Origin of the sequence: Pseudomonas pergaminensis (assembly GCF_024112395.2) — a bacterium.
In the GTDB taxonomy this organism is placed as follows: domain Bacteria; phylum Pseudomonadota; class Gammaproteobacteria; order Pseudomonadales; family Pseudomonadaceae; genus Aquipseudomonas; species Aquipseudomonas pergaminensis.
Genome location: NZ_CP078013.2, coordinates 4,177,160 through 4,407,845, shown reverse-complemented (window position 1 = coordinate 4,407,845; position 230,686 = coordinate 4,177,160). Strand labels below are relative to the sequence as shown.

Below are 230,686 nucleotides of genomic sequence, written 5' to 3'. Positions count from 1 at the left end.
TGGCGCCTGCCGCTGCAGGTGTTCCCATGGCAACTCGCGCAATTGCTCGGGCTGGCGATGCTGGCGACCTTGCTGGCGTCGGCCTGGCCGTTGTGGCAGTTGTACCGCAGCCGTCCTGCGGATTTGTTGAGGACGTTTGCCAATGAAGATTAAGTACCTGCTGTGGACGTGCTTGTTATTGGCCGCATGCGACAAAGTCCCCGCGCCACAGGAGAGCTTCGCCGGCCTGGGCAGTGACGCGGCAGACTTTGCCCAAGTGGTGCCTGGCAAGGTGTTCAGCTTCCCCGAGGACCATGGCCCCCACGCCAGCTTTCGGATCGAGTGGTGGTACGTCACTGCCAATCTCAAGGATGAACACGGCAACGTATTCGGCGTGCAATGGACGCTGTTTCGCAATGCCCTCAAGGCCGGGCCCACGCAGGCGGGCTGGCACGACTCGACGATCTGGCTGGGCCACGCCGCCGTGACGTCCGCCACCCACCACTACGCCGCCGAACGTTATGCGCGCGGTGGCGTCGGCCAGGCCGGGGCCCAGGCGGTGCCGTTCAACGCCTGGATCGACGACTGGAATTTCGCCACCCGCCCCGGCGCCAACAGCAGCCTGGCGGACATGCAACTCAAGGCCAGCGGCGCCCAGTTCGCCTACGACCTGCACCTGACCTCCAGCCGTCCACTGGTGCTGCAAGGCGACAATGGCTACAGCCGCAAATCCGACCAGGGCCAGGCGTCGTACTACTACAGCCAGCCGTTTTTCAGCGCCAGTGGCAGCGTCAGCATCGATGGCAAGGTGTATCAAGTCACCGGCCCGGCCTGGCTCGACCGCGAGTGGAGCAGCCAACCGCTGACCGCCAGCCAGACTGGCTGGGACTGGTTTTCCCTGCACCTGGACCGGGGCGAACAGTTGATGCTGTTCCGGGTGCGGCAAACCGACGGCGCGTCCTACTTGACCGGCACCTGGATTGATCGCGAGGGCCAGACCCAGACCCTGCACAACGCGGATATCCAACTGACGCCGCTGGAAACGACGGCCATTGAAGGGCGCAAGATCCCCACTCGCTGGTCGCTGAAAGTCCCCGGCAAGCAGCTGGATATCACCACGCAAGCTGTCAACCCGAATGCCTGGATGAACCTGGGTATCCCGTACTGGGAAGGTCCGGTGCAGTTCGAGGGTGGGGTGGGTTACCTGGAAATGACCGGGTATTAGGGTTGTTTCTGTAGGTCGTATTTCTTCGCTGCGTAGGCAGCTTCCCAAATGTAAATTGCCCCCCCTGGACGTGTGTCCGGGGCGTAGGCGCTTGCTTATATTTCGACGCCATCTTCATCGCATCAGGGATGTGAAGCATGGCGCAGAGCTTTATCAACGAGCGCGCGACGGACTACCAGAGTTTGAAAAACCGGGTGATGGGCGGCGCCCTGAGCCGCCAGCGTTCCGCTCATTTTGATGTGCTGAACCGGCACCTGCGCCCCGGCTTGGTAGCGCCGGGGCAACTGGTGATTATTCCCGATAACCAGAGCTTGAATTGTTCGGTCGAGGAGGCCTGGCTGATGCGGCATGCCGAGCAGGTAAGTCGTCACTTGGAGAGGCGTGCAGCGGCCGGTACGGCGGTGATCGACAACTATGACTTGCTGCAGAGTTTCATGGCGAAGGGCTCGATTGGCATCGGCAGTGCGACGTCGGCCTGGGCGCGGCATCTGGATGAGGTAGCGCAAACATTGGAAGACATCGAGCGCTTGCATCAGCGGTTGAAGGACGGTGCTTTGGACAGGGCAGCGTTTATCCAGCAGCGCCAGGCGTTGTTTCGGCGCTTGGAGGTGCAGCTACAAGGTGCGGCACGGCTTGGTACGGGGTTGCAGGGCAATGAGCCGTTGAAAAAGGTGTTGGGCCTGTCGACCAAGAGCTATCTGCATAAAGGTGAGATTGCGGGGTATGCGAAGCGGATGTGGGAGATTGCGCAGATGTCGAAGTGGATGGGCAAAGGGACTTATGTGGGGTTGGCGCTGGATGTGGGGGTGGCGGGGTTGGAGATCAAGGAGGCGTGTGTGGAGGGGAGGGAGGCGCAGTGTAGAAGGGCGAAGTATGTGGAGACGGGGAGGTTGGCAGGTGGAGTCTCAGGAGCTGCCTTTTTGGGAAGACTCGGTGCAGGAGCCGCTCGAAGGGCATGCACAATGTTCCTCGGTATTCGCATGAAGGGAAAAGGTGAACTCGCCTGCGGAATAATCGGAGGCTCAGCGGGAGGGTATGTGGGAGGTGATAGGGCCGGTAGTGCTGGGGCGTTTTTGGGAGGAGAGATCATGGAAGTCGATGGGGATTTGATATTCCTACCTGACGGAGCCTAACCATGGATTTTTTTCTCATCTACACCATCGTGGTGTTTGTCGGGACGTTTGTTGTCTTGGGACTGATGATTTTTGCGGAATATGCAAAGCTCGATGAGGTGGAAAGTTATTTCTGTCAGAACGAAAGGGTTCAAGACAATAAGCGATTTTGGAGGCGAAACCAGTGGATCGACAGGCAATATCGCATGTTGCTTATTTCTGAGTTTTTCTCAGACTCAAAGCGCTATGTGGAAGCCGGTATTGTGACAGAGGCTGAATTAGCGGCAGTTCCTTTAGCGCTCAAGCGTTGGATGGTGTGGCCTTATAAAGTTGGCTATATCTGGGCCTTCGGGACAGCGGTCTGGAGCTTCTGGCGCTGGTGGTGTGACATCCCCATTCCATAGGAGTTGAAATTTTTTCAAAAAAAGTACTGTACATCCATCCAGTTATATCCTAGATTCCATCCCAGGTGACCGGATGTCACCTGAGCTTCACTTTTTAACTATGGATGGATAAAAAATGAAATCGAAAAAAGCCTTTATGCTGGGCGCGGCCATGGCGGCCTCCTGCTTCGTTTCGGCCTTTGCCCTGGCCGAGCAAACCCCTCAGAAACTCAGCGCCGAAGCGGTCAAACAGGCTGTGGACAAAGCGCTCAAATCCGGCGGCAAGCTGGACGCGGCTAAGGTGCCGGCCAGCCTCAAGCAAAAACTCCAGGCGGCCAAGACCGGTCAGTCCAAGGCCGTTACCCAGGCGGTCAAATCCGCGCCGTTCAACAGCGTGGTCGGCGAGTTGAAAAAGCCGAGCCAAGTCGAGCCGAAAAGCGCCGCCGTCGCTGACTTTGTACCGCTGTTCCCCACCTTGGATATCAACACCCTCTACACCATCAACGGTGTGGCCCAGGGTGAAGAGTTCGCGTACCACTTCAACCTCCCACAGAATGCCCGGGTCCAGGTGCAACTGGTCAACCAGAGTGCGGGCACCGACATGTCGTTGACCCTGTTCCAGGACGACGGCCAGGGCAATTTGAGCGTGGTGGGCTCCGCTGATGCGGCGGGCAATACCGATGATTATCTCAACGGTGTTCTGCCGGCCGGTGATTACTATTGGTACATGGTCGCCAAGGTCGCCAACAATTCGCAGTTCAGTTTTGGCGTGGCGGTGGACACCAACATCGATGCCTACGAGCCTAATGACACGCCACAAACGGCCTTTGTGCTGCCGGACTCGATGAACAAGGTCACCGGCAACCTCGACAACGCCAACGACGTCGACTACTTCGACTTCAAGGCCGTCCGTGGCCAGAGCGTGAGCATGTACCTGGCCGGTGACGCGAGTGGCAGCCGTAACCAGTGGATTTTCGACCGTTTTGATGGCGTCAACTGGATTACGGTTCCTGCTGGCTCGACCTCGACCTACCCGAGTGTCACCCCGGGCACCACCGTGAAGGTGCGTGTGCGGGCCAATCCGGCTGTGGTTCAGGACCCGACTAAGCACTACCAACTGAGCCTCGGCTCTACGCCGCGGCTGAACACGTCGGATGTGAAGGGTGACAACGTCGTGCGGGTGCCCGCGTCGATATTCTGGATGGCGACCCAGGCCGCACGTACAGTGAACTGGACCACCAACTGGTCCGACTCCACGGGTGCACCGCTGCTGGGCGTTACGCCGGTGCTGCGCATCGATAAACACTTCGAAGGTGCCGATTTCAATTGGACCGACTTCAAGGCCACCACCAACAGTGCGGGTAACTCCCAGGCCAGTGCGGCTATCGGTGACTGCTTTGGCGAGTACCGTGTGCAGTATCCAGACAGCAGCACCGGTGTGACGTACACCTGGGACACCACCTTCAACTTCGGCGGCTGGCGTATCGAGTTGGATGAGTTCCCTGGTGTGGGTGTGGGAGGCGAGAATGTGCCTTACGTAACGTTCGGGCATATCTGCACCCAGAACATCGTTCACTGATACAACGGCGTCAGTGAAGAGGGGCAGCCTGACGAGGCTGCCCCTTTTCTATTCTCCCGCCAATGCCAGCGCCAACGGCAATCGCGCCATGCTCGTGCTCTTCAATGAACCCAGGTACAACCAGTCGCCATACTCGCGCGCGGTGGTGATGGGTGAGTAGTTGCCGGCACTGCCATCCTGCAGGTTGGCGATGACCTTGCCCTCGGTATCCAGCCCCAGCACAAAGGCTTTGCGCTCGATGGGCTTGGGCACCACCATCAGCGCGCGCACCATCACCTTGCGCAGCAGAGGGTAGCCGGCAAAGCTGTCCAGCAGCGGATTGCGCGGCGAGTAGAGCGCCACCCAGAAGCGGTCCTGCCCGTTGAAGCTGAGGTTGTCCGGCAGGCCCGGCAGGTTATCGATAAACAGATCATGGGTGCCGGCGTGCTCACCTTTGAGCCAGTAACGGCTGATGCGATAGGCACCGGTCTCATTCACCAGCACGTAGTGTTCATCCGGGCCCAAGGCGACGCCGTTGGCGAATTGCAGTTGGTCCAGCAAAACCTCGGTGGTGCCGTTGCTGAAGTCATAGCGCAACAGCCGACCGTCGCCGCCGTGCTCAATCACCGCCTCACCGTCCTGGCCGTAACCCCAGCGGCTCGAGGCGTCGCTGAAATAGGCATAACGCCCGCTGGCGTCCACGGTCACGTCATCGGTGAAACCCAGGGCGACGCCATTGGCGCTGGTGCTCAGGGTGGTCAGTTGGCGATCGGTCTCCAGCGCCAGCAAACCCTTGACCCCATCGGCAATGATCAAGCGCCCGTCCGGGTGCAGCGCCATGCCCAACGGACGCCCACCGGTGTTGGCCAGCACTTCCAGGCTGCGGCTGTCGGGCGAGGTGCGGATGATGCGTCCGTCATGCAGGCCACTGATCAGGTAGCCCTGGGCATCCAACAGCAGGGCCTCGGGCCCGGCGATGTCCTGGGCGCCGATTTTCTGCACGCCTTTGAGGCGCTGGTTCTCGGCATAGGGGCCGTCCTTCATCGAGGGGGCCTTGGGCGGCGCCCAGTTCACCGGCTGGACTTTGGTGGGCATCAACAGCAAAAAGGCGATCACCGCCAGAAACAGCAAGAACAACAGATGACGCAATTTTTTTGGACGGGTACTCATGACGATTCCTGGTTGTCGTGGGTGCGCGGCTCCCAGTGCAGGGTGCCGAACAGGTAATCCATCAGCGGGAGGACGATATTGAAATTGCGTCCGTGCATCAGCTCCCGGCGGTGATGCAGGGCGTGCAGTTGGTGCATCTGGCGCAACCACGGCAGGCGCGCCACCGGATGGTCGGCGGGCAGGTGCTCGCAGGCGTGAAACACTTCGTAAAGCAAATAACCGAGGATCATGCAGCCGGCGAACAGCCCGGCAACGTTGGGGCTCCAGTGCTTGAGCAGCCACCAGGCGGGCAGGGTGATTGCCAGGCTGTGCAGCACGATCAGCCAGGCTGGGAACAGGATCACCCGCCAATCCCGGGGGCTGTCGTAGGTCATGTGGCCAGGGGTGAAGAAGCTGTGATGGTCGCCGGTGTGGCGCGCATAAAACAGCCGGGCCAACCCGTGTTTATGGTGGCCGAGGTGGCGGTGGACCAGGTAGATGCAGAGGTTGAAGAACACCAGGGTCAGCGGCACGGTCAGCCATTGCACAGCGCTGATCTGATGTGTGGATGACCAGGCCAGGGCAATGCACACGATGCCGTAGCCGAACACGAAACTGGCGTGCAGCCAAGGGTTGTAGTGGGGCGCGACAGTGGCGCGGTAACGGGCGCGGAAGGTCTCGGTGGGGTGGTCCATGGCCGGTTGCTCGGTGTTTTTTTATGGGAGTCTGAGCTTAGTTGGTGGTGGGGAATGTGCGAGTTTTTGCAGGCAGCGCACTACGCCTGTGGGAGCGGGGTTGCTCGCGAAGAGGGCGTGTCAGGCAAGGCATCAGGTGGCTGACCCTCCGCATTCGCGAGCAAGCCCGCTCCCACATTTTGATCGCGACCGACCAGCGGCCCCTTGCGCCCCTCTTATTTCCTTGCTAGTTTCTCGCAAAATGTTAACGATAACATTTGCTCTAACAATAAAAACAAAACAGAGAACCACGCCATGAAAATGCTTCCGAAAACCCTGTGTTTATTGGCTGTAAGCATCACCCTCGGCACTGTCTCCCCAGCATTCGCCGACGCTGCCAAGCCGATCCGCATCGGCGCGTCCTTCCAGGAAATCAACAACCCTTATTTCGTCACCATGAAAAACGCCCTCGAAGAAGCCGGGGCGACCATCGGCGCGAAATTGATCATCACCGACGCCCGCCACGACGTGTCCAAGCAGGTCAGTGACGTCGAAGACATGCTGCAAAAAGGCATCGATATCCTGCTGATCAACCCCACTGATTCGGTCGGCGTGCAATCGGCAGTCAAATCTGCCCACGCCGCCGGTGTCGTGGTCGTCGCGGTGGACGCCCAGGCCGACGGCCCGCTGGACTCCTTCGTCGGCTCGAAGAACTTTGACGCTGGCTTCCAGGCCTGTGAATACCTGGCCAAGAACATCGGCGACAAAGGCAATATCGCGATCCTCGACGGCATCGCCGTGGTGCCGATCCTGGAGCGTGTGCGCGGTTGCAAAGAGGCCGTGGCCAAGCACCCGGACATTAAGATTGTCAGCATCCAGAACGGCAAGCAGGAACGTGACCAGGCCCTGACCGTCACCGAGAACATGCTGCAGGCCCAGCCCACCCTCAAGGGCATTTTCAGCGTGAATGACAACGGCTCGCTCGGCGCGCTCTCGGCCATCGAGGCCAGCGGCCTGGACGTGAAGCTGGTCAGCGTCGACGGCGCGCCCGAAGCCATCAAGGCGATCCAGAAGCCCGGCAGCAAATTCATCGCCACCTCGGCCCAGTACCCGCGCGACCAGATTCGCCTTGCCCTGGGCATCGCCCTGGCCAAGAAATGGGGCTCGCAAGTGCCGGCCACCATCCCGGTGGACATCACCCTGATCGACCAGGCCAAGGCCAAGGATTTCAGCTGGTAAATCACCCAGGCCCCACGCAATTCGTGGGGCCCAGGTCATCCTTCTGAATACGAGGTCGGCGGTATGAGCAGTCTTCTGAAGCTGGAAAATATCTGTAAGCGTTACCCGGGCGTACAGGCCCTCAAGTCCATCAACTTAGAAGTCGAGCGCGGCGAGATCCACGCCTTGCTCGGGGAAAATGGCGCGGGCAAATCGACGCTGATGAAGATCCTCGGCGGCGTCGAGCATCAAGACGAGGGCCAGATCCTGATCGACGGCCAGCCCCGGCAATTCGCGACCTACCGTGATGCGATTGCCGCCGGCATCGGCATTGTGTTCCAGGAGTTCAGCCTGATTCCCTACCTCACGGCGGTGGAAAATATCTTCCTCGGCCACGAGCTGAGCAACCGTTTCGGCCTGCTGCGCAAGCGCGAAATGGTCGAGGCCAGCGAGGCCTTGTTCAAGCGCCTCGGCGTGACCATCGACCTGCAATGTGCGGTCAAGCACCTGAGCGTGGCCGAACAGCAGTTTGTCGAAATCGCCAAGGCCCTGGCCCTGGATGCGCGCCTGTTGGTGCTGGATGAACCCACCGCGACGCTGACGCCCAGCGAGGCCGAGCTGCTGTTCGAGATTATGCGCGAGCTCAAGCGCCAGGGCGTGGCGGTGATTTTCATCTCCCATCACCTGGAGGAAATTTTCCAGGTGTGCGACCGCATCAGCGTGTTGCGCGACGGCGGCAATGTGGGCGTTACCGATGTGGCTGACAGTGATATCGACCGGCTGGTCGAGATGATGGTCGGGCGCCGCCTGGAATGCAGTTTTCCACCCAAACCGAACAGCGAGCGCGGCCCGCTTTTGTTGGAGGTCAAGGACATCCAACTGGTGCGCAACGGTCCTCACAACAGCTTCCAGCTGCACAAGGGCGAGATCCTCGGCTTTGCTGGCCTGGTCGGTTCCGGTCGTACCGAACTGGCCCTGGGCATGATGGGGGCTCTGCCATCGGTGAGCAAAGACGTGTGGCTGCGCGGCGAGAAAATCACCCTCGACGACCCGGCCCAGGCCTTGGCGCATGGCATCGGCCTGCTGCCGGAAAGCCGCAAGAGCGAAGGGCTGATCACCGATTTCAGCATTCGCGAAAACATCTCCCTGAACAACCTGCCCAAGTACCAGAACGCCTCGGGCCTGATCGACAAAAGCCGCGAATGCGCCAGCGTCGAGGGCCTGATGAAACAACTGTCGATCAAGGCCCCCAGCAGTGAAAGCCGGGTGTTCAACCTCAGCGGCGGCAACCAGCAAAAGGTCGTGATCGCCCGCTGGATCAACCACCACTGCGACGTGCTGGTGTTCGACGAACCCACCCGTGGCATCGACGTGGGGGCCAAGGCGCAGATCTACGCGCTGATGCGCAACCTCACCGAACAGGGCTACGCAATCATCATGATTTCCTCCGAGTTGCCGGAAATCATCGGCATGTGCGACCGCGTTGCCGTGTTCCACAAGGGCGCCATCGTCAAGCTGCTGGAAGCGTCCGCCGTCAATCCTCAAGAGGTCATGCGCCATGCAACAGGGGGCTCAAGTGAATACGTCCATTAGTACCGGCGACAACAGCCGGCTGCGCCTCAACCTGGCGCGGCTGGTGCGTTCGCCGGCCTTTTATCCGTTCGTGGGGCTGGTGGTGGTGACCCTGGTGATGATCCTCGCCAGCGACACCTTCCTGACCGCCAGCAACCTGTCGAACATTGCCCGCCAGGTGTCGATCAACGCGATTATCGCGGTGGGCATGACCTGCGTGATCCTCACGGGCGGCATCGATTTGTCGGTAGGGCCGGTGATGGCGTTGTCCGGCACGCTCACCGCTGGCCTGATGGTCGCGGGCTTGCCGCCGGGCCTGGCGATTGGCGCGGGGATGTTGATCGGCGTGGCCTTCGGCATCGGCAACGGCCTGTTCGTCGCCTACCTGCACATGCCGCCGATCATCGTCACCCTGGCGACCATGGGCATCGCCCGTGGCCTGGGCCTGATGTACACCGACGGCTACCCGATTTCCGGGTTGCCGGAGTGGTTTGGCTTCTTTGGTCGCCAGAGCCTATTCGGCATCGAAGTGCCCATCCTGATCATGCTGATTACCTACGCCGCCGCCTATGTGCTGCTGCAACACACGCGCATCGGCCGCTACATCTACGCCATCGGCGGCAATGAAGAAGCGGTGCGCTTGTCCGGCGTGCGCGCGGCACGCTTCAAGTTGCTGGTGTACGGCATCAGCGGCCTGACGGCGGCGATTGCCGGGCTGGTACTCACCTCACGCTTGATGAGCGGCCAGCCGAATGCCGGCGTGTCGTTCGAGCTGGATGCGATTGCCGCCGTGGTGCTCGGCGGTGCATCGATCGCCGGTGGGCGTGGCGTGATCGTCGGCACCTTGCTTGGCGCCATGCTGCTCGGCGTATTGAACAACGGACTGAACATGCTCGGCGTTTCGCCCTACGTCCAGAGCGTGATCAAGGGCGGGATCATTTTGCTGGCGATTTTCATCAGCCGTCAGCGCCATAAATAAACTCAAGACAGGACCTAACACCATGGACAAGCACACCCAAATGCAAGCCGTCGTTTGCCACGGCCCCAAAGACTATCGCCTGGAGCGCATCGGCAAACCCCAGGCGCGCGCCAATGAACTGGTGATCCGCATCGCCGCCTGTGGCATTTGCGCCAGTGACTGCAAGTGCCACTCCGGCGCGGCGATGTTCTGGGGTGGCGACAACCCGTGGGTCAAGGCGCCGGTGGTGCCGGGGCACGAGTTTTTCGGCTATGTGGTGGAGGCGGGCGAGGGCGCCGAAGAGCACTTTGAAGTCGCGGTAGGCGACAAGGTGATCGCCGAGCAGATCGTGCCCTGCGGCAAGTGCCGCTTCTGCAAATCCGGCAAGTACTGGATGTGCGAAGTGCACAACATCTTCGGCTTCCAGCGCGAAGTCGCCGAAGGCGGCATGGCCCAGTACATGCGGATTCCCAAGACCGCCATCGTGCACAAAATTCCCGAGTCGGTGTCGCTGGAAGACTCGGCACTGGTGGAACCAATGGCGTGTTCGATCCACACCGTCAACCGTGGCGATATCCAGCTCGACGACGTGGTGGTGATCGCCGGCGCCGGCACCCTCGGCCTGTGCATGGTCCAGGTCGCCGCGCTGAAAACCCCGAAGAAACTGGTGGTGATCGACATGGTCGATGAGCGCCTGGAGCTGGCGAAGACATTCGGCGCCGATGTGGTGATCAACCCGTCGCGCGACAACGCCCGCGAGATCATCAACGGCCTCACCGACAACTATGGCTGCGACGTCTACATCGAAACCACCGGCGTGCCGGCCGGCGTGACCCAGGGCCTGGATTTGATCCGCAAGCTCGGGCGTTTTGTCGAGTTCAGCGTGTTTGGCGCCGAGACCAGCGTCGACTGGTCGATCATCGGTGACCGCAAGGAGCTGGACGTCCGCGGTGCGCACCTCGGCCCCTATTGCTACCCCATTGCCATCGACCTGTTCGAGCGCGGCCTGGTCACCTCCAAAGGTATCGTCACCCATGACTTCCCGCTGGACGATTGGGCCGAAGCCTTCGAGCTGGCCAACTCGACCAAATCGATCAAGGTGCTGCTGAAGCCGGTGGTCTGAGCATGAACTACGTGATGGGGGTCGACATAGGAACCCAGAGTACCAAGGCGCTGCTGGTGGATGCCCATGGCACGATCATCGCCCAGCACAGCCAGGGGTATCGTGTGGATACCCCGAAAGTGCGCTGGGCCGAGCAATGGCCGCAGGTCTGGCTCGATGCGGTCGAGGCGTGCGTGGCGCAGTGCATGGCCAAGGCCGGCGTGGCCAAGGATCACGTGAAGGCCCTGTGCATCAGCAGCCTGTATGGCGGTTCGGGGATTGCGGTGGATGCGCAGCTCACACCGCTGCACCCGTGCCTGATCTGGATGGACCGCCGCGCCGGTGAGCAGGTGGCCTGGGTACGCGAGCACGTAGACCTGGAGCGCCTGTTCGCGGTCACCGGCAACTCGGTGGACAGCTACTACGGCTTCACCAAGATGCTCTGGCTCAAGCAGCACCAGCCAGAGGTGTGGGCGAAAACCCGTTACTTGCTGCCGCCCAACAGCTACATCAACTGGTGCCTCACCGGAGAGCTGGCGGTGGACCATAGCAGCGCCGGCAATATCGGCGGTGTCTATGACGTAAAGGCGCGTGGCTGGTCTGCCGAGATGCTCGATGCGCTGGGCATACCGCAAGCGATGATGCCGGAGCGGCTGGTGTATTCCGCAGAAGTCGTAGGCGGGTTGCTGGAGAAGTGGGCAGCGCGCTTGGGGTTGCAGGCGGGTACGCCGATCCTGGCCGGTGGCGTTGATGCGGCCATGGCCACGTTGGCTGCGGGGGTGACCCAGCCGGGCAACCACGTGGCAATGATCGGCACCAGCATGTGTTGGGGCTACCTGAACCAACAGGTGGACGCCCATCACGGCTTGGTCAGCATGCCCCACGTCTACAACGGCCACCGTGACCTGTACATCTTTGGCGGTGCGATCACGGCTGGTGCGTCGGTGAGCTGGTTTCGCGAGCAGTTCTGCCAGGCCGAGGAGCAGCAGGCCAAGGCCACCGGCCAGGACAGCCTGGTGCTGCTGGAGCAGCGCGCGATGACGATTGCGGCGGGCAGCGAAGGCCTGTTGTTCCTGCCGTACCTGATGGGTGAACGCAGCCCGGTGTGGGATGACCGCGCCAGTGGCAGCTTTGTCGGCTTGAACCTCTACCACAGCCGCATTCACCTGTATCGCGCGGTGCTGGAGGGGGTGAGTTTTGCCTTGCGCCACAACATCGAAGCGGGCACGCGCGGCGCGCATTCCCTGGACCCACGCTTGATCGTGGTCGGTGGGGCAAGCCATTCGGACCTGTGGATGCAGATTATCGCGGATGTCACGCGGTACCCGGTGTACACCATTGTCCAGGAGGTGGAAGCGGCGCTGGGCGCGGCGTTGCTGGCGGCGCACACGGTGGGGTTGGTGAGTGATGGGGCGATGGACAAGGGGTGGGTGCAGTTGGCGTTGCGGGCTGAGCCCAAGGCGGAAAATGTCGAGGCGTACGACCGTGCGTTCGGCGAGTACCTGAAGCTGTATCCGGCCCTGAAACCGATCATGCACAACCTGCAAACCAACTGACTCAACACAATCCCCTGTTGGAGCTGGCTTGCCTGCGATGGCGGTGTATCAGTACCAGATGGATTGGCTGACACTCCGCTATCGCAGGCAAGCCAGCTCCCACACGGGATCTTCATCGCCTATGGAACAGTGATCATGACCACCACTTTCAACTTCACCCACCAGCGCATCCTCGTCACCGGCGCCAGCAGCGGCATCGGCCGTGAAATCGCCCAACAGCTTATCGCCAGCGGCGCCGACGTCTTCGCCCTCGGCCGTGACGCGCAGGCCCTGGCTCAACTCGGCTGCCACACCCTGTGCCTGGATATCGCCGACAGTGCCGCCCTCGACAACGCCTTGAAGGACCTGCCGCCGCTGCATGGCCTGGTCAATTGCGCCGGCATCTCGCGGCTGGAGCCCGCCGCCGCTATCAGCGCCGACGCCTTCGACCAGGTGATGCACGTCAACGCCCGCGCCGCCGCCCAGGTCGGCAGCCGGGTAGCGGCGAAAATGATCGAAGCACACATCGCCGGCAGTATCGTCAATGTCTCCAGCCAGGCCTCACTGATCGCCCTGGACGATCACCTCGGCTACTGCGCCTCCAAGGCCGCGCTGGATGCGATCACCCGCGTGCAGTGCGCCGAGTGGGGCCGCTTCGGCATTCGCGTTAACAGCGTCAACCCAACGATCACGCTCACGCCGATGGCGGCCATGGCCTGGTCCGAGCCGGCCAAGCGCGACCCGGCGCTGGCGGCCATTCCACTGGGGCGTTTTGCTGAAACCCTCGAAGTGGCGTTGCCGGTGCTGTTCCTGCTGAGCAGCGCCGCCAGCATGATCAGCGGCGTCAGCCTGCCCATCGATGGCGGCTACACCAGCCGCTAGCCGTTTTCCAACTGGCCGGCGATCACCACCTTGTCCCGTGGTTTGTGCGGGTCTTCGAGGCGGTCGAGCAGCAGGCGTACCGCGCTGCTGCCGGCCAGGGATGCATCGTGGGCCACACAGGCGATAGGCACGCCGAAGATATCGGCGAAGGGCAGGCGGTCGATGCCGCAGATGGTCAGGCTGTCGTGGGGAATGTTGTGCATGCGCAACGCACGCAGGGCGCCCAGGGTGATCAACTGGTTGAAGCCCATGATCGCGTCTGGCGCCGAGTGTTCGGCCAGGTAGTCGAGGGTGTGCAGGTAGGACGGCATCAACGTGTAGTCGCCGGCCTGTACTTCGACCTGCACCTGCGGGTGTTCGGCCAACACTTCGCGCAGGCCCTTGAGGCGTTCGACGGTGATGCGCGAGTGCTCGGGGCCGGTCAGTACCAGCAGGCGCTTGAGGTCGGGCGTCTGGCGCAGCAGGTAGTGCGCGGCCTGGATACCGCTGTGGTAGTTGTCTAGCACCACGCGGCTGAACGGGCTGTCGTGGATCGTGCGATCGAGCAGCACCACCGGCGTTTTGCCGTTGCCCAGGCGTTCGAGGTAATCGGGCTGATAGCTCGGCTCATCCGAGACCGGCGACAGGATGATCCCGGCCACGCGGTAGCCCAACAGGGTATCCACGGCTTTGCTTTCCAGCTCTTCGAGCTCATCGGTATCCACCAGCATGATGGTGTAGCCGTGCTGTTTGGCCTCTCGGGAAATCGCCTTGATCATTTCGCTGTAGAACGGGTTGTCGACGGACGCGGTGATCACGCCGATGATCAGGCTTTCACTGCGTTTGAGCCCACGCGCGAAGGCATTGGGCACATAGTCCATTTCCCGCGCCACTTCGAGGATGCGCGCCAGGGTGGCCGGCTTGACCAGGTCGGGTTTGCTCAGTGCGCGGGACACCGTGATGGTGGTCATGCCGACCCGTTTGGCGATGTCGCTGATGGTGACGGACTTTTTCTTGTTCATCGGTAAGGCTGCGAAAGGAAACACCCGCAGGCTAGCATGCGCGACGGATATTGTTGCTTCAAATCAGCGGGTCCCAGCGCTGCGACCAGTCACTTTCGGCCTTGACCACCTCACGCAGCAACACCAGCGCCTGTTGCAACACCGCCGAATCCCGCGCCCGTGAATACACCACAAACGTGGGGAAGTTGAACTCCGGCGCCTTGGGCACGCGCTGCATCACGCCGCTGTCGAGGTAGCTTTGCACCACGCGGGTACGGAAATAGCCGGCGCCGCCGTTCTCCAGGATGTACTGCAGCGCCAACGGGCCAAGATTGAAACTCAACGCGGCGCGGGCCTTGTCGGGCAGGGCGGCGTCATGCTGCTGGCGAAAGCCCGGCCCCCAGTCGATATACACGTAGGGGGCCGGGTTGCTCACCAGTTGCACCAGGATCAGTTTTTCTTCCAGCACCTGCTCCACTTGCAAGCCGGGCCAGTACTGCGGCTGGAACACCAAGGCAGCGTCGAGCACGCCCAGTTCCAGCTGGCGCAACAGGTAGTCGCCTTCGCGCACTTCGGTACGCAGTGCATGGCCGGGGATGTGTTGGCGCAGGGCCTGGGCCCAGCCGAGCATCAACGGGTTGCACAGGCTGACCTCGCCGCCGATGTGCAGCACGTTGCGGTAGCCATCGGGCAGCGGCAGGTCGCGTTTTGCGGCTTCCCAGGTTTGCAGCAGTTGGTTGGCGTATACCACGAAGGCCTCGCCGTCGGCGGTCAGCCGGGCGCCGGCGCGGTTACGGATGAACAGTGTGCTGCCTAGCTGGCTTTCGAGGCTTTTGACCCGCGCGGTGATGGCGGTCTGGGTGACGTGCAGTTTCTCGGCGGCTGCGGCCAGGCTGCCGCAGCGGGTGATTTCGAGGAAGGTGCGTGCCAGTTCGATGTCCATGAAGCCCCCCGGGGATGAATGGGGGACAGTGTAATGGAATGTGGTTGAAACTGTGGGAGGAGGATTGGCTGCGATGGCGGTGGTGATGTGGACATATCCGTTATTTAGGTAACGGCTGCTATGGGTTCCGCCCTTACGGCGGGTCACTTTGGAAAAGAGCCGGAATGCCGGCCCAGCCCAAAGTAACCAAAGGGCTCTTGCCCCAACACTCGGCACCTCGCCTAGGCTCGGTGTGCCCGTAATCCGACAGGTATTTGGGGGGCCGCCTAAGATCAAAAGCAAGATCAGAAGCGACTCGCTTCGCATCGTGGATACGCGGTCTCGTAGGAGCCGGCAAGCCGGCTCCTACAGGGAGTGCCTTTCAGGTTGGGGTTTGTGGGGCTTGGAGGTGCTGGGTCGGGAAGGCCTTCGCGTAGGCGTGGCACACCCGCAACACCTGGTCGTCGGCAAACCGCGCGCCGACTACATGCAAGCCCACCGGCAAGCCATTCGCCGCCAACCCACAAGGCACCGATGCCGCCGGCTGTTGGGTCAGGTTGAAGGGGTAGGTGAAGGGCGTCCACTGTGTCCATTCCTGTAAGCCGGAGCCGGGGGGGACGTCGTGCCCGGCGTCGAATGCGGTGATGGGCATCATCGGCGATACCAGTACATCGTAGTGCTCATGGAACGCCGCCATCCGCGCCACCAGGGCGGCGCGGGCTTCGAGGGCTGCGTTGAAGTCATCCAGGCTCAACCGCTCGCCGCGCTGGGCGATGCGCAGCAGGCCAGGGTCCAGCTGTTGTTTTTGTGCCTCGCTCATCGGCCCGGTCAGGCGTGCCGCGCCGGCTGCCCATAAGGTGCTGAACACCTCCAGGGGGTCACTGAAACCCGGGTCGATCTGCTCGACCTGCGCGCCCAGTTGCACCAGGCCTTGCACTGCCTGGGCGACCACCTTGGCCACCTGCGGGTCGACATCCACGTAACCGAAGTTGGGGCTGTAGGCCACGCGCAAGCCTTTCAAATCCGCTGCGCCCAACAGCCACGGTGTGGTGCGTGGCGCGCCGATCAAGCCATCGCGCGCGTCCGGCTGGGCGATGGTTTGCAGCATCAACACGCTGTCTTCCACCGTGCGGGTCATCGGCCCCAGGTGCGAGAGGATGGTCATGGAGCTGGCCGGCCATTGCGGCACATAACCGAAGGTCGGCTTGATCCCGAAGGTGCCGGTGAATGCACAGGGAATCCGGATCGAACCGCCCGCATCGCTGCCCTGGTGCAACACGCCGAGGTTCAACGCCGCCGCTGCCCCTGCGCCGCCGGACGAGCCGCCCGCCGTGGTGCGGGTGTCCCAGGGGTTGCGGGTGATGCCGTACAGCGGGTTGTCGGTGACGCCTTTCCAGCCGAATTCCGGGGTGGTGGTCTTGCCCAGCAGCACCGCGCCGGCCTTGCGCATAAAGGCTGTGAACGGGGCGTCGACGTCCCACGGGCCTTCGGCCGATGTGGTGCGCGAGCCCTTGCGGGTTGGCATGCCGACGGTCAGCGTCAGGTCTTTGATCGACGCCGGCACACCGTCCAGCGCGCCGCAGGGTTGGCCGTTAAGCCAGCGTTGTTCCGCAGCGCGCGCGGCGTTCAGCGCGCCTTCCGGGTCCACGTGGCAGTAGGCGTTCACCACCGGGTTGTAGCGTTCGATCCGCAGCAAGGCGTCTTCGGTGACCTCCACCGGCGACAAGGTCTTGTCGCGAAAATGCTGCAGCAGTTGCACTGCCGTCAGTTGGCCGATCTCACTCATGCGATTTCCCCCTGGGCTGCATTAACCATGGCCCGCAGTAATACCGCGCAGCCCGCCGCCAGGTCGTCCGGCGCGGCGTTTTCGATTTCGTTATGGCTGATGCCGCCTTCGCACGGCACGAAAATCATCCCGGCCGGGCCCAGCTCCGCGACAAAAATCGCGTCGTGCCCGGCGCCGCTGACGATGTCCATATGGCTCAAGCCCAAGGCCTCGGCACCTTCACGCACGGCGTTGACGCAGGCCGGGGCGAAGTCCAGCGGCGGGAAGTCGGCGGTGGGGGTCAGTTCGAACGTCAACCCGTGCCTGGCGGCCGTGGCTTCGATCACGCCGCGCACTTCATCGACCATGGCTTGCAGCGTGTCCGCGTGCAGGTGGCGCAGGTCGAGGGTCATGTGCACCTGGCCGGGAATCACGTTGCGCGAACCGGGGTGCAGGCTCAGGCAACCGACCGTACCGCAGGCGTGGGGCTGCTGTTGATGGGCGATGCGGTTGACTGCGCTGACCACCTCGGCGGCGCCGACCAGGGCGTCCTTGCGCAGGTGCATCGGCGTCGGGCCGGCGTGGGCCTCGACGCCGGTGAAGGTCAGGTCGAACCACTTCTGGCCCAGGCAACCCATGACCACGCCAATGGTGGTGGCCTGGTCTTCCAGTACCGGGCCTTGTTCGATATGCGCTTCGAAGTAGGCACCGACCGGGTGGCCGAGCACGGCGCGGGATCCGGCGTATCCGATGCGCTGCAATTCGGCGCCGACTGACAGGCCCTGGTCATCGAGCTTATCGAGGGTGTCCTGCAAATCGAACTTACCGGCAAACACCCCGGAACCCATCATGCACGGCGGAAAACGCGAGCCTTCTTCGTTGGTCCACACCACCACTTCGATCGGCGCTTGGGTTTCAATCTTCAAATCATTCAGGGTGCGGATGACTTCCAGTCCCGCCATTACCCCGTAGCACCCGTCGAACTTGCCGCCGGTGGGTTGGGTGTCGATATGGCTGCCGGTCATCACCGGGGGCAGGGCCGGATTGCGCCCGGCACGGCGCGCAAAGATGTTGCCGATGGCGTCAACGCTGACGCTGCACCCGGCGGCCTCGCACCATTGCACAAACAGGTCGCGGGCCTGGCGGTCGAGGTCGGTGAGGGCCAGGCGGCACACGCCGCCTTTTACCGTGGCGCCCAGTTGGGCCAGGTCCATCAGCGATTGCCACAGGCGCTCGCGGTTGATTAGCGGGGCGTTGCTCTTGAGCGGTTGCGCAAAACTATTCATCTGCAATCTCCGGTCAGGCACTCAGGGCCAAATAACGGTTTTTGATCGTAGGGTCGGCGCGGAAAGCTTCGGCGCGGCCTTCGTATACGACACGGCCCTGTTCAAGTACGTAATGGCGGTCGGCGAGCTTGTCGCAGACCATCAGGTTTTGTTCCACCAGTAGCACCGGCAGGCCGTCGTCCTTGACCTTGCGCAGGATCTTCACCAGCTCGTCGACGATGACCGGGGCCAGGCCTTCGGTGGGTTCATCGAGGATCAGCAGTTTGGGGTCGTTGAGCAGCGCGCGGGCGATGGCGAGCATCTGTTGCTCGCCGCCGGACAGCGCGTGGCCAGCGTTTTTGCGCCGTTCCTTGAGGCGCGGGAACATGCCGTACACGTCTTCGAGCTGCCAGCGGCTGGTCTTGCGCGCAGCGATGCGCAGGTTTTCCTCGACCGTGAGCAGGCGGAAAATCCCACGGTTCTCCGGCACCAACGCCAAGCCCTGGCGGGCGATTTCAAAGATCTTCTGGCCCACCAGCGCCTGGCCGTTGAAGTGGATCTGGCCCTGGCGCGGGCAAATGATGCCGAGGATGCTGCGCAGGGTGGTGGTCTTGCCGGCGCCATTACGGCCCAGCAGCGTCACCAGCTCACCGGGGTTGACGGTCAGCGACACGCCTTCCAGCACGTGGCTCTTGTCGTAGTAGGAGTGGATATTCTCGACGATCAGCATCAGGCAGCCTCCCCAAGGTATGCAGTGCGCACACGTTCATCGGCGCGCACGAATTCCGGCGTGCCTTCCACCAGGATCTGGCCGTGGCTCATCACTGTGATGCGTTGGCTGATGGACATGACAATGCTCATGTTGTGTTCGATCAGCAGCACCGTGTGGTCGCGGCCGAGGTCGCTGATCAGCTGGGTCATGATCGGGATATCGTCGATGCCCATGCCCGAGGTGGGCTCATCCAGCATCAACAGTTTCGGTTTGGAGCAGATCGACATGCCCACCTCCAGCACCCGCTGCTGGCCGTGGGACAACTCACCGGCCAGGGTGTCGGCGCGGGCCGTGAGTTGCAGGCGTTCCAGCACCTGGTCGGCCATCTCCAGGTGTTCGCGCTTGCTGTCCACGCGGCGCCAGAAATTCAGTGCGCGTGCACCGTCGCGGCCCTGGGCGGCGAGGCGCAGGTTTTCGCGCACGCTGAGGTTCTGGAACAGGCTGGTGAGCTGGAACGAGCGCGCCATGCCCAGGCCCACACGGCCGTGGGCCGGCTTGCGCATCAGGTTCCTGCCGTCGAAATGAATCGCCCCGGCCGTGGCCTGGCGCTCGCCGGTGAGGCAGTGGAACAGGCTGGTCTTGCCGGCGCCGTTGGGGCCGATGATGGTGTGGATGGTGCCGGCCTCGACCTTGAGGTTCACGCCATTCACCGCGTGGAACGCGCCATAGGCGAGTTCCAGGTCTTTGGTTTCCAGCAGGATGCTCATAGCCCTTCCTCCTTGGCGACGACGACGCTCTTGCGGCTGCCGCGCACCTTCTCGAACAGCGACGCCAGGCCGCCCCACAAGCCGCCGCGCATGAAGATCACCACCAGGATCAGGATCACCCCCAGCAGCATTAGCCAGCGTGGCCACAGGTCGGAGAGGAAATCTCCGAGCAGCACGATGGAGCCGGCGCCCAGCAACGAGCCGAACAACGAGCCGGTGCCGCCGACGATGGTCATGATCAGGATGTTCTCGGACATCGCCAGGTCGATATTCGACAACGGCACAAAGTGCAGCAGCATCGCGTACAGCGCCCCGGCAATCCCGGTCACCGCGCCGGACAGCACAAACACCAGAATCTTGAAGTGGCGTGTGTCATAGCCGATGGCCGAGGCACGGGTTTCGTTTTCGCGGATCGCCATCAGCGTGCTGCCGAAGGGCGAGGCAATCACCCGGCGTGCGCCGATGAAGATCAGCAGGAACAGCACCGCGACAAAACCGTAGAAGGCACGGGCATCGGCCAGCGACAACAACACGGTGTCCCCCAGGCGAATCTCCGGGCGCGGCACGCTGAGCAGGCCGTTGTCGCCGCCGGTCCAGTCACTGAGGGTGTAGGCGACGAAGTAGGCCATCTGACTGAAGGCCAGGGTCAGCATCACAAAGTAGATGCCGGTGCGGCGGATCGCCAGGGCGCCCACCAGCAAGGCCAGGAACCCACCGGCGATGGCGGCGCCGAGCAATGCGGTGAACAGCCCCAGTTGCAGGTGGATCATCAGCAGCGCCGCGCAATACGCGCCGGCGCCGAAGAAGATGCCTTGGCCGAATGATAATAATCCGGTGTAGCCCAGCAACAGGTTGCAGGCCAGGGCGGCCATGGCAAAGATCAGGATCTCGGTGGCCAGGGTCGCCGAAGGCAATATCAACGGCAGGCCGATCAGCACCGCCAGCACCCACAGCAACATGGCCTTGGACTGGGTCTTGGCAAACGGCAGGGGATTTTTCTCGCTCATGTCAGGCTCTCCCGAACAGGCCGTAGGGACGGACCAGAATCACCACGGCCATGGCGCCATAGATCATCAGGCTCGCACCCTGGGGCCAGAGTGTGGTCATCAGGCTTTGCACCACGCCCACCAGCAAACCGCCGACCAGCGCACCGCTGAACGAGCCCATGCCGCCGATCACCACCACCACGAAGGCGACGCCGAGAATCTCCGGGCCAACGAAGGGCTGGGCGCCGCGCAATGGAGCGAACAGCACGCCCGCAACGCCGGCCAGGGCTACGCCGAGGGCGAAGGTCATGGAGAACAGGCGGAAAATGTTCGTGCCCAGCAGCGACACGGTTTCGGTGCTTTCACTGCCGGCCCGCACCAGGGCGCCGAAGCGCGTGCGTTCCAGCAGTAGCCACAGGCCCAGGCCGACCAACCCGGAGAATACGATGAGGAACAGGCGGTAGTAGGGGTAGACGAAGTCACCCACCACCAGCACGCCGCGCAGCAGTTCCGGCACGGCGACGCTCTTGCCCACCGGGCCCCAGATCATCACGCTGGCTTCCTGGATGATCAGCGCGATGCCCAGGGTCACCAGGATCTGGAACATGTGCGGCAAGTGGTAGATCCGCTGGATCAGCAATCGCTCGATGGCCCAGGCCAACGCGGCCACCACCAACGGCGCGATCAGCAGCGCCAGCCAGAAGTTGCCGGTGAGGCTCACGGCGGTGTAGCAGATGTAGGCGCCCAGCAGGAAGAACGCACCGTGGGCGAAATTGACGAAGTTGAGCAGGCCGAAAATGATTGTCAGCCCGACCGCGATCAGGAAGTAGATCATCCCCAACCCAAGGCCGTTGAGGATCTGGAACAGGTAAAGATTTAGCATGCAGGAACCCTCGGCAGGACGCCGCTCGCGCGGCCCTGCGCTACAAAATTCAGGGGATCAGCCGAGCGTGCAGCCCGTGGCTTCCACTGGCGGGAACGACTGGCCGGCACTGAGCACCTTGGCCAGGTCATCCTTGTCGGCCATGTCGGCCGTGGCCTTGCCGATCAGCAGGTAGTAATCCTTGATCACCTGGTGGTCGCCGGCGCGGATCGATTCCTTGCCGGTGGGGCCTTCGAAGCTCAGGCCCTGCATGGCCTTGGCCACGGTCGGCCCGTCAAAGCTGCCGGTGGCGATGATGGTGTCGAGCATGACCTTGGTGCTGATGTAGTCGGCGGCCAGCGGGTAGGTGGGGTTGATGCCGTATTTGGCCTGGGTGAGCTTGACCAGTTCACGGTTGAGCGGGGTGTCGACCTGGTGCCAGTACTGCGCGCCGAGGTACACGCCCTCCAGCACATCGCTGCCCAGCTCCTGGAACTGGTCGAGGCCGGCGGACCACACCAGCAGCACCTTCATGCGTTCCTTGATGCCGAAGTTGACCGCCTGGCGCAGGGTGTTGGACGACTGGCTGCCAAAGTTGAGCAGCACCAGCACATCGGGCTTGGCGGCGATGGCGTTGGTCAGGTAGCCGGAGAACTCCTGTTCCTGCAACGAGTGGTAGCTGTTGCCGATGTGTTCTAGGCCGTTTTCCTTGAGCACATTCTTCGCGCCTTCGAGCAGCGCTTCGCCGAACACGTATTGCGGGGTGATGGTGTACCAACGCTTGGCGTCCGGCAGCAGCTTGATCAGCGGCACCAGGGTCTCGCGGATGGCACCATAGGTGGGCACCGACCAGCGGAAGGTCGCAGGGTTACAGTCCTTGCCGGTAACTTCATCGGCGCCTACCGGGGTCATGAATACGCCACCGACCTTGTCCACTTCCTTGGCCACCGCCAGTGCCGACGATGACAAGGTGCAGCCCTGGAAGAACCGCGCGCCGTCCTGCTGGATGGCTTCCTGCACCTTGCGCACGGCCTTGCCGGCGTTGCCTTCGGTGTCGATGACCTTGTAGTTCAGCGGGCGGCCGAGCAGTTCGGGGTGTTGCTCCACGGCCAGGCGTGAACCCATGTCGGCAAATTTGCCATAGCTGGCAAACGCGCCAGACATGGACTTGAGGCCGTAAAAGGTAAAGGGCTCGGCGGCGAATGCCGAACGCACGCTCAGCGGAAGGCTGAGGGCGGCGGCGGCGGTGAGACTGGCTTTCAACAACGTACGACGCTGCATGGGGTGACTCCCTGGTTTAGTTATTGGCAGGAGTGGCAATGGCGATACGGTGGAGCAAGGGCCTGTGGGCAGGCCTGTTATTGGTTGGGGCAAACGCTCTAACGGTTGGACCTGGATCGAGTGTGGGAGCTGGATTGCCTGCGATGCAGGCGCCTCGGTGTTTCTGTCAAACCGAGTCGATGCATTCGCAGGCAAGCCAGCTCCCACATTGATCGGGTTTCCACAGTAGGTACCGTGGTGTGTCAGTGGGTGTGATCGAACTCCAGTAGAAAATGCGGGCTGACCTGGCCTTCAAGGGCGGTCATGTGGTGTTCGGCATCGCACATGTGCTCATGCATCAAGCTGCGCACCGCGCTTTCATCCCCGGCGCGAAAGGCAGCCAGCAACTGCTTGTGATAATCCAGGTTGGCCGCGTCGAATTGCTTGCGCTTGGGCTTGTAGGCTTTTTTCAGCACCACCAGGTCGCGCAGCAGGTCGTTGAGAAATTGCGCCATGAAACTCAGCAGCGGGTTGGGGCAGGCCTTGGCCAGCAGGTTATGGAACTCCAGTTCCGCCAGGCGTTGCTCGCGTTGGCCGGCCTCGCTGTCTTCCGGGGCGCTGCAGAAGTCCACGTTGTCTTGCAGGGCCTGGTAGTCGTCTTCGCTGAGGCGCCCCAACACCGACACGGCCAACTCCACTTCGATGACTTTGCGCAATTGGTACACCTGCTCGCCGTCCAGGTGCTGGAAGTGCAGGTAGTTGCGCAAGGCGCGGCTGGCCGGCTCGGTGCCCGCCTGGTTCAGGTACGCGCCGCCGCTGGGGCCGGTGCGCGTGCTTACCAGGCCTTCCACTTCCAGGGCCTTGAGCGCCTCACGGGCCGAGCCCTTGGAGCACTGGAAACTCTCCATCAGCTCACGTTCGGTGGGCAGGCGGTCGCCGGGCTTCAGGGCGTCGGTGACGATGGAGCGCTTGACCGACTCGACAATCACATCGGACAGCTTCTGGCGTTTGCGTCTCAGCGGGCGGCTTAGCATGGGTTCGATTTATCGTATTAATGCGGATAAATAGCACTTAATAACGATCGCGGTGCAGCGTCAACGGCGGGTGTCGTTTTCGATGGCAACAGGTCGCAAACGGGTTGCTACTCCGCGTTTGCGGAATCAAGGCAACGCGTGGATCGCGGCGGTTGCTTGCCGTAGACCAGGAAGTCGCCCACCCAGCGGTTGATACACGCGCTGGCGTCCTGTTTGACCGGCTCTTTGAGGCGCAACTGTTCGACCAGGGGAGCGGCCGTCCCGGGCTGTTGCCCGTTGACCAGCACCATGCGCGCCACCCGTTCGGGAAACTGCGCGGCGTAATGGTTACCCAGGCGGGCGGCAGTGGCGTGGCCCAGGTAGAACATTTGGGCATCGCCGAGTTGGCTACGGACGAACTCCAGGTCTTGAACCGCCTGTTCGATGGCGGTCTCGTTGCTGAGGTCGCGGGTGCTCAGTTCGATGACATCGTAGCGGTTGACCAGTGTGCGATAGGCCGGGTTGGCGTGGGCGCCCCAGAGGCTGGTCAGGCTGATGGCAAAGGTGCCGCCCTGGTGCTTGCGTGCGGTGTCGCCGGCCTGGGCAAACACCACGCCTAGCCGGTTCAATGGGTCTCTGGCACCGACGCGGGTCAAGTAAAGGCGCAGGTTGCCTTGCCGGGGCGCGGCATGGTTGCGCGGTACGGACACAGTGCCGCATTGGGTGCGTTCCAGCACCTCGGGGTCCAGGCGGTCAGCGGTGGGGAAAGGGCAGTCCAGCAGCCAGTCGATGGCGGTGGGGGGAATCAGCGGCTGGGCAGCGGCAGTGCCTGCGGTCAGCCAGAGGCAGGCGCACAGCAGGTGTCTTGCAACAGTCATCGAGAGGTCCTGGGCGGCCGTGTGGTGGCGGCTTTTTTACCAAGGACCCTGGCTCGATGAATGTAGGGTGAAAAGACGACTTGTGTACGAAATCGGAGTTTTGTTTATCAGAACCCTTGCTTATCAGAGCGCTGTATTTGCCAACCGCCCCCCAGCGCTTTGTACAAGGCGATGCTGGCTTGCAGGCGTGACAGGCGCAGTTGCACGTTCTCGTCCTGCGCCGCATACAGCGTGCGCTGGGTTTCCAGCACCGTGAGCAGGTCTTCGGCGCCTGCCTGGTAGCGGCTCTCGGCGATCTGAAAGGCACTCTGCGCCTGTTGCAGTTCTTCCGTTTGCCATTGGCGTTGCTGGTCGAGGCGAGTGATGCTGCTGAGGGCTTTTTCCACATCGGCAAAGCCGTTGATGATCGCGCCACGATAGGTTTGCAGCAGTTCATCCTGGCGGGCGCGGGCCTTGTCGCGTTCAGCGCTTAAACGACCGTTGTTGAAGATCGGACCCACCAGGCCGGCGGTCAGCGTGTAGTAGGGGCTGCGCAGCACATCCATGGCTTTGTAGGCATCCGAACCCAGGGTCGCGCCGAGGGTGACGGCGGGCAGCATCGCCGCGCGCGCCACGGTGACGTCGGCCTGGGCCGCTGCCAACTGAGCCTCGGCCTTGGCGATATCGGGCCGGCGGCTGAGCAATTGGCTGGGCATGCCAACGCCGATGTCCGGCCAGGTGAGTGCCTGGAACGGTTCTGCCCCCAGGTTCAGCGCCTGCACCGGCTGGCCGAGCAGGGCGGCGAGGGTGATGCGAGATTCTTCGGCCAGTTGCTGGATCAGCGGTAACTGGCGCTGCTGGCTGGCCACCAGGCTTTTTTGCTGGGCCAGTTCCAGGGCGGTGGCGGAGCCGGCGTCGTAGCGGGTTTGTACCAGGTCGAGCACGTTGCGTGCATTGGCCAGGTTCAGCGCGGCGATCTGCTCGCGCTGGTGGGCGGCGAGGGTCTGGGCATAGCGGTCCGCCACGCTGCTGAGCAAGGTCAATTCCACCGTGGCTTGGTCAAACTCGCTGGCGCGCAGGCTCTGCAGGGCGCTGTCACGGGCGGCCGCGCGGCCACCCCAGAAGTCCACTTCGTAACTGGCGGTGAGGTTGGCACCAAAGTTATCGACGGCGTCATCGCTTTGTGATGCGTCAAGGTCCGGCCCACCTTTGCCGCGCAGCAATTTCTGATGGCTGGTGGCGAGGTTGAACTTCACTTCCGGCAACAACGGTGCACCGGCAATCACCGCGCTGGCCTGGGCCTGGCGCACACGGGCCGTAGCGGCGGCCACGTCGAAGCTGTCGCGGCGGGCCTGGTCGACCAGGCGGTTCAACTGCGGGCTGCCGAATTGGGTCCACCACTGCTGGTTGGTGGCTTGCGCCGCGTCACGCTCGGCGTACTGCCAGGCGGCGGGCGGGGCGATGCCGCTGTCGAGGGCGGCAGGGTTGCCGGCGCAGGCACTGAGGAACACGCACAGGCCGGACACGCACAGGGATCGTTTATTCACTGGTCAACGCCTTAACCGGATCGAGCCGGGCAGCTTTACGGGCCGGCATAAAGCCGAATACGACGCCGGTGACCAGGGCGCAACCAAATGCGCCCAGCACGGCCACCAGGGAAAACTGCACCGCCACCTCGGCCAGCACCAGCACGCCGCCCACCAGCACGGCCAGGGCGATACCGCACAGGCCACCGACCACCGAGAGCATCACCGCCTCGGTGAGGAACTGGCGCAGGATGTCGCGCTGGCGTGCACCGGTCGCCATGCGAATGCCGATTTCACGGGTACGCTCGCGCACGGTCATCAACATGATGTTCATCACCCCGATGCCGCCCACCAGCAGGGAAATCGCGGCAATCGAACCCAGCATCAGCGACAGCGTATTCTGCGTGCGGGCCTCGGCCTGGATCATCGCGGCGTTGTTGGTCAACTCGTAATCACGCTTGCCGTTGTGCAGCTTTTGCATCAACTGGTCGATGGCCACCTCGGCCTCGTGCACCTTGCGCGCGTCGGCTGCGGCGATCACCACATATTCGGGGTTGTAGTTGCCGAACAGGCGCACGCTGGCGGCGGTGTAGGGGATGGCAATACGGTCGTCACTGTCCTTGTTGCCGGAGCTGGCGCCTTTTTCCGCGAGTACGCCGATCACCTGGAACGGCACGTTTTCAATCAGGATGTACTGGCCGATAGGGTCGACCTCACCCTTGAACAGCTTCTCACGCACGCGATGACCGATCACCGCGACGGTGGCGGCTGCGCGCTCATCGGCTGCGGTGAAGTAATTGCCCTCGACCACCGGCCAATTGAAAATCGCCGGGAAGTTGGTGTCGTTGCCGCCCACATAGGCCATGTAGTCAACGTTGCCGAAACGCACCCCGGCCTCGCTGCCATTGACCGGCATGATGCGCTGCACCTGGGGCAAAGCCGCCAGCGCATGGACATCGTTGAGGGTCACGATCCCCATGGGCGTGCGCGGGTTGGGCGACGACCCACTGAGGTAGAGAATGTTGGAGCCGAACGCACCCATCTGCGCCATGACCTGGCGCTTGCTGCCTTCGCCCACCGCCAGCATCACCACCACCGATGCCACGCCGATAATGATGCCCAGCAGCGTCAGCGCGGTACGGAAACGGTTGATCCACATCACTCGCCAGGCGGCTTGCACCGCGTCCACCAGTTCGGCTTTCCAGGCGCCATTGTGCTCGGCGCCGTCGGCCAGGCGCTGGCGCAGGTCCACGGCTTGCAGGGCGCCGGTCGTGGCGACGGGGACGGCGTCGCTGTCATCGGCCGAGTCACTGATGATCAAGCCGTCGCGAATCTCGATGATGCGGTTGGCCCGCGCCGCGACTTCGCGGTCGTGGGTGATCAGGATCACCACGTGGCCCTGGCTGGCCAGCTCGTCCAGCAGGGTCATGACCTCGGCGCCGCTGTGGCTGTCGAGGGCGCCCGTGGGTTCGTCGGCAAGGATGATATGCCCGCCGTTCATCAACGCGCGGGCGATGGACACCCGTTGCTGTTGGCCACCGGAAAGCTGATGCGGACGGTTGCCGGTGCGCTCGGCCAGGCCCAGGCGCGTGAGCAGGGCGTTGGCGCGGGCATGGCGCTCGGTGGCGCTGATACCGGCATAGATCGCCGGCATCTCGACGTTTTCCTGGGCCGAGCCCGAGGGAATCAAGTGGTAGCCCTGGAACACAAAGCCAAAGGCTTCGCGGCGCAGCCAGGCCAGTTCGTCACTGTCCAAGTGCGCGACGTTCTCGCCGGCGAAGAGGTAGTCGCCGACGCTTGGACGGTCGAGGCAGCCGAGGATATTCATCAGCGTGGACTTGCCGGAGCCGGAAGCGCCGACGATGGCGACGAATTCCCCGGCATGGATGGCCAGGTCGATGCCGCGCAATACGTCGACCTGCGGGCTGTCGCCGCCGCCGTAGGACTTGCGGATGTTCTTGAGTTCGATCAGGGGCGTGGTCACCTCAACCCCCGTTGCCGTCGGCCGGGCCGATCAGCAGTTGATCACCTTCGTTCAGGCCGGCGAGCACCTGCACGCGCAGGCGGTCGCTGATGCCGACCTGCACTTGGCGCTGCTCGATACGGCCGTTCTTGCCCACGACCTGGGCGATCTGCTGGCTGGCGTCCGAGGTTCCCTGCAGCGCAGCGACCGGTGCCGTCAGCGTGTCCTTGGCCTGGCTGGCGACGAAAAACACCTGGGTAGTCATTTCGGCCATCAACGCGTTGTCGCTGTTGTCCACATCCAGCAACACGGTGTACAGCACCACGCGGCCGCTGCCGCTTTTATTCGAACTGTTGGGGCTACCGCTGCCCTGGGTTTCATTCAATGGCTTGGGCGGGATCGGCAGGATCTGCCGCACGGTGCTGGTCCAGCGTCGGTTGCCGCCGCTCAGGGTGGTGAAATAGGCGGTCATGCCCGGTTTGACGTGGCCGATATCGGCTTCCGAGACTTCCGCCCACACGGTCATCGGTGACAATTTGGCGATCCGCAAGATCAGTGGGGTCTGCTGCTGGGCATTGAGGGTCTGGCCGACCCGCGCGTCCACCGCGACCACAGTGCCGGTCATTGGCGCGTAGATACGCGTGTAGCCCAACTCGGCCTCATCGCTGCGCAGGCTGGCCTGGGCTTGCTGGATCTGCGCCTGGAACATGTCGACCCGGGCCTGGGTGGCGCTCAGTTCGGCCTTGGCGGTTTGCACATCTTCTTCGCGGGTGGCGTTGCCGGCCGCCAGGCGCTGCTGGCGCTGGTACTTCTGGCGCGCCAGTTCGTGCTGGGCCTTTTGTTCCTGCAACTGGGCCTTGAGGTTTTCGATGGCGTAGCGGCTGGCGTCGAGCTTGGCTTTTTGCGTGGACGGGTCGATTTCCACCAACAACTGGCCTTCCTGGACCTGGTCGCCCGCCTCGACGTGGATCTTGCGGATCTGCCCCGACGCCTGGGCGCCCACGTCCACGTAGCGACGCGGCTGTAATGTGCCCAGGGCGGTCACGCTGTTCTCGATATTGCCGCGGGTGACGGTGACGGTGGTGAGGGTGTCACGCCCCGGCGGCAGCACCTGCCAGGCCGCGACGGCAATCAGGGGGATCAGGCACGCGATAACGAGCAAGGCGCGTCGGGCAGGTCGAGGGCGTTTCATGCTTGGGTTTCCAGCCAGGAAAGTTCGGACCGCAGTTGCGGGAGAGCTGACAAGTAAACGAGAGAATTGCGCGGGGATTTAGGCGGTTACATAAGCAGTTACAGCTCCCTTGAAGAAAAAATTCGTCCGTTGATGCAAGTCTGCTTTAAAAGTAGATGAGAATTACTATAAATTGCACGCACTCAAACTGCCATCACCTTAACGCTGTCTTTTTTGCACCCAGGGACCTAATGCCGCTACCCGGCGGCCGGGAGTCATGTTGGAAAACTACTATCGCGAGCTGGTGTGTTTCCTCAACGCCAAGCTGGGCAACCGTCAGGTGGCCGAGGATGTGGTGCATGACGCGTATGTCCGGGTGCTGGAACGTTCCAGCGACACCCCCATCGAACAACCCCGCGCCTTTTTGTACCGTACCGCACTCAACCTGGTGATCGACGGCCACCGGCGCAATGCCTTGCGCCAGGTTGAACCCCTGGACGTGCTGGATGCCGAAGAACGCTTCGCCAGCAGTTCGCCCCACACCAACCACGACCACGCCCAACGCCTGGAACTGCTCGAACGCGCCCTGGCCGAGCTGCCGCCGGCCTGTCGCGACAGCTTCCTGCTGCGCAAGCTCGACGGCCTCACCCACCTGCAGATCGCCGAGCGCCTGTGCATTTCCCGCGCCCTGGTGGAAAAACATATCGTCAACGCCATGAAGCACTGCCGGGTGCGGATGCGCGAGTGGGAAGCGCACTGATCACTGATCAGTTAAATTTTATTTCACTGTCCTCGTTTCCTATCAACACACGGCCTGTTGTTCAGGCCTTGAAAGGTATTCCCGCCCCACCGCCAAGGGGCTTATCCAGAGGACACTGGAATGACACAGGCAATTGCTTCGCCCGCGGTTCACGACCTGATCGGTATCGGTTTCGGCCCTTCGAACCTGGCGCTGGCCATCGCCCTGCAGGAGCGCGAAAAGGCCCAGGGCAAACTGGACGTGCTGTTCCTGGACAAACAAGCCGACTACCGCTGGCACGGCAATACCCTGGTGACCCAGAGCGAACTGCAGATCTCGTTCCTCAAGGACCTGGTGACCCTGCGCAACCCCACCAGCCCGTACTCCTTCGTCAATTATCTGAAAGCCCACGACCGCTTGGTGGACTTCATCAACCTGGGCACCTTCTACCCGTGCCGCATGGAGTACAACGACTACCTGCGCTGGGTCGCCGGGCAGTTCCAGGCCCAGGCGCGCTATGGCGAGGAAGTGTTGGCCATCGAGCCGATCCTGCACCAGCAGCAGGTCGAAGCCCTGCGTGTGATCTCCCGTGATGCCCTGGGCGAGCAGCATGTGCGCACCACCCGTTCGGTGGTGGTCAGCGCCGGTGGCACGCCGCGCATTCCCGAAGCGTTCAAGGCACTTAAAGGTGACAGCCGGGTGTTCCACCATTCTCAATACCTGGAACGCATGGCGACGCAGCCGTGTGTCGACGGCAAGGCCATGCGCATCGCCATCATCGGCGGTGGCCAGAGCGCGGCGGAAGCCTTCATCGACCTGAACGACAGCTTCCCGTCGGTGCAGGTCGACATGATTCTGCGTGGGTCGGCGCTCAAGCCGGCGGATGACAGCCCGTTCGTCAACGAAGTGTTCTCGCCGGCCTTCACCGACCTGGTGTTCCAGCAAGAGGGCGCCGAGCGCGAGCGCCTGGTGGCCGAGTACCAGAACACTAACTATTCGGTGGTGGACCTGGACCTGATCGAACGTATCTACGGCATCTTCTACCGCCAGAAAGTCTCCGGCATCGCCCGCCAGGCCTTCCGCACCATGACCGTGGTGGAAAAGGCCACCCCAGGCCCGTTGGGCATCGAGCTGGTGCTGCGCAACAACGCCAACGGCGACACCAGCGTCAACCATTACGACGCGGTGATCCTGGCCACTGGCTACGAGCGCCAGACACACCGCGCGCTGCTGGCGCCGCTGGAAGCCTACCTGGGCGACTTCGACGTGGCGCGTGACTACCGCATCGTCACTGACGAACGTTGCAATGCCGGCATCTATATCCAGGGCTTCAGCCAGGCCAGCCATGGCTTGAGCGATACCTTGCTGTCGGTGCTGCCGATTCGCGCGGATGAGATTGCGGCGTCGTTGTATGCGCTGGACCGTGGGCGCGACAAAGGGCGTTCGGTGCAGGACCTGTTGCTCGCCACCGCGAGCTGACAGGCTGCACTTGTGACCTGGAGGGTTGGCTGATACTGTACAAAAAACCAGTATCGGTAACCCTCCATGCAGTTGATCGAAAAACTCAGCATTCTCGCCGACGCCGCCAAGTACGATGCGTCCTGCGCCAGCAGTGGCGCACCCAAGCGCAGCTCCGAAGGCAAGGCGGGGCTGGGTTCCACCGATGGCATGGGCATCTGCCACAGCTACACCCCCGACGGGCGCTGCGTGTCATTGCTTAAGGTGTTGCTCACCAACTTCTGCCTCTACGACTGCCAGTACTGCGTCAACCGCCGCTCCAGCGACGTGCCGCGCGCGCGTTTCAGCCCGGAGGAGGTGGTCACCCTGACCCTGGATTTCTACCGGCGCAATTGCGTCAGCGGGCTGTTTCTCAGCTCCGGCATTATCCGTTCGTCCGACTACACCATGGAGCAATTGGTGCGCGTGGCCAAGCTGCTGCGCGAAGAGCATGACTTCCGTGGCTATATCCACCTCAAGACCATTCCCGATGCCGACCCGGCGCTGATCGCCGAAGCCGGAAAGTATGCGGATCGACTGAGCGTGAACATCGAATTGCCGACCGAGGCCAGCCTGCAGACCCTGGCGCCGGAAAAAAAGATCGTGTCGATCAAGCAGGCCATGCAGACCATCTACACCGGCGAGCAGACGGTCCGTAACGAGCCGCGCGCGCCGCGTTTTGCCCCGGCCGGGCAGAGCACGCAACTGATCGTCGGCGCGGATGACACCGATGACAGCACCATCCTCCACGGTGCCGAGGCGCTGTACGGCAACTTCAAGCTGCGCCGCGTGTATTACTCGGCGTTCAGCCCCATCCCCAATAGTCCGAAAAGCGTGCCCCTGGCCGCGCCTCCGTTAATGCGTGAACATCGCTTGTACCAGGCCGATTTCCTGTTGCGCAGCTATGGGTTCAACGCCAATGAACTGTTCAAAGGTCCCGGCCACCTGGCGCTGGACATCGACCCCAAGTTGGCCTGGGCCCTGGAAAACCGTGAGGTGTTCCCCCTGGACCTGAACCGCGCCGAGCCGACCTTGATCGCGCGCATCCCGGGCATTGGTTTGCGCACCACCCAGCGCCTGGTGGACCTGCGCCGCGAGCGCAAGATCCGCTTCGAAGACCTGGCGCGCATGCGCTGCGTACTGGCCAAGGCCAAGCCGTTTTTCATCACCAGTGACTACCACCCGCAACAGGCCGACAGCACCAGCGTGCTGCTGCGCGAACAATTGCGCGACCGCCCGCAACCGCAGCAGATGGGGTTGTGGGGATGATCAGCCTGGAATGCGACAACCTGTTCAGCACCTGGCGCGACCAGGCGCGCTGGTTGCTCAGCCATCAGGTAGACCCCAGCCAGGTAAGCTGGGGCGAGGCGGAGGTGGCCGACCTGTTTGCCACCGACCAGTCGATTCCCGAAGCGCCTGGGCCTTTCCAGACGCGGGTGCCCAAGGCCCTGCTGGAACTGTTGGAGTCGGCCGCCTGTTACCACGGCGACCAGCGCTGGAGCCTGCTGTACGAAGTGCTGTGGCGGGTCAGCCACGGCGACCGCACCGCCATGCTGGCAGGGGATAAGCTGGGCAGTGAGTTGCAGCGGCGGATCAAGCAGGTCAGCCGCGAGGCGCACCACCTGCATGCGTTTGTGCGGTTTATTGCGTTGCCGGCGCAGGCGGGGCCGGAACTGCCCGAGTACGTGGCGTGGCATGAGCCGGCCCATGACATCCTGAAATCAGCCAGCCAGCACTTTATCGGGCGCATGGGCCGGCATCGCTGGATGATCGCCACGCCGTTGGATGGGGTTTACTACGACGGTGAGCAGTTGATCCATCAGCGGGAATGCCCCGAGGCGTGGCGGCAGTTGGCGCAGAATGTCGAGGACCCCCACAGTGCGATGTGGCTGACCTACTACAGCCACATCTTCAACCCGGCGCGGTTGAACCCCAAGGTGATGGAAGGGCATTTGCCCAGCCGGTTCTGGAAGAACCTGCCGGAGGGCAAGTTGATACCGGGGTTAATCAGTGAGGCGCGAACGGGCAAGCAGAAGGATGGGCAGGCGAAGATGATTGGGGTCAAGCCAGGCAAGAAAATACTAAGTGGGCACGGTTAAAAAATGTGGGAGCGGGCTTGCTCGCGAATGCGGTGTATCAGTGACAAATTAAGTGACTGACACTCCACATTCGCGAGCAAGCCCGCTCCCACAGGGGTTATGCAGTGTTTGGTGAAATGGGGGCTCAGGCCAGTTCGGTGGCGGTGTTCTTGACCACCGCCAATTCCGGATGCGCCACCAACTTATCGATGTGCAACTCGTCATTGTTCAACCAGGTCTCGGTCAGCACCCGGTAGTGCTCCATGTCGCGGCAGCGCATGCGCAGGCTGTAGTCAAATGGCCCGCTGATCAACTGGCATTCGAACACTTGCGGGCAGGCCTTCACACAGGCTTCAAAAGCCTTTTGCGCCGACCGCCCGCTTTGGTTGGACAAGGCCACCAGCACCAGCAACGACAGCCCTGGCGAGACCATCTGTACATCGATGATCGCCCCATACCCGCGTATCACCCCGCGTCGCTCCAGCTTGCGCACGCGCTCCAGGCAGGGCCTGGGGGTAAGGTGCACCAGCGACGAAAGCTTTTCGTAGGTGATACGCCCCTGGTGACGCAGTACTTCGATGATGGCTTCATCGATGCGGTCCAGCGCAGGGGAGGAATGGGGTCCGTTGGCCTTGGTATCCATGGGTTTCACTTCAAACGGTTGGAAAGAAATTGCTGCAAGCGCTCGCTGCTGGGGTGGTCGAGGATCCTGGCGTCGCCTTGTTCCTCGACACGGCCCTGGTGCAAGAACAGCACTTGGCTGGACACCTGGCGGGCAAAGCCCATCTCGTGGGTGACCATCAGCATGGTACGACCTTCCTCGGCTAACGTCTGTATGACTTTGAGGACTTCTCCTACAAGTTCGGGGTCCAGCGCGGACGTCGGCTCATCGAACAGGATGATCTCCGGCTCCATCGCCAGCGCCCGGGCAATCGCCACGCGCTGCTGTTGGCCACCGGACAGGAACGCCGGGTACTGATCGGCCACGCGGCCTGGCAGGCCGACCTTGTCCAGGTACAGGCGCGCACGTTTCTCCGCTTCGGCGGCGCTCACGCCCAACACCCGGCGCGGGGCCATGGTGATGTTTTCCAGCACGGTCATGTGGCTCCACAGGTTGAAGTGCTGGAACACCATGGCCAGGCGCGTGCGCAGGTTCTGCAGTTGGTCTTGGTGCGGTGCGCGGGCGCCGGCACGGCCCTGGCGCATTTCGATGCTGATGCCGTCCAGGGTGATGACACCGGCGTCCGGCTGTTCAAGGAAGTTGATGCAGCGCAGCATCGTGCTTTTGCCGGAGCCGCTGGCGCCGATCAAGCTGATCACGTCGCCATTACGGGCGTTCAGGGACACGCCCTTGAGCACTTCGTGTTCGCCGTAGCGTTTATGGATGCCTTCGACCTGCAGCTTGATGGCCGCGGTGGCGGGTGGGGCGATGGGTTCATCAACAGGATAAGCGGCCAGGGCCTGCGCGGACTGATTCATGGGTTAGCCTCGGGTAGGAACGAGAAAGCGCATCCAGCGACGTTCGGCCAGTCGGAACAGGCCCACCAGTGCAAAGGACAGCAGCATGTAGAGCAGGGCGGCGATGCCGAATGCCTGGAACGTCAGGAACGTCTCGGCATTGGCGTCGCGGGCCACCTTGAGGATGTCGGCGACGGTGGCGGTAAAGGCCAGGGAAGTGGCGTGCAGCATCAGGATCATTTCGTTGCTGTAGGCCGGCAACGCGCGACGCAAGGCCGCCGGTACCACCACAAACAGGTTCAGCCGCCAGCCGTGCAGGCCATATGCGCGTGCCGCTTCGATTTCGCCGTGGGGAATATTGCGGATCGCCCCGGCAAAGATTTCCACGGTGTAGGCGCAGGTGTTGAGCACGAAAGCCAGCAGGGTGCAGTTCAGCGCATTGCGGAAAAACTGGTTGAGCAGGGCGTTGTCCTGCACCACTTCCAGGCTGTACAGCCCGGTGTAGCAAATCAGCAACTGGATATACAGCGGCGTGCCGCGGAACAGGTAGGTGTAGACCTCCACCGGCCAGCGCAGCCAGAAGTGCTCGCAGACGCGCGCCAGTGCCAGTGGAATCGACAGGATGAAGCCAAACACCACCGAGACGATGAACAGCCACAGGGTCATGGCGACGCCGGACAACCCCGCGCCATCGCTGAACAGGTAGGCCAGGCCGTATTGCTGGAACAGTTCGATCATCGCGCCATCCCCTTGATGCCGAGGTTGTAGCGCCGCTCGAGGCGCTTGAAGATGCGGTTGGAGAGGGTGGTGATCACCAGGTACACCAGGCCCGCGAGGATCAGGAAGTACAGCGGCTCGTTGGTGGTCTTGCCGGCGTTCTGCGCGGCCTTGACCAGATCCGACAGGCCGATGATCGACACCAGCGCCGTGGACTTGAGCAGCACCAGCCAGTTATTGCCCAGGCCCGGCAGGGCAAAACGCATCAGTTGCGGGAACAGCACCAGGTGAAAGCACTGCCAGCGGCTCAGGCCGTAGGCGGTCGCGGCTTCCAGCTGGCCGACTGGCACGCTGAGGATCGCGCCCCGGAAGTTCTCGGTGAAATACGCGCCGTAGATAAAACCCAGGGTGACGACGCCCGCGGTAAACGGGTCGATTTCAAAGTAATCCCAGCCGAACACTTCGCTCAGGTCGTTGAGCCACAGTTGCAGGCTGTAGAAGATCAGCAGGATCAGCACCAGGTCCGGCACGCTGCGGATCAGCGTGGTGTAGAGCGTGGCCGGTACGCGCAGCCATTTGGCGCTGGAGAGCTTGGCGCCGGCGGCGATCAGGCCCAGGGCGAGGCTCAGGGCCAGGGCCAGGAATGACAGTTTGAGGGTCATCCAGGCGCCTTGGGCCAGCATCGGGCCGTAGCCTTGCAGATTGAGGAATTCGTTCATTGGGAAGATCTCGAAGGAGCGCACAGGTTGGCGGTGGGAGCTGGCTTGCCTGCGATAGCGGAACGTCAGTCACAGATGTGCAAGCTGACCCACCGCGATCGCAGGCAAGCCAGCTCCCACATAAGGACGAGGCTGCTATTCGTTGTAGATGTCCTGATCGCCGAAGTATTTCTTCTGGATCTCGGCATAAGTCCCATCCGCCTGCACAGCTGCAATGCCCTTGTTGATCAGCTCACGCAAAGCTTGATCGTTCTTGCGCAGGCCCATGGCGATGTCCAGGGGCAGTGTCGGGTCCTTGAAGGCCGGGCCGGTCTTGAAGTCGGCGCCTTCGGGTTTGGACAGGAAGTTGAGCTGGGCTTCGAGCTTGTCGGTCAGGGTCGCGTCGAGGCGGCCGTTTTGCAGGTCGGCGTAGTTCTGGTCCTGGGACTGATACGCCTTGATCTGCGCGCCGAGCTTGGCCAGGTGCGCACGGGCATACGCCTCTTGCAACGAGCCTTGCAGCACACCGACTTGCTTGCCCTTGAGGGACTCCGGGGTGTCGCCGAAGTCGGCGCCCTTGCGGGTGATTACCGAGGTCGGGCTGAGGAACAGCTTGTCGCTGAAGTCGATGATTCTTTCACGCGCCGGGGTAACGGCCATGGACGACATGATCGCGTCGAACTTGCGTGCGCGCAGGGCCGGGATCATGCCGTCGAATTCGTTGTGGACCCAGGTGCATTTCACTTCGAGCTTGGCGCAGATCGCGTTGCCCAACTCGATATCGAAACCTTGCAGGCTGCCGTCGGCGGCCACGGATTCGAAGGGGGGGTATTCGGGGAAAACGCCGAAGCGGATTTCTTTCCAGTCCTGGGCGTGGGCGGCGGTTGCGCAGAGTGGCAACAGCAGCGCGGCGAAGAGTGATCGCAATGGAGTCATGTGCAGGTCCCTATATTTTGTAATTGATGTCAGGGCAGTGAATAGCTGGGAGCAGAGAATGCTTCATGATGGTGCGTTTTTTGTGTCGTTTACCCGGTGCCTAAAGCGCAAATTGCGCTGTTAAAACCGCCAATGCAGCGGAATCGGCTGCAGCACCCGCTGAATCGGCTTTTACGCCTGCAAATCCTGGCCTGCCAACGGCGCAAAGCGGCAGGCCAGAGCGTTTTCAGGCGCGCTTTTTCTGCTGTACGCGAGGCTGTTGGGCCAGGCGTGCGAACAGGTCTTTCGGGTCGGCCAGGTCCGGCACCAGTTCAAGGGTGCCGCCCACATCCAGCGCCTTGGCCACGTCCAGCACATAGCGCAGGGCAGAGTAGTCTTCGATGGCAAAACCCACCGAGTCGAACAGGGTGACCTGGCGCGCATTCTCGCGACCGGGCTTTTGGCCATTGATGACTTGCCACAGTTCGGTGACGGGCGAATCCTGCGGCATATGCTGGATTTCGCCTTCAATGCGGCTTTGCGGTTCGTACTCGACGATCACGCGGGCGCGCTCGACGATACGTCGGTCCAGCTCGGTCTTGCCGGGGCAGTCACCGCCGACGGCATTGAGGTGCATGCCCGGCTCGATCATGTCGTCGGTGAGGATGGTGGCGTAGGCCTTGTCGGCGGTCACGGTGGTGACGATGTCGGCGCCTTTGACCGCTTCGGCCACGCTGCCGGCCAGGATCACCTTGATCGCCGGGAAAGCCTTGAGGTTGGCCGCCAGTTTGGCGGTGGCCTTGGCGTCGATATCGAACAGGCGGATTTCAGTGATGCCGAGCATGGCGTGGAAGGCCAGGGCCTGGAATTCGCTTTGCGAGCCGTTGCCGATCAGCGCCATGCTGCGGCTGTTGTCGCGGGCCAGGTAGCGGGCGACCAGCGCGGAAGTGGCGGCGGTACGAATCGCGGTGGTCAGGGTCATTTCCGCCAGCAGCACCGGCAGGCCGGTGTCGACATCGCCCAGTGCGCCGAAGGCCATCACGGTGAGCATGCCGGCCAGGGTGTTTTTCGGGTGGCCGTTGACGTATTTGAACGCATACAGCGATGCGTCGGAGACCGGCATCAGCTCGATCACGCCGTCCGGCGAGTGGTTGGCCAGGCGCGCGCATTTTTCGAAGTCCTGCCAGCGCAGGTAGTCGGCGCGGATGTACTCGGCCATTTCGGAGATGCAGGTGGGCAGGCCTTTTTGTGAGACCAGGTAGCAGAGGTCGTTCACGTCGATGTAGCGGGTCATGGCAAGACTCCTTGAGTTATTGGAAGGTGGTGCGGGCAGGCAGATGCACTTCCGCCAGCATGCAGCGGGCACTGCCGCCGCCAATGCGTTCGATGTTGTCGATGTTCACCACCACTGGCCGCGTATGGCGTTCCACGTGTTGGCGCTGGGCAGGCTGCAAGGCGCCCCAGGCGCTGGCGGACATCACCAGCAGCGGCTGGCCGTCGCGGTCGTGGACTTCGAGCATGTTGCCGGCGAACGCCTCCAGCTGATCGAAATCGAGGGCGAGGATGTCCTTGCCGGTATCGCGCAGGGAGCGTTCCAGGGCCTGGCGCTCGTCGGCATGGGGCAGGGCTTGCAGGCACACCACCGAGAGGTCGCGGCCAACGCTCATCATCACGTTGCTGTGGTAGATCGGCGCGTGGTGGCGGTCGACGGCGTGGAACACGCAGAGCTGGTAGTCGAGGCGTTCGGCGAACTGGCGCAGGGCGTCGTGGTGGGTGCGCCCGGAGTGGCAGGCGTAGCTGATGCGGTGCTGGCGGTCGAGCACCATGCTGCCGGTGCCTTCGAGGAAGATGTTCTGTTGTTCGAGGTGGCTGAGGTCGATGGTGTCCTTGACCGTAAATCGCTGTTCCAACACTTGCAGCACGCCTTTGTTGCGTTCCAGTCGTCGGTTCTGGCCTTCCATCGGGTACAGCACCAGGCTGCCGTCGGCGTGGCTGCTCCACCAGTTATTGGGGAAGATCGAGTCGGGTGTATGGGGCGCCGGGGTGTCCTGCACCACCAGCACTTCCACGCCATGCTGGCGCAGGGTGGCGACATAGCCGTCGAACTCTTCCAGCGCTTTCTGCTGTGCGCTGAGCGGGTCGAGGGGCGGGCGTTGGAAACGGTTGTTGATCGCGGTGTCCGGGTTGAAGGCAAAGCGCGCCGGGCGAATCATCAAGACGGTGTTGGTGGTTTGCATGGGTGCACGGGTCCATGGGTTGAGCTGTGGGAATAGTGTGTGGCTTGTGCGGGATGAATCCCGGCTGAAAACTTGGGGAGGTTCAGCCGGGAAAGCTGAAAAGTGGGGTAGGGCAGCCGAATCGGCTGTGGAGGTTGAAGTGCGATCAAACGGTAGGCGCCGGCTTGGCGGCGAAAGCGCTGGGTCTGACAGACCGCTATCGCTGGCAAGCCGGCTCCTACATTAGTATGGGGGCGGTCGTGAAACCCGAGCCAGGAAGGAGAATGCATGTCTACCGCTGTTCGTACTGCCCAAACCGCCGATGCCGAGGGGATCAGCCAGGTCATTCTGGCGGCCCTGCACAGCAGCAATGCGCGGGACTATCCGGCGGATGTGATTGCGCGGGTTGCCGCTAACTTCACGCCTGAGGCGGTGCTGGAACTGCTCAAGCGTCGCGTGGTGCTGGTGGCGGTTCAGGAACGGGTGATCGTTGCCACTGCGGCCCTCGATGGCAATGTGGTGCGCTCGGTGTTCGTCAACCCGGCGCTGCAAGGGCAGGGCATTGGTCGGCTGTTGATGATCGAGATTGAGCTACGCGCCCGCGAAGCCGGGGTGACGGTGCTGAGCGTGCCGTCTTCGCTGACAGCCGAGCCGTTCTACGCCAAGCTGGGGTTCCATACCGTGCGCGACGTCTACCACGGCAACGAGCGTACGCTGGTGATGGAAAAAGCGCTGCTGTCCCGCCACCCTATCGGGCCGTATCGCGACCGCCCGCACCGCGCGCAGGTGGTGGCGTTATGGCAGGAAGCATTTGGCTATGACACGGCGCATAACCTGCCGGCACTGGCGATTGATAAAAAGCTGGCGGTCAACGACGGGTTGTTTTTCGTCGCGATGGACAAGAAAACCGTGATCGGGACGATTCTGGCCGGCTATGACGGGCATCGCGGCTGGCTGTATTCGGTGGCGGTGCACGCTGACTATCGGCGGCATGGCCTGGGGTCGTCGCTGGTGCGGTATGCGGAACAGGCATTGACGGCGCTGGGCTGCATGAAGATCAACCTGCAGATCACCAGTGGCAATGACGCGGTGGCGGGGTTTTACGAGGCGTTGGGGTATGGGGTGGAACCGAGGATCAGCATGGGCAAGAAGATTGCCGAAAACATCCCGACACGGTCCTGAGAACACCTGAGAACAAATGTGGGAGCGGGCTTGCTCGCGAAAGCAGTCTATCAGCACCGAAATCGGTGACTGACACTACGCTTTCGCGAGCAAGCCCGCTCCCACATTTGGGTTTCGCGTTGTTGTGGGTTAGACCTTGACGATCCAGCCGGCGGGGGCTTCGACGTCGCCGGTCTGCACGCCGGTCAGCTCTTTGTAGAGCTTCTGGGTGATCGGGCCGACTTCGGTTTCGCTGTGGAACACGTGCAGCTTGCCGTTGTACTGGATGCCGCCGATCGGCGAGATCACCGCAGCCGTACCGCAGGCGCCGGCTTCCTTGAACTGGTCGAGCTTGTCGATGAACACTTCGCCCTCGACCACTTCCAGGCCCAGGCGGGTCTTGGCCAGTTCGATCAGCGACAGGCGGGTGATGCCTGGCAGCACCGAAGGCGACTTCGGCGTGATGAACTTATTGTCGTGGGTGATCCCGAAGAAGTTAGCCGAGCCGACTTCTTCGATCTTCGAGTGGGTCATTGGGTCCAGGTAGATCGCGTCGGCAAAGCCGGATTTCTTCGCTTCGGCACCTGGCATCAGGCTGGCGGCGTAGTTGCCACCGACCTTGGCGGCACCGGTGCCCTGTGGCGCGGCGCGGTCGAAGGTGGAGATCTGGAAGTTGTGTGGCACCAGGCCGCCCTTGAAGTAGGCGCCGACCGGGATGGCGAACACGGAGAAGATGAACTCCGGTGCGGTACGCACGCCGATGTTGTCACCGGTGCCGATCACGAACGGGCGCAGGTACAGGGCGCCGCCGCTGCCGTACGGCGGGATGAAGCGCTCGTTGGCCTTGACCACTTGTTTGCAGGCTTCGATGAAGTCTTCGGTCGACACATGCGGCATCAGCAGACGTGCGCAGCTGCGCTGCATGCGGGCGGCGTTCTGGTCCGGGCGGAACAGGTTGATCGAACCGTCCTTGCAGCGGTACGCCTTGAGGCCTTCGAAGCACTGCTGGCCATAGTGCAGGGCGGTGGAGCCCTCGCTGATGTGCAGCACGTTGTCGTCGGTCAGGGTGCCTTCTTGCCATTCGCCGTTTTTCCAGACCTGGAGAAACCGCTTGTCGGTCTTGATGTAGTCAAAACCCAGCTTGTCCCAATTGATGCTTTCGTTACCCATGACACCCTCTATCGTTGGTCAAGTCGGTTTTTTTCTGGATGGGCGCAACAATACTGCATTCTTGGCCGGTGTGGGAGCGGGTGGGCGGACCATTCAGCCTCTGTAATGGCTGATCCACCGCTATCGCAGGCAAGCCAGCTCCCACATTTGCAATGCATTCCATTGTGGGAGCCGGGCTTGCCCGCGATGGCCTCACCTCGTTTTTACAGGTGCAGCGCGTGGCCCAGGGCCCTTAACGCGGCTTCCTGCACGGCTTCGCCGAGCGTCGGATGCGCATGGATGGTGCCCGCCACGTCTTCCAGGCGCGCGCCCATCTCCAGGCTTAGGCCAAAGGCGGTGGACAGTTCCGAAACGCCCACCCCCACGGCTTGCCAGCCGACGATCAGGTGGTTGTCGCGTCGCGCCACCACCCGGACGAAGCCGGTTTTCGACTCCAGGGTCATCGCCCGGCCATTGGCCGCAAACGGGAAGCTCGACACGATGCAGTCCAGGCCAGCGGCCTTGGCTTCATCGGGGGTCTTGCCGACCACCACCAGTTCCGGGTCGGTAAAGCACACCGCCGGGATCGCGGCCGGGTTGAATTCGCGGGGTTTACCGCTCATCAGTTCGGCCACCATCTCGCCCTGGGCCATGGCGCGGTGCGCCAGCATCGGCTCGCCGCTCAGGTCGCCGATGGCATACACGTTGCGCATGCTGGTCTGGCAGCGGCTGTCGATCTTGATCGCCGCGCCGTTCATCTCCAAGTCCAGTGCTTCAAGGTTCCAGCCTTGGGTGTTGGGTTTGCGACCCACAGCAACCAGCACCTGATCCGTTGCCAGCGACAGGGTGTCGCCATTCGGGTCGCTTACTTGCAGGCTACCATCGGTAAAACCGGTGACACTGTGCTTGAGGTACAGCTTCACCCCCAGTTGCTTGAGGGATTCGTTGACCGGCTGCGTCAGCTCGGCATCATAGGCCGGCAGGATGCGGTCCTGGGCCTCGACCACACTGACCTCGGCGCCGAGCTTGCGGTAGGCAATCCCCAGCTCCAGGCCGATATAGCCGCCACCCACCACGATCAAACGCTTAGGCACTCGCGTTGGCGCCAGCGCCTCGGTGGACGAGATGATCGGCCCGCCAATCGGCAGCATCGGCAGGTTGACGCTATTCGAGCCGGTGGCCAGCAGCAGGTGTTCGCACTGGATACGCTGGTCGCCGACGTCGACGGTCTTGCCGTCCACCACCTTGGCCCAGCCGTGGATCACCTGCACCTTGTGCTTTTTCAGCAGGGCGGCGACGCCGGTGGTCAGGCGGTCGACGATGCCGTCTTTCCATTCCACGCTTTTGCGGATGTCCAGGGTTGGCACATCCACTTCGATGCCCAGTTGCGAACCCTGGCTGTGGTGGATGGTTTGCTGGAACTGTTCGGCCACATGGATCAAGGCCTTGGACGGAATGCAGCCGATATTCAAGCACGTACCGCCCAGCGCCTGGCCTTCCACCAGAATGGTCGGGATGCCCAGTTGGCCGGCACGGATCGCCGCCACATAACCGCCAGGGCCGCCGCCGATGATCAGCAGCGTGGTATTCAATGTCTGCGTCATGCCTTACTCCAGGAACAGGCTGGCGGGTTGTTCGAGCAGGCCGCGAATGGCCTGGATGAATTGCGCCGCGTCCATGCCATCGACCACGCGGTGATCGAACGAGCTGGAGAGGTTCATCATCTTGCGCACCACGATCTGGCCCTTGATCACCATGGGCCGTTCGACGATGCGGTTGACGCCCACGATGGCGACTTCCGGCAGGTTGAGCACCGGCGTGCTGACGATGCCGCCCAAAGCGCCGAGGCTGGTCAAGGTAATGGTGGAGCCCGACAGTTCATCGCGACTGGCCTTGCCACTGCGCGCAGCAGTGGCCAAACGGGCGATTTCCTCGGCGTTGCCCCACAGGCTGCGGGCTTCGGCGTGACGCACCACCGGCACCATCAGGCCTACGTCGCTTTGGGTGGCGACCCCTACGTGCACCGCGCCAAGCCGGGTGATGACCTGGGCTTCGTCGTCGTAACGCGCGTTGATCTGCGGGAAGTCCCGCAACGCCACGACCATGGCGCGCACGATAAACGGCAGCAGGGTGAGCTTGCCGCGCGTGGCGCCGTGTTTCTCGTTGAGGTGCACACGCAACTCGTCGAGGGCGGTGACGTCGATCTCTTCCACATAGCTGAAATGTGCGGCACGACGGGTGGCGTCCTGCATGCGCTGGGCGATCTTGCGGCGCATGCCGATCACCGGGATCTGTTCTTCGTCGTTGCGCTCGGCGTAGGGGTTGGCTGCGGCTTTGGACGGCGTCGGGCCCTGGCGCAAGTAAGCGTCCAGGTCTTCGTGCAGAATCCGGCCCGCCGGGCCAGAGCCCTGGACCAGGCGCAGCTGGATCCCGGCGTCCAATGCGCGTTTGCGCACGGCGGGGGAGGCCAGCGGGCGTTCGTCGGCAGCACGGGCCACCGGGGCCTGGGCGGCAACAGCCGGCACAGGTTTGCTTTCAACGGCGACCGGCGCAGGCTTGGTTTCAGGCTTGGCTTCAACCACCGGTGCAGCCTTTGGCGCGTCCTTTGGTGCTTCCTTTATGACCGGCGCGTCCTTGGCATTGCCCGCACCTTCCACTTCGATACTGATCAGAATACTGCCCACGGCCATGACTTCACCCGGCTCGCCGCCGAGGGAGATCACTTTGCCGTGCACGGGCGAGGGAATGTCCACCATCGCCTTGTCGGTCATTACATCCGCCAGCACCTGGTCTTCGACGACCATGTCGCCAACCTTCACATGCCACACCGACAGTTCAACTTCCGCGATGCCTTCGCCAATGTCCGGCATCTTGATAACGTGCGTGCCCATTCAGACCTCCATGACCCGTTTCAACGCCGCGCCCACTCGGGACGGCCCTGGGAAATACGCCCACTCCTGCGCGTGCGGGTAGGGGGTGTCCCAACCGGTGACGCGTTCGATCGGCGCTTCCAGGTGGTGGAAGCAGTGTTCTTGCACCAGCGACACCAGCTCGGCACCAAAGCCGCAGGTGCGGGTGGCTTCATGCACCACCACGCAACGGCCGGTCTTCTTCACGGAGTTGACAATGGTTTCCAGGTCCAGCGGCCACAGGCTGCGCAGGTCGATGACCTCGGCGTCGATGCCGGTTTCTTCGGCGGCAACTTGCGACACATACACGGTGGTGCCATAGGTCAGCACGGTAACGGCCGAGCCCGGACGCACGATGGCGGCCACGTCCAGCGGCACGGTGTAGTAACCGTCCGGCACCTGGGCTTGCGGGTGTTTCGACCACGGGGTTACCGGGCGGTCGTGATGGCCATCGAATGGGCCGTTGTACAGGCGTTTTGGCTCAAGGAAGATCACCGGGTCATCGTTCTCGATGGAGGCGATCAGCAGGCCCTTGGCGTCATAGGGGTTGGACGGCATCACCGTGCGCAGGCCGCAGACCTGGGTGAACACCGCTTCGATACTCTGGCTGTGGGTCTGGCCACCGTAGATGCCGCCGCCGCAGGGCATGCGCATGGTCAGCGGCGCAGTGAACTGACCGGCCGAGCGATAACGCAGGCGGGCGGCTTCGGAGATGATCTGGTCGGTGGCAGGGTAAACGTAGTCGGCGAACTGGATCTCGGCGACCGGGCGCAGGCCATAGGCGCCCATGCCCACGGCCACGCCGATAATGCCGCTTTCGGAGATTGGCGCGTCAAACACCCGCGAGCTGCCGTACTTGGTCTGCAGGCCTTCGGTGCAACGGAACACGCCGCCGAAGTAGCCGACGTCCTGGCCGAACACCACCACGTTGTCGTCACGTTCGAGCATCACATCCATGGCCGAGCGCAGGGCCTGGATCATGGTCATGGTGGTGGTGGTCATGGCGGTTTCCACTTCAATACTGTTGTTGTGATCGTTCATGTCAGATCCCCAACGCTTGACGCTGGCGCTTCAAGTGCTCCGGCATCTCTTTGTAAACGTCTTCGAACATGGTCGCGGCGCTTGGAATCTGGCCGCCGGCAAGGGTGCCGTACTGTTCGGCTTCTTTCTGTGCCTTGACCACTTCGGCTTCAAGTTCTGCACTGACCGCCGCGTGTTCCTCTTCGGACCACTGGCCAATCTTGATCAGGTGCTGCTTGAGGCGGGCAATCGGGTCGCCCAAGGGGAAGTGGCTCCAGTCGTCGGCTGGGCGATATTTCGACGGATCATCAGAAGTGGAGTGCGGGCCGGCTCGATACGTGACCCACTCGATCAGCGTTGGCCCCAGGTTGCGGCGCGCACGCTCGGCAGCCCAGGCGGAAGCGGCGTACACCGCGATGAAGTCGTTGCCGTCCACCCGCAGGGAGGCGATGCCACAACCCACGCCGCGTCCGGCAAAGGTGGTGGCTTCGCCGCCGGCGATGGCTTGGAAGGTGGAAATGGCCCACTGATTGTTGACCACGTTAAGGATCACCGGCGCACGGTACACGTGGGCAAAGGTGAGGGCGGTGTGGAAGTCGGATTCGGCGGTGGCGCCGTCGCCGATCCAGGCGGAAGCGATTTTGGTGTCGCCCTTGATCGCCGAGGCCATGCCCCAGCCCACGCCTTGTACGAACTGGGTGGCGAGGTTGCCGGAAATCGTGAAGAAGCCAGCGTCTTTCACTGAATACATGATCGGCAACTGACGGCCCTTGAGCGGGTCGCGCTCGTTGGACAGCAGTTGGCAGATCAGGTCCACCAAGGGCACGTCGCGAGCCATCAGGATGCTTTGCTGGCGGTAGGTGGGAAAGCACATGTCGTCGATGTTCAGGGCCAGGGCCTGGGCGCTGCCGATGGCTTCTTCGCCAAGGCTCTGCATGTAGAACGACATTTTTTTCTGACGCTGGGCGACCACCATGCGGTTGTCGAAGATCCGCGTCTTGAGCATGGCGCGCATGCCTTTGCGCAAGATCTCGACGGGGACGCCTTCAGCCCAGGGACCGAGGGCCTGGCCCTGGTCGTCGAGCACGCGGATCAGGCCCTTGGCCAGGTCGGCAGTGTCGGCGGGTTCTACGTCGATGGCGGGTTTGCGCACCAGGCCGGCGTCGGTCAGGCGCAGGTAGGTAAAGTCGGTCTTGCAGCCTGGGCGTCCCGAGGGTTCAGGGACGTGCAGGCGCAGTGGTTCGTACTGCTGAGTCATGGCTTTCTACGCTCTATCTTGTGAATTTCTTGTAGTGGGCGCGCTAGCTGACAGTCAGACTCCGGGTAGGAGAAATCTTGTCCTACAACAATCATAGGCGTGGCGTAGAAGAATATTTATCTCTGTTTCGTTGCGCTCAAGACCATTTGCGGATAAAAAAACTGCATAAACATAATAAACAGGTGATTTTGTCTCATGCGCAAACTGGACCGTACCGATATCGGCATTCTCAACGCCCTGCAGGAGAATGCCCGCATCACCAACGCCGACCTGGCCCGCTCGGTCAACCTGTCGCCCACGCCGTGTTTCAACCGGGTGAAGGCGATGGAAGAACTGGGCCTGATTCGAGACCAGGTCACGCTGCTCGACGCCGACCTGTTGGGCCTGCACGTCAACGTGTTCATCCACGTGAGCCTGGAAAAGCAGAATGAGTTGGCGTTGCAGCAGTTCGAAGGCGCGATCTCGGACCGGCCAGAAGTGATGGAGTGTTACCTGATGGCCGGTGACCCGGACTATCTGATCCGGGTGCTGGTGCCGACAATCCAGTCGCTGGAGCGTTTCATGATGGACTTTTTGACCAAGGTGCCGGGCGTCGCCAACATCCGCTCCAGCTTCGCCCTCAAGCAGGTGCGCTACAAAACTGCGTTGCCGCTACCGGCCAACGGCATCAACCTGGGTTAGAGGTGGTTGACCGGAATCTTCAGGTACACCACACCATTGTCCTCCGCCGGCGGCATATTCCCCGCCCGCACATTCACCTGGATCGCCGGCAGCAACAGCGTCGGCATCCCCAGCCCTGCGTCGCGCGTGGTGCGCATCTCGACAAACGTGGCTTCATCCACGCCATCATGCACATGGATATTCCCCGCACGCTGCTCTGCCACCGTGGTCCGGCACTTTGCCTCACGGCCTTCGGGCGGGTAGTCGTGGCAGACGTACAACTCGGTTTCCAGGGGAAAGCCCAGCAACTTGCGCATCGACGCATACAACTGCCGCGCATCGCCGCCAGGGAAATCACAGCGCGCCGTGCCGACATCCGGCATGAACAGCGTGTCACCCACCAGGATCAGTCGGTCGTCGATCAGATAGGCCATGTCCGCCGGGGTATGCCCTGGCACATGCAGGGCCTGGGCCTTGATCGTGCCGATGTGAAACACCTCATCCGGCGCAAACAGGTGATCGAACTGCGAGCCATCTACGCGAAATTCCGGCTCCAGGTTGAACAGGTTCTTGAACACGCCCTGCACTTTGCTGATCGACTGCCCGATGGCGATCTTGCCACCCAGCGTGCGGCGCAGGTATGGCGCGGCAGACAAGTGATCAGCGTGGGCGTGGGTTTCCAGCAGCCATTGCACCTGCAGCCCATGCTCGCGCACAAAGCGGATGACCTTGTCGGCCTGGGCGGTGTCGGTGCGCCCCGAGGCCGGGTCGTAGTTGAGCACCGAATCGACGATGGCACAGGGGCCGCCATCGGTTTCATAAACCACGTAGGTGTAGGTCGACGATGCCTCGTCCAGAAAGGCTTGGATCAGCGCTGGCATGGCGGTTGTCCCGGATGAAGAAAAAAGTAGTTACAATCAGTTTACGTTTTCACATAATGTTTTGAGCTTAAGTGACAAAAAGGACCCGAGGCAAATGGAATCTACTCTGAGTGAGGGCGAAGTCGCCCAGTTGCGCGCATCGGCGTCCAAGGCCTGCTCCTTGCTCAAGGCCCTGGCCAATGAGGATCGTTTGTTGATCCTGTGCCAGTTGACTCAGGGCGAGCGCAATGTCGGCGAACTGGAAGCCCTGACCGGCGTGCGCCAGCCCACGCTGTCTCAACAGTTGGGCATCCTGCGTGACGAAGGGTTGGTCGCCACCCGTCGGGAAGGTAAATACATCTTCTACGGGTTGGCCAGCCACGAAGTGATTCAAGTAATGAAGACCCTGTCCGGCTTGTACTGCGGCGCGGTCATAAAAAGCTGGGCGTGACGCCATCCGGCAGCGACCCTTGTGTGCATGTATGACAAAGGCGATAGACCATGACCGACCAACACTGGGGCCCAACCATCAGTGGCGACATCGTAGTCATCGGCGGCGGCTCGGCGGGCATTGGCCTGCTGGCCAGCCTGCTCAAGCGCGACCCGCATCTGAATATCATCCTGATCGAACCGAGCGACCATCATAGCTACCAGCCCGCCTGGACCCTGGTGGGTGGCGGCGCCTATGACCTGAAAAAGACCCGCCGCCCGCTGGCTGATGTATTGCCCAACGGCGTTACCTGGGTGCAAGCCGCCGTCACCGAAGTACTGCCCGACGAGCAGACCCTGATCCTCGACAGCGGCCAGCGTGTCAGCTGGCAAAACCTGATCGTCTGCCCCGGCCTGCGCCTGGCCTGGGAGAAGATCGAAGGCCTGCAAGACACCCTCGGCAAGCATGGCGTCACCTCCAACTACAGCTACCAGCACGCCGCTTACACCTGGCAACTGGTGCAGCAACTCAAGGGCGGCAAGGCGATCTTCACCCAGCCAGCCATGCCGATCAAATGCGCAGGCGCGCCGCAAAAGGCCATGTATTTGTCCTGCGATCACTGGCTCAGGCAGGGCGTGCTGAAAAACATCGATGTCGAATTCAACCTGGCCGGTGCCGCGCTGTTCGGCGTGGCGACCTTCGTGCCGCCGTTGATGAAATACGTGGAGAAGTACAACGCCCGCCTTGCGTTCAACGCCAACCTGGTGAAAGTCGACGGCCTAGCGCGTAAGGCCTGGTTCGAAGTGAAGGACGCCGAAGGCAATGCCCGCGTTGAAGAAAAATCCTTCGACCTACTGCACGTGGTCCCACCGCAGGTTTCTCCGGACTTCATCCGCCAAAGCCCGCTGGCCGATGCAGCGGGCTGGTGCGAAGTGAACCCCCACAGCCTGCAACACCTGCGTTACCCGCACATCTTCGGCCTGGGTGACGTGTGCGGCACCACCAACGCCAAGACCGCCGCTGCAGTACGCAAGCAGATCGTAGTGGTCGCTGAAAACCTGCTGGCCCTGCGCAAACAGGCGCCGCTGCCGCTCAAATACGACGGCTACGGTTCCTGCCCGCTGACGGTGGAGAAGGGCAAGGTGGTGCTGGCCGAGTTTGGCTACGGCGGCAAGCTGCTGCCGACCTTTCCCCTCGACCCGACCCAGGCGCGTCGCTCGATGTGGTTCCTCAAGGCCACGTTGCTGCCGTGGTTCTATTGGAATGGCATGCTCAAGGGCCGCGAGTGGCTGACCCGCCTGAGCAAGGTGGACTGAATGCTGCTGGCCAGTGTGTTGGGGTTATTGATGGGCCTGGTCATGGGCCTGACCGGCGCGGGCGGCGGCATCCTTGGGGTGCCGGCGCTGGTGCTTGGTTTGGGCTTGAGCATGACCCAGGCCGCGCCGGTGTCGTTGCTTGCGGTTGGCGCGGCGGCGGCGGTGGGAGCGGTCGATGGTTTGCGCCATGGCCTGGTGCGTTACCGCGCCGCGTTGTTGATCGCCTTGCTCGGTGCGCTGTTCTCGCCGGTGGGGGTGTTTCTCGCCCACCAACTGCCGGAAGCGTTGCTGATGGGGCTGTTCAGTGGCTTGATGGTGTTGGTGGCCTGGCGCATGTTGCAGCGTGAAAAACGTGAGGCGGGGCCGAGTGACCATGGCACGGCGTCCTGGGGACAGAAGAACTGCATGCTCGATCAGCAGACCGGGCGCTTCGCCTGGACCGCCAAATGCAGCGCGACCCTGGCCGCCCTCGGCGCGGTGACCGGTGCGGTATCCGGCCTGCTCGGTGTGGGCGGTGGCTTCCTGATCGTGCCGGCGTTCAAGCAACTCACCGATGTGCAGATGCGCGGCATCGTCGCCACCTCCTTGATGGTGATCAGCCTGCTCTCCTTGGTCGGTGTGGCTGGCGCGTTCCATGCCGGTGTACGCATCGAATCAGTGGGCTGGGTGTTTATCGGCGCGAGCATCGTCGGCATGCTGGCCGGGCGGCGCCTGTGCTCGGTGATTCCCGCGCGCACCTTGCAGGTGGGGTTTGCCAGCCTGTGCGTACTGGTGGCCGTTGGCATGTTGGTCAAGGCCTGTCTTACATCCTAAGTGCCGGGCCTGTGACGGGGCCCGTCCTACGCCGAATGTGCCGGGCACCCGCTGCCCGTCCACGACCGCTCTCGTTTGGAGGATCAATCACCCCCTCGACATGGCAAGATGAACTCCGCTCAGGTTTACTACTCCCTGAGTAATGGTTTTACCGACATCCTGCGTCGGATCATCTAGGTCATCGAATGAACAAATACACCCCACACACCTGGGAGCCCCATGAGCGGCCAAGCCTGCCTGGCTCGCCGTCGACGCCGTTGCACCCCACCCACAAGCGGTGGCTGTTCGCGATGGTGGGCGTGCTCGTAGCGATTACCGGGGGGTTGGGTAATGCGCTGGTGATTGCCAACCTGCAATACCTGCAGGGTGCCCTCGGCGCGACCACCGCCGAAATGGCCTGGCTGCCCGCCGCCTATGTGATGACCAACGTGTGCATGAACCTGCTGCTGGTGAAGTTCCGCCAGCAGTTCGGCCTGCGCGCGTTCACCGAGGTGTTCCTGGTGCTGTATGCATTGGTGACGTTCGGGCATTTGTTCGTCAACGATCTCAACTCCGCCATCGCCGTGCGAGCGGCCCACGGCATGGTAGGTGCGGCGCTGAGTTCATTGGGTTTGTATTACATGATCCAGGCTTTCCCGGCCAAGTGGCGCTTGAAGGCCTTGGTGCTGGGGTTGGGCACGGCGCAATTGGCCTTGCCACTGGCGCGGCTGTTCTCCGAGGACCTGCTGCAAATCGCCGAATGGCGCGGGCTGTACCTGTTCGAACTGGGCATGGCGCTGATTTGCCTGGGCTGCGTGTTCCTGCTCAAGTTGCCGCCTGGTGACCGCTTCAAGACCTTCGAAAAACTCGACTTCCTCACCTTCGCCATCCTTGCCACCGGGGTTGCCTTGCTCTGCGCCGTGCTGTCCCTGGGCCGAATCGACTGGTGGCTGGAAGCGCCGTGGATCGGCGTGGCCTCGGCCTGCTCGCTGGTGCTGATCATGGCCGGGCTGGCCATCGAGCATAACCGCGCCAACCCGATGCTGATGACCCGTTGGCTGGGCAGTGGCGTGATGATTCGCCTGGCACTGGCGGTGATCCTGATTCGCATGGTGCTGTCCGAGCAGTCCACCGGCGCCGTGGGGTTCATGCAGATGCTGAACATGAGCTACCAACAGATGCACACGCTGTACGTGGTGATGCTGGCCGGGGCGATCGCGGGCCTGGCGGTCAGTGCGCTGACCATCAACCCGGCGCATTTGCTGATGCCGCTGGTGATTTCCCTGGCGCTGATGGCGACGGGGTCGGTGATGGACAGCTTTTCCAGCAACCTCACTCGGCCGCAGAACCTGTATATCAGCCAGTTCCTGCTAGGCTTCGGCGGTACGTTCTTCCTGGGGCCGACCATGGTGCTGGGCACCAAGAACGTGCTGACCAACCCGCGTAACCTGGTGAGTTTTTCGGTGATGTTCGGGATCTGCCAGAACCTCGGCGGGCTGATTGGCGCGGCGTTGCTGGGCACGTTCCAGATTGTGCGCGAGAAATATCACTCCAGCATGATCGTCGAACATTTGACCTTGCTGGACCCACGTGTGGCCGCGCGGGTGCAGAGCGGCGGCTCGGCCTACGGCGGTATTGTCGCCGACCCCGAGCTGCGCAACCTGATGGGCATTCGCAGCCTGGCCACGGCGGCAACCCGCGAGGCGAATGTGATGGCCTACAACGATGTCTTCATGCTGATCGCGATCATCGCGATACTGACCATGATCTGGATCTTTATCCGCAGCCTGTGGCTGATGAGCACCACCCAGGCAGCAGCCACTCCCGTTCAACCCAGCGGCGCTTCTTCATGACCGAACCGACTTCCACCACCACGACCACCAACGCCATCGCCTCCACCCCGGAAGGCAGTACACCGCCCGGCGCCACGGTGACCGAGCCGCGCTCCTTGCGGGTGCGCATCGTCTCGTCCCTGGGCTTTGCCGCGATTGCCATCGTCGGGGTGCTGATCGTGTTGTATGCCTGGCAGTTGCCACCGTTCAGCAGTGCCGTGGAAACCACCGAGAACGCCTTGGTGCGTGGGCAGGTGACGATTATCGGCCCGCAGCTCAGCGGCTATGTGTTCGAAGTGCCGGTGCAGGACTTCCAGTACGTGAAGGCCGGCGACCTGCTGGTGCGCCTCGACGACCGAATCTACAAGCAGCGCCTCGACCAGGCGCTGGCGCAACTGGCGGTGCAGAAGGCCTCGTTGGCGAATGTGGTGCAGCAGCGCAACAGCGCCGAAGCCACCATCCAGTTGCGCCAGGCGGCATTGGCGGACAGCCAGGCGCAGGCGCGCAAGAGCACCGCCGATCTGCGCCGCAATGAAGAGTTGATCAGTGACGGCTCGGTGTCCAAGCGTGAGTTGGACGTGACCCGCGCCGCCAACGCGCAAACCATCGCGGCGGTGGCCCAGGCCCAGGCCAGCCTGGAAATCGCACGTCAGGACCTGCAGACCGTGATCGTCAATCGCGGCTCCCTGGAAGCGGCCGTGGCGAGTGCCGAGGCGGCGGTGGAGCTGGCGCGCATCGACCTGTCCAACACGCGCATCACCGCGCCACGCGACGGGCAACTGGGGCAGATCGGCGTGCGCCTGGGGGCCTACGTCAACTCCGGTGCGCAGTTAATGGCGCTGGTGCCGAAGCAACTGTGGGTGATCGCCAATATGAAGGAAACCCAGATGGACAATGTGCAGGTCGGCCAGCCGGTGACCTTCACCGTCGATGCCCTGAACCACCGCAAATTCCACGGCACGGTGCAGCATATTTCCCCGGCCACCGGCTCGGAGTTCAGCCTGTTACAAGCGGACAATGCCACTGGCAACTTCGTGAAGATCGCCCAGCGCGTGCCGGTGAGGATCACGGTGGACCCCGACCAGGCCGAGAGCGAGCGGTTGCGGCCGGGATTATCGGTGGTGGTGAGCATCGACACCGCCGGGCGCCTGAAAAACGCTCCACCCTGACACAACACAAATCAAAACTGTGGGAGGGGGCTTGCCCCCGATAGCGGTGTCCCAGCCACCACTGTATTACTGATACACCGTCATCGGGGGCAAGCCCCCTCCCACATGTTGTATGTATTTGAGCTTGAAGTTGAGTTGTACCGACTGATTGTGTTCCAGCAGTTTCAGGCCCGGCCGGCCGGGCAGGTGATGAGCATTCACCGGATGGCTCACCGGCTCGATGCAAAAGAACCCCAGCCCCGGCGGGCAGTACAGCAGGAAGTAATCCGCGCCGCTCGCCTGGCATTCCAACGCATACCCGAGCTCCGGTTGTTCTATCCGGCAGTGCCCGTCCCATTGGCAGAAACCATTGTCCACCAGGCCTTCCGGCAGGGCTTTCAAGGTGCTGAAGTCCCAGGCCTGCGGCACCGGCGCCAGCCTCGTGGGCAACTTGGACGCGTCACTCATCCACACCTGCGACGCCCTGGCCTGCAGCCGCGTGGTGGCTCGGCGTGGCAGGTAAGGATGCAAACCCAACCCATGCCAGGCGGCTTTTTCGCCGAGATGGGTCACGCGCAGGGCAATGCTCAGTTCACCTTCGTGCAGGCGAAATCGCTGCTCGGCGCGATAGGCGAACGGCGTGTCGCACTCCACCGCCAATACCGCTTCATCCTCGGTGTGGCTCAGCACCTGCCAGGCCTGTTGCCAGGCCGAGCCATGGATCGGCAACGGGTCGGTCAGGCTGTTGGGGGCGAGGGCCAACCAACCGTCGGGGTTGTCGAAACCGCCTTGGGCAATGCGGTTGGACCAGGGCGCCAGGGGGTAACACCCCAGCTTGCCCGGCAGGCCGGTACTGATCGCCTGCTCGTCGCTATGGCGCAACAGCGGCTGGCCGGTGGCGCGCACGCTCCAGTTGACGATGCTGCCGCCCACGGCCGGGGCCAGGGTCAGCACGGTCAGTTCATCGCTGAGTTCCAGCATCACATGTTTACCTTGAAATGCAGGTCACTTGTAGGCGCCAGCTTGCCGGCGCCTACAAGGGGAGGGTTACAGCACCACGCTGGGCAGCCACAGCGACAGCGCCGGGATGTAGGTCACCGCCATCAGCACCAGGAACAGCACGGCATAGAACGGCAGCAACGCTTTCACGGTTTTCTCGATGCTGACCTTGCCCACCGCCGCGCCCACAAACAACACGGCGCCCACCGGTGGGGTGATCAACCCGATCCCCAGGTTCACCAGCATGATCATGCCGAAGTGCACCGGGTCGACGCCGATCCCCAGGATCACCGGCAGCAGGATCGGCGCGAGGATCAGAATCAGCGGCGCCATGTCCATCACCGTGCCGAGCAACAGCAGCATGGCGTTGATGCACATCAGGATCACGTAGCGGTTGTCCGACAGGGTCAGGAACAGCGTGGTGATCTTCGCCGGGATCTGCATCAGGGTCATGATGTAGCCGAAACTGGCGGCAAAGGCGATCAGGATCATCACGATGGAAATGGTGCGCACCGTGCGGTGCATCAGCTTGGGCAGCTCGCTCCATTTATAGTCGCGGTAGATGAACATGGTCACGAAGAATGCCCACAGCACGGCAATCGCGGCGGACTCGGTGGCCGTGAAGATGCCCGAGAGAATACCGCCGAGGATGATCACCATGGCCATCAGGCCCCACAGCGCATCGGCGCAGATTTTTAGGGCCTGCTTGAGCGGGATGACTTCGCCCTTGGGGTAGTCGCGCTTCTTGGCGAAGATCAGGCACAGCACCATCAGGCAGGCACTCATCAGCAAGCCCGGGACCACGCCGGCCATGAACAGCGAAGCGATCGACACCGTGCCACCCGCTGCCAGGGAGTAGAGCACCGAGTTGTGGCTGGGCGGTGTCAGCAGGGCCTGCACCGAACCGCTGATGGTCACGGCCGTGGCGAACTCCCTGGGGTAGCCCCGGCGTTCCATTTCCGGGATCAACACCGAGCCGACCGAGGCGGTATCGGCCACCGACGAGCCGGAGATCGCACCAAAAAATGTCGAGGCCATGATGTTCACCAGGGACAGGCCACCGCGCACAAAACCGACCAGCACCCCGGCAAACGCCACCAGCCGGCGCGACATGCCGCCCTCGGCCATGATCGCCCCGGCCAGCACAAAGAACGGAATAGCCATCAGCGAAAACTTGTTCACCCCGCCAGCCACCTGGATCATCAGGGCCTGGAACGGAATGTCGATCCACCACGCGCCGATCAATGCGGCCAACCCCAGGGCGTAGGCCACGGGCATGCCGATCAGGATCAAAGCGATAAAGCTGCCCAACAGAATCAATGCGTCCATATCAGGCGGCCCCTTCGCTTTCTTCAACCAGGTCAAAGCGCACGACCCGACGGTTGCTCTGGTCACCGAGCAGGAGTTTCTCCAGCACAAACACCAGGGTCAGCAGCCCGCCAATCGGGATCGGCATGTAGGTGATGCCCACGCGCAACGTGGGGATGGCGCTCATGAACTGGTTCCAGGTGGACAGGCACAGCTTGGTGCCCCAGATCGCCATGAACAGGCAGATGGTTGCCATCAGCAGCTGGGAAACGATGCCGACGACGCGGCGTTGGGTGGGAGGCAGGCGGTCGGTGATCATCGCCACCGACATATGCGCCCCGGCGCGATAACTGGCGGCGGCGCCGATGAAGGTGAATACCAGCATCAGCAGGATGGCGGTGGGTTCCGGCCAACTGGAACCGGTGCCGAGGACGTAGCGGGCGAAGATGCCCCAGGGAATGATCAATGCGACCCCCAGTACCGAGAGGCCGGCGACCCAGATACAGGTCATGTAGATGCGGTCGTTGATGCGCAGCAGTAAATTCTTCATGGCGTTCACCGTAACCGGGCGCGTCAGTGCCGACCGCGCCGGGCCTTGCTAGAGAAGGAGGGCGTTACTGAACGGCGTCGATGCGCTGGATGATGTCGGCGTAAGCCGCACCGTATTTGGCGCGCACCGGCGCGGTGGCGTCATAGAAGGGTTTTTTGTCGACGGTGATGAACTCGACACCGGCGGCCTTGAGCTTGGTTTCACTGCTGGCGGACTTGGCGTCCCACAACACGCGCTCGTCAGCCTGGGCGGCCTTGGCGGCGTTTTTCACCATCACCTGCTGGGCGGGGGTGAGCTTGTTCCAGGTGATTTTCGACATCACGATGGGCTCGGGCAGGATCAAGTGCTCGGTGAGGGTGTAGTACTTGGCGTTCTGGAAATGGTTGTGTTCCAGCAGGGTCGGCGGGTTGTTTTCTGCGCCGTCGATCACGCCGGTTTGCAGGGCACTGAAGATCTCGCCGGTGTCCATGGCGATGCCATTGGCGCCCATTTCATTGAAGGCCTCGATGAACAGCGGGTTGCCTTGCACGCGGATCTTCATGCCCTTGAGGTCTTCGATCTTGCGGACCGGTTTCTTGGTGTAGAGGTTGCGCGTGCCGCCGTCCATCCAGGCCAGGGCCACCAGGCCGAACTCCGAGTCGGTGATCTTGGCGAGGATCTCATCGCCGATCTCGCCGTCGATAACCTTGCGCATGTGCGCCTGGTCGCGGAACACGAACGGCAGGTTGAACACGTTCACGTCGGGGACCACCGGGCCGACGATACCCAGGCTGACCCGGGCCATCTGGATAGCACCGACCTGGGCCTGTTCGACCACTTCCTTTTCGGAGCCCAGGACGCCACCGGGGAAGAACTTGAAGGTCAGTTCACCGTTGCTTTCCTTGGTCAGGGCCGCGCCCATGTTCTTTTCGGCGACCACGGTGGGGTAACCGTCCGGGTGGATGTCGGCAAATTTGATTTCCAGCGCGTGGGCGGCGCTGCTGAGGGTGAAGAATGCAGCGGCGAGCAAGGTGCGTTTGAAGTCCATGGGATGTCTCTCCTGTCTTGTTATTGTTGTATTCAAGGCACAGCGATGCAGCTAGAGGATGAACTGGGGCTCCGGCAATCCGACAACGCCGGGGTTGAGGGCGAACACGCCGCCGGACAGTGACTGTGCACTCTGGTCATCACGGATCGAGGTGACGAACAGGGTGTCCAGGCGACTGCCGCCAAAGGCGCACATGGTGGGTTTTTTCACCGGTACGGTGAGGGAACGGTCGAGGCGACCTTCGGGGGTGAAGCGGTGGATGAGCCCGGCGTCGTTGGCGCAGATCCAGTAGCAGCCATCGGCGTCCACGGCGGCGCCATCGGGGCGGCCCAGGTGGTTGTGCATGTCCACGAACACGCGGCGATTGGACGGCGTGCCGGTGTCGATGTCGTAGTCGAAGGCCCAGATCTGCTGCACCAGTGGGTGAGAGTCCGAGGCATACATCGTGCGGCCATCCGGGCTGAACGCGAGGCCATTGAGGGTAATGAACCCGCCCAGTTGGGCGTGGGGTGCCGCGCCGGACGCGTAGCGGTAGAGGGTGCCCTCAGCCGCGTTCAAGCCCATGTTCAGCACCATGCTACCGGCCCAGAAACGGCCCTGGCGATCACAGCGGCCGTCATTCAGGCGCATGTCCGTGCGCGGGTGCTCGACGCTCGCCAGGGGCGTGGTGTCGAGGCTGCCATCGTTGTGCGGGGTGAGCTGGAAGAAGCCGGTTTCCATCCCGGCGACCCAGTTGCCTGCCGTGGTGCGGGCGATACAGGCGAGCATTTGCGGGGCTGTCCAGGCGGCGATATGGCCGCTGGCGGCGCTCCAGCGTTGCAGGCCGCCCTTGGGGATGTCCACCCAGTACAGGGCGTTTTCCTCAGGCACCCACACCGGGCATTCACCCACGGCATTGCGCGCGTCGACAATCAATTCGGCGCTCATGGGTCAATCACCGAAGGGGCCGGCTGCGCAGAACGCGCCGCCTTGGTAAACCTTGGCCGGATCATTGTCGGCCACCGGTGGCTGGGTTTCGACCTGGGCGCGGAACACCTCGGAGCTGTCCTTTGGCGCAAAGCCCAAGTGGGCGGCGTAGCGGTTGTCCCACCAAGTGTCGAGGTTATCCGACATGCCGTAGACCACCGTGTGGCCGACGTTCGGCGTGTACAGCGCGCGTTCGAGCAGTTGGGTCAGGTCATCGAAGCTCAGCCAGGTGTGCATCATCCGACGGTTCTGCGGCTCCGGGAACGACGAGCCGATGCGGATGCTCACGGTCTCGATGCCGTAGCGGTCGAAGTAGAAACTGGCCATGTCTTCGCCGTAGGACTTGGAGAGGCCGTAGTAGCTGTCCGGGCGGCGCGGGGAGTGGGCGTCGAGGGTTTCGCCCTGCTTGTAGAAGCCGATGACATGGTTGGAGCTGGCGAAAATCACGCGCTTCACGCCATGGCGGCGGGCGGCCTCGTAGATATGGAAAATGCCGCAGATGTTGGCGCCGAGGACCTCTTCGAACGAGCGCTCCACCGATACGCCGCCGAAGTGCAGGATCGCGTCGACGCCTTCCACCAAGTGGTGCACGGCTTGTTTGTCGGCGAGGTCGCAGGGTTGCACTTCTTCGCACGCGTCGGCAGCCGGAGCCATGTTGGCGATATCCGACAGGCGCAGTACCTGGGCGTAAGGTCGCAGGCGCTCGCGCAAGACTTTACCCAGGCCGCCAGCGGCACCGGTGAGCAGCAGGCGATTGAATGGAACGGGCGTGGTTGTGGTGGTGGTCATGAGGGTTCCACTGTTGTTGTAGGTTGTCGTATGACTATGCCGAAGTATCGTTAGGGATTCCCTAGGTTGTCAACGTTCTTGCTGACGCCAAAATACAATTGTGGGAACTGGCTTGCCTGCGATTGCGGACGGTCAGTTGACATCTACATTGCTGATGCGCCGCCATCGCAGGCAAGCCAGCTCCCACATTGGGCGGGTTACAACAGTGAAATCGGATAGCTGATAAACAGCCGATTTTCATCAAACTCGTTATTGCTGAAATCCCGACGCATGGTCGAATTGCGCCAGCGCACGTTCAGGTCCTTCAGCGCACCGCTTTGGACCGTGTAGGCCAGTTCCGATTCGCGGCCCCATTCCTTGCCGTCGGTGATCGCCCCGGTGTGTACGTTACTGCCACTGATGTAGCGGTTCATCATGGTCAGCCCCGGAATGCCAAGCACCACAAAGTTGAAGTCATGGCGCACCTGCCAGGACTTTTCCTTGGCGTTATCGTAGCTGGCGTTGTAGCTGTCGTTGGCCAGGGTGCCGCCGCTGGTGCCGTTGACCCGCATCCACACGCTGTCGCCGGTGAGTTTCTGCAGGCCCACATAGAAGGTATTGCCGTTGTACTTGGCCGAGAGCAGGGCGAAGGCGGTCTTGTTGTCGAGGTCGCCGGCCAGGGCGCTGCCGTCTTCCTTGCCGTTGAAAAAGCCGAGGTTGGCGCCCAGTGTCCAGTCGCCCACGGGTTGGCTGTGGGTCAGGTTGAAATACTGTTGCTGGTAGATATCCGTGAGTTCGGCGTACCACACGCCGACCTGGGTGCGTTTGTCGTTGAAGCTGTACTCACCGCCGCCGAAGTTGAAACGGTCGGAGGTGAACGCGGCTTTGCCGTTCATGAACATGTCTTCCATGCTCGCGTCGTTGCGCGGGCTGTTACCGCGAAACTGGCCGCCGTAGAGGGTCAGGCCGGCGATTTCGCTGGAGGTGACCTGGCCGCCACGGAAGGTCTGGGGCAGCGAGCGGCCGTCGTCGGAGCGCAGGATCGGCAGCACCGGCATCCACTCGCCGACCTTCAATTCGGTCTTCGACAGCTTGGTTTTCAGGGCCACGCCCAGGCGGCCGAAGTTGTCGGCGGGGCGCCCGTCATCGTGGATCGGCAATAACTGCGTGCCACCGGTGCCTTTGCCGCCGTCGAGTTTTTGCGAGTACAGGCCCAGGACATCAATCCCGAAACCCACGGTGCCTTGGGTGAAGCCGGACTTGGCATCAAGGATGAAGTTCTGCGTCCACTCTTCGGCCTTGCCCTGGGGGTTGGTCGGGTTGGTGAAGTTGCGGTTGAAGTAGGCGTTGCGCAGGTTGAGCGTGGCCTTGGCGTCTTCGATAAAACCGTCGGCGTGGACGCTGAGGGGGAGGGTAAATGCCAGGCTGCCTAGACCGAGGAGGCCGATAGACGAGGAGGAATTGCGGGCGAATTGACTCACAGTGGAACTCCCTTTTTGTTGTTTTTATTATTTGTCGTACGTCGTCGTACAACATTGAAGGGGATATTTGCGGGGTTTTTGAGGGCTGTCAAGCGGAAGTTATACGATGACCTGGGGTGGCTTGATCTAGAGGGGCAGGGTCAATGGGGGAGCTGGCTTGCCTGCGCAAGCGGCCTGGCAGCCGACCACAATCTAACCGTTACCCCGCGATCCAACTGAGGGAGCGGGCTTGCCCGCGAAGGCGGCCGGACAGCTGACCGCTCCCTGACTGTAGCCCCGCGATCTAAATGTGGGAGCTGGCTTGCCTGCGAAAGCGGCCTGGCAGCCGACCACAATCTAACCGTTACCCCGCGATCCAACTGTGGGAGCGGGCTTGCTCGCGAAGGCGGCCGGACAGCTGACCGCTATCTGACTGTAGCCCCGCGATCTAAATGTGGGAGCTGGCTTGCCGGCGATGGCATCGACTCGGTCTGTCTGATGTACCAAAGTGTCTGCATCGGTAAGCCAGCGCCCACATTTATTCCATTCCAATTTCTTTTTTAGCCAGCCATGACCATCGGCGGAAGGGTTCCCAGCAGCGAAACGGCGGCTACCGCCGAAACACCCAGTAACCATTCCAGCATCACGCTGGCCTTCAGCGTGCCCGGTCGCGCTTCACAGCGTTCGATGCGCAGGCGGTTCAACAAGGCCAGCGCCAACATCCCCAGCACCAACAGAACCTTGATCAACAGGATCAGCGCGAACCCGTTGAACACCGGCGTGGGCCACAGTTGCCCGGTGAGTACGCGCACGTTGATAAGGCCGGTGACCAGCAACCCGGCGACCAGGCCATAGCCCACGCCGCTGAAGCGCCTGAGGATCGCCGGCACAGGGTGGCCATGCGACTGCCTGAGGATCAGGACCAGCAGTAACAGCCCGCCGAGCCACGCCCCCACGCAGACCAAGTGCACCACTTGGTTGAGGATCAACAATTGTCCGCTGAGCCCATCGAGCATGGCGCCATGCCCGACCGGCGCCAGCGTCGCCAGCAGCAGCGCGATTACCGGCAGGCGCAATGCCGGCCAGGGCTTGATCAGCACGATGACCAGCAGCAGGTTCAGCAGCAGGTGCCAGGTCCATACCTGGCCGAAGAAGGTTTTGCCCAGAACCAGTTGCACCGTGGCCGGCTGCAACGCCGCCGCCCAGCTGCCGGCCATGCTGGCAGTGATCAGCAGCAACCAGGCGAGGCCGGAGCCCAGCCCCAGCCAGGCCAGCCCACGGGTGATACGGTGAAGTTGCCGGTCGAGTACCGGTTGCGGTTCAGCGCCCACCAGCCAGGGCCTGAACACACAGGCCCCAAACATCAACAACACGACGGTGAAATGCAGGAAGCGGCACAGCACCAGCAGGGTCGTCATGGGTTATTGGCCGACCTTGAAGCTGTATTCACCGTTGCTCTTGTGGGTGTCGACCGAGACTGCGTTCCACACCACCTTGTAATTACCGGCGGCCAACGGCGCGGCCGGCGTGACGACCAGGACTTTTTTGTCGGCATCCGGGGTTTCCAGGCCCTTGATGGCGATTTCGGTGCCGTCCTTGCTCAGGGACACCTTGGTGAACGTGGCTTCGACGCCTTCGCTGAAGGTCAGCCGCAGGTCCTTGGGCGCGGCGACGCTGCTGTCTGCCGCAGGTTCAGCGCTCTTGAGATGGGCATGGGCAAACGCCGCCGAAGCGCCCAGCAGGGAGGCGAGCAGGGCGACGGTGGTGAGGCTTTTCTTGATCAACATTGTTCAATACCTTCAGGTTCAGGGAGTCGGTAGAGCCATGTGCAGCAAGGGAAAGGGCTTGCCTTCGCCATCCAGCGGCGAGCGCGCGACCTGGATAAAACCATAGTGCAGGTAGAACCCCACGGCCTGGGGGTTTTGTTCGTTGACATCCACCGTAAGGGTGTCGTGACGGGCGCGGGCGTGGTCGAGCAACTGGCGGCCAATGCCCTGGCCACGACGGTCCGGGTCGATAAACAGCATTTCGACATTTTGCCCTCCGGTGCCGATAAAACCGGCGATACCGTCCTGATCCTCGTATACCCACACCTCCAGGGCGGGCATGGGCAAGTAAGTATCGCGCACCAGGGGCAGTAACCGTTGAATGTCATCCTCGGGGAGGAAGTCATGGGTGGCGCGTACCGAGCGCTCCCACAGCGCTCCCAGCACAGGGTCGTCGGTGGCCACGCGAGGTCGAATAGTCATTGCAATGATCCTTCATGGGGATCGCGATCCTAACCAATCCGTTTTCCAGGCGAAAGGCTCGCGTCAGAAGTTTCATTATGGCCTGTCGCCGCGATCTAGAGCCGATGGTAGTCTTTAAGCCAAGTTGTTGTCAGGGAGCCCTTATGGGCAATCACAAGATCGGAATTCGTCGGGTCAACGTCGAAAAAATCCTGCTGGCGGCGGAGAAAGTCTTCGCCGAAAAAGGCTATGGCAGCACCGCCATGGCCGACATCGCTGAAGAAGTGCAACTGCCGCGCTCCAACCTGCATTACTACTTCACCACCAAAAGCGAGCTGTACAGCGCCGTGCTGTTCGACCTGCTGGAAGTGTGGAAGCAGGACGCCCTGAGCTTCGAAACCTTCGATGACCCACGGGTGGTGCTCAGTAGCTACATTCGCGCCAAGATGCAGCGCTCGCGCACGCGGCCGTATGGTTCGAAAGTCTGGGCCAACGAAATCATCCATGGTGCGCCGACCCTGGGTGAGGCGCTGGATGAAAGCCTGTACGACTGGGCCAAAATGAAGGAAGCGAAAATTCGCCAGTGGGTGGAGGACAAACGCATCCTGCCGGTGGAGCCGTCGAGCCTGCTGTACATGATCTGGGCCTCGACCCAGCACTATGCCGACTTTGATCACCAAGTGAACATTTTGAATGATCACCAGCCGTTGTCGGATATGCAGTTCGAGAAGGCGATCCAGACGGTGACAGGTGTGATTTTGCGGGGGATTGGGTTGGAGCCTTGATATCGGTGAGCTGATCCCATTGTTGTGGTGAGCGGGCTTGCCCCGCGCGAGGCAAGCTCGCTCACCACACTATTTCGGGCTACACAGCCTCCCGGTAGGGATTCCTCGGATCCTGCGTCCAATTCAAAAACGGCTTGCCGGTGTCTATCGGTACCATCTCGATGCAATCGGCCACCGGGCAGGTGATCTGACACAGATTACAGCCCACGCACTCATCGTCGATCACCTCATATTTATGCGTGCCATCCGCCTGTTTCAGGCTGGCAATGGCCTGGTGCGAGGTGTCTTCGCAGGCGATATGGCAACGCCCGCAGCCAATGCAGGCTGCCTGGTCGATCTTGGCGATCACCTGGTAGTTGATGTCCAGGTACTTCCAATCCGTGGTGTTGCCCACCGCGCGCCCGGAGAATTCCTGCAGGCTTGTGTAGCCTTGGCTGTCCATCCAGCGTGACAGCCCGTCCTTCATCTCTTCCACGATCCGAAACCCGTGCAGCATCGCCGCCGTGCACACCTGCACCGCGCCGCAGCCCAGGGCGACGAATTCCGCTGCGTCGCGCCAGTTGCCGATGCCGCCAATGCCGCAGATCGGCAGGCCCTCGGTCTGCGGGTCACGGGCGATTTCGGCGACCATGTTCAGTGCAATGGGCTTCACCGCCGAGCCGCAGTAACCACCGTGGGTGCTCTGGGTGCCGACCACCGGCAGGGCGACCATGCGTTCCAGGTCCACGCTGGTGATGGAGTTGATGGTGTTGATCAGCGACACCGCATCCGCACCGCCCCGATACGCCGCCCGCGCTGCCACACGGATGTCGGTGATATTGGGCGTGAGCTTGACGATCACCGGCAGCGAGCAATACGTCTTGCACCAGCGTGTCACCTGTTCCACATACTCCGGCACCTGGCCCACCGCCGCGCCCATGCCGCGTTCGGGCATGCCGTGGGGGCAGCCGAAGTTCAGCTCGATACCGTCGCAACCGGTGGCTTCCACCAGCGGTAGGATGTTTTTCCAGGATTCCTCCACGCACGGCACCATCAGCGACACGATCAGTGCGCGGTCGGGCCAGTCCTTTTTCACCTGGGTGATTTCCCGCAGGTTGGTCTCCAGGGAGCGGTCCGTGATCAACTCGATATTGTTGATGCCCAGCACCTCACGGTTGGCGCCGTAGTGGGCCGAGTAACGCGATGACACGTTGACCGCTGCCGGGTCCTCACCCAGGGTTTTCCACACCACGCCGCCCCAGCCGGCTTCGAAGGCGCGCACCACGTTGTAGGCCTTGTCGGTGGGCGGCGCGGAAGCCAGCCAGAACGGATTGGGGGCTTTGATACCGGCAAACACAATCGAGAGATCGGCCATTACGCAGCCTCCACATTCAGCATGAGTTGGGCGTGCATGGCTTCGGCAGCCAGCTTGCCGTGTTGCACGGCCTGCACGGTAAGGTCCTGGCCGAGGCTGACGCAGTCGCCACCGGCATACACACCGGGAATACTGGTGCGCAGCTGTTCGTCGACAAAGATGCGCTCACCGACGCGGTGCAGTTGCTGCGCCAACGGGTCGTGCAGTGCCTCATTATCGAAACCCTGGCCGATGGCTTTGAAAATCGCATCGGCGGCCAGCTCGAAGGTTTCGCCGGTGGGGTGCAAGCGGCCGTTCTCCATGCGCGTGCGCACAAAACGCATGCCGCGTACGTGGCCCAGGTCATCCAGCAGCACGGCTTCGGGCTGGGCCCAGGTGAGCAGGCGCACCTGGTTGGCCTTGGCGATGTCTTGTTCATGGTGGGTAGCGCCCATGTCCGCCAGGCCACGGCGGTACACGAGGTTGACGTCGCGGGCGCCAAGGCGGGCCATTTGCACGGCCATGTCGATGGCGGTATTGCCGGCGCCAAGCACGATGCAGCGGTCGGCCAGCGGCAGTTGAGTCAGGTCATCGGCCTGGCGCAACTCGCGGATGTAATCGGTGGCGGCGAGCAGGCCGGGGGCGTCCTCAAAGGGCAGGCCCAGCTGTTTGCTCGCGGCCAGGCCCAGCCCCAGGAAGACCGCATCGAATTGCTGATGCAGTTCGCTGAGGGTGAGGTTGTCCCCCAGGCGCTGGCCGTGGCGAATCTCGATGCCGCCGATCTGCAGGAGGAAATCCAGCTCCTTCTGTGCGAAGTCGTCCACCAGTTTGTACTTGGCGATCCCGTATTCATTCAGGCCACCGGCTTTCTCCCGGGCTTCGAAAATCACCACGTCATGACCGTGCAACGCACTGCGGTGGGCGCAGGCCAGGCCAGCGGGGCCGGCACCGACCACCGCAATGCGCTTGCCGGTGGACGCGGCGCGGTGGAAGGGATGTTCGGTGAAGTGGGCATTGTCGACCGCATAACGTTGCAGCAGGCCGATCAGCACCGGTGCGCACTCTTCGGCGTTGTTACGCACGCAGGCCTGCTGGCACAAAATCTCCGTGGGGCAGACCCGCGCGCAACTGCCGCCGAGGATATTGGCCGAGAGGATTTTCTGCGCCGCGCCTTGCACGTTTTCGGTGTGGATATTGCGGATAAACGAGGGGATATCGATCTCGCTGGGGCACGCGTTCACGCACGGTGCGTCGTAGCAATACAGGCAGCGCGACGCTTCCAGTTGCGCCTGGCGCGCATTGAGGGGCGGTGCCAGGTCGGTGAAGTGGCTGGCGAGGGTGGCGCCATCCTCAGCGGGATGGGGGAGGTGGGTCAGGGTCTGGATCACGGTGGTGGCCTCACGGTTATTGAGGTGCTGCCTCTGATGGGCATTGGTTTTTGTGTTGCCGTTGCTGGCTTTATCGCAGGCAAGCCAGCTCCCACATGGGATCGGGTTCACATCGTTCAAATGTGGGAGCCGAGCTTGCCCGCGATAGGCCGAAGGCCGCTTTTAGCGTTTCACTGCAGTGGGCCTGGAACGCTCCGCCCGCTTGCTCAACTGCTCGAACACCGGCGGATACGTCGGCCGCTCCACATACCGCCCGGCACCGCGCTCGGCGCGCAGGTCGCCATCGGCCCACACCAGCTTGCCCTGGCTGATGGTGTGGCTCGGCACGCCGCGCACGGTCTTGCCTTCGAAGATGTTGAAGTCGACTTGCTGATGGTGGGTCTTGGCGGAAATGGTCCGCGTGCCCTCTGGGTCCCACAGCACCAAGTCCGCATCCGCACCCACGCGAATCGCGCCTTTGCGCGGGTAGAGGTTGAAAATCTTCGCGGTGTTGGTGGAAGTCAGTGCGACGAACGCCTGCATCGACAGACGCCCGGTGTTGACGCCTTCGTCCCACAGCAGCGCCATGCGGTCTTCGATACCGGCGGTGCCGTTGGGGATCTTGCTGAAGTCGTCACGGCCGGCGGCTTTTTGCTCGGCGCAGAAGCAGCAGTGATCGGTGGCGGTGGTGTGCAGGTTGCCGGATTGCAGGCCGTGCCACAGCGCCTCCTGATGCCCGCGCGGGCGGAACGGCGGGCTCATTACATAGCCGGCGGCGGTTTGCCAGTCGGGGTGCTGGTAGACGCTGTCGTCCAGCAGCAGGTGGCCGGCGAGGACTTCGCCGTAGACTGGCTGGCCCTTGCCACGGGCGTAGGTGATTTCGTCCAGCGCCTCTTTGGTGGACACATGCACCAGGTACAGCGGCGTGCCGATGGTCTCGGCGATGCGGATCGCGCGGCTGGCCGCTTCGCCCTCCACCTGGGACGGACGCGACAGCGGGTGCGCTTCCGGCCCGGTGATGCCCTGGGCCATCAGCTTGCGTTGCAGGTGATACACCAACTCGCCGTTCTCGGCATGCACCGTAGGCACTGCGCCCAGTTCCAGGCAACGCTCGAAGCTGGCGACCAGGGTGTCGTCCGCCGCCATGATCGCGTTCTTGTAGGCCATGAAATGCTTGAAGCTGTTGATGCCGTGGTGGCTGACCAGCTCGGCCATTTCCTCGCGCACCTGCTCGCTCCACCAAGTGATCGCCACATGGAAGCCATAGTCGGACGCGGATTTTTCCGCCCAGCCGCGCCACTGGTGGAAGGCTTCCAGCAAGGATTGCTGTGGGTTGGGAATCACGAAGTCGATGATCGACGTGGTGCCTCCCGCCAAGCCTGCCGCCGTACCGCTGAAAAAGTCTTCACTGGCCACGGTGCCCATGAAGGGGAGTTGCATATGGGTGTGGGGATCGATGCCGCCGGGCATCAAGTATTGGCCGCTGCCATCGAGTATTTCAGTGCCGGCGGGAATATCCAGGTTCGTGCCAATGGCGCGAATTAGACCGCCTGCGCATAGCACGTCGGCGCGGTAACTTTCATCATGGGTAATAACGGTGGCGCCACGGATCAACAGCGACATGTCGAGTTCCTCACAGGCTTGACCGGCTTGTGCCAGTTCTAAGTGTTGTAATGCTGCTTACCGATGGTCGGTTAATTCCTGTCATCGGTGACAGGAATAGAAACTAGCCCGAGTTTTTCGATTGGGCAAGAAGATTTTTTATAAGCTTATATCGTGTTTAATTCATTGATTAATAAGGCAAAAAATTTGAAATCACCAAAATGTAGCGCGCTCTCACCATTTTGACGCACTTGACAGGTTCTTAAATTGAGCAACATTTCTTATTGCAAATCAGACGCTTGAGACATGCCTCTTGACGAAGGCAGTGAATAAAAATAATTGTGTTGCACCAGATTGAGTCCTGATCGTTCGGGCAACTTCCACGTTATCTAGCCTGAGTAACGCGGCAAGTACCGAAGGCTCAATCGGAAAGCTGATTAACATCAGCCAGTTATATACGCGGTGTAGGTGCGGTATCGGTTGTCGGCACGGTTATTGAGTGCAGTGGCGGCTGGCCGGACCCGTGATGTCATGTTGTTTACGAGGTACTCCGGCCGCCTGCACCCAATGGCAGGCGAGCAACAATAATTCGAAAAAACCGTGGAGCGGCCATGCAACAGAACAGATCGCAAGTCATTGAGCGCAACGGCCTGTACGAACTCGACGCCGGCCCCGACGTCCTCGACAGCCCTCGCTACAACCACGACATGGCACCGACCAAGGTGCATGAACGCACCTGGAACAAGTGGCACATCACCGCGCTGTGGGTCGGCATGTCGATCTGCGTGCCCACCTACACGTTGGGCGGCGTGCTCACTGCGTATTTCGGCCTGTCGGTGGGCGAAGCGCTGATGGCGATTTTGCTCGCCAACATCGTGGTGCTGATCCCGCTGACCCTCAATGCGTTCCCTGGCACGAAGTACGGCATACCGTTTCCGGTGCTGTTGCGTTCGTCGTTTGGCATCCTCGGTTCGAACGTGCCGTGCCTGATTCGGGCACTGGTGGCGTGCGGGTGGTTTGGTATCCAGACGATGTTCGGCGGGTTGGCGATCCACCTGTTCCTGGGCTCGATTTTCGAGGGCTGGAAATCCCTCGGCGGCACGGGTGAAGTGATTGGCTTCATGATTTTCTGGTGCCTGAATTTGTGGGTGGTGCTGCGCGGTGCCGAATCGATCAAGCGCCTTGAAACCCTGTCGGCGCCGCTGCTGGTGGCGGTGGGGATTGGCCTGCTGGTGTGGGCGATGCCTAACGTGTCGATCAGCGAACTGATGGCGATCCCGCCCAAGCGTCCCGAGGGCGCGAGCCTTACCGGTTACTTCATGGCCGGCCTCACGGCGATGGTGGGTTTCTGGGCCACCTTGTCATTGAATATTCCCGACTTCAGCCGCTACGCCAAAAGCCAGAAGGACCAGATCCTCGGGCAGATATTCGGCCTGCCGCTGACCATGTTCCTGTTCGCCGCCCTCGGCGTGATCATGACCGCCGCCTCGGTGAAACTGGTGGGCGTCAGCGTGTCCGACCCGGTGACCCTGATCGGGCATATCCAGAGCCCGGTGTGGGTCGCCATTGCCATGGCGCTGATCATCATCGCCACCTTGTCCACCAACACCGCGGCGAACATTGTCTCGCCCACCAACGACTTCCAGAACATCGCCCCCAAGCTGATCAACCGCACCACCGCCGTGATCCTGACCGGCCTGGTGGGGTTGGCGTTGATGGCCCATGAGCTGCTGAAAAAACTCGGGCTGATCGTTTCCGAGGTGAGCCTGGAGACCGTTTATTCCAATTGGTTGCTCGGCTATTCAAGCCTGCTGGGGCCGATTGCCGGGATCATGGTGGTGGACTACTTCATCACCCGCAAACAGCAGCTCGACCTGGCGGGCCTGTACCGCGATGACGTTTACCCGGCGTGGAACTGGAGCGGCTTCATCGCCTTTGGCGTGCCGGTGGTGCTGACCTTGCTGTCACTGGGCAGCGATGCGTTCAGTTGGTTCTACAGCTATGGCTGGTTTACCGGTTCGGCCTTGGGTGGCTTGTTGTATTACGGCCTGAATGCCAAGCGCGGGGCCAGCCCGGTCGCGGTGAAAACACCACTGTAGATCATTTGAAATGCAATCCACATGTGGGAGCGGGCTCGCATCGCGAATGCGGTCTTTCAGGCGACATTTGCAGCGACTGACACGGCCTCTTCGCGAGCAAGCCCGCTCCCACATGTATGACCGCATTCCATTGATGGAATTGAGTCAATCCATAAGAAATGTAGCCTGAGGAGATCCCCCATGAACGCTGCCCTCGACGTTCTGCAATCGACCCATCAGCACATCAACCGCGACCGCTTGTGGCAATCCTTGATGGACCTGGCCAGACTCGGCGCCACCCCCAAGGGCGGCGTCTGTCGCCTGGCCCTTACCGACCTTGACCGCAAGGCCCGCGACCTGTTCGTGCAGTGGTGCGAGGCCGCTGGCTGCACCGTGACCGTCGACGGCATCGGCAACATCTTCGCTCGTCGCCCCGGGCGCAATCCCAACCTGCCACCGGTGATGACCGGCAGCCACATCGACACCCAGCCCACCGGTGGCAAGTTTGACGGTTGCTTTGGCGTGCTGGCGGGTGTGGAAGTGCTGCGTACGCTCAATGACCTCAAGGTGGAAACCGAGGCGCCCTTGGAGGTGGTGGTGTGGACCAACGAGGAAGGCTCGCGCTTCCCGCCGTGCATGATGGGCTCCGGCGTGTTCGCCGAGAAATTCACCCTGGCGGACACGCTGGCCAAGGTCGATGTGGACGGCGTCAGCGTCGGCGATGCTTTGAATGCGATTGGCTATGCGGGCTCGCGGCCGGTCAGTGGGCATAAGGTGGGTGCGTATTTCGAAGCACATATCGAGCAAGGCCCGATTCTTGAGGACGAGAAGAAAACCATCGGTGTGGTGCTCGGCGCACTGGGGCAGAAGTGGTTTGACCTGAAGCTGCGTGGGGTTGAAGCGCATGCGGGGCCAACGCCGATGCACCTGCGCAAGGATGCACTGGTGGGCGCGGCAGCAGTGGTGGCGGCGGTCAACGCGGCAGCGCTGGGTCATCAACCCCATGCGTGTGGGACGGTGGGTTGCTTGCAGGCTTATCCGGGATCGCGCAATGTCATTCCCGGCGAAGTGCGCATGACCCTGGACTTCCGCCACCTGGAACCGGCGCGCCTGGACTCGATGATTGCCCAAGTGCGCCAGGTCATTGAAGACACCTGCGCCAAACATGGGCTGAGTTTCGAGATGGAGCCCACCGCGGACTTCCCGCCGCTGTACTTCGACAAAGGCTGCGTGGAAGCGGTGCGCAATGCGGCGAATGGCCTGGGCCTGTCGAACATGGACATCGTCAGCGGGGCAGGGCACGACGCAATCTTCGTCGCCGAACTGGGCCCGGCGGGGATGATCTTCGTGCCGTGTGAAGGCGGCATCAGCCATAACGAAATCGAGAATGCCGCGCCGGATGACCTGGCGGCAGGGTGTGCGGTGCTGCTGCGCGCCATGGTGGCCGCATCGGCGGCAATCGCCAGCGGCAAGCTCGCCGCCTAAGCCTTCACTGCCCACCGTAGGAGCCGGCAAGCCGGCTCCTACGGAGGAAGGACAGTGTCAGGAAGAGGGCTGCCAGCCGCCACCCAACGCGGTCACCAGCCCGACGCTCGCCTGTAACTGCCGGGTCTGCACCGCCTGCAAGGTCCGCTGCGCTTGCAACGCTGCCGTCTGCGCCGTCACCACGTCCAGGTAGCTCACGGCCCCGGCCTGGTAGCTGTTCATGGCCAGCGCTTGGGTGTGCTGCGCCGCATCCGCCGCCGCTTGCTCATCCTGCGCCTCCTGCTGCAAATCGCGCAGTTGTGCCAGGTTGTCTTCCACCTCGCGCACGGCCTTCAGCACCTGGCTGCGGTAGTGCGCCGAGGCTTCTTCAAACTCGGCCTTGGCCTGGCGTTCATTGGCGCTCAAGCGCCCGCCATCAAAGATCGGCAAGTTCACCAACGGCCCCAGCGCCCAATAGCGATTGCTAGCGGACAACAAGTTACCAACCCCTTGGGTCTGGCCGCCGATCAAGCCGGTCAGGCTGAAATCCGGGTACCACGCCGCCTTGGCCACGCCGATATTGGCGTTGGCGGCAAACACGCGACGCTCCGCCGCCGCGATGTCTGGCCGGCGTTGCAGCAGATGGCTCGGCAACTGCGACGGGATGCCCGGCAGTGCGATCAGTTGCTGGCTCGGCGGCACGCTGAAGTCACTGGCCGCCACACCCACCAACTCACCCATGGCGTGTTCAGTAAGATTGCGCTGCCCGCGGACTTCATCCAGTTGCGCCTTGGCTTCGGCGAGTTGGTTTTGCGCGCGGGTGAGGTCCAGCTCCGAAGCAATCTGGCCCTCATACCGACTGCGGGTCAGTTGCAGTGCCTGGCGGAAATCCTCCAGCGAACTGTTGAGAATCCGCGCCTGTGCATCCAGCCCATTGAGTTGCACATACAGCGTCGCCAACTGATGTTGCAGGCTCAGGCGCGCCACGGCCAAGTCATCGCCGGACGCTTGTGCCTGGGCGTCGCCGGCCGCGACCTGGTTGCGGATTTTGCCCCACAGGTCCAGGTCATAACTCAGCGAAAACCCCGCCGTATTGCTGTTGTACACCGACGGCTGCGTGGTCCCCCGCAATGGCCGCGAGTCTGATTGACGCTGGCGCAATGGCTGCGCGCTGGCGGTGATCTGCGGGAACAGCCCGGCATGCAGCTGGCTGGCATACGCCTGGGAGGCATCGAAGTGTGCCAGTGCCGCCGCCAGGTCCGGGTTGGCCTTGAGCAGTTGCTGTTGCAGGTCGTTCAGGCGCGGGTCGTGGTAGAGGGTCCACCAATCGGGCGCCAATGAGTCGGAGGGCTGCGCGCTGTGCCACGGGCCATCGCTGGTCTGTTCGCGGTAATTCGCGGGCAGGTCAAGTGACGGCACTGTGTAGGTGGGCGCCATCGAGCAACCCTGCAACGCCAACAGCATCAACGCCGCGAGGGGCTTAAGCCTTGGGCGCATGCGTACCTCCAGAAGCGTCGGCCAGTTGTACCGGGTCGCCTTCTCGCAGGGCGTCGGGCGGGTTGTCGACCACGCGGTCGGTGGGTTTCAGGCCTTGGTCGATGACCAGGCGTTCGCCCAGGTCGAGGCCGATGTGGATGTCTTGCAGGTGCACATGATTCTGCGCATCCAGCACCGCCACCTGGGTGCCTTGGGCGCGGAAGATCAGCGCGCTGGCCGGGATGCTCACGCCATGGGTGTCCGCTGGAATCGGCAGGGTGGCTTCGGCGTAGTCGCCGGGCAGCAACTCGCCATTGGGGTTGTCGGCGACGAACTGCGCGAGCAGGGTGCCGGAGCGGCGGTCGATGGCGGTGGAGTCGCCGATCAGGCGCGCCTTGAAATGCTCGCCGGGGTGCTCGGGCACGGTCAGCTCGGCTTCGAGGCCTGGGTGAATGACCGCCGCATAGTTCTGCGGCACTGGCACATACAGGCGCAATTGGTGGGTGTCGGCGATGTTGAACAGCTCCGGGTCGCTGTCGGTATCGGCCTTGATCAACTGGCCGATGTCGGTGTTGCGTGCAGTGATGGTGCCCGCGAATGGCGCGCGGATAGTCTTGAAGCTTTCCAGTGCCGTAAGCCTGGCGTAATCGGCAGCGGCGGCTTCGGCGTTGGCTTTGGCGGCAGCGGCGTTGGAGGTTTTTTCATCGGCCTCCTGGCGCGACACCGAGTGACTGGCCAGCAGGTTCTGCCAGCGGGTGGCGGTGGTGGCGGCCAGGCGTGCATTGGCCTGTTCCTGCACCAGCCGCGCATGGGTTTGGGCCAGTTGTTGGTCGAGGTCGGGGCTGTCGATCTCGGCGAGGATCTGCCCGGACTTGACCTGGGTGCCGATGTCGGCTTTCCAGTCCTTGAGGTAGCCGCTGACGCGGGCGTGGATCGGCGCCTTGCTCCAGGCTTCCAGGTGCGCCGGCAAGCGCAGGGTGTCGCCCGCGGCATTCTGCTGCGGTTGGAACACCATCACTTGCGGGACGGCGGCGGTCTCGGTCCAGGCGGTGACCGATTGTTCGTGCAATGTGCGGGCGTGCAGGCCGTTGGCGACCAACAGGGCGGCCAGGGTCAGGCCGCCGACACCCATGAGCATCAGACGCTTGCGCGAGGGTTTGTGATCAGACGACATGAGACGTTTCTCCAGCAGTTGCGCGAGTAGGGTGACGACCGTGGACCAGGCTGAAGACCACGGGGACAAACGACAGGGTGGCGGTGGTGGCGAGGATCAGGCCGCCGATCACGGCGCGGCCGAGCGGGGCGTTCTGCTCTTCGGAAATCGCCAGGGGCAACATGCCGATGATCATCGCCAGGGCGGTCATGCACACCGGGCGGAAGCGCGTGTAACCGGCTTCAAGGGCGGCCTTCAGTGCATCACCATGTTCGGCCAGGCGTTCACGGCAGAAGCTCACCACCAGGATCGAGTTGGCGGTGGCGACGCCCATGCACAGGATCGCGCCGGTCAAGGCGGGCACCGACAAGGACGTGCCGCTGAGAAACAGCATCCACACAATCCCCGCCAGGGCCGCCGGCAAAGCAGTGATGATCACGAACGGGTCGACCCACGACTGGAAGTTGACCACGATCAGCAGGTAGATCAGCACCACCGCACCGAGCAGGCCGAAGCTCAGGCCGCTGAAGGCTTCATGCAGCGCGTCGATCTGCCCATGCAGGCTGATCACCGCGCCTTTGGGGCGCATGGATGCGGTGTCGTCCAGCACTTTTTGCACGTCGCGGGCCACGCCGCCGAGGTCGCGGCCTTGCACGTTGGCGTACAGGTCCAGGGTCGGTTCGATGTTGTAGTGGGTGACCACCGCCGGGCTTTGCACGCGGGCAATAGTCGCCACGCCGCCCAGGATCTGCGACTGACCGTCAGCGCCGGTTACCGGCAGGGCTTCCAGTGAGGGCAGGCTGTCGAGGCGGTATTGCGGCGTCGCCGCTACGATGGAGTAGGACACGCCGTTGGCCGGATTGAGCCAGAAGGTTGGCGCCACCTGGGAGCTGCCGGCGAGGGAGGCGACCATGCTGTTGGTCACGTCACGCTCGGTGATGCCTAGGCCATTGGCGCGCATGCGGTCGACGTTCACCTGCAGCGACGGGTAGCCGGTGGACTGCTGGATACGCAGGTCGGCAATGCCCGGTACGTGCTGCAAGCGACGCTCAAGCTCCACCGCATAGGCACGGTTTTCTTCATCGCTGCGCCCGGAGATTTTCACGTCCAACGGGGCCGGGGCGCCAAAGTTGAGGATCTGGCTGCTGATGTCCGCCGGCAGGAAGGCGAAGTGGCTGCCGGGGAAACTTTGCGGCAAGGCTTCGCGCAGTTTTTTCACGTAGTCGGCGGTGGGGGCGTGGTCTTTTTTCAGGGTGACCTGGATATCGCCGTCCTGCGGGCCGATGGTGCCGCTGCTGCTGTAGGCCATGTCGATGCCGCTGAGCGGGATGCCAATGTTATCGACGATGGTGTCCAGCTCTTCGGCGGGAATGACTTCACGAATCCGCGCTTCGATGCGGTCGAAGGCGGCGGCGCTTTCTTCGATACGCGTGCCCAGTGGCAAACGCACGTGAAGGGCCAGGGCGCCTGCATCGGTGGCCGGGAAGAAGTCTTGGCCCAGGCTGGGCAACAGCAGGAAGGACGCCAGGACACAGGCCAGGAAACCGACGATAAAACCCTTGCGGTTGCCCAGGGCCAGGGTCAGCAGGCCGTGGTAGGTGTCACGGATATTCGAGAAGTGGCGCTCGAAACCTTGCTGGAAATTCAGCACCGATTGCAGCACCGCGTTGCGTGGTGTTGTGTGCTGCTCGCCCTCGTGGTGGTTGATGAACGCATCTTCCGGATGATGCCCTGCACCGGCCTCGGGCATGTGCGGCTTGAGCAGGAACATCGCCAGGGTCGGCACCAGCGTACGCGAAAGGATGAAGGAGCTGGCCATGGCAAAGATCACCGCCAGGGCCATCGGCCGGAACAGGTAGCCGGCGATGCCTTGCAGCAAAAACATCGGCACGAACACGATGCAGATACACAGCAGCGAGACGAACGCCGGCCCGACAATTTGCGCGGCACCGTCGAGGATCGCAGTCTTCACCGCCTTGCCTTGCTCCAGGTGCCAGTTGATGTTTTCGATGGTCACCGTGGCGTCGTCCACCAGGATCCCCACCGCCAACGCCAGCCCGCCGAGGGTCATCACGTTGAGGGTTTGCCCGCTGACCGCCAGCAGCGCGATGGCCGACAGCACGGCCAGCGGAATCGAGGCGGCGATGATCAATGTCGAACGCCAACTGCCGAGGAACAGCAGGATCATCGCGCTGGTCAGCAACGCGGCGATGATGCCTTCCTGGGCCACGCTGCCCACCGATTGCTTGACGAACACCGAGGCGTCGCCGAGCAGCGAAGTCTTCAGCGACGGCGGCAGGGTTTCATTGATGCGCGGCAGCATCTGGCGGATGCCGTCGATGATCGACAGGGTCGAGATGCTGCCGTTTTTCAGCGCCGGCATCAGTACCGCGCGGTGGCCGTCGACGCGCACGATATTGGTCTGCGGCGGCGAACCATCGCGTACGTGGGCCACTTGGCCGATGGTGATCAGCGCACCGTCGACGGTCTTGATCGGCAGGTCGTTGAGTTCATCGATGGCCTTGGGGCTGTTGTTGAGCAGGATCGTGTATTCGTTCGGGCCTAGTTTGGCGGTGCCCACCGGGATGATCTGGTTCTGCAACGCCAGGGCATTGCCCACGTCCTGGGCCGACAAGCCTTTGGCGGCGAGCGCCTGCGGGTCGAGGTCGAGGGTGATCTGGCGTTGCTTGCCGCCCATGGGCGTGGGCATGGCCAGGCCGGGCAGGGCGCTCAGCGGCAGGCGGATATTGTTCTGCACCAGGTCGCGGATCTTCGCTTCCGAGAGGCTCGGGCTGGAGAACGCCATCTGCAGGATCGGCACCGTCGAGGCGCTGTAGTTGAGGATCAGCGGCGGCGTGATGCCCGGGGGCATTTGCTTGAGTACGGTTTGTGACACCGCCGTCACCTGGGCGTTGGCGGTGCGGATATCCACGCCAGGCTGGAAAAAGATTTTCACGATGCCCATGCCGGGCAGCGATTGCGATTCGATGTGTTCGATGTCGTTGACGGTGGTGCTCAGGGAGCGTTCGTAGGTGTAGATCACCCGACCGGCCATGGCGTCCGGCGACAGGCCGTTGTATTGCCACACCACGGCGACCACGGGGATGCCGATATCCGGGAAAACGTCAGTGGGGGTACGCAGGGCCGCCATCGGCCCGATGATGCAGATGAATATGGCCAACACGATAAACGTGTACGGCTTTTGCAGTGCGGTCTTTACCAGCCCGAGCATGCGTGAACCTCCAGAGGAGCAGGATTGCAAACCCCGGCAGTCTCACGCGACCCACCTAACACGCACCTTTCAGCCAGGTGAAGGAACATTTAGGTAGGCGCTGAAGATCGTTTCATATGTATTCATTTGTTCTACACAGGTCTGCTCCCCAAGCTTGTAACCCATCGGACACATGTCCTGCTTTGGAGCCCTGCCATGTCACTCAAAACCCAGTCACTCAAAACCATTTCACTCAAACCACTGCTGTTGATTCCCGCCCTCGGTGCCGTGCTGTTGTTGTCGGCGTGCGCCGGCCCGATCCCCAAGGCTGACCCGAGCGAAGCGTGGATCGGTCTGAAAGAAGAAGCACCGAACGACCTGATGGCCGAGCGTGTAGACGGCAAGCGCGTGGATGACGGGCGCTTTTTTGAAGTGCCGCCGGGCGACCATCGCTTGGATGTAACGCTGTTCGAAGAAGAACCGGGCGACGACAACCAGCAGGACTGCCAGGGTCGCGTCGAATACAAGCACTTCAAGGCGGGTGAGCACTACACCCTGGTGGAATCCAGCCTCGGCACCACCGTGCGCGCCGCCTTGATGGATGGCCACGGCAAGGAAGTCGCGGCGACTCAGGACTTCAATTGCATGCCTGGCTAGGCGTGATGCACTGCCGCCTTATGGGGCTTGGCAGGTGCAGCGGGTTTGACGTGGGGGTGATGGTGCCGGCGGGTTATGCGCAACACCCCCCACAACATGGCGCCGGCAACCGCCAGCCAACCGCAGATCAATAGGAAAATCGTTGTTGCAAGGCTCATTCGGGCCTCCTTTCGCCCCGTCCGGGGCACACACAGTCTTCTCAATGGACAGTCTAGCTACCTGACCGTTGCCTGCTATTGACCAATGGTCGTGTCCTTCCAACTTCTTTGCTCTATCCATTCCCTTTACTAAGCCCGCGGGCTATACCCACGTGGCCGGGCGTCCTATGATCAAGGCCCTTACCGGCAGTTGATCAAGAGAGTAGAAAATTGCGGTTACGGTCGAACCTTAAAACATCCGTTCTATTGGCCTGCGCCCTGGGGCTTGCGGCCTGTTCCGCGACGCCGTCGAAACTGGCGGGCCTGCCGGAACGTGTCGAACTCAATGGCGTGCCGACGTTTCGCAGCGAGGCTTATCAGAGCGGTCCTACGGCATTAGCCAGCATGCTGTCGCAACAAGGCATTGTCATGACACCGGGGTTGCTGGATAAGCCGCTGCACCTGCCGGGCGGCGAAGCGGACCTTGAGCGCAACATGCAGGTGCTGGCGCGCGAGTACGGGCTGATGGTGTACCCGGTGGACGCCAAGCTGACAGCGGTGCTGGCACAGGTGGCGGCGGGTTATCCAGTGATGGCGCGAATCGGCGGCGGGCTGTGGTCGGACGCGCGCTACGTGGTTGTGGTGGGTTTCAATCAACAGAAAAGCACGGTGTTGCTGCGCTCGGGCATGGACCGGCGGTTGTTGATGAGCTTCAGCGACTTTGAGTCAAAGTGGAACAGCGCCGGAAGTTGGGCGATCCTCACCCAGCGCCCGAGCCAGTTGCCGGCGAATGTGGACGCGCAGCGCTGGCGGGATGCGGCCAACGCGACGGGCCAGGCGGGGCAGGAGCGCGCGGCGGCGCAGGCGCTGAAGGTGCTGGCGGAACGCAAGTAAACAACACACCAACGCTCCAGTGTGGGAGCGGGGTTGTGTGGGGGCCGGGCTTGCCCGCGATGCAGGCACTGCGGTGTTCCAGTTACACCGCAGTGATGCGATCGCAGGCAAGCCAGCTCCCACACACGCCAGCTCCTGCATCAGTGTGTGATCAGCGACGTACTTCGGCGGCGTTAGGACGGTTTTTCAGGTTCTTGTCAGCCTTGTAGCGCAACGCCACATCCGGCACCGAACCGCTTTTGCCGGTCTCGACCCAGTTGCGAATGCGGCTGGCATCGGCAAAGTGAGTGAATTTGCCAAAGGCATCCAGGATCACCAGCGACACCGGACGGTTGCCCATGCTGGTCACCAGCACCAGGCAGTGGCCGGCCTGGTTGGTGAAGCCGGTCTTGGTCAGCTTGATGTCCCAGTTGGCGCGGTTGATCAGGTGGTCCGTGTTAGAGAAGCCCAGGGTGTAGTTGGGCTTGCGGAACGACACAGTCTTTTCCTTGGTGGTGCTCAGTTGGCTCAGCAACGGGTAGTGACGCGCGGCGGCCAACAATTTGCTCAGGTCGCGGGCGGTGGACACGTTGTGGATCGACAGGCCCGTGGGTTCGACATAATGCGTGCTGGTCATGCCCAGCGCCTTGGCCTTGGCGTTCATCGCGGCGATGAAGGCTGCATAACCACCCGGATAGTGGTGGGCCAGGCTCGCGGCGGCGCGGTTTTCCGAGGACATCAGGGCGATCAGCAGCATTTCCTTGCGCGGCATCTGGCTGCCGATCTTCACGCGCGAAAACACGCCTTTCATTTCCGGCGTGTCGGTGATGTTGATATCGATGTACTCATCCATGTTCTGCTTGGCTTCGAGCACGATCAGGCCAGTCATTAATTTGCTCACCGAAGCGATGGGCACCACCACGTCCGGGTTGCTGGAATAAATGACCTTGTTGGTCTGCAGATCCACCAGCATGGCGCTGCCAGAGGCGATTTGCAGCTTGGACGTATCACGCGGGGCCTGGGTGGTTTCGGCGGCGTGCGCGAAGTGGCCTGTGAAAGCGAAAAATAGGCTGATGATAGAAAGACGAATTTTCACGCGGATGAACTCGCTAAAAAAGTAAGGAAATACCGTTCGGAAACGGGTTTTTGATAAATGCCGTTACATTTTAGGAGTATGGATCAGAAACTGTCGAATGTTCTTCTAGAACCGGACGAAAGTGCTTAAAAACTAAGAAAAAACAGGTTTTATTGCGGGCAATAAAAAGCCCTGCGATAAAGCAGGGCTTTTTCAGTACGCCTGGTTATTAATCGTGCAGGGTTTCGGCGGCGTACAAGGTGTTCTCAAGCAGGCAGGCGCGGGTCATCGGCCCGACACCGCCTGGCACTGGAGTGATCCAGCCGGCGCGGGGCAGGGCGGTTTCGTACACCACGTCGCCGACCAGCTTGCCGTCGTCCTGGCGGTTGATGCCTACGTCGATGACGATGGCGCCTTCCTTGATCCACTCACCCTTGACCAGGCCCGGCTTGCCGGCGGCGACGACCACCAGGTCAGCGCGGCCAACGTGGCCGGCAAGGTCCTTGGTGAAGCGGTGGGTGACGGTCACGGTGCAGCCGGCCAGCAGCAGTTCCATGGCCATCGGGCGACCGACGATGTTGGACGCGCCGACGACCACGGCGTCGAGGCCGTACAGGTCGACACCAGTGCTTTCCAGCAAGGTCATGATGCCTTTCGGGGTGCACGGGCGCAGCAGCGGGATACGCTGGGCCAGGCGGCCGACATTATAAGGGTGGAAACCATCGACATCCTTGTCCGGGCGAATGCGCTCCAGCAGTTTGGAGGCGTCCAGGTGCTCGGGCAGTGGCAATTGGAGCAGGATGCCGTCGATCGCCGGATCGTCGTTGAGGCCGTCGATCAGGTCGGTAAGGGCCTGCTGGGTGGTCTCGGAAGGCAAGTCGTAGGCCTTGGAAATAAAGCCGACCTCTTCACAGTCTTTACGCTTGTGCGAGACATAAACCTGAGAGGCAGGATCGCTGCCGACCAGGATCACCGCGAGGCCCGGCGTGCGCAGGCCTTGCTGGCTGCGCTCGGTGACTCGTTTGGCGATCTGCTGGCGCAGGCTGGCGGCGATTGATTTGCCGTCGATAAGTTGTGCAGTCATTACGCGTGATTAACCATCGAGAGGGGGAAGAAAAGTGCGCGCATTCTCGCATGCCAGGACGTGAGGGCAAAGGCGCTTGGTCTGCAAATTGCCCTAACCCCTTAAATAAAATCAGTTTTTTTCAAAAAAGATTTGACGGGTTTCGAGGGCGTCTATACTATTCGTCGCACTTGTCGGGCACAGCCTAGCACTGGTTAAGAAGGTCGAGCAGAATGGCGTGTTGTTCTGCAAGGCTGGAAGCACTTAGTTTGTAATCCTCCAAGAGTACAGATTAATCAGGCGCCCGTAGCTCAGCTGGATAGAGCATCCGCCTTCTAAGCGGATGGTCGCAGGTTCGAGTCCTGCCGGGTGCGCCATCAGGCAGCTTTGGCACAAGTAGCGCTATATGGTGGGCGTAGCTCAGTTGGTAGAGCACGGGATTGTGACTCCCGTTGTCGAGGGTTCGATCCCCTTCGTCCACCCCATATTTTTAAAAGGCGCCAGATTAATCGTCTGGCGCCTTTGCTTTAAGAGCTTCAAGCGCGGATGTGGTGGAATTGGTAGACACACTGGATTTAGGTTCCAGCGCCGCGAGGCGTAAGAGTTCGAGTCTCTTCATCCGCACCAAATAAAGCTTGGCCCCGTTGAAAAACAGGGTAGGGCTCAACAAAGAAGAAGTGGTTTGGTTTCTTTGTTAACGCAATATGGTGGGCGTAGCTCAGTTGGTAGAGCACGGGATTGTGACTCCCGTTGTCGAGGGTTCGATCCCCTTCGTCCACCCCATATTCGAAAGGCGCCAGATTTAACAGTCTGGCGCCTTTTTTGGTTTTAGCGGTTCGAAATATCCAGCGCCTGCAGGTAATGGGGTGCGACGGCAGGGCGTTTCATCGTATTTGTGTATCTCGATGATGCTGCGCTGCCAGCCAGCCCTGTTTGCGGGGTTGGCCGTCAGGGAGATGGATGACGACTTCTTCTATATATAGAAGGGGCGGCGCAGAGCCCTGGCGTGATGGGCTGTATTTGTCACCGGGGCGGGGTGCATCAGTGCCTTCGTACCGATAAATTGCCGGCTGTTTTCGGGCGTATTTCCAGTAGGGTGACTTCTTGAGTTTGACCCACTAGAATGCATGCCCTTGATTGGGGTCGGAAATGGCCGGCTAACGTCTGTGCAACGAGGAATATCCATGCAAGTTTCTGTTGAAAATACTACTGCTATCGAGCGTCGCCTGAGCATCACCGTGCCGGCTGAGCGCATCGAGACTGCGGTCAACAAGCGTCTGCAGCAGACTGCCCAAAAGGCCAAGATCGCTGGTTTCCGTCCAGGCAAAGTGCCAATGAGCGAAATCAAGCGCCGTTTTGGTGCCGATGCGCGCCAGGAAGCTGTGGGTGACGTGATCCAGGCTTCTTTCTACGAAGCGGTCGTTGAGCACAAGCTGAACCCGGCTGGTTCGCCGTCGATCGAGCCTAAGTCGCTGGAAGCTGGCAAAGACCTGGAATACGTTGCCGTATTCGAAGTGTTCCCTGAGTTTGAAGTGGCCGGTTTCGACGGTATCGCCATCGAGCGCCTGAGCGCCGAAGTGGCTGATTCGGACCTGGACAACATGCTGGAAATCCTGCGCAAGCAGAACACTCGTTTCGAAGTGGCCGACCGTGCTGCCCAGAACGAAGACCAGCTGAACATCGATTTCGTTGGCAAGGTTGACGGCGAAGTGTTCGCTGGTGGCTCCGCCAAGGGCACTCAGCTGGTGCTGGGTTCCAACCGCATGATCCCGGGCTTCGAAGACGGCCTGGTTGGCGCCAAGGCTGGCGAAGAGCGCGTTCTGAACCTGACTTTCCCTGCTGACTACCAGAACCTGGACCTGGCTGGCAAAGCCGCCGAGTTCACCGTGACCGTCAACAGCGTGTCCGAGCCTAAGCTGCCAGAGCTGAACGAAGAATTCTTCGCCCAATTCGGCATCAAGGAAACCGGTATCGAAGGCTTCCGCACCGAAGTTCGCAAGAACATGGAGCGCGAGCTGCGTCAGGCCATCAAGTCCAAGGTCAAGAACCAGGTCATGGACGGTCTGCTGGCCGCCAACCCGATCGAAGTGCCTAAGGCTCTGCTGTCCAACGAAGTGGATCGCCTGCGCGTTCAAGCTGTTCAGCAGTTTGGTGGCAACATCAAGCCTGACCAACTGCCGGCCGAGCTGTTCGAAGAGCAAGCCAAGCGCCGCGTCGTGCTGGGCCTGATCGTGGCTGAAGTGGTCAAGCAGTTCGACCTCAAGCCTGACGAAGACCGCGTTCGCGAAATGATCCAGGAAATGGCCTCGGCCTACCAGGAGCCTGAGCAGGTTGTGGCTTGGTACTACAAGAACGATCAGCAACTGAACGAAGTGCGTTCGGTTGTGCTGGAAGAACAAGTTGTGGATACTGTTCTGCAGAAGGCTAAGGTGACCGATAAAGCGGTCTCTTACGAAGAAGCAGTCAAACCGGCGGAAGCAGCACAAGCCGACTGATTGTCCAACTCGTTGGAAAATTCAACCATAAGCCAGCCTCGCGCTGGCTTATGCGTTTTCAAGACATGACTATTTGGGAGTAACTGCAGAGCATGTTCCGTAATTCCTATATTCAGCAGAACTCTGATATCCAGGCCGCTGGCGGCCTGGTCCCGATGGTTGTCGAGCAGTCCGCTCGTGGCGAACGCGCCTACGACATCTACTCGCGCCTGCTCAAGGAGCGAGTGATCTTTCTGGTGGGCCCCGTAGAGGACTACATGGCCAACCTGATCTGTGCGCAGCTGCTGTTCCTTGAAGCGGAAAACCCGGACAAGGACATCCATCTCTACATCAACTCCCCAGGCGGTTCGGTCACTGCAGGCATGTCGATCTACGACACCATGCAGTTCATCAAGCCGAACGTATCGACCACCTGCATCGGCCAAGCCTGCAGCATGGGCGCGTTCCTGCTGACCGCAGGTGCGGAAGGCAAGCGTTTCTGCCTGCCGAACTCGCGCGTGATGATTCACCAGCCATTGGGCGGTTTCCAGGGCCAGGCTTCGGATATCGAAATCCACGCCAAGGAAATCCTGTTCATTCGTGAGCGTCTCAACACGCTGATGGCCAAGCACAGCGGGCGTACCCTGGAAGAAATCGAGCGCGATACCAATCGCGACAACTTCATGAGTGCCGAAGCGGCCAAGGAATATGGGCTGATCGACGCAGTGATCAGTCAGCGCCCCGCTTAATATAAGCTGCTCAAAATAGGGCTGGTCGGCATGCCGACCACTGGCGGGCTTGAAAAAGCCCGCATAAGCCTTCATCTTGTGTTGCAAGCCTATCGGATTTGGATCGAACGAATGACTGACACCCGCAACGGCGAGGACAACGGCAAGCTGCTCTATTGCTCCTTCTGTGGCAAAAGCCAGCATGAAGTACGCAAATTGATTGCCGGCCCCTCGGTGTTTATCTGCGACGAATGCGTCGACCTGTGCAATGACATCATCCGCGAGGAGGTGCAGGAAGCCCAGGCCGAAAGCAGTGCGCATAAATTGCCTTCGCCTAAAGAAATCAGCGGCATCCTTGATCAGTATGTGATTGGTCAAGAGCGTGCAAAGAAGGTTCTGGCCGTAGCGGTGTACAACCACTACAAGCGCTTGAACCAGCGTGACAAGAAAGGCGACGAAGTTGAACTCGGCAAGAGCAACATCTTGCTGATCGGTCCTACAGGTTCGGGTAAAACCCTGCTTGCAGAAACCCTCGCTCGCCTACTGAACGTTCCGTTCACCATCGCCGACGCCACCACCCTCACCGAGGCTGGCTACGTGGGTGAAGACGTCGAGAACATCATTCAGAAACTGCTGCAGAAGTGCGACTACGACGTAGAGAAAGCCCAGATGGGTATTGTCTACATCGACGAGATCGACAAGATCTCGCGCAAGTCGGACAACCCGTCGATCACTCGGGACGTTTCCGGTGAAGGTGTGCAGCAGGCCCTGTTGAAACTGATCGAAGGCACGGTTGCTTCCGTACCGCCACAAGGCGGCCGCAAGCACCCACAGCAGGAATTCCTTCAGGTTGATACACGCAACATCCTGTTCATCTGTGGCGGTGCGTTCTCTGGTCTGGAAAAAGTGATCCAGCAGCGTTCCACCCGTGGTGGCATTGGTTTCAGTGCAGAAGTGCGCAGCAAGGAAGAAGGCAAGAAGGTGGGCGAGTCCCTGCGTGAAGTCGAGCCTGACGATCTGGTCAAGTTCGGTCTGATCCCGGAATTCGTTGGCCGTCTGCCGGTCCTCGCGACGTTGGACGAATTGGATGAGGCGGCTCTGATCCAGATCCTCACCGAGCCGAAAAACGCCCTGACCAAGCAATACGCCAAGTTGTTCGAGATGGAAGGTGTAGACCTCGAGTTCCGTACCGACGCACTCAAATCAGTGGCCAAGCGGGCACTGGAGCGCAAGACCGGTGCACGTGGCCTGCGTTCGATTCTTGAAGGCGTGCTGCTCGACACCATGTACGAGATCCCCTCGCAGTCCGAGGTGAGTAAAGTGGTGATCGACGAAAGCGTTATAGAAGGTAAGTCCAAGCCACTGTATATCTACGAAAACAGTGAGCCGGCTGCCAAGGCTGCGCCAGACGCGTAAGCGTTTCGCAGTGTCGGTATGAACAAAGGGGCCTCCAGGGGCCCCTTTGTTTTTACGGCGTTTTTTACGCCAGAGCGTTTACTGCGTTTAACTGCTGGCAATAAGCTTGTTTTTTTTGCATGCAGCCCCCATCTTGGTTTCAAGCTTACTTTTCAACTGTCATAGAGGCGAAATCATGAAGACAACCATCGAATTGCCTCTCCTGCCGTTGCGTGATGTCGTCGTCTATCCGCACATGGTTATCCCGCTGTTCGTGGGGCGCGAGAAGTCTATCGAAGCCCTCGAGGCCGCGATGACGGGCGACAAGCAGATCCTGCTGTTGGCCCAGAAAAATCCTGCTGATGATGATCCAGGCGAAGACGCCCTGTATCGCGTCGGTACCATTGCTACCGTGCTGCAATTGCTCAAGCTGCCCGATGGCACCGTCAAGGTGCTGGTGGAAGGTGAACAGCGCGGCGCGGTCGAACGCTTCATGGAGGTGGATGGCCACCTGCGCGCTGAAGTGGCGCTGATCGACGAAGTCGAGGCTCCGGAGCGCGAGTCCGAAGTATTTGTACGCAGCCTGCTCTCGCAATTTGAGCAGTATGTGCAGCTGGGCAAGAAAGTCCCGGCTGAAGTCCTTTCCTCCCTTAACAGCATCGATGAGCCAAGTCGCCTGGTCGACACCATGGCCGCGCACATGGCGCTGAAAATCGAGCAGAAGCAAGACATCCTCGAAATCATCGACCTGTCGGCCCGTGTTGAACATGTGCTGGCGCTGCTGGACGCTGAAATCGACCTGCTGCAGGTCGAGAAGCGCATCCGTGGTCGCGTGAAGAAACAAATGGAGCGCAGCCAGCGCGAGTACTACCTGAATGAGCAGATGAAGGCCATTCAGAAGGAGCTCGGCGACAGCGAGGAAGGCCACAACGAAATCGAAGAGCTGAAAAAGCGCATCGATGCCGCCGGCCTGCCGAAAGACGCACTGACCAAGGCCACCGCCGAGCTGAACAAGCTCAAGCAAATGTCGCCGATGTCGGCCGAAGCCACCGTGGTGCGTTCCTACATCGACTGGCTGGTGCAGGTGCCGTGGAAGGCCCAGACCAAGGTACGCCTGGACCTGGCGCGCGCTGAAGACATCCTCGACGCTGACCACTACGGCCTGGAAGAAGTCAAAGAACGCATCCTCGAATACCTCGCCGTGCAAAAGCGCGTGAAAAAGATTCGTGGTCCGGTGTTGTGCCTGGTCGGCCCGCCTGGTGTAGGTAAAACCTCCCTGGCCGAGTCGATTGCCAACGCCACCAACCGTAAATTCGTGCGCATGGCCCTCGGTGGTGTGCGCGATGAAGCGGAAATCCGTGGTCATCGCCGAACTTACATCGGTTCGATGCCAGGAAGATTGATTCAAAAGATGACAAAAGTGGGCGTGCGCAACCCGCTGTTCCTGCTTGATGAAATCGACAAAATGGGCAGCGACATGCGTGGCGATCCGGCCTCTGCCTTGCTGGAAGTGCTCGACCCCGAGCAGAACCACAATTTCAACGACCATTACCTGGAGGTCGACTACGACCTGTCCGACGTAATGTTCCTGTGCACCTCCAACTCCATGAACATTCCGCCAGCCCTGCTGGACCGGATGGAGGTGATTCGTCTGCCGGGTTACACCGAAGACGAGAAGATCAACATCGCCGTCAAATACCTTGCGCCCAAGCAGACTTCGGCCAATGGCTTGAAGAAAGGTGAGATCGAGTTCGAGGTCGAGGCGATCCGCGACATCGTGCGCTACTACACCCGCGAGGCCGGTGTACGGGGCCTGGAGCGCCAGATCGCGAAGATCTGCCGCAAAGCGGTCAAGGAACATGCACTGGAAAAACGCTTCTCGGTGAAGGTCACGGCCGACTCCCTTGAGCACTTCCTGGGCGTGCGGAAATTCCGCTATGGCCTGGCCGAGCAGCAGGATCAGGTCGGTCAGGTGACTGGCCTGGCGTGGACCCAGGTGGGCGGCGAGTTGCTGACCATCGAAGCCGCGGTGATCCCGGGCAAGGGCCAGCTGATCAAGACCGGTTCCCTCGGTGACGTGATGGTCGAATCCATCACGGCCGCGCAGACCGTGGTGCGCAGCCGCGCCCGGAGCCTGGGGATCCCCCTGGACTTCCACGAGAAGCACGACACTCACATCCACATGCCGGAAGGGGCGACCCCGAAAGACGGCCCTAGCGCTGGCGTAGGCATGTGCACGGCCCTGGTGTCGGCATTGACCGGCATTCCGGTGCGCGCCGATGTTGCCATGACCGGGGAAATTACCCTGCGTGGCCAGGTATTGGCTATCGGTGGCCTGAAAGAGAAATTGCTTGCTGCACACCGCGGTGGTATCAAGACCGTGATCATTCCTGAAGAGAATGTTCGCGACTTGAAGGAAATTCCGGACAATATCAAGCAAGATCTTCAGATTAAACCGGTTAAATGGATTGACGAGGTCCTGCAAATTGCGCTGCAATACGCGCCGGAGCCCTTGCCGGATGTGGCTCCGGAGATAGTTGCAAAGGACGAAAAACGCGAGTCTGATTCCAAGGAAAGAATTAGCACGCATTAATGCGTTAAAGCCTGGTGGCTTCCTTGACAGCTTTTTAGAGCCCTTGTTATAAAGCGGCTCTTAAGTGTCTGTAGGCCATTCAGCACTGGTTTTTGCTTTCACCAAAAAACTTAGAATCATACTCAATAGATATATAAGGGGACTTAGAGTGAACAAGTCGGAACTGATTGATGCTATCGCTGCATCCGCTGATATCCCGAAAGCTGCTGCTGGCCGTGCGCTGGATGCAGTAATCGAATCCGTCACTGGCGCTCTGAAGGCCGGCGACTCCGTGGTACTGGTAGGCTTCGGTACTTTCTCTGTGACTGACCGCCCAGCTCGCACTGGCCGCAACCCACAGACTGGCAAAGCACTGCAAATCGCTGCTGCCAAGAAACCAGGTTTCAAAGCCGGTAAAGCCCTGAAAGAAGCCGTTAACTAAGCTTCGATCTAGCCTTTGCCTACCCGGGTCGAACGCAGGTTCGACCTGGCAGCGGAGCGGCAGCTGACCCACGTATCCATCGGGTCGCCACGCCGGGGGTGTGGGTTCAAACCCCCGTCCGCTCCGCCAGTTACGAGAAGGCGCATCCTCGGATGCGCCTTTCTTCTATCCGGACTCTACCCACGCTCCACGGTTGCCTATTTTTGAAGTTCAACCGTTTCTGGGGGACGCATGCTGCAAAATATCAGGGACAATTCACAAGGCTGGATTGCCAAGACCATTATCGGGATCATCGTCGCATTGATGGCGTTCACCGGTATCGAAGCCATTTTCCAGGCTTCGGGTAACAGTAAGCAGGACGTGGCCAAGGTCAACGGTGAAGAAATCACCCAGACCGAATTGAGCCAGGCCGTCGACATGCAACGTCGCCAGCTGATGCAACAGCTGGGCAAGGATTTCGATGCTTCCCTGCTGGACGAAAAACTGCTGCGCGAAGCGGCCCTCAAGGGCCTGATCGATCGCAAGCTGCTGCTGCAAGGCGCCGCCGATTCCAAGTTTGGCTTCTCTGAAGCCGCGCTGGACCAAGTGATCCTGCAGACGCCGGAATTCCAGGTGGACGGCAAGTTCAACGCCGACCGTTTTGACCAGGTCACTCGTCAGTTGGGCTACAGCCGCCTGCAGTTCCGGCAGATGCTGACCCAGGAAATGCTGATCGGCCAGGTTCGCGCAGGTATTGCCGGCAGCGGTTTCGTCACCGATTCCGAAGTGCTGGCATTCGCCCGTCTGGAAAAACAGACTCGCGACTTCGCCACCGTCAACATCAAGGCCAACCCTGCGGCGGTGAAACTTACCGACGACGAGGTCAAGGCTTACTACGACCAGCACGCCAAAGAGTTCATGACCCCTGATCAAGTGGTCATCGACTATCTGGAACTGAAGAAGTCTTCCTTCTTCGACCAGGTTACCGTGAAGGACGATGAGCTGCAGGCTGCCTATCAGAAAGAAACCGCCAACCTCGCTGAACAGCGTCGTGCCGCGCACATCCTGATTGAAGTCAACGACAAGGTCACCGACGCGCAAGCCAAGGCCAAGATCGAAGAAATCCAGGCACGCCTGGCCAAAGGTGAGAAGTTCGAAGCCCTGGCCAAGGAGTTCTCCCAGGATCCAGGTTCGGCCAACAGTGGCGGCGACCTGGGCTTCGCCGGCCCTGGCGTCTACGATCCGGACTTCGAAGCGGCCTTGTACGCGTTGAACAAGGACCAGGTCTCGGCGCCGGTGCGCAGCACCTTCGGTTGGCACTTGATCAAGCTGTTGGGCGTTGAAGCACCCCAAGTGCCGACGTTTGCCAGCCTGAAAGACAAGCTGACCAAAGAGCTCAAGACCCAGCAGGTCGAGCAGCGTTTTGTCGAAGCGACCAAGCAATTGGAAGATGCGGCATTCGAAGCCTCCGACCTGGCCCAGCCAGCGTCCGACCTGAAGCTGACCGTTCACACCTCCGCGCCATTTGGCCGTGACGGTGGCGAAGGTGTCGCGGCCAACCGTGCCGTGGTCACCGCTGCGTTCAGCCCGGAAGTCCTGGATGAGGGGGCCAACAGCACCGCCATCGAGCTGGACCCGGAAACCATCATCGTGCTGCGTGCCAAAGAGCACCTGAAGCCTTCGCAACTGCCGCTGGAAAGCGTTGCAGCGGCGATTCGCACCCAGATGGCCAAGGAACGCGCCAGCGCGGCTGCCAAGGCCCACGCTGACGAGTTGATCGCCAGCCTGCGTGATGGCAAGACCCCGCTGAACCAGCCGGTCGACGGCCAGGCATGGAAGGTCACTGAAGCGGCTACCCGTAGCCAGGAAGCGATCGACCCGGCCGTGCTGCAAGCCCTGTTCCGCATGCCCAAGCCTGCGGCCAAGGACAAGCCGACCTTCACCACCGTGACCCTGGCTGACGGTAGCCTGGTGATCGTGCGCTTGAACGGCGTCAACGAAGCCGTTGCCCCAACGGACGAAGAAAAGGCGCAATACCGCCGCTTCCTCGCCTCCCGCGTGGGCCAGCAGGACTTCGCGGCCTACCGCAAGCAGCTGGAAACCAAGGCTGACATCAAGAAGTTCTGATGTTGGTTTGAACAAAAAGCCCCCGGCCTGAAAAGTCCGGGGGCTTTTTTATGTGCGCTAGACTGGGCATTCGTTATCGCCGACCCTGGAGTCTCAAGCGTGTCTATTCAAGGAAAAGAAGGCTGGGTGATCCGTCGTGCCAGCGCAGCGGATGCCCCGGCCATGCTGCAGGTATTTGACGAGGTAATTGCCTGGTTTGTCGGGATGGGTAATCACGCCCAATGGGGCACCGAGCCCTGGTCCGCATTGCCCCGGCGGGTCGCGCAAGTCACGGACGCGTGTGGCATGCCCGGTGCCTGGGTGGTTGAAACGCCTGAAGGACGGGTGCTGGCGGCACTCGTGCTGGGCGAGCCCATGCCTTACGTGCCGCCGGCGTCTGAGCCGGAAGTCTATGTGCGTTTGCTGATCGCCGCACGTGATGCCCGTGCGCGTGGGTTGGGCCGGCAGCTGTTGGCTTTCGCCGATGAGCGTGCCCGCGCTGCCGGGGTCAACCGCCTGCGCGTGGACTGTTACGCCGGCGGCACGGGCGACCTGGTGCGTTTTTACGAGGCGTGCGGGTATCAGCGTATTTCAACGTTTGACCTTGAAGGGTGGCCGGGCCAGTTGTTGGGGCGCCGCCTGTAACGCGCCGGCCAGGGCCAGTACCATCAGCAGCACAACCGCCCAGGCAAATGCGCCGACGCCCCAGCCCTGGAGCAACACACCGCCCACCAGGCCGCCGCCTGCGATGCCCAGGTTCCACACGGTCACCAGCATCGATTGCGCGGCGTCCGCCGACTCGCCGGCCGATTTGGCCAGCGCCGTTTGCAGCAGGGCCGGCAGGCCGCCGAACGCCAGGCCCCATAACGCCACGGTGAGGTAGATCACCGCTGGCAGGTTCATCCAGAACGCCAGGGCCAAGGCGACTAAACCAAACAGCGCGCAACTGATCAACAGCAGTGCACGCAACCACCGGTCAATCAACACACCGGCCAGCCAGATGCTCAACAGCGCGGCGAGGCCGAATACCAGCAGCACGCGGTCGATGTCGGCGGCAATGCCCGCCGGCACCAGCAATGGGGCGATGTAGGTGTAGAGAATGTTGTGGGCCAGTACGTAGGTAAAGGTCACCCACAGCACCGGACGAATACCCGGCAAGCTCAGCACTTGATGCAGGGCCAAGCGTTTTCCGGCCTGTTCGCCGGCGAAATCCGGCAGTTGCAGACGCGCCCCTATCAACAGCAACAGCGTCAGGCCGGTCATGAGTGCAAAGCTCAGGCGCCAGCCAACGGCGGCGCCAAGAAACGTACCTGCGGGCACACCCAACGACAGCGCCAGCGGGGCGCCCAGCATCGCCACTGCAATGGCTCGACCTTGCAGGTGTGGCGCGACCATCCGGCTGGCATACCCCGCCAGCAATGCCCACAGCAGCCCGGCGAACACGCCGGCAAAGAAGCGCGCCACCAGGGTCAGCCCATAGTGGCTGGAAAGCGCGGTCACGCTGTTGACCAGGGCGAAGCCGCCAATGGCCACCAGCAACAACGGCCGACGGCGCCAGCCGCGCGTCAACAGCGTCAGCGGGATGGCGGCGACGAGTGAGCCCAGGGCATACAGCGTCACCAGTTGGCCAACCAGTGCGGGCGACACGCCCAGGCCTTCGCCCATTTGCGGCAGCAGGCCGGCGGGCATGGCTTCGGTAAGGATGGTAATAAAACCGGCACTGGCCAAGGCCAGCAAACCACCCAGCGGTAGGGTGTCTTTTTGAGCGGTCACGGGGGAATCAGTGAGGGAAGTCATCACACTCTATCCATGCAAAAGGGCAAGCAGGCAGAGTAGGGGGCTGTTGTCCACGGAAAAACAGGCTAAGGTTCCGAACTTATCGGACGTAGGCGTCCTTAATCATTACGAGGCATCATGGACAACTTGGGCAGCCTCTCGGTATTCGTGCAGGTGGCGGAGACGCGCAGCTTCACCCTCGCAGGGCGTGTACTGGGTGTGTCATCGTCGGCCGTCGGCAAGAGCATCGCGCGGATGGAAGAGCGCCTGGGCGTGCGGCTGTTTCACCGCAGCACCCGCAGCATCACCTTGACCAGCGAGGGAGCGCTGTTCCTTGAGCGTTCGCGGCGTATCCTGGCCGAAGTCGAAGCCGCCGAGCGCGAACTGACAGAGGCCAGCGCCACGCCCCGAGGCAAGTTGCGCATCAGCGTGCCGCAAGTGCGCGGCTTGTTAATGCCGGTGCTCAGCGATTTCATGCGGGCTTACCCGGAGATCGAGTTGGATGTGGATTTCTCCGACCGCATGGTGGACGTGATCGAAGAAGGTTTCGACGCGGTGATTCGCACGGGCAAGCCGGAAGATTCGCGCCTTATGGCGCGTCACCTGGGGCATTACCAGTTGGTAGTGGTGGGCACCCCGGCCTATTTCCGCGAGCATGGCACCCCGCGACTGCCGCAGCAGTTGAGCGAGCATGCCTGCCTGCGTCACAAGTTCTGCGCCACGGGCAAGCTGGAGCCCTGGCCGTTGCGCCTGGCTGCCGGCGCCTCGGAACCTGTCTTGCGCGCCCCGTTGGTCAGTACCACCATCGAGTCCCTCAACCACGTGGTGCATGAAGGGCTGGGGATCGCCTGCCTGCCGGACTACATGGTCAATCAGGCCGTTGCCGACGGGCGCCTGCAACGGGTGCTGGATGACCACCTGGAACATCGGGGCAGTTTCTGGCTGTTATGGCCATCAAGTCGCCATGCCTCGGTCAAATTGCGCGTGTTTATTGAGCATATGTGCGCAGGGCTTTTTCCTGCGAGTGGTTCAATCTAAGGCTGTGACGTTTTACCGACAGGAATGCGCGCGCCAAGGCCTCGTTCTGTTGCACAATACCGCCCGGACCGTTTTCCTCAGGATTTTCAATGTCGACATCATTTCACTTGCGTAGCCTCGGGTTGGCGCTGGTGTTGGCGGGCGCCGCGGGCTGCTCGTCACCCAAGACCGCTATTTATGAACATGAGAATTTCGACGACTCCGGTACGTTTTCCCGGGATTACCCGGTGACTGACGTCGCCGCGTGTGAAGCCGCACGGCGCGCCTTGCTGAGCCAGGGCTACATCATCACCAGCAGCGACCCGAAACTGGTCGTGGGTAACAAGAGCTTCCAGCAGACCGGCGAAACCCACTTGCAGATCAGCTTCAACGTGGTGTGTGCCGATGATGGCAAAGGCACCAACCATTCGACGATGTTCGCCAACGCCTTGCAGGATCGCTATGCGCTGAAGAAGGTCAACAACTCCGCGAGCCTGGGGGTTGGGGTGTTGGGTTCGGTGTCGATGCCGATCGGCTCCACCGATGACTCGATGGTGAAGGTGGCGAGCGAGACCGTTTCGGCGCCGAAATTCTACGAGCGTTATTTTTCGCTGGTTGATGTGTTCCTGCCACAGGAAGTGAAGAAGGCCGAGCATATCCCCGAGCAACCTAAAGCCGAGCTGGGGGTGCCGGAACCCAAGGCCGCCCCGGCTACCGAGAAAGTCGAGCCGCCGAAGGAAGAGCCTGCCGCCCCGCAGCCTGTCTCCCAGCCCGTCACGCCACCTGCCGAGGCCGCGCCGATTGCGCCGCAGGCAGAACCCGCACCGGCCACCAGCAACCCGGACTTGCCTGCGCCGACAGAAGCGATTCCGCCCCTGCCGACGCCTGCGCAGTAGCTCAGACTGCTACGGGGTTGACTTTGTCGACGTTGATCCCGTAGCGGCTGATCGCTTCACTGACTTTCTCGCGTCCGATCACGCCGTCATCCGCCAAGGCCTTCAAGGCCGCCAGCGCGATGAAATGCCGGTCCACTTCGAAGAACGCCCGCAGGGTTTCACGGGTGTCCGATTGCCCAAAACCGTCCGTGCCCAGCGCCACAAAGCGCCGGCCGGGAACGAAGGGGCGAATCTGATCGGCAAACAGCTTCATGTAGTCCGTCGCCACCACCACCGGCCCTGTTTCACTGGCCAGGCAGTGCTCCACGTAGCTCACCCTTGGCTCGCTCTGCGGGTGCAGCAGGTTCCAGCGCTCCACGGCATGCCCGTCACGGCGCAACTCGGTGAGGCTGGTTGTGCTCCATACATTACTGTGGATGCCGAAGTCCTTGTGCAGCAACTCGGCCGCCGCAATCACTTCGCGCAGGATTGAGCCGCTGCCCATCAGTTGCACCTGGGCCTGCGTGCTGGCACTGAGCCGGTACATACCCTTGAGAATGCCGTCCTCCACACCTTCGGGCATTGCCGGGTGCGGGTAGTTTTCGTTCAGCAAGGTGATGTAGTAGTAAATGTCCTCTTGCTGCACGTACATCCGCCGCATGCCCTCGCGTATGATTACCGCCAGCTCGTAGGCAAACGTCGGGTCGTAGGACACGCAGCAAGGGATCACTGACGACAGGATATGGCTGTGCCCATCGTCATGCTGCAAGCCTTCGCCCATCAGCGTGGTGCGGCCTGCCGTGGCCCCCAGCAGGAAGCCGCGCGCCCGCGCATCGCCTGCCGCCCAGGCGAGGTCGCCAACGCGTTGGAAGCCGAACATCGAGTAGAAAATATAGAACGGCACGGTCATCACAGCGTGGTTGCTGTAGGACGTACTCGCCGCGATCCATGAGGAAATGGCGCCTGATTCATTCAGGCCTTCCTGCATGATCTGTCCGTCCTTGCTTTCCTTGTAGTAGCTCAGTTGCCCTGCGTCCTGCGGGGTGTAGAGCTGGCCTACGGCCGAGTGGATGCCGATCTGACGGAACAGGCTTTCCATACCGAAGGTACGCGACTCATCCGGCACGATGGGCACGATCAGTTTGCCCAGGTGCGGGTCCTTGAGCAGGGTGCCAAGGATGCGCACAAAGGCCATGGTGGTGGAGATTGCCCGTTCGCCGGTGTCCTTGAGCTGGGTGGCGAAGGCGGCCAGTTCGGGGATCTGCAAGGGTTCGACCACGCTGTGGCGCGCCGGTACGTAGCCGCCCAGGGCCTGGCGGCGAGCGGCGAAGTAGCGGGCCTCTTCGCTATCGGACGCGGGCTTGAGGTAGGGGATGTCGGCGAGTTGGTCGTCCGCGACGTCCAGGTCGAAACGATCGCGGAATGCTCTTACCGCATCGGCGCCCATTTTCTTCAATTGATGGTTGATGTTCTGGCCTTCGCCGGCCTCACCCATGCCGAAGCCCTTGACGGTTTTCGCCAGGATCACAGTGGGCTGGCCGCCATGGCGCACGGCAGCCGAATAGGCGTTGTAGACCTTGTCCGGGTCGTGTCCACCCCGTGAGAGTTTCCAGATTTCGTCGTCGGACATGTCCGCAACCAACGCGAGTAATTCCGGGTACTTGCCGAAGAAATGTTCGCGTACATAGGCGCCGTTCTGTGACTTGTAGTTCTGATAGTCGCCGTCCACGCATTCCATCATGCGTTGGCGCAGCAGGCCGCTTTGGTCTTTGTCCAGCAGCGCGTCCCAGCCACTGCCCCAGATCACTTTGATCACGTTCCAGCCGGCGGCGCGGTACAGGCTTTCGAACTCCTGGATCACCTTGGCGTTGCCGCGCACGGGGCCGTCCAGGCGTTGCAGGTTGCAGTTGACCACGAAGATCAGGTTGTCGAGTTTCTCGCGCCCGGCCAGGGAAATGGCGGCCAGGGATTCCGGCTGATCCATTTCACCATCACCGAGGAAGGCCCAGACCTTGCGTCCCTGGTGTTGCTTGAGGCCGCGCAATTCCAGGTAGCGCATAAAGCGCGCCTGGTAAGCGGCGGTGATGGGGCCGAGGCCCATGGACACGGTAGGGAATTGCCAGAAGTCCGGCATCAGCCGTGGGTGTGGGTAGGACGAAATACCGTCGCCACCGGCCTCGCGGCGGAAGTTGTCGAGTTGCGCTTCGCTGATGCGGCCTTCCAGGTAGGCGCGGCCGTAGATGCCGGGGGAGGAGTGACCCTGGATGTACACCAGGTCGCCCTCAAAGCTGTCGGTTCGGCCACGGAAGAAGTGATCAAAACCTACGTCGTACAGCACTGCGGCTGACGCATAGGTCGCGATGTGCCCACCGACGCCTGAGTGTTTGCCTGCACGCAACACCATTGCCATGGCGTTCCAACGGATAAACGCATTGGTACGGCGTTCGATGGCCAGGTTGCCAGGGTAGGGCAATTGACGGTCCACCGGGATTGTATTGACGTAGGGCGTGGTCACCCGCCCGTAGAAGTCGCCATGCCGCGCCACGTCGAAATCCAGCAACTGATCGATCAGGTAGTGGGCGCGCGGGCGGCCTTCGGTGGACAGCACCGATTCGATGGAGTCCAGCCACTCGCGGGTTTCCTGTGGATCGTCATCGCGTCTGACTGCGTTGTTCGGGGTCATGTGGAGGCTCCAGGGTAGGCGGATTTCAAGTGGCGGGCTCCTTGTGGGAGTGCCGGCAAATGTAATTGCAATTGCAACTACATGACCGAATCTAGCGCGGGATGAGCTACTATTGCAACCTTCTTGAAATTGCCCGGATGGTGTTGCATGTCGTCGAAAGAGCCGGATGTATGGTTCCGTTTTGTCAGGGCCCACAGGACGGTCATCCGCGAAATCGAGCGGCGCCTGGCAGAGGCGGGCCTGCCACCCTATGCCTGGTATGACGCGTTGTGGGGCCTGGAAAGCGGCCCCGACGGTACCCGCCGCATGCACGAACTGGCCGATGTGCTGGCCATCGAGCGCTACAACCTCACACGGCTGGTCGACCGCCTGGAAAAGGACGGCCTGGTGGTGCGTTCCCGCTCCGACGGCGACGGCCGCGCAGCGTTTGCCTCGATCACCGAGGCCGGTCGGGTGCTGCGTAAAAAGATGTGGAAGATCTACGAAAGCACGGTGGATGAGCTGTTCCTGTCACAGATCGAGCCCGAGCAACGCCAGTGCTTTGCCGACGCACTGGAGCGCACCGCCGGGCTGGCGATGGATGCCGGCGTCCAGACCCGCAGCCGCCGCAAAACCTAAAGCCCCACGAAAACCTTGTAGGAGCCGGCAAGCCGACTCCTACAGTCCAGCGCATTCGACTGCATAGCGATTCATCGCGGCCTGCACCTGCCGTGCGTCGATCCGCCCTTCATCCGCCAATGCCCTGAGCGCCGTTACCACGATCCAATACCGACTCGGCGCCGCCGCCTGCACCGACCCCGCGCCCAGCGCCACAAAGCGTGCATCCACGTGCGCCGCTAACTGATCGACAATCGCCTGCTGATAGCCGGTCACTGCAATCACTGGCGTTGCATTCCCGGCCAGGCAATCGCGCAGATGGCAGCTGCGCTTGGGCACCCCGGGGGGCAGGCGATTCCAGCGTTCAGCCGCGCCAGCCTCGCGGGCCAGTCGTGTGTAGCTGGGGCAGCTCCACAGTTGCGCGGTGATGTCCCAGTCCTGTTCCAACAGCTGCCTGGCCTGCAGCACCTCTTCAAGCGCCCGGCCTGCGCCGAGCAGGCGCACATCCGCAGGGGTGTCAGGTTGGAGTCGGTACATGCCCTTGAGTGCGGCTTCTCGGTCCTGCTCACTCAGGGGCGCCGCGCTTTCATGATCATGCAGGGCCAGGTAATAGAACCCGGGCTTGCCGTCGACATACAGGCTACGCAACGCTGCCAGCACAATCGCTCGGGCTTCCTCGCCGGAGGCCGGGTCATACGGCGTGCAGCGCGGGTGGGTGGCGAGCCATAACGGCAGGGAAGGCTGCGCACCCTTGGGCCACCGGGAGGGTTGGTTTTCGATGTCGTTGCACAAGATGCCGCGCTGGTGGGCGGCGTCGGACAGCGCACTCAACTGCGCCGACGACTGCGCAGTGTGCAGGTACAGCAAGGGTTTTTCGACGGTATTACGGGCGAACCAACTAGGCCAATGACCCACGCGCCGCGAGCGTGACTGGCCGCGGATCACCCAGGCCTGACGGCTGAATTCGAGGGTGTCGGCCATGCTTGTCACGGTGTACAGCGGTGAGCGGCTGGCGGGCGTGGCAGCACTCAAGGCGTCGATGCAAAGCTGCGCGGCGTGTGCGGTAGCGGTGGTCATGGAGAGGGTCACCTGGCGACGAATGCCATTACCCTAATGGAAATCTGTATGTGATTGCAATTGCAATGATTGCAATAGTTCCTCGATGGCCGGGTGCTAAATCCCTGCAACGCTGCTACGTTTAATCCTTGAGCGCAGGAACGTCATGGCGTCGACATTTTTTCGTCATGACGGCACTTTAGGCTGGCTGTGCAGGTCATTAATCAGCAGCCGCTTTTAACATCAAGAAGGAGTCCGGCATGGACGATTACCAGGAAGAACTGCTCGAGTACCACGCGATTGAGTCGGACCCGCTGGAACCCGCTGATGATGCAACAGAGCTGTAAGACCGACTTCAGGCGGAATGCCGCTGACTGCGGCGAAATTCCCCTGGGGTCTGGTTGTTCCATCGCCTGAAGGCCCGTTGAAACGCCTGGGCCGAGGCAAAACCGAGCAGGTAGGCGATCTCGCCGAACGCCAATTCCGTATCGCGAATGTAGGTCATGGCCAGGTCGCGGCGGGTATCGTTGAGAATCGCGCGGAACTGAGTGCCTTCTTCGGCCAGTTTGCGGCGCAGCGTCCAGGTGGGCAGCTTCAGGCGTGCCGCCACTTCTTCCAGGTCGGGTTCCCGGCCGCCATTGAGCATCGGCCCGAGCAAACGGGTAATGCGCTCGCGCAGGCTGCGGGTGCGCGTCAACTGCTCCAATTCCCTTTCGCACAGCTGTAACAGCAATTGCCAGGTGCTTGGGCAGTGCTGCGGGTTGCGCAGTGCCAGGGTGTGCTGGTTGAGGCGCAATTGATTGGCGTCGGCGCCGAAGTGAACGTCTCCAAGCGCTTCGTAGTCTTCGCTGTAGTCCGGCGCTTCAAATTCGATTTCGATGCGCTGCGCTTGCACCGGTTGCTGGGCCAGGCTCGACAATTGATGCAGCCAGCCAGCGATGATCGAGTCCACCACAAAGCGGTTGTAGGCGTTGTAGGGGCTGATGGAATAGAAGCGCAGCCAGGCGCCTTCGGCATCTTCGACAAAGCTCGACTGCCCGCGATAATTGGAGCCGTACAGCGCCTCGAAGCGCGTCAATGCGCGTGCCGCCTCGCGTACGTTGGGCGCCTGGGCGGCAGTGACGCCGGCCAGCCCGGCCTGGCTCAAGCGGCTGAGCTGGCCCATGCGCAAGCCCAGGCCCGGGTCGCCGGTGCGCTGGATGGCCGCATGGCCCAGGCGCATGTAGCGTGGGATCGACAAGCGTGCGCCGGCCTCGGCGAGGCGCGCCGGGTCGAGGCCGTATTGCAACAGCAGCGGCTGTGGGTCCAGGCCGTGGCTGTGGATGGCATCGGCCAGGGTGTGCACGAAGCCCACCGACAGATCCCCCAGCCGGACCGGTTTCACAGCCAGATATTCAACAGGCGTGCGCCACGGGCTTCACCATCGGCGCTGATTTGCCCATTGCTGCTGAGAAAGCTGTGCCCGGCGGTGCCCAGGTCCCAGAACTGCCCGCGCAGGAACACGCTCATGCCGGCGCTGGCCTGGCTGATGGGGGGCTGGCTGATCAGCGTGAGCCGACGCCAGGCCTCGCCCTCGCTGAGCTCTTCGGGCTTGAGGCTGATTTCGGTCGGGGTGGACACGCTTTTGAACCCGCGCCAAGGGCGATCCCAGGTATCGCGACCGAGCACAAAGGCCGGCACTGCAATCAACTGCGCACCTTGCTCGTTGAGTTTGCGGTAGTTGTCCGGGTACCAACTGTCGCTGCCGACCAGCACACCCAGGCGCCCGGCCGGTGTGTCGACCACGCTGACGACGTTTTCGTCGCCGGGCTGGATAAAGCCGCGTTCATCGTAGATCGGGTAGAGCTGGCGCTGTGGGTCGCCGATCGGCAAGCCATCGGCGGCAAACACCACGCTGGCGTTATACAGCGCGCCATGGCCGACCTGCAGTTGACCCTGGCTCACACTCGGGTTCGGCAGGGTGATGGAACCGGCCACCAATGTAACGCCGAACTCCTTGGCCAGGCCGCCGAACAACACCTGATAGTCCCGCGCCATGTCTTGGGCTTTCATGCGCAGGTAAGCGTCGTCGGTGCGGTTGTCGCCCGTGGCACTGATCCAGGCGCGGGCGAACAGCAGCGGGTTGCTGACCGACAGCCAATTCATCGCCTCTTTGGCGTGGAGGGCCTGGTACACCTCGTTCTTTTCGCCGGTGAGCATCAGCCAGGTGCCGATATGTTCGGGCAGCACCACGATAGTCTTGTCATTGATCAGCCCCTGGTCACGGGCTTTTTGCAGGTAGGCCGCGAGCTTCAGGTGCAGGCGTTCCAGGCTCTGGTAGTCGGCGGGGAACAACTCCGGCTGGATACCCAGCAAGTTGCCACGGTCAGCAGGCAGGCCTTCGTTGACGGCCAGTGTTATACGCAGGTCCGACAGGTAATGCCCCACGGGGCGCTCCTGGGTCCAGACCAGATACGCGGCGATGGCGGCAACCAGGGCCATGGTGATGGTGAAAATCAGAAGTTTACGCATGGGGGAACAGACAACAGACCGTGTGCAGGGTTCGCCGACTAGGGTAGGGCGCATGGGCGGTCTTGCCAAGGGGCGCTGTGCATTTGGATCAATAAGTTGTCAGTTTCAGTCATTGAGCCGTCGTCCACCGCCTCTTAGTCTGTGGGACATAAACCGATGGCAGGCCATTCGAGCCTTCCACGTCCCGTGATGATCCGTTGTGGAGCTTGACCATGACCGCTGTTGCCTACCCGCACCTGCTGGCCCCGTTGGACCTGGGTTTTACCACCTTGCGCAACCGTACCCTGATGGGCTCGATGCACACCGGCCTAGAAGAGAAACCCGGCGGTTTCGAACGCATGGCGGCCTATTTTGCCGAGCGCGCCCGTGGCGGCGTTGGCTTGATGGTGACCGGCGGTATTGGTCCCAATGACGAGGGCGGCGTGTATGCAGGCGCCGCCAAGCTGACCACCGACGAAGAAGCGCAGAAGCACAAGATCGTCACCCAGGCGGTGCACGAGGCGGGCGGCAAGATCTGCATGCAGATTCTTCATGCCGGCCGTTATGCCTACAGCCCCAAGCAGGTTGCGCCCAGTGCGATTCAAGCGCCGATCAACCCGTTCAAGCCCAAGGAACTGGACGAAGAGGGCATCGAAAAGCAGATCCAGGATTTTGTCACCTGCTCGCTGCTGGCCCAGGTCGCCGAGTATGACGGCGTGGAAATCATGGGGTCCGAAGGCTACTTCATTAACCAGTTCCTCGCGGCTCACACCAACCATCGCACCGACCGTTGGGGCGGCAGCTACGAAAACCGTATGCGCCTGGCCGTGGAAATCGTGCGCCGCGTGCGTGACGCCGTGGGCCCGAATTTCATCATCATCTTCCGCCTGTCGATGCTCGACCTGGTGGAAGGCGGCAGCACCTGGGAAGAAATCGTGCAGTTGGCCAAGGCCATTGAAGGCGCCGGTGCGACCCTCATCAACACCGGTATCGGCTGGCACGAAGCGCGCATCCCGACCATCGCCACCAAAGTGCCACGCGGCGCGTTCAGCAAAGTCACCGCCAAGTTGCGCGGTGCGGTGCAGATTCCGCTGATCACCACCAACCGCATCAATACCCCGGAAATCGCCGAGCAGATCCTGGCCGAAGGCGATGCCGACATGGTCTCGATGGCGCGCCCATTCCTGGCTGACCCAGAGTTTGTCAACAAGGCCGCCGCCGGCCGCGCCGATGAGATCAACACCTGCATCGGCTGCAACCAGGCCTGCCTGGACCACACCTTTGGTGGCAAGCTGACCACCTGCCTGGTCAACCCGCGGGCCTGCTACGAGACTGAGCTTAACTACCTGCCGGTCCAGCACATCAAGAAGATCGCGGTGGTCGGCGCCGGCCCTGCCGGTCTGGCGGCGGCCACGGTGGCGGCGGAGCGCGGCCATCAGGTGACGCTGTTCGATTCGGCCAGCGAGATCGGTGGTCAGTTCAATATCGCCAAGCGTGTGCCGGGCAAAGAGGAGTTCTTTGAAACCCTGCGCTACTTCAAGCGCAAATTGCAGACCACCCACGTGGAGCTGTGCCTCAACACCCGCGTCGACGTGGCGCAGTTGGCGGCAGGCGGCTATGACGAGATCATCCTGGCCACCGGCATTGCCCCGCGCACTCCGGCGATTCCAGGGATCGACAATGCGAAGGTGCTGAGCTACCTGGACGTGATCCTGGCGCTTAAACCCGTCGGCAAGCGCGTCGCGGTGATTGGCGCGGGCGGTATCGGTTTTGACGTGTCGGAATTCCTTGTGCACCAGGGGGTTTCCACCAGCCTGGACCGCGAAGCGTTCTGGAAGGAGTGGGGCATCGACACCCAGTTGCAAGCCCGTGGCGGTGTGGCTGGGATCAAACCGCAACCCCATGCACCGGCGCGTGAAGTGTTCCTGCTGCAGCGCAAGACCTCCAAAGTCGGCGATGGCCTGGGCAAGACCACCGGCTGGATCCACCGTACCGGCCTGAAGAACAAGCAGGTGCAGATGCTCAACAGCGTCGAGTACCTGAAGATCGACGATGAAGGCCTGCATATCCGCATTGGCGCCGAGGGCGAGCCGCAGGTGCTGGCGGTGGACAACATCATCATCTGCGCCGGCCAGGACCCACTGCGCGAACTGCAGGATGGCCTGGTCGCGGCCGGCCAGAACGTGCACTTGATCGGCGGCGCCGATGTGGCGGCCGAGCTGGACGCCAAGCGCGCCATCAACCAAGGCTCGCGTCTCGCGGCCGAGTTGTAAGACCCCGGACGGGGCGGTGTTAGACTACCGCCCCGTTTTTCATGCAGATCCCTCCCGATGGGTCCCTTCGATTGGCTTCCCCACGCACCGCTTGAACCTTTGCGCCTGGATTGGCTGAAAGGTGTCGAGCTGGCCGTGTTGCGCCTGGACCGCATCGACCCGCTGATCAGCGGCAACAAGTGGTTCAAGCTCACCGGGCACTTGGCGCAGGCGCAAACCGCGCGTGGGCTCATCAGCCTGGGCGGCGCTTACTCCAACCATCTGCACGCGTTGGCTGCCGCCGGCAAGCGCTTCGGTTTCCCTACCGTCGGCCTGTTGCGCGGGCATGCGCAAGACACCCCCACCGTCCTCGACTTGAAAGCCTTCGGTATGCAACTGCATTGGCTGGGCTATGGCGGCTATCGCGCGCGGCATGAACCGGGTTTCTGGCTGCCATGGCGCGAGCAGTATCCCGACCTGCACCCCGTGCCCGAAGGCGGCGGAGGCCGTGCGGGTGCCTTGGGGTGTGCGGTGCTGGTCGAGCAGGTGCGTGCGCAGTTACACCGCGTGGGCTGGGCGGATTACGACGCCTGGTGGCTGGCCGCCGGCACGGGTACCACGCTGGCGGGCCTGGCGCTGGCAGAGGCGGGCGCGCACCCGGTGTATGGCGCCATGGCGGTGCCGGATGACCACGGCGTGGCACAGAACGTCGACGCCCTCGTGCAGGGCGGCTATGAGCTGCTGGACGCCAGCCGAGGTGGCTTCGCCAAAGTCGACCCGGTGCTGCTCGACTTCATCGACGCCACGGAACGGGCTTGCGGGCTGCCCTTGGAGCCGCTCTACACCGGCAAGGCGTTACTGGCCTTGAAGATGCAGATCGAGGCCGGGCGCTTCGCACCCGGTACTCGCCTGGTGTTCGTCCACACCGGCGGCCTCCAAGGCCGCCGAGGGTTTGAAGTTTAACGAATACCCCCCGTGGGAGCGGGCTTGCCCGCGAATGCTGTCTATCATTCAGCAGATTTGGTGGCTGGCCCGCCGCCTTCGCGAAAAAGCCTGCTCCCACCCGGCATCATGCGCAGCGCCGTGTTGTCCCGCAGGATGTAGTGATGGGCAATCCCCGCCAGTGCATGCAGCCCGATCAGCCAATAACCGACCTTGCCGAACCACACATGCCAGCCTTCGATCTGCTTGGCCAGGTCCTTGTTCTCACCGATCAACGGCGGCAATTCCATCCCGTAGAACATCACCGAATGGCCCTCGGCACTGACGATCAGCCAACCGGCAATCGGCATGCCGATCATCAACGCGTAGAGTGCGAAGTGCATCAGGGTCGCCAAAAGGCTTTGCCATTGCGGCGGTGCCGGTACGATCTTCGGTGCCACCCCCAGGCTGCGTGCGAACAACCGCAGCCACACCAGCACAAACACGGTGAGGCCGAACATAAAGTGCATCTCGACGATCAATGTGCGCGCACCGCTGCCTTTGGGGAACTGGCCGCGTAACTCAATGCAGGCGTAGACCACCGCCAGCAGCACCACCATCAACCAGTGCAACGCGATCGACATGGTGCTGTAGCGCGTATCGGAGTTTTTCCACGGCATTGCTGGGTTCCTCACTCATCAGGGCAAACCTCCATTCTTTGGCGATGGAGTCCTTTAACTGTATGCCGGTTTTGAGCGCTTTGCCTGGCGTAAATGCCGTTGTGTTGACCTCTATCAGTGGCTTTGCGGCATTTCCCCACGGGCCAGGCGCGCATTGATGTCGGTGATGACGGCGGGCAGGTCGTTGAGGGTGTCGATCAAGTAATGCGGGCGCGAGCCTTCGAACATGGCCTCGATACGCTTGCGCTCGCGGTCCAGGGTGGTGCTGTCCAGGGAGCGGAACTGTTCATACGTCAGGCCCAGGGCATTGCCGGAGCAGGTCAAGGCCACGGTCCACATCCCGGCACGGCGCCCTTCGAGAATGCCCGGCACCGTGTCATCGACCTTCACGCACGCCGCCACGTCATCGATGCCCAGCGCGATCACGTTGGCCAGGGCCTGGGCAGGCCAGGGGCGACCGTTGGGTACTTCGTCGGTGGCGACCACGTGGTCGGCGATATAGCCATTGGTGGCGGCCAGGGCGACGACCTTGTCCATCACTTGCTTGGGGTAGCCGGAGCAGGAGCCGATCTTGATGCCTTGCACGCGCAGCCGGGCGATGACGTCGAGGGCGCCAGGAATCAGGGCCGAGTGTTCGGCGATCTTCTCGATCTGCAACGGCATGAAGCGCTGGTAGATGGCGGTCACGTCATCGTCGGTGGGCGTGCGGCCGAAGGCCTTGCGGTAGCGTTCGGCGACTTGCGGTTGGTCGCAGAGGGTACGGATATGGTCCCACTTGCCCATGCCCATCGGGCCACGGGCTTCTTCGATGGACACTTGCACGTCGAACTCGGCAAAGGCCTCGACAAAGATTTGCGTGGGGGCGAACGAGCCGAAGTCGACCACGGTGCCGGCCCAGTCGAGGATCACGGCCTGGAGGGTGTTGGGGTTTTGATAGTTCATGGTTACAAATCCTGTGGGTCATAGGGGCACTGTAGGAGCCGGCAAGCCAGCGCCTACACGGGGGTGTCAAATCTCGAGTACTTCCATTTCTTGCAGCACGTCGGCTATCGCCTTGACCGCCGCCCGCATCCCTGTCGCGTCGACATGGCCGATGCAGCCCACGCGGAAGGTTTCCACCTGGGTCAACTTGCCCGGGTACAGGATGAAACCCTTGGCCTTGACCCGTTCGTAGAAGTCCTTGAACTGGTAGAGCGGGTCTTGGGGCGCGTGGAAGGTGACGATAATCGGGGCCTGGATATCTGCTGGCAGGAAGCTGCGCAGGCCCAGTTCGCCCATGCCGTCGAGCAGCGCCTGGCAGTTGCTGGCGTAGCGTTTATGACGCGCGGGCAAGCCGCCTTCTTCCTGGTATTGCAGCAGCGCCTCGTGCAGGGCCGCCACCACGTGGGTCGGCGGCGTGAACCGCCATTGGCCGGTCTTGGCCATGTAGCTGTGCTGGTCGAACAGGTCCATCGCCAGGGAGTGGCAGTGACCTTGGGCGGCAGCCAATGCCTGCTTGTCGGCAAAGACGAAGCCCATGCCCGGTACGCCTTCCAGGCATTTGCCGGAGGCAGCGATCAGCGCGTCGAACGGCACTTCGCGGGCGTCGATGGGCAGCGCGCCGAACGAACTCATGGCGTCGATGATCAGGCGTTTACCGTGGTTTTTAACCACCTGGGCGATGTCCGGCAGAGGGTTGAGAATGCCGGTGCTGGTTTCGCAGTGGATCAGCGCCACGTGGGTGATGGCCTTGTCGGCCTGCAGCAGGCGGTCCACATCGGCGGCGGTGGTGGGTTCGTCCTCGGCGGTTTCAAAGGTGCTGAAATCGCGGCCCAGGACTTCACAGATTTTCGCCAGGCGCTTGCCGTAGGCGCCGTTGATCAGCACCAGTACTTTGCCGTCACGCGGGACCAGGGTGCCAATGGCCGCTTCCACCGCGAAGGTGCCGCTGCCTTGCAGGGGCACACAGTGGTGGCTGCCCTCGCCGTGAAGGATCGCCAGCAATTGCTCGCACACGCTGGCAGTGAGCTGGTTGAAACGGTCATCCCATGAACCCCAATCCACCATCATGGCCTGACGGGTGCGGTGGGAGGTGGTCAGGGGGCCGGGGGTCAGCAGGATGGGCGCGGCAGTGGTCATCTCAAGTCCTCGCAAGGCATCGGGGGTTGAAGCTACGGCGCTTAAATTGCAGTTTGGCTTGTTATCAATCAAATTGTTTGTTGTTATGCGAGCTATCAGTGAGGCCGATAGCTATGAACCTGTTCCAATTGCGTGCATTCGATGCCGTGGCCCGTGAGGGCAGTTTTACCCGTGCCGCCGCGCGGCTGTTCATCAGCCAGCCGGCGGTGACCGGGCACATCAAGGCACTGGAGGAGTACTACCAAATCCCGCTGCTGCGCCGCACCGCGCGACGGGTCGAGTTGACGGAAGAGGGCGCACGCCTAGCGGCAATCACCCGGGCGATCTTCGGCCTGGTGGACGAAGCACAGACCTTGTTGGAGGCCAACCGCCAGTTGCTCACCGGGCGCCTGGAAGTCGCGGCGGACGGGCCGCACCTGGTCATGCCGATGATCGCCAGCCTGCGCGCACGTTACCCAGGCATCACTGTCAACCTGCGCCTGGGCAACGCCCAGGAAACCCTGGCGGCGTTGTTGTCCGAGCATGCGGACGTGGCGGTGCTCACGGAAGTGGAGCCGCGCAATGGCCTGCACCTGCAACCGTTGAGCGAGTCGCGGATCTGCGCGTTGGTGCCGGCCGCGCACCCTTGGACGCTGCAGCCCAAGGGGATTCGCCTGGCGCAATTGGATGCGGTGATCATGGTGCTGCGAGAACCCAGCTCGATCACCCGGCGCACTTTCGACGACGCCTGTGCCGCCACCGGCGTGCAACCCAAGGTGTTGCTTGAGCTGGACAGCCGTGAGGCGGTGACCGAGGCCGTTGCGGCCGAGTTGGGCGTTGGCGTGGTTTCGTCCATGGAGGTCAGCCAGGACCCCCGGGTGCAGGCGGTGCCGATCCAGGGGGAGGGCCTGGTAAACCGGCATATGCTCGGTTGCATGGAGCGGCGCCGGTCGCTGCGCTTGATTCAGGCGTTCTTTGAGCTGGCGCCGGGTTGAAGGCTGTCGCGCACGATGTCGAGAAAGGTCGCCACCACCCGGCGTGAACTCTGTTCCTTGAGGCACACCAGGGTCTCTTTCATCCGCTGGCTGCAATCGCGGATCGGCATGGCATACACCCGTGAGTCGGCGCCGAACTCCGCGGCAGAAACCACACCCACCCCAATCCCCACCACCACCGCTTCGCGCGCCGCTTCACGGCCCTCGACCTGGATCGCCGGGCGAATGCGCAGCCCGGCCTGGTTCATCTCTTGTTCCAGCGTCTGACGGGTCACGGAGCCAATTTCGCGCAATACCAGCGGCGTGTCGTCAAGGTCCGCGAGGCAGATGGATGCTCGTCCGGCCCAGGGGTGGTTGCGTGCGACAAAGGCCAGCAACTGGCCGTCGGGCAAGGGCAGAGACAGCAGGCGTTCGTCGTCGACGTCGCGCCCCAGCAGGGCCAGGTCGGCCTGGTAGTTGTACAGGCGAAACAGCGATTCGTCGGTGTTACCGGTTTCGATCTTCACGCTGATCCCTGGGTAGCGTTGGCAGAAACGTGCGATCTGCGGGAGCAAGTGCACGGGAGCATCCACCGCCAGGGTGAGGGTGCCGGTCTGCAAGGCGCGAGAGTCTTGTAGCAACTCTTCGGCTTCGGCCTCGATCACAAACAGGCGCTGGGTGATGGCCAGCAGCCGCTCGCCCAGGTCGGTCAGGCGCACTGAGCGTTTATTGCGATGAAACAGCAGCACGCCAAAGCGTTCTTCGAGCTTGCGAACCTGGTCGGAAATCGCCGGTTGGGTGAGGAACAGGCGCTCGGCGGCCTGGGTGAAACTGCCGTGGAGTGCCACGGCATGAAAGGCTTTGAGTTGGGCGTGGGAAACCGACATCGCAGATCCTCTTACAAGCTGAGCTTATATTTGAAATACGATAAATCGATTTTACCTATTAGTCAGCCGTTGCTTTGATACGCCCCAGTCGCCGTAGGTTGAGTCCTACAACTGCGGTGACCATGGGTCCTGGCAAACAGGGCTCATCTGACCAATGCCGCGCCCTACAAGGCCAGGCATTGCAGTGCTCAACAATAAAAAAACAGGCATTTGTTTTCGATTCTGCCGGCACACTCACACCTGAGGTCAGAACCACCATGAATATCCCTATGGGTAGCATCAAGCGTTGGCGCGTGCAGATTTTTGCCATCACCTGGCTGGCCTACGCCGCCTTCTATTTCACGCGCAAAGCATTTTCCGTTGCAAAGCTGGGGATCGGTGACGACCCGAGTTTCCCCCTCGACAAAATGATGATGGCCAACCTCGATGGCCTTTACCTGGCGGCGTACGCCGTGGGGCAATTCACCTGGGGCATGCTGGCCGACCGCTTCGGGCCACGGGTGGTGGTGCTGGGCGGCTTGCTGATTTCGGCAGCGGCCGCGTTGGTGATGGGCACGTTTGCGACCTTGCCGATCTTTGTCACCTGCATGTTGATCCAGGGGCTGGCGCAGTCCACCGGTTGGTCAGGGCTCTGCAAGAACCTCGGTAGCTTCTTCCCGGCGCAGCAGCGCGGGCGGGTATTGGGTTTGTGGAGTTCGTGCTACGCGTTTGGTGGGCTGGTGGCGTCGCCCTTCGCCGGGTGGTGGGCCTACACGTTGGTCGGCAGTTGGCACGCAGCGTTTATCTCCAGCGCGGCGGTGGTGGGCGTGGTGGCGGTACTGTTCTTCATCTTCCAGCGCAACACACCACAGGATGTGGGCTTGCCCGCGGTAGAGCCGGAGCCCGTCTTGACCGCAGAGCAGGCTGCCGCCGAAAAACGCATCAGCATGCTGGAGCCGCTGCGCGCCATCCTGCGCAACCGCACGGTGCTGACCCTGGGGCTGGCGTATTTCCTGCTGAAACCGGCGCGCTACGCGATCCTGTTGTGGGGGCCGGTGATCGTCTATGAGCAAATGCCATCGGTGGGCAAGGTCGGGGCGGCGATTGTGCCCACGGCGTTCGAGCTGGCCGGGCTGCTTGGGCCGATCCTGATCGGCCTGGCCTCCGACAAACTGTTCGGTGCCCGGCGCATGCCCGCCTGTGTGCTGAGCCTGCTGGCGCTGACCGTGGCCCTGGCGTTGTTCATGGGCGCGTTGCACACCGGCAGCGTGATGCTGGTGATGGCCTTGCTGTTCGTGATGGGCCTGACCTTGTACGGGCCGGACTCAATGATCAGCAGCACCGCCGCGATCGACTTCGGTACCGCCAAGGCGGGCGCCACGGCGGCTGGCTTCGTCAACGGCTGTGGTTCGGTCGGCGCGATCCTCGGCGGTTTGTTGCCGGGTTACTTTGACACCGTGACGGTCTTTATTGTGTTTGCCGGCGCCGCATTGTTTTCCGCCCTGGTGCTGATGCCTTACTGGAACGCCAGACCGGCGGTACTGGCCCAGGCGGGCGACTTCGTGCCGGACCGCAGTGTGGCGATCAACCCCCTGCGCACCTGAAGGCCTGGCCGGTTTTTTGGTGGATTAGAGTGTTTTTGCGCTATAAACTCTGCCCCCAAAGCGCCGGCCAGTAGACGTTTCGGCGCGATGGACGAAAAGAGAGTGAGTCATGGGCGCACAGTGGAAAGTCAAACATAAAGAAGCGGCAGCCAATGCCAAGGGCAAGATCTTCGGCAAGCTGGTGAAAGAAATCACCATCGCCGCCCGCAACGGCGCGGACACCTCCACCAACGCTCACCTGCGTCTGGTCGTGGAACAGGCCAAGAAAGCCTCGATGCCCAAGGAAACCCTGGACCGCGCCATCAAGAAAGGCGCCGGTCTGCTCGGCGAAACCGTGCAATACCACCGCGTGACCTATGAAGGGTTCGCCCCGCACCAGGTGCCGCTGATCGTCGAGTGCGTGACCGACAACATCAACCGTACCGTGGCGGAAATCCGCGTGGCGTTCCGCAAGGGCCAGCTCGGTGCTTCCGGCTCCGTGGCCTGGGACTTCAACCACGTCGGCCTGATCGAAGCCTCGCCGGACAGCCCGGATGCCGATCCGGAAATGGCCGCTATCGAAGCCGGTGCCCAGGATTTCGAAGACGGTGAAGAAGAGGGCACCACCCTGTTCATCACCGAGACCACCGACCTCGACGCCGTGCAGAAAGCCTTGCCGGAGCAGGGTTTCACCGTGCTGTCGGCCAAGCTGGGCTATCTCTCGAAGAACCCGGTGAGCGGTTTGAGCGATGAGCAGATGGCGGAAGTCGAAGCCTTCCTCGAAGGCCTGGACAACCACGATGACGTGCAGGATATGTTTGTCGGGTTGGCTGGCTGACGCTTACGTGCTGACTGACAATGCCTTGTAGGAGTCCGGCTTGCCGGCGATGGTGGCTTCAAGGACGCCATCGCCGGCAAGCCCGGCTCCTACAGGATGTGTGTTATTTCGTTGAAGCTCGGCCGTGCCAGCACGTCGCGCTGACAGCATCTTTTTTGCAGCTCGACTAATTCACTGCTCACCTGTCCTTCAACCCGTTCCAGCAGTTCCCCCAGCAAAATCCCGAACGCCCGCACTTCTATGCGCTGCAACGCCCTGGTTTCCACCGTGTTCGCCATCGCATGAAACGACGCTGCGCCAAAATCCCCCAGCAGACAATCGCCCGCTTCATTCCACAGGATATTGTGGCCGTACAGGTCACCATGGGTGATGCCGTGCCGGTGCAGGTGCGCGCCCACCGAAGCGATCCCACGTGCCATGCGCAGCGCCACCGCCAGGCTGAAGCGAGTGCCCGCTTCGTAGATGTCGCGGGTACACGAGGCCAGGCTCGGCAGGGCTGCGAGGTTGCGGTAGCTCGGGTCGATCAGGTCCATTACCAACGCGGCCTGGTCGTCAGGGTGGCCGACCACGCGGCCCTCGACCTTGATCAGGTTAGGGTGCAGTCCAGCAGCAATGCAGGCCTGCATTTCGTGCAGTGGCGAGCCGTCGCTGGTGATGCTGCCTTTATACAGTTTGACGGCGACGGGTCTGCCTGACGGTTTCCACAGCGCTTTGCGGATGACACCGGAAGCGCCTTCGCCGAGGACTTCGGCGAGTTCCAATTCGGACCAGGGAATATCTGGCGTGGCGTCATCGCCCGCCACCTCCACTGCCATTTCCACCGGGTTGCCGGCATACGCCAGCCACGTCAGGCTGGGCAGCGCCAGCAGCCACTCGGGCAAACGTGTAAAGCGGTTGGAGGCGATGCGCAGTAACTCAAGGTTGTGGCAGTTGGCCAGGCTTTCCGGCAGGTGGTCAAGTTGGTTGCCGGCCAGCATCAGTTTCTGCAGCAGGGGCCGTTCACCCAGTTCGCTCGGCAACTGACTGATGCGGTTATCGGTCAGGATCAGCCAGCGCAACAGCGGCGGCAGGGCGGTGGCGGGTACGTGACTGATCTGGTTGGCCTTGAAGCCGATCATGCTCAGCTTGGCGCATTGGCCCAGGCTGGCTGGCAGCTCGGTGAAGAGGTTGTCCGAGCAGAACAGCACGCGCAGGTGCGGCAGGCGGTGCAGGTCGTCCGGCAGGCTGCTCAGGGCATTGCCGCTGAGGTTGAGGATTTCCAGGGAGTCGGCCAGCTCGAAAATTTCCCGGGGGAATTCGGTCAGCCCGCAGGACAGGTCCAGGCGCGTGATGCCGGCCAATTGGCCGGCCTTGAGTTGGGTAAGGGTATTCATGAACGGCGCGGTCACTCGGCGAGAAGGCGTAAATGGCGCTCATGATACCGGGTCGGGCGCGTGTTGCGCGTTGGTCGGCTGCAATTGTCCGAGACGGCTGGCAGTGCGCGCCAGGTCGATGGCTTGGCCGCTCAAGGCAACGTCGAGCGGCAATTCGCCGATCAGTACCAGGTGCTTGTCGCGGTCGTAGAGCACGTCCACCAGGTTGATAAAACGCTGCTGCACGGCAATCGGGCAGTCCGCCAGTCGGGGCAGGCCGTCGATGATCCAGTGGTCATAGTCCTGGCACAGCAGCAGGTAGTCCATCACCGCCGTCAGTTGTTCGCACAGGTCGTTGAAGGTGAAGGCGACGCTGCGTCCTTCATGGCGGCGACACATCAACGTTCGATGGCCAACGGCCAGGGGGAGGGGCGGGCAGTCCGCAGCGGGCAGGTCGAGCGCCGCCCGCTGGCTCGGGGTGCCCGGCCACACGTACTGACCGCAGGTAAAACGTTGCGCGCTTTGGGCTTGGGGCAGGCTGCGAAAGTCCTGGGGCGAGCTGACTTCCAGCACCTCCATGCGCGCATCGATCAGGTCGATCACCGGCTTGAAGCGCTCGTGGTACAGCGGGTTGGGCAGCAGCCCTTGCGGTGCATAGTTGGATGTCACCAGCACCAGCACACCGCGCTCGAACAGGGCCTTGAACAGCCGCGTAATCAGCATGGCATCGCCGATATCGTGGACGTGGAATTCGTCGAAACACAGCACCCGGCAGTCTGCCAACTGTTCATCGAGGGTCACGGCCAGGGCATCGTCCTGCGCACGGTGCGTGAACATGCCGCGATGCAGGTGGGCGAAAAAGTCATGGAAGTGCACGCGCTGCTTCTCGGCGATCGGCAACGCCTGGAAAAACCCGTCCAGCAACCAGCTTTTGCCGCGCCCCACCGGCCCGTGCAGGTACAGGCTGCGGGCGGGTTGGCCGGCCAGCAGGTGTTGGGTTTCCCGGGCCAGGGCGGTAATGGCGCGGGTTTGACCGGTGCTCAGGGTGTAACCCTGTTGCTCGGCCTTTTGCTGAAAGAACGCGGGGATGGGCGAGGCGTCGAGGGTGTCGGGCTTTTTGCCGAGCAGGCGACGGATCAGGGAAAGCGCGGCCAATGCAAGTCACTCTGTATTTCAGTGGTCGCTCACTTTAGGGCGCTCGCCGCGTTTTGACCAATAGAGAAGGGCGCTGCCAGCTATCTCGAAAAAGCATGTCACGCAGGTAATCCTGTCCAGACTGGCAGTTTTTCGCTGAGTGTCTAACCTCCTACACAGCAGTCACCCCTGTACAAGGACTTGGGGCAGTGAAGGGACGAGCAGTATTGGCAGTCATGGGCGCGATGCTCTGCAACACGGCTTACGGTGCACAACTCCAGGTGGAGGTGCGTATCGACGTGCAGCGGGGCTGCCAGCTGGTGGGGACCACCCGCAGCGCTGGCATCGAGCAACTTGGCGTATTGGATTTCGGCAGCGGCCCGCGTCTGGATGACCCGGCCGGGCCCCTGAGTGCGGCGTTGATCAGCCAGCGCCAGCCGCGCCTGGAGTGCAACCCCGACACGCCGTACCAGGTACGCGTCGATGGCGGCCTGCATGGCGGCACCGGCGAAGTGCGTTACCTCAGCGCCACCCCATCGACCAAACCCATTCCCTATCGCATCTATGCCGACGCCGCGCGGCGCGTGCCGTTGCCGGTGGATGTGCCGCTCAGCGGCCGGGTGCCGGACGCTGGGTTCGTCGACCTGCCGCTCTACGGGCGCATCGAGCCGCTCAAGGACATCCCCGCCGTCGGCCGCTACACCGACCTGCTCAAGGTGACGGTGACATGGTAAGCCGCTGCCTGGCCCTGGTGGCCATGGGCGGCCTGCTGTTGCTGGCAGAAGACGCGCAGGCGGCTGTCGCCAGCGGGTTTATCCAGGCGCGGCTGGTGATCACCGCCAGTTGTGAGGTGAGCAAAGGCGTCGAGAGTGCGCCGGTCAACCCCACGGGCGGCACGGCCATGCTCGACTTCGGCAGCCAGGGCCCGACCTGGGGCAACCCGTTGGGCGCCGGCATCACCGATGGCGACAAGGCGCCGTTGGCGGTGTCGTGCAACCCCTCGGTCTCGAGCTTCACCGTGACCATCGACGGCGGCACCAACGGCGACGGCACCACCCGGCGCCTGAGCAATGGGCGCCAGATGATTCCTTATCGACTGTCCGCCGACCCGCAGGGGCGCAGCACCTACAGCATCGGGCAGCAACGCAATTTTGTCGTGGCCAAGGGCACCCAGATACCGATCCCGGTGTTTGGCTCCGTGGTGGCAAATACCAGTGCCTTACCGGCAGGGATCTACACCGACACGTTGACGGTGACACTGGACTGGTAACTCAAGAGGATGAAAACCATGCATGTACTTGTTTCGCGATTAGGCGTCTGTGCGCTGGGCCTGGCAATGGCCTCCAGCCTCAACGCGGCAACCACGGTGACGGGGCAGATCACTTCCAGCCTGACGTTGATTGCCAGTTGCCAGGTCAATGGCTCCGGGGCGGCCACTGGCCTGAACTTCGGCTCCTTGAATTTTGGTACCACCAACAGCCTGTTCACCAATGCCGATGCCCAGTTGTTGGGCGGTACCGGCACCGGTGGGGCGTTGTCGATCCTGTGCTCCAGTGGCACCACGCCAGCGGTCAAGGTGCGCGCCGGTGCTCATGACGGCGCATCACCGGGAGGCAGCCGCGCATTGGCTGACGGTGCGGGTAACTTCGTGCCCTACGACTTCTATACCGATAGCGGCCATTCCGCGCTGCTGGCGATCGACGGCGTGATTACCCTCGCCACCAGTACCGGCGTGGCGCAGACCGTCAACCTCTACGGTCGGGCGGTGGGCAAGGCAGGGCTGCCGGCAGGCACCTACACCGACACCGTCGCCGTGGAACTGACGTTCTAGCGATGTGGCTCAGAGCCTTGCTGGTCTGTGGGCTGGCGTTGCCGCTGCCATTGTCGGCGGTGACCAGCCAGAGCTTCCAGGTGAGCGCGACCATTACCCCCGGCTGCCTGATCGTGGGCGGCGGCGCCAATTACGGTGCGCTGACCTACGGCAGTTACTCGGCGCTGGCGACAGGCACGGTCACGGCTGCGCTGACGGGGGGCGTCACCTTGCAATGCACACCGGGGGTGACGCTGAGCATGAGCGTCGATGGCGGGCAGCACAGCAGCACCGGGCGCAATTTGCAGCTCAACAGTGGTAGCGCGCGGGTGGCTTACCAGTTGTTTCGGGATGCGGCGTTCAGCCAGAGCCTGGGGATCGGCCAGAGCGTCAACGTGGCCTACAGCGACGCGAACAACATCAGCCTGCCGATCTACGGGCGGGTGCAATTGCCGGGCAATCAGCCTGGGGGGACATACAGCGACACGCTGCAGGTGCAGCTGACGTGGTAAGGCTATCGGTATAAGGAGTGGGGTTATGCGTTCACCTTCCCGGCGGCTGTGGGCCGCGGGTATTGCCTTGAGTGCGGTGTGCACGGCAGGGCTTGTGCAGGCGGCCAGCTCGGTGCTGATCTGGCCCATCGACCCGGTGCTGGAGGCCGATCAACAGGCCAGCGCGCTGTGGCTGGAAAACCGCGGGACCGAGACTGCAAGCCTGCAGATTCGCGTGTTCGCCTGGAGCCAGAGCGGCTTTGACGAGCAGTACCAGAACCAGCGCGATGTGATCGGCAGCCCGCCCGTGGCGCGAATCGAGCCGGGGCAAAAGCAACTGGTACGCCTGACCCGCACCCGCGAAGTACCACCTGGGCAAGAGTTGGCCTACCGCATCATCATCGATGAAATCCCTTCACCCCTGCAGGTGCCCACGCCGCCGGAAGGCAAGAACACCGCAGCGGCGATCCGCTTTCAGATGCGTTATTCGGTGCCGCTGTTTGCCTACGGCGCAGGCCTGTGGAGCAAGGAAGACAGCACGCGCCAGCGCGATCCCAAGGGCGCCGGCAAACCGGAGTTGAGCTGGCAGAAAGTCACGGTGGCGGGGCGCCAATACCTCGAAGTGCGCAACCAGGGCGCCGTGCATGCGCGCCTCACCGATGCTTCGTTCAAACAGGGTGGGCAGACCCGGCCGCTTGTGGACGGCCTGCTGGGCTATGTATTGCCCGGCGCGACCATGCGCTGGCCGGTGCCGGACGGGCTGTCGGCCGACCAGCCGTTGCAGGTCAGGATCAACGGTGCGCAACAGCTGGAGAACCTTGCGCCGAAGCGGTAACGGCAGCGTAGCGGGGCTGGGAGGCCCCGGGTTTTAAACGGATGGAGATGTCCATTGAAGGACACAACGCCATGGTGAGTCGTGGTCGGGCTCGCAGTCTATGGCTGTCGATGGTAGGCGGGCTGGGCGGCGCAATGATTGCGCTTCCGGGCGTGGCTGGCGACCTGCCACCGCCCCCGAGCAGTATGGAGGCTGTCGCCGATGCACAGTTGTTTCTGGAGCTGGTGGTCAACCAGATGGACACCGGCCGCGTCATCGCGGTCGATCAGCGGGCCGGGCAACTCTATGTGCCGGCCAGCGCACTGCAGGACGTGGGCATGAAGCTGCCCGGCGAATTGAGCGGCAGCGTGGCGCTGGACAAGATCCCCGGCCTGCACAGCGATTACGACAGCAACGGCCAGCGCCTGCTGCTGGATGTGCCGCCGTCGTGGCTGAAGGAACAATTTATCGGCAACCGCAACACTTACCCGCGCACCCAGGCGATGAGCAGCTTCGGCGCCTTGCTCAACTATGACCTGTATTTCAACGACACCGACGAAGGCGGCAGCTACCTCGCCGCCTGGAACGAAGTGCGGCTGTTCGACAACTGGGGCACTTTGTCCAATACCGGCCAGTACCGCCAGACCTTGGCCGATGGCGTCAGCAGCAGTACGTTTAACAACGGTTACCGGCGCTACGACACTACCTGGCGGTTCTCTGATGATGAGCGGCTGCTGACCTACGAAGCCGGTGACGTGATCAGCGGCGCCTTGCCCTGGAGCAGTTCGGTGCGCCTGGGCGGCGTGCAGTTCTCGCGGGACTTCGCGGTGCGCCCGGACCTGGTGACTTACCCCCTGCCGCAATTTGCCGGTGAGGCCGCGGTGCCGTCGTCGGTGGACCTGTTTATCAACGGCTACAAATCTGACAGCGCGCTGCTGCAACCGGGGCCGTACACCCTGACCAACGTGCCGTTTATCAACGGCGCCGGCGAAGCGGTGGTGGTGACGACCGACGCCCTCGGTCGCCAGGTGTCGACCACCGTACCGTTCTACGTGACCAGCACGTTGTTGCAAAAAGGCCTGACGGATTTCTCGGTGGCCGCCGGCTCCTTGCGCCGGGAATACACCCTGAAGGATTTCGCCTATGGCCCTGGCGTGGCCAGCGGCACCTTTCGTTATGGTTATTCCGACAACCTGACCCTGGAGAGCCATGCCGAGGCCTCCAGTGACCTGACCCTGGGCGGCTTGGGCGGCAACCTGCGGCTGGGCAACTTCGGCGTGCTCAACACGGCTGTCAGCCAAAGCCAGTTCGAAGGACGCACCGGCCAGCAACTGAGCCTGGGGTATCAGTACAACAGCACGCGCTACAGCCTCTCGTACCAACGAGTCGAGCGACGCGACGAGTACGCCGACCTGACCCTGGTCGATACCCCTTACGCCAGCCTCAGCAAGCGCAGCGAACAGGTGACACTGAGCCTCAACCTTGAGCGCTTCGGCAGCCTGGGCATGGGCTATTTCGACGTGCAGGCGGCGGACGATTCGCGCACGCGCCTGCTCAACCTGAGCTGGAGTAAACCGCTGTGGCGCAACACCAGTTTCTACCTGTCGGCCAACCGCGAGATCGGCGACAGCAACTGGGCGATGCAGGCGCAGTGGGTGATTCCGTTCGACCTCAACGGCAGCCTGGCCTTGAGCACCGAGCGCAGCAAGGACGGCGCCAGTCGCCAGCGCCTCAATTACAGCAGCGCGGTGCCCAGCGAGGGCGGGGTGGGCTACAACCTCGGTTATGCCCAGGGTGATGGCGCGGCGTACCGGCAGGCCGACCTGACCTGGCGCTTGCAGTCGGTGCAGTTGCAGGCCGGCGTGTACGGCAGCAGCGATGCCCAGACCCGCTGGGCGGATGCCAGCGGCTCGCTGGTGTGGATGGGCGGTGACACCTTTGCCGCCAACCGGATCAATGATGCCTTTGTGGTGGTGAGTACCCAGGGTTTCGCCGGGATCCCGGTGCGCTACGAGAACCAACTGGTGGGCGAAACCGACCGCAACGGCCACCTGCTGGTGCCGTGGAGCAGCGCGTACTACCGCGGCAAATATGAAATCGATCCGCTGAACCTGCCGCTCAACGTGCAGAGCCCGAATGTGGAGCAGCGTGTGTCGGTGCGCCGTGGCAGCGGCTACCTACTGGAGTTCCCGCTGCGCCGGGTGCTCGCGGCCAGCGTCACCCTGGTGGACACCCAGCATCAGGAACTGCCCTTGGGCAGCCTGGTGGTGCACGAGCAAAGCAACCAGCAGGCGGTGGTCGGCTGGGATGGCCTGGTTTACCTGGAAAACCTCTCGGCGCATAACACCTTGCAGGTCACGTTGGGCGAGGGGCGTACGTGCCAGGCGCGGTTCGACATGGACGAGCAGCAACAAGGCGTGCCGCTGATCGGGCCGTTGGTGTGCCAATGAGGGGGTTGGGGTGGCTGTCTGTCTTAGGCTTAGTGTTGTCGGGCCAGGCCATGGCAGCGTGTTCGGTGGTAACCACGCTGCCGGCGAGCTTCGGGTCGATCAGCTCGATGACGGTACGCACGGCGGCGCAGGCCACGTCGACAGCCAACTCAGGGTTAAGCTGCACCTCGGCATTGATCTCGCTGCTGGTGTCCTCCGACCATTTCTACGCGACGATCACCTCCTCCAAGACCGGCATGGTCGGGCCTACCGGTGACGTCATCGGCTATACGATCTACGCCAACAACAGCACCAGCTTTCCGATAACCCGTGGGGCGCAATTCGATTTTGGCGGGGCGGGGGGCATTGCCCAGAGCATCGGGTTGATCGCGGGGCCTGGCGCTAAAACCGTGCCGCTGTACGTGAGCAGCATCACCGGCAGCAACGTCGCCGCCGGCTTGTACACCGAGACCTTGAACATTGCCTGGAACTGGAACTACTGCTCGGGGGTTGGCATTGGCGGTATCTGCCTGGGCCGCGACATCGGCAGTGGTACGGCTGCTTTGACGGTGAGCATGACCGTCACCAATGACTGCCAGATTACTGCACCCAATATCAGTTTCGGCAGCGCCCCGGTGATCAGTGGTTTCACCACGGTGACCGGGCAGGCGAGCATTTCCTGCACCAAGGGCAGTGCGTACAGCGTAGGGCTGAGCGACGGCCAGAATTCAGTCAGCGCGGGCGGGCGGCGGCGGATGGTCTCAGGCAGCAACTACCTGGCCTACGACATCTTCAAAAGTGCCGGCACCACCCGTTGGGGCAGTGTGGGGGCGGCGCGTCGCGACAGCTCCACCGCCGAGGTCAACCCCGGCAATGGCCTGGGTATGGGCAGCCAGGTGTTCAACTACAACGCCAGGATCTATAGCGATCAAACCACTCCGCCGGCCGGCACCTACCTCGACAACGTGGTACTCGACGTGGGCTTCTAGAACTTCAGCATCGTCGGAGTGGGCTGGTCTGCCGGGCTGACCACCGCATAGTTGTAGCCGGCGCCGGACCAATATTGGGCCTGCAAGCCATCGGCACTGCGGCTGCCACGGGGCAGGAAGCCGTTCTCCGGTCCCGGTGGCCGGATATAGAAACTGATGCGCCGCCCTTGTGGATCTTCGTACAGCACCATGGCCGCCGCGCCTTGCTCGGTGGTGAGCAGGCGCCCGCTGACCGGCGTAAACCCGGAACCGCTCAAGTCAGGCAAGCGATGGGCCTGGTTGAAGTAGCGATCGAGCCAGGCCTGCATTGTGCCGCTGCCCTGAACCTGATAATCGGCGGGCATGATGCCGTCCTGGGCGAACAAGCGGAACGCCTGCATCGCATCGGCCATCGGCAATGGGGCGGGCTGGGTGGCTTCACGGGCGTGCCAGCCACCGACACCGCCAAGGCTGACGGCGATCAGCAGCACGGCTGCCGTGGCGAAGTGGCGGCGCGACTGGCGCTTGATGCGCTGGCGAATCAATGCCGGGTCCAGGTCCGGGTTGGGCGGCTGTTGCAGGGCACCGCCCAACGCCGCGCGCAGCAATTGTGCGTCGTGCTGCCAGGCATGGACCTGGGCCGCGACGTCGGGGTGGGCCGCCAGATAGGTTTCAAGCATGCGGCGATCACTCTCCAGCAGTTGGTGATCGACGTAGGCATGCAAATCGCGTTCGCTGGGGGGCAGGCTGATCATTTGAGTATCCGCAGGGAAGGGCTGGCAATTTCGCCATCACTGAGTTGGCGCAGGGCTTGGCGCGCCCGCGAAAGGCGCGACATCACGGTGCCGATGGGCACTTCGAGGATCTCGGCGACTTCCTTGTAGCTCAAGCCTTCGACCGAGACCCATAGCAGCAGTGCGCGCTGCTCGGTGTTGAGTTGATCGAAGGCTTGCAGGGTCGACTGGGCGATCACGGTGCGTTCCACCGACGGCTGCGCGTCGTCGCGTCCGGTAAAGAATTCCAGCATGCGTGCATAGCGCCGGGTGCGGCGGTGGGCATCGAGGAACTGGCGGTAGAGGATTGAAAACAGCCAGGCGCGCAAGTCGCCTTCGATGCGTTTGTCGGCCCAACTGATGATCCCCCGTTCCAGGGTCGACTGCACCAGATCGTCCGCACTGCTGGCGTTACGGGTCAGGGACACGGCAAAGCGCCGCAGCCTGGGGATGAGTTCACGTAACTGTTCGTCGAGTTCATGCATGGGAATCTGGCTGGTCACTACGCTGGGACTAGAGAGACGTGCGGCGTTGAGGGTTATTCCCCTTGCTTGAAAATAAATTCAAGGCCAGGGAATAGAGCCGACCGGCGTTCGTCTTAATGCTCCGACCTTATGTTCACCCCTAAGGCCTTTGGCCCTGGAGTTCCTTTATGGTAGATCACTCATCACCGCCCCGTCCCCCGTTGAGCACTGCGAGCCTGATCGCGCGCCTGGCGGGTATCGGTGCCGTGGTTGCGGTTGTGGCGGGGGCATTTGCCTACGTCAATGGCACCCTCGACCCACAGCGCCTGCGCCCTAAAACCCTGGTCAATGCCCTGGAAACCAACAATGGCGTGCACCCCGGCTTCCGACGTAACCATGCCAAGGGTGTGTGTGTCGCGGGGTATTTCGAGAGCAGCCCCGAAGCCCGTACCTACTCCAGCGCCCAGGTGTTCAGCGAGGCCAAGACCCCGCTGGTCGGCCGGTTTGCCTTGCCCAGCGGCAACCCCTATGCGCCCGACAGCAGTGTGCCGATCCGCAGTTTTGCCGTGCAATTCACCCAGGCCAACGGCCAGCAGTGGCGTACGGGCATGAACAGCATGCCGGTGTTCCCGGTGGGTACGCCTGAAGCGTTCTACCAGATGCTCAAGGCCGGTACACCGGAGCCGGCCACTGGCAAACCGAACCCGGCGAGCATGCCGGCGTTCTTTGCCGCTCATCCCGAGACCGCGCCGTTTCTGGCGTGGGTCAAGACCGCCAAGCCATCGGCCAGTTATGCGACTGAAACCTACAACGGTATCAACGCGTTTTACTTGGTGGGTGCCGATGGCAAGCGTCAGGCAGTGCGTTGGGGTGTGGTACCGCAGCTTCAGGATGCGGCGGGCGATGTTGCGCCGGCCGGGAGTGACTTCCTCGAAAAAGACTTGGTGCAGCGCCTGGCGGCAGGGCCGTTGCGCTGGCAGTTGAACATGACCCTGGCCAACCCTGGGGACCCGCTGGACGATGCGAGCAAGGCCTGGACCGGCGAGCATAAGGTCATCAACGCCGGCACCCTGGTGCTGCAAAGCAGTCAGCCGCAAGCGGACGGTGATTGCCGTGATATCAACTTTGACCCGCTGATTCTGCCCAGTGGCATCGAAGCCTCCAATGATCCCTTGCTGGCGGCACGTTCGGCGGCCTATGCCAGTTCGTACCTGCGCCGCGCCGGTGAAGTCAGCCCGTTGCACAGCTCCCCTCAGGAGTCGAAGCCATGAATGCCCAACCACGGTTCTTCGCGCCGCTGGCGCGTCTGTTGCACTGGCTGATGGCGCTGATGGTCATCGCCATGCTGTTTATCGGCGCGGGCCTGGCGGCTTCTGTGTCGGAGCGGCATGAGTGGTTGATCCACCTGCACAAGCCGCTGGGGATCGCGATCCTGGCGTTGGTGATCGTACGGTTGGTGGTGCGCTTCTCCACGCGCCAACCGCCGTTGCCGGCTGACTTGCCGCTGTGGCAAGTGTTGGCGGCCAAGGCCTCCCATGTGGTGCTGTATGCCTTGATGCTGGTGTTGCCGTTGCTGGGCTGGGCGATGATTTCAGCGGCGGGCGACCCGGTGATGCTCAGCAGTTCGGTGCAATTGCCAGCGTTGGTAGGCGCGAACGCGCCGTTGTTCGCGGTGTTGCGCAAGGCCCATGGGTTTTTGGCCTACCTGCTGTTCCTGACGGTGCTGTTGCACCTGGCAGCGGCGTTGTTCCATGGGTTGATCCGGCGCGATGGCGTATTGCAAAGCATGACCGGCAGCAAACGCTGACGGTGCAGGAGCCGGCGTGCCGGCGATGGCGTCCTTGAAATGTCTGCATCATCAAGGGCCTCATCGCCGGCAAGCCGGCGCCAACAAGGCGTTAGCGTAGGGTGGTCACGATGTCGGCGACGGTGCTCAGTACGTCTTTGCCCAGCTGCTTGGAACGCTCACCGGACCAGCCGGTTTTCAGGTTGGGCGCGTCGTCGTTGTCCTTGAAGGGCATTTCCAGGGTCAGGGACAGGCAGTCGTATTGCTGGCCAACAGCGTTGCACGCCAGGGTCATGTTGGCTTCGCCCGGTAGGTCGCGGGTATAGCCGTAAGTGGTCTGGAAGTCGCGGGTCAGGCCGCTCAAGTGGCTGCGGAAGTGTTTTTCCAATGCCTCGATGCGCGGGGTGTAGCCGGGGTTGCCTTCGCAGCCGGCGGTGAAGACGTAGGGGATTTCCTCGTCACCGTGGATATCGAGGAACAGGTCCACGCCGTACGTTTCCATCTGTTGTTGGACGAACCACACTTCCGGGCTGATCTCCTGGCTGGCGCTCTGCCAGGCACGGTTGAGGTCTTGGCCCATGGCGTTGGTGCGCAAGTGGCCATGGAACGCCCCGTCCGGGTTCATGTTGGGCACCAGGTACAGGTCGGCGACTTTCAGCAGCTTTTTCAGCTCGGCATCACCGTCCTGTTGCAGGCGTTCGATGATGCCCTCCATGAACCATTCGGCCATGTGCTCGCCAGGATGCTGTTGGGCGATGATCCAGATATTGCGGCGGCCTTCACCGCCTTTGCCGCGACGCAGCAACTGGATGTCACGCCCCTCGGCACTCTTGCCGGTGGCCAGTAACTGCGTGCCGGCGCGACTCAGGGCCTGCTCGATCAGCCAGTCGTGACGCTCACGGCTGTAGGGTTCGAAATAAGCCAACCACGCATGCTTCTCGCGGGTTTCCAGGCTGATATGCAGGATTTCCCCATCAAAGCGCGAAGGCACCCGGAACCAGTTGATGTGGTCGTAGGACGCCACGGCGTTGTAACCGCTCCACGCGTGCGGGTAGGAAGACTTGCCCGCGTTGCTCAGGCGGAAGGTGTGAGTGTGGCCCACGTGCATGCCTTCGGCCTTGAAGTGGAACCATTGGTAGTGTTGGCTGCGTGTGTCGGGTTTGATTGCCAGCAATAACTGATAGGCATCGTGGGCATCCAGTACCTGGATATTGCCACTGTCGAAGTCGGAGCTGATTTTGATGGAGGTCAAGGCCACGGTCATAGTCTGGGTGCCTGAATATGAGTGTTGTGGCGGCCATATTACACAGGAGTCTGGTAAAGGCTGGATGCAAAATTGTTGCAGGGGGGAGGGGGGGGCGTCATCCGTGACGCCGCAGCAGCTTAGAATCTATGAGATTGATTCTCAAGCGCTATTTCGCAAAGATCTGCGCTAGAGCGTTCGACTGGCTTTCTTTTGGCGATGGTCTTTTGCTACCATGCGCGCCATCGAGCAACACACAGTCTTCATTAGCCTGAAGCCATGCCAGGAAAACTGGCAAAAAAAAGACCCGGCCAAAGAGCCGGGTCAAAAACCGTGATTAGCCTGATGAGGAGATATTCCAAGAGTCCGACCTAAGGTCCCTTGGTCTATCGACTGATCTCGCGATCAGCTAGGTCCAATAATAATCATTATCATTTGCAAGTCAAATGTTTTTATCCCCTGGATAGAAATATTTTTTCTTCGCGCCTGTTATCCGTTCGCTTGAGCCTCGGGCGCTCGCAACGACCGCTCCACCATCGCCTTCGCCATATCAATCAAATACACCACTGAAAACGCCAGGTCGCGCTGATAGCCCTGATGGCTGCTCGCAGATTCATAGGCTGTGGCGGCGGCACTGCGCAACAGGTCCGAGGCGTGCACCAGGGCTTCTTCCTGGCTGATGCCTGGCTTGATGGCAAACAGTGCGTCGTCAGGCATGGATGCCGACATATCTTCTTTCAAGTAAAAGTCCAATGCGCGCTGGGCGGCGCCGCTGCTGCGCAGGTCGTGCAGCTCTGTGTCTTCGGGGAGTTCGGGCAGGAGGTACGGGCTTGTCGTCATAAGGGGCGGTACTCTGGGTGGGTGTCGAAAACCTTATGCCCGATAATAGTACGTATCGTATTTATGTCGTTTTATGGATTACTACAAACTGTTTATTGCCCTGGAAACTGCGTGACGTATTGTCAGCGCCCATGGATAACTGGATCGCGTTGGTCAAGGCCAACATGGAAGACCGCAAGGTCACGCAAGGTGAACTGGCAGAGCGCCTGGGCATGTCCCAGGGCGGCGTGGGCCATTGGCTCAACAAGCGCCGTGCGCCGAGCCTGGTGGACATGAATCGGGTATTGGCGGCATTGGGGCTGGGGTACCTGGAAGTCGCCCTGGATATTCGCGAGCGAGTCGCTGAGGCGCCCCCAGAGAAAAACTACAACCCGTATTTCCGCTACCCCGTCAGCGATTGGAGAGGGCTGTGCGAGGTCCGCGAAGAGCGTGCGACTTATGGCGCGGCCCGTTTCGAATTGAGCGATTATCATGCCCAGGGTGAGGCCTTCTGGCTGCCGGTCACAGGTGATGCCATGACCGCGCCCAAAGGCCTGAGCGTCAGTGCGGGGATGATGATCCTGGTCGACCCGGCCATTGCCGCCGAGCCCGGCAAACTGGTGGTCGCCCAATGGGCCGGGAGCCCCCAGGCAACCTTCCGCCAGTTGTTGGAGGAGAGCGGCCAGCTTTACCTGGTACCGCTCAACCCCACCTATCCCAAACAGTTGTTGACCGACGATTGCCGTCTTATCGGCGTCGTCGTGCAGGCCACGGCGAAGTTTTAACCTGCTGTTTCAAGCTCCACCAGCGCGCAACCTTCTGCAACCATTTCGCCCTCCTGGCAGAACAGGGCCTTGACCACCCCGGCCTGGGGCGCGCGGATGCTGTGTTCCATTTTCATGGCTTCCAGCACCACCAGTTGCGTACCGGCCTCGACGTGCTGGCCCAGCTCCACCAGTACGCGCACGATGCTGCCGTTCATGGGTGCTGTCAGGCCGCCTTGGTGAGACTGGCCGGCCTCGACCGCGGCGATCGGGTCGAACAGCGTCACGCCCTGCATTTCGCCGTCCCAACGCAGGTACACCGTACGGTCGTGCCGTACCGCCAGATGGCTGCGACGCACGCCCTGATGTTCGATCAGCAACTGTTCGCCGCGCAACTCTGGCGGCTCTGCGGGCAGTGTGACCAGCCGATCCTGGCCATTGCAGCTCAAATGCAGTGAAACCTCGGCAGGCAGCCCGGCACGAAACCCGCGCTTATCCGCCCACGGTCCCTCGCCCGACGGCAGGCTCTGAATAAAGATCGAGCCCGCCGCCTGCCAGAATTCATCACTCAGTTCCCCAGGCGCCGGCAGCAACTCATCCTGATAGCGCGGGATAAACCCGGTATCCAGCTCGGCCGCCGCAAACGCCGGGTGCCCGATAATGCGCCGCAAAAAGCCCAGGTTGGTCTTGAGCCCGCCAATGGCAAACTCATCCAGCATGCCCAGCAAGCGCAGTCGCGCCTGTTCACGGTCCTCGCCCCAGGCAATCAACTTGCCGAGCATGGGGTCGTAGAAGGGCGACACGCTGTCGCCTTGCTCGACCCCGCTGTCCACGCGACGCCCCGGCCCCGATGCGGATTCGCGGTAGAGCGTCAGGTGCCCGGTGGCGGGCAGGAAATCATTGGCCGGGTCCTCGGCATACAGCCGCACTTCTATCGCATGGCCAATCAGCGGCACCTGCGCCTGGGTGATCGGCAACGCCTCGCCCTGGGCGACACGAATCTGCCAGGCCACCAGGTCCAGGCCGGTGATCGCCTCGGTTACCGGGTGCTCCACCTGCAGCCGCGTGTTCATCTCCATGAAGAAGAATTCGCCGCGTGCGTCGAGCAAAAACTCCACCGTACCGGCACCGACATAACCGATCGCCTGAGCAGCCCGCACAGCAGCTTCGCCCATGGCCTTGCGTTGTTCGACACTCAAGCCCGGCGCCGGTGCTTCCTCGACGACTTTTTGGTGGCGACGCTGGATCGAGCAGTCCCGTTCATTGAGGTACAGGCAGTGCCCGTGCCTGTCGGCAAACACCTGGATCTCCACGTGACGCGGCTTGAGCAGGTACTTTTCCACCAGCATCTGCCCATTGCCGAAGGACGACAGTGCTTCACGCTGGGCCGACGCGAGGGCTTCGGCCAATTGGCTGACGTCCTCGACCACTTTCATGCCTTTGCCGCCGCCACCGGCCGTGGCCTTGAGTAGCACGGGGTAGCCGATGCGCTCACAGGCGGCGCGGAAGGTTTCCAGGTCTTGGGCTTCGCCGTGATAACCGGGCACCAGGGGGACGCCCGCGGTTTCCATCAGTGCCTTGGCGGCCGATTTGCTGCCCATGGCATCAATCGCCGAGGCGGGCGGGCCGAGGAAGATCAGCCCGGCTGCTTCAATCGCGCGGGCAAAGCCGGCGTTCTCGGACAAAAAACCATAGCCTGGGTGAATCGCCTGGGCGCCACTGGCCTGGGCGGCGGCGATCAGTTTGTCGATTTGCAGGTAGCTGTCAGTGGCTTTGCTGCCGCCCAGGTCGACACGAATATCAGCCTCGCGACTGTGACGCGCATCGCGGTCGGTGGCGCTGTGCACCGCCACGGTGGTCAGGCCCATGGCCTTGGCGGTGCGCATCACCCGGCAGGCAATCTCGCCACGGTTGGCCACCAGCAGGGTCGTCAATGTGCTCATGAACGTGGCTCCTGGGGCTGCCAGCTCGGTGGACGTTTTTGCAGGAAGGCGCGCAAGCCTTCCTGGCCCTCGGCGCTGACCCGAATGCGCGCAATGGCGTTTTCGCAGTAGCGGCGCAGGGCCGGGGTGAGGGCGCCGTTGCCCACTTCACGCAGCAAGTCCTTGCTGGCGCGCATGGCCGCCGGGCTGTTCTGCAGCAGGTTGGCGATCCACTGTTCGACCTGAGCGTCCAACTCGCCAAGCGGATAACTGTCCGCCAGCAAACCGATGTCCCGCGCGCGTTGGCCGCCAAAGCGCTCGGCGGTCAGGGCATAGCGCCGCGCCGCGCGTTCGCCGATGGCCTGCACCACGAACGGGCTGATCACCGCCGGCGCCAGGCCGATGCGGACCTCCGACAGGCAGAACTGCGCGTCATCCGCGCCAATCGCCATGTCGCAGCAACTGATCAAGCCCAGCGCGCCACCGTAGGCCGCGCCTTGCACTACCGCAAGGGTAGGGATCTTCAGCTTGGCCAGGTTGTACATCAGCTCTGCCAGTTCGCGGGCGTCGTCCAGGTTGGTGTGGTAATCCAGCTCGGCCGACTGCTGCATCCAGGCCAGGTCGGCGCCGGCGCTGAAGTGCTTGCCGCGCCCACGCAGGACCAAAAAGCGCAGGGACGGATCGCCTTGCACCTGGTCGAGGGCGATGATCAGTTCGCGGATCATCTGGGCATTGAACGCGTTGTTCTTGGCTTCACGACTGAGCCACAGCGTGGCAAAGCCACGGGGGTCGGTGATGAGTTCCAGGGTATTGAAATCGCTCATGGGGTACAGCTCCATTTACATGCGGAACACGCCGAAGCGGCTCGGCTCGATGGGGGCGTTCAGCGCGGCGGACAAGGCCAGGGCCAGCACGTCGCGGGTCTGCAACGGGTCGATCACACCGTCGTCCCACAGGCGCGCGCTGGAATAGTAGGGGTGGCCCTGGGTTTCGTACTGGTCGAGGATCGGCTGCTTGATCGCCGCCTCTTCTTCAGCGCTAAAGCCCACGCCGGCGCGCTCAGCCTGCTCGCGCTTGACCTGCACCAGCACACCGGCCGCCTGTTCGGCGCCCATCACACCAATGCGTGCGTTCGGCCACATCCACAGGAAGCGCGGGTCATAGGCGCGGCCACACATGCCGTAGTTGCCGGCCCCAAAGCTGCCGCCGATGATCACCGTGAACTTCGGCACCTTGGCGCAGGCCACGGCGGTGACCAGCTTGGCGCCATGCTTGGCAATGCCGCCGGCTTCGTACTTCTGGCCGACCATGAAGCCGGTGATGTTCTGCAGGAACAACAGCGGAATGCCGCGCTGGCAGGCCAGTTCGATAAAGTGCGCGCCTTTTTGCGCGGCCTCGGCAAACAGAATCCCGTTGTTGGCCAGGATCGCAATCGGGTAGCCGTGCAGGTGCGCAAAACCGCACACCAGGGTGGTACCAAACAGTGCCTTGAACTCATCGAATACCGAGCCATCCACCAGGCGCGCGATCACTTCGCGCACATCAAAGGGCTGCTTGGCGTCGGCCGGGATCACGCCATACAGCTCTTCGCTGCTGTACAACGGCGCCACGGGCGGGCGTTGCAGCAACTCGCCCTGTTTGCGCCAGTTGAGGTTGGCCACGCTGCGCCGGGCGAGCGCCAGCGCATGTTCATCGCTGTCGGCATAGTGGTCGGCCACGCCGGAGATCTTGCAGTGCACATCGGCACCGCCGAGGTCTTCGGCACTCACCACTTCACCGGTCGCGGCTTTTACCAGCGGCGGGCCGGCAAGGAAGATAGTGGCCTGGTTACGCACCATGATCGCTTCGTCGGCCATCGCCGGCACGTAGGCACCACCGGCCGTGCACGAACCCATCACCACGGCGATCTGCGGGATGCCCTGGGCACTCATGTTGGCCTGGTTGAAGAAGATCCGCCCGAAGTGCTCGCGGTCGGGAAACACTTCATCCTGGCGCGGCAGGTTGGCGCCGCCGGAGTCCACCAGGTAGATGCACGGCAGGCGGTTCTGCTCGGCGATGGTCTGGGCGCGCAGGTGTTTTTTGACCGTAAGCGGGTAGTAGGAGCCGCCTTTCACCGTGGCGTCGTTGGCGACGATCATGCATTCGACACCTTCCACGCAGCCGATCCCGGCGATCACCCCGGCAGCCGGCACGTCTTCGCCGTACACCTGATGGGCGGCCAGTTGGCTGAGTTCAAGAAACGGCGAGCCCGGGTCGAGCAAACGATTGATGCGCTCGCGGGGCAACAGTTTGCCGCGCGACGTGTGCCGCTCCTGGGCCTTGGCGCCGCCGCCCTGCTGCACGTGGGCGAGCAGGGTGTGCAGGGCGTCGACCTGTTGGCGCATCGCCGCGCTGTTGGCGGCAAACTCCGCCGAGCGCGGGTTGAGCTGGGTGTGCAAGGTGGCCATGGTGCGCTCCTTCAGCGGGTTTCGTTGAAGAGTTCGCGACCGATCAGCATCCGGCGGATCTCACTGGTGCCGGCGCCGATCTCATACAGCTTGGCGTCACGCAGCAGGCGCCCGGCCGGGAATTCGTTGATGTAGCCATTGCCGCCGAGAATCTGGATTGCGTCGAGGGCCATTTGCGTGGCACGTTCGGCGCTGTAGAGGATCACGCCGGCCGCATCCTTGCGCGTGGTCTCGCCACGTTCGCAAGCCTGGGCCACCGCATAGAGGTAGGCGCGGCTGGCATTGAGTTGGGTGTACATGTCGGCGACCTTGCCCTGGATCAGCTGGAATTCGCCGATGCTCTGGCCGAACTGCTTGCGGTCATGGATGTAGGGCACGATCAGGTCCATGCAGGCTTGCATGATGCCGGTGGGGCCGCCGGACAGCACCACGCGCTCGTAGTCGAGGCCGCTCATCAGCACTTTGACGCCGCCATTGAGCGCGCCGAGGATGTTTTCTTCCGGCACTTCCACGTCATCGAAAAACAGTTCGCAGGTGTTCGAGCCGCGCATGCCCAGCTTGTCGAACTTGTTGCTGCGGCTGAAGCCTTTCCAGTCGCGCTCGACGATGAATGCGGTAATGCCGTGCGGGCCTTTTTCCAGGTCGGTCTTGGCGTAGATCACATAGGTGCTGGCATCGGGGCCGTTGGTGATCCAGGTCTTGCTGCCGTTGAGCACGTAGCGATCACCGCGTTTATCGGCGCGCAGCTTCATCGAGACCACATCGGAGCCGGCATTCGGCTCGCTCATGGCCAGGGCGCCGACGTGTTCGCCGCTGATGAGTGCGGGCAGGTACTTGAGTTTCTGTTCGTGGTTGCCGTTGCGGTTGATCTGGTTCACACACAGGTTGGAGTGCGCACCGTAGGACAGCGCCACCGACGCCGAGCCCCGGCTGATCTCTTCCATGGCCACCACGTGGGCCAGGTAGCCCAGGCCGGCGCCGCCGTATTCTTCCGGCACGGTGATGCCCAGCAGGCCCATGTCACCGAACTTGCGCCACAGGTCGGCGGGGAACAGGTTGTCGATATCGATCTGAGCCGCGCGGGGCGCGATCTCCTTGCTCACGAAGGACTGCACCTGGTCGCGCAGCATGTCGACGGTTTCACCGAGGGCGAAGTTCAGGGACGGGTAACTCATGGACAGGCACCTTAATGTGAGCTTTGTTGTTGTGGGGAGGGCGCCAGGGGAGGACGCTAACCTTTACGTTAACGTAAGCTTGCGTTACGGCGCTGTCAATCGTAGTTTACGTTTACGTCAACCTACAAAAAAGACAACAGGGGTCGTTATGGATCAACCGAATCAGAGCTACAGCCGTGGCTCTCAGGACAAGACCTTGCTGGCCATGACCATCGGCCAGGCCTTTGATCACACCGTCGCGCAGTATCCCGAGGGCGAGGCCCTGGTGGTGCGCCATCAACAGCGCCGCTACACCTGGCGGCAGTTGGCCGAGACCGTTGAGCTGCACGCCCGTGCCTTTCTTGCCCTGGGCATGCAAGCCGGCGACCGCCTGGGTATCTGGGCGCCCAATTGCGCCGAGTGGTGCATCAGCCAGATCGCCAGTGCCAAGCTCGGCGTGATCCTGGTCAATATCAACCCGGCGTACCGCAGCACTGAACTGGACTACGTACTCAAGCAGTCCGGCTGCCAGTGGCTGGTGTGCGCCGGGTCGTTCAAGACCTCTGATTACCACGCCATGTTGCAAGAGCTGAAGCCTGACCTGCGCGGCATGATCAGCCTCGACCCCAGCCCGCCCCCGGGGTTCCTGCCCTGGTCGCAATTGGCCGCGCTCGGGGCAGGCATCCCGCCCGAACAGGTGCACAGCCGCCAGGCCAGCCTGCACTTCGACCAGGCCGTGAATATCCAGTACACCTCCGGCACCACCGGCTTCCCCAAGGGCGCCACCCTCAGTCACCACAACATCCTCAATAACGGCTACATGGTCGGCGAAAGCCTGGGCCTGACCGCGCAAGACCGCCTGGTGATCCCGGTGCCGCTGTATCACTGTTTCGGCATGGTCATGGGCAACCTCGGTTGCATCACCCACGGCACTACCATGATCTACCCGAATGACGGCTTCGACCCGCTGCTGACTCTCACCGCCGTCGCCGAAGAGCGCGCCACCGGCCTGTACGGCGTGCCCACCATGTTCATCGCCATGCTCGATCACCCGCGCCTCGGTGACTTTGACCTGTCCACCCTGCGCACCGGCATCATGGCTGGCGCCACGTGCCCCATCGAAGTGATGCGCCGGGTCATCAGCGAGATGCATATGAGCGAGGTGCAGATTGCCTACGGCATGACGGAAACCAGCCCGGTGTCCTTGCAAACCGGGGCGGACGATGACCTGGAACGCCGCGTGACCACGGTCGGGCGCACCCAGCCGCAGTTGGAAAACAAGATCATCGACGCCGACGGCAACACGCTGGCGCGGGGTGAAATCGGCGAGTTATGCACCCGTGGCTACAGCGTGATGCTCGGCTACTGGAACAACCCCGACGCCACCCGCGAGGCCATCGACGACGCCGGCTGGATGCACACCGGCGACCTGGCGAGCATGGACGCCCACGGCTACGTGTGCATCGCCGGGCGCAACAAGGACATGATCATCCGCGGCGGCGAGAACGTGTACCCGCGTGAGTTGGAGGAGTTTTTCTTCACCCACCCAGCGGTGGCGGATGTGCAGGTTATCGGCATTCCGGATGCGCGTTACGGCGAAGCCATCGTCGCCTGGGTCAAGTTCCATCCAGGGCATGTGGCCAATGAGCTTGAGTTGCAAACTTGGTGCAAGGGCCGCATCGCACACTTCAAGACGCCCAAGCACTTCAAGATCGTGGACGAGTTCCCGATGACGGTGACGGGCAAGATCCAGAAATTCCGCATGCGCGAAATCAGCATCGAGGAGCTGCGCGACGACCGCTGAAACGGGGTACATGTCTACGGCTCTGCGCTGAACCGTGGTGCCTAAAGTGGCGGATTATTTCGCCACTTGAAGGTCATGCCCATGACAACCCCCTCCATTGATCCCCCCGTGCGTCCGGTTGGGGACGAACAGAGTCCCCACTGGCAGGTGATCCGGGACAACACCCCAAGCTGGTACACCGATGCGCTGGATGAGCGCAAAACTGAATTGGCCGGGTTGGCGCTGAGTATTCCCGACTGGTACAAAAATGCCTCGTCGACGGCGAAGGACCGCATGAGGTCGGTCCATGTGCGCAGCAGGCGGTCCTTGAATCAACTCGATCAGATGTTCAGGGACTTCAAAGGGCCGGCAGCCTACGCCGAGCCGTTGTTGGCGGCCGCGATTGAAAAGAAACTCGGGCAACGGTTGGATACCAGGACGGTATTTTATGCCCGCAAGATGGAGCAGAGAGAGTGCGACATCGAGCCTGAGGAGGTCTCGACGAGCCAGGCCAGCCCCTTGGCTGCGCAGTTTTATTTTTACCGGGGTATCAGCCTGCTGGAGGCAGCGCTGAACAACTTCACCGCACAGGAGGCGGCTGAGTCGGTGTGCAAAGACTGCCACCTGATCACCCGTTACAACTTTCACGGGTACCCCAGCGATAAGTTTCATCCGCTTGCAAACGTCAAGTCGGTCAAGCTAGCCATTGAACCCCATGCGTTTGCCAAGCTGTGCCGCGAGCTCGACCTGGGCAACACTTACTACGAGTACGTGCGCACCTTCATCAATAGCCTGATCCGTACCACCACCACTGAAGCAGGCATTGGCAAACTCTACAGCACCTTGATTGTCAGTCATCGAAACCAGTTGGAGCTGGCCGCAGAGATTGCCTTGATGAAGGGCGATATCCAGCCCGACGGCCACCAAGTGATCTTCGATCTGTTGCGCAGCCAGTCGCAGGTCAAATGGGCAGGGGAAGCGGTCAAGTGTTCGCCGTTTCGGCTATTCTCGTTTGTGCTCGAGAATATTCTGATCATCGGTCCGGTCGTGTGGCAGGCACATTCGAGAGGGGCGGATCTCATGCCCCGAGCGTGCTTGGTCTATATCCCAGGCGACCCCCTTCATCCGCTCAAAGCCTATGACACGATCAGCGCTTTTACCGACCACCTGACCACGCGCCTGTGTCGTGTCGAGTACCGCACCTTCTTCAGCCAGTTCGTGCCGCTGGCCAGCCAGGATGCATTCTTCACGAGGCTCAAGGCTTCGCTGGATCCGAGCGCGCTGCACGGCCCCGCCCAGGACTTTGACCCGGCGCAAAAAGGCCGGGTCAATCATCAGGGCAGCTACGCGCTTGCATGGGGTGATGTCTGGGCGGACTGCGCGATTCAGCGTATACGTTCGCTCGTGGCGAATGCCCGCGCAAGTGTGGTGTCGACACAGGACGTCGACGATCGGGTCTACAACGCCTGGCTGTGGTCGTTCGGCAGTACGGCGCTGGATATTCTCAACCTTGCGTCGTTCGTGGTGCCTGTGCTGGGTGAGGTGATGCTGGTCGTCGGTGCCGTGCAGATGGCTTACGAGATCGGCGAAGGCATTGAGGCCTGGTCGCAGGACGACACCCAAACGGCGTGGGCGCATTTTTCGGCGGTGGGGCTCAACCTGGCTGGGTTGGCGGTGCCAGCCGTGTTGTCGGCAACCAAGGACGCCGCGCTGATCAAGCGCCTGGTGCAGGTAGAGTTCGGTGGGCGTAGGCGTCTTTACGCGTTCAATCCCGCGCACTACCTGCACAGGATCAACCTGCCCGACGGACACCGCCCCAACACACAAGGCTTGTATGCCCACGACGCAGGGTTATACCTGCAGGCAGCGGGCGGCGGCTACTACAAGCTCCAGGCCAGCAATCGCTCTGACGAATTCAGGCTGCTGCACCCCGATGGCGATTCACGTTATGCCCCCCGGATTCGCCACAACGGTGAGGGCGCATGGGTGCATGAGTTCGAACAACCCTTGACCTGGGATCGCAAGACCCTGTTGCGCCGCATAGGCCATAGCGTGGATAACTTGAGCGATAGCCAGTTGGAGCAGGCCAGGGCGTTCAGTGGTGTGTCGGACGACGAGTTGCGTCGGGTGTTCATTGAGCATCAAGCGCCCGCGCCGCTGTTCAAGGATATGCTTCGGCGGTTTGAATGCGCTGGCAGGCACCAGGCATTTATCGACCGGTTAAGGCACCCGGACCCTGAGGTGTTTTCTCGCGTCGACTGGTTCATGCAAGTCCAGGTATTGATCGAGAGCGGGATGTGGCCAGAGTCACGTGTATTGGTGGCGCTGGATGCAAAGGGCAACCCGATATGGCGTTCAGGTGTACCGAGCGATGCAAACCAAGTGATCACACTGGAACATGAGCAATTGCAAAGTGGCCTGCTGTTTCCGTCGTTCATCAAGCAGTTGACGGAACCTGAAATTCGCCGATTGTTGGGAGAGCAGAGGGTTACAAGGGAAGCGATGGCCTTTCTGTTTCTTCAGACCCGAGACGTGATACAGGATACGGCTGCTGCGGGCCAGGTGCAGGAGGGCAATGAGGTCGATCCACTGATGCAATACCTGCGTACACCATTGGCAAGGGTCGTGCGATACCGGGATTGTTTGCTGGAAGCCGCCGAGAGCACCCGAGGCACGCTGTTAAATCGCGAGATCTCGGCCGGTGAGGTTTCCAGTGATGCCAACGTGCAGCTGCTCCAGCGTAGCTTTCCAGGCTTGCCCAGGTTAGCGGCTGAAGAAATTCTGAGCCATGCCAACAGTCAGGAACTGGCACGCATGCAGACCCCATCGCGTGTGCCGTTGCGCCTGGCCGAAGAAGCGCGAGGGTACTTGCAGAAGGCGCGCGTGATGCGGGCACAGGCCGATCTGTTATTCGACAATCAACTCACCCTGGACAGCGTGCACCTGGCACTGCACAAGATGGCCGCGCTGCCTGAACTCCTGGATGGCGTGTGCATTGAGCTTCGGTCGGGGGCCTACGACGGCCCTTTGCTGGACCGGGTGGGAGACAGTAGTGCCCCCCGGCAACTGCAGCTTATCCACACCGACATGAAGACGTGGAAACTCTGCAGCGGACCGGGAAAAATTGAATACTGGCGAAGCGACAAGGACGCCTTTTTCAACGCGCTCTGGATGGCTAGCAGTGGCAAGTTCACCAGTTGGCCGCAGTTCAATGCGGCTGCGCAACGGCTCAAGCGCAAGCTTGCGCAGCAGCCGCTGAGTGAGCCGGTGAGTCGACGTGCACTGGGCTTGCAGGCGATCAAGCCCGGTTTCAAATCCCCCATGCGCCTGGCTGATGGGCGCGTGGGTTATCCGCTCAGTCCGGTAGGTGGCGCCGTCGAACGTCCGTTAGCTTGCAAGAGTGCTGCGATGGCGCTCTATCCAACAAAGTCCATGGAAGAGGTCGAGACCCTGCTTGGCCTTCAACAGGCCAGTGACGCCGTTCTGCTGGCAAAACTGACCGAGCTTGAAGCGGAATTTGCCGCATTGAACAAGACGCTGCTCGAGTGGCAACAGCAAGGGGGATCAGGTTATGCGAGCGCCCGGCGCAGAGTCTCGGGTACCCTCAAGGCGGCTTGGCGCAGGGCCTCTGCGCAGGCATTTGCAGGGGATGGGACACCAATCGGCCATGTGCTGGACCTGTCGGATGAGGCGATCGGCGAGTTACCGGCGATCTGCGCAAACATGGATCACGTAGGCAGTCTGTTTTTACGCCGGATGGCGCTTTCAGACAGCTCCTTGCCTTTTCTGAATGCATTCGGCGGGCTGCGCTGGTTGAACATGAGCAATAACAACCTGACGCAACTGCCGACGTTTGCGAACGAGGGGGTGGGGCTTACCAAACTCAATTTGAGCGGAAATGATATCCAGTTGACCGACCAAAGCCGTCGGCGCCTGGAGGGTATGCGGAGCCTGAAGATACTCAATCTTGGCAATAATCCCCGCTTGGGGTGGCAGGCCGATCTGCGTGGCTTGCGCAACCTGAACCAGCTTTACCTGCCCAATACAGGTACGGTCAGCTTTCCCGTCGGTGCCGAACAATTGCCCTATCTGGCCCGTACCGATCTGCATGACAACCGGATCAGGACATTGCCTGAATACGCCTATGAGCATCCGGATCGCGTTATTGTGCACGGCAATCCGGTATTGGCAGCCGCCCAGGTACAACTGGGTGAGCACGTGACGGTCGATGAAGCGCGTGGTTTGTGGTTGGGCGCGTCGTCGACCGGTGACTCGGCGCGGCTGGGTGGGATCTGGGATGAACTCAGGGTCAGTCTGAGTTCGGATGCTTTTTTTGCAGTGGTGGCCGACACAACCCGCAGTGCCGAGTACGCCAGCGCGGTGACTCGCCCAGCGCTGGCCGAGCGGGTGTGGGGCATGCTGGAGGCCGCAAGCGAAAGCCAGGCTATTCGCGAGGCGTTATTTACCGTGGCCGACGATCGAGTGACCTGTGGTGACGGCAGTTCGGTCGAGTTCATGAACCTTGAGCGTGAGCTGCTAGGGGCAAAGGCACTTGAACTAGCCGGAGCGGAGAATGCCGAAAGCACGCTGATCGAAACGGCCAGGAAGTTGTATCGTTTGATGCTGGTAGACGACATTGCCCTACGGGACGTTGCGGCAAGAGGCCCTGGATTTACCGAGGAGGTTGAAGTTGTCCTGGCTTATCGCGTACGGCTTGCAGAGCGGCTGGCGTTACCGGTCCGGTCCCGGGACATGTTGTTTCCCCAGATGGCCAATGTAAGCCCGGAGACGATCGACGCCGCGTATGCACAGGTGCTCAGGGACGAGCGCAATCCGGCTGCCGAGGAGGCTTTTTTTGTCGGGTGCCTGTTCTGGGAGAAACACCTTCGCACCCGCTACTCTCAAGCGCTCGATGCACTGATGGCACCCGGTCTCGGGTTGCTGGGAGAGAAGAGCGAAGCGTTATTCGAACTTTCGGATCTGGAAGGTCAACGGGATACCGCTGCTGGCCAGGACGCAATAGAGCAATGGCAGGCAAAGCACGCTGAGGCCGCCGACCGGGTGGCCCGCCTGTTTGGCGCACGCAGGGATGAAGTGCTGGTGAACGGCGCGATGCCGAGTGCTTTTTACAAGCGAGAGCTCGATCAATTGGGGGTGGAGCGGCAAATGCTGGAGCAGAACTCGCTGAAAACCTTGACGCGCACTGTATTGAACAACGTTGCGGCGGTGAGCGGGACATCGCTCTGAGGGAGGGGGGCACACAGCACAAAGGGGACCCGAGGGTCCCCTTTAATGTGTCGTTGCGTGCTCTTTTTTTATTATTGAGGGGCGGTCTATTGTTGTTTTTGGCAACCGTTACCCTTTACCGCTGTTTTTGGCGACCCCCATCCGGGGTCAAGAGCAAACGTATTTTTTTGAGCGCTGATCTGCTTCTTCGTGAACGATCCAACCAGTGGGTAGCTACCTGAGGTAGTTTTATTTTTCTCTAACCGGTTGCGGGTTTCGGCACGCCGTACCCTGCGAAGCACATCTTCTCCAAAAAAATCTGTTAGCTGCGTCTCTGCCGTGTTGTTTTTGTTATGTCAGAGTCGTTTCGTCTTATTTTTATTAGGTTTGGTGCTTTTTATTCTTGTTATGCCATAGAGATAGCAGAACCCGTGCCAACTTTTAAAATTCCTTTAAAATCAGTGATATAACTTTTGTGTAGGGAATGGCCTACGGCAAATACGACAAAATATGTTCCCGTGTTACTCGATGTGTAGCCGTGCGGTAACACATTGTCACGGCTAAGCGACTCAACCGGCGTTACGCGCCTTCGCTACACGCGATCCTGTAGGCCGGCCCAGCACAGTGCTGATTTGCTGGCCCGCGCCAATCAATGCCTCCAGGTCGATTCCTGTGTGGATGCCCAGGCCGTTAAGCAGGTACAGCACGTCTTCGGTGGCGACGTTACCGCTGGCGCCCTTGGCGTAGGGGCAGCCGCCGAGGCCCGCGATAGAGCTGTCGAACACCGTGATTCCTTCCAGCAGGCTGGCGTAGATATTCGCGATGGCCTGGCCATAGGTGTCGTGGAAATGCCCGGCCAGCTTGTCCCGTGGCACCTGCGCGGCGACCACCTCGAACAACCGCCGCGTCGCGCCCGCCGTGCCGGTGCCGATGGTGTCGCCGAGGGACACCTCATAGCAGCCCATGGCATACAACTCCCGCGCGACCGCCGCCACTTGCTCCGGCGCGATCTCACCCTCATACGGGCAACCCAGCACGCACGACACATAACCGCGCACGCTGACCCCGTGCTGCCTGGCGGCCGCCATGATCGGCGCGAAGCGCTCCAGGCTTTCGCTGATGGAGCAGTTGATATTGCGCTGGGAAAACGCCTCGGACGCCGCCGCAAACACCGCCACTTCCTTTACGCCGGCCGCCAATGCGTCCTCGAACCCGCGCAGGTTCGGCGCCAGTGCCCCGTAGGTCACGCCGGGCTTGCGCTGGATCTGCGCGAACACCTCGGCTGAACCCGCCATCTGCGGCACCCACTTGGGCGAGACGAAACTGCCGACTTCGATATAGCTCAGGCCGGCCGCGCTGAGGGCGTCCACCAACTGGACTTTGTCCGCCACGCTGATGGGGTGGGCTTCGTTCTGCAGGCCGTCGCGCGGGCCGACTTCCACCAGGCGTACGTGTGAGGGGAGGGACATGGCAGTTACCTTCGTGATCAATGGCCAGCCTGGCGCATGGTGTGGGCCAGGGCCTGGGTGCAGCGCTCTTCGGCGGTGTCCAGTTCCAGCTTCATCTGTTCGATATCCAGCAGTTGCTGTTCCAACTGCTCGCGGCGCTCGGTGATCTTCGCCAGCATGCTGTTGAGCTGCACGTGGTTACCGCTGGTGGGGTCGTAGAGTTCGATCAACTCGCGGCATTCGGCCAGGGAAAAGCCGATGCGCTTACCCCGCAGGATCAGCTTGAGGCTGACCTTGTCGCGCGCGGAGTAGATGCGCTCCTGGCCCCGGCGTTCCGGGGCCAGCAGGCCTTGTTCTTCGTAGAAGCGAATGGCGCGGGTGGTGATGTCGAGCTCGCGGGCGAGGTCGGAAATGCTGTAGGTGGTGCTCATGGCGGCGCTCAAGAAAGTCTTGGCGTTAAGCTAATGGCAGGTTGACGTAAACGTCAAGCGAATCACTGCAGGAGCCGGCTTGCCGGCGATGGTCGTCAACGATGACGCAGCCAGCCCGGACAACTGCGGTGACTGTGCGTTTTTCGCCGGCAAGCCGGCTCCTACAGGGAGGGCAATCTCAGGATTGTTGTTTGTCGAGTTTCTTTTCGTGCGCCGTCACCTGCTGGCACAGCTCGATCATCTGCTCGCGCATCCAGCGGTTCGCCGGGTCCTGGTCGGTGCTTTCGTGCCAGTAAAGGTGAGTTTCCACCGGCGGCACGTCGTTGACCGGCAGGTTGAACCAGTGCAGTTCGTGGCGGCGGGCGAAGCGCTCGGGCACGGTCATGACCATGTCGGTCTGCTGCAACACTTGCGAGGCCATCAGGTAATGCTGGGAACGCAGGGCGATCTTGCGCTGGATGCCCATCTTGCCCAGGGCCAGGTCGACGTGGCCCAGCCCGTTGCGGCGGCTGGAGATATGGATATGAGTCAGCGACAGGTAGTCATCCAGGGTCAGCTTGTCCTTGCTGGCCAGGGGGTGGCCCTTGCGCATCGCGCATACGTAGCGGTCTTCCATCAGCTTGACGTGGCGCACCTGCGGGTCGGTGTTCAACGGCGCATCCACGGCAAAGTCCAGGCGCCCGGCGGCCAGTTCCTTGGTGGTCTCGCGGCGTTTGGACAGGAAACTCTCGATCACCACCGTCGGCGCCAGGCGGCGCAAGCGCTGGAACAACAGCGGCAGAATCACCGCTTCGGTGAGGTCAGTCATGCTGATGCGGTAGGTCTTGGCCGCCTGTTGCGGGTTGAAGATGCGGCTTTCCTGCACCGAAACCCGCAGCAACGACAGCGCATTACGCACCGGGCCGATGATGTTCTGCGCCATGGGCGTGGGCACCATGCCCTGGGCGGTACGCACGAACAGCGGGTCGTTGAAGGTTTCCCTCAGACGCGCCAGCGCGTTGGACACCGCCGGCTGGGTGATGCCGACAATCTGCCCGGCGCGGGTCAGGTTGGCTTCGGTGTAGATCGCGTCAAAGACGATAAACAGGTTGAGGTCGACCTTGCTCAGATTCATTTCGTAGCGCTCTTATTGTTAGGTGGCCATACGTCGATCATATATCGGTGATGAATGTTAATACACGCCGAGAATAGGCTAGGTAAATTATCAACGCTGTTCTAGCATCGATTGCATGACCTAAACAACCTCTCAGAGAAGGGAGCTGCTCATGGATTTCGCCTATTCGCCCAAGGTTCAGGAACTGCGTGAACGCGTCACTGCGTTCATGGATGCTTACGTTTACCCGGCCGAGCCGGTGTTCGAACGCCAAGTCAGCGAAGGCGACCGCTGGCAGCCCACCGCAATCATGGAAGAGTTGAAAGCCAAGGCTAAAGCCGAAGGCTTGTGGAACCTGTTCCTGCCTGAATCCGAACTGGGCGCCGGCCTCACCAACCTTGAATACGCGCCGCTGGCTGAAATCATGGGCCGTTCCCTCTTGGGGCCGGAGCCGTTCAACTGCTCCGCCCCCGATACCGGCAATATGGAAGTGCTGGTGCGCTATGCCAACGAAGAGCAGAAACAACGCTGGCTGGAGCCGCTGCTGCGCGGCGAAATCCGCTCGGCGTTCGCCATGACCGAGCCGGACGTGGCATCTTCGGACGCGACCAACATGGCCGCCCGCGCCGAGCGCCAGGGTGACGAGTGGGTGATCAACGGCAAGAAATGGTGGACCTCCGGCGCCTGCGACCCGCGCTGCAAGATCCTGATCTTCATGGGCCTGAGCAACCCGGATGCGCCGCGCCACCAGCAGCACTCGATGATCCTGGTACCCGTGGATACCCCCGGCGTGAAAATCGTGCGCCCGCTGCCGGTGTTCGGCTACGACGACGCGCCCCATGGCCACGCCGAAGTGCTGTTCGACAATGTGCGTGTACCGTACGAAAACGTACTGCTGGGCGAAGGCCGTGGCTTTGAGATTGCCCAGGGGCGTCTTGGCCCAGGCCGTATCCACCACTGCATGCGCTCCGTCGGCATGGCCGAGCGCGCGCTGGAATTGATGTGCAAGCGCTCCGTCAGCCGTACCGCGTTTGGCAAACCACTGGCCCGCTTGGGCGGCAACATCGACAAGATCGCCGACTCACGCATGGAAATCGACATGGCGCGCCTGCTGACGCTGAAGGCGGCGTACATGATGGACACCGTGGGTAACAAAGTGGCGAAAAGCGAAATCGCCCAGATCAAGGTAGTGGCGCCGAACGTAGCCTTGAAGGTGATCGACCGCGCGATCCAGATTCATGGCGGTGCCGGGGTGTCCAACGACTTCCCGCTGGCCTACATGTACGCCATGCAACGTACCCTGCGCCTGGCCGACGGCCCGGACGAAGTGCACCGCGCAGCGATCGGCAAGTTCGAGATTGGCAAGTATGTGCCTAAAGAGCTGATGCGCAGCGGCCAGTAACACCGCGTCGCCTGCAATCGCGGGCAAGCCCGGCTCCCACAGTTGACCGTGTTCTCCTGAACAACTCGGTCAACTGTGGGAGCCGGGCTTGCCCGCGATGAGGCCAGTACCAGCAACACAAAACCCAATGCTCAGTACACCCAAACTTCCACTCGCCGATTCTTGATCCGGCCTTCATCCGCCGTATTCGCCGCCACCGGCATCTGCGCGCCAAACCCGCGAATATCCCGCAGTACCACACCGTTTTTTACCAACTCCCGGCGCACTGCCATCGCCCGCAACTTCGACAGCAGCGCCGCTCGCTGCGGGTCATCCTTGGCATCACCAAAGCCCACCAGCGACACCTGTTTGTCGAGCTTGCCATGGCTCTTTATATACGCCACCACCCGCTGCAGATCCTGGCGCGCCTTGTTGTCCAGGCTCGCACTGCCTTCCTCGAAGCGAAAATTCACGGTCAGACGCTGTGCCTCGCGGGCGATAGCCTGATAGTCCTCGGGCATCGAAGTACGGGGCTCCACGGCGATCGCCTGCACCTGCTGGGCGATAAACCCGCTGGCCGCGACAATCGCCTGGCCCTTGCTGCTCTGGGTAAAGTCCACCAGTGCCTTGGCCCACGGGTTGCGCGCCGACGGCGGCAGGTAGAAGAACAAGCGGCGGGACAGCGGGTAATCCTCGGTGGCGATCAAGCTGTTCAGCGGCAACATGGGTTGTGAGTCGCCATCCACAATCGCCACCGCCTTGGCCTGGCGCACGTAGGGCAGGCCAATAAAACCGATGCCCTGGGGATCCCGGCTGACGGCATCGGACAACTGCTCGCTGGACTCGAAGCGCTTGGCGGAGGGCGCCAGCGGTTTGCCGCGCAGGCGCAGCACCAGGTCCTTGAAGGTGTCGTAGGTGCCGGATTGGTCATCACGTGCGTACACCTGAATCGGCCCGCCGACGCCGCCCACGGCCTCCCAGGTACTGGCTTCGCCATTGAAGATCTGCGCCAGTTGCTCGGTGTTCAGGCTGTTCAACGGGTTTTGCGGGTTAAGGATGATCGCCAGGCCGTCGATGGCGATCACCTGTTCGGCTTCGGGGCTTTTCAGGTCGCCGAGGGGTTCGAGGTCGACCAGTTCGCTGTCCTTGATCGGGCGGGACGAAGCCGCCAGGTCGGCGGTGGATTTTTTCAGCGCCGTGAAACCGGTGCTGGAACCATGGGCCGCGACCTCGATGGTGACGGTCTTGCCCTGGCGCGTCTTGCCGACCACGCGCTGTTCATTGGCGCCTTCGGCCGGCTCACTGTGCACGGCCTGCAGGCCCTGGTGCTCCATCAAGCCTTTGACCAGCGCGGGACCCAGCGCTGCGCCAATGGTGTTGGAACCCTGGATGCGCAATGCGGGGCCTTGGTCGGGAGCGGGTAGGGGGGCAGCAACAGAAACGAGGGGTAACAGGGTCAGCAGGAACAGAACGCGCAGCCTCATGCCGCCACCTTCTCAAGCCAAAGGGAGTGCTGCGAGAATAAGTCAGGCAGGTTGCATAAATATGACTCAACGGTAGGAGCTGGCTTGCCAGCGATGGCGGCCTCACAGCCGACCACAATCTAACCGTCACCCCGCGATCCAAAAAATGTGGAAGCTGGCTTGCCTGCGAACGCGGCCCGACAGCCGACCATTCTCCAACTGTCCCCCCGCGATCTAAAAATGTGGGAGCTGGCTTGCCTGCGAAAGCGGCCCGACAGCCGACCACTCTCCAACTATCCCCCCGCGATCCAAAAATGTGGGAGCTGGCTTGCCTGCGAAAGCGTCCTGACAGCCGACCACTCTCCAACTGTCCCCCCCCGCGATCCAAAAATGTAGGAGCTGGCTTGCCTGCGAAAGCGGCCTGACAGCCGACCACAATCTAACTGTCACCCCTTGATCCAAAAATGTGGGAGCTGGCTTGCCTGCGAAGGCGGCCTGACAGCCGACCAGGATATTGGATCAGACCGGGTACATATCCGTTATTTGGGTAACGGCTTCTATGGGTTCCGCCCTTACGGCGGGTCACTTTGGAAAAGCCCCAAAGTAACCAAAGGGCTCTTGCCCCAACACTCGGCACCTCGCCTAGGCTCGGTGTGCCCGTAATTCGACAGTGATTTGGGGGGCCGCCGCCACGCGCCATCCATGGCGCGGGGCGGCTAAACCGGCATCCCTGCCGGTTTACCCCCCAAATCCCTGCCGAATTCCGGCCAGCGTGTTTGATGGGGCGCCTAGGATCAAAAGCGAGATCAAGATCAAAATCAAGATCAAGAGCGGCTCGCTTCGCATCGTGGTTACCGTGGTTACCGTGGCTGCTACAGCGTTCTGTAGTTACCTGGCTGGACGGTGTTGTCAGCTCAATTCGAGCCAGATAGGCGCGTGGTCCGATGGCTTTTCCAGGCCGCGCAGGTCGTAGTCCACTCCGGCGTCCTTGACGCGCGGCATCAGGCCGTTGGAGGCCAGGATCACGTCGATCCGCAGTCCGCGCTTGGGCTCATCTTCAAAGCCGCGGCTGCGGTAGTCGAACCAGCTGAAGCGGTCGGCCACGTCCGGGTTGAGGTGACGGAAGCTGTCCACCAGGCCCCAGTTTTTCAGGCGGGCCATCCACTCGCGTTCTTCTGGCAGGAAGCTGCACTTGCCAGTCTTGAGCCAGCGCTTGGCGTTGTCGGCGCCGATGCCGATGTCGCAGTCTTCCGGGGAAATGTTTACGTCGCCCATCACCACCAGTGCCTGGTCATTGCTGAACTGGCTTTCCAGCAGGTGCTGCAAGTCTTCATAGAAGCGCTGCTTGGCCGGGAATTTGGTGGGGTGGTCGCGGCTTTCGCCCTGGGGGAAGTAGCCGTTCATGATGGTGACCGGGTGGCCGTTCTCGTCGGCGAAGGTGCCCCAGATGAAGCGGCGCTGGGCGTCTTCTTCATCACTGGCAAAACCTTTGTGCACGCTCAAGGCTTCTTTGCGCGAGAGCAGCGCCACGCCGTAGTGGCCTTTCTGCCCGTGGTAGTACACGTGATAGCCCAGGGCCTGTACTTCGGCGAGGGGGAACTGGTCGTCGTGGACCTTGGTTTCCTGCAGGCCGATCACGTCGGGCTGGTGCTTTTCAATCAGCGCCGCCAGCTGATGAGGGCGGGCGCGCAGCCCGTTGATATTGAAGGAGACGATTTTCATGGTCGGCTGTCCAGTCCTGGCAAAAGGGCGATGCTAGCGGACAAGTCGGACGGGGGCCAGCGTGGCGGTAGGCCAGATGCGCTGCTAATGTCTGGGAACGACTCGTGCTGCGTGGGTTCGTACCCATAAGAACGCCGCCTCCTGAGCGGTGCCCAGGGAGATTGATTGTATGCCTGACACCTCGACTGCCATTGCCGAAATCCGCCTGCTCAACAGCGGCTATTCCCGCGAGGCTCGTTCACTGCTGTACCAGGCCTATCGTCACGAGCCGACCTTTGCCTACATTTTCGAAGCCGAGCGCTCGGGTTACGAGCAGCGGGTACGCGCCACCGTGCGCGAGTTGGTCAAGCAGCATTTCTTTCAGAAACTGCCGGCCATTGGCCTGTTCGTCAACGACCGGCTGATCGGCATCGCCCTGATTGCGCCTCCGCAACGGCGCCTGGGCATCACCGAGAGCTGGGCCTGGCAATTGCGCATGTGGCTGAGCACTGGCGTGCGCGGGACGCGGCGCTACCTCGACTACCATCATGCAGTGCTGGCATGCCTGCCGAGTGAGTCGGTGCATGTGTTGCCATTGCTGGGGATTCACCCGCAATTCCAAGGCAAGCATTATGGCGAGCAGTTGCTGGAGGCCGTGCATAACTGGTGCGCCGAAGACCCGCACTCGGCCGGTGTGGTGCTCGATACGGGCAATTCACGCTACCTGGAGTTCTATAAACGTCAGGGCTACGAGGAAATTGGTGAAGTCGCTATAGGCCCCATCCTAGAACACGTGTTTTTTCATCCGAACCCCCAGCCGTTACATGCTGCAACGGCTTAGCGCAGAATTTTTCAGAATTGTCTGAGTTCTAAGTTTCTCCCCAGCTCGTGTAGCATCCGCGCCTATGAAGTTTCCAGGAAGATTTACCAGCGGCTTGGTTCTGCTGTTCACAAGCTGCGGCGCGTTTGCGCAAAGCGAATTGGACGTGCGGATCAAGCCTTCAAACGACGCGTTGAAAGCCAACATCGAAGGCTATATCGGCGGGGTAGGTGATCGTGATGAAGAGGCCCTGCTGCGGTTCAGCCGTGGCGCCGAGGAGCAGGCGCGCAAAGCCGCCCAGGCGCTGGGTTTCTATCAGCCACAGATCGAAAGTGATGTGAAGGGCGGCAAGAACCCGCGCCTGATCCTTACCATCGACCCCGGCGAGCCGGTGCATTTGCGTAACGTGACCATTCGGGTCGACGGCCCTGCCGCCGACCTCAAGGCCTTTCGCGTGCCCGTCAGCGACGACCTCAAATCCGGTGCCGTGCTCAACCACGGCCATTACGAAGACGCCAAGCGTCTGATCCAGAACCAGGCGTCGCGCTACGGCTTTTTCAGCGGACGCTTCACCCACCAGACACTTTCGGTAGACCCGCAGGCCGGTGTCGCCGATATCGAACTCATCTACGACAGCGGCCCGCGCTACACCCTTGGCAAGGTCAGCTTTGCCGGTGATACGCCGTTTGACGAAGAACTGCTGCAACGCATGGTGCCGTTCAAAAGCGGCACGCCCTACGACTCCGAACTGATCGCCGAACTCAACCAGAACCTGCAAGCCAGCGGCTTTTTCGAAGGCGTGCGCGTGGACGCTGCCCCGGCCGCCTCCAGCAATGACATCATCCCGGTCGCTGTGCGCCTGGAAACCCGCAAGCCGCGCACCATGGGCCTGGGCCTGGGTTTTTCCACCGACGTGGGGCCGCGCGGCAAAGCCAACTGGACCCGCCACTGGGTCAACCCCCAAGGGCACAGCTATGGCTGGGAAGCCGAGCTGTCGGCACCACGCCAGAACGTCGGCCTGTGGTACGACATCCCGCTCGACCCGCCGCTCACCGACAAGCTGCGGTTCGCCGGTGGCTACCAGAATGAAGAAATCGCCAACACCGACACCCTGAGTAAATTGCTCACCCTCGGCCCCGAGTGGCACAGCAAGTTGCCCAGCGGCTGGACCCGGGTCATCTCGCTCAAGTACCAGCGCGAAGAATATCGCCTGGGCAATGACTCCGGCCTGAGCAACCTGGTGATGCCGGGGGTCAGCTACTCCTACCTGCGCAGTGACAACCGTATCGATCCGCACAATGGCTACCGCCTGCAATTCGATACCAAGGTGGCCAAGGAAGGCCTGGGGTCCGACACCAACCTGCTTTACGGCACGGCCATGGTCAAAGGCCTGACCACTTTGTGGGACAACCACCGCTTCCTGGCGCGTGCCCAGGTGGGCGGCAGTGCCACCAATGGCTACAAGTCGGTGCCGCCGTCGCTGCGCTTCTTTGCCGGTGGCGACCAGAGCGTGCGCGGCTACGAGTACCAGACGCTGTCGCCCGAGAACGACCGTGGCGACCGCATTGGTGGCCGCTATATGGTCGCCCTGAGCGCCGAGTACCAATATTCCATCGCCGAAAAATGGCGAATCGCGACCTTTATCGACCAGGGCAACTCGTTCAATACCCTGGAAATGCCCAGCCTGAAAACCGGCGTGGGCGTCGGTATTCGCTGGGTGTCGCCGGTCGGCCCGATCCGCCTTGACCTGGCCCATGCCCTCGAAGATCCGGGTGGCGTTCGATTGCACTTTTCCATGGGGCCTGAGCTGTGATGCGTGGTGTGAAAATAGCGGGGTTGGCCTTGGTGGCCATCCTCGCCGTGCTGTTACTGGCAGTGTGGGCGGTGCTCGGCACCCAGGCGGGCAGCCGCTGGGCCTTGGCACGCGTGCCGGGCTTGAGTGTCGACAATTTCCAGGGGCATCTGGGCGGCCAATGGAGCGCCGACCATTTGCTGTGGCAGCAGGACAGCAGCCGCGTCGAACTCCAGGCGCCGCAGTTCGACTGGTCACCGGCGTGCCTGTTGCGCATGACCTTGTGCATCGACCGCTTGGACGTGAAACAGGTCAGCCTGCAATTTCCACCGAGCACCGAAGACAGCAGCGGCCCCATCGCACTGCCTGACTTGAAGCTGCCCGTGGTCATCCAGTTGGGCGACGTGCGCGTCGGTAGCCTACTGTTCAACGGCAGCGAAGAGCTCAAGGGCCTGCAACTGGCGGCGCATTGGACCGCCGCCGGTATGCAGATCGACTCGGTGCACCTGCAGCGCGATGGCCTGGTGCTGGACCTGGCTGGCCTGCTGCAACCCACCGGCGACTGGCCGTTGAGCGCCAGCGGTAATCTGAGCCTGCCCTACGCGCCAGGTGATGCACCCTGGAAGGTGTCGCTCAAGGTTGAGGGCAACCTGCTCAAGACCCTCAAGCTTGACGCCGACAGCACGGGCTATTTGCCGGCCAAGCTCACGGGGGAACTTCAACCCCTGGTGGAAAACCTCCCAGCGCAATTACACATCACCGCCGACGGCTTCAAGCCCAGCGCCGAGCTGCCCGACACCCTGCAACTGAATCAACTCGACCTCACCGCCCAAGGTGATTTGAGCCGTGGCTACCAACTGCTGGGCAAAGCCGTGCTGCCGGCGGAAAAAGGCCCGGTGGACTTGCTGCTGCAAGGCAAGGTCGACGCCAAGGGTGCGCAGATCGCCGGCCTGGACCTGAATGCCGGTGACAAGCAAAACCTCAAGCTCACGGCCCAGCTGGACTGGCAACAGGGCTTCAGCGCCGACGCCAAGATCGATTGGCTGGACTTCCCCTGGCATCGCCTCTATCCGGTGATCGACGAGCCGCAAGTCACCCTGCGTACGTTCAATGGCGAGATTTCCTATAAAGACGGCAACTACCTGGGCAATCTCAAGGCCGACCTTGATGGCCCGGCGGGCAAGTTCAATGTGGTCACGCCGTTCAGTGGCGACCTCACGCAAATCTTCCTGCCCGAGCTGAAACTCACCGCCGGCCAAGGCAAGGCCGAAGGCCACCTGAACCTGCAATTTGCCGATGGCATTGCCTGGGACACGGCCCTCGACCTGTCGGCGCTGAACCCGGCATATTGGGTGGCCGAACTGCCCGGCACCCTGGCAGGGCCGTTGCGCAGCAAGGGCGAGTTCAAGAACGAGCAACTCAAGCTCAATGCCGACCTCGACCTCAAGGGCCGCCTGCGCGGGCAAACCGCGGTGCTGGCGGCCAAGGCCGAAGGCGCGGGCGAGCAGTGGACCCTGGCCAACCTGGACATCCGCCTCGGCGACAACCGCATCAACGGCAGTGGCAGCCTGCAACAACGCCTGGCCGGGCAGATCGATATCAAGCTGGCGCGCCTGGCCCAGTTGTGGCCGCAGTTGCGCGGCCAGGTCAATGGCCGGCTCGACGTGGCCGGCAGCCTCAACGCGCCTCAGGGCAAACTCGCCCTCAAGGGCCAGCAACTGGCGTTTGCCGAGAACCGCCTGCAAAGCCTCACCCTCGATGCCAACCTGGATAATGCCCAGCGCGCCAAAATCGACCTCAAGGGCAGCGGTATCCAGGCCGGCGACACCCAGGTCGGCACCCTGACGGCCAGCGCCCAGGGCGATATCAAGAACCAGAAAGTCCAACTGGACCTGGCCGGCCCATTGGTCAAGCTGGCCCTGGCATTGGACGGCAATCTCGACAAAGGCAATTGGCGCGGGCGCCTGGCCAGTGGTGATGTACAGGCCGGTGGCCAGGACTGGAAACTGCAGGCGCCGGCAAAGATCGAGCGCATGGCCGATGGCAAGCTCACCTTTGCCGCGCATTGCTGGGTGTCCGGCCCCGCCAGCCTGTGTGGCGAAGACCAGCGTCTGATGCCCGAGCCGAAGCTGCGCTACCACCTCAAGCAATTCCCCATCGACAGCCTGGCGGCATTCCTGCCCAAGGATTTTGCCTGGCAGGGCAAGCTCAACGCCGACCTGCAACTGGACCTCCCGGACAGCGGCCCCAAAGGCGTGGTTTCGGTGGACGCCAGTGGCGGCACCCTGCGCGTCAAGGACAAGGACCAGTGGCTGGATTTCCCGTACGACACCTTGAAGCTCGAAACCACCCTTAACCCCAAGCGCATCGACACGCAGCTCAACTTCCGTGGCGGCAAGTTGGGTGAATTGATGGTGCAGGCGCAAATCAACCCGTTGCCGAAGAACAAGCCGATCACCGGCAATTTCAACCTGGCCGGCCTTGACCTTTCCGTGGCGCGGCCGTTTGTGCCGATGGTGGAAACCCTCAGCGGCAAGCTCAATGGTAATGGCCGTATTTCCGGTGGTTTGCTGGCACCCCAGGTCAACGGCAACGTGAACCTGGTGGGCGGCGAGGTATCCGGTCCGGAACTGCCGATCAGCCTGGAAGGCCTGAATGTGCAAGCGCTGATCGCGGGCGAAAGCGTGCAGCTCAACGGCGCCTGGCACAGTGGCAAGGTGGGGCAGGGCAGCCTCAAGGGCCAGATTGACTGGGGCCAGGCGCTGGTGGTGGACCTGAGCTTGCAGGGCACGCAACTGCCGGTCACGGTCGAGCCTTACGCCGTGCTGGAGGTGGCGCCCGACCTGAAGATCAGCCTGAAGAACGACAAGCTGGCGGTTGCCGGCAAGGTGCACATCCCACGTGGCGATATCACCGTGCGCGAGTTGCCGCCGTCCACCGTCAAGGTCTCCGATGACACGGTGATCGTCGGCGGCCAGACCGAAGAGGGCAAGCCGCCAATGGCGATGGCCATGGACATCGACGTGGTAGTGGGCGAGGACAAGCTCAACTTCTCGGGCTTTGGCCTCACCGCCAAGGTACAGGGCCATGTGCACATCGGCGACAACCTCGACACCCGTGGCGAGCTTTGGCTCAACGATGGCCGCTACCGTGCCTATGGGCAGCGCCTGGATGTGCGCCGTGCGCGGCTGCTATTTACGGGGCCGCTCGATCAACCGTTCCTGGATGTTGAGGCGGTGCGCCTCGTCACCGAGCCCTCCAAGACGGTGACTGCAGGTATTCGCCTGAGTGGCAGCGCCGAACAGCCGACCACGCAGGTTTTCTCCGAGCCCGCGATGGCTCAGGAGGATGCGCTGTCTTATCTGGTGCTGGGACGTTCGCGCAACAACACCGGTGAAGACAACAATATGCTGGCCGAAGCGGCCTTGGGCCTTGGCCTGATGGGCAGTGCTGGAGTGACTTCAGATATTGCCACTAAGCTGGGTATCCAGGACTTCGACCTCGACACTCAAGGCTCCGGAAACAACACGTCTGTTGTCGCCAGCGGTAAGATCACCGAAAAACTCAGCCTGCGTTACGGGGTGGGGGTGTTCGAGCCGGCCAGTACCATTGCCTTGCGCTACCTGTTGAGCAAAAAGGTGTACCTGGAGGTGGCGAGCGGCGTGGCCAGCTCCCTGGACATCTTCTACAAACGCGATTTCTAACCCCCACCAACCGTGTAGGCGCCGGCAATCCGGCGCCTACAGTCTTGTGCATCCCGCCGTTTGTCCGCCAGATACCAAGCAAGCTAATAATTCCATTTGACATTCGCTGCCTAAGCAGTAACATCTTGTCATACATTCACTGCCTAGGCAGTAATAAGGTGACTTCCGATGCCCCACTTCACCCCTGACAGCTTTCGCAACTGCCACCTCGGCCTGCTCCTGGGCCGGGCGGCGCTGCTCAAGGACCGCATTATCGACACCCATATGGAGCCGCACGGCGTAACTGCCGCGCAGTTCAAAGTGTTGATCATCATTGCCCAGTTCGACGTCGATACCCCGGCGGAGCTATGCCGCAACCTGTCCCTGGACAGTGGCTCCATGACCCGCATGCTCGATCGCCTGGAGCAAAAGGGCTTGCTGGCGCGCCAGCGTTCCGAGCAGGACCGGCGCCAGGTGCGGCTGGTCCTCACGGAAGACGGCCAGCGCCTGGCAGACATGCTGCCGCACATCGGCGCCCAGTCGATGAACGAGCTGGCCGGCGCCCTGGAGCCTGGCGAGCTGCAAACCCTGGAAAAAATCCTCAAGAAAATTCTCGTCGCAGCCGGTGACGCCATCGTCATCCAGCGGGTAGGTAACTCATGAACACACGCGCATTCAGCCTGGTGCTGGTGGCGATGACACTGGCCGGTTGTGCCAACTACAGTGGCCTCGACACCCAAGGCAAACGCCTCGACGCCAACACCCTGCAAACCGGTAAGTCCCTGAGCGGCATGACCCTGTCGAGCGCTGCCTGGCCGACCGCCGACTGGTGGAAAAGCCTCGGCGACCCACAGCTCGACGGCCTGATCCAGGAAGCCCTGCAAAACAGCCCCGATATGCAAGTCGCCAGCGCCCGTGCCCACCAGGCCGAAGCCGCTGCCTACGCCGCCAACGCCGAGCGCATGCCGACCCTCGACGCCAGCGCCGGTGTCAGCCGCTCGCGCCTGGCCAAAGACCAGGACCCGCGCGGTGAAGGCGATGCTTATTCGACCGTGCGCAACATCGGCGCCAGCTTCAACTACAACTTCGACCTCTGGGGCGGCCAGCGGGCTGCCTGGGAAGCTGCCTTGGGTGAGGCGCGTGCCGCCCAAGTCGACCAGCAGGCGGCACGCCTGACCCTGGCCGCCAACGTGGCCAAGGCCTACAGCGACCTGGGCCAGGCCCATATCGTGCGGGACCTGGCCAATGACGACCTCAAGCGCACCCGGCAGATGCTCGACCTGGGCAAGCGTCGCCTGAACTCGGGCATCGACAGCCAGTACCAGTTCCAGCAGACCGAAAGCCTGGAAGCCAGCGCCCAATCGCAACTGATCGACGCGGAAAAACAACTGCAAAGCGCCAAGATTGCCTTGGCGGTGTTGCTTGGCAAAGGCCCGGACCGGGGCAGTGAACTGGCGCGGCCCGCCGTGCTGAAACCCAGCGCCGTCGCGGTGCCATCCGTGCTGCCGGCCGAGCTGCTTGGCCGTCGCCCGGACCTGATCGCCGCGCGCTGGCGTGTGGAGGCGGCCGGCAAGAACATTGATGCGAGCAAGACCCGCTTCTATCCCAACCTCAACCTGAGCGCGAGCGCCGGGGCCGAGTCGTTGCTGGGGGATGCGATGTTCGGATCGGCCAGCCGCTTCTTCAACATTGCGCCGACGATCTCGCTGCCGATCTTCGACGGCGGCCGCCTGCGTGCCGACCTCGACGCCCGTGACGCCGACTACGACCTTGCAGTGGCGCAGTACAACAAGACCCTGGTGCAAGCCCTGGGCGATATCGGCAACACCCTTTCGCAACTGCGCGACACCGGCCGGCAGATCCAGGCCCAGCAACACGCCGCGGACATTGCCCAGCAGTCCTACGACACCGGCGTGCAGCGCTACAGCTCCGGGATCGGTAACTACCTGGATGTGCTGAGCATCGAGCAGCAATTGCTGCAGGCCCAGCGCCAACTGGCGACCCTGAATGCGGCGCAGATCGACCTGTCGATTCAATTGATGCAGGCCCTGGGCGGCGGCTACAGCGCCGACAACGTGGCAGCGACCACCCCAGCCACACGCACGGAATAATTTGAGGTATTTGTCATGGCCACTGCCGAAAACACCAACGCAACCGAACAACCCAAAGACAACAACCCACGCAAACGCAAAGTGATGCTGATCGGCCTGGCGCTGATCGTCATCCTCGCTGTGGTCGGCGTGTGGGGCTGGTATGAGCTCTACGGCCGTTTCAACGAAAGCACCGACGACGCCTACGTGAACGGCAACGTGGTGGAAATCACCCCGTTGGTCACCGGCACCGTGGTCAGCATCGGCGCCGACGATGGCGACCTGGTCCACGAAGGCCAGGTGCTGATCAACTTCGACCCGAACGACGCCGCTGTCGGCCTGCAAAGTGCCCAGGCCAACCTGGCCCGTACCGTGCGCCAAGTGCGCGGCCTGTACAGCAACGTCGACGGCATGAAGGCCCAGGTCAATGCACAGAAAGCCGACGTGCAAACCGCCCAGGACAACTTCAATCGTCGTAAAACCCTGGCCCAGGGCGGGGCGATTTCCCAGGAGGAGCTGTCCCATGCCCGTGACAGCCTCACTGCGGCCAAAAACGCCCTGACCAACCTTGAGCAGCAACTCAAAACCACCAATGCGTTGGTGGACGACACGGTGATCAGTTCCCACCCGGATGTGCAGGCCGCTGCCGCGCAATTGCGCCAGGCCTACCTGACCAATGCGCGCAGCACCTTGATCGCACCGGTCACTGGCTACGTGGCCAAACGCACCGTGCAACTGGGCCAGCGCGTCCAGCCGGGCACCGCGTTGATGGCGGTGATCCCGCTGAACCAGCTGTGGATCGACGCCAACTTCAAGGAAACCCAACTGCGCAATATGCGTATCGGCCAACCCGTGGACATCGAGTCGGACATCTACGGCAGTGACGTGAAGTTCAGCGGCACCGTGGACAGCCTGGGTGCCGGTACCGGCAGTGCGTTTGCCCTGCTGCCGGCGCAGAACGCCACCGGTAACTGGATCAAGATCGTGCAACGTGTACCGGTGCGCATCCACGTCAACGCCGACGAGTTGGCCAAGCACCCACTGCGCGTGGGCTTGAGCACCGTGGTCAACGTGGACCTGCATGACCAGAGCGGCCCGGTACTGGCGCAACAGCCCCCACAAAAGGCCTCGTTCACCACCAACGTGTATGACCGGCAATTGGCCGAGGCTGACGCCATGATCAACCAGTTGATCCATGACAACAGCACCGCCGCACCCAAGGCTGCGCAACGCTAATGAGCAATAACGCCTCCTTCACGCCACCCAGCCTGTTGATGGCCACTATTGGCCTGTCGCTGGCGACCTTCATGCAGGTGCTCGACACCACCATCGCCAACGTGGCGTTGCCGACCATTTCCGGCAACCTTGGCGTGAGTTCGGAGCAGGGCACCTGGGTCATCACCTCGTTTGCGGTGAGTAACGCCATCGCCTTGCCGCTCACCGGTTGGCTCAGCCGCCGGTTTGGCGAGGTGAAGCTGTTCTTGTGGGCGACCCTGCTGTTTGTGCTGGCGTCGTTCCTCTGTGGTATTTCCACCTCGATGCCGGAGCTGATCGCGTTTCGGGTCATACAAGGCCTGGTGGCCGGGCCGTTGTACCCAATGACCCAGACGCTGTTGATCGCCGTGTACCCACCGGCGAGGCGAGGCATGGCCCTGGCGCTGTTGGCGATGGTCACGGTGGTGGCGCCGATTGCGGGGCCGATCCTCGGCGGCTGGATCACCGACAGCTACAGCTGGCCGTGGATCTTCTTTATCAATGTGCCCATCGGCATCTTTGCGGTGATGGTGGTGCGTTCACAATTGAAGAAACGCCCGGTGGTCACCAGTTTCCAGCCAATGGACTATGTGGGGCTGTTGACCCTGATCGTCGGGGTCGGCGCCTTGCAGATCATCCTCGACAAGGGCAACGACCTGGATTGGTTCGAATCCAACTTCATCATCATTGGCGCGGCGATTTCGGTGATTGCCCTGGCGGTGTTTATCATCTGGGAGCTCACCGACAAACACCCGGTGGTCAACCTGCGGCTGTTTGCCTACCGTAACTTTCGCATCGGCACCATCGTGTTGATCCTCGGTTACGCGGGCTTCTTCGGCATCAACCTGATCCTGCCGCAGTGGTTGCAGACCCAGATGGGCTACACCGCCACCTGGGCCGGCCTGGCGGTGGCGCCGATCGGCATCTTGCCGGTGCTGATGTCGCCGTTTGTCGGCAAGTACGCGCACAAGTTCGACCTGCGCCTGCTGGCGGGCCTGGCGTTCCTGGCGATTGGCTTGAGCTGCTTCATGCGGGCGGGCTTCACCAATGAGGTGGACTTCCAGCATATCGCCCTGGTGCAGCTGTTCATGGGTATCGGTGTGGCGCTGTTCTTCATGCCGACCTTGAGCATCCTGATGTCCGACCTGCCGCCGAGCCAGATTGCCGACGGTGCGGGCTTGGCGACTTTCCTGCGGACCCTGGGCGGCAGCTTTGCGGCGTCGCTGACCACCTGGATCTGGATTCGCCGGGCGGACCAGCACCATGCGTACATGAGCGAGAACATGACCACCTACGACTCCGCGACCCGCGATGCCTTGCAGGCGCTGGGCGGGGCAGGGCAGAAGGCCTACACGCAGCTGGACCAGATCCTCACCAGCCAGGCGTACATGATGTCCACCGTGGATTACTTCACGTTGCTGGGGTGGATGTTCATGGGGTTGATGCTGCTGGTGTGGCTGGCCAAGCCGCCGTTTGGCGCCAAGGCAGGGCCGGAGGCTTCCGGCCACTGATCCGCAAGGGCTGGAATGCAATCAACTGTGGGAGGGGGCTTGCCCCCGATAGCGGTGGCTCAGTCAAAAATATGCTGACAGATCCACAGCCATCGGGGGCAAGCCCCCTCCCACATTTTGATCTCTTTTCACGGGGGATCTGGGGTGTTGGTGGCTCAAGCCCCAGGCAACGCCAATTGCGGATTGACGAAGTCAAACGCCGCCAACTGAAACCCTTGCTCATCTACCTGCAACGCCCAGCCCTGCTTGTCCCAATCCCCCAGCACAATGCGCTTGGCCGCCTGGTCGCCAATCTGCAGCTTGTGAATGGCGGGCCGGTGGGTGTGGCCGTGGACCAGGGTGCGCACGCCAAACTGCTGCATCACCCGGGGCACTTCCTCGGGGGTTACATCAACGATGTCGTTGGCCTTCATGCGTGTCTGTGCACGGCTCTCACTGCGCAGCTTGCGTGCCAGTTTATGGCGCGTGCCCAGCGGCAGGTGCCGCAGGATAAACAGCACAATCGGGTTACGCAGGATGCGCCGCAGCTTCATATAGCCGACGTCGCGGGTGCAGAGGCTGTCGCCGTGCATCAGCAGCACGGGCTCGCCATGGAGCTGCACGACACTCGGGTCCTTGAGCAAGGTGGCACCTGCTGCTTTGCAGAACGCCTTGCCGATCAGGAAATCGCGGTTGCCGTGCATGATGAAAATCGGGGTGCCGCTGTCGCTCAGCTCGCGCAGAGCCTCGCAGATCGAACGCTGGAAGGGGGTCATCCCATCGTCGCCAATCCAGGCTTCAAAGAAGTCCCCCAGAATGTACAACGCCTGGGCGCCACGAGCGCGGTGGTGGAGCAGATCCAGAAACGCCCGGGTAATATCCGGGCGCTCCTCTTCCAGATGCAAATCTGAAATCAGCAATATCACCCAACGATCTCGGCTTTCTCGACGATCACGTCGTCTACCGGAACGTCCTGGTGACCGGCTTTACCGGTGGTCTGCACGCCTTTGATCTTGTCGACGACGTCCTGGCCTTCGGTGACTTTACCGAATACCGCGTAGCCCCAGCCCTGCACGTTCTTGCCGCTGTGGTTCAGGAAGGCGTTGTCGGCGACGTTGATGAAGAACTGCGCGGAGGCCGAATGCGGCTCCATGGTACGGGCCATGGCGACGGTGTACTTGTCGTTGGAAAGGCCGTTGTCCGCTTCGTTCTGGATGCTTGGACGCTTGTCTTTCTTTTCTTTCATGCCAGGCTCGAAACCGCCGCCCTGGATCATGAAGTTGCCGATGACACGGTGGAAAACGGTGTTTTCGTAGTGGCCGGCGTTCACGTACTCGATGAAGTTGGCGACGGTGATCGGCGCTTTCTCGGCGTTCAGCTCGATGACGATGTCACCGTGGTTGGTGGTCAGTTTGACTTGAGTCATGTTCACTACTCTTTTCAGGGAATTCGTGGGTTTGGGTGCCTGGGCACCACGACCGGTATGGCGAAACTGCGGCCAAGGGGCGCAGTTTAGCGTGCCCGGCGGGAATTTCGAGGTGGTTTTTTACCGCCTGTGCAATAAATGCTGCAGTTTTCGGTGCTGCCCTGTCAGGTGCTTGACAGCATCGGCTATGATATCGCCTTTGTTTTATCTGGCCTCACCCGGCCACGAACCTGTCTGTTCAAGGATCCTATGAGCAAGCCCACTGTCGACCCTACCTCGAATGCCAAGGCCGGACCTGCCGTCCCGGTCAATTTCCTGCGCCCGATCATCCAGGCGGACCTGGATTCGGGCAAGCACACGCAGATCGTCACCCGCTTCCCGCCAGAGCCCAACGGCTACCTGCACATCGGTCACGCCAAGTCGATCTGTGTGAACTTCGGCCTGGCCCAGGAGTTCGGTGGCGTCACGCACCTGCGTTTCGACGACACCAACCCGGCCAAGGAAGACCAGGAATACATCGACGCCATCGAAAGCGACATCAAGTGGCTGGGTTTCGAATGGTCCGGTGAAGTGCGCTATGCCTCGAAGTATTTCGACCAGTTGTTCGACTGGGCCGTCGAGCTGATCAAGGCCGGTAAGGCCTACGTCGACGACCTGACCCCGGAGCAGGCCAAGGAATACCGCGGCACCCTGACCGAGCCGGGCAAGAACAGCCCGTTCCGCGACCGTTCGGTAGAAGAGAACCTCGACTGGTTCGCCCGCATGCGCGCCGGTGAGTTCCCGGACGGCGCCCGCGTGCTGCGCGCCAAGATCGACATGGCCTCGCCGAACATGAACCTGCGCGACCCGATCATGTACCGCATCCGCCACGCCCATCACCACCAGACGGGCGACAAGTGGTGCATCTACCCGAACTACGACTTCACCCACGGCCAATCGGACGCCATCGAAGGCATCACCCACTCCATCTGCACCCTGGAGTTTGAAAGTCACCGTCCGCTGTACGAATGGTTCCTCGACAGCCTGCCGGTACCGGCGCACCCGCGTCAGTACGAGTTCAGCCGCCTGAACCTGAACTACACCATCACCAGCAAGCGCAAGCTCAAGCAACTGGTCGATGAAAAGCACGTCAACGGCTGGGACGACCCGCGCATGTCGACGCTCTCGGGTTTCCGCCGTCGCGGCTACACCCCGGCATCGATCCGCAACTTCTGCGACATGGTCGGCACCAACCGTTCCGACGGCGTGGTCGACTTTGGCATGCTCGAATTCAGTATCCGCCAGGACCTCGACGCCAACGCCCCGCGCGCCATGTGCGTGCTGCGTCCGTTGAAAGTCGTGATCACCAACTACCCGGAAGACAAGGTCGACCACCTCGAGCTGCCACGTCATCCGCAAAAAGAAGAACTCGGCGTGCGCAAGCTGCCGTTCGCCCGTGAAATCTACATCGACCGCGATGACTTCATGGAAGAGCCGCCAAAGGGCTACAAGCGCCTGGAGCCGAACGGCGAAGTGCGCCTGCGCGGCAGCTACGTGATCCGTGCCGACGAAGCGATCAAGGACGCCGATGGCAACATCGTCGAACTGCGTTGCTCCTACGACCCGGAAACACTGGGCAAGAACCCTGAAGGCCGCAAGGTCAAGGGCGTGATCCACTGGGTGCCAGCCGCGGCCAGCATCGAGTGCGAAGTGCGCCTGTACGATCGCCTGTTCCGCTCGCCGAACCCTGAAAAGGCCGAAGACAGCGCCAGTTTCCTCGACAACATCAACCCTGACTCCCTGCAAGTACTCACTGGTTGTCGTGCCGAGCCATCGCTTGGCGACGCACAGCCGGAAGACCGTTTCCAGTTCGAGCGCGAAGGTTACTTCTGCGCGGATATCAAGGACTCGAAACCAGGTCAGCCGGTATTCAACCGTACCGTGACCTTGCGTGATTCGTGGGGCCAGTGATTCTCTAAGGAAGCCGTTGTGCTAACGATCTACAACACACTCAGCAAGACCAAAGAAGTCTTCAAGCCGCTGGATGGCAACAAGGTGCGCATGTACGTGTGCGGCATGACCGTGTACGACTACTGCCACATCGGCCACGGCCGCAGCATGGTTGCCTTCGACCTGGTGACCCGCTGGTTGCGTTTCAGCGGCTATGACTTGACCTATGTGCGCAACATCACCGACATCGACGACAAGATCATCAACCGCGCCAATGAAAACGGCGAGTCGTTCGACGCGCTGACCGAGCGCATGATCGCCGCGATGCACGAGGACGAGGCCCGCCTCAACATCCTCAAGCCGGACATGGAACCGCGTGCCACGGACCACATCCCGGGCATGCACGCGATGATCCAGACCCTGATCGACAAGGGTTATGCCTACGCCCCAGGCAACGGCGACGTGTACTACCGCGTCGCCAAGTTCATGGGCTACGGCAAGCTGTCGCGCAAGAAAATCGAAGACCTGCGCATCGGCGCACGTATCGAAGTCGACGAAGCCAAGCAGGACCCGCTCGACTTCGTGCTGTGGAAAGGCACCAAGCCCGGCGAGCCGAGCTGGGAATCGCCGTGGGGCGCCGGGCGTCCGGGCTGGCACATTGAATGCTCGGTGATGTCCACCTGCTGCCTGGGCGAGACCTTCGACATTCATGGCGGCGGCAGCGACCTCGAGTTCCCGCACCACGAAAACGAAATCGCCCAAAGCGAGGCCGCCACCGGCAAGACTTACGCCAACGCCTGGATGCACTGCGGCATGATCCGCATCAATGGCGAGAAGATGTCCAAGTCCTTGAACAACTTCTTCACCATCCGCGACGTGCTGGCAAAGTACCATCCGGAAGTCGTGCGTTACCTGCTGGTGTCGAGCCACTACCGCAGCGCTATCAACTACTCGGAAGACAACCTCAAGGACGCCAAGGGCGCCCTGGAGCGTTTCTACCACGCATTGAAAGGCCTGCCAGCCGTGGCACCGGCCGGCGGCGAAGCCTTCGTCGCACGGTTTACCGAAGTCATGAACGACGACTTCGGCACCCCGGAAGCCTGCGCGGTGCTGTTCGAGATGGTGCGCGAGATCAACCGTTTGCGTGAGAGCGATCTTGATGCGGCGGCGGGTCTGGCGGCGCGCTTGAAAGAACTGGCCAGCGTGCTGGGGGTTCTGCAAATGAAGCCTGAAGATTTCCTGCAAGCCGGCGCCGAAGGGCGTGTGGATGCGGCTGAAGTGGATGCGTTGATCCAGGCGCGTCTGGCTGCGCGTGCCAATAAAGACTGGGCGGAATCCGACCGACTCCGCGACCAACTGACCGCGATGGGTGTGGTGTTGGAAGACGGGAAGGGTGGGACGACGTGGCGGTTGGCTGATCAGGCTTGATCGGTAAACGCTGAACGAAAAACGCCCCGACTGGTTCGGGGCGTTTTTTTTGCACACCGTTTTAACGGCTCACTCGATCCACTGTGGGAGCTGGCTTGCCTGCGATGACGGAGTGCCAGTCACCGAAGATGCAGACTGATATTCCGCTATCGCTGGCAAGCCAGCTCCCACATTTTTTACGGTGCCTGCTTCATTCAGTTGCTGATCCACGCCTCACGTAAAAATCATCCGGCACCATTCGCAACAACCCGCCGGCTTTGCCGATGGAGCGGTTACGACTTCCTATGACTGCAACCAATGCGAGGGGTGGGTACATGGTCTGTTCCTTCAGAGAAGTCCATTATTGCGCGGCGTGAGCGCCTGCCGTCACTTGATATCGACTCTGCACAAAACCATTGTCCGACACGTAGGTGCCTACATGGTGAAGCTGCCGCTCACTGCCAACCTGGCTGAACAGTGGAACGCCTTGCCCGAGTAAAACCGGGATACGCGTAATGATCAGCTCATCGATCAGGCCCGCTTCAAGAAACGCCTGGATGGTCTGGCCTCCGTCGATATAGAGGTGCTTCATGCCGCGCTCGGCTAACGTTGCCACGAGTGAGGTGACGTCTCCTGCCATGACCTCGACCTTGCCCTCCAGGTGCGCAGGGAGTTGCAGAGGCTGGTGGGACAGCGCAATGACGGGCGTGCCCTCGTAGGGCCACTCGGGGAAGGACAATACTTTCTCCAGGGTTTTGCGACCCATTACCAGTGCATCGACCATGGCGATGAAGCGTTCATAGGTCACGCCGTTCAGCTCGGCGGTTTCGTACTCTGGTCGGTGCAACCACTCGATATCACCGTCCGGGCGGGCAATAAAGCCGTCGATGCTGGCTGCGATGAAGACCGAACATTGGTTATCCATGGCGAAAACTCCTTTTAGTGCGCGTGGACGCTAATACTCATTTAATCCTCGGGTGCAACAACCGGGCGTCTAGACACAATCCTGATGCCCCTTTCTGCCGTGCGAGGATGTATGCGAAGTTGGTTGATCCGTTACCGTTACGCAATCATTTTCTGGATGTGCTTCGGCGTTTTCCGTACGTCCCTGGCCGACTGGAATCCCATTCCCTCTGGCTCCATGCGCCCGACCTTGCTGGAGGGCGATGTGGTGTTGGTGAACCGGGTGGCCTACGACCTCAAGCTGCCGCTCACGGACATTTCCCTGGCCAAGCTCGATGACCCCCAACGTGGCGATGTGGTGACGTTTTCATCACCCAAGGACGGCATGCGCCTGATCAAGCGTATCGTCGGCATACCCGGTGACACCCTGGAAATGAAAGACGAGGTGCTCTGGGTCAACGGCGTGCCGGCTACCTACAGTGACGCGCAGGACATCAGCGAACCCATCCTGCCCGGCCATACGGTGCCAGGAATCAAGCTGAACGAGCGGGCGGCCAACCGACAGCGCACCGTGCAGTTCATGCCGACGGTGCGGGCAATGCGTAATTTCGGGCCGGTGGTGGTGCCGGCCGACAGTTACTTCATGCTGGGGGACAACCGTGATAACAGCGATGACTCACGGTATATCGGCGTTGTGCCACGCCGGCTGCTGATCGGGCGGGCGCATCATGTGCTGGCGTCGGCGCAGATCCTGGATCACTGGATGCCACGCATGAACAGATTTGGCGCGCCGATCCTGTAAGGACAAGCCCTCATTACCCCTGTAGGAGCTGGCTTGCCGGCGATGGCGGCGTATCCGCTATATTGACGGCGACTGACACGCCGCCATCGCCGATAAGCCGGCTCCTACAGTTGGGTATGTTACGAGGGCCCCTGAATCCAGATACTCACTTTTGGGTTAGCCCATTACCTTTTCGTGCGTTCTTGTGGGCTGTCCGCCCGGTTCCTATCCTGCGGTCTTCGTTTACCCAGGAGTAGGTTCCATGAGCTTTGATCTCGGACTAAAAGGCCTTCGTGCGCTGGTCACCGGTGGCACCAAAGGTATCGGCGCCGCCGTGGTGGCGGTGTTGCGTGAACAAGGCGCCCAGGTGATTTCGGTCGCGCGTTCGGCGGCGGATTCGACGCCCGAAGGCGTGCATTTCATCGCTGCCGACCTAGGCACTGCCGCCGGTTGTGCGAGTGCTACTGAGGCGGTGAAGGCTCGGCTTGGCGGCGTCGATATCATCGTCAATGTGCTCGGCGGCTCAAGCGCGCCCGGCGGTGGTTTTGCGGTGCTCGATGATGAGCAGTGGGCGAATGCCCTGGGCCAGAACCTGATGGCGGCAGTGCGGGTGGATCGGGCGCTTCTGCCTGGGATGCTCGCGCGCGGCGCCGGGGTGATTATTCATGTCACGTCGATCCAGCGGGAGTTGCCGTTGCCGGAGTCGACCACGGCGTATGCCGCTGCAAAGGCAGCGTTGGCGACCTACAGCAAGAGCCTGTCGAAAGAAGTCACGCCCAAGGGTATTCGGGTGGTGCGGGTTTCGCCGGGCTGGGTGGAGACGGACGCGGCGGTGGCACTGGCGGAGCGCCTGGCGGAGCAGGCGGGAACGGATTACGCGGGGGGCAAGCAGATCATCATGCAGGCGCTCGGCGGTATTCCGCTTGGACGGCCGGCCAAGCCCCAGGAGGTGGCTGACTTGATCGCCTTCCTGGTCTCGCCCCGCGCCGCGTCGATCAGCGGCACCGAGTACGTGATCGACGGCGGCACCGTCCCTACGGTCTAAATCGCCGGTTTGGCGGCCTGCCATTTGAGCAGGCCATCCAGTACCGGGCACAGGCTCTGCCCCCACTCGGTCATACGGTATTCCACCTTGGGCGGCACCACTGGGTAGACCGTGCGCTGTACCAGGCCATCGGCTTCGAGCTGGCGCAATTGCTGGGCGAGCATCTTCTGCGAGATATCCGGGATCAGTCGCTCAAGGTCGGAATAACGCTGCACCTGGCCGCCGAACAGGTGGAACAGAATGATCAGCTTCCAGCGCCCGCCAAGCCAGGCGAGCGTGGTTTCGACGTCGGCGGCGGCGGTGGCAGGGGTGTAGGGTTTACTCATCGCATAAGTCCTAGGACATTTCGGAAAATTGCCATTTTTTTTGACGTCCGCCGCAGCCTGGCTTTAGATGGTCGACACGACCAAACCCACGATGAAACCAGCGGTGATTAAAATGGATTGTATCTTCTGCAGCATTGTTCAAAAGACCTCCCCAGCGCACATTCTGTGGGAAGACGACCAGCATATGGCGTTTCTTTCGATCTTTCCCAATACACCGGGTTTCAGCGTGGTAATCCCCAAGCAGCATTACGGCAGCTATGCGTTTGCGCAGTCGGATGAGGTGTTGGCCGGGCTTGCCGTTGCAGCGAAGAAAACCGCGCTTCAGATCGACCGTGCGTTTCCCGATGTGGCCCGTACGGGGATGGTGCTGGAAGGGTACGGGGTGGATCATCTGCATGCGAAGTTGTTTCCCATGCACGGGACGGGCGGGGACAGTACCTTCAAGCCCATCAGCTCCAAGGTGGAGAAGTTCTTCGAAGCCTATGAGGGCTATATCTCGTCCCACGATTTTGTGCGGGCGGATGATGCCGAGCTAGCGGAGTTGGCGGCGCACATCAGATCATTTGTCTAATGCAAAACCAAATGTGGGAGCGGGCTTGCTCGCGAATGCGGTGGGTCAGTCGCTGATGTGCTGACTGAAAAACCGCATTCGCGAGCAAGCCCGCTCCCACACTTTTTTACTGTGTTCGCTTGATGAATCAGCGGCGGCTGCTGACTTCGGCCGGTACGTCATCACCGGCCATGCGCTTGCGGAACAGCGCAGTGCGCGCCAACAGCAACGTGGTCACCGGCACGGTGATCGACAGCAAAATCGGAATCAACCACCCGTGCAACACCGGCCCGGACTTGAGCACCGAAAAATAAATGATCGACGCCAACGCCACACACCACGCTCCCAGCGTCGAGGCCAGTGCTGGCGGGTGCATGCGCTGGAAGAAGTCCTTCATGCGCAACAACCCGATCGCGCCGATCAGCGCAAACACACTGCTGAGCACCAACAGCACCGCCACGACGGTTTCCATCCACAACGGCATCATTCAATCACCTCCCCACGCAGCAGGAATTTGGCCAGGGCAAACGAGCCCACGAAGCCGAACAGCGCGATCAACAGCGCCGCTTCAAAGTAGGTGTCACTGGCGTACCGAATGCCCAGCACCAGCATCATCAGCATCGCCAGGATGTACAGGTAGTCCAGCGCCAGTACCCGGTCCTGGGCCGACGGGCCCTTGAACAGGCGGATCAGCGTCAGCACCATGGCCAGGGAGAACAGGAACAGGCTGAACAGGATCGCATTGGAGAGCAGGGCGCTCATTCGAAGATCTCCATCAGGGGCCGCTCGTAGGCGGACTTGAAGTGCTCGATGAAAGACGCTTCATCCTCCAGGTCAAACACATGCAGGAGCAGGATGCTGCGGTCCAGCGCCAGTTCCGACCAGATGGTGCCAGGCACTACCGTGGTGATCATCGACAGCGCGGCCAGGCCGTTGGCATCACGCAAGTCCAGGGGGATCTTGATGAAGCGCGAACGCGGCGGGCGGGCGCCACACATCAGCACGCCCCAAGCTACTTGCAGGTTGGAGACGATCACGTCGCGGCCCACCAGGAAAAACAGGCGAATAATCACCCCCGGGCGGCGGATGCGGATGGGCAACGGCCGCAACGGCGCCATCAGCAGCGGCGCGAGAAAGCCCAACAGCGCGCCCAGCAGTAGGTTGCCGGGGCTTACCGACAGGTTCAGCACCAGCCACAACACCCACAACGCCAGCGACAACCACGGGGCAGGTAACAGGCGTTTCATGGCTGCACCTCCAGCGCGGCGGCTTTGGCCTCAGGGCTCGGCACCGGTCGCGTCGCCATCACCGCCATAACATAGTGCTCCGGGTTGTTCAGGCTGACAGCCGTGTCCTGGGTGTAGCGCATCAGCGGCTCGGCCTTGAAGGTCAGCAGGATGCTCAAGCCGAGCAGGAAGAAGATCGGCAGGCACTCGTAGCGACGCAGCAGTGGCGATGGACGCTCTTCCGGGGTCCAAAAGCGCTGGATGCCCAGGCGCGCGAAGGCGATCAACGACGCCAGGCCGGAAAGAATCAGCAACGCCACCAAGCCCCAGGCCGCCGGGCGGATCGGCGCGTCAACGCTGACGCCCAGGCCCAGTGGATTGACCAGCGCACTCAACAGGCTGAGCTTGCCGATAAACCCGGAAAGCGGCGGCATGCCGATGATCAACAGGGCGCAGGCGATAAAGCTCAGGCCCAGGAAGGCCATGGTCCAGGGAATCACCTGGCCGATCACGGCTTTCTGCTCGTCATCGAGGTTGACGCCAGGACGCGGATGCAGGGATTCCATGGCCTTGGGCAGCGCATCGATCTCTTCATCCAGCGGCAGGTCGTTGGCCGAGCGTGACCGCTCGATCAGTTCGGCCAGCAGAAACAGCGCACTCAGCGCCAAGGTCGAACTGACCAGGTAGAACAGCGCCCCAGCGGTGAGGCTCGGCTGAGCGAAACCCACGGCCGACAGCAGGATCCCGGCCGACACCAGGATGCTCAAGCTGGCCATGCGCTCCAGCCGCTGCGCCGCCACCATCGCCAGCGCCGCGCAGATGATGGTCGCCATGCCGCCATACACCAGCCAGTCGCCGCCAAACAGCGCCGAGGCACCGGCCTGGCCGGAAAACAGCAGGGTCCACAGGCGCAGCACGGTGTACACGCCGACCTTGGTCATGATCGCGAACATCGCCGCCACCGGCGCACTGGCCGAGGAGTAGGCGGGGGCCAGCCAGAAGTTCAGCGGCCACATGCCGGCCTTGGCCAGGAATGCCGTCGCGAGGATGGCCGCACCGGCGTGCAACAGGCCGCGATCCGCCTCGGGCACCAGCGGGATTTTCAGCGCCAGGTCAGCGAAGTTCAGCGTGCCGGTGACGCCATAGATCATCGCCGCGCCAATCAGGAACAGTGACGAGGCCAGCAGGTTGATCGCTATGTAATGCAGGCCCGAGGACACCCGCGCACGCCCGGAACCGTGCAGCATCAAGCCATAGGACGCCGCCAGCAGCACCTCGAAGAACACGAACAGGTTGAACAGGTCGGCGGTGAGAAAGGCCCCGTATAAACCCATCATCTGCACCTGGAACAGCGCATGGAAGCTGGTGCCCGCGCGGTCCCAGCGGGCCATAGCGAACAGCAGCGCGCTCACGCCAATGATCCCGGTGAGCACCAGCATCAGTGCCGACAATTGGTCCACCACCAGCACGATGCCAAACGGCACTTGCCAGTTGCCCGGCAGGTACACGCCGATGGAGCCGGGGCCGCCTTTTTGCGTCCAGTACAGCAGCAGGATGGCGATGCCCAGCCCGATCATGCTGGAGAACAGGTTGATACGCGCTTTCAGCGGCCGATGCTTCTCGCCGAGCATCAGCATCAGGGCGGCGGTAAGCAACGGCAGCAGGATCGGCGCGACGATCAGTTGATTCATCCACGTCATTCCTTGGGCTCCCGGCCGTCCACATGGTCAGTGCCGGTCAGTCCCCGGGACGCCAGCAACACCACCAGGAACAGCGCGGTCATGGCGAAGCTGATCACAATGGCCGTGAGCACCAGCGCCTGGGGCAGTGGATCGGTGTAGTTGAGCAGGTCCTGCGGCACGCCGTCCTTGATGATCGGCTCCTTGCCGATAAACAGGCTGCCCATGCTGAAAATGAACAGGTTGACCCCGTACGACAGCAGGCACAGGCCCATCACCACCTGGAACGTCCGTGGCCGCAGGATCAGCCAGACGCCGGAGGCCGCCAGGACCCCAATGGCAATTGCGATGACTTCTTCCATCAGGCGGCTCCTTCCGTTGCGGCAACCACTTTGGCCTGGTTGCTCGGTTTATGGGCCCGCACGGACTGGTGACCGAGGGCGGTAAGCATCAGCAGCGTCGAACCGACGACCATGGCGTACACGCCGACGTCGAAGAACAAGGCGCTGGCGACATGGATGTCGCCCAGCACCGGCAGGCTGAAATGCCAGGTATGGGTGGTGAGGAACGGGTAGCCGGCAAACAGTGCACCGAGCCCGGTCAGCGTCGCCGAGAACAGCCCGAAGCCCATCCAGCGCATCGGCCGCAGGCTCATCTGTGCCTCGACCCACTGCGTGCCGGCAACCATGTATTGCAGGATAAACGCGACCGACATCACCAGGCCGGCGACAAACCCGCCGCCCGGTTGGTTGTGGCCGCGCATGAACAGGTAGAACGACACCACCAGCGCTATCGGCAGCAGCAGGCGCACCAGCACCGCCGGCACCATCATGAAGCCCAGGGCGGTGTCGCTGGCCTGGCGCGGGTTGACCAGGTCGGTGGCCACGTCCGGCGCCAACTGGCGCTGTTGCGCGGGCAGTTGCATGCTTTCCTTGGATGGGCGGAAGCGCCGCAGCAGGGCGTACACCGTCAGCGCCACGGCGCCGAGCACGGTGATCTCGCCCAGGGTGTCGAAGCCACGGAAATCCACCAGCATCACGTTCACCACATTGCTGCCGCCGCCTTCGGGCAGGGCGCGGCTGAGGTAGAACGAGGAAATGTCGTTGGGTGTCTGGCGGGTCAGCATCGCGTAGGACAGCAGCGCCATGCCGCCACCCACCACCGTGGACAACAGGAAGTCACGCAAGCGACGGATGCGAGCCTTGCGCAGCGAGCTGGGCAGTGGCGAGACTTCTTCGATCCGCCGTGGCAGCCAACGCAGGCCCAGCAGGATCAGCACAGTGGTGACCACTTCGACCACCAACTGCGTCAGCGCCAAGTCCGGCGCCGAGAACCACACAAAGGTGATGCAGGTCATCAGGCCGCACACGCTGACCATGGTCAGGGCTGCCAGTCGGTGATACTTGGCTTGCCAGGCGGCGCCGAGGGCACAGGCAATCGCCAGCAGCCACAGGGTCACGAACACAATGGAACCGGGGATCTTCGGTCGGTCGCCCCAACTGAGGCCACTGTTGAGCATGGGGATCATGCCGCCGATCACCGCCACCAACACCAGCAAGAACAGTTGCGTCTGCAGGCGCTTGGTGCTGATGCGTTTCTCGATCTTGCGCACGCCGCGCATCATCACTACCAGGCTGCGCTCGAAACCGCGCTTGCCGTTGAAGTAGCTGATCACCGGTGGGTATTTGAAGCGGCCGCGCTTGAGTTGCTTGCGCAGCAGCAGGTAGAGCACAACGCCGCCGGACATGGCCACCAGGCTCATGATCATCGGCGCGTTCCAGCCGTGCCAGATCGCCAGGCTGTACTCCGGCAGCACACCACCCACCACTGGCAGGGCGGCAGCGGCGAGGATCGAACCCACCACCTGGGCCGGGAAAATGCCCACCAGCAGGCAGGTGAACACCAGCAGCTCGACCGGCGCACGCATCCAGCGCGGCGGTTCGTGGGGCGTGTGCGGCAGGTTGGTCGCGGTTGGGCCGAAGAACACATCGACCGTGAAACGCAGCGCGTAGGCCACGCTGAACGTACCGGCAATGGTCGCGATCAACGGCAGGGCAAACTCCACCCAAGCGGTCGAGGTGATGAACACGGTTTCGGCGAAGAACATCTCTTTGGACAGGAAGCCGTTGAGCAACGGCACGCCGGCCATGGACGCACTGGCCACCATCGCCAGTGTCGCCGTAAAGGGGATCAACCGCACCAGCCCGCTGAGCTTGCGGATATCCCGCGTGCCGCTTTCGTGGTCGATGATGCCCGCCGCCATGAACAGCGAGGCCTTGAACGTGGCGTGGTTAAGGATATGGAACACGGCTGCGACGGCAGCCAGCGGGCTGTTGAGCCCCAGCAGCAAGGTGATCAGCCCGAGGTGGCTGATGGTGGAGTAGGCCAGCAGGCCCTTGAGATCATTCTGGAACATGGCGCAGTAGGCGCCGAGGAGGAGGGTGAGAGCGCCGGCACCGCCGACGATCCAGAACCATTCTTCGCTACCGGACAGCGACGGCCACAGGCGGGCCAGCAGGAACACGCCGGCCTTCACCATCGTCGCCGAATGCAGGTACGCCGACACCGGGGTGGGCGCCGCCATCGCGTGGGGCAGCCAGAAGTGGAAGGGGAACTGGGCGCTTTTGCTCAAGGCGCCGATCAGCACCAGGGCCAGCATGACCGGGTACAGCGCGTGCGCGCGAATCTGATCGCCCGCTGCCAGCACCTGGTCGAGGTCATAGCTGCCGACGATATGCCCCAGCAGCATCACGCCCGCCAGCAGGCACAAACCACCGGCGCCGGTGACCATCAACGCCATGTATGCACCGCGTCGCGCGTCGGCGCGGTGGTGCCAATAGCCGATCAGCAGGAACGAGAACAGGCTGGTCAGTTCCCAGAAGAACACGATCTGGACCAGGTTGCCGGAAATCACCAGCCCGAGCATGGCGCCCATGAAGGCCAGGAAAAACGCAAAGAAGCGCGGCACCGGGTCATCCGGCGACATGTAGTAGCGCGCATACAGCGACACCAACGTGCCGATGCCCAGCACCAGCATCGAGAACAGCCAGGCAAACCCGTCCATGCGCAACACGAAGTTCAGCCCAAGGCTGGGCAACCACATGAATTCTTCGCGGATCACGCCACCGTGGGCGATTTGGGGGTAGAGCAGGGCGACTTGAACGGTACCGACCAGGGCCACAAGGCCAGCCAGCAGGGATTCGGTGTTACGTGCATTGTGCGGCAGCAAGGCCGCCAGACAGCTGCCAATAAACGGCAGAAGCAGTAGAACTATCAAGGACATAGGCTTCTAATCTGCGGGAGTTTGGGATGCATCATACGTGCCGCTTTAACGATCACCAAACGGCAACATGTGGCAGGATCCTACAAGATAGGTCGAAACTGCTCATTTAGCCTTGTTTAAAGTGACCGCATTCCTACGGGCGACACCGCTCCCTGTGGAAGTCGGGCTTGCCCGCGATGGCAATCTGACAGCCACCGCAAGCATTCGGACCCTATCCCTGCTGTTCCTGTTCCCGCTCATCGCGCAATTCGAGGGCCTTCTGCCCCTTGGTCTTCATCTCACTGACAATCACCGCCGCCACAATCAACGCCGCCCCCAGCATCGCAATCGGCGGAAAACGCTCCCCCGCAATCCGCCCCACCACGCCGGCCCACACTGGCTCGCCGGCATAGATCAACGTGGCGCGGGTGGGCGAAACACTTTGCTGCGCCCAGTTCATCGCCACTTGGATCACCGCACTGGTCAAGCCCAGGCCCACGGCACTGAATAGCAATAACCATGAAAACCCCGGCAGTGCCTCGCCCATCGGCACCACCATCAGGAACGACAACAACGACGCCGTGGCCAGTTGCACCACGGTCACCCGGCGCACATCCACCTGCCCGGCAAAGGCGCTGATCAGGATGATTTCTGCCGCGATCGCGACCGCGCCGATCAAGGTGGCGATTTCACCGGGGCTGAAATTCAACGAAGCGCCCGCCGGCCCGGTCAGCAGCATCAACCCGGTGAACGCCAGCATGATGCCGATGCTTGGCATCAACCCCGGGCGCCGGCCCAGTACCAGCCATTGCAGCAATGGCACGAAGGGCACATAGAGCGCGGTGATAAACGCCGACTGGCTGCTCAGGATCGTCTGCAGGCCAATGGTCTGCAACCCGTAGCCAAACATGATCGCCACGCCGATAAACACCCCGGCCTTCAACTCGAACAGGGTCAGGTCGCGCAGGGTGCGCAAGGAAAAGAACCCCACCACGATGGCCGCCGCCGCAAACCGCAGGCCGACGAAAAACATCGGGCCACTGACGGTCATCGCATGCTGCACCAGCAAAAAGGTGCCGCCCCAGATCATGGTGATCACCACCAGGATGCATTCGGCTTTGCTGAAACGGTTGAAACGCGAAGGGGAGTTCGGGGTGGTCATGGCGGCTCGGTCTTGCAAGGGAAAGGCACGGACCGCACAATGCGCCGCACGCTGGGCAGTATACTGCGCACACCCACCTATTGAGCAATATAGTGCACAAAGAAAATCCGCAACGGGCTTCGGTCCTGCAGCACGTCAGCCAGAACGTTCGTCGCCTGCGCCACGCGGCCGACTTGAGCCAGACCGCGCTCTCGGAAAAATCCGGGGTCAGCCGGCGCATGCTGGTGGCCATCGAGGCGGGCGAAAAGAACGTCAGCCTGTCCACCCTCGACCGCGTGGCCGAAGCGTTGGACGTGGCGTTCAGCGACCTGATCCAGGCCCCGGATGCGCCTGACCACAGCCGTATCAACGAACTGGCCTGGGCGGGGGAAATTCCTGGGAGCAAGGCGGTGCTGTTGGCCAAGGCCACGGCGCGCCGCGAGGTCGAGTTGTGGGAAATGCAACTGGAGCCGGGCGATCGCTACAGTCCCGATCCCGACCCGGATGGCTGGAGCGTGCAGCTATTTGTATTCGAAGGCTGCCTCACATTGCTGGTGGGCGATGAAGAGAAGCACGTTGCCGCCGGTGAGTTTTATATGTTCGCCAGCCGTCACGTGCATGGCTATCGCAATGACGGCGATTTGGCGGTGCGCTTTGTGCGCAATGTGGTGATATGAAGCTCTGCGAGTAGCGCGAATATCAACTCTTGTAAACCTGTTGCTTCTGACAGTAGATCACAATGTTTTTGTGAACTCTAATGAGACGGGCATCGCCGCTTATCTGCAAGTTCGCACGATTAGTGATCCGGTGCTGGTCTTCTACTGAAAATGGAGTTTTTGGATATGACTACTCACCTTAAGAAAGTTTCAGCATCGTCACCTATACTTCCGCCTGCACAAATCCTGGAGTCGATTGGAGATAAGATTCGTCAGGAACATGTTACTCATGGAGGAACATTGGCTGTTCACTCGTTTCAGGGTGGATCGCTTGGTGATGTGCTGACTGCTTACTTTTTTTCCAGCGCGGGAGCATTCAACAATAGTTATACATTGCCTGCAAACCCCACGTTTCCACTGTTATTTCACGTACCAGCTGATGCCTTTGCATTAGGCTCTGCACAAGCCATTTACTGGATAACCAACAATTCCGGAAACGTCGTTGTGGCGGCTCCCACACTTTACACGGTAGTTCCATAGCGCTTGCAGGCAGTCCAGGGATATGGCGTGATTATCAGTTACTTTGCAGCAGCGGTTGCTCAAGGGACTGCATTGTGAATCGAAGTACGCCATAGCAAGCCAAACTTTCTTCGAATATTCGGTACACCTCCAATCAACTGTTACCTGGAAGCAGTGAGTCGACATTTTGCCGAAAGGCGACCATGGACACTGTTTTCCTTTAACTGACTGATTCTATTGGTAGTCATTTCAGGCGCGACTCCTGCAGTCACCCAGGTTATCTCCTAGGAGTATGGCGCCGGATGCCCCCGACCCGGACGGTTGGCGCGTGCAGATATTTGTATTCCAAGGCTGCCTCACGCTGCTGGTGGGCGATGAAGAAAAGCGCGTCGCCGCTGGTGAGTTTTATATGTTCGCCAGCCGGAACGTGCATGGTTATCGCAATGACGGCGACGTGGCGGTGCGCTTTGTGCGCAATGTGGTGATCTAACTGTTCTTCCGGCAACAGTGGATGGACACTTTGCTGGTTTGAAAACGCGCTCGGCTGCGCTTAAATGCCAGCAACTCGCTGATTTTATTGGCGATTAGATTCAGGCACGACTCCTGCAATCACCCAGGTAATCCCCTCGGAGCCTGGAGTCGGCCCATGTCAGCCCACCCTCAACACCTTGCCCATATCATCCGCTCGGACGCGGAAGCCATCGAGGTCGCCACGCGCCTGGCCAAACGCTTTGCCGTCGAGGCCAGCGCGCGCGACCGTGAGCGGCGCCTGCCGGTGGCCGAGCTTGACGAGTTCTCCGCCAGCGGTCTGTGGGGCATCACCATTCCCAAAGCGTACGGTGGAGCTGGCGTGTCCTATGTGACCGTGGCCGAGGTGATCAAGCTGATCTCCGCCGCCGACCCGTCCCTGGGGCAGATTCCGCAGAACCACCTCGGTGTCGTCGACATCCTGTTGCAAACGGCGACCGAGGAACAAAAACAGCACTACTTCGGCAAAGTCCTCCAGGGCTATCGCTTCGGCAACGCCTTCTCCGAAGCCAAGAGCAAGAACGCCGGCACCTTCGACACGCAGATTCGCTTCCATGGCGACACCGCGCAAATCAACGGCGAGAAGTTCTACTGCACCGGCGCGCTGTTCGCCCATCTGGTGCCCACCGTCGGCAACAATGAAGACGGCCAGGCCTTTATTGCCTTTGTCGAACGCGACGCGCCCGGCCTGAACGTGATCGACAGCTGGGACGGCTTCGGCCAGCGCACCACCGCCAGCGGCGGCGTGACCCTCGACGGTGTGACCGTGCCCGTGAGCGCGGTGATTCCAGCCCACTTGGCCTTCGACCAGCCCACGGCCAATGGCCCGATCTCGCAGATCATCCAGGCCGCCGTCGACACCGGCATCGCCCTCGGCGCGCTGGAGCAGGCCAAGATCTACGCCCGCCAGGCGCGACCCTGGATCGACAGCCAACAAGAGCACGGCTGGCAGGACCCGTTCACCATCGCCGCCATCGGCGACCTGGAATGGCGGGTGCACGGCACCGAGGCCATTCTCGCCAAGGCCGGCCTGGCGGTGGACCGCGCCCTCGCCGAACCGAGTGAAGACAGCGTGGCCCATGCCTCGTTGGTGGTCGCCCAGGCCAAAGTGCTGTCGGCCGAAACCGCCTTGCTCGCCAGCAGCAAACTCTTCGAACTGGCCGGCACCCGCTCGGTCACCGGCAAGCACAACCTCGACCGCTTCTGGCGCAACGCACGCACCCACACCCTGCACGACCCGGCCCGCTGGAAATACTACCTGATTGGCAACTTCGTGCTCAACGGTGTGAAGCCCGCGCGCCACGCCTGGAACTAAGGAGCTTAACCATGACTGCACTGAGCCTTGCGCGCCAACTATTGGACAGCACCCGCCGGCATGTCGAGAAAAGCGATGACCCCTACGTCATCAGTCGCTTTGGCGACTTACAGATTCGCGTCGATGTCGCCGCTGCCCTGTTGGAACGCGCCGAAACCCATCCCAGCCCGGTGGCCGCCACCGAAGCGCAAATTGCCGCCGCCGAAGCCCTGATCGCCGCGAGCAACGCCGAATTCGAACTGACCGGCCAACGCACCGCACTGCCGTCGACCCTCGACGACCCCCTGCGCTGGAAATACCAGGTTGTCGGCAACTACCACCTCAACGGAGTGCTTTGATGTCCCGTGAAATCCGCTTGAATGCCTTCGACATGAATTGTGTCGGCCACCAATCCCCGGGCCTGTGGGCGCACCCGCGTGACCGATCGTGGCAGTACAAGGACCTGGAATACTGGACCGACCTGGCGAAAATCCTGGAGCGCGGCAAGTTCGACGGCCTGTTTATCGCTGACGTGCTGGGCATCTATGACGTCTACAACGGTAACGGTGATGCGGCGATTCGCCAGGCCGCGCAGGTGCCGGTCAATGACCCGCTGTCGCTGATCGCGCCGATGGCGCTGGTCACCGAGCATCTGGGTTTTGGCCTCACCGCTTCGTTGTCCTTTGAGCATCCGTACCCGTTCGCCCGCCGTCTCTCCACCCTCGACCACCTGACCAAGGGTCGCATCGGCTGGAACATCGTCACCTCCTACCTGGAAAGCGGCGCCAAGAATCTTGGGCAGAAAGCCCAGACCGAACACGACGCGCGCTACGACTACGCCGAGGAGTACCTGGAGGTCTGCTACAAACTCTGGGAAGGCAGTTGGGAGGAGGGCGCCGTGCTGCGCGACCGCGAGCGTCGGATTTTCAGCGACCCGAGCAAGATCCACGAAATCCGCCATGTCGGTAAACACTTCCAGGTGCCCGGCATTCACCTCTGCGAGCCGTCACCGCAGCGCACGCCGGTGCTCTACCAGGCCGGGGCGTCCAGCCGTGGCAAGCAGTTCGCCGCCGAACAGGCCGAGTGCGTATTCGTCGCCGCACCCTCCAAGGTGCTGCTGAAAAAGACCGTCGCTGACATCCGCCGGCGTGCCGCCGACGCCGGGCGGGATCCGAAGAAGATCCTGATCTTCAACTTGCAGACGGTGATCGTCGGTGAGACCGACGCCAAGGCCAAGGCCAAGTTTGACGAATACAAATCCTACGTCAGCTACGAGGGCGCGATGGCGCTGATCTCTGGCTGGACCGGCATCGACTTCAGCCAGTTCAAGCCCGATGAACCGCTCAAGCACGTGCACACCAACGCGATTCAGTCGGCGGTGGAAGCCTTCTCCACGGCGGACCCGAACAAGGTCTGGACGCCAAACGAACTGGCCGATTGGGTCGGCATCGGCGGCTTTGGCCCGCTTTTTGTCGGCGGCCCGGAAACCGTGGCAGACCTGTTGCAGGAGTGGGTCGAAGAAACCGATGTCGACGGCTTCAACCTGGCCTATGCACTGACCCACGAAACCTTCATCGACGCCGTGGACCTGCTGGTGCCGGAGTTGCAGAAGCGTGGCGTGTACAAGACCGAATACGCTCAGGGCACGCTGCGCGAGAAGTTGTTTGGCGATGGTGCGAGGTTGGCGGCGAATCATCCGGGGGCCGGTTACCGCGATTTGGCGGCCTTGCACCCTTCCAATGTGGGAGCGGGCTTGCTCGCGAATGCGGACTGACATTCAACATGTATGTCGACTGATTTGCCGCTTTCGCGAGCAAGCCCGCTCCCACAGTAAATCGGTGTCGATTCAAAAAAAACGGCCAGCGGACCACCGCACGCACATCACTTGAATAGGAGCATCACCCCTATGAGCGTGCACGAACTCAAACGTCCGCTGGTCCTGGAATGGCCCGCCGAATGCCTCGGCAACCTGCCCAAGGCGCTGGAACAACTGCAGCACTGGGCGCAGATCACGCCGCTGCACACCGCCTTGCGCCACAAGCGCCAGGGGCAGTGGTACGCGTGGCGCTGGATTGACGCATTGCGTGACGTCGAGCGCCTGGCCGATGGCTTGCGCCAGCAAGGTTTCAGCGAGCACTCGCGGCTGGCCCTGAGCGGCGCGTTCGAGCCGAACCTGTTGTTGCTGGCGCTGGCGGCGCAATCCATCGGCGGGCAGGTCCTGACCCTGGCCGACGACCTGGAACCCGAGGCGCTCCAGCAGCACCTGTGGCGCATTCGCCCCACCCATTCCTATGTGCAGAGCCGCCAGAGCGTGCGGCATTGGCAGTCGGCCAATCTGATGGACTTCGCCCAATTGCTCGGTCCGTTGGCGCCCGCGCAACACCTCGCACGTTGGTGGCATCCCACGGGGGAGACCGTGCTGTGGAGCGAAGAGGGCACCCATTGGCAGGGCGGCCTGGCGGTGGTCCTGGAGCAGTGGCTGAACAGCGGCCATGGCCTGGCCTTCCCGGAAAGCCTGGCGTCGGCGCGACGTGACCGCAGTGAAGTCGCCCCCACCGGCCTGCTGCTGTCGCCCGCACGTCTGCAGCACTTGGCCGACGAGATCGAAAGCCGCCTGGCGCCCCACGGCACCTGGCGCCGTCGCCTCTGCGAGTGGGCCATCGCCCATCCGCAAAGCGGCCTGCGTCGCCTGCTGAAAAACCGCGTGCGCAAACTCCTGGGTTTCCAGCGCCTGGCGTATATCTGGCAACCCGTCAAATCCACCCCTTCGCCGGCGTGGCTGGCGGAATTCAAGCGGGACATCGCATGAGCCAGGCCATTCTCCAAGTGCGGGATATTTCGCTGTCGTTCAAGGGCGTCAAGGCGATCAATGCCTTGTCCTTCGAGGTGGCGCGCGGCGAAATCTGCGCGCTGATCGGCCCCAATGGTGCCGGTAAAAGCTCGCTGCTCAACGTGCTCAATGGCGTGTATCGCTTCGATGCTGGCGAGATTGTCTTCGAAGACCAGCACTTCCACCGCATCGACCCCTTGGGTGCCGCGCGCCGGGGCATTGGCCGCACTTTCCAGAACAACGCGCTGTTCAAGAAGATGAGCGTGCTCGACAACCTCCTCACCGGCCTGTCGCGTCACATGCGCAGCAGCTTTATTGAGCAGGCCCTGGGCTTGCCCCGCGCACGCCGAGAAGCCGAGGCATTCCGGTCGCGGGCCCAGGGCATTCTTGAATTCCTGGAGTTGCAAGCCCACCGGGACGTGTTGGTCGGCAACCTGTCCTACGGCCTGCAAAAACGCGTGGAACTGGGGCGGGCGTTGATCGCCGGGCCGAGCCTGTTGCTGCTGGACGAGCCCATGGCCGGCATGAACGCCGAAGAAAAACAGGAAATGGCGCGCTTCGTCGCTGACGTAAACCGCGACCTTGGCACCACCGTGGTGTTGATCGAACACGACATGGGCGTGGTGATGGGCCTGTCCGACCATGTGGTGGTGCTCGATTACGGGCGCAAGGTCGGCGATGGCACGCCTGCCGACGTGCAGGCCAATCCCGAGGTGATCGCGGCCTACCTGGGAGTTGTAAACCCATGACGTTCTTCTTCGAAACCCTGCTCGGCGGCCTGCTCGCCGGCACCATGTATTCGCTGGTCGCCATCGGCTTCGTGCTGATCTACAAGGCCAGTGGTGTGTTCAATTTCGCCCAGGGCTCGATGCTGCTGTTTGCGGCGCTGACCTTTGTCAGCCTGCATGACCAAGGCGTGCCGTTTGCCCTGGCGCTGCTACTGACCGTGATCGTGATGATCGTCGGCGCCTTGCTCATCGAGCGCCTGGTGCTGCGGCCGCTGGTGAACCGTTCGCAGATCACCTTGTTCATGGCCACGTTGGGCCTGTCGTTCATTATCGAAGGCCTGGCCCAGGGCTTGATGGGCTCCCAGGTGCGCGCCCTCGACCTGGGCATCGACGACGTACCGTTGTTCGTTGGCCCGCTGATGCTCAGCCAGTTCGACCTGATCGCTGCCGCTGCTGCCGTGGTGCTGGTGACAGTGCTGGCGCTGCTGTTCAACAAGACTCGCATCGGCGTGTCGCTGCGTGCAGTGGCGGATGACACCACGGCGGCGCTGTCCATCGGCATCAACCTCAACCGCATCTGGCAGATCGTCTGGGCGGTGGCGGGCATCGTCGGGCTGGTGGCAGGCCTGCTGTGGGGCGCGCGCCAGGGCGTGCAGTTCTCCTTGTCGCTGGTAGTGCTCAAGGCTTTGCCGGTGTTGATCATCGGCGGCTTTACCTCGATTGGCGGGGCGATAATCGGCGGGCTGATCGTCGGCGCGGCGGAGAACCTCGCCGAGGTGTACATCGGCCCGTTGATTGGCGGCGGCATCACGCCGTGGTTCGCCTACGTATTGGCCCTGGCCTTCCTGTATATCCGTCCCGCCGGCCTGTTCGGCGAGCGCGCCATCGAGCGAGTCTGAAACCATGTCGATTCCCGTTGCTCAAGACACCGCGCCGTTGCTGCTGATTCAGCGGCGCATCCCCTGGGCCCTCAATGGCCTGTTGGCGCTGGCCTTTATCGTGGTGCCGCTGTGGGGCAATGACTACTGGCTGAACGCGATCCTGATCCCGTTCCTGGTGCTGTCGCTGGCCGGGCTGGGCCTGAACCTGCTCACCGGCTACACCGGCCAGACCTCGGTGGGGGCGGCCGGCTTCATGGCCGTCGGCGCATTTGCCACCTACGGTTTTTTGCTGCGCCTGCCGGAGCTGGGGTTGCCGGTGGCGCTGCTCGGTGGTGGCATTATCAGCGCCTTGGTTGGCCTGCTGTTTGGCCTGCCGAGCTCGAGGATCAAGGGCTTCTACCTGATGGTCACCACCCTGGCCGCGCAGTTTTTCCTGGAGTGGCTGTTCGTCAAGTTCCCCTGGTTCTACAACTACGGTTCGTCAGGGACCATCTCCGCGCCGAAGCTGGCGCTGTTCGGTCATGACCTCAACACGCCGTTGGGCCGTTACCTGCTGACCCTGGTTACCGTGGTGCTGTTGACCTGGACCGCGATCAACCTGGTGCGCAGCCAGGTCGGCCGCAACTGGATGGCGATCCGCGACATGGACACCGCCGCCGCCGTAGTCGGCATCCCGGTGGTGCGCTACAAGCGCCTGGCGTTTGCGGTCAGCTCGTTTTACCTAGGCATTGCCGGCGCGCTATGGGCCTTTGCCTACCTGGGCACGGCCAGCGCCAGCAGCTTCGATATCAACCGCTCCTTCCAAATCCTGTTCATCATCATTATCGGCGGCATGGGCAGCATCGCCGGCAACTTTGTCGGCGCGGCCTTCATCAGCCTGCTGCCGATCTTCCTCAGCCATGCCGGCCAGGCACTGTTCGGCGGTTCGGTGGATGCGGGGCAGTTGCAGAACCTGCAGAAAATCATCTTTGGCGTATTGATCATCGTGTTCCTGATCAAGGAACCCGAGGGTTTGATTCGCCTGTTGCACAACCTGCGTGACCGTGTGCGGCAGTGGCCGCTGCGTTTCTAACATTCCCTCAAGAGAATTCCCATGCGTGCATCCTTGAAACGTTCCATGATCGGCGCCGCGTTTACGCTGGCAACCCTGGCCGGTGCGGTCCCCCAGGCGATGGCCTCGCCGGACCAGCAATTCATTCCCCTGGCCACCTACCGCGTGGGCGCCTACGCCTCCAGCGGTGTGCAGGTGTGGGCCGGGATGATCGACTACCTGCGTTATATCAACGAGGTCGAAGGCGGCATCAATGGTGTGAAGCTGGTGTGGCAGGAGTGCGAAACCGAGTGGACGGCGGAGAAGGGCATCGAGTGCTATGAGCGCTTCAAGAATGGCCTGGATGGCGCGCCGGTTGCGGTGTACCAGCCCAACGGCGCGCCAGCGGCGTATGCGCTGAGCGAGCGCGCGGAAGTCGACAAGATCCCGCTGATCACCCTCGGCTACGGCCGCACCGAAGCCACCGACGGCACGGTGTTCCCCTACAACTTTCCGGTGATGCTGACCTTCTATAGCGAGGCGTCGACGCTGGTGAACTACATCGCCCAGCGCGAAGGCGGCTTCGACAAACTCAAGGGCAAGAAAATCGCCACGGTCTACCACGACTCGGCCTATGGTCGCGAAACCCTCGGCCCGCTGAAATTGCTGGCGGAAAAGTACGGCTTTGAAAACATCCAGATTCCAGTGGCTGACCCCGGCAACGAACAGTCCGCGCAATGGCGCCAGGTGCGCCAGGCCAACCCGGACTGGGTGTTCCTGCGCACCTGGGGCGTGTCCACACCGGTCGCGGTGAAGACCGCTGCGCGTTTCGGCTTCCCGGTGGACCACATCGTCGGTGATATCTGGGCCAGCTCCAGCGAAGACGTGTTGCCCGCCGGAGCTGCCGCCAAGGGCTACCTGGCCCTCACGCCATACCCGGCCGGGGCTGATTTCGAGATCCACAAACGCCTCAAGCAGTACGTCCTCGACAAGGGCCACAGTGACCTCAAGGACCTGAAGAACTTCGGCAGCGTCTACTACAACTCCGGCCTGGTGAACGCCGCCGTGGCGGTAGAAGCGATTCGCACCGGCCAGGCCAAGTTCGGCAAGCGCCCGCTCAATGGCGAAGAAGGCCGCTGGGGCCTGGAACACCTGAACATCGATGATGCGCGCTTGAAGGACATGGGCTACCTGGGCCTGATGCAGAACCTCAAGCTGTCGTGCCGCGACCACGAAGGTGGCGGCTCGGCGCGGGTGCAACAGTGGGACGGCGCCAACTGGACGCTGATCAGCGACTGGATCGCCGCCGACCGCGCCCTGTTGCGCCCGCTGATCGATGAAAAGTCGGCAGCGTTCGCCAAGGAAAAAGGCCTGACGCCGCGTACCTGCACCGGGGATGAATAAACCATGAGCCAGCCCGCCGCTGAATCCGCCAGCCAGGCGCTGTTGAGCGTCAACGACATCGAAGTGATCTACGACGGCGCGATCCTCGCGGTGGCCGGGGTGTCGCTGAGCGTACCCAAGGGCGCGATCGTGGCCTTGCTCGGTGCCAATGGCGCCGGCAAGAGCACCACGCTCAAGGCCATCTCCGGGTTGGTGCGTGCCGAGCGGGCCGAGGTCAGCCGGGGCACGATCGAATACGCCGGTGCCGACCTGGCCGGCGTCGACCCCAGCCAGCGCGTGCGCCAGGGCATGGTCCACGTGCTGGAAGGTCGCCATGTGTTCGGCCAACTGAGCGTGGAAGACAACCTGCGCAGCGGCGGTTTTGTCCGGCGCCTGAGCCGCAAGGAGATGGAGCACGACCTGGAACGCATCTACGCCTGGTTCCCACGGCTCAAGACCAAGCGCCACACCCGCGCTGGTCTCACCTCGGGCGGCGAGCAGCAGATGGTCGCCATTGGACGGGCGTTGATGACCCGTCCTACTTTGGTACTGCTCGACGAGCCATCCATGGGTTTGGCGCCTATGATCGTGCAGGAGATTTTCGCGATCATCGCGCAGCTCAACCGCGAGCAGCAGGTGAGCTTCCTGATCGCGGAGCAGAACATCAACGTTGCGCTGAACTATGCGTCCCACGGCTACGTATTGGATACTGGGCGCGTGGCCTTGAGTGGCAGCGCCGCTGAACTGTTGGCGCGGGGCGACTTGCATGACATTTATCTGGGCAAACAGTAAGGGCAACTCTGCATGACTGAATCCATCCGCAACGCTGATGTACTGATCATCGGCGGCGGCCTGAGCGGCACGATGCTGGCCGTGCAACTGCTGCGCCTGCCCGGCCAACGCCGGATCCTGGTGATCGAGCCGCGCGCGGAACTGGGGCGCGGAGAGGCCTACAGTGCTGTCGAACTGGGCCACACCCTCAACGGCAATGCGGCGCGCATGAGTGTCGACCCGGACAATGCCGACGACCTGACCCAATGGCTCACCGACTACATCGGCGCCGGCGGCTGGCCGGAGTCCGGCCAGCAACGCGTGCCGATCAGCGAATTGTTCCCGCCGCGCGGGATTTTTGGTTTGTACGCCCAGCAACGCTTGGCTGAGGCCAAGGCGCAGTCTGCATCCAGCGTCGAGCACGTGCGCGGCGAAGTGGTCGACCTGCAAGTGGAGGAAGCCTCGACGCTGCTGACCCTCGATAACGGCCAGCCACTGCGCGGCGGGTTTGCGGTACTGGCCACCGGCATGTTCCCGGCGGCACGCACGCCACAAACCGAATCCAGTGGGCTGAATGCGGCGGCGGTGGACCCGTGGGATGTCAAGGCGATGACCGGGATTGACCCACAAGCGCCGGTGCTGATCATCGGATCGGGGCTGACGATGGTCGACGCTGTGGTCTCCCTGGAACAGGCCGGGCATCGCGGACCCATCGAGGTTTTCTCGCGTCACGGCTTGCTGCCCCATGTGCGCCGGCAACCGCCGAGCTGGGTGGATTTTCTCGGCGAGGATCACCGTCTGCGCAGCCCTCGGCAATTGCTGCGCGAAGTGCGTCGGCAATGCGCTATTGCGCAAACGCAGGGCATCGATTGGCAAGCGCCGCTGGACACCGTGCGCGCACACATCGGCCGCCTGTGGAGCCAGGCCAGCGAGCGCGAGAAACGCCAGTTCGTACGGCATGTGCGGCCGTGGTGGGAAAGCCATCACCACCGTTCGCCGCCGTTGAGCGCGCAGTTAGTGGCACGCTTGCATGATGAGGGGCGGTTACGGATCCGGGCAGCCTCCTTCAAGGGCTTGGAACCTTCGGCTGAAGGCGTGACCATTCGCTTGCGTCATCGCGGCGAGCAAGCCATCACCCAGGTCTCGGGCGCAGCGCTGATCAACTCCAGCGGTATCGAATACGACTGGCGCCGCGTGGCCCGTGCGCTGCCGCAGCAATTGCTCAAGCGTGGGCTGATCCAGCCGGGGCCTCTGGCGTTGGGGATTGCGGCGGACGCGTCGGGCGCGGTGTTGGACGCAGAGGGCAATGTCAGCCGGCGCCTGTTCGCCATGGGCCCGCCGTTGCGCGGGATGTGGTGGGAAAGCACCGCAGTGACCGATGTAGCGCTGCAAGCCAAGGCACTGGCCGCACGACTTACCCTATAGGCGCCGGCTTACCGGTGAAAAACGTAAAGGCGCCGCATACGTTCTGGCTTTCCGCGTCATCGTTGACGACCATCGCCGGCAAGCCAGCTCCCACATTCGAGTCGGTTCCTCCAGGCGCACCCCCAATCACCGATGTCCCGATCCCGCGCATGATCCGGCTCGATCCCTTGCGCCACAAGTCTGTCACCACGCGCGTGTCGCGGCCTTGGGGTTGCAACTTCCCGAGGCGCCAGGACCCAAGGGTGACTATGTGCCAGTGACGATTCATGCGGGTGTGGCCTATGTGAGTGGACAAGTGTGCCGGCTGGGCGATGGCGTGATCAGCGGACCGGTGACGGACCAGACCTCGCCAGCGCGGGTGACACAGGCCGGTCAAACCTGCGCGTTGCGCGCCTTGAGCGTGCTGGATCAGGCGGTAGGGTTAGAGAACGTCGAGCGCATTCTGTTTGTGCGAGGTTTTGTGTTTGGCGGCGAGGGTTTCCAGCGCTTTTCCAACGTGGTCGACGGCGCTTCCCAGGTGTTGATTGACGTGTTTGGCGAGCAGGGCCGGCATGCGCGGTCGGCGGTCGGCGGTCTGCGTGGCGGGGTTGCCCAGTGGCGGAATGCTGGAATTGGAGGTCACCGCCGTTATCAAAACGACTGGATGACACATCGGCACTCACCTCAATGAACGCGTAAAATGCCGGTTTTTTTACGCGTATCTCGCAAAGGTGCCCCTTGAGCGCAGCCAAAGCCGTCGGACTGTTACTACTCACCTCCCTGTTGGCGGCGTGCGGCACCTCGCCGCCACGCACGCCCAATGACCTGTGCGGCATCTTCCGCGAAAAAGACGACTGGTACGACGCCGCCAAAGTCACGCAAAAGCGCTGGGGCGTGCCGATCCAGGTACCGTTCGCCATCATGTACCAGGAGTCCGGCTTCCGCCAGGACGCCCTGGCCCCCCGCAAATACCTGCTGTGGATCATCCCCTGGGGCCGCGTCTCCACCGCCGCCGGCTACGCCCAGGCCAAGGACGAAGTGTGGAACGACTACCGCAAGAGCACCGGCCGCACCGGCGCCAGCCGCCAGGACTTCGACGACGCCATCGATTTTGTCGGCTGGTACATGGACAAGACCTACACCATCAATGGCGTCTACAAATACGACGCCTACGGCCAATACCTGAACTACCACGAAGGCTGGGGCGGCTACCGCCAACGCACCTACGCCGCCAAGGCCTGGCTGCCGCCGGTGGCTAGCAAGGTACAGGCGCGCTCGCAGATGTATGCGGCGCAATATGCGCGGTGCAAGGATGATTTGGGGCGTGGGTTTTGGAGTCGGTTTTGGCGGTGGTTGTGAGGAGCAAGTTAACTATTGTGGTGGGCAGGGCTTGTTGTGGTGAGCGGGCTTGTCCCGCGTTGGGGCGCGAAGCGGCCCCAAAAAAAGCGTTCTGCCTGATTAGAACGAGTCTGTTTTAGGGCCGCTTCGCAGCCCAGCGCGGGACAAGCCCGCTCACCACAAGGTTTTGCTTGATGCGAACGGACTTAGCTCGGCTGCATACACTCCAGCGACCGATCCACCATCACACTGGCCATGTCCACCAGGTGCATGACCGACAGCACCAACGTGCGTGACGTCCCTTCCAGTTGATCCCCGGCGGTTTGCGCCGCAACGGCAGCACAACGCAACACGCTGCTGGCGTGGGCCAGGGCGTCTTCGAAGCTGAGGTCTGGGGTGGTGGTGAAGAATTGCAGTTCTGAAGCGGGCGGCGCGGGGACAGGTTTGTCCATGGGTTCAACTCCTAATCTAAGTTGGAATGTCACCACGATCGCTACCAAACGACTTTTAGGGTGGTGACCGTACGCAGATTGGTAGACCGGTGATTAGGACCCGGTGCACCCGAAGGTGCCCTGCGCACGGCCACCATAACGCAGGGCCGAAAAAAAGCGCCTTGCAGAAGGGGGCGCTTAGCGCCTAATCACTCGTGGTCTACCAAACCCCGAGTCACTGAATTGGCAGTGACCGACGAAGACTAGCCACGTGATTTGAGCGGCGCAAGCGGTTGGGATTCTCTCGGAAACGTCCTGCGAGATAAAGGGAAATGTCATCGCAGCGACTCTTCCTACACTTGCCAAACCTACCCAATTCTGGGAAAACCCCACCCTTTGTACCGTCAACGAGCGCCCTATGAGCCCCGAAGAACTCCAAATCACCGACCTCCGCCCTGGCACCGGCAAAGCCGTGGTCAAGGGCGCGCTGATCACCACCCAATACACCGGCACTCTGGAAGATGGCACGGTGTTCGATTCCTCTTGGGAGCGCGGCAAGCCGTTCCAGTGTGTGATTGGCACCGGGCGTGTGATCAAGGGCTGGGACCTGGGCTTGATGGGCATGCAGGTGGGCGGTGTGCGCACGCTGTTTGTGCCGGCGCATCTGGCCTATGGCGAGCGGTCGATGGGCGCGCATATCAAGCCCAACAGCAACCTGCGTTTTGAGATTGAGTTGCTGGAAGTGCTGACGCGGGACGATTGAGGACGATGGACATGGAGGTTGATTCACACGGGTTGCCGGCGTGTTCCGTCGTGGGCATTCAGGTCGTTGAGCTGGGTGATCGCGATGAGGTCGAGTTGCAGCGGTTTTTTGAGCGGGCGCCGGATTACTTCATCGCGGTCAACGGCGCACCCGCCACTGCGACCGAAGCGCATGAGGAGTTGCAGGGACAGTTGCCCGCGGGGTGGGCGTGCAGTCGGATGTATTGGCTGGGTTACCGCGATGTGGAAAACCAGCTGGTGGCGGTGGTGAACATTGCGGCGGACTTGCTGGCTGTTGGTGTTTGGCATATCGGGCTGTTGCTGGTGGATGCACGCTTGCATGGCACTGGGTTGGCGCAGCGGCTGCACGCCGATCTTGAGGCTTGGGCGGCGGGCAATGGCGCTCAATGGCTGCGTTTGACGGTAGTCATCGGCAATGCCAAGGCCGAACGTTTCTGGCCAAAACTTGGCTATGTGCAGGTACGCACCCGCGAAGGGATCACGATGGGGCGTCAGGTGAACAGCGTATCGATTCAGGTCAAGGCCCTGACAGGTGGGCAGGTGGGTGATTTCCCGACGTTGGTGCCGCGAGATCAAGTGGATCTACCTTCCTGAACCCATCCTGAAGAATCTTCTTATTCCCCATACGGAAACTTTCCTACGGTTTACTCTCCTTTCATCGGGGCGTAAGCTTCGCGCGTTTTCATCAATAGCGGAGACCCTCAGTGGGTACTTGTTCGAGTGACAGTAGTCGGCCGGTTTCGGTAACCGGCACAGGCTTGGCAAGGTAACGCGCATTTTTCCGATGCCGTTGTCTCGCCACTAAAAGCGAGAAGCGGCATCCCGGCAGCGGCCAATCCTGGCACCTGCCCGAATCCCTCTCATCGACGCTGACCAGCACCTGACTCGCCTCGGGATGCTACGGACGCGCCTGCCTTTTTTCGGCAGGCGGGCCAAGCTGACTGTGCCCATGAAACGGGCGCGGTGCAGACGGCGGTACCTGCACGACGGTTTCCTCGCGCAGGAGTAACACCATGAACTTCACTCTGTTGAAAGAGTTCTTCGCCGGCTTCCTGCGGACCCGGCACATCGCCCGGCACTTCCGCCGCCTGGCGATGCTCGAAACCGTGACCGACGCCAGTGTCAGCCGCGAAGTACCGCCGACCCTGGCGCACACCCTGGTGGTCTCGGCCAACAGCAGTGCCGTGCAATTGCTCGGTACCCTGGGCAGCCACGCCGAAGGCTTGAACACCCAGGAAGCCGATGCGCTGCGCGTGCAATACGGCCTCAACGAAGTCGAGCATGAGCAGCCGCTGCCATGGTGGGTGCACCTGTGGCATTGCTACAAAAACCCGTTCAACCTGCTGCTGACCTTGCTGGCGGTGATCTCCTGGCTGACCGAAGACATGAAGGCCGCCACGGTGATTTTCTCCATGGTGGTGCTGTCGACGCTGCTGCGTTTCTGGCAGGAGGCCAAGTCCAACAAGGCTGCCGACGCCCTCAAGGCCATGGTGAGCAACACCGCCACCGTGTTGCGCCGGGACGAAGCCAAGCGCATCGAGCTGCCGATCAAGCAATTGGTGCCGGGCGACCTGATCATCCTGTCGGCCGGTGACATGATCCCTGCCGACTGCCGCGTGCTCAGCGCCAAGGACCTGTTCGTCAGCCAGGCGGCGATGACCGGCGAATCGATGCCGGTGGAGAAGTTCGCCCAGCAGCAGGACGCCAAGACCCGCAACCCATTGGACCTGGAGAATATCCTGTTCATGGGCACCAACGTGGTGTCCGGTGCGGCGACGGCGGTGATCCTGACCACCGGCAACAGTACCTATTTCGGCGCGCTGGCCCAGCGTGTGACCGCTACCGACCGCGCCACCACCTCGTTCCAGCACGGCGTCAACAAGGTCAGCTGGTTGCTGATTCGCTTCATGTTTGTGATGGCGCCGCTGGTGCTGTTCATCAATGGGTTCACCAAGGGCGATTGGACCGAGGCGCTGCTGTTCGCATTGTCGATTGCCGTGGGCCTCACCCCGGAAATGCTGCCGATGATCGTCACGTCCACCCTGGCCAAGGGGGCGGTGTTTCTGTCGCGCAAAAAGGTCATCGTTAAACGCCTGGACGCGATCCAGAACTTCGGCGCCATGGACGTGCTGTGCACCGACAAGACCGGCACCCTGACCCAGGACAGGATTTTCCTCGCACGCCATGTGGACGTGTGGGGCGAAGAGTCCGACGATGTGCTGGAAATGGCCTATCTCAACAGCTACTACCAGACGGGCCTGAAAAACCTGCTGGACGTGGCGGTGCTGGAACATGTGGAGGTGCATCGTGAGCTGAAGGTCGGCACCGCGTTCCAGAAAGTCGATGAGATCCCGTTCGACTTCAATCGCCGCCGCATGTCGGTCGTGGTCGCCGAGCAAGGCCAGCCGCATCTGCTGATCTGCAAGGGCGCGGTGGAAGAGATCCTGTCGGTGTGCACCAACGTGCGCCATGGCGACGTCAACGAAGCGCTGACCGAAAACCTCCTGGCACGTATTCGCCAGGTGACTGCCGCGTTCAATGAAGAAGGTCTGCGTGTAGTGGCTGTGGCGGCGCAGCCGATGGCGCCGGGGCAAGATACGTACAGCCTGGCGGATGAGAAAAACCTCACGCTGATCGGCTACGTGGCGTTCCTTGACCCACCGAAGGAAAGCACCGCGCCTGCGCTCAAGGCGCTTAAAGCCCACGGCGTCGCCGTGAAAGTGCTGACCGGCGACAACGAACTGGTCACCGCCAAGATCTGCCGCGAAGTGGGGCTGGAGCAACAGGGCCTGCTGATGGGCAACGACATCGAGGACATGACCGACGCCGAGCTGGCCAAGGCCGTGGAAACCACTAATGTGTTCGCCAAGCTGACACCGTCCCACAAGGAGCGCATCGTGCGCCTGCTCAAGGCCAACGGGCATGTGGTGGGGTTCATGGGCGATGGCATCAACGACGCGCCGGCGCTGCGTACCGCCGACATCGGCATTTCGGTGGACAGTGCGGTGGACATCGCCAAGGAAGCTGCCGACATCATCCTGCTGGAGAAGAGCCTGATGATCCTGGAGGAGGGCGTGCTGGAAGGCCGGCGCACCTTCGCCAACATGCTCAAGTACATCAAGATGACCGCCAGTTCCAACTTCGGCAACGTGTTCTCGGTGCTGGTGGCCAGTGCGTTTATCCCGTTCCTGCCGATGCTGCCGATGCACTTGCTGGTGCAGAACCTGCTGTACGACATTTCGCAGATTGCGATTCCGTTCGATAACGTCGATGCGCAGATGCTCAGCAAACCCCAACGTTGGCAGCCGGGCGATGTCGGCCGTTTCATGCTGTTTTTCGGGCCGATCAGTTCGATCTTTGACATCACCACGTTCGCACTCATGTGGTATGTCTTCGATGCCAACACCCCCGACCACCAGACCCTGTTCCAGTCCGGCTGGTTCGTGGTGGGGCTGCTGACCCAGACGTTGATCGTGCACATGATCCGCACCCCGAAGATCCCGTTCCTGCAGAGCCGTGCGGCGATGCCATTGATGGTGATGACGGGCGTGATCATGGCCGTGGGCATATTCCTGCCGATGGGCCCACTGGCGCACTACTTTAAATTGCAGGCGCTGCCATCGCTGTACTTTGTGTTCCTGCCAGTGATTCTGCTGGCGTATATGGCCCTGACCCAGGCGGTGAAGGGCTACTACATCCGTAAATTTGGCTGGCAGTAACAGCAGTAACAACGCCCCTTGTATGGGCTGGCAAGCCAGCGCCTACAGGGGTGAGTGGTCAAGGAGAGTTTTCATGCAAGCAATCAACAACATCAACCTCAATTCGCTGATCGATACCCTGGTCAGCCTTACTGCGGCCTTTATTCTCGGCGGCCTGATCGGCTTCGAGCGCCAGTACCGCCAGCGCACGGCGGGCCTGCGGACCAACGTGCTGGTGGCGGTGGGTGCGGCGATCTTCGTCGACATGGCCAACCGTCTCGGTGGTGCCGAAGGCGCCGTGCGGGTGGTGGCCTATGTGGTGTCGGGTATTGGCTTTCTCGGTGCCGGCGTGATCATGCGCGAAGAGGGCAACGTGCGTGGGCTCAATACTGCCGCCACCCTCTGGGCCTCGGCTGCGGTGGGTGCCTGCGCGGGTGCCGACTTGATCCTGGAAGCGCTGCTGGGCACGTTGTTTGTGCTGGCGGCCAATACCTTGCTGCGCCCGATCGTCAACAACATCAACCGCCAGCCGCTGGATGTGGTGTCGGCAGAAGTCACCAACATCCTGTATGTGATCGCCCGGCGCACCCAGCAAAAAGCCGTTCTGGCGTTGCTGGAAGCTGAGCTGGCACGGTGCAATTACCCCGCCAGTGATGTGGATGTTCGCCCCTTCGGCACGGAAGAAGTCGAAATCGAAGCCACCTTGGCCGTGACCTCGGTAGACGGTGACGAGTTGGACGCCCTGGTGGCGCGCATCTCGATGTCGACCCTGGTGGTGCAGGCATTCTGGAGTCCAAGTACTACGGAGTAGGCTGTGTCTGTCAGGCAATGCCGCGCGCAAAGCCGGCTATGCTACTCAGAGGAAAAGTCCTACAAGCATTCGAGACTATCCCTTCATTTGAAACAACACGCCGTTGATAAGGTTGCGCGCTTGCGTCTGCTCAGCAACCAAGACGCAGCTCTACGTTATTACCGTGTTTGATCAAAAGGAGGGGTCTGTACTGCCTGATATGTTACGTAGAGTCATCAGTGCCGTCCGTCGGAACTGTTACTTTTCACAGGTAGATAGGTCCCGCGTGATATGTAAGCGTACTGATCCTCTTAGGGGAGTCTTATGAGCAACAAAGCTTTAATTGTGGACGATCACCCTTTTATACGTGCCACCGTGAAGTACCTGTTGAAGCAGGAAGGTTTTGTTGAGATTTTTGAGGCGGGCAACGGGGCCGATGCCATGCAGATTGCCCGTGAGCAGAAACCGGACCTGATCATTCTCGATCTGGCAATGCCCAAGCTCGGTGGTCTGGAGGTCATCAGTCGGATCAAAGCGCTGGAGTTGCCTTGCAAGATCCTGGTGCTGACCTCTTACCTGGCGGTGTTCTTTTCCACCCGTTGCATGCGCGCCGGGGCCATGGGCTTTGTGGCCAAGACGGGCGAACTTGATGAGTTGCAAAAGGCGATCAGGGCGATCCGGTCTGGCTACAGTTGCTTTCCGAGCCTGCCGAGCAGTTCGGTACGCCGTGATGATCTGCAGACCACCGAGCATGAACTGGTGGAAGCGCTGTCGGACCGTGAATTGACAGTGTTGCAAAAATTGGCGCTGGGCCTGGGCAACAAGGACATCGCTAGGGACATGCTGCTGAGCCACAAGACCGTCAGCACGTACAAGACGCGCCTCAAGGAGAAACTGCGTATGGATTCGGTGGTGCACCTGGCCAAGTTCGCCCAGCGCAACCATCTGATCTGAAATGACCACCTCTCGGCGGGTGAAACTCACGGCCATTCTGCTGATAGGGCTGCTACCCTTGGCGGCGATGGCCCTGGATCAACCCTATCCCCTGCGCCTGCTTGGCCACTCCACCCTTGAACACCCCGATGTTGCGCTTGATGAAAGCGATTGGCGCTGGCTGCGTGAGCGACGCACGTTGGTGATGGGGGTGTCGGCACCCGACTACGCCCCTTTCGATTTGAGCAACCATGACGACTTTGAAGGCATCACGGCTGACTACACGGGGCTGGTCAGCCAGGTCTTGAACATCCCCATCGAGGTGCGGCGCTACGATACCCGCGATGAAGTGATCGAGGCACTCAAGTCAGGCGATGTGGATTTCGTCGGGTCGGCCAATGGTTACGAAGCGGCCGACAAGGCGTTGGTACTGTCGCGTTCCTACGCCAATGATCAACCTGTGCTGGTCACCCGTGCAGGTGACAGTCATTCATTGAGCGCCGACCTCGCCGACAAGCGCGTGGCGATGCTCTACCACTATATGCAGCCCGACGCAGTCCAGGCTTTTTACCCCAAGGCACATTTGCAGTTGTATGGCTCGACGCACCAGGCGATCGGTGCCGTGGCGTTCGGCCAGGCGGATGTCTACCTGGGCGACGCCATCAGTACCCGCTATCTGATCAACAAGAACCACCTGAACAATGTGCGCATGGCGGATTTTTCCGCGTTGGAAGTCAATCCGTTCGGGTTTGCGTTTACCGCCGACAATCTTCGCCTGTTGAACATTATCAACACGGCGCTGGCGGTTATCCCGGCCAGCCAGCAGATGGATATCCTGCGGCGCTGGAGTGCCGGTGGCACCGGTGTCCTGGAGGCCGACCGTTTGCGGCTGAGTGACAACGAACAGCGTTGGCTGGAGAAGCATCCACGGGTAAGAGTGGCGGCCCTCGATAAATTCATGCCGCTGTCGTTTTTTAATGAACAAGGGCAGTTCGCCGGTTTGAGTGACGAGGTTTTATCGCGGATCAGTTTGCGCACCGGGTTGAAGTTCGACGTGGTGCAGGGCAGTTCGCTGCCTCGGCAAATTGACGAAGTCAGCACCGGTCAAGTGGACATGCTGGCGGTGATCACGCCCAGCGTCGAGCGTTCCGAGAAGATCCGCTTTACCCGGCCTTACCTGTCCAATCCTTATGTGTTGGTGGTGCGCGCCGCTGATGAGCACGTGGTTACGCTGGAGGACATGCCTGGCAAACGCCTGGCGTTCATCGGCGGCAACAGCCTCGCCGCGCAAATTGCCAAGGATTACCCAGGTATCGAGTTTGTCGACGTCGAGAACCCTGAAGCGTCCCTGAGCCAGGTCGCTAAAGGCAATGTTGATGCGACGGTGGTTTCGCTGATCAGCGCACGCTACATGATTGCGCGCGATTATCGGGATCGTCTGCGGATCACCAGCACAGTCGGGACGGAACCGGCGAGGATTGCCTTTGGTGTCAACCGCAGCCAACTGGAGCTGTATTCGATCCTGGAGAAGGCGCTGCTGAGCATCACACCCGAAGAGATGGACGAACTGTCCAACCATTGGCGCAGTGAGATCATCGTCGAAGACAGTTACTGGGTCAGCCACCGCAACGTGATTATCCAGGGGTTTGGCCTGGCGGCGCTGTTGCTGGTGATTACCCTGGGCTGGGTGCTCTACCTGCGCAACCTGATTCGCAAGCGGGCCCAGGCCGAGCGGGCCTTGAGCGACCAGATGCGGTTCATGGGCGTGCTGATCGACGGCACACCCCACCCGATTTACGTGCGCGATCGCCAGGGGCGGTTGATGGCGTGCAATAACGCCTACCTGGATGTGTTCGGCTTCAAGCTGGAGGACGTCATCGGCAAGACGGTCGTGGAAACCGACACCGGTAACCCGCCCCAGGCCCAGTCTTTCCATGCTGATTACTTGAGCCTGATGGCGCGTGGTGAGCCACAGATCCAGGACCGGGTCCTCAAGGTGCCCGGTGGTGGTGTACTGACCATTTACCAGTGGATGCTGCCGTACCGCGATAGCAACGGCAACGTCGTGGGCATGATTGCCGGGTGGGTCGATGTGAGTGAGCGCCAGCGCCTGCTGGGCCAGTTGCAGGAAGCCAAGGAGGAGGCCGACGCGGCCAACCGCGCCAAGACCACGTTCCTGGCGACCATGAGCCATGAGATCCGCACGCCCATGAACGCGGTGATCGGCATGATTGAGTTGGCCCAGAAAAACGCCGAGCAAGGTCGTGCCGATCAGGATGCGCTGGAGGTGGCGTCAATGGCCTCGCGCAGCATGCTGGAGCTGATCGGCGATATCCTGGACATTGCGCGGATCGAAACCGGTCACCTGTCCCTGACCCTGGCGCCGGCTAATCCGCGCGAGTTGCTGGCGTCAGTAGCGCGGGTGTTCGAGGGGTTGGCGCGGGATAAGGGGCTGTCGCTGCACGTCGAACTCGACCCGATGACCGACTGCTCGGTGCTCATAGATCCTTTGCGTTTCAAGCAGGTGGTGTCCAACCTGCTAGGCAATGCCATCAAGTTTACCGCCACCGGCCAGGTGCGCTTGGGTGCCCAGTGCGCGCCGGCGTCCGCTGACGAGCACGTAAACCTGCGGTTGTCTGTGGAAGATACGGGGATAGGCATCAGTGCCGAAGATCAGCAGCGCTTGTTCAACCCGTTTATCCAGGGCAGCAATCACGCCCAATCGGCACGCAGTGGTTCCGGCCTCGGGTTGGTGATCAGCCGCAACCTGTGCGAGATGATGGGCGGGCAATTGCACTTGAGCAGCGTGCTCGGAAAAGGCACGCGGGTGGACGTGGCGTTGACGCTGGCGTTGACCACGCAAACGCCGGTTTCTGTACCGGTGTCACGCGTTCCCCCTACCCAGGTCTTGAACCTGCTGGTGGTCGATGATTATCCGGCCAACCGTCTGCTGCTGGCTCGACAATTGAGTTTCCTGGGGCACCGCATCGTCACCGCCGACGATGGCGCCGAGGGCCTTGCGCTGTGGCAGGCCGGTCATTTTGACGGGGTGATCACCGACAGCAACATGCCCATCATGGACGGCTACACGTTGGCGCGAGATATCCGCGCCCAAGAGCGTCAACGTGGCCTGGTGCCTTGCCTGATATTGGGGTTCACCGCCAACGCCCAGCCGGAGGAAACGGAGCGCTGCAGACAGGCGGGCATGGATGGTTGTTTGTTCAAGCCGACCGGTTTGGATGATTTGCGCGCAGCGCTGGCATCACGCACGGCCAGTGCTGCCACGCCTAAAGCCGAACCGGTGTTTGATTTGAGCGCGTTGATTACCTTGACGGGCGGCGACAAGGCCGCACTCGACGAATTGTTGCAGCCATTGCTCGGCAGCCTCGTCGAGGACCGCCTGCTGCTACCGGCGCTGCTTGATCCGGTGGACTTTGCCAGGCTGCATGACCTGGCTCACCGCGTCAAAGGCGGGGCCCGCATGGTCAAGGCTCAGGTGCTGGTCGCCTGTTGCGAAACCTTGGAGGGCGTATGTGAACGGCGCGACCACGATGCGTCATGGGCTGCGGTTGAGGCCGTAGGCGTGGCCATTGACGGCTTGCACCGTAGTCTCAGCCAGCACTGCAAGCAGGCTTGACCGAGTGTGTTAGCCATTCGGTGTATTTGGGAGAACTCCTACATGGATAGGGAACAAGCCTGATTTTGTCTTCGAGGTATGTCTGGAAAATGGGCCAGGCTCAATGACGAGCACTGCCTGCCCAGGAGTTCGCCATGCCAAACAAAGCACTGACCATTCTGATTGCCGATGAGCAACACCTGCAACGCTTGTACATCGAGAAGATGCTCAACCAGTTGGGGTATCACCGGATCGTCCCGGTGCAGACCTTCGAAGAGGTCCAACTGCTCACCGCCATCCCGGCCCAGCCTTTTGATGTGCTGATCATCAACGCGGGGCTGGCCACCCACACTTGCGGGCCTCAACCCCAGGCGCATCATGTACTGGTCTACGATCACCTGGACCTGAACCCGGACACGCCCGCCGGTAAAAAGCCTGCGGTGTTGGTACGCCTGCCCGGCGTGCCGGACACCGTCAACCTTGAACACTTCATGGACATCATCGACCCACCCGCAGCCACAGCCGGCCTGCGGGTGTTGCCGTGGCTGCGGGAGCTATCGCGCAGCCACGTGGCCAGGGTTTAGTCCCACTTTGGCGCGATGCCCTTGGGGCTGGTCAGGCGATGGCCGCGTTCCAGTGCGGCGATCTGTGCCATGTCGGCAGCGTTCAAGGTCAGTTGCAGGGCCTTGAGGTTGCTTTCCAGGTTGGCGCGTTTGGTCGACGACGGAATGACTGCGTAGCCCAGTTGCATGGCCCAGGCCAACGTAACTTGCGCCGGGGTGGCCTGATGGCGCTCGGCGATTTGCTGGATCACCGGGTCCTTGAGCACTTCGCCGTAGGCCAGGGTCATGTAGGACGTGATCTGGATACCGTGGGCGGTGGCAAAGTCCACGACCTTGCGGTTTTGCAGGTAGGGATGCAGTTCGATCTGGTTGGTGGCGATATTCTCGGCGCCCACGGCTGCAATCGCCTGCTTCATCAAGTCGACGGTGAAGTTGGAAATGCCGATCTGGCGGGTCAGGCCCAGGCGCTTGGCTTCCAACAGTTGGCCCATGAACTCGGCGACAGGCACCTGGTCTTCCGGCGAGGGCCAGTGGATCAGGGTCAAGTCCAGGTAGTCGGTTTTCAGTTTGCGCAGGCTCTCTTTCAGGCTTGGAATCAGCTGGCCTTCGGCGAAGTTGGCGATCCAGATCTTGCTGGTGATGAACAGCTCATCGCGCGGGATGCCACTGTCGGCAATCGCCTGGCCGACATCGGCTTCGTTCTCGTAGATCTGCGCGGTGTCGATGACGCGGTAGCCCAGTTGCAGGCCGGTGCTGACGGAATCGATCACGACCTGGCCTTGCAGGCGGAAGGTGCCGAGGCCAAAGGCCGGAACGTTTTGCATAGGGGTAGACATCAGTAACTCCAGACGGGGTGTGAACAATGGAGTCGAGTATCCGCCCGTCGTTCCTTCGGAAAAACCGTCGAATCCGAAAAGGACTCTTTACCACAGGTCACGAATGGCCGCCTTGCCACTGTCGTCAGTTCCCGTAGCAACGTTCTCATTCCCGCCAGCGGCTTAAAACGTCGGCGGCGTAATCACCCAGATCACCACCGTGTTCACCTTGCCAGGGTTGCCGTACCGATGGGGCTCATTGCTGGCAAAGCTGAAACTGTCGCCCGCCTCCAGCAGAAAATGCCGCTCACCCACCCACAGCTCAAACCGACCACTCAGCACGTAGCCTGCTTCTTCGCCTTCATGGCTGTAACTCTGCTGGCTATAGGCGCCGGGCGGAAAGCTCGATTGCAGCATTTCCAGCTGGTGGTTGGGCAGGGGTGTCAACAGTTGGTCGACGATGCCATCTTCGTAGTGAATGCTTTGGCGATTGCCTTTGCGGACCACGTAGCCTTGGTCCTCGACTGCGGGCACGGTTTCGCTGGCGAAGAACCACTGGGTGGTCACGCCCAGGCTGCGGGCAATGTTGAACAGTGCCGGGATCGAGGGATAGGCCAGGTTACGCTCCAACTGGCTGAGGTAACCGGCAGTCAATTCACTGGCCTGCGCCAAGGCGGTGAGGGTCAGCCCACGCGCCTTGCGCAGGCCACGAATGCGCGTGCCGAGAAACAGTTGCTGGGGTTCGTCTGTCACAGGTTCCACGCTACCTTGAGTCCTTCGTAGATCGCCTCTTCGGCGGTGCGCGGGGCCAGGCAGTCGCCGATCCGATCAAAGGGCACCAGGCCATGCAGCTCCGCGCCCAGAGTGTCCACCGGCTGGTGCCCCTGGCACAACACCAGGGTGTCGATATTCTCTAGCAGCATCGGCTCGCCGCTGGCGGTGTGTTGCAGGTAGACCGTGGTGTCGTCACAACCGTAGAGGCGGGCGTAGGGGATGATCGGGATGCCCAGCCGATGCAGTTCGCCCGCCAGTTGATCGCGCACGTACAGCGGCAGGTTTTCCCCGCAGTGAGTGCCATTGACCGCCAGTTGTACCCGGTGGCCTGCGCGTGTCAGGCGCTCGGCAATGCCGGGGCCGATCCAATCGCAACGCCAGTCGACCACCACCACTGAGCGCCCCAGGGGGAGTTGCTCGCGCAGCACCTGCCAAGCGTCCACCACCTGCAGCTCGCCGCCTTGCTCGAAGGTTGGCCAGTAAGGTTCGGCGCCGGTGGCGATGATCACGTGGTCGGGACGTTCCTGTTCCACCAAGGCACGGTCGACCCGGGTATTGCGCACCACCCGTACACCGGCCAGTTCCATCTCACGTTGCAGGTTGGTACTGGCACCACCGAATTCGCTGCGCCGTGGTAGCAGTTGGGCCAGCAATACTTGGCCACCCAATTGCCCGCTGGCTTCGTACAGCGTCACGTCATGCCCGCGTTGTGCGGCGACTGCCGCCGCTTTCATGCCTGCCGGGCCACCCCCTACTACCATGATGCGTTTGCGCTTCAACGCCCCTTGCATTTCACCAAATATCAGCTCGCGGCCGGTCTCCGGATGCTGGATGCAGGAGATCGGCAAGCCCTTGTGAAAATGACCGATGCACGCTTGATTGCAGGCAATGCACGCCCGCACATCTTCAGCGCGCCCCTCGAGGGTCTTGGCCGGCATCCGGGGGTCGCAGATCAACGCCCGCGTCATGCCGCAGACATCGGCCTGGCCGCGCGCCAATATCAGCTCCGCCTCCTGAGGCTGGTTGATCCGCCCGGTGACGAAAAGCGGAATCGACAGGCTGGCCTTGAACCTCGCCGCCTCATCGGCAAGGTACGCAGCGGCAATCGCCATGGGTGGCACGATATGGATCGCGCCGCCCAGGGAGGCTGATGTACCCGCGACGATATGCACGTAATCCAGCTGTGCCTGCAGACGTTGCACGGCCTCCAGGGATTCGGTTTCGGTGAGCCCCTCGGCATCGCGTTCATCGGCAGAAATGCGCAGGCCGATGATGAACTGGTCGTCGGTGGCGGCCCGGACCGCCGCGATGATGTCTCTCAAGAACTTCAGCCGATGCTCCAGGGAGCCGTTGTAAGCATCACTGCGCCGGTTCACCCGAGGGTTGAGAAATTGCGCCGGCAAGTACCCATGGCTGGCGACCACTTCAACCCCGTCGATCCCGGCCTGGTGCAGGCGCCTGGCCGCCGCTGCATAACCTGCAACGATCGCGTCGATCATCGCCTGGTCCAACGCCCTTGGCATCACGCGAAAGCGCTCATTGGGCACGCCGGACGCCGAGTACGCCACGGCCAGCAAGCCGTCGGCCGACTCCATGATTTCGCGCCCAGGGTGAAAGATCTGCGAGAGCACCACGGTGCCTTGGGCGTGGCAGGTGTTGGCCAGTTCGCGGTAGCCGTCGATGCAGCCGTCGTCAGTCGCCATCAGCACATGGGAGGTGTACCGCGCGCTGTCATGCACCCCGGCGACTTGCAACACGATCAGCCCTACACCGCCTTCGGCACGAGCGCGGTGGTAGGCGATCAGCTGCGCATTGACGCGGTTATCGGTGGGCATCGAGGTGTCATGCCCGCTGGACATGATGCGGTTTTTCAGGCGTTTGCCGCGCAGCACCAAGGGTTCGAACAGATGTGGAAAGGCAGGGTGCGACATGGTGCGAATACTCCAGGCGCTGTTATTGTTATCGTTCTATAGGAGGCGAGCGCCAGTAAAAAATCAACTTGTTTTTTTACTGGCGGCTGGATTAGCGTCGCCCTCACCAACCCGTGCCTGGAGAATAAAAATGACGCACTCCACCGAACAACAACTGCGTGAACAGCTCGCCGCGTGCTATCGATTGATCGCGCACTACCGCATGAGCGACCTGATTTTTACGCATATCTCGGTGCGCATCCCTGGGCCTGAACATCACTTCCTGATCAACCCGTATGGGCTGATGTTCGACGAAATCACCGCGTCCAGCCTGGTCAAGATCGGCTTGGACGGCCACGCCGTGGAACCCTCCGCCTATGCGGTCAACCCGGCGGGTTTTGTGATCCACAGCGCGATCCACGGTGCGCGTGAAGACGCCCAGTGCGTGTTGCACACCCACACCCGTGCAGGCTGTGCGGTGGCCGCGTTGGCGTGCGGGTTGTTGCCGGTTAACCAGATTTCGATGGAGTTCTACGGCAAAGTCGCCTACCACGACTACGAAGGCGTGGCCCTCGACATGGATGAGCAGCAGAGGCTGGTACAGGACCTGGGCGATAAGCCGGTGCTGATGCTGCGTAACCACGGTTTGCTCACCGTCGGCGAGACGGTCAGCCAGGCGTTCCTGCGCATGTACTATCTGGAGAAGGCCTGCGATATCCAGATTGCCGCCCAGGCGTGCGGCCCGCTGGTGCTGCCGCCTGCCGAGGTCTGCGCCTACACCGAGCAGCAATTCAACAACCCTGGCCGACCACTGGAGGAGGGCGAGCTGGTCGACCTGGACGCCATGCAATTGGCGTGGGCGGCGTTGCTGCGGATGCTGGATCGGGTGTCGCCGGGGTATCGCGACTGATGTAGAGTCGTGCTGCCGACTCAACCCAAGGACACCGCCGTATGACCCAGGAATCCCGTTTTTCCAGGATGGAGCCGGAAGTGCGCAAGGCCACGCTGGTGCAGGCCACGCTCACGTGCCTCAAGCGTGATGGTTTCCAGGGCGCGTCGATCCGCAAGATCAGCGCCGAGGCCGGGGTGTCGGTGGGGCTGATCAGCCATCACTATTCGGGCAAGGATGAACTGGTGGCCGAGGCCTACCGGACCATCACCGGCCAGGTCATGAGCCTGCTGCGCGAGACCATGGCCAAGGCACCGCCGAACCCCAGGGAGCGTCTGTCGGCGTTGTTCCGTGGCTCGTTTTCCGCCGAATTGCTCGACCCGCACCTGCTGGACGCCTGGCTGGTGTTCTGGGGCGCGGTAAAGACGGCGCCGGCAATCAACCTGGCCCACGAGCATTCCTACGGCGAGTACCGCACCATCATGCGTTCGGCGCTGACCGACATGGCCAGGGAGGAGGGCTGGAAGCACTTCGACGCCGACCTCGCCGCCATCGGCTTGAGCGCATTGCTCGACGGGTTATGGCTGGAGTCGGGGCTCAACCCCGGCACCTTCACACCCGAGCAGGGCATTCAAATCTGTGAAGCCTGGGTGGACGGGCTGCAGGCCGGTGGCCGCCAGCGATATCAGCTCAAACCCTGAGCCCATCCCGCCGCCCGAACGCCAGGTTCGGGCCGGCATTTCCCGCTTTGAAAATATTTGCGGTTTGCTGATTGCCTTCTTACTGAACACTTGTTTAGTATCGCCTCATGTCGCACCCCTCAAGCCAAATAAAATAATTCGAGGAAGCCATGACGACCGATTCGCCCGTGCTCAGTCAGGTACAAGCAGGCGTTGCCTGGATCACCCTCAACCGTGGCCCGCAGCGCAACGCCTTGGACATCCCCACCCTCAAGCACCTGCACACCTTGCTCGATGCCTTCAACACCGACGCCGCGGTGCGCGTGGTGGTATTGACCGGCAACGGTCGCAGTTTCTGCGCGGGTGCCGACCTGGCCGAATGGGCCGACGCCGAAGCCCGTGGCGCCCTCGAAACCTACGGCTGGACCGAAACCGCCCACGCGCTGATGACCCGCCTGCACACCCTCGATAAACCCACGATTGCTGCGATCAATGGCACGGCCGTCGGCGCCGGCATGGACCTGACGTTGTGCTGCGACCTGCGCATCGCCGCCCAATCGGCGCGCTTCAAGGCCGGCTACACCAGCATGGCCTACTCGCCGGACGCAGGCGCCAGCTGGCACTTGCCACGCCTGATTGGCAGCGAGCAAGCCAAGCGCCTGCTGTTCCTCGACGAGCTGTGGAGTGCCGACCGCGCGCTGGTCGCTGGCCTGGTGGGTGAAGTGGTCGCCGATGATCAGCTCCAGGCGCATACCACCGAATTGGCCGCACGCCTGGCCAGCGGCCCGACCTTCGCCTTCGCCCAGACCAAAACCCTGATCCGCGAAGGCGCCGACCGCAGCCTGCCCGAGCAGTTGCAGGCCGAACTGGCCGCCGGCCTGTTGTGCGGTCGCAGTGCCGACGGCGCTGAAGCCCTGCGCGCATCCATGGAAAAGCGCCTCCCGAATTTCTGCGGCAAATAACAACAACACCTCCGAACAGGTAGCGCCATGAATTTCCAACTCAGCCAAGAACAAGACATGTTGGTGGACGCGGTACGCAGTTTTGTTGCCAAGGAATTGTTGCCTCATGAGGAGGCGGTGGACCGTGCCGATGAGGTCTCGCCCGAACTGGCTGCACAGATTCGCGACAAGGCGATTGCCGCCGGTTTCTACGCGTTCAACATGCCGGAAGAGGTGGGTGGTGGAGGCCTGGATTACCTGTCCCAGGCCCTGATCGAGAGGGAGTTGTCGAAGGTCTCGTGGGCACTGCACGTGTTTGTCGCACGGCCGTCCAAGATCTTGATGGCGTGCACGGGGTCACAGATTGGCGACTACTTGTTGCCGTGCGTGCAGGGCAAGAAAATCGACTGCTTTGCCCTCACCGAACCCGGCGCCGGTTCCGATGCCAACGCCATCAAGACCCGTGCGGTGCGCAGGGGTGATGACTTCGTGATGAATGGCAGCAAGCACTTTATCAGTCATGCCGGGCACGCCGATTTCGCCATTGTGTTCGCGGTCACCGATACCTATGAACACAATGGCCGGCAGCGCAACGCCGTGACCTCGTTCCTGGTGGATCGTGGCACCCCCGGCATGACCATCCGCCGTGGCCCCAAATGCGTGAGCAACCGGGGCTACCACACCTATGAAATGTTCTTCGACGACTGCCGTGTCCCGGCCTCCAAAGTACTGGGCGAAGTGGGCAAGGGTTGGGACGTGGCCAATGCCTGGCTCACCGCCGGCCGCGTGATGGTCGCCGCCAACTGCGTCGGCCAGGCCCAGCGCGCGCTGGAGGTGTCGCTGCAATGGGCGGCGGACCGCAAGCAATTCGGCCAGCCCATCGGCACCTATCAAGGCGTGAGCTTCAAGTTGGCGGACATGGCCACGCAGATTCGCGCAGCCGAACTGCTGACCCTGCACACCGCCTGGAAGATGGACCAGGGCACCATGACCGACGGCGAGGCCGGCATGGCCAAGCTGTTTGCCAGTGAAACCCTGGGCAAGGTCGCTGACGAGGCGGTGCAGATTTTCGGCGGAATGGGCTTGATGGACGAAGGGCCAGTGGAACGCATCTGGCGCAACGCGCGGATCGAGCGGATCTGGGAGGGCACCTCGGAAATCCAGCGCCATATCATTGCCCGTGAACTGTTGCGGCCGCTGTTGCGCTGATCGGCGCGGAGAACGCTTATGTCCCAGGCTATTCGCGACAATCTCAAGCGCCTGCTGGCGCCCCGGCACCTGGCCTTCGTCGGCGGGCGCAGCATGGCGCGTGCGCTCAAGCGCTGCGCCGATGGCGGGTTCACCGGGCCCATGTGGCTGGTCAACCCGCAGCATGACAGCCTCGATGGCGTCCCCTGTGTGCGCCATGTTGCCGACTTACCCTGTGGGCCGGACGCGGTATTTATCGCCACCAACCGCGAACTCACGTTGACCTGCGTCGCCGAACTCGCGGCCATCGGCACGGGCGGCGCCATCTGCTATGCCTCGGGCTTTGCCGAAACCGGGGCCAGCGGGGCGGTCATGCAGCAACAGCTCTTGACGGCGGCGGGTGACATGGCCTTGCTCGGCCCCAACTGCTACGGCTTGCTGGACTACCTGCACTGCTCGGCACTCTGGCCGGTAGCCCACGGCGGCAAGGCGGTAGAGCAGGGCGTAGCGGTGCTGACCCAAAGCGGCAACTTCGCCTACAACCTGTCGATGAGCGACCGTTCGCTGCCGGTGGCCTACATGGCCTCGGTGGGTAACCAGGCGCAATTGGGCGTTGCGGAATTGATGGATGTGCTGCTCGATGAGCCGCGCGTCACCGCTATCGGTCTGCACTTGGAAGGCTTGAAGAACGTGCCGGGGTTTGCCCGCGCAGCGCACAAAGCGCTGGAGAAAGGCATTCCGATTATCGCGTTGAAAACCGGTGTCTCGCAGATCGGTGCCGAGCTGGCCTTGAGTCATACCAGTTCGCTGTCCGGCTCCGACGTTCTGTACGACAGCCTGTTCGCACGGCTGGGCGTGATCCGCGTCAGCGGGCCGGTGAGTTTTGTCGAAACCCTCAAGGCTGCGGCGTGCGGCAATCTTCCTGCGGGCAATAGCCTGATCGCATTGGCCTGTTCCGGAGGCGATGCGGGGCTGATTGCCGACTATGCCGAGCGCAATCACCTGGCCCTGCCCAAGCTCGATGAACGCCAGCGCAGTGAGCTGGCGCAGGTATTGCCCAGCTATGCCAACCTGGTCAACCCGCTGGATTTCACGACCGCCATCTGGGGCAACCGTGAAGCCCTGAACACCATGCTCGACACCGCCCTGCGCACCGAAGCCGATGCCGCCATGCTGGTGCTGGATTACCCCGCCGAATTCACGGGCGAGCGCCAGGAGTGCGACCTGCTGTTGGAGCTGTTCTGTAACGCGGTCAGTCGCCATGGCAAGCCCGGCTTTGTCACCTCAGCCTTTCCCGAATTGCTGCCGGCTCATGCCCGTGAGCGCCTGCATGCCCAAGGCATTGCGGCGTTGCAGGGAGTTGAAGACGCACTGGCGGCCTGGGGGCGGATTGCCGACTACCAGAACAACCGACGCGTCTTGCTGGAGCGGGGCGAATCGATCCTCGAACCGCTGTGCCCCCAAGGCCTTACGGGCAGCGGCGAGGCGCTCGACGAATGGGCCTCCAAGCAGGCGTTGCGTGCATTCGGCCTGACTACGCCCGCCGGGGTGCTGAGCACGCCGGGAAGGGCTGTCAGCGATGCAGAACTACTGGGTTATCCGCTGGTGCTCAAGGCAGTCAGCACCCAGCTGCCGCATAAGACCGAAGCCGGTGCCGTGGTGCTCAACCTGCAAAACGGTATGGCGCTGACCACCGCACTGGCGCAGATGCGCGAGCACATCGCGGCTTATGCGCCGGGTGTCGCCTTTGACCAACTGCTGCTGGAGTCCATGGCTGCACCACCGCTGGCCGAGTTGATCGTGGGCATCAAGCGCGAAAACGATTTTGGCCTGGCGCTGGTCATTGGCGCCGGCGGCATCCTGGTCGAATTGCTCAAGGACAGCCGCAGCTTGCTGCTGCCCACCACCGACAGCGCAATCCGCAATGCCCTGTTCAGCCTGCGCAGCGCCGCGTTGCTGCACGGTTTTCGCGGTCGAGACCGGGCGGACATGGACGCGTTGGTGGCAGCGATCCGCGCGGTCGCCGATTACGCCTGCGCCAACGCCGGGCAGTTGCTGGAGTTGGATGTCAACCCATTGTTGGTCAATGCCCAGGGCGCCGTGGCGGTCGATGCATTGATTCGTCTAGGAGATGAACATGCACGATAAAACCATGACCGGCGGCCAGGCCCTGGTGCGGTTGCTGGCGCAGTATGGCGTCGACACGGTGTTCGGCATTCCCGGCGTGCATACCCTGGAACTGTATCGCGGCCTGCCCGGCAGTGGCATTCGGCATGTGCTCACGCGCCATGAGCAAGGCGCCGGTTTCATGGCCGACGGCTATGCCAGGGTCAGCGGCAAGCCGGGCGTGTGCTTTGTGATTACAGGCCCTGGCGTGACCAATGCGGCCACCGCTATAGGCCAGGCCTATGCCGACTCGATTCCGATGTTGGTGATCTCCAGCGTCAACAGCACCGCCAGCCTCGGCAAAGGGTGGGGCAGCCTGCACGAAACCCAGGACCAGCGTGCGATCACCGCGCCGATCACGGCGTTTTCGGCGGTGGCGTTGAGCGCGGAGGATTTGCCCGAGCTGGTCGCCCGCGCCTTCGCGGTGTTCGACAGTGAGCGACCACGCCCAGTGCATATTTCGGTGCCGCTGGATGTGTTGGCCGCGCCGATCAAGCGCGACTGGAGCCACGAGGTGGTGCGTCGCCCAGGTCGCGGCCTGCCTTCTGCTGAAGCCTTGGATCAGGCCGCGGCCAAGCTCTCGGTGGCCAAGCGGCCAATGATCATTGCCGGCGGCGGTGCACTGGGGGCGGGCGAGGCGTTGCAGCGCTTGAGCACTCACTTGGCGGCGCCCTTCTTTACCAGTGTGGCGGGCAAGGGCTTGTTACCGGTCGACGACCCGCTCAATGCGGGTTCCACCCTGTGTGTCGCTCCGGGCTGGCAACTGATCAGCGAGGCGGATGTGGTGCTGGCGGTGGGTACGGAAATGGCCGACACCGACTATTGGCGCGAGCGTCTGCCCCTCGGCGGTGAGCTGCTGCGGGTCGACATCGACCCGCGCAAGTTCAATGACTTCTACCCCTGTGCCGTGGCGCTGCACGGCGATGCCCGCCAGACCGTTCAAGCCTTGTTGGAACGCCTGCCGTCCACCCCGCGTAACGCGGATGACGCCATCGCGAAGGTGTCTGCCTTGCTGCAGGCGGTCGAGTCGGGCCACGGCCCCTTGCAGTCCATCCACCAAGCCATTCTCGACCGCATTGCAGCCGAGCTTCCGGCCAACGCCTTTGTGAGCAGCGACATGACCCAGTTGGCCTACACCGGCAACTACGCCTACCGCAGTCGCGCCCCTCGAAGCTGGCTGCATCCCACCGGCTACGGCACCTTGGGCTATGGCCTGCCGGCGGGTATTGGCGCCAAATTCGGCGCGCCGCAACGACCGGGCCTGGTGCTGGTGGGCGATGGCGGTTTTCTCTACACCGCCCAGGAACTGGCCACTGCCGTCGAGGAGTTGGACAGCCCGCTGGTGGTGCTGCTGTGGAATAACGACGCCCTCGGCCAGATCCGCGACGACATGCTCGACCTGGATATCGAACCCATCGGCGTGCTGCCACGCAACCCGGATTTCGCACTGTTCGCCCAGGCATTCGGCTGCACCGTGAACCAGCCCCGCAACCTGGACGAGCTGCAGACGGACCTGCGCAATGGGTTCAAACGCAATGGCGTGACCCTGATCGAGTTGAAACATGCCTGTGCCTGTTGATCTTTAGAGGAGCAACACCGTGAGCGAAAACAACAACAAAATGACTCAAGCGATGCACCGACGGGACTTTCTCAAACACAGCGCCGTGGCCGGTGCGGTGGCGGCGGCGTTTTCCATGGGCCTGCCGTTGCACGCCTTTGCCGCCGAAGCCACGCCCAAGCCTGGCGGCGTGTTGCGCCTGGGCCTGGCCGGAGGCAGTACCACCGATTCCCGCGACCCTGGCTCCTGGGTCGACACCTTCACCTTTGTCGGCTTTTCGGCGGTGTACAACACCCTCACCGAAATCGCGGTGGATGGCAGCGCGATTCCCGAATTGGCCGAACGGTTCGAATCCACGCCCGATGCGCGGGTGTGGACCTTCTACTTGCGCCCCGGCGTGACCTTTCACAACGGCAAGAGCCTGGCCGCCGAGGATGTGGTGGCGTCGATCAATCATCACCTCGACGCCAAGTCCACTTCAGCCGCCAAGACCGTCCTCGGCGATGTCGCCAGCGTCACGGCCAAAGGTACGGATGCGGTAGTGTTCGAGTTGCATTCGGGCAATGCTGACTTCGCCTACGTGGTCGCCGATTACCACTTGGTGATCATGCCTGCCAAGGACGGCGTGGCTGACTGGCAAGCCGGCGTAGGCACCAGCGGCTATCGCCTGAAAAGCTTCGAACCCGGCGTGCGCATGGACCTGGAGCGCAACCCCGACTACTGGAAACCCGGCCGCGCGCACTTCGCCAGCGCCGAGCTACTGGCCATCGCCGACGGCGCCGCGCGGGTCAATGCGCTGGTCACCGGGCAGGTGGATGTGATCAACAAGGTCGACCTGAAAACCGTGGCGCTGCTCAAGCGCAACCCCGGTTTGGTGATTGAAGAAACCAAGGGCGCGCAGCACTACACCTTCCCGATGCTGTGCGACAGCAATGAGTTCAAGAACAACGACATCCGCATGGCAATGAAGCACGCGATTAACCGCGAGACGCTTCTGGCTTCGGTGCTGCATGGCTACGGTCTGGTGGGCAACGACCATCCGATCCAGCCCGGCAGCCGTTTTATCAACAGCGCCCTTGAGCAACGTGCCTACGACCCGGAGAAGTCGCGCTTCTACCTGCGCAAGGCCGGTGTGGAGTCGCTCAAGGTACGCCTGCAAGCTTCTGACGCCGCCTACACCGGCGCGGTGGACGCCTCGGTGTTGTTCAAGGAACAGGCACGCCAGGCCGGCATCGACATCGATGTGGTACGCGAACCGGCCGACGGGTTCTTCTCCAATGTGTGGATGAAGCAGCCGTTCACCACCTCCTTCTGGTACAGCAGCCTGACCGCCGACCGCATGTTCAGCATCGGCTATGCCAAGGGGGCGGCCTGGAATGAAACCCACTGGGACAACCCGCGCTTCAACCAACTGCTCAACGCCGCCCGTGGCGAGATGAACGCGCCGCTGCGCCAGGAGATGTACAACGAAATGCAGGCGCTGTGCCGGGACGATGGCGGCGCGATTGTGCCGCTGTTTGCCAGCTCGGTGGCGGCGCGTTCGAACCGGGTCAACCATGGGCCGCTGACGGCGCCTTATGGCGAGTTGGATGGGTTGCGGTTGATCGAGCGGTGGTGGCAGGCCTGACCCTTGTGGGAGCCGGCATGCCGACGATGGCGGACCGGAGGTTGGCGGTGATGCCGCTGGCCTCATCGCTGGCAAGCCAGCTCCTACATCAGGGCTGTGATGTCTTTGAACGCGTGCCCTTTCAAGGAATCCCACGATGAATAGCTTGTTGAAACTGGTCCTCCAACGCCTGGCCCTCGGCGTGCTGTCGTTGTTTGCCGTGTCGGTGATCATCTTCCTGGCCGTGGGCATGCTGCCGGGAGATATCGCCCAGGCCATGCTCGGCCAGTCTGCCACCCCGGAAACCGTGGCGGCGTTCCGGGCGCAACTCGGCCTGGATTTGCCGCCGTTCACGCGGTTTGCGCAATGGCTGCTGCGGCTGCTGCACGGTGATCTGGGTGCATCCCTGGCGAACCAGCGACCCATCGCCGAGCTGATCGGCGCGCGTCTGGGCAACACCCTGAGCCTGGCCGCACTGGCAGCGTTGGTCTCGGTGCCCACGGCGCTGGTGCTGGGCATGCTGGCGGCGCTGTATCGCAACAGCTGGTTCGATCGCCTGCTCAATACCTCGGCGTTGAGCGCGGTGTCGTTCCCGGAGTTCTTTGTGGCCTACCTGCTGATCCTGGTGTTCTCGGTGAAGCTCGGCTGGTTTCCCAGCCTTTCCAACCTGGCGCCGGATGCCACGTTTGGCACCCTCCTGGAGCGCTCGGTACTGCCGGTAGCCACCCTGAGCCTGGTGGTGATCGCACAGATGATGCGCATGACCCGCGCGTCGCTGATCAACCTGCTGGCCAGTCCCTATATCGAAATGGCCCGACTCAAGGGTATCAGTCAATCGCGGATTATCTGGCGGCACGCGTTACCCAACGCACTGGCGCCTATCGTCAACGTGGTCGCGCTGAACCTGGCGTACCTGGTGGTGGGTGTGGTGGTGGTCGAGGTGGTGTTTGTCTATCCCGGTCTCGGCCAGTTGCTGGTGGACTCGGTGTCCAAGCGTGACATCCCGGTGGTGCAGGCCTGCAGCCTGATCTTTGCCGCGACCTACATCCTGCTCAATACCGGGGCTGACGTGTTGTCCATCGCCAGCAACCCACGCCTGATGCATCCCAAGGGGTAGCCCATGAACCTGCTGAGCCAAGTGGCCCGCGCGCCGTTGAGCGCCAAGTTTGGCCTGCTGATCATTGTGTTGTACGTCCTGGTTGCGCTGTTCGCACCGCTGCTGGCGCCCTATGGCGAAACCCAGGTGGTGGGCGAGGGTTTTGCGCCCTGGAGCGGCCAGTTCCTGCTGGGCACCGATAACCTGGGGCGCGACATGTTCAGCCGCCTGGTGTACGGCGCGCGCAATACCCTGGGCATCGCGTTCCTGACCACCACATTGGCGTTTCTGCTCGGCGGCTTGAGCGGTTTGGTGGCGGCGATCAAGGGCGGTTGGATTGACCAGGGTTTGTCGCGGGTGGTGGATGTGCTCATGGCCATTCCGCAGTTGATCTTCGCCTTGCTGATTCTGAGCGTGGTGGGCACCAACGCCACGTCGCTGGTGCTGGTGATTGCGTTGCTGGATTCGACCCGGGTGTTTCGCCTCTCGCGTGCCGTGGCGATGACCGTGGTGGTGCAGGACTTTGTCGAGGCCGCCCGCCTGCGCGGTGAAGGCTTGTGGTGGCTGGTCACCCGCGAAGTCCTGCCCAACGCCGCCGCGCCGCTGATTGCCGAATTCGGCCTGCGCTTCTGCTTTGTGTTTCTGTTTATCAGCGCGCTGTCGTTCCTCGGCCTGGGCATCCAGCCGCCCACCGCCGACTGGGGCAGCATGGTGCGCGACAACGCGGTGTTGATCACCTTCGGCGACATCAGCCCGTTGCTGCCGGCCTTGGCGGTGGCGTTGATCACCGTCAGCGTGAATTTTGTTGTCGACTGGATGCTGCATAAATCCAGCGGCTTGAAGGAGTGTTGAGGATGGACAAGCCACTGCTGGAAATCCGCAACCTGCAGATCGAAGGGCATTACGAAGACGCCTGGCACCCGCTGATCAAGGGCATCGACCTGACCTTGCAGCGCGGTGAAGTATTGGGGCTGATCGGCGAGTCGGGTGCGGGTAAATCCACGCTCGGTCTGGCAGCGATGGGCTATGCGCGGGACGGTTGCCGCATCACCGGCGGCTCGGTGTGTTTCGACGGCATCCAGTTGCTGCAGGCCAAACCCGAGGCGCTGCGCCAGCTGCGTGGTTTGCGCATTGCGTACGTGGCGCAAAGTGCGGCGGCGTCGTTCAACCCGGCGCATCGCCTGATCGACCAGCATGTGGAAACGGCGGTGATCAACGGCGGCATCGACCGTGCCCAGGCCGAGCGCGAAGCGGTGCAATTGTACCGTGTGCTGCGCCTGCCCAACCCGCAGACCATTGGCCAGCGCTACCCCCATCAAGTCTCCGGCGGGCAGTTGCAACGGGTGATGACCGCGATGGCCATGGCCTGTCACCCGGACCTGATTATCTTCGACGAACCCACCACGGCCCTCGACGTCACCACCCAGATCGAAGTACTGGCAGCCATCCGCGACGCGGTAAAAACCTTTGGCAGCGCCGCGTTGTACATCAGTCATGACCTGGCGGTGGTGGCACAGATGGCCGACCGCATCATGGTGCTGCGCCATGGCAAGCTGGTGGAAGAGGCCGATACCCGCAGCATGCTCAGCCAGCCGCAGCAGGACTACACCAAGTCCCTGTGGGCAGTGCGCAGTTTTCGCACCGAGCCCAAGGCGTGTCCGGTCCAGCAAGTGCCGTTGTTGGATGTGCAGCAGGTGAGCGCCAGTTATGGGCATCAACCGGTGCTGCATGAGGTGTCGATGAAGCTCTATCGTGGCCAGACCCTGGCGGTGATTGGCGAGTCCGGCAGTGGCAAAAGCTCCACGGCGCGTTTGATCACCGGGTTGCTGCCGGCGACGGCGGGGCAGGTGATGTATGACGGCGCGCCCTTGCCCGCGGACTTTCGAAAGCGCAGCAAGGAGCAATTGCGACGTATCCAGATGATCTATCAAATCCCGGACACCGCGCTGAATCCGCGTCAGCGCATCGTCGACATCATCGGCCGGCCGCTCACGTTTTACCTGGGCCTCAAAGGCAAGGCCCTGCGCGCGCGGGTCGCCGAGTTGCTGGAGATGATCGAGTTGGACCCGGCGGTGTTCATGGCGCGCCAGCCGCGCGAACTGTCCGGTGGCCAGAAACAGCGGATTTGCATCGCCCGCGCGCTGGCGGCCGACCCGCAACTGATCATCTGCGACGAAGTCACCTCGGCCCTGGATCAACTGGTGGCCGAGGGCGTGTTGAAACTGCTCGACCGCCTCCAACAGCAATTGGGCGTGGCCTACCTGTTTATCACCCACGACGTGGCCACCGTGCGCGCGATTGCCGACGAGGTGGTGGTGATGCAGCGGGGCAGGGTGGTGGACCAGGGCAGCCGCAACGCGATTTTTACCCCGCCGTACCAGGACTACACCGGCCTGCTGTTTTCATCGGAGCCGGAAATGGACCCGGACTGGCTCGATCACTTGCTGGCCCAACGGGCAGCGCACACCGTTTGAGGAATTTGTATGAAGGTTTTGATTGTTCACGCCCACCCTGAGCCGCAGTCGTTTACCGCTGCCTTGCGCGACCAGGCGGTCGCCACGCTGGAGCGCCAGGGGCATGAGGTTCAGGTCAGTGATTTGTACGCCATGCAGTGGAACCCGGTGGCGTCGGCGGCGGACTTTTCGTCGCGGGAAAATCCCGACTACCTGGTGTATGCCCTGGAGCAGCGCCTGGGGGTGAAAAAGCAGTCGATCGCGGCGGACATCCAGGGCGAATTGGACAAGCTGCTGTGGGCTGATCTGTTGATCCTCAACTTTCCGATCTTCTGGTTCTCGGCGCCGGCGATGCTCAAGGGCTGGATCGACCGGGTGCTGGTGTCGGGGGTGTGTTACGGCGGCAAGCGCTTTTACGATCAGGGTGGGCTGGCGGGCAAGCGTGCGCTGGTCACGGTGACCCTGGGCGGACGCGAGCACATGTTTGGTGAGGGCGCGATCCACGGGCCGCTCGAGGATATGTTACGGCCGATTCTGCGCGGAACGCTGGCGTATGTGGGCTATGACGTACTGGCACCGTACGTGGCGTGGCATGTGCCGTATATCAGTGCTGAAGCGCGACAGGAGTTCCTGGTGGGGTATGCGCAGCGGTTGCAAGGGCTGGCGGATGAACAGCCCTTGGTGTTTCCGAAGCTTGAGCAGTTTGATGAGGCGCTGTATCCCCTGTCGTGAGCCAAACACTGATCAAATGTGGGAGCTGGCTTGCCTGCGATAACAGTACATCAGCTACAGTTTTGTAGCCTGACACTGCGCCATCGCAGGCGGGCCGGCTCCCACATTTCGATCTCGACCAATCAGTTGGTTTTGTGTTGTTGGCGCAAACGCTCGGCCGCACTGCGCAGCAATTGCTCGGTGCCGTCCCAGCCCAGGCAGCCGTCGGTCACGGACACGCCGTATTTCATCGACGCGCTCAGCGGCTGGCAGCCTTCGAACAGGTGGCTTTCGAGCATCATGCCGATCAGCGAGGTGTCGCCCTTAAGGCGTTGTTCCAGTACTTCGTTGAACACCGCCGGTTGACGCAACGGGTCCTTGCCGCTGTTGGCGTGGCTGCAATCGACCATGATCCGCGCCGCCACCTTGGACTTGGCCAGGTCGTGCTTCACCTGCGCTACGTTCTGCGCATCGTAGTTCGGCCCACGATGACCGCCGCGCAGTACCAGGTGCGTGTCGGGGTTGCCCGGGGTCTGGATAATCGCCGGGTGGCCCTGGCTGTCGACGCCGAAATGGCGGTGCGGGTGAGAGGCCGAGCGCATCGCGTCGCAGGCAATCGCCACGCCGCCGTCGGTGCCGTTCTTGAAGCCCACGGGCATGCCCAGGCCGCTGGCCATCTCGCGGTGGATCTGCGATTCGGTGGTGCGCGCACCAATCGCGACCCAGCTGAGCAAGTCATCGAAGTAGCCGGCGGCCATCGGTTGCAACAGTTCAGTGGCGACCGGCAGACCCAGGCGCAGCATTTCTCGCATCAGTTCGCGGGACAGCGTGATGCCGGCGGCCATGTCATCGCTGCCATCCAGGTGCGGGTCGTAGGCCAGGCCTTTCCAGCCGATGGTGGTGCGCGGTTTTTCGACGTAGGCACGGATCACCAGCAGCATCTGGTCGCTGACTTCCAGCGCGAGCTTCCTCAGGTTGCGTGCGTATTCCATGGCCGATTCCGGGTCGTGGATCGAGCACGGGCCGACGATCACCAGCAAACGCGAATCTTCGCCATTGAGGATGGCGCGCACGGCGTGGCGATGGGCGTGGACTTGTTCGTTGAGGAAGGGGCTGAGCGGCAGCTTGAGCTTTACATCCAGGGAGCTGGGCAGACGCTGGGTCAGGGCTTCATTGGCACTGGTGAGGGCAGAAACGGGCAGAGCGGCGGTGGCAGAGTTCATATTCAAGGCTTCCTGGGCAAGCGGCGGGCAGTTCCCGCGCGCTTTGCCCTACTGGGGTGTTCGACAATTGGCCGTGTTGGCTACGTGTGTTGGCTTGCCACCAATAGGTGACCGATCGGAGGCGGCAGGCTGTCCCGAGCGGAGCTGGCTAAATCGCCATGCGGTGGAGGTGTCGTAGCGGTAATAGGTGGCGTAGTTCATGTCGTGTGTCCTTTAAAGTGTTCTGCAAAATTGATAGAGGCCTGAAAAAACAAAACCCCCGATCGGGGAGCCGACCGGGGGTTTAGATTTCTCTGGTAGGCGACCCCTTAAGTAGTGGGCGCCGATTTCAGGTATCAGGCGCGCCAGTGGCTAAACCAATACCCAAAATAAAAGCTTACCGCTGCGCTCGAACCGCTCACACGGGTAGCCGACACCGAGCGCGAGGCGCTGGCAGCAGGGCAAACCTGAGTGTGGGTGAGTTGCAACATGGTAGGTCTCCAAATGATGGGGGGAGCTTACTAGAGGCATGCAGGAGGATTCAATCAGTAATTTCTATCGCGCACCGACCCCAACCGCTATGGGGCGAGATATGCTTGTAGGCACTTGATGATGCTTGGACGCGACCATGACTGCCCTGACCCTTGCTGCTGCTCAAACCCTTTCCATCGCGGGCGATCTGCCGGCCAATATCGAACGCCACCTGGCATTCATGCAAGCGGCTGCCGGCCATGGCGTGCAAGTGCTGGTGTTTCCGGAGCTGTCGTTGACCGGGTACGAACCGTCATTGGCGGCAGGCTTGGCGATTGCGCCTGACGACCCTGTGTTGACGCCACTGCGGGACATGGCGCGGGAACTGCGGCTGACGGCGGTGGTGGGGATGCCCATCCGCCTGGCGCCTGAAGGGGGAGTGTTGATCGGTGCGCTGGTGTTGGCCGCGGATGGCTCCGTGGCGGTCTACACCAAACAGTATTTGCATCCTGGCGAAGAACTGGCATTTGTCGCGGGGCAGGGCGGCGCGGCCCTGGAACGGGGGAGCGACCGAATTGCGCTGGCGGTGTGCGCGGACTTCACCCATGCCAGCCATCCGCGTCTCGCGGCTGAGGCCGGCGCCACGGTTTACGCCGCCGGCGTGTTGATCAGCGAGGGCGGCTACGCCACAGACAGCGCGTTGCTCCAGGGCTATGCGGCCGAGCATGGCCTGCTGGTGTTGATGGCTAACCATGGTGGCCCATCCGGTGGTTATGTGTGCGCCGGTCGCAGCGCTATCTGGACGGCTGACGGCGGTTTACTCGCCGCTGTCTCTGGTGTCGGCGAGGCGCTGGTGATTGCCCGTCGCCAGGGCGGGCAGTGGGCCGGTCAAGTGGTTGCCGTCTGAATGGTGTTCCATCTGCGCGCGGCTACAGACCAGGACCTGCCGTTTGCACGAAGCCTGACCTTTGCAGCCATGAGCCGTTACTACCGGCAGTACGGCCTGGTGTGGTCCAACGATGGCTTCGACGTCGCCTGGGCGGGCCGCGAGAACTGGCTGGTCTGCAACGAGGATGGGGTGATGGGCTTTATCAGTTTGAGCCGCGACAGCCGAGCGCTCTATATCCGCGAGTTGCATATGCTCGAGGCCTGTCGAGGGCTGGGCGCGGGCAGTTGGGTGTTGGAGCAGATGGCAATCAAGGCCCAGGCCCTGGGCTTGTTGCGCCTGACCGTGTTCAAGACCAATCCGGCGAGGAGGCTCTATCAGCGCTGCGGGTTGAGCATTGTCGGTGAGGAAGACTGCTTCTGGCGCATGGAGCGCGTCTGCCATTCAAGCTAAACCATGCATCTGACGCTAATAAGCGCATACTGGCTTCAGGAAATGACTTCCTGAGCGTTGTGCTGGCTATCGGCCTCAGCAAGGATGATCCCTTCTTTCATGCCCAACAGGACCGCCACCTTGTGGGCTTCTCCACGCCGTCCCTTTTTGCGCCCAGCGAGCACTTGATAGGTGGTTGCCGGATCAACGCCATGTTCACGAGTGAACGCTTGGACTGACTTGCCTTGATGTTCCAGCCAGGCCTTGGCTTGTGCAGCAGTACGGATTCCGGGCATAGTTCAAAACCGTTCAAGTTCGTTTAACAATGAGATGAGGGTGTCACCTCTTGGGGTGTGCCAAATAGGATCATACATCCAAATGAGTGGAATCGGTTCGCGTTTGAGGCAAGAGAGAGAGCGACTTGGCCTGTCGCAAAAAGTATTTGGTGAAATAGGAGGCGTTGAAGCCAACGCGCAAGGTAAATACGAAAGCGGAGGGCGAGCACCCAAGGCTGACTACTTGTCGCGTGTGGCCGAAAAGGGAGTAGATGTGTTGTACGTGCTGACCGGTGTGACTACGCCGATCCAGCTGGAAAACCTCAGCCAGATCGAAGAAAAGGTACTGGGTGACTACCGCGCAATGTTCAAGGAAGACCAGGCTGCGATCCGCCGCTTGACGTCAACTCTGGCCGAGCACTCCGTTTTGCAGAACGGGAAAACCAAGCCGCAGCCCCAGGATTCCTGACCCGCTGCCCAACAAATACAGCCGTTCACCCCTTGGTGGGCGGCCACTGTGTGTTCAAACGCTATATATATGACGCTTGCAGCTAGGTCTGCGCCTTGGTTTTTTGCTAAGGTGTTCAGCAACCTATAAGACCATATCGCGAGGTGTCTGCTTGATTAGGGTGCTAGTAGTCGATGACCATGATCTCGTTCGTACAGGCATTACACGAATGCTGGCTGACATCGATGGCCTGCAAGTAGTCGGCCAGGCCGAATCGGGTGAAGAGTCCCTGATCAAGGCCCGGGAGTTGAAACCCGATGTGGTGCTGATGGACGTCAAGATGCCTGGTATCGGCGGTCTTGGCGCCACGACCAAATTGTTGCGCAGCCATCCGGACATCAAAGTCGTGGTGGTGACCGTGTGTGAAGAAGACCCGTTCCCGACTCGCCTGTTGCAGGCGGGCGCAGCCGGTTACCTGACCAAAGGTGCAGGCCTGGCCGAGATGGTGCAAGCCATCCGCCTGGTGTTTGCCGGCCAGCGTTACATCAGTCCGCAGATTGCCCAGCAATTGGCCATCAAATCTTTCCAGCCCGTCAGCGACTCGCCATTCGATGCGCTGTCGGAGCGGGAAATCCAGATCGCCTTGATGATCGTCGGTTGCCAGAAGGTGCAGACGATCTCCGACAAGCTGTGCCTGTCGCCCAAGACCGTCAACACCTACCGCTATCGCATTTTCGAGAAGCTCGCCATCAGCAGTGATGTTGAATTGACCCTGCTCGCAGTGCGCCACGGCATGGTGGACGCCAGCGCCTGACATGACCACACCGTTTGATCCAAGTGCCTTCCTCTCGACCTGCAGTGGCCGCCCCGGCGTGTACCGCATGTTCGACAGCGAGGCACGCCTGCTCTATGTCGGCAAAGCCAAGAACCTGAAAAACCGCCTGGCGAGCTACTTTCGCAAGAGCGGTCTGGCGCCCAAGACCGCGGCGCTGGTGGCGCGCATCGCCCAGGTCGAAACCACCATTACCGCCAATGAAACCGAAGCGCTGCTGCTCGAGCAGACGCTGATCAAGGAATGGCGGCCGCCCTACAATATTCTGCTGCGCGACGATAAATCCTACCCGTACGTGTTTTTGTCCGACGGCAACTTCCCACGCCTGAGCATTCACCGGGGCGCAAAGAAGCAGAAGGGCAAGTACTTCGGCCCCTATCCGAGCGCCGGCGCGATCCGCGAAAGCCTGAGCCTGCTGCAAAAAACCTTTTTTGTCCGCCAGTGCGAAGACAGCTTCTACAAGAACCGCACGCGGCCGTGCCTGCAATACCAGATCAAGCGCTGCAAGGCCCCGTGCGTCGGCCTGGTCGAGCCGGCCGAGTATGCCGAGGATGTACGCCATTCGGTGATGTTCCTCGAAGGGCGCAGCAATGCCCTCACCGACGAGCTTTCCGGCGCCATGGAGCAGGCCGCCAGCACCCTGGACTTCGAGCGCGCCGCTGAGCTGCGTGACCAGATCTCGCTGCTGCGCCGTGTGCAGGATCAGCAGAGCATGGAAGGCGGCAGCGGTGACGTGGATGTCATCGCGGCCTTCGTCAATCCGGGCGGCGCCTGCGTGCACCTGATCAGCGTGCGGGGCGGGCGGGTACTGGGCAGCAAGAACTTCTTTCCGCAGACCGGTATCGATGAGGAAGTGGCCGAAGTCATGGCGGCCTTCCTTGGGCAGTACTACGTCAGCAGCCCCGAGCGCGACCTGCCGTCGGAACTGATCGTCAATGTGGTGCATGAAGACTTCCCCACGCTGATCGAGGCGATCCACGAACTGCGCGGCCGCGAGCTGGACATCAGCCACCGCGTACGCGGCACCCGCGCGCGTTGGCAGCAACTGGCGGTGACCAATGCCGAGCAGGCCCTGGGCGCGAGGCTGGCCAATCGACAGCACGTCGCTGCACGCTTCGATGCCTTGGCCGAAATCCTCAACCTGGACGAACCGCCGCAGCGCCTGGAGTGCTATGACATCAGCCACTCCAGCGGCGAGGCCACGGTGGCCTCCTGCGTGGTATTCGGCCCGGAAGGGCCGATCAAATCCGATTACCGGCGCTATAACATCGAAGGCGTCACCGCCGGCGATGACTACGCGGCCATGCACCAGGCCTTGACCCGGCGTTTCAGCAAGTTGAAGGACGGCGAGGGCAAGTTGCCGGATATCCTGCTGGTCGACGGCGGCAAGGGTCAGTTGTCCATGGCCCGCGATGTGCTCAACGAGCTGGCGGTGCCCGACTTGATCCTGCTCGGCGTGGCCAAGGGCGCCACGCGCAAGGCTGGTTTCGAGACGTTGTACTTGAATGATGCCGCCCATGAGTTCACCTTGAAGGGTGACTCACCCGCGCTGCACCTGATCCAGCAGATCCGCGACGAAGCCCACCGTTTCGCAATTACCGGCCACCGCGCCCGGCGTGGCAAAACCCGGCGAACCTCAACCCTGGAAGGGGTGGCGGGGGTTGGGCCGACACGGCGTCGCGACTTGCTTAAACATTTTGGTGGCTTGCAGGAGCTGTCCCGTGCCAGCATTGACGAAATAGCCAAAGCACCCGGTATCAGTAAAAAGCTCGCTGAGTTGATTTATGCGAATCTGCATAGCGAATAGAATGCCTTTCCACCTCGTAGCCAGTTGTGCCGATGAATATCCCTAATCTGATCACCGTTCTACGCGTCCTGCTTATTCCGATTTTTATCCTGTTGTTCTATTTGCCGTATGAATGGAGCTACGCGGCCTCCAGTTCGGTGTTTGCCTTCGCGGCCGCCACCGACTGGCTCGACGGTTACCTGGCCCGCCGCCTGGAACAGAGCACGCCGTTCGGCGCGTTCCTCGACCCGGTGGCCGACAAACTCATGGTCGCCGTCGCCCTGGTCCTGCTGGTGCAAGAACATGGCAACCTGTGGCTGACCCTGCCGGCCGCCGTGATCATCGGCCGCGAGATCGTGGTCTCGGCCCTGCGCGAATGGATGGCCGAAATCGGTGCCCGCGCTCACGTCGCCGTCTCCAATATGGGCAAATGGAAAACCGCTGCGCAAATGCTTGCGCTGGTTATCCTGTTGGCCAACCCGTCGGACTTCACCTTCTGGGTCCTGCTGGGCTACGCCTTGCTGCTCATTGCTGCGGGCCTGACGCTGTGGTCCATGCTCCAGTATCTGCGCGCCGCCTGGCCGCATCTGCGCACCACCGTTGAAAAGAAATAAAACTTTTTTGAATCAAGGGGTTGACGGGTTCTGATAATTCTATAGAATGCGCATCACCAAGACGCGGGAATAGCTCAGTTGGTAGAGCACGACCTTGCCAAGGTCGGGGTCGCGAGTTCGAGTCTCGTTTCCCGCTCCAAATACAAAGAAAAAGCCACTCTAACGAGTGGCTTTTTTTTGCCTGCGATTTGGCCTTTTCTACGATGAGCAGCGGGATGATGGCTTTGCCCAGGCTTCCCGTCCCGATTAAGCCGATATTCATGCGGGTCCCCGCTTTTCGGCTCGGGCGAGCATCCAGGCCGCTGAGTATGTGGGCGAGGGGATTGCTACGGGAGGGTCAATGTTGCACTCTCATCGTTCATGTTTGTACGAGGTGAGGGATGGACTGGAGTGACATGCGGGTCTTCCTGGCGATTGCCCGCAGCGGCTCTTTGGGCGGTGCTGCCAAACAGTTGGGTGTCAGCCACCCGACAGTGGGGCGACGCTTGCAGGTACTTGAACAGGGCAGTGGGCAGCCGTTTTTTCTTCGGACTGCCCAAGGGTTGGTACTGACCGACAGTGGTGAAAAGATCCTCAGCCTGGCGCAAGAGATGGAGCACAGTGCGCTGGCCATCGAGCGGCGCATGGCGGGTGACAGTGCCCAGCCTGAAGGTCTGTTGCGGATTTCATCTGCGGACTGGTTTGCCTGTTACGTCCTGTCCCCGGTCCTGAGCGAGTTGGCGCGACGTTACCCTTTGATCGTCCCTGAGGTTATCGCCGGGCATCGGCTATTTGACCTGTCTCGCCGCGATGCGGATATCGCTTTTCGTATCGTCCCCTTCACAGAACCCGACATCGTTCACCGCAAGCTGACAACCATGCCCTACGGCCTGTATTCGGCCGTTGGATTACCTGTACCGAAGCCCCAGGGTGAAGGCCTGGGTTTGATCACCATGAACATCGCCCAAGCCCACTACCCGGATGTGCAATGGTTGCAGCAGCGTTATCCGCTTGCCCGGACCGTGTTCACCAGCAGCAGCCGCACGGTTCAGGCCCAGATGTGTGCACAAGGCTTCGGCGTGGCAGTGCTGCCGCGTTCGCTTGGCGACCAGGTGCCTGCACTCAAGCTGCTTGATCCGGATGAGCCGCCACCGGGCCGTGATATCTGGATGGGGTATCACCAGGACATGCGGCAGATGGACAGGCTGCGCGCGCTCGCCGACCTAGCGTCCAGCATGATCGGCTCCGAGTGAGGGGTGGGCCGGTCCACTCAGCTTGGGCGCACCCTTGATGCATCCGGTATGGGCGCAGGCTGGCGCGCCAGGGTGACGCTCAGTCCCGCGCCCAGGGCCAGGCACGCGGCAATACACAGTATGGACACGGTGAAGGCGTGAGTGATGGCCGCCGCGTCTGTGTGCGCGCCTAGCAAGGTATAGAAAATACCGCCGATCAACGCGACGCTCAGCGACGTACTGACTTGCAACGTGGAACTGGTAATACCTGCAATCATGCCGGAGTAGGCCGGCGCCACGCGCCCGGTGACCATTCGCATCAATGTTGGCATGGCGAGCCCTTGCCGGAAGCCGATCACAAACAGGATCACCGCAAGCAGCAGGGATGGCGGAGTGACGCCGGTCGGTGTCCCCAAGACAAGCCAGGTCAAGGCCAGCAACCCGACGACCTCCAATCCCATGCCTGCGCAATTTACGTAAGCGCCTAACAAGCGCCTGCCTTGCGAAGTCGACAACGGCCCAAGCAGAAATCCCGTGCCGAATGGCAGGAAGATCAGCCCCGCGCTGAGTGCGGTTGCATGCAGTGCGCTCTGCAAATACATCGAAAACAACAAGAAAAACACACCGATCGAGTAGAAGGACAGGGCAACCAGCAGTGCTCGACCCAGCCCCGGCGCCCGCAGCGCGGCCGGGTCGAGCAACGGTGCGCCACCGGCCAGGCGCAAACGCGTTTCGTATTGCCAGAACAACCAGGCCAGCAACGGCGCGGCAGCAATTGAAAGCCATGACCACAGAGGCCAACCCGCTTCACGCCCTTCGATCAATGGCACGATCAGCGCGCCCAGCGTCATCATCGATAGCGCCGTGCCGCCCAGATCCAGCTTGCTCGCATGGCGGGCACGCGTTTCCCTCAGTGCGGGGATGCCAAACAGAATGACCAGCAGTGCAATCGGCAGATTCACTAGAAAAATCGCCCGCCACCCCATGCCCATCAGATTGAGCGAAATCAAGATTCCGCCCAGAGCCTGGCCGATCACCGACGCCAGACCAAAGACAGCCCCATAGAGGCTGAGCGCCAAGGGCTTTTCGGATTCCGGGAAAATCGCCTGCACCGAAGCGAGCGCCTGGGGCGCCATCACCGCGGCCGTGATGCCTTGTAGCGCACGACCGCTGATCAAAACCCAAGGCGAAGAGGCCAGCCCGCATATCAGCGAAGCTGCCGCGAAACCTATCAAGCCGAGGAAAAACATCCGCCCGCGACCGTAAAGATCGCCGAGTCGTCCGCCGGTGATCAACGTGACGGCATAGAGCGCGGCATATGACGAAATGACCAGCTGTTCGGCGGAGGAGGAGGTGCCTAACTCCTCTTGAATAGACGGTAGTGCGACATTGACGATGAAGAAGTCCAGAGGTGGCAGAAAAGCGCCGACCAACAGGATTGCGAACATAAACCAGCGTCGCCGTTCGACTGGCATCACTTCGATCTGAGACATAAGGGGTGTCCTGTTTGAGACCGTAGGGTTCCCAAATTTATTAGAGGCCTGAACACCCATCGGGCAGACGCAGCGTGTACCCGATCAGGCATCCACGGCGTCCAGCATCACTTGAGGGCGCCTCGGGCTGTTTGAATGACTCATCGGCACAATCTCTTGGATTTCGGGGCATTCCCAGAGCCGATCGGGTTCAAAACTAAACGATTCATCGCCGGATTTCGCCGCACAAATATGTACGTCCGGCGTTCAGTTATGGCAGTGCCGCTCACCCCGAATGACTCCCACAATAGGGCCATTGTTATGTCAATGATCCACACAACCACCGCCGAGGAGTCAGGTATGTCAGGTAAATTCAGTGATCAAGTTGCCGTTGTGACGGGCGCTTCCACCGGGATCGGATTTGCGATTGCGCAGGCGTTGATTGCCGAGGGGGCAAGGCGCGTTTACATCACCGGACGTTCATTAGGCACGCTCGAGGCAGCGGTCGCCACGTTGGGCGACAAGGCGGTTGCGGTCCTTTCCGATGTATCACGTCAGTCCGATCTTGATGGCCTCAGGGCGACAATCGAGGCGCAGGGTGATCAGTTGGACGCGGTATTTGCCAACGCGGGTATCTGTGAAAAAAATCCGCTGGGCGAGACCCAAGAGGCCATGTACTACAGCATTTTCGACATTAACGTGAAGGGGGTCTTCTTCACGGTCCAAACGCTCTTGCCGTTGATGAAAGACGGCTCGTCAGTGGTCTTGACGGCTTCCATCTGCTCCAGCAACGGTATGGAGGGGCTGAGTCTCTATAACGCGTCCAAGGCAGCAGTGCGATCCTTTGCACGCACTTGGGCGAATGAACTCAAAGGCCGCAAGATTCGCGCGAATGTGTTGAGCCCTGGCTTCACCCGCACCCCGCTGATGGATAACGGTTTGAAAATGAGCGAAACCGAGATCGACGCGCTTCGCCAATACGTCGAGCAGATCACCCCTTTGGGCTACATGGCCCAACCAGAAGAGATCGCTAGTTCAGCCCTGTTCCTGGCGTCCGCCGATGCCAAATATGTCAACGGCGTTGAGCTGATGGTCGATGGCGGTCTTTCGCAAATCTAGAGAATTGCCGGCTGAAAAAGCCGGAAGGAAAACGCTGCCGAGCGCGCCTGGTATCCACCAAGGCGTCACGCCGTGCCCGCAGCGCTTCGATCTACACATTGGCTGAGTGCACAGTTGGCCGCCGTGCACTTCACCGCACGCTTAACGGAACGCGGGCACCACGTGCTTGATAAACAGCTCCAGGGATTTTTTCTTCTCGGCGTGGGGCAGGCTGTTATCACACCAGAAGCTGAACTCGTCGACGCCCAGTTCCTGGTAGTACTGGATGCGCGGGATGATTTCTTCCGGTGTACCGATCATCGCGGTCTTGTGCAGGCTTTCCAGTTCGAATTCGGGGCGCCCGACGAATTTCTCTTCCGGGCTTGGATCAAGGAAGCCGTTGACGGGCACGGTTTTGTTACCGAACCAGGCATCGAAGGTGCGATAGAACTTCGAGATCGCCTTGGCCCCGACTTTCCAGCCTTCGGGGTCATCGACTGCGTGCACGTGGGTGTGGCGCAGCACCATCAATTGTGGGCGCGGCACGTCGGGGTTGTTGTCGAGGGCGGCCTGGAATTTGTTTTTCAGGTCGAGGACTTCTTCGTCGCCCTTCATCAGCGGGGTGACCATCACGTTGCAGCCGTTGGCCACTGCGAAGTTGTGGGAGTCGGGGTCGCGGGCGGCGATCCACATCGGCGGGTTGGGCTGCTGGATCGGCTTGGGTACGCTGGTGGAGGTGGGGAATTTCCAGATATCGCCGTCGTGGGCATAGTCGCCTTTCCACAGGGCGCGCACCACCGGCACCATCTCGCGCAGCGCCTGGCCGCCGCTTGAGGCGGGCATGCCGCCGGCCATGCGGTCGAACTCAACCTGGTAGGCACCTCGGGCCAGGCCGACTTCCATGCGCCCGTTGCTGATCACGTCGAGCAGGGCGCATTCGCCCGCCACGCGCAGAGGGTGCCAGAACGGCGCGATGATGGTACCGGCGCCCAGGTGAATGGTGGTGGTCTTGGCCGCGAGGTAAGCCAGAAGCGGCATCGGGCTTGGCGAGATGGTGTATTCCATGGCGTGGTGTTCGCCAATCCACACGGTGCTGAAGCCACCGGCCTCAGCCATCAGGGTCAGTTCGGTCAAGTCTTCGAACAACTGGCGATGGCTCACACTCTCATCCCAACGTTCCATGTGTACGAACAGGGAAAACTTCATGACGCTTACCTCGGATCTATTGTGATCGGCCTGTCGACTGCGGGCCCTTAAGTACTCTCGCCTGGGTGAAGCGTGCCGGTGAAGACGGCTGTTCGGCGGATTGATTGTTGGTATACCATAATACGGAATATCCGCAAAACTTTTCTCTCCAACGGTTACACCCTCACCTCACAAGGAAGGCGAGCTCGATGAACATAAAACAAAAACTAATCCTGGCCTTTGCGGTGATTGCCAGCCTACCGGTGATGCTGGTGGCTGTGCTGATCATCCTCAATGTGCGCCATGAGGCACGGGACGGCTTTGTCGACAGCAGTGGGCGCGAGATTCGCCAGGTCGACAACGCGATGCAGCTGTTTTTCGAAGGGATCAGCCAGAACGTCGCTTACCTGGCCGCGCATCCGCAGTTACAGGCGATCAATGCCGATGTGAAACGCTACCTGGCCAGCGATGCCGCGCAAATCGCTCCCGGCGCACGCGACCAGCAACTGTTCACCTTGTTTGAGGGGCTGGCCAAGAGTCATTCGGCCTATACCTACCTGTCCCTGGGCACCGAGGACGGCGGCTACGTGTTCTGGCCCGGCGACCCCAAGCTTGCCAGCTACGACCCCCGCACGCGGCCCTGGTACAAGACGGCCATGGCGCAGCCGGGCAAGACCCTGCGCACCGAAGCCTATTACTGGGCCGCCGACGATGTGGTGCTGGTCAGCACCGTGCAAAGTTTCAATGATCAACAGGGCAAGGCGAGCGGGGTGGTCAACATCGACGTCTCCCTCAAGCAGCTGACCGATCTGGTCAAGCAGATCAAGCTGGGCGAAAGCGGCTACCTGATGCTGATGGAAGCCAACAACACCGTGCTGGTCGACCCGCATGACCCGTCCCACAATTTCAAGCAATTGGGCCAGCTGGGTGAAGGCTATCGGCAGTTGAGCGAGGCCGGCCAAGGCCTGGTGCAGGTCGAGTTGGCGGGTGAGCGCTACATGGCCCTGGTCTGGCCGTCCAAGGCCTTGGGCTGGCGGTTTGTCGGGCTGGTGCGCGAGAGTGAGGTGATGGCCGGCGCGGCACGCCTGACCTAGCTGATCGCGGGCATCGCACTGGTGTGCGGTGTGTTGTTCGCGGTGGCGGGTGCGTGGTTTGCCGGGCTGATCGTCAAGCCAATTCGCGGCGTGGCCAGTGGCCTGGAAAGCATCGCCCAGGGCGAAGGTGACCTGACCGCGCGCCTGGCAGTGAAAGGCCGCGACGAGACGGCGCAGCTCGCCGGCTGGTTCAACCAGTTCCTCGAAGCTATACGCACGTTGATCCAGCGCATCGGCCAGGCCGCCGGGCAGATCCATAGCAGCTCTGGCAGCGCCACCGACGTGTCGGTGGAAATGGCCGACGTCGCCGAGCGCCAGCGCGAAGCGGTGGACATGGTCTCCACGGCGTTTCATGAAATGGTCGCCACCTCCAACGAGGTCGCACGCTCGTGCAGCCAGGCGGCTGACTCGGCCGACAACGGCCAGCGTCAGGCCCATACCGGGCAGCAGCAAATCGACGCGGCGGTGAGCAGTGTCGGGCGCTTGAGCGAAGAGATCGGCCATTCTGCCCAGGCCATGGAGCAGTTGGAAAAAGACAGCAACGACATCCAGTCGATTCTCGGCACCATCCGCTCCATCGCCGAACAGACCAACCTGCTGGCGCTCAACGCCGCCATCGAAGCCGCGCGGGCGGGCGAACAGGGCCGTGGTTTCGCGGTAGTGGCGGACGAGGTGCGCGCCTGGCCAAGCGCACGTCAGACTCCACCGGCGAGATCGACGGGCTGCTCGGCAACCTAGCACGCCGCACTCACCAGATGGGCAAGCAGATGCACGCGAGCCTGGAGGTGTCCCAGGAAACTGTGGTGTCGATCAATGAGGCGCGGGCCAGCTTTGGCCTGATCCGGGAGTCGGTAGACGTGATCCGTGACATGAATACCCAGATCGCCACCGCCGCTGAAGAGCAGCATCAGGTGGCTGAAGACATCAATCGGCATATCAGCCAGATTCACGGGGACGCACAATTGGTGGCAAGCCTGGCCGATGCCACGCGCCAGGATGCCCAGCAATTGACGGCGTTGTCGCAGACGTTGAATCAGTTGGTCAGTCGTTTCCGTACCTGACCACCGCCGCTTGCTTTTATTTGAAATGCAAAAAAGGTGAGAGCGGGCTTGCTCGCCAATGCGGTGTGTCAGTCACTGAATGCATCGACTGAAAGACTGCCTTCGCGAGCAAGCCCGCTCCCACATTTTGATGTGTGGTGCCTTCAAATAGGGGTATCAGGCCGGCAGGGGCAGGGCGCCCATCTTGCCGTGGCAATACACCAGTGGCCCGGCGTTCTGCTGGGGCACGATCAGGTTCTTGACCGAGCCGACCATGATCGCGTGGTCGCCGCCTTCGTATTCGCGCCACAACTCGCACTCGATCACTGCCGTGGCATTGGCCAGGATCGGGTTGCCCAGCTCGCTCAAGGTCCATTCAATGCCCTGGGCCTTGTCCTTGCCCTTGCGCGCGAAGGCGTAGGCTTCGGTCTGCTGCCCACCGGAGAGCACGTGGATGGCAAAGCGTTTGTTCTTGATCAACACCGGGTACGAGTCGGAGCTGTAGTTGGGGCAAAACAGCACCAGCGCCGGGTCCATCGACAGCGAGCTGAAGGCACTGGCGGTCAGCCCGACGACTTGGCCGTCGTCGTCCAGTGTGGTGATCACGGTGACCCCGGACGGAAAAGAACCCATCACTTGTTTGTAGATGGCGGCATCGATCATGGGACGGTCCTCTTAGGGTAGAGCGGTTTTTATAAGTTTGTAGGTCTGATGGTATACCGTAATACAATCTAAGCAACAGCTTTTTAAGCCACCCGATGAACGTCAGCCTTTGGTCTTATAACCAATAAATACGGGGGGTTTGCCATGAGGTGAGGTGAAAGCCTGTGGCACAATTACGGATCAGATGCGCGCCAGGACTACGGATCAGTCTTGTGAAAATGTTGGAATACCATAATATGGTCTTCATCTGAGGGGCGGCCATGAAGCGTCCCCGGTATGGCGTCAAACAACTATAAGATCAGACAAACGCGAGTTCATTTCCATGCCCCAGATGTCCCGGCAAGATCCCCTGATCGAGAATCACACGGTCGATTACGTCCCTCCCGCAGAGCGCCATGGAAAGGCCCGCGACCTGTTCACTTTATGGTTCAGCACCAACATCGCACCGCTGCCCATTGTCACCGGTGCCATGGTGGCCCAGGTGTTCCATCTCAACCTGATGTGGGGGCTGCTGGCGATTGCCCTCGGGCATATGCTCGGCGGCGTCGTGATTGCCCTCGCGTCGGCCCAGGGCCCGCGTATGGGTATCCCGCAGATGGTGCAGAGCCGTGGGCAATTCGGCCGTTATGGCGCGCTGCTGATTGTGTTCTTCGCGGCGTTGATCTACATCGGTTTCTTCATTTCCAACATCGTGCTGGCGGGCAAGTCCATCGTTGGCATCGTGCCTTCGGTTCCGGTGCCGGCGAGTATCCTTATCGGCGCCCTCAGCGCCACGGCCATCGGCGTGATCGGCTACCGCTTTATCCATAGCCTCAACCGCATCGGCACCTGGGTGATGGGCAGCGCGTTGCTGGCCGGCTTCATCTACATCTTTGCCCATGACCTGCCGGCAGACTTCTTCACCCGTGGCGGCTTCAATGCCGCCGGCTGGCTAGCCACGGTGTCGCTTGGCGTGATCTGGCAGATCAGCTTCTCACCCTACACCAGCGATTACTCGCGCTACCTGCCGGCAGATATCGGCATTACCCGGCCGTTTATCGCGACCTACCTGGGCGCGACCCTGGGCACCATCTTGTCCTTCGCG

202 protein-coding genes, 5 tRNA genes and 3 pseudogenes (2 of these 210 cut by a window edge) are annotated in these 230,686 nt (G+C 61.8%); 118 read left to right on the top strand and 92 right to left on the bottom strand.

Translation table 11 applies throughout. The annotated features are described in order from the left end of the window. The 5 genes from KUA23_RS19855 to KUA23_RS19835 form a co-directional block, all read left to right on the top strand. On the top strand, positions 1-153 hold the 3' portion of the coding sequence (locus KUA23_RS19855; RefSeq protein ID WP_252992706.1) for an ABC transporter permease. The gene continues 2,310 nt to the left of window position 1, outside the view; only the last 153 of its 2,463 coding nucleotides appear in the window; its start codon lies off the left edge, out of view; its stop codon occupies positions 151-153. Beyond that, complete coding sequence (locus KUA23_RS19850) at positions 143-1,204, top strand: lipocalin-like domain-containing protein (RefSeq protein ID WP_252992705.1); 1,062 nt, start codon at positions 143-145, stop codon at positions 1,202-1,204. The genes KUA23_RS19855 and KUA23_RS19850 overlap by 11 nt, the downstream gene beginning before the upstream one ends. 137 nt (positions 1,205-1,341) lie before the next feature. Further along, positions 1,342-2,337, top strand: coding sequence for a hypothetical protein (locus tag KUA23_RS19845; protein WP_252992704.1), 996 nt, complete (start codon positions 1,342-1,344; stop codon positions 2,335-2,337). Positions 2,338-2,339: 2 nt separating this feature from the next. Further along, complete coding sequence (locus tag KUA23_RS19840) at positions 2,340-2,720, top strand: hypothetical protein (protein WP_252992703.1); 381 nt, start codon at positions 2,340-2,342, stop codon at positions 2,718-2,720. Positions 2,721-2,835: 115 nt separating this feature from the next. After that, positions 2,836-4,278, top strand: a complete 1,443-nt coding sequence (locus KUA23_RS19835; protein WP_252992702.1) for a hypothetical protein — start codon at positions 2,836-2,838, stop codon at positions 4,276-4,278. Between the two features lie 48 nt (positions 4,279-4,326). Here the strand turns inward: KUA23_RS19835 and KUA23_RS19830 are convergent, their stop codons facing one another. Both KUA23_RS19830 and KUA23_RS19825 read right to left on the bottom strand, forming a co-directional pair. Beyond that, entirely contained in the window at positions 4,327-5,427 is a 1,101-nt protein-coding gene (locus KUA23_RS19830) for an SMP-30/gluconolactonase/LRE family protein (RefSeq protein WP_099492980.1), read from the bottom strand. Beyond that, a complete protein-coding gene (locus KUA23_RS19825; RefSeq protein WP_252992701.1) occupies positions 5,424-6,101 on the bottom strand; it encodes a sterol desaturase family protein in 678 nt (225 codons plus the stop codon). Before KUA23_RS19825 ends, KUA23_RS19830 begins: the two co-directional genes overlap by 4 nt. 294 nt (positions 6,102-6,395) lie before the next feature. Between KUA23_RS19825 and KUA23_RS19820 the strand changes: the two genes are divergently transcribed. The 6 genes from KUA23_RS19820 to KUA23_RS19795 all read left to right on the top strand — a co-directional run bounded on the left by KUA23_RS19820 (position 6,396) and on the right by KUA23_RS19795 (position 13,347). Continuing rightward, positions 6,396-7,319: a substrate-binding domain-containing protein gene (locus KUA23_RS19820; protein ID WP_038849054.1), complete on the top strand. Its 924-nt coding sequence runs from the start codon at positions 6,396-6,398 to the stop codon at positions 7,317-7,319. A gap of 63 nt (positions 7,320-7,382) precedes the next feature. Then, positions 7,383-8,891, top strand: a complete 1,509-nt coding sequence (locus KUA23_RS19815; protein ID WP_099492977.1) for a sugar ABC transporter ATP-binding protein — start codon at positions 7,383-7,385, stop codon at positions 8,889-8,891. Next, entirely contained in the window at positions 8,857-9,849 is a 993-nt protein-coding gene (locus KUA23_RS19810) for an ABC transporter permease (RefSeq protein ID WP_078049333.1), read from the top strand. Before KUA23_RS19815 ends, KUA23_RS19810 begins: the two co-directional genes overlap by 35 nt. Before the next feature lie 22 nt (positions 9,850-9,871). Then, positions 9,872-10,951, top strand: coding sequence for an alcohol dehydrogenase catalytic domain-containing protein (locus tag KUA23_RS19805; RefSeq protein ID WP_078049332.1), 1,080 nt, complete (start codon positions 9,872-9,874; stop codon positions 10,949-10,951). A 2-nt stretch (positions 10,952-10,953) separates the two neighbouring features. Next, entirely contained in the window at positions 10,954-12,486 is a 1,533-nt protein-coding gene (locus KUA23_RS19800) for an FGGY-family carbohydrate kinase (RefSeq protein WP_252992700.1), read from the top strand. Between the two features lie 135 nt (positions 12,487-12,621). Then, positions 12,622-13,347 (top strand): SDR family oxidoreductase, encoded by a 726-nt coding sequence (locus tag KUA23_RS19795; protein ID WP_252992699.1) that lies wholly within the window; start codon positions 12,622-12,624, stop codon positions 13,345-13,347. Here KUA23_RS19795 and KUA23_RS19790 read toward each other — a convergent pair. The 14 genes from KUA23_RS19790 to KUA23_RS19725 form a co-directional block, all read right to left on the bottom strand. Further along, positions 13,344-14,348, bottom strand: coding sequence for a LacI family DNA-binding transcriptional regulator (locus KUA23_RS19790; protein ID WP_078049329.1), 1,005 nt, complete (start codon positions 14,346-14,348; stop codon positions 13,344-13,346). The genes KUA23_RS19795 and KUA23_RS19790 overlap by 4 nt on opposite strands. A gap of 58 nt (positions 14,349-14,406) precedes the next feature. Further along, positions 14,407-15,270 carry a LysR family transcriptional regulator gene (locus KUA23_RS19785; protein ID WP_078049328.1) on the bottom strand — a complete coding sequence of 288 codons (864 nt, stop codon included), beginning with the start codon at positions 15,268-15,270 and terminating at the stop codon, positions 14,407-14,409. A gap of 361 nt (positions 15,271-15,631) precedes the next feature. After that, on the bottom strand, positions 15,632-17,035 hold the full coding sequence (locus KUA23_RS19780; RefSeq protein WP_252992698.1) for an amidase: 1,404 nt from the start codon (positions 17,033-17,035) through the stop codon (positions 15,632-15,634). Then, positions 17,032-18,300 (bottom strand): Zn-dependent hydrolase, encoded by a 1,269-nt coding sequence (locus tag KUA23_RS19775; protein ID WP_252992697.1) that lies wholly within the window; start codon positions 18,298-18,300, stop codon positions 17,032-17,034. The genes KUA23_RS19780 and KUA23_RS19775 overlap by 4 nt, the downstream gene beginning before the upstream one ends. A gap of 13 nt (positions 18,301-18,313) precedes the next feature. Then, positions 18,314-19,009 carry an ABC transporter ATP-binding protein gene (locus KUA23_RS19770; RefSeq protein ID WP_252992696.1) on the bottom strand — a complete coding sequence of 232 codons (696 nt, stop codon included), beginning with the start codon at positions 19,007-19,009 and terminating at the stop codon, positions 18,314-18,316. Beyond that, a complete protein-coding gene (locus KUA23_RS19765) occupies positions 19,009-19,758 on the bottom strand; it encodes an ABC transporter ATP-binding protein (RefSeq protein WP_078049325.1) in 750 nt (249 codons plus the stop codon). Before KUA23_RS19765 ends, KUA23_RS19770 begins: the two co-directional genes overlap by 1 nt. Continuing rightward, the gene (locus KUA23_RS19760) at positions 19,755-20,765 is read right to left on the bottom strand and encodes a branched-chain amino acid ABC transporter permease (protein WP_078049324.1); all 1,011 of its coding nucleotides are present in this window, start codon (positions 20,763-20,765) and stop codon (positions 19,755-19,757) included. The genes KUA23_RS19765 and KUA23_RS19760 overlap by 4 nt, the downstream gene beginning before the upstream one ends. Position 20,766: 1 nt before the next feature. Further along, positions 20,767-21,627 carry a branched-chain amino acid ABC transporter permease gene (locus KUA23_RS19755; protein ID WP_016974865.1) on the bottom strand — a complete coding sequence of 287 codons (861 nt, stop codon included), beginning with the start codon at positions 21,625-21,627 and terminating at the stop codon, positions 20,767-20,769. 57 nt (positions 21,628-21,684) lie between these two features. Continuing rightward, positions 21,685-22,887 carry an ABC transporter substrate-binding protein gene (locus tag KUA23_RS19750; RefSeq protein ID WP_078049323.1) on the bottom strand — a complete coding sequence of 401 codons (1,203 nt, stop codon included), beginning with the start codon at positions 22,885-22,887 and terminating at the stop codon, positions 21,685-21,687. Between the two features lie 242 nt (positions 22,888-23,129). Continuing rightward, complete coding sequence (locus KUA23_RS19745; RefSeq protein WP_078049322.1) at positions 23,130-23,900, bottom strand: FadR/GntR family transcriptional regulator; 771 nt, start codon at positions 23,898-23,900, stop codon at positions 23,130-23,132. A gap of 107 nt (positions 23,901-24,007) precedes the next feature. Beyond that, on the bottom strand, positions 24,008-24,757 hold the full coding sequence (locus tag KUA23_RS19740; protein WP_252992695.1) for an alpha/beta fold hydrolase: 750 nt from the start codon (positions 24,755-24,757) through the stop codon (positions 24,008-24,010). Between the two features lie 107 nt (positions 24,758-24,864). After that, on the bottom strand, positions 24,865-26,283 hold the full coding sequence (locus KUA23_RS19735) for an efflux transporter outer membrane subunit (RefSeq protein WP_252992694.1): 1,419 nt from the start codon (positions 26,281-26,283) through the stop codon (positions 24,865-24,867). Beyond that, a complete protein-coding gene (locus KUA23_RS19730; protein ID WP_252992693.1) occupies positions 26,276-28,246 on the bottom strand; it encodes a MacB family efflux pump subunit in 1,971 nt (656 codons plus the stop codon). The genes KUA23_RS19735 and KUA23_RS19730 overlap by 8 nt, the downstream gene beginning before the upstream one ends. A gap of 1 nt (position 28,247) precedes the next feature. Beyond that, the gene (locus tag KUA23_RS19725; RefSeq protein WP_078049318.1) at positions 28,248-29,417 is read right to left on the bottom strand and encodes an efflux RND transporter periplasmic adaptor subunit; all 1,170 of its coding nucleotides are present in this window, start codon (positions 29,415-29,417) and stop codon (positions 28,248-28,250) included. 256 nt (positions 29,418-29,673) lie between these two features. On the opposite strand from KUA23_RS19725, the gene KUA23_RS19720 reads away from it, so the two are divergent. From KUA23_RS19720 to KUA23_RS19705, 4 genes are all read left to right on the top strand, one after another. Then, positions 29,674-30,156 (top strand): sigma-70 family RNA polymerase sigma factor, encoded by a 483-nt coding sequence (locus tag KUA23_RS19720; protein WP_078049317.1) that lies wholly within the window; start codon positions 29,674-29,676, stop codon positions 30,154-30,156. Positions 30,157-30,276: 120 nt separating this feature from the next. After that, complete coding sequence (locus tag KUA23_RS19715) at positions 30,277-31,614, top strand: lysine N(6)-hydroxylase/L-ornithine N(5)-oxygenase family protein (protein ID WP_099492969.1); 1,338 nt, start codon at positions 30,277-30,279, stop codon at positions 31,612-31,614. 66 nt (positions 31,615-31,680) lie between these two features. Continuing rightward, on the top strand, positions 31,681-32,901 hold the full coding sequence (locus tag KUA23_RS19710) for a putative DNA modification/repair radical SAM protein (protein WP_016974873.1): 1,221 nt from the start codon (positions 31,681-31,683) through the stop codon (positions 32,899-32,901). Further along, positions 32,898-33,731, top strand: a complete 834-nt coding sequence (locus KUA23_RS19705; RefSeq protein ID WP_078049315.1) for a TIGR03915 family putative DNA repair protein — start codon at positions 32,898-32,900, stop codon at positions 33,729-33,731. Before KUA23_RS19710 ends, KUA23_RS19705 begins: the two co-directional genes overlap by 4 nt. Before the next feature lie 124 nt (positions 33,732-33,855). On the opposite strand, the gene KUA23_RS19700 is transcribed toward KUA23_RS19705, so the two are convergent. The 7 genes from KUA23_RS19700 to ctlX form a co-directional block, all read right to left on the bottom strand. Next, positions 33,856-34,353, bottom strand: a complete 498-nt coding sequence (locus KUA23_RS19700; protein WP_016974875.1) for an Lrp/AsnC family transcriptional regulator — start codon at positions 34,351-34,353, stop codon at positions 33,856-33,858. A 5-nt stretch (positions 34,354-34,358) separates the two neighbouring features. Beyond that, the gene (locus tag KUA23_RS19695; protein ID WP_214497821.1) at positions 34,359-35,189 is read right to left on the bottom strand and encodes an ABC transporter ATP-binding protein; all 831 of its coding nucleotides are present in this window, start codon (positions 35,187-35,189) and stop codon (positions 34,359-34,361) included. A 3-nt stretch (positions 35,190-35,192) separates the two neighbouring features. Continuing rightward, positions 35,193-35,906 carry an ABC transporter permease gene (locus tag KUA23_RS19690; protein WP_078049314.1) on the bottom strand — a complete coding sequence of 238 codons (714 nt, stop codon included), beginning with the start codon at positions 35,904-35,906 and terminating at the stop codon, positions 35,193-35,195. Next, positions 35,903-36,604: an ABC transporter permease gene (locus KUA23_RS19685; RefSeq protein ID WP_252992692.1), complete on the bottom strand. Its 702-nt coding sequence runs from the start codon at positions 36,602-36,604 to the stop codon at positions 35,903-35,905. Before KUA23_RS19685 ends, KUA23_RS19690 begins: the two co-directional genes overlap by 4 nt. A 135-nt stretch (positions 36,605-36,739) precedes the next feature. After that, positions 36,740-37,519, bottom strand: a complete 780-nt coding sequence (locus tag KUA23_RS19680) for an ABC transporter substrate-binding protein (RefSeq protein ID WP_099492968.1) — start codon at positions 37,517-37,519, stop codon at positions 36,740-36,742. A 226-nt stretch (positions 37,520-37,745) separates the two neighbouring features. Beyond that, complete coding sequence (locus KUA23_RS19675; protein ID WP_252992691.1) at positions 37,746-38,792, bottom strand: ornithine cyclodeaminase; 1,047 nt, start codon at positions 38,790-38,792, stop codon at positions 37,746-37,748. A gap of 16 nt (positions 38,793-38,808) precedes the next feature. Further along, entirely contained in the window at positions 38,809-39,735 is a 927-nt protein-coding gene (ctlX, locus tag KUA23_RS19670; RefSeq protein ID WP_078049311.1) for a citrulline utilization hydrolase CtlX, read from the bottom strand. Between the two features lie 267 nt (positions 39,736-40,002). Here ctlX and KUA23_RS19665 point away from each other — a divergent pair, with 267 nt between their 5' ends. Then, positions 40,003-40,896, top strand: a complete 894-nt coding sequence (locus KUA23_RS19665) for a GNAT family acetyltransferase (RefSeq protein WP_078049310.1) — start codon at positions 40,003-40,005, stop codon at positions 40,894-40,896. 129 nt (positions 40,897-41,025) lie between these two features. Here the strand turns inward: KUA23_RS19665 and KUA23_RS19660 are convergent, their stop codons facing one another. From KUA23_RS19660 to KUA23_RS19640, 5 genes are all read right to left on the bottom strand, one after another. Then, positions 41,026-42,045: a branched-chain amino acid aminotransferase gene (locus KUA23_RS19660; protein ID WP_078049309.1), complete on the bottom strand. Its 1,020-nt coding sequence runs from the start codon at positions 42,043-42,045 to the stop codon at positions 41,026-41,028. Positions 42,046-42,248: 203 nt separating this feature from the next. Continuing rightward, on the bottom strand, positions 42,249-43,628 hold the full coding sequence (gene lpdA / locus KUA23_RS19655) for a dihydrolipoyl dehydrogenase (protein WP_252992690.1): 1,380 nt from the start codon (positions 43,626-43,628) through the stop codon (positions 42,249-42,251). Between the two features lie 3 nt (positions 43,629-43,631). After that, positions 43,632-44,915 carry a dihydrolipoamide acetyltransferase family protein gene (locus KUA23_RS19650; protein WP_078049307.1) on the bottom strand — a complete coding sequence of 428 codons (1,284 nt, stop codon included), beginning with the start codon at positions 44,913-44,915 and terminating at the stop codon, positions 43,632-43,634. Then, the gene (locus KUA23_RS19645) at positions 44,916-45,974 is read right to left on the bottom strand and encodes an alpha-ketoacid dehydrogenase subunit beta (RefSeq protein ID WP_034107322.1); all 1,059 of its coding nucleotides are present in this window, start codon (positions 45,972-45,974) and stop codon (positions 44,916-44,918) included. 1 nt (position 45,975) lies between these two features. Then, positions 45,976-47,211 carry a 3-methyl-2-oxobutanoate dehydrogenase (2-methylpropanoyl-transferring) subunit alpha gene (locus KUA23_RS19640; protein WP_078049306.1) on the bottom strand — a complete coding sequence of 412 codons (1,236 nt, stop codon included), beginning with the start codon at positions 47,209-47,211 and terminating at the stop codon, positions 45,976-45,978. 195 nt (positions 47,212-47,406) lie between these two features. Here KUA23_RS19640 and bkdR point away from each other — a divergent pair, with 195 nt between their 5' ends. Beyond that, a complete protein-coding gene (bkdR, locus tag KUA23_RS19635; RefSeq protein WP_010209335.1) occupies positions 47,407-47,892 on the top strand; it encodes a Bkd operon transcriptional regulator BkdR in 486 nt (161 codons plus the stop codon). Here bkdR and KUA23_RS19630 read toward each other — a convergent pair. Beyond that, positions 47,889-48,752: an MBL fold metallo-hydrolase gene (locus tag KUA23_RS19630; protein WP_068937211.1), complete on the bottom strand. Its 864-nt coding sequence runs from the start codon at positions 48,750-48,752 to the stop codon at positions 47,889-47,891. The genes bkdR and KUA23_RS19630 overlap by 4 nt on opposite strands. 94 nt (positions 48,753-48,846) lie before the next feature. Between KUA23_RS19630 and KUA23_RS19625 the strand changes: the two genes are divergently transcribed. From KUA23_RS19625 to KUA23_RS19605, 5 genes are all read left to right on the top strand, one after another. After that, positions 48,847-49,182: an ArsR/SmtB family transcription factor gene (locus tag KUA23_RS19625; RefSeq protein WP_005789341.1), complete on the top strand. Its 336-nt coding sequence runs from the start codon at positions 48,847-48,849 to the stop codon at positions 49,180-49,182. Positions 49,183-49,232: 50 nt separating this feature from the next. After that, positions 49,233-50,477, top strand: coding sequence for an FAD/NAD(P)-binding oxidoreductase (locus tag KUA23_RS19620; protein ID WP_252992689.1), 1,245 nt, complete (start codon positions 49,233-49,235; stop codon positions 50,475-50,477). Further along, the gene (locus tag KUA23_RS19615) at positions 50,478-51,290 is read left to right on the top strand and encodes a sulfite exporter TauE/SafE family protein (RefSeq protein WP_100490254.1); all 813 of its coding nucleotides are present in this window, start codon (positions 50,478-50,480) and stop codon (positions 51,288-51,290) included. Between the two features lie 185 nt (positions 51,291-51,475). Further along, positions 51,476-53,122 (top strand): MFS transporter, encoded by a 1,647-nt coding sequence (locus KUA23_RS19610; protein WP_078049302.1) that lies wholly within the window; start codon positions 51,476-51,478, stop codon positions 53,120-53,122. Then, complete coding sequence (locus KUA23_RS19605) at positions 53,119-54,270, top strand: HlyD family secretion protein (protein ID WP_078049301.1); 1,152 nt, start codon at positions 53,119-53,121, stop codon at positions 54,268-54,270. Before KUA23_RS19610 ends, KUA23_RS19605 begins: the two co-directional genes overlap by 4 nt. 66 nt (positions 54,271-54,336) lie before the next feature. Here the strand turns inward: KUA23_RS19605 and KUA23_RS19600 are convergent, their stop codons facing one another. From KUA23_RS19600 to KUA23_RS19555, 10 genes are all read right to left on the bottom strand, one after another. Continuing rightward, the gene (locus KUA23_RS19600) at positions 54,337-55,230 is read right to left on the bottom strand and encodes an aldose 1-epimerase (protein ID WP_252992688.1); all 894 of its coding nucleotides are present in this window, start codon (positions 55,228-55,230) and stop codon (positions 54,337-54,339) included. A 66-nt stretch (positions 55,231-55,296) separates the two neighbouring features. Then, entirely contained in the window at positions 55,297-56,577 is a 1,281-nt protein-coding gene (locus tag KUA23_RS19595) for a TRAP transporter large permease (protein WP_252992687.1), read from the bottom strand. Between the two features lies 1 nt (position 56,578). Then, positions 56,579-57,106: a TRAP transporter small permease gene (locus tag KUA23_RS19590; RefSeq protein WP_078049298.1), complete on the bottom strand. Its 528-nt coding sequence runs from the start codon at positions 57,104-57,106 to the stop codon at positions 56,579-56,581. A gap of 64 nt (positions 57,107-57,170) precedes the next feature. Next, complete coding sequence (locus tag KUA23_RS19585; protein ID WP_099492957.1) at positions 57,171-58,133, bottom strand: TRAP transporter substrate-binding protein; 963 nt, start codon at positions 58,131-58,133, stop codon at positions 57,171-57,173. Between the two features lie 51 nt (positions 58,134-58,184). Beyond that, positions 58,185-59,060 (bottom strand): SMP-30/gluconolactonase/LRE family protein, encoded by an 876-nt coding sequence (locus KUA23_RS19580; protein ID WP_078049296.1) that lies wholly within the window; start codon positions 59,058-59,060, stop codon positions 58,185-58,187. A 3-nt stretch (positions 59,061-59,063) separates the two neighbouring features. Further along, complete coding sequence (locus KUA23_RS19575; protein ID WP_099492956.1) at positions 59,064-59,888, bottom strand: NAD-dependent epimerase/dehydratase family protein; 825 nt, start codon at positions 59,886-59,888, stop codon at positions 59,064-59,066. Between the two features lie 197 nt (positions 59,889-60,085). Continuing rightward, positions 60,086-61,348, bottom strand: coding sequence for an OprD family porin (locus tag KUA23_RS19570; RefSeq protein ID WP_078049294.1), 1,263 nt, complete (start codon positions 61,346-61,348; stop codon positions 60,086-60,088). 539 nt (positions 61,349-61,887) lie between these two features. Further along, positions 61,888-62,745 (bottom strand): copper homeostasis membrane protein CopD, encoded by an 858-nt coding sequence (copD, locus tag KUA23_RS19565; RefSeq protein ID WP_252992686.1) that lies wholly within the window; start codon positions 62,743-62,745, stop codon positions 61,888-61,890. Between the two features lie 3 nt (positions 62,746-62,748). Then, complete coding sequence (gene copC, locus KUA23_RS19560; RefSeq protein WP_099492953.1) at positions 62,749-63,114, bottom strand: copper homeostasis periplasmic binding protein CopC; 366 nt, start codon at positions 63,112-63,114, stop codon at positions 62,749-62,751. A gap of 18 nt (positions 63,115-63,132) precedes the next feature. Next, positions 63,133-63,576: a GNAT family N-acetyltransferase gene (locus KUA23_RS19555; RefSeq protein WP_078049291.1), complete on the bottom strand. Its 444-nt coding sequence runs from the start codon at positions 63,574-63,576 to the stop codon at positions 63,133-63,135. Positions 63,577-63,719: 143 nt separating this feature from the next. On the opposite strand from KUA23_RS19555, the gene KUA23_RS19550 reads away from it, so the two are divergent. Then, entirely contained in the window at positions 63,720-64,340 is a 621-nt protein-coding gene (locus KUA23_RS19550; RefSeq protein ID WP_078049290.1) for a TetR/AcrR family transcriptional regulator, read from the top strand. A gap of 79 nt (positions 64,341-64,419) precedes the next feature. On the opposite strand, the gene preA is transcribed toward KUA23_RS19550, so the two are convergent. The 3 genes from preA to hydA form a co-directional block, all read right to left on the bottom strand. After that, positions 64,420-65,694: an NAD-dependent dihydropyrimidine dehydrogenase subunit PreA gene (preA, locus tag KUA23_RS19545; protein ID WP_252992685.1), complete on the bottom strand. Its 1,275-nt coding sequence runs from the start codon at positions 65,692-65,694 to the stop codon at positions 64,420-64,422. Continuing rightward, the gene (locus KUA23_RS19540) at positions 65,694-67,061 is read right to left on the bottom strand and encodes an NAD(P)-dependent oxidoreductase (RefSeq protein WP_252992684.1); all 1,368 of its coding nucleotides are present in this window, start codon (positions 67,059-67,061) and stop codon (positions 65,694-65,696) included. Before KUA23_RS19540 ends, preA begins: the two co-directional genes overlap by 1 nt. A 162-nt stretch (positions 67,062-67,223) precedes the next feature. After that, positions 67,224-68,663 (bottom strand): dihydropyrimidinase, encoded by a 1,440-nt coding sequence (hydA, locus tag KUA23_RS19535; protein ID WP_078049288.1) that lies wholly within the window; start codon positions 68,661-68,663, stop codon positions 67,224-67,226. 590 nt (positions 68,664-69,253) lie between these two features. Between hydA and KUA23_RS19530 the strand changes: the two genes are divergently transcribed. Both KUA23_RS19530 and KUA23_RS19525 read left to right on the top strand, forming a co-directional pair. Further along, a complete protein-coding gene (locus KUA23_RS19530) occupies positions 69,254-70,741 on the top strand; it encodes an NCS1 family nucleobase:cation symporter-1 (protein ID WP_078049287.1) in 1,488 nt (495 codons plus the stop codon). Positions 70,742-70,921: 180 nt separating this feature from the next. After that, positions 70,922-72,205: a Zn-dependent hydrolase gene (locus KUA23_RS19525; RefSeq protein WP_078049286.1), complete on the top strand. Its 1,284-nt coding sequence runs from the start codon at positions 70,922-70,924 to the stop codon at positions 72,203-72,205. A 57-nt stretch (positions 72,206-72,262) separates the two neighbouring features. Here KUA23_RS19525 and KUA23_RS19520 read toward each other — a convergent pair whose 3' ends face one another. The 3 genes from KUA23_RS19520 to KUA23_RS19510 are packed head-to-tail and all read right to left on the bottom strand — an operon-like array spanning position 72,263 to position 78,045. Beyond that, on the bottom strand, positions 72,263-73,681 hold the full coding sequence (locus KUA23_RS19520) for an efflux transporter outer membrane subunit (RefSeq protein ID WP_100490259.1): 1,419 nt from the start codon (positions 73,679-73,681) through the stop codon (positions 72,263-72,265). Beyond that, entirely contained in the window at positions 73,665-74,834 is a 1,170-nt protein-coding gene (locus KUA23_RS19515; RefSeq protein ID WP_252992683.1) for an efflux RND transporter periplasmic adaptor subunit, read from the bottom strand. The genes KUA23_RS19520 and KUA23_RS19515 overlap by 17 nt, the downstream gene beginning before the upstream one ends. Then, a complete protein-coding gene (locus KUA23_RS19510; protein WP_252992682.1) occupies positions 74,824-78,045 on the bottom strand; it encodes an efflux RND transporter permease subunit in 3,222 nt (1,073 codons plus the stop codon). Before KUA23_RS19510 ends, KUA23_RS19515 begins: the two co-directional genes overlap by 11 nt. A gap of 225 nt (positions 78,046-78,270) precedes the next feature. On the opposite strand from KUA23_RS19510, the gene KUA23_RS19505 reads away from it, so the two are divergent. Continuing rightward, positions 78,271-78,681: a PA0061/PA0062 family lipoprotein gene (locus tag KUA23_RS19505; protein WP_100492435.1), complete on the top strand. Its 411-nt coding sequence runs from the start codon at positions 78,271-78,273 to the stop codon at positions 78,679-78,681. On the opposite strand, the gene KUA23_RS19500 is transcribed toward KUA23_RS19505, so the two are convergent. Further along, positions 78,678-78,839, bottom strand: a complete 162-nt coding sequence (locus KUA23_RS19500; protein WP_178076807.1) for a hypothetical protein — start codon at positions 78,837-78,839, stop codon at positions 78,678-78,680. The two genes, KUA23_RS19505 and KUA23_RS19500, sit on opposite strands and share 4 nt — an antisense overlap. A gap of 210 nt (positions 78,840-79,049) precedes the next feature. On the opposite strand from KUA23_RS19500, the gene KUA23_RS19495 reads away from it, so the two are divergent. Then, the gene (locus KUA23_RS19495; protein WP_099492946.1) at positions 79,050-79,712 is read left to right on the top strand and encodes a peptidase C39 family protein; all 663 of its coding nucleotides are present in this window, start codon (positions 79,050-79,052) and stop codon (positions 79,710-79,712) included. Positions 79,713-79,863: 151 nt separating this feature from the next. On the opposite strand, the gene pbpG is transcribed toward KUA23_RS19495, so the two are convergent. Together pbpG and folD are read right to left on the bottom strand one after the other, a co-directional pair. Beyond that, positions 79,864-80,787 carry a D-alanyl-D-alanine endopeptidase gene (gene pbpG, locus KUA23_RS19490; RefSeq protein WP_078049281.1) on the bottom strand — a complete coding sequence of 308 codons (924 nt, stop codon included), beginning with the start codon at positions 80,785-80,787 and terminating at the stop codon, positions 79,864-79,866. Between the two features lie 208 nt (positions 80,788-80,995). Next, positions 80,996-81,850 carry a bifunctional methylenetetrahydrofolate dehydrogenase/methenyltetrahydrofolate cyclohydrolase FolD gene (gene folD / locus KUA23_RS19485; protein WP_078049280.1) on the bottom strand — a complete coding sequence of 285 codons (855 nt, stop codon included), beginning with the start codon at positions 81,848-81,850 and terminating at the stop codon, positions 80,996-80,998. A gap of 279 nt (positions 81,851-82,129) precedes the next feature. Here folD and KUA23_RS19480 point away from each other — a divergent pair. The 11 genes from KUA23_RS19480 to KUA23_RS19430 all read left to right on the top strand — a co-directional run bounded on the left by KUA23_RS19480 (position 82,130) and on the right by KUA23_RS19430 (position 92,170). Beyond that, positions 82,130-82,206 (top strand) — tRNA-Arg (locus KUA23_RS19480). Between the two features lie 32 nt (positions 82,207-82,238). Beyond that, positions 82,239-82,314 (top strand) — tRNA-His (locus tag KUA23_RS19475). Positions 82,315-82,371: 57 nt separating this feature from the next. Then, positions 82,372-82,456: transfer RNA gene (locus KUA23_RS19470), tRNA-Leu, on the top strand. A gap of 80 nt (positions 82,457-82,536) precedes the next feature. Further along, a tRNA-His gene (locus KUA23_RS19465) sits at positions 82,537-82,612 on the top strand. A 401-nt stretch (positions 82,613-83,013) separates the two neighbouring features. Then, positions 83,014-84,324, top strand: a complete 1,311-nt coding sequence (gene tig, locus KUA23_RS19460; RefSeq protein ID WP_058423916.1) for a trigger factor — start codon at positions 83,014-83,016, stop codon at positions 84,322-84,324. 92 nt (positions 84,325-84,416) lie between these two features. Further along, on the top strand, positions 84,417-85,052 hold the full coding sequence (gene clpP / locus KUA23_RS19455) for an ATP-dependent Clp endopeptidase proteolytic subunit ClpP (protein WP_034107269.1): 636 nt from the start codon (positions 84,417-84,419) through the stop codon (positions 85,050-85,052). Between the two features lie 111 nt (positions 85,053-85,163). Continuing rightward, positions 85,164-86,447, top strand: coding sequence for an ATP-dependent Clp protease ATP-binding subunit ClpX (gene clpX / locus KUA23_RS19450; RefSeq protein WP_010209414.1), 1,284 nt, complete (start codon positions 85,164-85,166; stop codon positions 86,445-86,447). Positions 86,448-86,622: 175 nt separating this feature from the next. Next, a complete protein-coding gene (gene lon, locus KUA23_RS19445) occupies positions 86,623-89,019 on the top strand; it encodes an endopeptidase La (RefSeq protein ID WP_078049279.1) in 2,397 nt (798 codons plus the stop codon). Positions 89,020-89,152: 133 nt separating this feature from the next. Next, positions 89,153-89,440: an HU family DNA-binding protein gene (locus KUA23_RS19440; RefSeq protein WP_221034285.1), complete on the top strand. Its 288-nt coding sequence runs from the start codon at positions 89,153-89,155 to the stop codon at positions 89,438-89,440. Positions 89,441-89,671: 231 nt separating this feature from the next. Then, positions 89,672-91,546, top strand: coding sequence for a SurA N-terminal domain-containing protein (locus KUA23_RS19435; RefSeq protein ID WP_078049278.1), 1,875 nt, complete (start codon positions 89,672-89,674; stop codon positions 91,544-91,546). A 99-nt stretch (positions 91,547-91,645) separates the two neighbouring features. Continuing rightward, on the top strand, positions 91,646-92,170 hold the full coding sequence (locus KUA23_RS19430; protein WP_252992681.1) for a GNAT family N-acetyltransferase: 525 nt from the start codon (positions 91,646-91,648) through the stop codon (positions 92,168-92,170). Here the strand turns inward: KUA23_RS19430 and KUA23_RS19425 are convergent. Beyond that, positions 92,117-93,322 (bottom strand): MFS transporter, encoded by a 1,206-nt coding sequence (locus tag KUA23_RS19425; RefSeq protein ID WP_100490263.1) that lies wholly within the window; start codon positions 93,320-93,322, stop codon positions 92,117-92,119. The genes KUA23_RS19430 and KUA23_RS19425 overlap by 54 nt on opposite strands. A gap of 117 nt (positions 93,323-93,439) precedes the next feature. On the opposite strand from KUA23_RS19425, the gene KUA23_RS19420 reads away from it, so the two are divergent. Together KUA23_RS19420 and KUA23_RS19415 are read left to right on the top strand one after the other, a co-directional pair. After that, complete coding sequence (locus tag KUA23_RS19420; RefSeq protein ID WP_252992680.1) at positions 93,440-94,339, top strand: LysR family transcriptional regulator; 900 nt, start codon at positions 93,440-93,442, stop codon at positions 94,337-94,339. Between the two features lie 89 nt (positions 94,340-94,428). Continuing rightward, positions 94,429-95,214 carry a DUF2242 domain-containing protein gene (locus KUA23_RS19415; RefSeq protein ID WP_078049274.1) on the top strand — a complete coding sequence of 262 codons (786 nt, stop codon included), beginning with the start codon at positions 94,429-94,431 and terminating at the stop codon, positions 95,212-95,214. Position 95,215: 1 nt separating this feature from the next. On the opposite strand, the gene aceE is transcribed toward KUA23_RS19415, so the two are convergent. Then, a complete protein-coding gene (gene aceE, locus KUA23_RS19410; protein WP_252992679.1) occupies positions 95,216-97,876 on the bottom strand; it encodes a pyruvate dehydrogenase (acetyl-transferring), homodimeric type in 2,661 nt (886 codons plus the stop codon). Positions 97,877-98,023: 147 nt separating this feature from the next. Between aceE and KUA23_RS19405 the strand changes: the two genes are divergently transcribed. Continuing rightward, positions 98,024-98,494, top strand: a complete 471-nt coding sequence (locus KUA23_RS19405) for a MarR family winged helix-turn-helix transcriptional regulator (protein ID WP_078049272.1) — start codon at positions 98,024-98,026, stop codon at positions 98,492-98,494. A 39-nt stretch (positions 98,495-98,533) separates the two neighbouring features. Here the strand turns inward: KUA23_RS19405 and KUA23_RS19400 are convergent, their stop codons facing one another. The 3 genes from KUA23_RS19400 to KUA23_RS19390 form a co-directional block, all read right to left on the bottom strand. Then, the gene (locus KUA23_RS19400) at positions 98,534-99,550 is read right to left on the bottom strand and encodes a transketolase-like TK C-terminal-containing protein (protein WP_252992678.1); all 1,017 of its coding nucleotides are present in this window, start codon (positions 99,548-99,550) and stop codon (positions 98,534-98,536) included. A gap of 334 nt (positions 99,551-99,884) precedes the next feature. After that, entirely contained in the window at positions 99,885-100,913 is a 1,029-nt protein-coding gene (locus KUA23_RS19395) for an AraC family transcriptional regulator (RefSeq protein ID WP_252992677.1), read from the bottom strand. After that, positions 100,910-102,040 carry a carbon-nitrogen hydrolase family protein gene (locus KUA23_RS19390; RefSeq protein WP_078049269.1) on the bottom strand — a complete coding sequence of 377 codons (1,131 nt, stop codon included), beginning with the start codon at positions 102,038-102,040 and terminating at the stop codon, positions 100,910-100,912. The genes KUA23_RS19395 and KUA23_RS19390 overlap by 4 nt, the downstream gene beginning before the upstream one ends. Positions 102,041-102,252: 212 nt before the next feature. Between KUA23_RS19390 and KUA23_RS19385 the strand changes: the two genes are divergently transcribed. After that, complete coding sequence (locus KUA23_RS19385; RefSeq protein WP_252992676.1) at positions 102,253-104,292, top strand: NADPH-dependent 2,4-dienoyl-CoA reductase; 2,040 nt, start codon at positions 102,253-102,255, stop codon at positions 104,290-104,292. 57 nt (positions 104,293-104,349) lie between these two features. After that, positions 104,350-105,234: a 1-aminocyclopropane-1-carboxylate deaminase/D-cysteine desulfhydrase gene (locus tag KUA23_RS19380; RefSeq protein ID WP_252992675.1), complete on the top strand. Its 885-nt coding sequence runs from the start codon at positions 104,350-104,352 to the stop codon at positions 105,232-105,234. A gap of 44 nt (positions 105,235-105,278) precedes the next feature. On the opposite strand, the gene KUA23_RS19375 is transcribed toward KUA23_RS19380, so the two are convergent. From KUA23_RS19375 to KUA23_RS19365, 3 genes are all read right to left on the bottom strand, one after another. After that, a complete protein-coding gene (locus KUA23_RS19375; protein WP_252992674.1) occupies positions 105,279-105,872 on the bottom strand; it encodes a cytochrome b in 594 nt (197 codons plus the stop codon). 114 nt (positions 105,873-105,986) lie between these two features. Next, positions 105,987-106,814 carry a phosphonoacetaldehyde hydrolase gene (phnX, locus tag KUA23_RS19370; RefSeq protein ID WP_252992673.1) on the bottom strand — a complete coding sequence of 276 codons (828 nt, stop codon included), beginning with the start codon at positions 106,812-106,814 and terminating at the stop codon, positions 105,987-105,989. A gap of 66 nt (positions 106,815-106,880) precedes the next feature. Next, positions 106,881-107,990: a 2-aminoethylphosphonate--pyruvate transaminase gene (locus KUA23_RS19365; RefSeq protein WP_252992672.1), complete on the bottom strand. Its 1,110-nt coding sequence runs from the start codon at positions 107,988-107,990 to the stop codon at positions 106,881-106,883. A 113-nt stretch (positions 107,991-108,103) separates the two neighbouring features. Between KUA23_RS19365 and KUA23_RS19360 the strand changes: the two genes are divergently transcribed. Continuing rightward, positions 108,104-108,964, top strand: a complete 861-nt coding sequence (locus tag KUA23_RS19360; RefSeq protein WP_078049263.1) for a LysR substrate-binding domain-containing protein — start codon at positions 108,104-108,106, stop codon at positions 108,962-108,964. Here the strand turns inward: KUA23_RS19360 and KUA23_RS19355 are convergent. After that, positions 108,934-109,830 carry a LysR substrate-binding domain-containing protein gene (locus tag KUA23_RS19355; RefSeq protein WP_078049262.1) on the bottom strand — a complete coding sequence of 299 codons (897 nt, stop codon included), beginning with the start codon at positions 109,828-109,830 and terminating at the stop codon, positions 108,934-108,936. The genes KUA23_RS19360 and KUA23_RS19355 overlap by 31 nt on opposite strands. Before the next feature lie 257 nt (positions 109,831-110,087). Here KUA23_RS19355 and KUA23_RS19350 point away from each other — a divergent pair, with 257 nt between their 5' ends. Further along, positions 110,088-111,413: an MFS transporter gene (locus KUA23_RS19350; protein WP_078049261.1), complete on the top strand. Its 1,326-nt coding sequence runs from the start codon at positions 110,088-110,090 to the stop codon at positions 111,411-111,413. Positions 111,414-111,522: 109 nt separating this feature from the next. Next, entirely contained in the window at positions 111,523-112,230 is a 708-nt protein-coding gene (locus KUA23_RS19345) for a YebC/PmpR family DNA-binding transcriptional regulator (RefSeq protein WP_028616915.1), read from the top strand. Positions 112,231-112,319: 89 nt separating this feature from the next. Here KUA23_RS19345 and KUA23_RS19340 read toward each other — a convergent pair whose 3' ends face one another. Both KUA23_RS19340 and zapE read right to left on the bottom strand, forming a co-directional pair. Next, positions 112,320-113,603 carry a protein kinase gene (locus tag KUA23_RS19340; RefSeq protein ID WP_252992671.1) on the bottom strand — a complete coding sequence of 428 codons (1,284 nt, stop codon included), beginning with the start codon at positions 113,601-113,603 and terminating at the stop codon, positions 112,320-112,322. 39 nt (positions 113,604-113,642) lie between these two features. Next, the gene (gene zapE, locus KUA23_RS19335) at positions 113,643-114,737 is read right to left on the bottom strand and encodes a cell division protein ZapE (RefSeq protein ID WP_252992670.1); all 1,095 of its coding nucleotides are present in this window, start codon (positions 114,735-114,737) and stop codon (positions 113,643-113,645) included. Between the two features lie 215 nt (positions 114,738-114,952). On the opposite strand from zapE, the gene KUA23_RS19330 reads away from it, so the two are divergent. From KUA23_RS19330 to KUA23_RS19300, 7 genes are all read left to right on the top strand, one after another. After that, a complete protein-coding gene (locus KUA23_RS19330; RefSeq protein WP_428847465.1) occupies positions 114,953-115,450 on the top strand; it encodes a Csu type fimbrial protein in 498 nt (165 codons plus the stop codon). Continuing rightward, positions 115,444-115,986, top strand: a complete 543-nt coding sequence (locus tag KUA23_RS19325; protein ID WP_100490273.1) for a Csu type fimbrial protein — start codon at positions 115,444-115,446, stop codon at positions 115,984-115,986. The genes KUA23_RS19330 and KUA23_RS19325 overlap by 7 nt, the downstream gene beginning before the upstream one ends. Before the next feature lie 18 nt (positions 115,987-116,004). Continuing rightward, on the top strand, positions 116,005-116,547 hold the full coding sequence (locus tag KUA23_RS19320) for a Csu type fimbrial protein (protein WP_078049257.1): 543 nt from the start codon (positions 116,005-116,007) through the stop codon (positions 116,545-116,547). A 2-nt stretch (positions 116,548-116,549) separates the two neighbouring features. After that, complete coding sequence (locus KUA23_RS19315) at positions 116,550-117,038, top strand: Csu type fimbrial protein (RefSeq protein ID WP_252992669.1); 489 nt, start codon at positions 116,550-116,552, stop codon at positions 117,036-117,038. 25 nt (positions 117,039-117,063) lie between these two features. Then, complete coding sequence (locus KUA23_RS19310) at positions 117,064-117,852, top strand: fimbrial biogenesis chaperone (RefSeq protein ID WP_078049255.1); 789 nt, start codon at positions 117,064-117,066, stop codon at positions 117,850-117,852. A gap of 71 nt (positions 117,853-117,923) precedes the next feature. Further along, the gene (locus KUA23_RS19305; RefSeq protein ID WP_346356412.1) at positions 117,924-120,281 is read left to right on the top strand and encodes a fimbria/pilus outer membrane usher protein; all 2,358 of its coding nucleotides are present in this window, start codon (positions 117,924-117,926) and stop codon (positions 120,279-120,281) included. After that, entirely contained in the window at positions 120,278-121,249 is a 972-nt protein-coding gene (locus KUA23_RS19300; protein WP_252992668.1) for a Csu type fimbrial protein, read from the top strand. The genes KUA23_RS19305 and KUA23_RS19300 overlap by 4 nt, the downstream gene beginning before the upstream one ends. Here KUA23_RS19300 and KUA23_RS19295 read toward each other — a convergent pair. Both KUA23_RS19295 and KUA23_RS19290 read right to left on the bottom strand, forming a co-directional pair. Further along, positions 121,246-121,983, bottom strand: coding sequence for an anti-sigma factor family protein (locus KUA23_RS19295; RefSeq protein WP_252992667.1), 738 nt, complete (start codon positions 121,981-121,983; stop codon positions 121,246-121,248). The two genes, KUA23_RS19300 and KUA23_RS19295, sit on opposite strands and share 4 nt — an antisense overlap. Continuing rightward, entirely contained in the window at positions 121,980-122,486 is a 507-nt protein-coding gene (locus KUA23_RS19290; protein ID WP_078049252.1) for a sigma-70 family RNA polymerase sigma factor, read from the bottom strand. Before KUA23_RS19290 ends, KUA23_RS19295 begins: the two co-directional genes overlap by 4 nt. 167 nt (positions 122,487-122,653) lie before the next feature. On the opposite strand from KUA23_RS19290, the gene KUA23_RS19285 reads away from it, so the two are divergent. Continuing rightward, a complete protein-coding gene (locus tag KUA23_RS19285; RefSeq protein ID WP_252992666.1) occupies positions 122,654-123,736 on the top strand; it encodes a catalase family peroxidase in 1,083 nt (360 codons plus the stop codon). Further along, positions 123,733-124,272: a cytochrome b gene (locus KUA23_RS19280; RefSeq protein ID WP_078049250.1), complete on the top strand. Its 540-nt coding sequence runs from the start codon at positions 123,733-123,735 to the stop codon at positions 124,270-124,272. The genes KUA23_RS19285 and KUA23_RS19280 overlap by 4 nt, the downstream gene beginning before the upstream one ends. 91 nt (positions 124,273-124,363) lie before the next feature. On the opposite strand, the gene KUA23_RS19275 is transcribed toward KUA23_RS19280, so the two are convergent. Then, entirely contained in the window at positions 124,364-125,515 is a 1,152-nt protein-coding gene (locus KUA23_RS19275; RefSeq protein ID WP_252992665.1) for a M14 family metallopeptidase, read from the bottom strand. Between the two features lie 468 nt (positions 125,516-125,983). After that, positions 125,984-126,334, bottom strand: a complete 351-nt coding sequence (locus tag KUA23_RS19270) for a DUF6124 family protein (protein ID WP_078049248.1) — start codon at positions 126,332-126,334, stop codon at positions 125,984-125,986. Positions 126,335-126,465: 131 nt separating this feature from the next. Here KUA23_RS19270 and KUA23_RS19265 point away from each other — a divergent pair, with 131 nt between their 5' ends. Continuing rightward, entirely contained in the window at positions 126,466-127,098 is a 633-nt protein-coding gene (locus KUA23_RS19265) for a LexA family protein (protein WP_252992664.1), read from the top strand. Here KUA23_RS19265 and KUA23_RS19260 read toward each other — a convergent pair. Genes KUA23_RS19260 through KUA23_RS19245 form a run of 4 tightly spaced genes read right to left on the bottom strand, consistent with a single transcriptional unit; the run spans position 127,095 to position 132,621 of the window. After that, complete coding sequence (locus tag KUA23_RS19260) at positions 127,095-129,020, bottom strand: acetyl/propionyl/methylcrotonyl-CoA carboxylase subunit alpha (RefSeq protein WP_252992663.1); 1,926 nt, start codon at positions 129,018-129,020, stop codon at positions 127,095-127,097. The genes KUA23_RS19265 and KUA23_RS19260 overlap by 4 nt on opposite strands. Further along, complete coding sequence (locus KUA23_RS19255) at positions 129,017-129,823, bottom strand: gamma-carboxygeranoyl-CoA hydratase (protein ID WP_100490280.1); 807 nt, start codon at positions 129,821-129,823, stop codon at positions 129,017-129,019. The genes KUA23_RS19260 and KUA23_RS19255 overlap by 4 nt, the downstream gene beginning before the upstream one ends. 15 nt (positions 129,824-129,838) lie before the next feature. Beyond that, positions 129,839-131,446 carry a carboxyl transferase domain-containing protein gene (locus KUA23_RS19250; protein ID WP_099492926.1) on the bottom strand — a complete coding sequence of 536 codons (1,608 nt, stop codon included), beginning with the start codon at positions 131,444-131,446 and terminating at the stop codon, positions 129,839-129,841. Positions 131,447-131,457: 11 nt separating this feature from the next. Beyond that, a complete protein-coding gene (locus KUA23_RS19245; RefSeq protein WP_099492925.1) occupies positions 131,458-132,621 on the bottom strand; it encodes an isovaleryl-CoA dehydrogenase in 1,164 nt (387 codons plus the stop codon). 148 nt (positions 132,622-132,769) lie between these two features. Between KUA23_RS19245 and KUA23_RS19240 the strand changes: the two genes are divergently transcribed. Together KUA23_RS19240 and KUA23_RS19235 are read left to right on the top strand one after the other, a co-directional pair. After that, positions 132,770-134,404: an AMP-binding protein gene (locus KUA23_RS19240; RefSeq protein WP_346356350.1), complete on the top strand. Its 1,635-nt coding sequence runs from the start codon at positions 132,770-132,772 to the stop codon at positions 134,402-134,404. 81 nt (positions 134,405-134,485) lie between these two features. Beyond that, a complete protein-coding gene (locus tag KUA23_RS19235; protein ID WP_346356349.1) occupies positions 134,486-139,630 on the top strand; it encodes an NEL-type E3 ubiquitin ligase domain-containing protein in 5,145 nt (1,714 codons plus the stop codon). A 548-nt stretch (positions 139,631-140,178) separates the two neighbouring features. Here KUA23_RS19235 and KUA23_RS19230 read toward each other — a convergent pair. From KUA23_RS19230 to KUA23_RS19220, 3 genes are all read right to left on the bottom strand, one after another. Continuing rightward, a complete protein-coding gene (locus tag KUA23_RS19230; protein WP_252992660.1) occupies positions 140,179-141,078 on the bottom strand; it encodes a hydroxymethylglutaryl-CoA lyase in 900 nt (299 codons plus the stop codon). A 17-nt stretch (positions 141,079-141,095) separates the two neighbouring features. After that, entirely contained in the window at positions 141,096-141,488 is a 393-nt protein-coding gene (locus KUA23_RS19225) for a MerR family transcriptional regulator (RefSeq protein ID WP_078049239.1), read from the bottom strand. Between the two features lie 178 nt (positions 141,489-141,666). After that, positions 141,667-142,602 (bottom strand): LysR family transcriptional regulator, encoded by a 936-nt coding sequence (locus KUA23_RS19220; protein WP_100490283.1) that lies wholly within the window; start codon positions 142,600-142,602, stop codon positions 141,667-141,669. A gap of 151 nt (positions 142,603-142,753) precedes the next feature. On the opposite strand from KUA23_RS19220, the gene KUA23_RS19215 reads away from it, so the two are divergent. Then, positions 142,754-143,983 carry an acyl-CoA dehydrogenase gene (locus tag KUA23_RS19215; RefSeq protein WP_078049237.1) on the top strand — a complete coding sequence of 410 codons (1,230 nt, stop codon included), beginning with the start codon at positions 142,754-142,756 and terminating at the stop codon, positions 143,981-143,983. Between the two features lie 131 nt (positions 143,984-144,114). Here KUA23_RS19215 and KUA23_RS19210 read toward each other — a convergent pair whose 3' ends face one another. Beyond that, positions 144,115-145,446, bottom strand: coding sequence for a substrate-binding domain-containing protein (locus tag KUA23_RS19210; RefSeq protein WP_099492920.1), 1,332 nt, complete (start codon positions 145,444-145,446; stop codon positions 144,115-144,117). A gap of 888 nt (positions 145,447-146,334) precedes the next feature. Next, the gene (gene xthA, locus KUA23_RS19205) at positions 146,335-147,147 is read right to left on the bottom strand and encodes an exodeoxyribonuclease III (protein WP_078049235.1); all 813 of its coding nucleotides are present in this window, start codon (positions 147,145-147,147) and stop codon (positions 146,335-146,337) included. A 169-nt stretch (positions 147,148-147,316) separates the two neighbouring features. On the opposite strand from xthA, the gene KUA23_RS19200 reads away from it, so the two are divergent. From KUA23_RS19200 to KUA23_RS19170, 7 genes are all read left to right on the top strand, one after another. Next, positions 147,317-147,967 (top strand): GNAT family N-acetyltransferase, encoded by a 651-nt coding sequence (locus KUA23_RS19200; RefSeq protein WP_078049234.1) that lies wholly within the window; start codon positions 147,317-147,319, stop codon positions 147,965-147,967. A gap of 64 nt (positions 147,968-148,031) precedes the next feature. After that, a complete protein-coding gene (locus tag KUA23_RS19195) occupies positions 148,032-149,759 on the top strand; it encodes an autotransporter assembly complex protein TamA (RefSeq protein ID WP_078049233.1) in 1,728 nt (575 codons plus the stop codon). After that, complete coding sequence (locus KUA23_RS19190) at positions 149,759-153,442, top strand: translocation/assembly module TamB domain-containing protein (protein WP_252992659.1); 3,684 nt, start codon at positions 149,759-149,761, stop codon at positions 153,440-153,442. The genes KUA23_RS19195 and KUA23_RS19190 overlap by 1 nt, the downstream gene beginning before the upstream one ends. Positions 153,443-153,610: 168 nt before the next feature. Beyond that, entirely contained in the window at positions 153,611-154,084 is a 474-nt protein-coding gene (locus tag KUA23_RS19185) for a MarR family winged helix-turn-helix transcriptional regulator (protein WP_078049231.1), read from the top strand. Continuing rightward, positions 154,081-155,532: an efflux transporter outer membrane subunit gene (locus tag KUA23_RS19180; protein WP_078049230.1), complete on the top strand. Its 1,452-nt coding sequence runs from the start codon at positions 154,081-154,083 to the stop codon at positions 155,530-155,532. Before KUA23_RS19185 ends, KUA23_RS19180 begins: the two co-directional genes overlap by 4 nt. A 15-nt stretch (positions 155,533-155,547) precedes the next feature. Beyond that, the gene (locus tag KUA23_RS19175; RefSeq protein WP_078049229.1) at positions 155,548-156,747 is read left to right on the top strand and encodes an HlyD/EmrA/EmrK family protein; all 1,200 of its coding nucleotides are present in this window, start codon (positions 155,548-155,550) and stop codon (positions 156,745-156,747) included. Beyond that, positions 156,747-158,276, top strand: coding sequence for a DHA2 family efflux MFS transporter permease subunit (locus tag KUA23_RS19170; RefSeq protein WP_252992658.1), 1,530 nt, complete (start codon positions 156,747-156,749; stop codon positions 158,274-158,276). The genes KUA23_RS19175 and KUA23_RS19170 overlap by 1 nt, the downstream gene beginning before the upstream one ends. A 155-nt stretch (positions 158,277-158,431) precedes the next feature. Here KUA23_RS19170 and lpxH read toward each other — a convergent pair whose 3' ends face one another. Continuing rightward, entirely contained in the window at positions 158,432-159,181 is a 750-nt protein-coding gene (gene lpxH, locus KUA23_RS19165) for a UDP-2,3-diacylglucosamine diphosphatase (RefSeq protein ID WP_078049227.1), read from the bottom strand. Next, positions 159,178-159,681 carry a peptidylprolyl isomerase gene (locus tag KUA23_RS19160; protein WP_078049226.1) on the bottom strand — a complete coding sequence of 168 codons (504 nt, stop codon included), beginning with the start codon at positions 159,679-159,681 and terminating at the stop codon, positions 159,178-159,180. The genes lpxH and KUA23_RS19160 overlap by 4 nt, the downstream gene beginning before the upstream one ends. 249 nt (positions 159,682-159,930) lie before the next feature. Here KUA23_RS19160 and KUA23_RS19155 point away from each other — a divergent pair, with 249 nt between their 5' ends. After that, positions 159,931-161,631 (top strand): glutamine--tRNA ligase/YqeY domain fusion protein, encoded by a 1,701-nt coding sequence (locus KUA23_RS19155; RefSeq protein WP_078050957.1) that lies wholly within the window; start codon positions 159,931-159,933, stop codon positions 161,629-161,631. 18 nt (positions 161,632-161,649) lie between these two features. Next, entirely contained in the window at positions 161,650-163,038 is a 1,389-nt protein-coding gene (cysS, locus tag KUA23_RS19150) for a cysteine--tRNA ligase (protein ID WP_252992657.1), read from the top strand. A gap of 340 nt (positions 163,039-163,378) precedes the next feature. Here the strand turns inward: cysS and KUA23_RS19145 are convergent, their stop codons facing one another. Next, positions 163,379-163,942: a dihydrofolate reductase family protein gene (locus tag KUA23_RS19145; protein ID WP_252992656.1), complete on the bottom strand. Its 564-nt coding sequence runs from the start codon at positions 163,940-163,942 to the stop codon at positions 163,379-163,381. 111 nt (positions 163,943-164,053) lie between these two features. Between KUA23_RS19145 and lepB the strand changes: the two genes are divergently transcribed. Further along, positions 164,054-164,722 (top strand): signal peptidase I, encoded by a 669-nt coding sequence (lepB, locus tag KUA23_RS19140; RefSeq protein WP_252992655.1) that lies wholly within the window; start codon positions 164,054-164,056, stop codon positions 164,720-164,722. A gap of 241 nt (positions 164,723-164,963) precedes the next feature. Beyond that, positions 164,964-165,746, top strand: coding sequence for an SDR family oxidoreductase (locus tag KUA23_RS19135; RefSeq protein WP_028616869.1), 783 nt, complete (start codon positions 164,964-164,966; stop codon positions 165,744-165,746). On the opposite strand, the gene KUA23_RS19130 is transcribed toward KUA23_RS19135, so the two are convergent. Continuing rightward, entirely contained in the window at positions 165,743-166,072 is a 330-nt protein-coding gene (locus KUA23_RS19130) for a winged helix-turn-helix transcriptional regulator (protein ID WP_078049222.1), read from the bottom strand. The genes KUA23_RS19135 and KUA23_RS19130 overlap by 4 nt on opposite strands. A gap of 112 nt (positions 166,073-166,184) precedes the next feature. Between KUA23_RS19130 and KUA23_RS19125 the strand changes: the two genes are divergently transcribed. Beyond that, positions 166,185-166,643 carry an HIT family protein gene (locus tag KUA23_RS19125; protein ID WP_252994295.1) on the top strand — a complete coding sequence of 153 codons (459 nt, stop codon included), beginning with the start codon at positions 166,185-166,187 and terminating at the stop codon, positions 166,641-166,643. A 127-nt stretch (positions 166,644-166,770) separates the two neighbouring features. Here the strand turns inward: KUA23_RS19125 and KUA23_RS19120 are convergent, their stop codons facing one another. The 7 genes from KUA23_RS19120 to KUA23_RS19090 form a co-directional block, all read right to left on the bottom strand. Continuing rightward, positions 166,771-167,109: a Na+/H+ antiporter subunit G gene (locus KUA23_RS19120; protein WP_078049221.1), complete on the bottom strand. Its 339-nt coding sequence runs from the start codon at positions 167,107-167,109 to the stop codon at positions 166,771-166,773. Beyond that, positions 167,106-167,384 carry a K+/H+ antiporter subunit F gene (locus tag KUA23_RS19115; RefSeq protein ID WP_005789171.1) on the bottom strand — a complete coding sequence of 93 codons (279 nt, stop codon included), beginning with the start codon at positions 167,382-167,384 and terminating at the stop codon, positions 167,106-167,108. Before KUA23_RS19115 ends, KUA23_RS19120 begins: the two co-directional genes overlap by 4 nt. Next, positions 167,381-167,869: a Na+/H+ antiporter subunit E gene (locus KUA23_RS19110; protein WP_078049220.1), complete on the bottom strand. Its 489-nt coding sequence runs from the start codon at positions 167,867-167,869 to the stop codon at positions 167,381-167,383. Before KUA23_RS19110 ends, KUA23_RS19115 begins: the two co-directional genes overlap by 4 nt. Then, positions 167,866-169,548 carry a monovalent cation/H+ antiporter subunit D gene (locus KUA23_RS19105; RefSeq protein WP_099492837.1) on the bottom strand — a complete coding sequence of 561 codons (1,683 nt, stop codon included), beginning with the start codon at positions 169,546-169,548 and terminating at the stop codon, positions 167,866-167,868. Before KUA23_RS19105 ends, KUA23_RS19110 begins: the two co-directional genes overlap by 4 nt. Then, positions 169,545-169,889 (bottom strand): Na+/H+ antiporter subunit C, encoded by a 345-nt coding sequence (locus tag KUA23_RS19100; protein ID WP_003192163.1) that lies wholly within the window; start codon positions 169,887-169,889, stop codon positions 169,545-169,547. Before KUA23_RS19100 ends, KUA23_RS19105 begins: the two co-directional genes overlap by 4 nt. Beyond that, positions 169,889-172,810, bottom strand: a complete 2,922-nt coding sequence (locus KUA23_RS19095; protein WP_078049218.1) for a monovalent cation/H+ antiporter subunit A — start codon at positions 172,808-172,810, stop codon at positions 169,889-169,891. The genes KUA23_RS19100 and KUA23_RS19095 overlap by 1 nt, the downstream gene beginning before the upstream one ends. 211 nt (positions 172,811-173,021) lie before the next feature. After that, complete coding sequence (locus KUA23_RS19090; RefSeq protein ID WP_099492835.1) at positions 173,022-173,951, bottom strand: DMT family transporter; 930 nt, start codon at positions 173,949-173,951, stop codon at positions 173,022-173,024. Positions 173,952-174,043: 92 nt separating this feature from the next. On the opposite strand from KUA23_RS19090, the gene KUA23_RS19085 reads away from it, so the two are divergent. The 15 genes and pseudogenes from KUA23_RS19085 (at position 174,044) to KUA23_RS19015 (ending at position 187,313) form a co-directional block, all read left to right on the top strand. Continuing rightward, positions 174,044-174,607 carry a helix-turn-helix domain-containing protein gene (locus KUA23_RS19085; protein ID WP_252992654.1) on the top strand — a complete coding sequence of 188 codons (564 nt, stop codon included), beginning with the start codon at positions 174,044-174,046 and terminating at the stop codon, positions 174,605-174,607. A gap of 165 nt (positions 174,608-174,772) precedes the next feature. Next, positions 174,773-175,126 (top strand): hypothetical protein, encoded by a 354-nt coding sequence (locus KUA23_RS19080; RefSeq protein ID WP_252992653.1) that lies wholly within the window; start codon positions 174,773-174,775, stop codon positions 175,124-175,126. Positions 175,127-175,415: 289 nt separating this feature from the next. Next, positions 175,416-175,595 (top strand): annotated as a pseudogene (locus tag KUA23_RS19075) (cupin domain-containing protein); the annotation flags it as partial. A 156-nt stretch (positions 175,596-175,751) separates the two neighbouring features. Then, entirely contained in the window at positions 175,752-176,948 is a 1,197-nt protein-coding gene (locus KUA23_RS19070) for an SfnB family sulfur acquisition oxidoreductase (protein ID WP_252992652.1), read from the top strand. 11 nt (positions 176,949-176,959) lie between these two features. Further along, entirely contained in the window at positions 176,960-177,286 is a 327-nt protein-coding gene (locus KUA23_RS19065; RefSeq protein WP_078049214.1) for an acyl-CoA dehydrogenase, read from the top strand. Next, positions 177,286-178,701: an LLM class flavin-dependent oxidoreductase gene (locus KUA23_RS19060; protein WP_078049213.1), complete on the top strand. Its 1,416-nt coding sequence runs from the start codon at positions 177,286-177,288 to the stop codon at positions 178,699-178,701. Before KUA23_RS19065 ends, KUA23_RS19060 begins: the two co-directional genes overlap by 1 nt. A gap of 132 nt (positions 178,702-178,833) precedes the next feature. Continuing rightward, positions 178,834-179,736 (top strand): AMP-binding protein, encoded by a 903-nt coding sequence (locus tag KUA23_RS19055; protein ID WP_252992651.1) that lies wholly within the window; start codon positions 178,834-178,836, stop codon positions 179,734-179,736. Continuing rightward, on the top strand, positions 179,733-180,506 hold the full coding sequence (locus tag KUA23_RS19050; RefSeq protein WP_252992650.1) for an ABC transporter ATP-binding protein: 774 nt from the start codon (positions 179,733-179,735) through the stop codon (positions 180,504-180,506). Before KUA23_RS19055 ends, KUA23_RS19050 begins: the two co-directional genes overlap by 4 nt. After that, complete coding sequence (locus KUA23_RS19045) at positions 180,503-181,384, top strand: branched-chain amino acid ABC transporter permease (protein WP_078049210.1); 882 nt, start codon at positions 180,503-180,505, stop codon at positions 181,382-181,384. The genes KUA23_RS19050 and KUA23_RS19045 overlap by 4 nt, the downstream gene beginning before the upstream one ends. 4 nt (positions 181,385-181,388) lie before the next feature. Next, entirely contained in the window at positions 181,389-182,438 is a 1,050-nt protein-coding gene (locus KUA23_RS19040) for a branched-chain amino acid ABC transporter permease (RefSeq protein WP_252992649.1), read from the top strand. 21 nt (positions 182,439-182,459) lie between these two features. Further along, positions 182,460-183,800 carry an ABC transporter substrate-binding protein gene (locus tag KUA23_RS19035; RefSeq protein WP_252992648.1) on the top strand — a complete coding sequence of 447 codons (1,341 nt, stop codon included), beginning with the start codon at positions 182,460-182,462 and terminating at the stop codon, positions 183,798-183,800. Positions 183,801-183,803: 3 nt separating this feature from the next. After that, positions 183,804-184,571, top strand: a complete 768-nt coding sequence (locus KUA23_RS19030) for an ABC transporter ATP-binding protein (RefSeq protein ID WP_078049207.1) — start codon at positions 183,804-183,806, stop codon at positions 184,569-184,571. A gap of 12 nt (positions 184,572-184,583) precedes the next feature. Continuing rightward, positions 184,584-185,975, top strand: coding sequence for an FAD/NAD(P)-binding protein (locus KUA23_RS19025; protein ID WP_252992647.1), 1,392 nt, complete (start codon positions 184,584-184,586; stop codon positions 185,973-185,975). Positions 185,976-186,225: 250 nt separating this feature from the next. Continuing rightward, complete coding sequence (locus tag KUA23_RS19020) at positions 186,226-186,645, top strand: RidA family protein (RefSeq protein ID WP_252992646.1); 420 nt, start codon at positions 186,226-186,228, stop codon at positions 186,643-186,645. Positions 186,646-186,692: 47 nt separating this feature from the next. Then, entirely contained in the window at positions 186,693-187,313 is a 621-nt protein-coding gene (locus KUA23_RS19015; RefSeq protein ID WP_078049204.1) for a transglycosylase SLT domain-containing protein, read from the top strand. Between the two features lie 185 nt (positions 187,314-187,498). Here the strand turns inward: KUA23_RS19015 and KUA23_RS19010 are convergent, their stop codons facing one another. Then, the gene (locus KUA23_RS19010; RefSeq protein ID WP_016976709.1) at positions 187,499-187,744 is read right to left on the bottom strand and encodes a DUF6124 family protein; all 246 of its coding nucleotides are present in this window, start codon (positions 187,742-187,744) and stop codon (positions 187,499-187,501) included. 397 nt (positions 187,745-188,141) lie between these two features. On the opposite strand from KUA23_RS19010, the gene KUA23_RS19005 reads away from it, so the two are divergent. From KUA23_RS19005 to KUA23_RS18975, 7 genes are all read left to right on the top strand, one after another. Continuing rightward, positions 188,142-188,486 (top strand): FKBP-type peptidyl-prolyl cis-trans isomerase, encoded by a 345-nt coding sequence (locus KUA23_RS19005; protein WP_252992645.1) that lies wholly within the window; start codon positions 188,142-188,144, stop codon positions 188,484-188,486. 11 nt (positions 188,487-188,497) lie between these two features. Beyond that, the gene (locus KUA23_RS19000; protein ID WP_252992644.1) at positions 188,498-189,100 is read left to right on the top strand and encodes a GNAT family N-acetyltransferase; all 603 of its coding nucleotides are present in this window, start codon (positions 188,498-188,500) and stop codon (positions 189,098-189,100) included. Positions 189,101-189,519: 419 nt separating this feature from the next. Continuing rightward, positions 189,520-192,225: a magnesium-translocating P-type ATPase gene (mgtA, locus tag KUA23_RS18995; RefSeq protein ID WP_252992643.1), complete on the top strand. Its 2,706-nt coding sequence runs from the start codon at positions 189,520-189,522 to the stop codon at positions 192,223-192,225. Between the two features lie 73 nt (positions 192,226-192,298). Beyond that, positions 192,299-193,015, top strand: a complete 717-nt coding sequence (locus KUA23_RS18990) for an MgtC/SapB family protein (RefSeq protein ID WP_025854501.1) — start codon at positions 192,299-192,301, stop codon at positions 193,013-193,015. A 303-nt stretch (positions 193,016-193,318) separates the two neighbouring features. Then, the gene (locus KUA23_RS18985; protein WP_078049199.1) at positions 193,319-193,948 is read left to right on the top strand and encodes a response regulator transcription factor; all 630 of its coding nucleotides are present in this window, start codon (positions 193,319-193,321) and stop codon (positions 193,946-193,948) included. A 1-nt stretch (position 193,949) separates the two neighbouring features. Beyond that, on the top strand, positions 193,950-197,564 hold the full coding sequence (locus tag KUA23_RS18980) for a transporter substrate-binding domain-containing protein (protein WP_252992642.1): 3,615 nt from the start codon (positions 193,950-193,952) through the stop codon (positions 197,562-197,564). Positions 197,565-197,698: 134 nt separating this feature from the next. Continuing rightward, positions 197,699-198,127, top strand: coding sequence for an ANTAR domain-containing protein (locus tag KUA23_RS18975; protein ID WP_078049197.1), 429 nt, complete (start codon positions 197,699-197,701; stop codon positions 198,125-198,127). Here the strand turns inward: KUA23_RS18975 and dkgB are convergent. The 3 genes from dkgB to KUA23_RS18960 form a co-directional block, all read right to left on the bottom strand. Then, a complete protein-coding gene (gene dkgB, locus KUA23_RS18970; protein ID WP_078049196.1) occupies positions 198,124-198,942 on the bottom strand; it encodes a 2,5-didehydrogluconate reductase DkgB in 819 nt (272 codons plus the stop codon). The genes KUA23_RS18975 and dkgB overlap by 4 nt on opposite strands. 162 nt (positions 198,943-199,104) lie before the next feature. After that, the gene (locus KUA23_RS18965) at positions 199,105-199,683 is read right to left on the bottom strand and encodes a helix-turn-helix domain-containing protein (RefSeq protein WP_252992641.1); all 579 of its coding nucleotides are present in this window, start codon (positions 199,681-199,683) and stop codon (positions 199,105-199,107) included. Further along, positions 199,671-201,626, bottom strand: a complete 1,956-nt coding sequence (locus KUA23_RS18960; protein ID WP_252992640.1) for an oxidoreductase — start codon at positions 201,624-201,626, stop codon at positions 199,671-199,673. The genes KUA23_RS18965 and KUA23_RS18960 overlap by 13 nt, the downstream gene beginning before the upstream one ends. A 130-nt stretch (positions 201,627-201,756) precedes the next feature. Between KUA23_RS18960 and KUA23_RS18955 the strand changes: the two genes are divergently transcribed. The 11 genes from KUA23_RS18955 (at position 201,757) to KUA23_RS18905 (ending at position 214,914) form a co-directional block, all read left to right on the top strand. Then, positions 201,757-202,515, top strand: a complete 759-nt coding sequence (locus KUA23_RS18955) for a class II aldolase/adducin family protein (protein ID WP_078049193.1) — start codon at positions 201,757-201,759, stop codon at positions 202,513-202,515. Between the two features lie 41 nt (positions 202,516-202,556). Continuing rightward, complete coding sequence (locus KUA23_RS18950; RefSeq protein WP_078049192.1) at positions 202,557-203,195, top strand: TetR family transcriptional regulator C-terminal domain-containing protein; 639 nt, start codon at positions 202,557-202,559, stop codon at positions 203,193-203,195. Between the two features lie 149 nt (positions 203,196-203,344). Then, complete coding sequence (locus KUA23_RS18945; protein WP_252992639.1) at positions 203,345-204,136, top strand: enoyl-CoA hydratase/isomerase family protein; 792 nt, start codon at positions 203,345-203,347, stop codon at positions 204,134-204,136. A 27-nt stretch (positions 204,137-204,163) separates the two neighbouring features. Further along, positions 204,164-205,324, top strand: coding sequence for an acyl-CoA dehydrogenase family protein (locus tag KUA23_RS18940; protein WP_252992638.1), 1,161 nt, complete (start codon positions 204,164-204,166; stop codon positions 205,322-205,324). 18 nt (positions 205,325-205,342) lie between these two features. Then, positions 205,343-207,451, top strand: coding sequence for an acetate--CoA ligase family protein (locus tag KUA23_RS18935; RefSeq protein ID WP_252992637.1), 2,109 nt, complete (start codon positions 205,343-205,345; stop codon positions 207,449-207,451). Continuing rightward, positions 207,441-209,048 carry a 5-guanidino-2-oxopentanoate decarboxylase gene (locus KUA23_RS18930; RefSeq protein ID WP_252992636.1) on the top strand — a complete coding sequence of 536 codons (1,608 nt, stop codon included), beginning with the start codon at positions 207,441-207,443 and terminating at the stop codon, positions 209,046-209,048. Before KUA23_RS18935 ends, KUA23_RS18930 begins: the two co-directional genes overlap by 11 nt. 19 nt (positions 209,049-209,067) lie before the next feature. Continuing rightward, on the top strand, positions 209,068-210,654 hold the full coding sequence (locus KUA23_RS18925) for an ABC transporter substrate-binding protein (RefSeq protein ID WP_252992635.1): 1,587 nt from the start codon (positions 209,068-209,070) through the stop codon (positions 210,652-210,654). 136 nt (positions 210,655-210,790) lie between these two features. Continuing rightward, positions 210,791-211,750: an ABC transporter permease gene (locus KUA23_RS18920; protein ID WP_252992634.1), complete on the top strand. Its 960-nt coding sequence runs from the start codon at positions 210,791-210,793 to the stop codon at positions 211,748-211,750. A gap of 3 nt (positions 211,751-211,753) precedes the next feature. Continuing rightward, entirely contained in the window at positions 211,754-212,581 is an 828-nt protein-coding gene (locus KUA23_RS18915; RefSeq protein ID WP_099492799.1) for an ABC transporter permease, read from the top strand. 2 nt (positions 212,582-212,583) lie between these two features. Further along, positions 212,584-214,203, top strand: coding sequence for an ABC transporter ATP-binding protein (locus KUA23_RS18910; protein ID WP_252992633.1), 1,620 nt, complete (start codon positions 212,584-212,586; stop codon positions 214,201-214,203). A gap of 9 nt (positions 214,204-214,212) precedes the next feature. Continuing rightward, positions 214,213-214,914 (top strand): NAD(P)H-dependent oxidoreductase, encoded by a 702-nt coding sequence (locus KUA23_RS18905; RefSeq protein WP_099492796.1) that lies wholly within the window; start codon positions 214,213-214,215, stop codon positions 214,912-214,914. A gap of 122 nt (positions 214,915-215,036) precedes the next feature. On the opposite strand, the gene KUA23_RS18900 is transcribed toward KUA23_RS18905, so the two are convergent. After that, the gene (locus KUA23_RS18900; protein WP_252992632.1) at positions 215,037-216,116 is read right to left on the bottom strand and encodes a 3-deoxy-7-phosphoheptulonate synthase; all 1,080 of its coding nucleotides are present in this window, start codon (positions 216,114-216,116) and stop codon (positions 215,037-215,039) included. A 607-nt stretch (positions 216,117-216,723) separates the two neighbouring features. Here KUA23_RS18900 and KUA23_RS18895 point away from each other — a divergent pair. Together KUA23_RS18895 and KUA23_RS18890 are read left to right on the top strand one after the other, a co-directional pair. Continuing rightward, the gene (locus KUA23_RS18895; protein ID WP_252992631.1) at positions 216,724-217,473 is read left to right on the top strand and encodes a carbon-nitrogen hydrolase family protein; all 750 of its coding nucleotides are present in this window, start codon (positions 216,724-216,726) and stop codon (positions 217,471-217,473) included. Beyond that, positions 217,474-217,905 (top strand): GNAT family N-acetyltransferase, encoded by a 432-nt coding sequence (locus KUA23_RS18890; RefSeq protein ID WP_252992630.1) that lies wholly within the window; start codon positions 217,474-217,476, stop codon positions 217,903-217,905. A gap of 35 nt (positions 217,906-217,940) precedes the next feature. On the opposite strand, the gene KUA23_RS18885 is transcribed toward KUA23_RS18890, so the two are convergent. Then, the gene (locus KUA23_RS18885; protein ID WP_252992629.1) at positions 217,941-218,180 is read right to left on the bottom strand and encodes a DNA-binding protein; all 240 of its coding nucleotides are present in this window, start codon (positions 218,178-218,180) and stop codon (positions 217,941-217,943) included. Between the two features lie 82 nt (positions 218,181-218,262). Here KUA23_RS18885 and KUA23_RS18880 point away from each other — a divergent pair, with 82 nt between their 5' ends. The 6 genes from KUA23_RS18880 to KUA23_RS18855 all read left to right on the top strand — a co-directional run bounded on the left by KUA23_RS18880 (position 218,263) and on the right by KUA23_RS18855 (position 223,071). After that, positions 218,263-218,628, top strand: a complete 366-nt coding sequence (locus KUA23_RS18880) for a helix-turn-helix domain-containing protein (RefSeq protein WP_078049180.1) — start codon at positions 218,263-218,265, stop codon at positions 218,626-218,628. Positions 218,629-218,779: 151 nt separating this feature from the next. After that, positions 218,780-219,421, top strand: a complete 642-nt coding sequence (gene gacA, locus KUA23_RS18875) for a response regulator transcription factor GacA (protein WP_032886613.1) — start codon at positions 218,780-218,782, stop codon at positions 219,419-219,421. A gap of 1 nt (position 219,422) precedes the next feature. Continuing rightward, the gene (gene uvrC, locus KUA23_RS18870) at positions 219,423-221,246 is read left to right on the top strand and encodes an excinuclease ABC subunit UvrC (RefSeq protein WP_099492791.1); all 1,824 of its coding nucleotides are present in this window, start codon (positions 219,423-219,425) and stop codon (positions 221,244-221,246) included. 32 nt (positions 221,247-221,278) lie between these two features. Continuing rightward, the gene (gene pgsA / locus KUA23_RS18865; protein WP_099492790.1) at positions 221,279-221,839 is read left to right on the top strand and encodes a CDP-diacylglycerol--glycerol-3-phosphate 3-phosphatidyltransferase; all 561 of its coding nucleotides are present in this window, start codon (positions 221,279-221,281) and stop codon (positions 221,837-221,839) included. 63 nt (positions 221,840-221,902) lie between these two features. After that, a tRNA-Gly gene (locus KUA23_RS18860) sits at positions 221,903-221,978 on the top strand. Positions 221,979-222,219: 241 nt separating this feature from the next. Next, on the top strand, positions 222,220-223,071 hold the full coding sequence (locus KUA23_RS18855) for a LysR family transcriptional regulator (RefSeq protein WP_078049177.1): 852 nt from the start codon (positions 222,220-222,222) through the stop codon (positions 223,069-223,071). A gap of 17 nt (positions 223,072-223,088) precedes the next feature. Here KUA23_RS18855 and KUA23_RS18850 read toward each other — a convergent pair whose 3' ends face one another. After that, positions 223,089-224,543, bottom strand: coding sequence for an MFS transporter (locus KUA23_RS18850; RefSeq protein WP_252992628.1), 1,455 nt, complete (start codon positions 224,541-224,543; stop codon positions 223,089-223,091). A 339-nt stretch (positions 224,544-224,882) separates the two neighbouring features. Between KUA23_RS18850 and KUA23_RS18845 the strand changes: the two genes are divergently transcribed. After that, a complete protein-coding gene (locus tag KUA23_RS18845) occupies positions 224,883-225,641 on the top strand; it encodes an SDR family NAD(P)-dependent oxidoreductase (protein WP_252992627.1) in 759 nt (252 codons plus the stop codon). Between the two features lie 141 nt (positions 225,642-225,782). Here the strand turns inward: KUA23_RS18845 and KUA23_RS18840 are convergent, their stop codons facing one another. Then, on the bottom strand, positions 225,783-226,826 hold the full coding sequence (locus tag KUA23_RS18840) for an LLM class flavin-dependent oxidoreductase (protein ID WP_099492788.1): 1,044 nt from the start codon (positions 226,824-226,826) through the stop codon (positions 225,783-225,785). A 188-nt stretch (positions 226,827-227,014) separates the two neighbouring features. Between KUA23_RS18840 and KUA23_RS30435 the strand changes: the two genes are divergently transcribed. From KUA23_RS30435 to KUA23_RS30420, 4 genes and pseudogenes are all read left to right on the top strand, one after another. Beyond that, positions 227,015-227,899, top strand: a complete 885-nt coding sequence (locus tag KUA23_RS30435; protein ID WP_428847317.1) for a cache domain-containing protein — start codon at positions 227,015-227,017, stop codon at positions 227,897-227,899. Between the two features lie 21 nt (positions 227,900-227,920). Continuing rightward, positions 227,921-228,055 (top strand): annotated as a pseudogene (locus KUA23_RS30430) (hypothetical protein); the annotation flags it as partial. Between the two features lie 138 nt (positions 228,056-228,193). Then, a pseudogene (locus tag KUA23_RS30425) lies at positions 228,194-228,616 on the top strand (methyl-accepting chemotaxis protein); the annotation flags it as partial. A 50-nt stretch (positions 228,617-228,666) separates the two neighbouring features. After that, positions 228,667-228,960, top strand: a complete 294-nt coding sequence (locus KUA23_RS30420; protein WP_428847471.1) for a hypothetical protein — start codon at positions 228,667-228,669, stop codon at positions 228,958-228,960. 156 nt (positions 228,961-229,116) lie between these two features. Here KUA23_RS30420 and KUA23_RS18830 read toward each other — a convergent pair whose 3' ends face one another. Beyond that, complete coding sequence (locus KUA23_RS18830; protein WP_252992626.1) at positions 229,117-229,602, bottom strand: flavin reductase family protein; 486 nt, start codon at positions 229,600-229,602, stop codon at positions 229,117-229,119. Positions 229,603-229,924: 322 nt separating this feature from the next. On the opposite strand from KUA23_RS18830, the gene KUA23_RS18825 reads away from it, so the two are divergent. Next, positions 229,925-230,686, top strand: the 5' portion of a protein-coding gene (locus KUA23_RS18825; RefSeq protein ID WP_252992625.1) for a purine-cytosine permease family protein. The gene runs 645 nt beyond the window's last position; the window shows 762 of its 1,407 coding nt (coding positions 1-762); its start codon is at positions 229,925-229,927; the stop codon falls past the right edge of the window.

Bases quoted from the DNA above. Each gene is read 5' to 3' on its own strand.
- KUA23_RS19850 (WP_252992705.1), top strand. From the start codon at position 143: ATGAAGATTAAGTACCTGCTGTGGACGTGCTTGTTATTGGCCGCATGC.
- KUA23_RS19845 (WP_252992704.1), top strand. From the start codon at position 1,342: ATGGCGCAGAGCTTTATCAACGAGCGCGCGACGGACTACCAGAGTTTG.
- KUA23_RS19840 (WP_252992703.1), top strand. From the start codon at position 2,340: ATGGATTTTTTTCTCATCTACACCATCGTGGTGTTTGTCGGGACGTTT.
- KUA23_RS19835 (WP_252992702.1), top strand. From the start codon at position 2,836: ATGAAATCGAAAAAAGCCTTTATGCTGGGCGCGGCCATGGCGGCCTCC.
- KUA23_RS19830 (WP_099492980.1), bottom strand. From the start codon at position 5,427: ATGAGTACCCGTCCAAAAAAATTGCGTCATCTGTTGTTCTTGCTGTTT.
- KUA23_RS19825 (WP_252992701.1), bottom strand. From the start codon at position 6,101: ATGGACCACCCCACCGAGACCTTCCGCGCCCGTTACCGCGCCACTGTC.
- KUA23_RS19820 (WP_038849054.1), top strand. From the start codon at position 6,396: ATGAAAATGCTTCCGAAAACCCTGTGTTTATTGGCTGTAAGCATCACC.
- KUA23_RS19815 (WP_099492977.1), top strand. From the start codon at position 7,383: ATGAGCAGTCTTCTGAAGCTGGAAAATATCTGTAAGCGTTACCCGGGC.
- KUA23_RS19810 (WP_078049333.1), top strand. From the start codon at position 8,857: ATGCAACAGGGGGCTCAAGTGAATACGTCCATTAGTACCGGCGACAAC.
- KUA23_RS19805 (WP_078049332.1), top strand. From the start codon at position 9,872: ATGGACAAGCACACCCAAATGCAAGCCGTCGTTTGCCACGGCCCCAAA.
- KUA23_RS19800 (WP_252992700.1), top strand. From the start codon at position 10,954: ATGAACTACGTGATGGGGGTCGACATAGGAACCCAGAGTACCAAGGCG.
- KUA23_RS19795 (WP_252992699.1), top strand. From the start codon at position 12,622: ATGACCACCACTTTCAACTTCACCCACCAGCGCATCCTCGTCACCGGC.
- KUA23_RS19790 (WP_078049329.1), bottom strand. From the start codon at position 14,348: ATGAACAAGAAAAAGTCCGTCACCATCAGCGACATCGCCAAACGGGTC.
- KUA23_RS19785 (WP_078049328.1), bottom strand. From the start codon at position 15,270: ATGGACATCGAACTGGCACGCACCTTCCTCGAAATCACCCGCTGCGGC.
- KUA23_RS19780 (WP_252992698.1), bottom strand. From the start codon at position 17,035: ATGAGTGAGATCGGCCAACTGACGGCAGTGCAACTGCTGCAGCATTTT.
- KUA23_RS19775 (WP_252992697.1), bottom strand. From the start codon at position 18,300: ATGAATAGTTTTGCGCAACCGCTCAAGAGCAACGCCCCGCTAATCAAC.
- KUA23_RS19770 (WP_252992696.1), bottom strand. From the start codon at position 19,009: ATGCTGATCGTCGAGAATATCCACTCCTACTACGACAAGAGCCACGTG.
- KUA23_RS19765 (WP_078049325.1), bottom strand. From the start codon at position 19,758: ATGAGCATCCTGCTGGAAACCAAAGACCTGGAACTCGCCTATGGCGCG.
- KUA23_RS19760 (WP_078049324.1), bottom strand. From the start codon at position 20,765: ATGAGCGAGAAAAATCCCCTGCCGTTTGCCAAGACCCAGTCCAAGGCC.
- KUA23_RS19755 (WP_016974865.1), bottom strand. From the start codon at position 21,627: ATGCTAAATCTTTACCTGTTCCAGATCCTCAACGGCCTTGGGTTGGGG.
- KUA23_RS19750 (WP_078049323.1), bottom strand. From the start codon at position 22,887: ATGCAGCGTCGTACGTTGTTGAAAGCCAGTCTCACCGCCGCCGCCGCC.
- KUA23_RS19745 (WP_078049322.1), bottom strand. From the start codon at position 23,900: ATGCTAAGCCGCCCGCTGAGACGCAAACGCCAGAAGCTGTCCGATGTG.
- KUA23_RS19740 (WP_252992695.1), bottom strand. From the start codon at position 24,757: ATGACTGTTGCAAGACACCTGCTGTGCGCCTGCCTCTGGCTGACCGCA.
- KUA23_RS19725 (WP_078049318.1), bottom strand. From the start codon at position 29,417: ATGAAACGCCCTCGACCTGCCCGACGCGCCTTGCTCGTTATCGCGTGC.
- KUA23_RS19720 (WP_078049317.1), top strand. From the start codon at position 29,674: ATGTTGGAAAACTACTATCGCGAGCTGGTGTGTTTCCTCAACGCCAAG.
- KUA23_RS19715 (WP_099492969.1), top strand. From the start codon at position 30,277: ATGACACAGGCAATTGCTTCGCCCGCGGTTCACGACCTGATCGGTATC.
- KUA23_RS19710 (WP_016974873.1), top strand. From the start codon at position 31,681: ATGCAGTTGATCGAAAAACTCAGCATTCTCGCCGACGCCGCCAAGTAC.
- KUA23_RS19705 (WP_078049315.1), top strand. From the start codon at position 32,898: ATGATCAGCCTGGAATGCGACAACCTGTTCAGCACCTGGCGCGACCAG.
- KUA23_RS19700 (WP_016974875.1), bottom strand. From the start codon at position 34,353: ATGGATACCAAGGCCAACGGACCCCATTCCTCCCCTGCGCTGGACCGC.
- KUA23_RS19695 (WP_214497821.1), bottom strand. From the start codon at position 35,189: ATGAATCAGTCCGCGCAGGCCCTGGCCGCTTATCCTGTTGATGAACCC.
- KUA23_RS19690 (WP_078049314.1), bottom strand. From the start codon at position 35,906: ATGATCGAACTGTTCCAGCAATACGGCCTGGCCTACCTGTTCAGCGAT.
- KUA23_RS19685 (WP_252992692.1), bottom strand. From the start codon at position 36,604: ATGAACGAATTCCTCAATCTGCAAGGCTACGGCCCGATGCTGGCCCAA.
- KUA23_RS19680 (WP_099492968.1), bottom strand. From the start codon at position 37,519: ATGACTCCATTGCGATCACTCTTCGCCGCGCTGCTGTTGCCACTCTGC.
- KUA23_RS19675 (WP_252992691.1), bottom strand. From the start codon at position 38,792: ATGACCCGCTACATCGACGTGAACGACCTCTGCTACCTGGTCTCACAA.
- ctlX (WP_078049311.1), bottom strand. From the start codon at position 39,735: ATGCAAACCACCAACACCGTCTTGATGATTCGCCCGGCGCGCTTTGCC.
- KUA23_RS19665 (WP_078049310.1), top strand. From the start codon at position 40,003: ATGTCTACCGCTGTTCGTACTGCCCAAACCGCCGATGCCGAGGGGATC.
- KUA23_RS19660 (WP_078049309.1), bottom strand. From the start codon at position 42,045: ATGGGTAACGAAAGCATCAATTGGGACAAGCTGGGTTTTGACTACATC.
- lpdA (WP_252992690.1), bottom strand. From the start codon at position 43,628: ATGACGCAGACATTGAATACCACGCTGCTGATCATCGGCGGCGGCCCT.
- KUA23_RS19650 (WP_078049307.1), bottom strand. From the start codon at position 44,915: ATGGGCACGCACGTTATCAAGATGCCGGACATTGGCGAAGGCATCGCG.
- KUA23_RS19645 (WP_034107322.1), bottom strand. From the start codon at position 45,974: ATGAACGATCACAACAACAGTATTGAAGTGGAAACCGCCATGACCACC.
- KUA23_RS19640 (WP_078049306.1), bottom strand. From the start codon at position 47,211: ATGACTCAGCAGTACGAACCACTGCGCCTGCACGTCCCTGAACCCTCG.
- bkdR (WP_010209335.1), top strand. From the start codon at position 47,407: ATGCGCAAACTGGACCGTACCGATATCGGCATTCTCAACGCCCTGCAG.
- KUA23_RS19630 (WP_068937211.1), bottom strand. From the start codon at position 48,752: ATGCCAGCGCTGATCCAAGCCTTTCTGGACGAGGCATCGTCGACCTAC.
- KUA23_RS19625 (WP_005789341.1), top strand. From the start codon at position 48,847: ATGGAATCTACTCTGAGTGAGGGCGAAGTCGCCCAGTTGCGCGCATCG.
- KUA23_RS19620 (WP_252992689.1), top strand. From the start codon at position 49,233: ATGACCGACCAACACTGGGGCCCAACCATCAGTGGCGACATCGTAGTC.
- KUA23_RS19615 (WP_100490254.1), top strand. From the start codon at position 50,478: ATGCTGCTGGCCAGTGTGTTGGGGTTATTGATGGGCCTGGTCATGGGC.
- KUA23_RS19610 (WP_078049302.1), top strand. From the start codon at position 51,476: ATGAACAAATACACCCCACACACCTGGGAGCCCCATGAGCGGCCAAGC.
- KUA23_RS19605 (WP_078049301.1), top strand. From the start codon at position 53,119: ATGACCGAACCGACTTCCACCACCACGACCACCAACGCCATCGCCTCC.
- KUA23_RS19600 (WP_252992688.1), bottom strand. From the start codon at position 55,230: ATGCTGGAACTCAGCGATGAACTGACCGTGCTGACCCTGGCCCCGGCC.
- KUA23_RS19595 (WP_252992687.1), bottom strand. From the start codon at position 56,577: ATGGACGCATTGATTCTGTTGGGCAGCTTTATCGCTTTGATCCTGATC.
- KUA23_RS19590 (WP_078049298.1), bottom strand. From the start codon at position 57,106: ATGAAGAATTTACTGCTGCGCATCAACGACCGCATCTACATGACCTGT.
- KUA23_RS19585 (WP_099492957.1), bottom strand. From the start codon at position 58,133: ATGGACTTCAAACGCACCTTGCTCGCCGCTGCATTCTTCACCCTCAGC.
- KUA23_RS19580 (WP_078049296.1), bottom strand. From the start codon at position 59,060: ATGAGCGCCGAATTGATTGTCGACGCGCGCAATGCCGTGGGTGAATGC.
- KUA23_RS19575 (WP_099492956.1), bottom strand. From the start codon at position 59,888: ATGACCACCACCACAACCACGCCCGTTCCATTCAATCGCCTGCTGCTC.
- copD (WP_252992686.1), bottom strand. From the start codon at position 62,745: ATGACGACCCTGCTGGTGCTGTGCCGCTTCCTGCATTTCACCGTCGTG.
- copC (WP_099492953.1), bottom strand. From the start codon at position 63,114: ATGTTGATCAAGAAAAGCCTCACCACCGTCGCCCTGCTCGCCTCCCTG.
- KUA23_RS19555 (WP_078049291.1), bottom strand. From the start codon at position 63,576: ATGACTATTCGACCTCGCGTGGCCACCGACGACCCTGTGCTGGGAGCG.
- KUA23_RS19550 (WP_078049290.1), top strand. From the start codon at position 63,720: ATGGGCAATCACAAGATCGGAATTCGTCGGGTCAACGTCGAAAAAATC.
- preA (WP_252992685.1), bottom strand. From the start codon at position 65,694: ATGGCCGATCTCTCGATTGTGTTTGCCGGTATCAAAGCCCCCAATCCG.
- hydA (WP_078049288.1), bottom strand. From the start codon at position 68,663: ATGTCGCTGTTGATCCGTGGCGCCACCGTTATTACCCATGATGAAAGT.
- KUA23_RS19530 (WP_078049287.1), top strand. From the start codon at position 69,254: ATGCAACAGAACAGATCGCAAGTCATTGAGCGCAACGGCCTGTACGAA.
- KUA23_RS19525 (WP_078049286.1), top strand. From the start codon at position 70,922: ATGAACGCTGCCCTCGACGTTCTGCAATCGACCCATCAGCACATCAAC.
- KUA23_RS19520 (WP_100490259.1), bottom strand. From the start codon at position 73,681: ATGCGCCCAAGGCTTAAGCCCCTCGCGGCGTTGATGCTGTTGGCGTTG.
- KUA23_RS19515 (WP_252992683.1), bottom strand. From the start codon at position 74,834: ATGTCGTCTGATCACAAACCCTCGCGCAAGCGTCTGATGCTCATGGGT.
- KUA23_RS19510 (WP_252992682.1), bottom strand. From the start codon at position 78,045: ATGCTCGGGCTGGTAAAGACCGCACTGCAAAAGCCGTACACGTTTATC.
- KUA23_RS19500 (WP_178076807.1), bottom strand. From the start codon at position 78,839: ATGAGCCTTGCAACAACGATTTTCCTATTGATCTGCGGTTGGCTGGCG.
- folD (WP_078049280.1), bottom strand. From the start codon at position 81,850: ATGACTGCACAACTTATCGACGGCAAATCAATCGCCGCCAGCCTGCGC.
- tig (WP_058423916.1), top strand. From the start codon at position 83,014: ATGCAAGTTTCTGTTGAAAATACTACTGCTATCGAGCGTCGCCTGAGC.
- clpP (WP_034107269.1), top strand. From the start codon at position 84,417: ATGTTCCGTAATTCCTATATTCAGCAGAACTCTGATATCCAGGCCGCT.
- clpX (WP_010209414.1), top strand. From the start codon at position 85,164: ATGACTGACACCCGCAACGGCGAGGACAACGGCAAGCTGCTCTATTGC.
- lon (WP_078049279.1), top strand. From the start codon at position 86,623: ATGAAGACAACCATCGAATTGCCTCTCCTGCCGTTGCGTGATGTCGTC.
- KUA23_RS19435 (WP_078049278.1), top strand. From the start codon at position 89,672: ATGCTGCAAAATATCAGGGACAATTCACAAGGCTGGATTGCCAAGACC.
- KUA23_RS19425 (WP_100490263.1), bottom strand. From the start codon at position 93,322: ATGACTTCCCTCACTGATTCCCCCGTGACCGCTCAAAAAGACACCCTA.
- KUA23_RS19420 (WP_252992680.1), top strand. From the start codon at position 93,440: ATGGACAACTTGGGCAGCCTCTCGGTATTCGTGCAGGTGGCGGAGACG.
- KUA23_RS19415 (WP_078049274.1), top strand. From the start codon at position 94,429: ATGTCGACATCATTTCACTTGCGTAGCCTCGGGTTGGCGCTGGTGTTG.
- aceE (WP_252992679.1), bottom strand. From the start codon at position 97,876: ATGACCCCGAACAACGCAGTCAGACGCGATGACGATCCACAGGAAACC.
- KUA23_RS19405 (WP_078049272.1), top strand. From the start codon at position 98,024: ATGTCGTCGAAAGAGCCGGATGTATGGTTCCGTTTTGTCAGGGCCCAC.
- KUA23_RS19400 (WP_252992678.1), bottom strand. From the start codon at position 99,550: ATGACCACCGCTACCGCACACGCCGCGCAGCTTTGCATCGACGCCTTG.
- KUA23_RS19390 (WP_078049269.1), bottom strand. From the start codon at position 102,040: ATGCGTAAACTTCTGATTTTCACCATCACCATGGCCCTGGTTGCCGCC.
- KUA23_RS19385 (WP_252992676.1), top strand. From the start codon at position 102,253: ATGACCGCTGTTGCCTACCCGCACCTGCTGGCCCCGTTGGACCTGGGT.
- KUA23_RS19380 (WP_252992675.1), top strand. From the start codon at position 104,350: ATGGGTCCCTTCGATTGGCTTCCCCACGCACCGCTTGAACCTTTGCGC.
- KUA23_RS19375 (WP_252992674.1), bottom strand. From the start codon at position 105,872: ATGCCGTGGAAAAACTCCGATACGCGCTACAGCACCATGTCGATCGCG.
- phnX (WP_252992673.1), bottom strand. From the start codon at position 106,814: ATGAACTATCAAAACCCCAACACCCTCCAGGCCGTGATCCTCGACTGG.
- KUA23_RS19365 (WP_252992672.1), bottom strand. From the start codon at position 107,990: ATGACCACTGCCGCGCCCATCCTGCTGACCCCCGGCCCCCTGACCACC.
- KUA23_RS19360 (WP_078049263.1), top strand. From the start codon at position 108,104: ATGAACCTGTTCCAATTGCGTGCATTCGATGCCGTGGCCCGTGAGGGC.
- KUA23_RS19355 (WP_078049262.1), bottom strand. From the start codon at position 109,830: ATGTCGGTTTCCCACGCCCAACTCAAAGCCTTTCATGCCGTGGCACTC.
- KUA23_RS19350 (WP_078049261.1), top strand. From the start codon at position 110,088: ATGAATATCCCTATGGGTAGCATCAAGCGTTGGCGCGTGCAGATTTTT.
- KUA23_RS19345 (WP_028616915.1), top strand. From the start codon at position 111,523: ATGGGCGCACAGTGGAAAGTCAAACATAAAGAAGCGGCAGCCAATGCC.
- KUA23_RS19340 (WP_252992671.1), bottom strand. From the start codon at position 113,603: ATGAATACCCTTACCCAACTCAAGGCCGGCCAATTGGCCGGCATCACG.
- KUA23_RS19330 (WP_428847465.1), top strand. From the start codon at position 114,953: ATGGGCGCGATGCTCTGCAACACGGCTTACGGTGCACAACTCCAGGTG.
- KUA23_RS19325 (WP_100490273.1), top strand. From the start codon at position 115,444: ATGGTAAGCCGCTGCCTGGCCCTGGTGGCCATGGGCGGCCTGCTGTTG.
- KUA23_RS19320 (WP_078049257.1), top strand. From the start codon at position 116,005: ATGCATGTACTTGTTTCGCGATTAGGCGTCTGTGCGCTGGGCCTGGCA.
- KUA23_RS19315 (WP_252992669.1), top strand. From the start codon at position 116,550: ATGTGGCTCAGAGCCTTGCTGGTCTGTGGGCTGGCGTTGCCGCTGCCA.
- KUA23_RS19310 (WP_078049255.1), top strand. From the start codon at position 117,064: ATGCGTTCACCTTCCCGGCGGCTGTGGGCCGCGGGTATTGCCTTGAGT.
- KUA23_RS19305 (WP_346356412.1), top strand. From the start codon at position 117,924: ATGGTGAGTCGTGGTCGGGCTCGCAGTCTATGGCTGTCGATGGTAGGC.
- KUA23_RS19300 (WP_252992668.1), top strand. From the start codon at position 120,278: ATGAGGGGGTTGGGGTGGCTGTCTGTCTTAGGCTTAGTGTTGTCGGGC.
- KUA23_RS19295 (WP_252992667.1), bottom strand. From the start codon at position 121,983: ATGATCAGCCTGCCCCCCAGCGAACGCGATTTGCATGCCTACGTCGAT.
- KUA23_RS19290 (WP_078049252.1), bottom strand. From the start codon at position 122,486: ATGCATGAACTCGACGAACAGTTACGTGAACTCATCCCCAGGCTGCGG.
- KUA23_RS19285 (WP_252992666.1), top strand. From the start codon at position 122,654: ATGGTAGATCACTCATCACCGCCCCGTCCCCCGTTGAGCACTGCGAGC.
- KUA23_RS19280 (WP_078049250.1), top strand. From the start codon at position 123,733: ATGAATGCCCAACCACGGTTCTTCGCGCCGCTGGCGCGTCTGTTGCAC.
- KUA23_RS19275 (WP_252992665.1), bottom strand. From the start codon at position 125,515: ATGACCGTGGCCTTGACCTCCATCAAAATCAGCTCCGACTTCGACAGT.
- KUA23_RS19270 (WP_078049248.1), bottom strand. From the start codon at position 126,334: ATGACGACAAGCCCGTACCTCCTGCCCGAACTCCCCGAAGACACAGAG.
- KUA23_RS19265 (WP_252992664.1), top strand. From the start codon at position 126,466: ATGGATAACTGGATCGCGTTGGTCAAGGCCAACATGGAAGACCGCAAG.
- KUA23_RS19260 (WP_252992663.1), bottom strand. From the start codon at position 129,020: ATGAGCACATTGACGACCCTGCTGGTGGCCAACCGTGGCGAGATTGCC.
- KUA23_RS19255 (WP_100490280.1), bottom strand. From the start codon at position 129,823: ATGAGCGATTTCAATACCCTGGAACTCATCACCGACCCCCGTGGCTTT.
- KUA23_RS19250 (WP_099492926.1), bottom strand. From the start codon at position 131,446: ATGGCCACCTTGCACACCCAGCTCAACCCGCGCTCGGCGGAGTTTGCC.
- KUA23_RS19245 (WP_099492925.1), bottom strand. From the start codon at position 132,621: ATGAGTTACCCGTCCCTGAACTTCGCCCTCGGTGAAACCGTCGACATG.
- KUA23_RS19240 (WP_346356350.1), top strand. From the start codon at position 132,770: ATGGATCAACCGAATCAGAGCTACAGCCGTGGCTCTCAGGACAAGACC.
- KUA23_RS19235 (WP_346356349.1), top strand. From the start codon at position 134,486: ATGACAACCCCCTCCATTGATCCCCCCGTGCGTCCGGTTGGGGACGAA.
- KUA23_RS19230 (WP_252992660.1), bottom strand. From the start codon at position 141,078: ATGTCCCTCCCCTCACACGTACGCCTGGTGGAAGTCGGCCCGCGCGAC.
- KUA23_RS19225 (WP_078049239.1), bottom strand. From the start codon at position 141,488: ATGAGCACCACCTACAGCATTTCCGACCTCGCCCGCGAGCTCGACATC.
- KUA23_RS19220 (WP_100490283.1), bottom strand. From the start codon at position 142,602: ATGAATCTGAGCAAGGTCGACCTCAACCTGTTTATCGTCTTTGACGCG.
- KUA23_RS19215 (WP_078049237.1), top strand. From the start codon at position 142,754: ATGGATTTCGCCTATTCGCCCAAGGTTCAGGAACTGCGTGAACGCGTC.
- KUA23_RS19210 (WP_099492920.1), bottom strand. From the start codon at position 145,446: ATGAGGCTGCGCGTTCTGTTCCTGCTGACCCTGTTACCCCTCGTTTCT.
- xthA (WP_078049235.1), bottom strand. From the start codon at position 147,147: ATGAAAATCGTCTCCTTCAATATCAACGGGCTGCGCGCCCGCCCTCAT.
- KUA23_RS19200 (WP_078049234.1), top strand. From the start codon at position 147,317: ATGCCTGACACCTCGACTGCCATTGCCGAAATCCGCCTGCTCAACAGC.
- KUA23_RS19195 (WP_078049233.1), top strand. From the start codon at position 148,032: ATGAAGTTTCCAGGAAGATTTACCAGCGGCTTGGTTCTGCTGTTCACA.
- KUA23_RS19190 (WP_252992659.1), top strand. From the start codon at position 149,759: ATGCGTGGTGTGAAAATAGCGGGGTTGGCCTTGGTGGCCATCCTCGCC.
- KUA23_RS19185 (WP_078049231.1), top strand. From the start codon at position 153,611: ATGCCCCACTTCACCCCTGACAGCTTTCGCAACTGCCACCTCGGCCTG.
- KUA23_RS19180 (WP_078049230.1), top strand. From the start codon at position 154,081: ATGAACACACGCGCATTCAGCCTGGTGCTGGTGGCGATGACACTGGCC.
- KUA23_RS19175 (WP_078049229.1), top strand. From the start codon at position 155,548: ATGGCCACTGCCGAAAACACCAACGCAACCGAACAACCCAAAGACAAC.
- KUA23_RS19170 (WP_252992658.1), top strand. From the start codon at position 156,747: ATGAGCAATAACGCCTCCTTCACGCCACCCAGCCTGTTGATGGCCACT.
- KUA23_RS19160 (WP_078049226.1), bottom strand. From the start codon at position 159,681: ATGACTCAAGTCAAACTGACCACCAACCACGGTGACATCGTCATCGAG.
- KUA23_RS19155 (WP_078050957.1), top strand. From the start codon at position 159,931: ATGAGCAAGCCCACTGTCGACCCTACCTCGAATGCCAAGGCCGGACCT.
- KUA23_RS19145 (WP_252992656.1), bottom strand. From the start codon at position 163,942: ATGGATAACCAATGTTCGGTCTTCATCGCAGCCAGCATCGACGGCTTT.
- lepB (WP_252992655.1), top strand. From the start codon at position 164,054: ATGCGAAGTTGGTTGATCCGTTACCGTTACGCAATCATTTTCTGGATG.
- KUA23_RS19135 (WP_028616869.1), top strand. From the start codon at position 164,964: ATGAGCTTTGATCTCGGACTAAAAGGCCTTCGTGCGCTGGTCACCGGT.
- KUA23_RS19130 (WP_078049222.1), bottom strand. From the start codon at position 166,072: ATGAGTAAACCCTACACCCCTGCCACCGCCGCCGCCGACGTCGAAACC.
- KUA23_RS19125 (WP_252994295.1), top strand. From the start codon at position 166,185: ATGGATTGTATCTTCTGCAGCATTGTTCAAAAGACCTCCCCAGCGCAC.
- KUA23_RS19120 (WP_078049221.1), bottom strand. From the start codon at position 167,109: ATGATGCCGTTGTGGATGGAAACCGTCGTGGCGGTGCTGTTGGTGCTC.
- KUA23_RS19115 (WP_005789171.1), bottom strand. From the start codon at position 167,384: ATGAGCGCCCTGCTCTCCAATGCGATCCTGTTCAGCCTGTTCCTGTTC.
- KUA23_RS19110 (WP_078049220.1), bottom strand. From the start codon at position 167,869: ATGAAACGCCTGTTACCTGCCCCGTGGTTGTCGCTGGCGTTGTGGGTG.
- KUA23_RS19105 (WP_099492837.1), bottom strand. From the start codon at position 169,548: ATGACGTGGATGAATCAACTGATCGTCGCGCCGATCCTGCTGCCGTTG.
- KUA23_RS19100 (WP_003192163.1), bottom strand. From the start codon at position 169,889: ATGGAAGAAGTCATCGCAATTGCCATTGGGGTCCTGGCGGCCTCCGGC.
- KUA23_RS19095 (WP_078049218.1), bottom strand. From the start codon at position 172,810: ATGTCCTTGATAGTTCTACTGCTTCTGCCGTTTATTGGCAGCTGTCTG.
- KUA23_RS19090 (WP_099492835.1), bottom strand. From the start codon at position 173,951: ATGACCACCCCGAACTCCCCTTCGCGTTTCAACCGTTTCAGCAAAGCC.
- KUA23_RS19080 (WP_252992653.1), top strand. From the start codon at position 174,773: ATGACTACTCACCTTAAGAAAGTTTCAGCATCGTCACCTATACTTCCG.
- KUA23_RS19070 (WP_252992652.1), top strand. From the start codon at position 175,752: ATGTCAGCCCACCCTCAACACCTTGCCCATATCATCCGCTCGGACGCG.
- KUA23_RS19065 (WP_078049214.1), top strand. From the start codon at position 176,960: ATGACTGCACTGAGCCTTGCGCGCCAACTATTGGACAGCACCCGCCGG.
- KUA23_RS19060 (WP_078049213.1), top strand. From the start codon at position 177,286: ATGTCCCGTGAAATCCGCTTGAATGCCTTCGACATGAATTGTGTCGGC.
- KUA23_RS19055 (WP_252992651.1), top strand. From the start codon at position 178,834: ATGAGCGTGCACGAACTCAAACGTCCGCTGGTCCTGGAATGGCCCGCC.
- KUA23_RS19050 (WP_252992650.1), top strand. From the start codon at position 179,733: ATGAGCCAGGCCATTCTCCAAGTGCGGGATATTTCGCTGTCGTTCAAG.
- KUA23_RS19045 (WP_078049210.1), top strand. From the start codon at position 180,503: ATGACGTTCTTCTTCGAAACCCTGCTCGGCGGCCTGCTCGCCGGCACC.
- KUA23_RS19040 (WP_252992649.1), top strand. From the start codon at position 181,389: ATGTCGATTCCCGTTGCTCAAGACACCGCGCCGTTGCTGCTGATTCAG.
- KUA23_RS19035 (WP_252992648.1), top strand. From the start codon at position 182,460: ATGCGTGCATCCTTGAAACGTTCCATGATCGGCGCCGCGTTTACGCTG.
- KUA23_RS19030 (WP_078049207.1), top strand. From the start codon at position 183,804: ATGAGCCAGCCCGCCGCTGAATCCGCCAGCCAGGCGCTGTTGAGCGTC.
- KUA23_RS19025 (WP_252992647.1), top strand. From the start codon at position 184,584: ATGACTGAATCCATCCGCAACGCTGATGTACTGATCATCGGCGGCGGC.
- KUA23_RS19010 (WP_016976709.1), bottom strand. From the start codon at position 187,744: ATGGACAAACCTGTCCCCGCGCCGCCCGCTTCAGAACTGCAATTCTTC.
- KUA23_RS19005 (WP_252992645.1), top strand. From the start codon at position 188,142: ATGAGCCCCGAAGAACTCCAAATCACCGACCTCCGCCCTGGCACCGGC.
- KUA23_RS19000 (WP_252992644.1), top strand. From the start codon at position 188,498: ATGGAGGTTGATTCACACGGGTTGCCGGCGTGTTCCGTCGTGGGCATT.
- mgtA (WP_252992643.1), top strand. From the start codon at position 189,520: ATGAACTTCACTCTGTTGAAAGAGTTCTTCGCCGGCTTCCTGCGGACC.
- KUA23_RS18990 (WP_025854501.1), top strand. From the start codon at position 192,299: ATGCAAGCAATCAACAACATCAACCTCAATTCGCTGATCGATACCCTG.
- KUA23_RS18985 (WP_078049199.1), top strand. From the start codon at position 193,319: ATGAGCAACAAAGCTTTAATTGTGGACGATCACCCTTTTATACGTGCC.
- KUA23_RS18980 (WP_252992642.1), top strand. From the start codon at position 193,950: ATGACCACCTCTCGGCGGGTGAAACTCACGGCCATTCTGCTGATAGGG.
- KUA23_RS18975 (WP_078049197.1), top strand. From the start codon at position 197,699: ATGCCAAACAAAGCACTGACCATTCTGATTGCCGATGAGCAACACCTG.
- dkgB (WP_078049196.1), bottom strand. From the start codon at position 198,942: ATGTCTACCCCTATGCAAAACGTTCCGGCCTTTGGCCTCGGCACCTTC.
- KUA23_RS18960 (WP_252992640.1), bottom strand. From the start codon at position 201,626: ATGTCGCACCCTGCCTTTCCACATCTGTTCGAACCCTTGGTGCTGCGC.
- KUA23_RS18955 (WP_078049193.1), top strand. From the start codon at position 201,757: ATGACGCACTCCACCGAACAACAACTGCGTGAACAGCTCGCCGCGTGC.
- KUA23_RS18950 (WP_078049192.1), top strand. From the start codon at position 202,557: ATGACCCAGGAATCCCGTTTTTCCAGGATGGAGCCGGAAGTGCGCAAG.
- KUA23_RS18945 (WP_252992639.1), top strand. From the start codon at position 203,345: ATGACGACCGATTCGCCCGTGCTCAGTCAGGTACAAGCAGGCGTTGCC.
- KUA23_RS18940 (WP_252992638.1), top strand. From the start codon at position 204,164: ATGAATTTCCAACTCAGCCAAGAACAAGACATGTTGGTGGACGCGGTA.
- KUA23_RS18935 (WP_252992637.1), top strand. From the start codon at position 205,343: ATGTCCCAGGCTATTCGCGACAATCTCAAGCGCCTGCTGGCGCCCCGG.
- KUA23_RS18930 (WP_252992636.1), top strand. From the start codon at position 207,441: ATGCACGATAAAACCATGACCGGCGGCCAGGCCCTGGTGCGGTTGCTG.
- KUA23_RS18920 (WP_252992634.1), top strand. From the start codon at position 210,791: ATGAATAGCTTGTTGAAACTGGTCCTCCAACGCCTGGCCCTCGGCGTG.
- KUA23_RS18915 (WP_099492799.1), top strand. From the start codon at position 211,754: ATGAACCTGCTGAGCCAAGTGGCCCGCGCGCCGTTGAGCGCCAAGTTT.
- KUA23_RS18910 (WP_252992633.1), top strand. From the start codon at position 212,584: ATGGACAAGCCACTGCTGGAAATCCGCAACCTGCAGATCGAAGGGCAT.
- KUA23_RS18905 (WP_099492796.1), top strand. From the start codon at position 214,213: ATGAAGGTTTTGATTGTTCACGCCCACCCTGAGCCGCAGTCGTTTACC.
- KUA23_RS18900 (WP_252992632.1), bottom strand. From the start codon at position 216,116: ATGAACTCTGCCACCGCCGCTCTGCCCGTTTCTGCCCTCACCAGTGCC.
- KUA23_RS18895 (WP_252992631.1), top strand. From the start codon at position 216,724: ATGACTGCCCTGACCCTTGCTGCTGCTCAAACCCTTTCCATCGCGGGC.
- KUA23_RS18890 (WP_252992630.1), top strand. From the start codon at position 217,474: ATGGTGTTCCATCTGCGCGCGGCTACAGACCAGGACCTGCCGTTTGCA.
- KUA23_RS18885 (WP_252992629.1), bottom strand. From the start codon at position 218,180: ATGCCCGGAATCCGTACTGCTGCACAAGCCAAGGCCTGGCTGGAACAT.
- KUA23_RS18880 (WP_078049180.1), top strand. From the start codon at position 218,263: ATGAGTGGAATCGGTTCGCGTTTGAGGCAAGAGAGAGAGCGACTTGGC.
- uvrC (WP_099492791.1), top strand. From the start codon at position 219,423: ATGACCACACCGTTTGATCCAAGTGCCTTCCTCTCGACCTGCAGTGGC.
- pgsA (WP_099492790.1), top strand. From the start codon at position 221,279: ATGAATATCCCTAATCTGATCACCGTTCTACGCGTCCTGCTTATTCCG.
- KUA23_RS18855 (WP_078049177.1), top strand. From the start codon at position 222,220: ATGGACTGGAGTGACATGCGGGTCTTCCTGGCGATTGCCCGCAGCGGC.
- KUA23_RS18850 (WP_252992628.1), bottom strand. From the start codon at position 224,543: ATGTCTCAGATCGAAGTGATGCCAGTCGAACGGCGACGCTGGTTTATG.
- KUA23_RS18845 (WP_252992627.1), top strand. From the start codon at position 224,883: ATGTCAGGTAAATTCAGTGATCAAGTTGCCGTTGTGACGGGCGCTTCC.
- KUA23_RS18840 (WP_099492788.1), bottom strand. From the start codon at position 226,826: ATGAAGTTTTCCCTGTTCGTACACATGGAACGTTGGGATGAGAGTGTG.
- KUA23_RS30435 (WP_428847317.1), top strand. From the start codon at position 227,015: ATGAACATAAAACAAAAACTAATCCTGGCCTTTGCGGTGATTGCCAGC.
- KUA23_RS30420 (WP_428847471.1), top strand. From the start codon at position 228,667: ATGCACGCGAGCCTGGAGGTGTCCCAGGAAACTGTGGTGTCGATCAAT.
- KUA23_RS18830 (WP_252992626.1), bottom strand. From the start codon at position 229,602: ATGATCGATGCCGCCATCTACAAACAAGTGATGGGTTCTTTTCCGTCC.